Source organism: Brachybacterium atlanticum, from assembly GCF_025669985.1.
In the GTDB taxonomy this organism is placed as follows: domain Bacteria; phylum Actinomycetota; class Actinomycetes; order Actinomycetales; family Dermabacteraceae; genus Brachybacterium; species Brachybacterium conglomeratum.
In genome coordinates this window covers 1-230686 of the sequence record NZ_JAKJJW010000001.1, presented here as the reverse complement: position 1 = coordinate 230686, position 230686 = coordinate 1, and the positions used below count along the sequence as shown (strand labels likewise).

The 230686-nt window shown below is 72.5% G+C and carries 201 protein-coding genes, 2 tRNA genes and 1 pseudogene (1 of these 204 cut by a window edge); 134 read left to right on the top strand and 70 right to left on the bottom strand.

Annotated features, from left to right (window positions below):
- Window positions 1–1003, top strand: partial view of a PepSY-associated TM helix domain-containing protein gene (locus L3K22_RS01025; RefSeq protein WP_053917223.1) — the 3' portion only. 374 nt of this gene lie to the left of the window's left edge; only the last 1003 of its 1377 coding nucleotides appear in the window; its start codon lies beyond the left edge, outside the window; it ends in the stop codon at window positions 1001–1003.
- 224 nt (window positions 1004–1227) lie between these two features.
- On the opposite strand, the pseudogene L3K22_RS01020 reads toward L3K22_RS01025, so the two are convergent.
- Window positions 1228–1425: pseudogene (locus L3K22_RS01020) on the bottom strand (IS3 family transposase); the annotation flags it as partial.
- A 109-nt stretch (window positions 1426–1534) separates the two neighbouring features.
- On the opposite strand from L3K22_RS01020, the gene L3K22_RS01015 reads away from it, so the two are divergent.
- Both L3K22_RS01015 and L3K22_RS01010 read left to right on the top strand, forming a co-directional pair.
- A complete protein-coding gene (locus L3K22_RS01015) occupies window positions 1535–2803 on the top strand; it encodes an IS256 family transposase (protein WP_053917225.1) in 1269 nt (422 codons plus the stop codon).
- 104 nt (window positions 2804–2907) lie between these two features.
- Window positions 2908–3081 carry a hypothetical protein gene (locus L3K22_RS01010; RefSeq protein ID WP_192808033.1) on the top strand — a complete coding sequence of 58 codons (174 nt, stop codon included), beginning with the start codon at window positions 2908–2910 and terminating at the stop codon, window positions 3079–3081.
- A 173-nt stretch (window positions 3082–3254) separates the two neighbouring features.
- Here the strand turns inward: L3K22_RS01010 and qcrB are convergent, their stop codons facing one another.
- The 4 genes from qcrB to ctaE all read right to left on the bottom strand — a co-directional run bounded on the left by qcrB (window position 3255) and on the right by ctaE (window position 7623).
- Window positions 3255–4925, bottom strand: a complete 1671-nt coding sequence (qcrB, locus tag L3K22_RS01005; protein ID WP_010550585.1) for a cytochrome bc1 complex cytochrome b subunit — start codon at window positions 4923–4925, stop codon at window positions 3255–3257.
- A gap of 4 nt (window positions 4926–4929) precedes the next feature.
- Entirely contained in the window at window positions 4930–5991 is a 1062-nt protein-coding gene (gene qcrA / locus L3K22_RS01000) for a cytochrome bc1 complex Rieske iron-sulfur subunit (RefSeq protein WP_010550586.1), read from the bottom strand.
- 8 nt (window positions 5992–5999) lie between these two features.
- On the bottom strand, window positions 6000–6800 hold the full coding sequence (gene qcrC, locus L3K22_RS00995; RefSeq protein ID WP_029360453.1) for a cytochrome bc1 complex diheme cytochrome c subunit: 801 nt from the start codon (window positions 6798–6800) through the stop codon (window positions 6000–6002).
- Window positions 6801–6888: 88 nt separating this feature from the next.
- Window positions 6889–7623: an aa3-type cytochrome oxidase subunit III gene (gene ctaE / locus L3K22_RS00990; RefSeq protein ID WP_100199694.1), complete on the bottom strand. Its 735-nt coding sequence runs from the start codon at window positions 7621–7623 to the stop codon at window positions 6889–6891.
- Between the two features lie 237 nt (window positions 7624–7860).
- Here ctaE and trpD point away from each other — a divergent pair, with 237 nt between their 5' ends.
- Entirely contained in the window at window positions 7861–8943 is a 1083-nt protein-coding gene (trpD, locus tag L3K22_RS00985) for an anthranilate phosphoribosyltransferase (protein ID WP_010550589.1), read from the top strand.
- Window positions 8944–8953: 10 nt separating this feature from the next.
- On the opposite strand, the gene L3K22_RS00980 is transcribed toward trpD, so the two are convergent.
- The 3 genes from L3K22_RS00980 to L3K22_RS00970 all read right to left on the bottom strand — a co-directional run bounded on the left by L3K22_RS00980 (window position 8954) and on the right by L3K22_RS00970 (window position 12940).
- A complete protein-coding gene (locus L3K22_RS00980) occupies window positions 8954–9235 on the bottom strand; it encodes an Lrp/AsnC family transcriptional regulator (RefSeq protein WP_010550590.1) in 282 nt (93 codons plus the stop codon).
- A gap of 50 nt (window positions 9236–9285) precedes the next feature.
- Complete coding sequence (locus tag L3K22_RS00975; protein WP_126988566.1) at window positions 9286–10950, bottom strand: DEDD exonuclease domain-containing protein; 1665 nt, start codon at window positions 10948–10950, stop codon at window positions 9286–9288.
- 181 nt (window positions 10951–11131) lie between these two features.
- Window positions 11132–12940 carry an AMP-dependent synthetase/ligase gene (locus tag L3K22_RS00970; protein ID WP_263309753.1) on the bottom strand — a complete coding sequence of 603 codons (1809 nt, stop codon included), beginning with the start codon at window positions 12938–12940 and terminating at the stop codon, window positions 11132–11134.
- A 168-nt stretch (window positions 12941–13108) separates the two neighbouring features.
- Here L3K22_RS00970 and L3K22_RS00965 point away from each other — a divergent pair, with 168 nt between their 5' ends.
- On the top strand, window positions 13109–14044 hold the full coding sequence (locus L3K22_RS00965) for an ROK family glucokinase (RefSeq protein WP_263309752.1): 936 nt from the start codon (window positions 13109–13111) through the stop codon (window positions 14042–14044).
- 84 nt (window positions 14045–14128) lie between these two features.
- Here L3K22_RS00965 and L3K22_RS00960 read toward each other — a convergent pair whose 3' ends face one another.
- Together L3K22_RS00960 and L3K22_RS00955 are read right to left on the bottom strand one after the other, a co-directional pair.
- Window positions 14129–14650, bottom strand: a complete 522-nt coding sequence (locus L3K22_RS00960; RefSeq protein WP_263309751.1) for a hypothetical protein — start codon at window positions 14648–14650, stop codon at window positions 14129–14131.
- On the bottom strand, window positions 14647–15420 hold the full coding sequence (locus L3K22_RS00955) for an alpha/beta hydrolase (RefSeq protein ID WP_263309750.1): 774 nt from the start codon (window positions 15418–15420) through the stop codon (window positions 14647–14649). The genes L3K22_RS00960 and L3K22_RS00955 overlap by 4 nt, the downstream gene beginning before the upstream one ends.
- A gap of 72 nt (window positions 15421–15492) precedes the next feature.
- Here L3K22_RS00955 and L3K22_RS00950 point away from each other — a divergent pair, with 72 nt between their 5' ends.
- Window positions 15493–16227, top strand: a complete 735-nt coding sequence (locus L3K22_RS00950) for a lysophospholipid acyltransferase family protein (protein ID WP_263309749.1) — start codon at window positions 15493–15495, stop codon at window positions 16225–16227.
- Window positions 16228–16336: 109 nt separating this feature from the next.
- Window positions 16337–17734, top strand: a complete 1398-nt coding sequence (locus L3K22_RS00945; protein ID WP_373317964.1) for a class II 3-deoxy-7-phosphoheptulonate synthase — start codon at window positions 16337–16339, stop codon at window positions 17732–17734.
- 114 nt (window positions 17735–17848) lie between these two features.
- Here the strand turns inward: L3K22_RS00945 and pknB are convergent, their stop codons facing one another.
- Window positions 17849–19903, bottom strand: a complete 2055-nt coding sequence (gene pknB / locus L3K22_RS00940) for a Stk1 family PASTA domain-containing Ser/Thr kinase (RefSeq protein WP_259882834.1) — start codon at window positions 19901–19903, stop codon at window positions 17849–17851.
- Window positions 19904–20019: 116 nt separating this feature from the next.
- On the opposite strand from pknB, the gene L3K22_RS00935 reads away from it, so the two are divergent.
- Window positions 20020–20373 carry an Rv2175c family DNA-binding protein gene (locus L3K22_RS00935; protein ID WP_263309748.1) on the top strand — a complete coding sequence of 118 codons (354 nt, stop codon included), beginning with the start codon at window positions 20020–20022 and terminating at the stop codon, window positions 20371–20373.
- Window positions 20374–20424: 51 nt separating this feature from the next.
- Here the strand turns inward: L3K22_RS00935 and L3K22_RS00930 are convergent, their stop codons facing one another.
- On the bottom strand, window positions 20425–21558 hold the full coding sequence (locus tag L3K22_RS00930) for a polyprenyl synthetase family protein (protein WP_263309747.1): 1134 nt from the start codon (window positions 21556–21558) through the stop codon (window positions 20425–20427).
- 160 nt (window positions 21559–21718) lie between these two features.
- Here L3K22_RS00930 and L3K22_RS00925 point away from each other — a divergent pair, with 160 nt between their 5' ends.
- From L3K22_RS00925 to L3K22_RS00905, 5 genes are all read left to right on the top strand, one after another.
- Complete coding sequence (locus L3K22_RS00925; RefSeq protein ID WP_263309746.1) at window positions 21719–22873, top strand: hypothetical protein; 1155 nt, start codon at window positions 21719–21721, stop codon at window positions 22871–22873.
- Between the two features lie 50 nt (window positions 22874–22923).
- Window positions 22924–24141 carry a homoserine O-acetyltransferase MetX gene (gene metX / locus L3K22_RS00920; protein WP_263309745.1) on the top strand — a complete coding sequence of 406 codons (1218 nt, stop codon included), beginning with the start codon at window positions 22924–22926 and terminating at the stop codon, window positions 24139–24141.
- Window positions 24142–24184: 43 nt separating this feature from the next.
- A complete protein-coding gene (locus L3K22_RS00915) occupies window positions 24185–24583 on the top strand; it encodes a universal stress protein (protein ID WP_259882828.1) in 399 nt (132 codons plus the stop codon).
- Window positions 24584–24773: 190 nt separating this feature from the next.
- Window positions 24774–26165 carry an RNA polymerase sigma factor gene (locus L3K22_RS00910; RefSeq protein ID WP_263309744.1) on the top strand — a complete coding sequence of 464 codons (1392 nt, stop codon included), beginning with the start codon at window positions 24774–24776 and terminating at the stop codon, window positions 26163–26165.
- A gap of 86 nt (window positions 26166–26251) precedes the next feature.
- Window positions 26252–26842, top strand: a complete 591-nt coding sequence (locus L3K22_RS00905) for a GNAT family N-acetyltransferase (RefSeq protein ID WP_263309743.1) — start codon at window positions 26252–26254, stop codon at window positions 26840–26842.
- Window positions 26843–27094: 252 nt separating this feature from the next.
- Here the strand turns inward: L3K22_RS00905 and L3K22_RS00900 are convergent, their stop codons facing one another.
- On the bottom strand, window positions 27095–27313 hold the full coding sequence (locus tag L3K22_RS00900; protein ID WP_010550606.1) for a DUF7455 domain-containing protein: 219 nt from the start codon (window positions 27311–27313) through the stop codon (window positions 27095–27097).
- A gap of 153 nt (window positions 27314–27466) precedes the next feature.
- Between L3K22_RS00900 and L3K22_RS00895 the strand changes: the two genes are divergently transcribed.
- From L3K22_RS00895 to L3K22_RS00885, 3 genes are read left to right on the top strand one after another with little or no spacing between them, the layout of a single operon-like run.
- Window positions 27467–29584, top strand: a complete 2118-nt coding sequence (locus tag L3K22_RS00895) for a DNA gyrase/topoisomerase IV subunit B (RefSeq protein WP_263309742.1) — start codon at window positions 27467–27469, stop codon at window positions 29582–29584.
- Entirely contained in the window at window positions 29581–30366 is a 786-nt protein-coding gene (gene hisF / locus L3K22_RS00890; RefSeq protein ID WP_263309741.1) for an imidazole glycerol phosphate synthase subunit HisF, read from the top strand. Before L3K22_RS00895 ends, hisF begins: the two co-directional genes overlap by 4 nt.
- Window positions 30363–31253, top strand: coding sequence for a metallophosphoesterase (locus tag L3K22_RS00885; RefSeq protein ID WP_263309740.1), 891 nt, complete (start codon window positions 30363–30365; stop codon window positions 31251–31253). The genes hisF and L3K22_RS00885 overlap by 4 nt, the downstream gene beginning before the upstream one ends.
- A 36-nt stretch (window positions 31254–31289) precedes the next feature.
- Here L3K22_RS00885 and L3K22_RS00880 read toward each other — a convergent pair whose 3' ends face one another.
- From L3K22_RS00880 to L3K22_RS00870, 3 genes are read right to left on the bottom strand one after another with little or no spacing between them, the layout of a single operon-like run.
- Window positions 31290–32198 carry a D-hexose-6-phosphate mutarotase gene (locus L3K22_RS00880; RefSeq protein ID WP_263309739.1) on the bottom strand — a complete coding sequence of 303 codons (909 nt, stop codon included), beginning with the start codon at window positions 32196–32198 and terminating at the stop codon, window positions 31290–31292.
- A 20-nt stretch (window positions 32199–32218) separates the two neighbouring features.
- Entirely contained in the window at window positions 32219–33361 is a 1143-nt protein-coding gene (locus tag L3K22_RS00875) for a DUF998 domain-containing protein (protein WP_263309738.1), read from the bottom strand.
- A gap of 4 nt (window positions 33362–33365) precedes the next feature.
- Entirely contained in the window at window positions 33366–35822 is a 2457-nt protein-coding gene (locus L3K22_RS00870) for a DNA gyrase/topoisomerase IV subunit A (protein ID WP_259882923.1), read from the bottom strand.
- Between the two features lie 103 nt (window positions 35823–35925).
- On the opposite strand from L3K22_RS00870, the gene L3K22_RS00865 reads away from it, so the two are divergent.
- The 3 genes from L3K22_RS00865 to L3K22_RS00855 are packed head-to-tail and all read left to right on the top strand — an operon-like array spanning window position 35926 to window position 40446.
- Complete coding sequence (locus L3K22_RS00865) at window positions 35926–38682, top strand: bifunctional acetate--CoA ligase family protein/GNAT family N-acetyltransferase (protein ID WP_259882922.1); 2757 nt, start codon at window positions 35926–35928, stop codon at window positions 38680–38682.
- A 37-nt stretch (window positions 38683–38719) separates the two neighbouring features.
- A complete protein-coding gene (locus L3K22_RS00860; protein WP_259882921.1) occupies window positions 38720–39295 on the top strand; it encodes a DUF5998 family protein in 576 nt (191 codons plus the stop codon).
- Window positions 39296–39312: 17 nt separating this feature from the next.
- Complete coding sequence (locus tag L3K22_RS00855) at window positions 39313–40446, top strand: alkaline phosphatase family protein (protein WP_263309737.1); 1134 nt, start codon at window positions 39313–39315, stop codon at window positions 40444–40446.
- A 60-nt stretch (window positions 40447–40506) separates the two neighbouring features.
- On the opposite strand, the gene sepH is transcribed toward L3K22_RS00855, so the two are convergent.
- Window positions 40507–41844: a septation protein SepH gene (sepH, locus tag L3K22_RS00850; RefSeq protein WP_263309736.1), complete on the bottom strand. Its 1338-nt coding sequence runs from the start codon at window positions 41842–41844 to the stop codon at window positions 40507–40509.
- A 295-nt stretch (window positions 41845–42139) separates the two neighbouring features.
- Between sepH and L3K22_RS00845 the strand changes: the two genes are divergently transcribed.
- Window positions 42140–42442, top strand: a complete 303-nt coding sequence (locus L3K22_RS00845; RefSeq protein WP_263309735.1) for a DUF4193 domain-containing protein — start codon at window positions 42140–42142, stop codon at window positions 42440–42442.
- A 150-nt stretch (window positions 42443–42592) separates the two neighbouring features.
- On the opposite strand, the gene L3K22_RS00840 is transcribed toward L3K22_RS00845, so the two are convergent.
- On the bottom strand, window positions 42593–43141 hold the full coding sequence (locus L3K22_RS00840) for a DUF3093 domain-containing protein (RefSeq protein ID WP_259882732.1): 549 nt from the start codon (window positions 43139–43141) through the stop codon (window positions 42593–42595).
- 74 nt (window positions 43142–43215) lie between these two features.
- On the opposite strand from L3K22_RS00840, the gene dut reads away from it, so the two are divergent.
- From dut to L3K22_RS00810, 6 genes are all read left to right on the top strand, one after another.
- A complete protein-coding gene (gene dut, locus L3K22_RS00835; protein WP_259882733.1) occupies window positions 43216–43695 on the top strand; it encodes a dUTP diphosphatase in 480 nt (159 codons plus the stop codon).
- Window positions 43692–44477 carry a DUF3710 domain-containing protein gene (locus tag L3K22_RS00830; RefSeq protein WP_263309734.1) on the top strand — a complete coding sequence of 262 codons (786 nt, stop codon included), beginning with the start codon at window positions 43692–43694 and terminating at the stop codon, window positions 44475–44477. The genes dut and L3K22_RS00830 overlap by 4 nt, the downstream gene beginning before the upstream one ends.
- Window positions 44474–45295, top strand: coding sequence for a DUF3159 domain-containing protein (locus L3K22_RS00825; RefSeq protein ID WP_263309733.1), 822 nt, complete (start codon window positions 44474–44476; stop codon window positions 45293–45295). Before L3K22_RS00830 ends, L3K22_RS00825 begins: the two co-directional genes overlap by 4 nt.
- A 121-nt stretch (window positions 45296–45416) precedes the next feature.
- Window positions 45417–46739 (top strand): class I SAM-dependent RNA methyltransferase, encoded by a 1323-nt coding sequence (locus L3K22_RS00820; RefSeq protein WP_263309732.1) that lies wholly within the window; start codon window positions 45417–45419, stop codon window positions 46737–46739.
- Between the two features lie 222 nt (window positions 46740–46961).
- Window positions 46962–49760: an aconitate hydratase AcnA gene (gene acnA, locus L3K22_RS00815; RefSeq protein WP_263309731.1), complete on the top strand. Its 2799-nt coding sequence runs from the start codon at window positions 46962–46964 to the stop codon at window positions 49758–49760.
- Window positions 49761–50042: 282 nt separating this feature from the next.
- Complete coding sequence (locus tag L3K22_RS00810; RefSeq protein WP_263309730.1) at window positions 50043–51917, top strand: 1-deoxy-D-xylulose-5-phosphate synthase; 1875 nt, start codon at window positions 50043–50045, stop codon at window positions 51915–51917.
- Between the two features lie 171 nt (window positions 51918–52088).
- On the opposite strand, the gene map is transcribed toward L3K22_RS00810, so the two are convergent.
- The 5 genes from map to L3K22_RS00785 form a co-directional block, all read right to left on the bottom strand.
- Complete coding sequence (map, locus tag L3K22_RS00805) at window positions 52089–52910, bottom strand: type I methionyl aminopeptidase (RefSeq protein WP_259882739.1); 822 nt, start codon at window positions 52908–52910, stop codon at window positions 52089–52091.
- Window positions 52907–53890: a COX15/CtaA family protein gene (locus L3K22_RS00800; protein ID WP_263309729.1), complete on the bottom strand. Its 984-nt coding sequence runs from the start codon at window positions 53888–53890 to the stop codon at window positions 52907–52909. Before L3K22_RS00800 ends, map begins: the two co-directional genes overlap by 4 nt.
- A 157-nt stretch (window positions 53891–54047) precedes the next feature.
- A complete protein-coding gene (locus L3K22_RS00795; protein WP_263309728.1) occupies window positions 54048–54860 on the bottom strand; it encodes an ABC transporter permease in 813 nt (270 codons plus the stop codon).
- Window positions 54857–55780: an ABC transporter ATP-binding protein gene (locus L3K22_RS00790; protein ID WP_263309727.1), complete on the bottom strand. Its 924-nt coding sequence runs from the start codon at window positions 55778–55780 to the stop codon at window positions 54857–54859. Before L3K22_RS00790 ends, L3K22_RS00795 begins: the two co-directional genes overlap by 4 nt.
- A 98-nt stretch (window positions 55781–55878) precedes the next feature.
- Window positions 55879–56958, bottom strand: coding sequence for a glutathione S-transferase family protein (locus L3K22_RS00785; protein WP_263309726.1), 1080 nt, complete (start codon window positions 56956–56958; stop codon window positions 55879–55881).
- Window positions 56959–57232: 274 nt separating this feature from the next.
- Between L3K22_RS00785 and L3K22_RS00780 the strand changes: the two genes are divergently transcribed.
- The 6 genes from L3K22_RS00780 (at window position 57233) to L3K22_RS00755 (ending at window position 62385) form a co-directional block, all read left to right on the top strand.
- The gene (locus L3K22_RS00780; protein ID WP_259882745.1) at window positions 57233–57982 is read left to right on the top strand and encodes a helix-turn-helix transcriptional regulator; all 750 of its coding nucleotides are present in this window, start codon (window positions 57233–57235) and stop codon (window positions 57980–57982) included.
- Complete coding sequence (gene sufB, locus L3K22_RS00775) at window positions 57979–59406, top strand: Fe-S cluster assembly protein SufB (RefSeq protein WP_263309725.1); 1428 nt, start codon at window positions 57979–57981, stop codon at window positions 59404–59406. The genes L3K22_RS00780 and sufB overlap by 4 nt, the downstream gene beginning before the upstream one ends.
- Window positions 59406–60728: a Fe-S cluster assembly protein SufD gene (gene sufD / locus L3K22_RS00770; RefSeq protein WP_263309724.1), complete on the top strand. Its 1323-nt coding sequence runs from the start codon at window positions 59406–59408 to the stop codon at window positions 60726–60728. Before sufB ends, sufD begins: the two co-directional genes overlap by 1 nt.
- The gene (locus tag L3K22_RS00765; protein WP_259882747.1) at window positions 60728–61066 is read left to right on the top strand and encodes a non-heme iron oxygenase ferredoxin subunit; all 339 of its coding nucleotides are present in this window, start codon (window positions 60728–60730) and stop codon (window positions 61064–61066) included. Before sufD ends, L3K22_RS00765 begins: the two co-directional genes overlap by 1 nt.
- Before the next feature lie 74 nt (window positions 61067–61140).
- A complete protein-coding gene (gene sufC / locus L3K22_RS00760; protein ID WP_263309723.1) occupies window positions 61141–61896 on the top strand; it encodes a Fe-S cluster assembly ATPase SufC in 756 nt (251 codons plus the stop codon).
- A 156-nt stretch (window positions 61897–62052) separates the two neighbouring features.
- Window positions 62053–62385: a metal-sulfur cluster assembly factor gene (locus L3K22_RS00755; protein WP_070501884.1), complete on the top strand. Its 333-nt coding sequence runs from the start codon at window positions 62053–62055 to the stop codon at window positions 62383–62385.
- Window positions 62386–62555: 170 nt separating this feature from the next.
- Here L3K22_RS00755 and ald read toward each other — a convergent pair whose 3' ends face one another.
- Window positions 62556–63671 (bottom strand): alanine dehydrogenase, encoded by a 1116-nt coding sequence (ald, locus tag L3K22_RS00750; RefSeq protein WP_263309722.1) that lies wholly within the window; start codon window positions 63669–63671, stop codon window positions 62556–62558.
- 201 nt (window positions 63672–63872) lie between these two features.
- Between ald and abc-f the strand changes: the two genes are divergently transcribed.
- The 32 genes from abc-f to pyk all read left to right on the top strand — a co-directional run bounded on the left by abc-f (window position 63873) and on the right by pyk (window position 100297).
- On the top strand, window positions 63873–65477 hold the full coding sequence (abc-f, locus tag L3K22_RS00745) for a ribosomal protection-like ABC-F family protein (RefSeq protein WP_263309721.1): 1605 nt from the start codon (window positions 63873–63875) through the stop codon (window positions 65475–65477).
- A gap of 235 nt (window positions 65478–65712) precedes the next feature.
- Window positions 65713–67020, top strand: coding sequence for an extracellular solute-binding protein (locus tag L3K22_RS00740; RefSeq protein ID WP_263309720.1), 1308 nt, complete (start codon window positions 65713–65715; stop codon window positions 67018–67020).
- A complete protein-coding gene (locus L3K22_RS00735) occupies window positions 67017–67985 on the top strand; it encodes a carbohydrate ABC transporter permease (protein ID WP_373317961.1) in 969 nt (322 codons plus the stop codon). The genes L3K22_RS00740 and L3K22_RS00735 overlap by 4 nt, the downstream gene beginning before the upstream one ends.
- A gap of 10 nt (window positions 67986–67995) precedes the next feature.
- Window positions 67996–68829, top strand: a complete 834-nt coding sequence (locus L3K22_RS00730) for a carbohydrate ABC transporter permease (RefSeq protein ID WP_062951327.1) — start codon at window positions 67996–67998, stop codon at window positions 68827–68829.
- A gap of 19 nt (window positions 68830–68848) precedes the next feature.
- Complete coding sequence (locus L3K22_RS00725; RefSeq protein WP_263309719.1) at window positions 68849–70096, top strand: ABC transporter ATP-binding protein; 1248 nt, start codon at window positions 68849–68851, stop codon at window positions 70094–70096.
- 102 nt (window positions 70097–70198) lie between these two features.
- A complete protein-coding gene (locus L3K22_RS00720; RefSeq protein ID WP_263309718.1) occupies window positions 70199–70816 on the top strand; it encodes a MarR family transcriptional regulator in 618 nt (205 codons plus the stop codon).
- A 74-nt stretch (window positions 70817–70890) separates the two neighbouring features.
- Entirely contained in the window at window positions 70891–71451 is a 561-nt protein-coding gene (efp, locus tag L3K22_RS00715) for an elongation factor P (RefSeq protein WP_263309717.1), read from the top strand.
- The gene (gene nusB / locus L3K22_RS00710) at window positions 71448–71993 is read left to right on the top strand and encodes a transcription antitermination factor NusB (protein ID WP_259882913.1); all 546 of its coding nucleotides are present in this window, start codon (window positions 71448–71450) and stop codon (window positions 71991–71993) included. Before efp ends, nusB begins: the two co-directional genes overlap by 4 nt.
- Before the next feature lie 182 nt (window positions 71994–72175).
- Window positions 72176–72787: a bifunctional pyr operon transcriptional regulator/uracil phosphoribosyltransferase PyrR gene (gene pyrR / locus L3K22_RS00705; protein WP_263309716.1), complete on the top strand. Its 612-nt coding sequence runs from the start codon at window positions 72176–72178 to the stop codon at window positions 72785–72787.
- Window positions 72784–73746, top strand: coding sequence for an aspartate carbamoyltransferase catalytic subunit (locus L3K22_RS00700; RefSeq protein WP_263309715.1), 963 nt, complete (start codon window positions 72784–72786; stop codon window positions 73744–73746). Before pyrR ends, L3K22_RS00700 begins: the two co-directional genes overlap by 4 nt.
- Window positions 73736–75067, top strand: coding sequence for a dihydroorotase (locus L3K22_RS00695; RefSeq protein WP_263309714.1), 1332 nt, complete (start codon window positions 73736–73738; stop codon window positions 75065–75067). Before L3K22_RS00700 ends, L3K22_RS00695 begins: the two co-directional genes overlap by 11 nt.
- Window positions 75064–75558 (top strand): PH-like domain-containing protein, encoded by a 495-nt coding sequence (locus L3K22_RS00690; RefSeq protein WP_263309713.1) that lies wholly within the window; start codon window positions 75064–75066, stop codon window positions 75556–75558. The genes L3K22_RS00695 and L3K22_RS00690 overlap by 4 nt, the downstream gene beginning before the upstream one ends.
- The gene (carA, locus tag L3K22_RS00685) at window positions 75555–76757 is read left to right on the top strand and encodes a glutamine-hydrolyzing carbamoyl-phosphate synthase small subunit (RefSeq protein WP_263309712.1); all 1203 of its coding nucleotides are present in this window, start codon (window positions 75555–75557) and stop codon (window positions 76755–76757) included. The genes L3K22_RS00690 and carA overlap by 4 nt, the downstream gene beginning before the upstream one ends.
- Complete coding sequence (gene carB / locus L3K22_RS00680) at window positions 76757–80110, top strand: carbamoyl-phosphate synthase large subunit (RefSeq protein WP_263309711.1); 3354 nt, start codon at window positions 76757–76759, stop codon at window positions 80108–80110. Before carA ends, carB begins: the two co-directional genes overlap by 1 nt.
- Window positions 80107–80952 carry an orotidine-5'-phosphate decarboxylase gene (gene pyrF, locus L3K22_RS00675; RefSeq protein WP_263309710.1) on the top strand — a complete coding sequence of 282 codons (846 nt, stop codon included), beginning with the start codon at window positions 80107–80109 and terminating at the stop codon, window positions 80950–80952. The genes carB and pyrF overlap by 4 nt, the downstream gene beginning before the upstream one ends.
- 190 nt (window positions 80953–81142) lie before the next feature.
- On the top strand, window positions 81143–81469 hold the full coding sequence (mihF, locus tag L3K22_RS00670) for an integration host factor, actinobacterial type (RefSeq protein WP_062951048.1): 327 nt from the start codon (window positions 81143–81145) through the stop codon (window positions 81467–81469).
- A complete protein-coding gene (gene gmk / locus L3K22_RS00665) occupies window positions 81466–82068 on the top strand; it encodes a guanylate kinase (protein WP_263309709.1) in 603 nt (200 codons plus the stop codon). Before mihF ends, gmk begins: the two co-directional genes overlap by 4 nt.
- A gap of 83 nt (window positions 82069–82151) precedes the next feature.
- Window positions 82152–82514 (top strand): DNA-directed RNA polymerase subunit omega, encoded by a 363-nt coding sequence (rpoZ, locus tag L3K22_RS00660; RefSeq protein ID WP_184325001.1) that lies wholly within the window; start codon window positions 82152–82154, stop codon window positions 82512–82514.
- Between the two features lie 34 nt (window positions 82515–82548).
- The gene (gene coaBC, locus L3K22_RS00655; protein WP_263309708.1) at window positions 82549–83814 is read left to right on the top strand and encodes a bifunctional phosphopantothenoylcysteine decarboxylase/phosphopantothenate--cysteine ligase CoaBC; all 1266 of its coding nucleotides are present in this window, start codon (window positions 82549–82551) and stop codon (window positions 83812–83814) included.
- 5 nt (window positions 83815–83819) lie between these two features.
- Complete coding sequence (gene metK, locus L3K22_RS00650) at window positions 83820–85028, top strand: methionine adenosyltransferase (RefSeq protein WP_263309707.1); 1209 nt, start codon at window positions 83820–83822, stop codon at window positions 85026–85028.
- Window positions 85025–85441, top strand: coding sequence for a phosphoribosyl-AMP cyclohydrolase (gene hisI, locus L3K22_RS00645; protein ID WP_263309706.1), 417 nt, complete (start codon window positions 85025–85027; stop codon window positions 85439–85441). Before metK ends, hisI begins: the two co-directional genes overlap by 4 nt.
- A complete protein-coding gene (locus L3K22_RS00640) occupies window positions 85438–87018 on the top strand; it encodes an anthranilate synthase component I (RefSeq protein WP_263309705.1) in 1581 nt (526 codons plus the stop codon). Before hisI ends, L3K22_RS00640 begins: the two co-directional genes overlap by 4 nt.
- Window positions 87015–87698: a Trp biosynthesis-associated membrane protein gene (locus tag L3K22_RS00635; RefSeq protein WP_263309704.1), complete on the top strand. Its 684-nt coding sequence runs from the start codon at window positions 87015–87017 to the stop codon at window positions 87696–87698. Before L3K22_RS00640 ends, L3K22_RS00635 begins: the two co-directional genes overlap by 4 nt.
- A gap of 92 nt (window positions 87699–87790) precedes the next feature.
- Complete coding sequence (locus L3K22_RS00630) at window positions 87791–88096, top strand: HGxxPAAW family protein (RefSeq protein WP_263309703.1); 306 nt, start codon at window positions 87791–87793, stop codon at window positions 88094–88096.
- Entirely contained in the window at window positions 88093–88560 is a 468-nt protein-coding gene (locus L3K22_RS00625; protein ID WP_263309702.1) for a DUF2752 domain-containing protein, read from the top strand. The genes L3K22_RS00630 and L3K22_RS00625 overlap by 4 nt, the downstream gene beginning before the upstream one ends.
- Before the next feature lie 62 nt (window positions 88561–88622).
- Entirely contained in the window at window positions 88623–89456 is an 834-nt protein-coding gene (gene trpC, locus L3K22_RS00620; protein ID WP_263309701.1) for an indole-3-glycerol phosphate synthase TrpC, read from the top strand.
- A complete protein-coding gene (gene trpB, locus L3K22_RS00615; RefSeq protein WP_263309700.1) occupies window positions 89453–90778 on the top strand; it encodes a tryptophan synthase subunit beta in 1326 nt (441 codons plus the stop codon). The genes trpC and trpB overlap by 4 nt, the downstream gene beginning before the upstream one ends.
- A complete protein-coding gene (gene trpA, locus L3K22_RS00610; protein WP_263309699.1) occupies window positions 90775–91602 on the top strand; it encodes a tryptophan synthase subunit alpha in 828 nt (275 codons plus the stop codon). Before trpB ends, trpA begins: the two co-directional genes overlap by 4 nt.
- 39 nt (window positions 91603–91641) lie before the next feature.
- Window positions 91642–92571, top strand: coding sequence for a prolipoprotein diacylglyceryl transferase (gene lgt / locus L3K22_RS00605; RefSeq protein WP_263309698.1), 930 nt, complete (start codon window positions 91642–91644; stop codon window positions 92569–92571).
- 111 nt (window positions 92572–92682) lie between these two features.
- Window positions 92683–97263 carry a glutamate synthase large subunit gene (gene gltB / locus L3K22_RS00600; protein WP_263309697.1) on the top strand — a complete coding sequence of 1527 codons (4581 nt, stop codon included), beginning with the start codon at window positions 92683–92685 and terminating at the stop codon, window positions 97261–97263.
- The gene (locus tag L3K22_RS00595; protein WP_263309696.1) at window positions 97256–98734 is read left to right on the top strand and encodes a glutamate synthase subunit beta; all 1479 of its coding nucleotides are present in this window, start codon (window positions 97256–97258) and stop codon (window positions 98732–98734) included. The genes gltB and L3K22_RS00595 overlap by 8 nt, the downstream gene beginning before the upstream one ends.
- A gap of 99 nt (window positions 98735–98833) precedes the next feature.
- Window positions 98834–100297, top strand: coding sequence for a pyruvate kinase (pyk, locus tag L3K22_RS00590; protein WP_263309695.1), 1464 nt, complete (start codon window positions 98834–98836; stop codon window positions 100295–100297).
- Window positions 100298–100399: 102 nt separating this feature from the next.
- Here pyk and L3K22_RS00585 read toward each other — a convergent pair.
- A tRNA-Leu gene (locus L3K22_RS00585) sits at window positions 100400–100482 on the bottom strand.
- Between the two features lie 107 nt (window positions 100483–100589).
- On the opposite strand from L3K22_RS00585, the gene L3K22_RS00580 reads away from it, so the two are divergent.
- The gene (locus L3K22_RS00580) at window positions 100590–101237 is read left to right on the top strand and encodes an ANTAR domain-containing response regulator (protein ID WP_040367239.1); all 648 of its coding nucleotides are present in this window, start codon (window positions 100590–100592) and stop codon (window positions 101235–101237) included.
- Between the two features lie 68 nt (window positions 101238–101305).
- Window positions 101306–102685 carry an ABC transporter substrate-binding protein gene (locus L3K22_RS00575; RefSeq protein WP_263309694.1) on the top strand — a complete coding sequence of 460 codons (1380 nt, stop codon included), beginning with the start codon at window positions 101306–101308 and terminating at the stop codon, window positions 102683–102685.
- A 27-nt stretch (window positions 102686–102712) separates the two neighbouring features.
- On the opposite strand, the gene L3K22_RS00570 is transcribed toward L3K22_RS00575, so the two are convergent.
- Entirely contained in the window at window positions 102713–103207 is a 495-nt protein-coding gene (locus L3K22_RS00570) for a hotdog fold thioesterase (RefSeq protein ID WP_263309693.1), read from the bottom strand.
- 64 nt (window positions 103208–103271) lie between these two features.
- Here L3K22_RS00570 and polA point away from each other — a divergent pair, with 64 nt between their 5' ends.
- The 8 genes from polA to aroD all read left to right on the top strand — a co-directional run bounded on the left by polA (window position 103272) and on the right by aroD (window position 113664).
- Window positions 103272–105983: a DNA polymerase I gene (gene polA, locus L3K22_RS00565; protein WP_263309692.1), complete on the top strand. Its 2712-nt coding sequence runs from the start codon at window positions 103272–103274 to the stop codon at window positions 105981–105983.
- 238 nt (window positions 105984–106221) lie between these two features.
- Window positions 106222–107706 (top strand): 30S ribosomal protein S1, encoded by a 1485-nt coding sequence (gene rpsA / locus L3K22_RS00560; RefSeq protein ID WP_053915848.1) that lies wholly within the window; start codon window positions 106222–106224, stop codon window positions 107704–107706.
- A gap of 114 nt (window positions 107707–107820) precedes the next feature.
- Window positions 107821–108651, top strand: coding sequence for an HAD-IIA family hydrolase (locus L3K22_RS00555; protein ID WP_263309691.1), 831 nt, complete (start codon window positions 107821–107823; stop codon window positions 108649–108651).
- 271 nt (window positions 108652–108922) lie between these two features.
- Window positions 108923–109744, top strand: a complete 822-nt coding sequence (locus L3K22_RS00550; RefSeq protein WP_263309690.1) for a hypothetical protein — start codon at window positions 108923–108925, stop codon at window positions 109742–109744.
- Between the two features lie 119 nt (window positions 109745–109863).
- Window positions 109864–111117, top strand: coding sequence for a chorismate synthase (gene aroC / locus L3K22_RS00545; protein WP_263309763.1), 1254 nt, complete (start codon window positions 109864–109866; stop codon window positions 111115–111117).
- On the top strand, window positions 111114–111656 hold the full coding sequence (locus L3K22_RS00540) for a shikimate kinase (protein ID WP_263309689.1): 543 nt from the start codon (window positions 111114–111116) through the stop codon (window positions 111654–111656). The genes aroC and L3K22_RS00540 overlap by 4 nt, the downstream gene beginning before the upstream one ends.
- Window positions 111653–112735: a 3-dehydroquinate synthase gene (aroB, locus tag L3K22_RS00535; RefSeq protein WP_263309688.1), complete on the top strand. Its 1083-nt coding sequence runs from the start codon at window positions 111653–111655 to the stop codon at window positions 112733–112735. Before L3K22_RS00540 ends, aroB begins: the two co-directional genes overlap by 4 nt.
- Before the next feature lie 35 nt (window positions 112736–112770).
- Complete coding sequence (gene aroD / locus L3K22_RS00530; RefSeq protein ID WP_263309687.1) at window positions 112771–113664, top strand: type I 3-dehydroquinate dehydratase; 894 nt, start codon at window positions 112771–112773, stop codon at window positions 113662–113664.
- Window positions 113665–113743: 79 nt separating this feature from the next.
- Here the strand turns inward: aroD and L3K22_RS00525 are convergent, their stop codons facing one another.
- A complete protein-coding gene (locus L3K22_RS00525; protein ID WP_263309686.1) occupies window positions 113744–114637 on the bottom strand; it encodes a trimeric intracellular cation channel family protein in 894 nt (297 codons plus the stop codon).
- Between the two features lie 74 nt (window positions 114638–114711).
- Between L3K22_RS00525 and coaE the strand changes: the two genes are divergently transcribed.
- From coaE to L3K22_RS00510, 3 genes are all read left to right on the top strand, one after another.
- Window positions 114712–115359 carry a dephospho-CoA kinase gene (gene coaE, locus L3K22_RS00520; RefSeq protein WP_263309685.1) on the top strand — a complete coding sequence of 216 codons (648 nt, stop codon included), beginning with the start codon at window positions 114712–114714 and terminating at the stop codon, window positions 115357–115359.
- A 138-nt stretch (window positions 115360–115497) separates the two neighbouring features.
- Window positions 115498–117600, top strand: a complete 2103-nt coding sequence (uvrB, locus tag L3K22_RS00515) for an excinuclease ABC subunit UvrB (protein WP_263309684.1) — start codon at window positions 115498–115500, stop codon at window positions 117598–117600.
- Window positions 117601–117604: 4 nt separating this feature from the next.
- On the top strand, window positions 117605–118129 hold the full coding sequence (locus L3K22_RS00510; protein WP_263309683.1) for an NUDIX domain-containing protein: 525 nt from the start codon (window positions 117605–117607) through the stop codon (window positions 118127–118129).
- Here L3K22_RS00510 and L3K22_RS00505 read toward each other — a convergent pair.
- Window positions 118071–118553, bottom strand: coding sequence for a pyrimidine dimer DNA glycosylase/endonuclease V (locus tag L3K22_RS00505; protein WP_263309682.1), 483 nt, complete (start codon window positions 118551–118553; stop codon window positions 118071–118073). The two genes, L3K22_RS00510 and L3K22_RS00505, sit on opposite strands and share 59 nt — an antisense overlap.
- Window positions 118554–118707: 154 nt before the next feature.
- Here L3K22_RS00505 and L3K22_RS00500 point away from each other — a divergent pair, with 154 nt between their 5' ends.
- Together L3K22_RS00500 and L3K22_RS00495 are read left to right on the top strand one after the other, a co-directional pair.
- A complete protein-coding gene (locus L3K22_RS00500) occupies window positions 118708–119412 on the top strand; it encodes a hypothetical protein (RefSeq protein WP_263309681.1) in 705 nt (234 codons plus the stop codon).
- 39 nt (window positions 119413–119451) lie between these two features.
- Window positions 119452–119727 carry an AAA family ATPase gene (locus L3K22_RS00495; RefSeq protein WP_263309680.1) on the top strand — a complete coding sequence of 92 codons (276 nt, stop codon included), beginning with the start codon at window positions 119452–119454 and terminating at the stop codon, window positions 119725–119727.
- Between the two features lie 73 nt (window positions 119728–119800).
- Here L3K22_RS00495 and L3K22_RS00490 read toward each other — a convergent pair whose 3' ends face one another.
- Together L3K22_RS00490 and L3K22_RS00485 are read right to left on the bottom strand one after the other, a co-directional pair.
- Window positions 119801–121561 (bottom strand): bifunctional 3'-5' exonuclease/DNA polymerase, encoded by a 1761-nt coding sequence (locus tag L3K22_RS00490; protein WP_263309679.1) that lies wholly within the window; start codon window positions 121559–121561, stop codon window positions 119801–119803.
- Window positions 121558–122235: an MBL fold metallo-hydrolase gene (locus L3K22_RS00485; protein ID WP_263309678.1), complete on the bottom strand. Its 678-nt coding sequence runs from the start codon at window positions 122233–122235 to the stop codon at window positions 121558–121560. The genes L3K22_RS00490 and L3K22_RS00485 overlap by 4 nt, the downstream gene beginning before the upstream one ends.
- Window positions 122236–122307: 72 nt before the next feature.
- On the opposite strand from L3K22_RS00485, the gene uvrA reads away from it, so the two are divergent.
- The 9 genes from uvrA to secG all read left to right on the top strand — a co-directional run bounded on the left by uvrA (window position 122308) and on the right by secG (window position 133746).
- Complete coding sequence (uvrA, locus tag L3K22_RS00480; protein ID WP_263309677.1) at window positions 122308–125175, top strand: excinuclease ABC subunit UvrA; 2868 nt, start codon at window positions 122308–122310, stop codon at window positions 125173–125175.
- Window positions 125176–125187: 12 nt separating this feature from the next.
- Window positions 125188–127116, top strand: coding sequence for an excinuclease ABC subunit UvrC (gene uvrC, locus L3K22_RS00475; RefSeq protein ID WP_263309676.1), 1929 nt, complete (start codon window positions 125188–125190; stop codon window positions 127114–127116).
- A gap of 39 nt (window positions 127117–127155) precedes the next feature.
- Complete coding sequence (rapZ, locus tag L3K22_RS00470; protein WP_053915831.1) at window positions 127156–128052, top strand: RNase adapter RapZ; 897 nt, start codon at window positions 127156–127158, stop codon at window positions 128050–128052.
- The gene (locus tag L3K22_RS00465; protein WP_263309675.1) at window positions 128049–129182 is read left to right on the top strand and encodes a gluconeogenesis factor YvcK family protein; all 1134 of its coding nucleotides are present in this window, start codon (window positions 128049–128051) and stop codon (window positions 129180–129182) included. Before rapZ ends, L3K22_RS00465 begins: the two co-directional genes overlap by 4 nt.
- Window positions 129166–130164, top strand: coding sequence for a DNA-binding protein WhiA (gene whiA / locus L3K22_RS00460; RefSeq protein ID WP_263309674.1), 999 nt, complete (start codon window positions 129166–129168; stop codon window positions 130162–130164). Before L3K22_RS00465 ends, whiA begins: the two co-directional genes overlap by 17 nt.
- Before the next feature lie 112 nt (window positions 130165–130276).
- Window positions 130277–131281: a type I glyceraldehyde-3-phosphate dehydrogenase gene (gap, locus tag L3K22_RS00455; RefSeq protein ID WP_010551492.1), complete on the top strand. Its 1005-nt coding sequence runs from the start codon at window positions 130277–130279 to the stop codon at window positions 131279–131281.
- A gap of 147 nt (window positions 131282–131428) precedes the next feature.
- Window positions 131429–132631 (top strand): phosphoglycerate kinase, encoded by a 1203-nt coding sequence (locus tag L3K22_RS00450; RefSeq protein WP_444542275.1) that lies wholly within the window; start codon window positions 131429–131431, stop codon window positions 132629–132631.
- The gene (tpiA, locus tag L3K22_RS00445; protein WP_263309673.1) at window positions 132628–133401 is read left to right on the top strand and encodes a triose-phosphate isomerase; all 774 of its coding nucleotides are present in this window, start codon (window positions 132628–132630) and stop codon (window positions 133399–133401) included. The genes L3K22_RS00450 and tpiA overlap by 4 nt, the downstream gene beginning before the upstream one ends.
- Before the next feature lie 102 nt (window positions 133402–133503).
- Window positions 133504–133746: a preprotein translocase subunit SecG gene (gene secG / locus L3K22_RS00440; protein WP_029360751.1), complete on the top strand. Its 243-nt coding sequence runs from the start codon at window positions 133504–133506 to the stop codon at window positions 133744–133746.
- A 166-nt stretch (window positions 133747–133912) separates the two neighbouring features.
- On the opposite strand, the gene pgl is transcribed toward secG, so the two are convergent.
- The 4 genes from pgl to tkt form a co-directional block, all read right to left on the bottom strand.
- Window positions 133913–135631: a 6-phosphogluconolactonase gene (gene pgl, locus L3K22_RS00435; RefSeq protein WP_263309672.1), complete on the bottom strand. Its 1719-nt coding sequence runs from the start codon at window positions 135629–135631 to the stop codon at window positions 133913–133915.
- Window positions 135628–137181, bottom strand: a complete 1554-nt coding sequence (zwf, locus tag L3K22_RS00430; protein WP_263309671.1) for a glucose-6-phosphate dehydrogenase — start codon at window positions 137179–137181, stop codon at window positions 135628–135630. The genes pgl and zwf overlap by 4 nt, the downstream gene beginning before the upstream one ends.
- Before the next feature lie 74 nt (window positions 137182–137255).
- The gene (gene tal / locus L3K22_RS00425; RefSeq protein ID WP_263309670.1) at window positions 137256–138368 is read right to left on the bottom strand and encodes a transaldolase; all 1113 of its coding nucleotides are present in this window, start codon (window positions 138366–138368) and stop codon (window positions 137256–137258) included.
- Window positions 138369–138539: 171 nt separating this feature from the next.
- Window positions 138540–140639 carry a transketolase gene (tkt, locus tag L3K22_RS00420; RefSeq protein ID WP_263309669.1) on the bottom strand — a complete coding sequence of 700 codons (2100 nt, stop codon included), beginning with the start codon at window positions 140637–140639 and terminating at the stop codon, window positions 138540–138542.
- 284 nt (window positions 140640–140923) lie between these two features.
- Here tkt and L3K22_RS00415 point away from each other — a divergent pair, with 284 nt between their 5' ends.
- From L3K22_RS00415 to L3K22_RS00330, 17 genes are all read left to right on the top strand, one after another.
- Window positions 140924–141874 carry a heme o synthase gene (locus L3K22_RS00415; RefSeq protein WP_263309668.1) on the top strand — a complete coding sequence of 317 codons (951 nt, stop codon included), beginning with the start codon at window positions 140924–140926 and terminating at the stop codon, window positions 141872–141874.
- Window positions 141875–141878: 4 nt separating this feature from the next.
- Entirely contained in the window at window positions 141879–142880 is a 1002-nt protein-coding gene (locus tag L3K22_RS00410) for a site-specific tyrosine recombinase XerD (RefSeq protein ID WP_263309667.1), read from the top strand.
- A gap of 173 nt (window positions 142881–143053) precedes the next feature.
- The gene (locus L3K22_RS00405; protein WP_263309666.1) at window positions 143054–143926 is read left to right on the top strand and encodes a ParA family protein; all 873 of its coding nucleotides are present in this window, start codon (window positions 143054–143056) and stop codon (window positions 143924–143926) included.
- Window positions 143926–144828 carry a pseudouridine synthase gene (locus L3K22_RS00400; protein ID WP_263309665.1) on the top strand — a complete coding sequence of 301 codons (903 nt, stop codon included), beginning with the start codon at window positions 143926–143928 and terminating at the stop codon, window positions 144826–144828. The genes L3K22_RS00405 and L3K22_RS00400 overlap by 1 nt, the downstream gene beginning before the upstream one ends.
- Complete coding sequence (locus tag L3K22_RS00395) at window positions 144825–145934, top strand: prephenate dehydrogenase (protein ID WP_263309664.1); 1110 nt, start codon at window positions 144825–144827, stop codon at window positions 145932–145934. Before L3K22_RS00400 ends, L3K22_RS00395 begins: the two co-directional genes overlap by 4 nt.
- A gap of 20 nt (window positions 145935–145954) precedes the next feature.
- The gene (der, locus tag L3K22_RS00390) at window positions 145955–148174 is read left to right on the top strand and encodes a bifunctional cytidylate kinase/GTPase Der (RefSeq protein WP_263309663.1); all 2220 of its coding nucleotides are present in this window, start codon (window positions 145955–145957) and stop codon (window positions 148172–148174) included.
- Between the two features lie 144 nt (window positions 148175–148318).
- On the top strand, window positions 148319–149023 hold the full coding sequence (locus tag L3K22_RS16660) for a TM2 domain-containing protein (RefSeq protein ID WP_308445895.1): 705 nt from the start codon (window positions 148319–148321) through the stop codon (window positions 149021–149023).
- 24 nt (window positions 149024–149047) lie between these two features.
- A complete protein-coding gene (locus tag L3K22_RS00375; RefSeq protein ID WP_263309662.1) occupies window positions 149048–149326 on the top strand; it encodes a PLDc N-terminal domain-containing protein in 279 nt (92 codons plus the stop codon).
- A gap of 76 nt (window positions 149327–149402) precedes the next feature.
- Window positions 149403–149879 carry an NUDIX domain-containing protein gene (locus tag L3K22_RS00370; protein WP_263309760.1) on the top strand — a complete coding sequence of 159 codons (477 nt, stop codon included), beginning with the start codon at window positions 149403–149405 and terminating at the stop codon, window positions 149877–149879.
- Window positions 149876–150487 carry a hypothetical protein gene (locus L3K22_RS00365; RefSeq protein ID WP_263309661.1) on the top strand — a complete coding sequence of 204 codons (612 nt, stop codon included), beginning with the start codon at window positions 149876–149878 and terminating at the stop codon, window positions 150485–150487. The genes L3K22_RS00370 and L3K22_RS00365 overlap by 4 nt, the downstream gene beginning before the upstream one ends.
- A gap of 137 nt (window positions 150488–150624) precedes the next feature.
- Entirely contained in the window at window positions 150625–152019 is a 1395-nt protein-coding gene (locus tag L3K22_RS00360) for an extracellular solute-binding protein (protein ID WP_263309660.1), read from the top strand.
- Window positions 152016–152966, top strand: a complete 951-nt coding sequence (locus L3K22_RS00355) for a carbohydrate ABC transporter permease (protein WP_263309659.1) — start codon at window positions 152016–152018, stop codon at window positions 152964–152966. The genes L3K22_RS00360 and L3K22_RS00355 overlap by 4 nt, the downstream gene beginning before the upstream one ends.
- Window positions 152963–153862 carry a carbohydrate ABC transporter permease gene (locus tag L3K22_RS00350; RefSeq protein WP_263309658.1) on the top strand — a complete coding sequence of 300 codons (900 nt, stop codon included), beginning with the start codon at window positions 152963–152965 and terminating at the stop codon, window positions 153860–153862. The genes L3K22_RS00355 and L3K22_RS00350 overlap by 4 nt, the downstream gene beginning before the upstream one ends.
- 106 nt (window positions 153863–153968) lie before the next feature.
- Window positions 153969–154907: an SDR family oxidoreductase gene (locus L3K22_RS00345; RefSeq protein ID WP_263309657.1), complete on the top strand. Its 939-nt coding sequence runs from the start codon at window positions 153969–153971 to the stop codon at window positions 154905–154907.
- Window positions 154908–155044: 137 nt separating this feature from the next.
- Entirely contained in the window at window positions 155045–156304 is a 1260-nt protein-coding gene (locus L3K22_RS00340; RefSeq protein WP_263309656.1) for an aspartate aminotransferase family protein, read from the top strand.
- On the top strand, window positions 156304–157509 hold the full coding sequence (doeA, locus tag L3K22_RS00335; RefSeq protein ID WP_263309655.1) for an ectoine hydrolase: 1206 nt from the start codon (window positions 156304–156306) through the stop codon (window positions 157507–157509). The genes L3K22_RS00340 and doeA overlap by 1 nt, the downstream gene beginning before the upstream one ends.
- A 13-nt stretch (window positions 157510–157522) precedes the next feature.
- Complete coding sequence (locus L3K22_RS00330) at window positions 157523–158929, top strand: NAD-dependent succinate-semialdehyde dehydrogenase (protein ID WP_263309654.1); 1407 nt, start codon at window positions 157523–157525, stop codon at window positions 158927–158929.
- A 115-nt stretch (window positions 158930–159044) separates the two neighbouring features.
- Here the strand turns inward: L3K22_RS00330 and L3K22_RS00325 are convergent, their stop codons facing one another.
- On the bottom strand, window positions 159045–159920 hold the full coding sequence (locus L3K22_RS00325) for a formyltetrahydrofolate deformylase (protein WP_263309653.1): 876 nt from the start codon (window positions 159918–159920) through the stop codon (window positions 159045–159047).
- Between the two features lie 112 nt (window positions 159921–160032).
- Between L3K22_RS00325 and L3K22_RS00320 the strand changes: the two genes are divergently transcribed.
- A complete protein-coding gene (locus tag L3K22_RS00320) occupies window positions 160033–160986 on the top strand; it encodes a DMT family transporter (RefSeq protein WP_263309652.1) in 954 nt (317 codons plus the stop codon).
- Between the two features lie 85 nt (window positions 160987–161071).
- On the opposite strand, the gene L3K22_RS00315 is transcribed toward L3K22_RS00320, so the two are convergent.
- Window positions 161072–161145, bottom strand: a tRNA-Pro gene (locus L3K22_RS00315).
- Between the two features lie 181 nt (window positions 161146–161326).
- Between L3K22_RS00315 and L3K22_RS00310 the strand changes: the two genes are divergently transcribed.
- From L3K22_RS00310 to L3K22_RS00285, 6 genes are all read left to right on the top strand, one after another.
- Complete coding sequence (locus L3K22_RS00310) at window positions 161327–162286, top strand: DUF881 domain-containing protein (protein ID WP_263309651.1); 960 nt, start codon at window positions 161327–161329, stop codon at window positions 162284–162286.
- Window positions 162283–162615, top strand: coding sequence for a small basic family protein (locus L3K22_RS00305; protein WP_010551520.1), 333 nt, complete (start codon window positions 162283–162285; stop codon window positions 162613–162615). Before L3K22_RS00310 ends, L3K22_RS00305 begins: the two co-directional genes overlap by 4 nt.
- On the top strand, window positions 162612–163364 hold the full coding sequence (locus L3K22_RS00300) for a DUF881 domain-containing protein (RefSeq protein WP_263309650.1): 753 nt from the start codon (window positions 162612–162614) through the stop codon (window positions 163362–163364). The genes L3K22_RS00305 and L3K22_RS00300 overlap by 4 nt, the downstream gene beginning before the upstream one ends.
- A gap of 125 nt (window positions 163365–163489) precedes the next feature.
- A complete protein-coding gene (locus L3K22_RS00295; RefSeq protein WP_263309649.1) occupies window positions 163490–163933 on the top strand; it encodes an FHA domain-containing protein in 444 nt (147 codons plus the stop codon).
- Between the two features lie 52 nt (window positions 163934–163985).
- Window positions 163986–164630: a transcriptional regulator FtsR gene (gene ftsR / locus L3K22_RS00290; protein ID WP_263309648.1), complete on the top strand. Its 645-nt coding sequence runs from the start codon at window positions 163986–163988 to the stop codon at window positions 164628–164630.
- Between the two features lie 143 nt (window positions 164631–164773).
- A complete protein-coding gene (locus L3K22_RS00285; protein WP_010551524.1) occupies window positions 164774–165358 on the top strand; it encodes a MerR family transcriptional regulator in 585 nt (194 codons plus the stop codon).
- Window positions 165359–165573: 215 nt separating this feature from the next.
- Here L3K22_RS00285 and L3K22_RS00280 read toward each other — a convergent pair whose 3' ends face one another.
- A complete protein-coding gene (locus L3K22_RS00280; RefSeq protein WP_010551525.1) occupies window positions 165574–166365 on the bottom strand; it encodes a ParA family protein in 792 nt (263 codons plus the stop codon).
- Window positions 166366–166458: 93 nt separating this feature from the next.
- On the opposite strand from L3K22_RS00280, the gene L3K22_RS00275 reads away from it, so the two are divergent.
- Window positions 166459–167478, top strand: coding sequence for a methyltransferase (locus tag L3K22_RS00275; protein WP_263309647.1), 1020 nt, complete (start codon window positions 166459–166461; stop codon window positions 167476–167478).
- A gap of 24 nt (window positions 167479–167502) precedes the next feature.
- On the opposite strand, the gene L3K22_RS00270 is transcribed toward L3K22_RS00275, so the two are convergent.
- The 3 genes from L3K22_RS00270 to L3K22_RS00260 are packed head-to-tail and all read right to left on the bottom strand — an operon-like array spanning window position 167503 to window position 170353.
- Window positions 167503–168165, bottom strand: coding sequence for a TIGR03085 family metal-binding protein (locus L3K22_RS00270; protein ID WP_263309646.1), 663 nt, complete (start codon window positions 168163–168165; stop codon window positions 167503–167505).
- Window positions 168162–169163 carry a sugar phosphate isomerase/epimerase family protein gene (locus L3K22_RS00265; RefSeq protein WP_263309645.1) on the bottom strand — a complete coding sequence of 334 codons (1002 nt, stop codon included), beginning with the start codon at window positions 169161–169163 and terminating at the stop codon, window positions 168162–168164. The genes L3K22_RS00270 and L3K22_RS00265 overlap by 4 nt, the downstream gene beginning before the upstream one ends.
- Before the next feature lie 44 nt (window positions 169164–169207).
- Window positions 169208–170353 (bottom strand): Gfo/Idh/MocA family protein, encoded by a 1146-nt coding sequence (locus L3K22_RS00260; RefSeq protein WP_263309644.1) that lies wholly within the window; start codon window positions 170351–170353, stop codon window positions 169208–169210.
- Between the two features lie 228 nt (window positions 170354–170581).
- Here L3K22_RS00260 and L3K22_RS00255 point away from each other — a divergent pair, with 228 nt between their 5' ends.
- A complete protein-coding gene (locus L3K22_RS00255) occupies window positions 170582–171379 on the top strand; it encodes a transglutaminase-like domain-containing protein (protein ID WP_263309643.1) in 798 nt (265 codons plus the stop codon).
- A gap of 24 nt (window positions 171380–171403) precedes the next feature.
- Here L3K22_RS00255 and L3K22_RS00250 read toward each other — a convergent pair whose 3' ends face one another.
- Both L3K22_RS00250 and L3K22_RS00245 read right to left on the bottom strand, forming a co-directional pair.
- Complete coding sequence (locus tag L3K22_RS00250) at window positions 171404–172456, bottom strand: PAC2 family protein (RefSeq protein ID WP_263309642.1); 1053 nt, start codon at window positions 172454–172456, stop codon at window positions 171404–171406.
- Window positions 172457–172575: 119 nt separating this feature from the next.
- On the bottom strand, window positions 172576–173379 hold the full coding sequence (locus L3K22_RS00245; protein WP_263309641.1) for a TSUP family transporter: 804 nt from the start codon (window positions 173377–173379) through the stop codon (window positions 172576–172578).
- A gap of 54 nt (window positions 173380–173433) precedes the next feature.
- Here L3K22_RS00245 and L3K22_RS00240 point away from each other — a divergent pair, with 54 nt between their 5' ends.
- Window positions 173434–174048, top strand: coding sequence for an HAD family hydrolase (locus tag L3K22_RS00240; RefSeq protein ID WP_263309640.1), 615 nt, complete (start codon window positions 173434–173436; stop codon window positions 174046–174048).
- Between the two features lie 55 nt (window positions 174049–174103).
- Here L3K22_RS00240 and L3K22_RS00235 read toward each other — a convergent pair whose 3' ends face one another.
- Window positions 174104–174565, bottom strand: coding sequence for a hypothetical protein (locus tag L3K22_RS00235; protein ID WP_263309639.1), 462 nt, complete (start codon window positions 174563–174565; stop codon window positions 174104–174106).
- A 97-nt stretch (window positions 174566–174662) separates the two neighbouring features.
- Here L3K22_RS00235 and L3K22_RS00230 point away from each other — a divergent pair, with 97 nt between their 5' ends.
- Window positions 174663–175235 (top strand): maltokinase N-terminal cap-like domain-containing protein, encoded by a 573-nt coding sequence (locus tag L3K22_RS00230; protein WP_263309638.1) that lies wholly within the window; start codon window positions 174663–174665, stop codon window positions 175233–175235.
- 89 nt (window positions 175236–175324) lie between these two features.
- On the opposite strand, the gene L3K22_RS00225 is transcribed toward L3K22_RS00230, so the two are convergent.
- Entirely contained in the window at window positions 175325–176260 is a 936-nt protein-coding gene (locus tag L3K22_RS00225) for a LysR family transcriptional regulator (protein ID WP_263309637.1), read from the bottom strand.
- 106 nt (window positions 176261–176366) lie between these two features.
- Here L3K22_RS00225 and L3K22_RS00220 point away from each other — a divergent pair, with 106 nt between their 5' ends.
- From L3K22_RS00220 to L3K22_RS00210, 3 genes are read left to right on the top strand one after another with little or no spacing between them, the layout of a single operon-like run.
- Entirely contained in the window at window positions 176367–177665 is a 1299-nt protein-coding gene (locus tag L3K22_RS00220) for an aromatic ring-hydroxylating oxygenase subunit alpha (protein ID WP_263309636.1), read from the top strand.
- Window positions 177662–179041, top strand: a complete 1380-nt coding sequence (locus tag L3K22_RS00215; RefSeq protein ID WP_263309635.1) for a flavin reductase family protein — start codon at window positions 177662–177664, stop codon at window positions 179039–179041. The genes L3K22_RS00220 and L3K22_RS00215 overlap by 4 nt, the downstream gene beginning before the upstream one ends.
- Before the next feature lie 21 nt (window positions 179042–179062).
- On the top strand, window positions 179063–181597 hold the full coding sequence (locus L3K22_RS00210) for a GcvT family protein (protein WP_263309634.1): 2535 nt from the start codon (window positions 179063–179065) through the stop codon (window positions 181595–181597).
- A 623-nt stretch (window positions 181598–182220) separates the two neighbouring features.
- On the opposite strand, the gene L3K22_RS00205 is transcribed toward L3K22_RS00210, so the two are convergent.
- From L3K22_RS00205 to L3K22_RS00180, 6 genes are all read right to left on the bottom strand, one after another.
- Window positions 182221–182436 carry a hypothetical protein gene (locus tag L3K22_RS00205; RefSeq protein ID WP_263309633.1) on the bottom strand — a complete coding sequence of 72 codons (216 nt, stop codon included), beginning with the start codon at window positions 182434–182436 and terminating at the stop codon, window positions 182221–182223.
- 196 nt (window positions 182437–182632) lie between these two features.
- Complete coding sequence (locus L3K22_RS00200) at window positions 182633–184060, bottom strand: multidrug effflux MFS transporter (protein ID WP_263309632.1); 1428 nt, start codon at window positions 184058–184060, stop codon at window positions 182633–182635.
- A 77-nt stretch (window positions 184061–184137) separates the two neighbouring features.
- The gene (locus L3K22_RS00195) at window positions 184138–185196 is read right to left on the bottom strand and encodes a CPBP family intramembrane glutamic endopeptidase (RefSeq protein WP_263309631.1); all 1059 of its coding nucleotides are present in this window, start codon (window positions 185194–185196) and stop codon (window positions 184138–184140) included.
- A 217-nt stretch (window positions 185197–185413) separates the two neighbouring features.
- A complete protein-coding gene (locus L3K22_RS00190; protein ID WP_263309630.1) occupies window positions 185414–186184 on the bottom strand; it encodes a queuosine precursor transporter in 771 nt (256 codons plus the stop codon).
- Window positions 186185–186289: 105 nt separating this feature from the next.
- Window positions 186290–187090 carry a GH25 family lysozyme gene (locus L3K22_RS00185; protein WP_263309629.1) on the bottom strand — a complete coding sequence of 267 codons (801 nt, stop codon included), beginning with the start codon at window positions 187088–187090 and terminating at the stop codon, window positions 186290–186292.
- Window positions 187091–187145: 55 nt separating this feature from the next.
- Window positions 187146–187919: a TetR/AcrR family transcriptional regulator gene (locus L3K22_RS00180; protein ID WP_263309628.1), complete on the bottom strand. Its 774-nt coding sequence runs from the start codon at window positions 187917–187919 to the stop codon at window positions 187146–187148.
- A 164-nt stretch (window positions 187920–188083) separates the two neighbouring features.
- Here L3K22_RS00180 and L3K22_RS00175 point away from each other — a divergent pair, with 164 nt between their 5' ends.
- Both L3K22_RS00175 and L3K22_RS00170 read left to right on the top strand, forming a co-directional pair.
- Complete coding sequence (locus L3K22_RS00175; RefSeq protein ID WP_263309627.1) at window positions 188084–190849, top strand: MMPL family transporter; 2766 nt, start codon at window positions 188084–188086, stop codon at window positions 190847–190849.
- Window positions 190846–193632: a YhgE/Pip domain-containing protein gene (locus tag L3K22_RS00170; protein WP_263309626.1), complete on the top strand. Its 2787-nt coding sequence runs from the start codon at window positions 190846–190848 to the stop codon at window positions 193630–193632. The genes L3K22_RS00175 and L3K22_RS00170 overlap by 4 nt, the downstream gene beginning before the upstream one ends.
- 6 nt (window positions 193633–193638) lie before the next feature.
- Here the strand turns inward: L3K22_RS00170 and L3K22_RS00165 are convergent, their stop codons facing one another.
- From L3K22_RS00165 to imuA', 5 genes are all read right to left on the bottom strand, one after another.
- Window positions 193639–197064, bottom strand: a complete 3426-nt coding sequence (locus L3K22_RS00165; protein WP_263309625.1) for an error-prone DNA polymerase — start codon at window positions 197062–197064, stop codon at window positions 193639–193641.
- A 2-nt stretch (window positions 197065–197066) separates the two neighbouring features.
- Window positions 197067–197519, bottom strand: coding sequence for a hypothetical protein (locus L3K22_RS00160; RefSeq protein WP_263309624.1), 453 nt, complete (start codon window positions 197517–197519; stop codon window positions 197067–197069).
- The gene (locus tag L3K22_RS00155) at window positions 197510–198094 is read right to left on the bottom strand and encodes a winged helix-turn-helix domain-containing protein (RefSeq protein ID WP_126985595.1); all 585 of its coding nucleotides are present in this window, start codon (window positions 198092–198094) and stop codon (window positions 197510–197512) included. The genes L3K22_RS00160 and L3K22_RS00155 overlap by 10 nt, the downstream gene beginning before the upstream one ends.
- 160 nt (window positions 198095–198254) lie before the next feature.
- Entirely contained in the window at window positions 198255–200036 is a 1782-nt protein-coding gene (locus tag L3K22_RS00150) for a Y-family DNA polymerase (RefSeq protein WP_263309623.1), read from the bottom strand.
- Entirely contained in the window at window positions 200036–200863 is an 828-nt protein-coding gene (imuA', locus tag L3K22_RS00145; protein WP_263309622.1) for a DnaE2-dependent mutagenesis accessory factor ImuA', read from the bottom strand. Before imuA' ends, L3K22_RS00150 begins: the two co-directional genes overlap by 1 nt.
- Before the next feature lie 454 nt (window positions 200864–201317).
- Between imuA' and L3K22_RS00140 the strand changes: the two genes are divergently transcribed.
- Together L3K22_RS00140 and L3K22_RS00135 are read left to right on the top strand one after the other, a co-directional pair.
- Window positions 201318–202349 carry an NAD(P)-dependent alcohol dehydrogenase gene (locus tag L3K22_RS00140; protein WP_263309621.1) on the top strand — a complete coding sequence of 344 codons (1032 nt, stop codon included), beginning with the start codon at window positions 201318–201320 and terminating at the stop codon, window positions 202347–202349.
- Window positions 202346–202999 (top strand): HAD family hydrolase, encoded by a 654-nt coding sequence (locus L3K22_RS00135; RefSeq protein ID WP_263309620.1) that lies wholly within the window; start codon window positions 202346–202348, stop codon window positions 202997–202999. Before L3K22_RS00140 ends, L3K22_RS00135 begins: the two co-directional genes overlap by 4 nt.
- 334 nt (window positions 203000–203333) lie before the next feature.
- Here the strand turns inward: L3K22_RS00135 and L3K22_RS00130 are convergent, their stop codons facing one another.
- Window positions 203334–203759, bottom strand: a complete 426-nt coding sequence (locus tag L3K22_RS00130) for a hemerythrin domain-containing protein (protein ID WP_263309619.1) — start codon at window positions 203757–203759, stop codon at window positions 203334–203336.
- 171 nt (window positions 203760–203930) lie between these two features.
- On the opposite strand from L3K22_RS00130, the gene L3K22_RS00125 reads away from it, so the two are divergent.
- Window positions 203931–205127 carry an MFS transporter gene (locus L3K22_RS00125; protein WP_263309618.1) on the top strand — a complete coding sequence of 399 codons (1197 nt, stop codon included), beginning with the start codon at window positions 203931–203933 and terminating at the stop codon, window positions 205125–205127.
- A 91-nt stretch (window positions 205128–205218) separates the two neighbouring features.
- Here L3K22_RS00125 and L3K22_RS00120 read toward each other — a convergent pair whose 3' ends face one another.
- The 4 genes from L3K22_RS00120 to L3K22_RS00105 all read right to left on the bottom strand — a co-directional run bounded on the left by L3K22_RS00120 (window position 205219) and on the right by L3K22_RS00105 (window position 209881).
- Window positions 205219–206106: a helix-turn-helix domain-containing protein gene (locus tag L3K22_RS00120; RefSeq protein ID WP_263309617.1), complete on the bottom strand. Its 888-nt coding sequence runs from the start codon at window positions 206104–206106 to the stop codon at window positions 205219–205221.
- A gap of 23 nt (window positions 206107–206129) precedes the next feature.
- Window positions 206130–207032, bottom strand: coding sequence for an aldo/keto reductase (locus tag L3K22_RS00115; protein WP_263309616.1), 903 nt, complete (start codon window positions 207030–207032; stop codon window positions 206130–206132).
- A gap of 14 nt (window positions 207033–207046) precedes the next feature.
- Window positions 207047–208138 carry an IS110 family RNA-guided transposase gene (locus L3K22_RS00110; protein ID WP_263309615.1) on the bottom strand — a complete coding sequence of 364 codons (1092 nt, stop codon included), beginning with the start codon at window positions 208136–208138 and terminating at the stop codon, window positions 207047–207049.
- Window positions 208139–208630: 492 nt separating this feature from the next.
- Window positions 208631–209881 carry an IS256 family transposase gene (locus L3K22_RS00105; protein ID WP_263309614.1) on the bottom strand — a complete coding sequence of 417 codons (1251 nt, stop codon included), beginning with the start codon at window positions 209879–209881 and terminating at the stop codon, window positions 208631–208633.
- Between the two features lie 140 nt (window positions 209882–210021).
- Here L3K22_RS00105 and L3K22_RS00100 point away from each other — a divergent pair, with 140 nt between their 5' ends.
- Window positions 210022–211029: an Abi family protein gene (locus L3K22_RS00100; protein WP_263309613.1), complete on the top strand. Its 1008-nt coding sequence runs from the start codon at window positions 210022–210024 to the stop codon at window positions 211027–211029.
- Window positions 211030–211061: 32 nt separating this feature from the next.
- On the opposite strand, the gene L3K22_RS00095 is transcribed toward L3K22_RS00100, so the two are convergent.
- Both L3K22_RS00095 and L3K22_RS00090 read right to left on the bottom strand, forming a co-directional pair.
- Complete coding sequence (locus tag L3K22_RS00095; protein WP_263309612.1) at window positions 211062–211892, bottom strand: TrmH family RNA methyltransferase; 831 nt, start codon at window positions 211890–211892, stop codon at window positions 211062–211064.
- Between the two features lie 4 nt (window positions 211893–211896).
- Window positions 211897–212691 (bottom strand): ABC transporter ATP-binding protein, encoded by a 795-nt coding sequence (locus tag L3K22_RS00090; protein WP_263309611.1) that lies wholly within the window; start codon window positions 212689–212691, stop codon window positions 211897–211899.
- Window positions 212692–212797: 106 nt separating this feature from the next.
- Here L3K22_RS00090 and L3K22_RS00085 point away from each other — a divergent pair, with 106 nt between their 5' ends.
- Window positions 212798–214339, top strand: coding sequence for an RNB domain-containing ribonuclease (locus tag L3K22_RS00085; protein ID WP_263309610.1), 1542 nt, complete (start codon window positions 212798–212800; stop codon window positions 214337–214339).
- Window positions 214336–215121 (top strand): Rv1486c family protein, encoded by a 786-nt coding sequence (locus tag L3K22_RS00080; protein WP_263309609.1) that lies wholly within the window; start codon window positions 214336–214338, stop codon window positions 215119–215121. Before L3K22_RS00085 ends, L3K22_RS00080 begins: the two co-directional genes overlap by 4 nt.
- 45 nt (window positions 215122–215166) lie before the next feature.
- On the opposite strand, the gene glgA is transcribed toward L3K22_RS00080, so the two are convergent.
- Window positions 215167–216360, bottom strand: a complete 1194-nt coding sequence (gene glgA, locus L3K22_RS00075) for a glycogen synthase (protein ID WP_263309759.1) — start codon at window positions 216358–216360, stop codon at window positions 215167–215169.
- Window positions 216361–216485: 125 nt separating this feature from the next.
- On the opposite strand from glgA, the gene glgC reads away from it, so the two are divergent.
- Both glgC and serB read left to right on the top strand, forming a co-directional pair.
- Entirely contained in the window at window positions 216486–217727 is a 1242-nt protein-coding gene (gene glgC, locus L3K22_RS00070; protein ID WP_263309608.1) for a glucose-1-phosphate adenylyltransferase, read from the top strand.
- 20 nt (window positions 217728–217747) lie between these two features.
- Window positions 217748–218404, top strand: a complete 657-nt coding sequence (serB, locus tag L3K22_RS00065; protein ID WP_263309607.1) for a phosphoserine phosphatase SerB — start codon at window positions 217748–217750, stop codon at window positions 218402–218404.
- A gap of 64 nt (window positions 218405–218468) precedes the next feature.
- Here the strand turns inward: serB and L3K22_RS00060 are convergent, their stop codons facing one another.
- Window positions 218469–218996: a SixA phosphatase family protein gene (locus L3K22_RS00060; RefSeq protein ID WP_263309606.1), complete on the bottom strand. Its 528-nt coding sequence runs from the start codon at window positions 218994–218996 to the stop codon at window positions 218469–218471.
- 45 nt (window positions 218997–219041) lie between these two features.
- Window positions 219042–219767, bottom strand: coding sequence for a beta-ketoacyl-ACP reductase (locus tag L3K22_RS00055; protein ID WP_263309605.1), 726 nt, complete (start codon window positions 219765–219767; stop codon window positions 219042–219044).
- A 167-nt stretch (window positions 219768–219934) separates the two neighbouring features.
- Here L3K22_RS00055 and L3K22_RS00050 point away from each other — a divergent pair, with 167 nt between their 5' ends.
- The 5 genes from L3K22_RS00050 (at window position 219935) to L3K22_RS00030 (ending at window position 224635) form a co-directional block, all read left to right on the top strand.
- A complete protein-coding gene (locus L3K22_RS00050) occupies window positions 219935–221851 on the top strand; it encodes a hypothetical protein (protein WP_263309604.1) in 1917 nt (638 codons plus the stop codon).
- On the top strand, window positions 221848–222378 hold the full coding sequence (locus L3K22_RS00045; RefSeq protein WP_263309603.1) for a hypothetical protein: 531 nt from the start codon (window positions 221848–221850) through the stop codon (window positions 222376–222378). Before L3K22_RS00050 ends, L3K22_RS00045 begins: the two co-directional genes overlap by 4 nt.
- The gene (locus L3K22_RS00040; RefSeq protein ID WP_263309602.1) at window positions 222375–223358 is read left to right on the top strand and encodes an SURF1 family cytochrome oxidase biogenesis protein; all 984 of its coding nucleotides are present in this window, start codon (window positions 222375–222377) and stop codon (window positions 223356–223358) included. Before L3K22_RS00045 ends, L3K22_RS00040 begins: the two co-directional genes overlap by 4 nt.
- Window positions 223330–224142 carry a glycerophosphodiester phosphodiesterase family protein gene (locus tag L3K22_RS00035; protein ID WP_263309601.1) on the top strand — a complete coding sequence of 271 codons (813 nt, stop codon included), beginning with the start codon at window positions 223330–223332 and terminating at the stop codon, window positions 224140–224142. Before L3K22_RS00040 ends, L3K22_RS00035 begins: the two co-directional genes overlap by 29 nt.
- Before the next feature lie 142 nt (window positions 224143–224284).
- A complete protein-coding gene (locus tag L3K22_RS00030; RefSeq protein ID WP_010551569.1) occupies window positions 224285–224635 on the top strand; it encodes an RNA polymerase-binding protein RbpA in 351 nt (116 codons plus the stop codon).
- Window positions 224636–224719: 84 nt separating this feature from the next.
- Here L3K22_RS00030 and L3K22_RS00025 read toward each other — a convergent pair whose 3' ends face one another.
- Genes L3K22_RS00025 through L3K22_RS00005 form a run of 5 tightly spaced genes read right to left on the bottom strand, consistent with a single transcriptional unit; the run spans window position 224720 to window position 230560 of the window.
- Complete coding sequence (locus L3K22_RS00025; RefSeq protein WP_263309600.1) at window positions 224720–225325, bottom strand: FxsA family protein; 606 nt, start codon at window positions 225323–225325, stop codon at window positions 224720–224722.
- 34 nt (window positions 225326–225359) lie between these two features.
- Window positions 225360–226118: a polyprenol monophosphomannose synthase gene (locus L3K22_RS00020; RefSeq protein WP_259880532.1), complete on the bottom strand. Its 759-nt coding sequence runs from the start codon at window positions 226116–226118 to the stop codon at window positions 225360–225362.
- Between the two features lie 55 nt (window positions 226119–226173).
- Window positions 226174–227811, bottom strand: a complete 1638-nt coding sequence (gene lnt / locus L3K22_RS00015; RefSeq protein WP_263309599.1) for an apolipoprotein N-acyltransferase — start codon at window positions 227809–227811, stop codon at window positions 226174–226176.
- A complete protein-coding gene (locus L3K22_RS00010; RefSeq protein WP_263309598.1) occupies window positions 227808–228590 on the bottom strand; it encodes a hypothetical protein in 783 nt (260 codons plus the stop codon). Before L3K22_RS00010 ends, lnt begins: the two co-directional genes overlap by 4 nt.
- 26 nt (window positions 228591–228616) lie before the next feature.
- The gene (locus L3K22_RS00005; RefSeq protein WP_263309597.1) at window positions 228617–230560 is read right to left on the bottom strand and encodes a helicase-related protein; all 1944 of its coding nucleotides are present in this window, start codon (window positions 230558–230560) and stop codon (window positions 228617–228619) included.
- Window positions 230561–230686: the final 126 nt, after the last annotated feature.

The following is a 230686-nucleotide window of genomic DNA, read 5'->3' as shown; positions in this document are numbered from 1 at the left end:
CACCGCGTTCGTCGACCCCTATACCGGGGAGGTGACCGGCGTGCTGAACACCTTCGGGGAGTGGCTGCCGCTGCGGACCTGGTTCGACGATCTCCACCGCAATCTCCACCTCGGGGACGCCGGCCGCTGGTACAGCGAAGTCGCGGCCAGCTGGCTGTGGGTCCTCGCCCTCAGCGGACTCACCCTCTGGGTCACACGTAAAGTCCGCACTCGCTCTGCACGCGCCTACCTCCTGCCCCAGCGTAAGGGACCGCAGCGCCAACGCTCCATAAGCCTCCACGCCACCATCGGCGTCTGGGCCGCTATCGGAACGTTCTTCCTCTCCGCCACCGGACTGACCTGGTCCCAATTCGCGGGCGGCAACGTCAGCGCACTGCGCCAGAGCCTGAGCTGGTCAACGCCCTACCTCTCCTCCGAGGCGGCAACCACCACCCCGATCGCAGAAACCGAAGTGCCTGCCACCGCGCAGAGCGTGCTCGAGGCGGCCCGCCAAGAGGGCCTGACCGACCCGGTAGCGATCACCCCCAGCACCGACGGAGGAGCGTGGCTCGTCTCCCAGGTGCAGCGATCATGGCCCCTGAAGCAGGACTCCATGGCGATCGACCCCACCTCCGAAGCTGTCGTCGGGAGCGTGCGCTTCGCCGACTGGCCCGTTGCCGGGAAGCTCGCCGAAGCTGGGATTTCCTTCCACATGGGCATCCTTTTCGGCTGGCCCAACCAGCTCCTGCTCATCGCCATCGCCGGTGCGGTAATCGCGCTCATCGTGATCGGGTACCGCATGTGGTGGCGACGCCGCCCCAAGCCGCCACGCACAGGCCTCCCTCGCCCTCTCGGTCGTCGCGTCGACACCGCGGCGGCCTACGGCATCCTCATCGCGATCGCTGCGGTCGTCGGCCTCGCCCTCCCCCTCCTCGGAGTCACGCTCCTCGCCTTCATCGCGCTCGACCTCACCCGAAGGATCGTCCCGGGAATGGACAGCGCGAGAAAGAATGAGTCCGCATGAGCTCGCTCCCGGCGCGTTAGGACGTAGTCCGCAAGCCCCATCCGCAGTCTGAGGGGATCTCACAGTGAATCGGCCCAGGTCTGGTGCCGCTGCTGTTTGAGTCCGGAAGGATGGACAGGCACCCGTGGAAGATCGATCCCCAGCTGCGCGCGAGGTGCGTTCGGCTCGTCAGGGAGCACCTCCAGGAGTACCGGGACTGATGCGCGATCAGGTGTCAGCTGGGGTTAGGCCGCCAGTCTGACGGTCGGGTTCATGATGGTCTCGTACTCGATAGGGGTCAATCGGCTGAGGCGGGCCTGTCGGCGACGACGGTGGTAGGTCCGCTCGATCCAGGTGATGATCGCGATCCGCAGTTCCTCTCTGGTCCTCCAGCGCTTTCGATCCAAGACGTTCTTCTGGAGCAGTGCGAAGAAGGATTCCATGGGTGTGTCCCTTAGCGTGGTGGCAATCCCGGGGTGGCGTGGAGCTGCTGGTAGGCGATGAAGGGTCATCGCGGGACCTCCCAAATCGACCAAGAAATAGGGACCCGCGATGACCCACCACCAGTCTGCACTCTCGACCCTCGTCAGTGAACTGCTCCAGGACCCCGACCTCGCTCATGAGGAGCTGTTCCGCCGGCTTCTCCAGGCCGGACTCCAGGACCTCATCGATGCCGAAGCGTCCGTCAAGATCGGTGCGGAGCGTTACGAACGTTCCCCGTCCCGCTCGACCCGTCGCAATGGCACCAGGGCAAAGCGCCTGGCTACCCCGGCGGGAGAGCTGGATCTGGCGATCCCGAAGCTAAGGGCCGGCTCGTTTTATCCCGCGCTGCTGCATCCTCGTCGCCGGGTCGACAAAGCGCTCTGGGCGGTGATCTGCACGGCCTGGATCGACGGCGTCTCCACCAGGAAGGTCGAGGACCTCGTGCGGGCGCTGGGCAACGAGTCCGGGATCAGCAAGTCCCAGGTCTCGAGGATCTGCGGCGAGATCGACGAGGTCGTCGCGGAGTTCCTCCACCGCCGCCTGGACCACACTTGGTTCCCCTACTTGTTCCTGGACGCGACCTATCTCGACATCCGCCAGGGCGGCCGGGTCGTCTCCCAAGCCGTCGTCGTCGCCACGGGCGTGGCCGCGACCGGTCACCGAGAAGTGCTCGGGATGGCGATCGGTGACGCGGAGACCACCGGCTTCTGGACCGAGTTCCTCCGCAGCCTGCGCGAACGCGGGTTGAGGGTCTCCACCCCCGCCGCACCGGAAGGCGTGCTGCTGGTGACCAGTGACGCGCACGCGGGGCTGAAGCATGCGATCAAGGCAGTGCTTCCGGGAGCGTCATGGCAGCGCTGCCGGGTCCACTTCGCACGCAACATCACCCAGGCGCTCGGCTCGGCGCGCTCCAAGCCCGTCAACGCCCTGGTCTCCACGATCTTCGCCCAGACCAGCCCGGAAACGGTCCGCGAGACCTATCAGCAGGTCACGGCCTCGCTCGAGGCCTCCTTCCCGAAGATCGCGGCCATGCTCAAGGACGCCGAGGCAGACCTGACCGCATTCGCGGCGTTCCCCATCGAGCACTGGCGAAAGATCTGGTCGAACAACCCCATCGAGCGGGTGAACAGGGAGATCAAGCGCCGAGCAGACGTCGTCCAGATCTTCCCGAACCGGGACTCTGCGACCAGACTCGTCGGCGCAGTCCTCCAGGACCAGCACGAGGAATGGCAATACGGCGAACGCCGCTACATCAGCGACATCTCCCTACGCCGACTCGCCGACATGCTCACCAACGACACCCCCGAGACCACCAGCCGGCTCCTCATGACCGCCTGACCCAAAAGCCACCACACAACGGGACTTGACCGGGATGAGCGCAGCTAGCGCAGCTCTTCCACAGCGCCGAGGGGGAGGAGCATGCCGTCGCCTGGGCTCGTGACGTGCTCACCAAGGACAGACTGGACGCCGCCCGGAGCCCGTTGCGCTCGCTGCGCGCCCTCCGCCGTGCCGAGCGGCGCCTCGGTCTGATCACCGCCCGCTATCTCGTCGACGCCGTCGCAGGTCGCGGGGAGCGGGGCGATGGGGGAATGCGGCGCAGTCGCCTGATGCACTGACGGTGCACCCACCGCCGACGGGGGCTCGGCAGATTAGGACGGTCCGAGCCCGTGCCCGCCGACGTGCGTACGCGCTCCGCCGAGCGACTCCTCCCGCAGCACACAGGGAAGAGCCCCGAAGATCGATCTTCGGGGCCCTTCTCGCGTACTCCGCTGCGGTGGTCAGTGAACGGTCAGTGCACGACCTTCTCGGCCGGGGTGCGGTAGTCGCCGCCCGTGGCCTCGTCGATGACGTGCTTCTCGTGGCCGGCATGCTCGAGCGCCTCGCGGAGCGACGCCGGGGTGACCGGCTCGATGCGGTCCTTGAAGAAGAAGCTGGTGGCCTTGGCACGCAGGGAGGAGACTCCCTTGCCCGCCTTGAGCGGACGGTAGTCGTCGTGGGCGACGAGCTCCCAGCGCTCGTACTCGTCCAGCGGCTCGTGGATCTCGATCATGTCACCGGAGCCGGTGCGGACGATGCGGGAGGTCTCCCGGCCGTGCAGCACGAGATCGCGCTTCTGACGCTGGATCGAGAGGCACAGGCGCTTCGTGATGTAGAAGGCGAGCACCGGGGCCACGAAGAACGACACACGGAACAGCCAGGTGAGGTCGTTGATCGAGAGCTGCAGGGCGATCGCGATCAGGTCGTTGGTCGCCGCCAGCGCGAGGATCAGGTACGAGACGATCCAGGCGACGCCGATGCCGGTGCGCACCGGCGCGTTGTACGGCTTGTCCGCGAGGTGGTGCTCGCGATCGTCACCGGTGACCCAGGCCTCGATGAAGGGGAACAGGGCGAGGAACGCCAGCATCGCGCCGTAGATCGCCATCGGGATCAGCATGTTCAGCGAGAGGACGTACCCGAAGACCGTGATCTCCCAGCCCGGGATGAGGCGGAGGCCACCGTCGGTCCAGAGCATGTACCAGTCCGGCTGCGAGCCGGCCGAGACGGGGGAGGGGTCGTACGGGCCGTAGACCCACATCGCGTTGATCGACGTGGTCGCCGAGATCAGCGTGATGATGCCGAAGACGAGGAAGAAGAAGCCGCCGGCCTTCGCTCCGAACACCGGCAGGACCGGGTGCCCGACCACGTTGCGGTTCGTGCGGCCCGGGCCCGCGTACTGGGTGTGCTTGTGCACGACCACGAGCACGAGGTGGATCGCGATGAGTCCGAGGATCGCAGCAGGCACGAGCAGGATGTGGATCGTGAACAGGCGCGGGATGATGTCCGTGCCCGGGAACTCGCCGCCGAAGAGCAGCATCGACAGGTAGGTGCCGACGATCGGGATCGCCTTCATCAGCCCATCGGCGATGCGCAGGCCGTTGCCGGAGAGCACGTCGTCCGGGAGCGAGTAGCCGGAGAAGCCGGCCGCCATGCCCAGGATCATCAGCGAGAAGCCGATGAGCCAGTTGAGCTCGCGGGGCTTGCGGAAGGCGCCGGTGAAGAAGACGCGGAACATGTGCACGAAGATCGAGACCATGAACACGAGCGCCGCCCAGTGGTGCATCTGGCGGAACAGCAGTCCGCCCTTCACCTCGAAGGCGATCTCCATCGTCGACTCGAAGGCGCGGGAGACCGTGGCGCCCTGGAGCGCCTCGTACGGGCCGTTGTAGATGACCTCCTCCATGGAGGGGTCGAAGAACATCGTCAGGAAGACGCCGGAGATCAGCAGGATGACGAAGCTGTACAGCGCCATCTCGCCGAACATGAAGGACCAGTGGTCCGGGAAGACCTTGCGCGCGAAGAACTTCACGAAGCCGGCGCCGGAGAGGCGCTGGTCGAGGAAGTCTCCGCCCACCGCGCCGAGCTTGAGCAGGCGGGAGTCGTCGGAAGACTGCTTCCGGGAGCTGGGAGTCGTGGTCGTCATGAGATCACTTGTCCTTGTGGATGTTCCAGAAGCTGGGACCGATCGGCTCGGTGAAGTCACCAGGGGCCACGAGATACCCCTCGGCGTCGACCTCGATCGGCAGCTGCGGCAGCGGACGGTGGGCCGGGCCGAAGATCACCTTGGCGCCGTCGGTGACGTCGAAGGTGGACTGGTGGCACGGGCAGAGCATGTGGTGCGTCTGCTGCTCGAACAGCGCGACCGGGCAGCCGACGTGCGTGCAGATCTTCGAGAACGCGAGCACGCCCTCCACGCCCATCGACATCGACTCGTCGTTCTTCGCGAGCTTGGGGTCGATGCGCACGATCACGGCCGCGGCCTTCGCGCGCTCCTCGAGGTGGTGCGGGGTCTCGTCGGTGAGGCCCTCGGGCATGACGTGGAAGATCGAGTTCATCGCGACGTCGGAGAGCTTGATCGGCGTGCCGTCGTGGTCCCGGGCGAGGCGCTGGCCCGGGTTCTGGCCCCAGAAGGTGTGGTGGAGCTTGTTGCCCGGGAGCGGGCCCAGCGTCGACAGCGGGGCGAGCACGGCGATGGGCAGGGCCGCGAGAGCCGCCACCATCGCGGTGACCATGACGGGACGACGGCCGATGCCGGTCTCCGCCAGACCGCTGGTGATCATCTCGGCAGCGGCCTTGCGCGTCTCGTCGGAGCCGCGGACGTCATGGCGCTCCTCGACCCACTCCTCGTCGGGCATGAGCGTCTTGGCCCAGTGCACCGCTGCGGCGCCGATGAAGAACACCGCGATCGCGAGACCGAGGCCCGTGACGAGGTTGGACCACCACAGCGCGCGGGGAGTGCCCTCCTCCGCGAAGATGTTGGTGTCCAGCGGCGTGACGAGGAAGTACGCCGCGATGAAGATGACCGTCCCGACCACGCTGAGGAGGAACATGAAGGCGACGAGTCGCTCGGCGCGCTTCTCCGCGGGCTTGGAGATGTCGGTCTGACGGGGGGTGTGGGGAGGCAGACCCGGGTTCGGGAACCCGCCGCCCTCCTTGGGGGCGAGGGTGCTGACCCGGGTGGGGGAGCTGCCGTCGGTGTTGGTGTTCATGCTCGCATTCACTTGGCCTTCGCCCCCAGCCACACGGCGGCGCCGAGGAGCAGGGACAGGATGATCGTCCAGGCGTACAGGCCCTCGGTCACGGGGCCGAGGGAGCCCAGGGAGATGCCGCCGGGGGAGCCGGTCTCCTCGAGGGTCTCGAGGTAGGTGATGACGTCCCGCTTGTCCTCGGGCGAGAGGTTGGTCTCGTTGAAGACCGGCATGTTCTGGGGACCGGTGTCCATGGCCTCGTAGACGTGCTTGCCCTCGACGCCCACGACCGGCGGGGCGTACTTGCCTCGGGTCAGCGCACCGCCGGCACCGGCGGCGTTGTGGCACATGGCGCAGTTCATGCGGAAGATCTCGCCGCCGCGCTCGGCGTTGCCCTTGCTGGTGTCCAGCCACTCCTCGTCCGGCACCGACGGGCCGGGGCCGAGCGAGGCCACGTACGCGGCGAGCTGACGGGTCTGCTCCTCGTTCATCTGCTGCGGCTTCTGGCGGGCCTGGGCGCCGGAGGCCTGCATGGGCATGCGGCCCGTGCCGACCTGGAAGTCGACGGCGGCGGCGCCCACGCCGATCAGCGAGGGGCCGAGGGTCTGACCGTCGGGGTCGCTGAGACCCGCGGCATCAAGTCCATGGCAGGTCGCGCAGTTGGCGAGGAAGAGGGCACGACCTTGCTCGACTTCGCTGTCGGTGTAGGCCTCGGCCTGGGCCGCCTGCGGCTGCAGGGCCGCGTACAGCCCGCCGGTCGCGACGAGCGCGAGCAGCAGGATCACGAGTAGCGCCATCGGGTGATGACGACGTGCGGCGAGAGCCTTCACGGTTCGGACCTCGATTCGTGGAGGGGGCGGGCGGGGAGGGACAGGAGTTCGGGGGGGGTGCGTTGGGGCCCGGGGGCCGCTGCGCGGATCAGAAGATCGTCCAGTCGAAGTCGACCGGGACCACGTGGCCGGAGGAGGTGCCGGTCAGGATCGGGTCGAGCATGTACACGACGAAGAAGAGCACGATCCAGACCACGTCGACGAAGTGCCAGTAATAGGAGACGCAGATCGCGGAGATTTGCTCGTGCGCTGTGAACTTCTCCGCGACGTAGGCCCGCATCAGCACCATCAGGAAGGCGATCAGGCCGCCGACGACGTGGATGCCGTGGAAGCCGGTGGCGAGGTAGAAGACCGAGCTGAACGGCGAGGACGACATCGTGACGCCACTGTGGATGAGCTCGGCGTACTCGTAGGCCTGGCCCGAGACGAAGATCGCGCCGAGGATGAAGGTGAGCGTGTACCACTCGATCATCCCCCAGCCGGCGATGTTGAAGATCGAGCCCTCGCGGCGCTTGCGCGGCGAGAAGGACTGCCCCCAGGGGAAGCGGCCCTCGGCGACGAAGACGCCGATCTGGCAGGTGACGGAGCTGAAGACCAGGATCGAGGTGTTCAGCAGCGCGAAGCCATGGGTGAAGTTCGACTGGCCCTCGGCGAAGGTCTCCGGTGCCAACGACCGCAGCGTGAAGTACATCGCGAACAGGCCGCCGAAGAACATGAGCTCGCTGGCGAGCCAGACGAGGGTGCCGATCTGCGTCGGGTTCGGGCGGCCGACCGCTGGGGCGGCAGCGGGGGAGGAGCGCACAGGCAGAGTCGCAGTAGTCACGTCACCATTATGTCGTGTCGTCAGATTCGGTGTGTCGGTTCACGACGACCGAGCACATCGCGGGGCCTGCGCCCCGGGCGGACCGTGCCAGCATAGCCCTCCTGACGGCCTGTCACGAACCAGGACACGCGTCGATACGCCCAGGTGATCGACCATGTGCGTGCGTCGTGACCGTTCCGTGATCCGATCCGTGACCAGGGCGACGGTGCACCCGCTCGCAGGTGCGATGATCGAGGCATGAGCGAGCAGACCCCGACCTGGTCCCGGCTCACCGCGCGCCTGGTGCGCGGCGAGCATCTCGAGCACGCCGAGGCGAGCTGGGCGATGGACGAGATCATGACCGGAGAGGCGGGTCCCGTCCCGCTGGCGGGCTTCCTCGTGGCGCTCCAGGCCAAGGGCGTCAGCAGCACGGAGCTCGAGGCTCTGGCCGATTCGATGGTCGCCCATGCCCGTCCCGTCGCGGTGGAGCGGCATGCGATCGACATCGTCGGCACCGGGGGCGACCTCGCGCAGACTGTGAACATCTCCACGATGGCCTCGGTCGTGATCGCCGCGTCCGGCCGCACCGTCGTCAAGCACGGCAACCGCGCCTCGACCTCGCGCTCGGGCTCGGCCGACGTGCTCGAGGCGCTCGGCGTCCGGCTGGACCTCCCCGTGCCCGAGGTCGAGCGCCTGGTCGGCGAGGTCGGCATGACCTTCCTCTTCGCGCAGGTGTTCCATCCCTCCATGCGCTTCGCCGCCGAGGCGCGCAAGGGCCTGGGCATCCCCACCGTGATGAACATCCTGGGACCGATCACGAACCCCGCGCGGCCGCTCGCGAGCGCCGTCGGGGTCGCCGATCCGGCCATCGCCCCGACCGTCGCCGGCGTGTTCGCCTCGCGCGGCACCAGCGCCCTCGTCTTCCGCGGTCAGGACGGCCTGGACGAGCTCACGGTGAGCGTCTCCTCGGACGTCTGGGAGGTCCGCGGCGGGGAGGTGCGCTCGCACCTGCTGGACCCGACGGCGCTGCTGAGCATCCCCCGCAGCCCCCACGACGCGCTCCGCGGCGGCACGGCCGAGGAGAACGCACAGGTGGCCCGTGACCTCTACGCGGGCGCGAAGGACGGGCGGATGGGCCCGATCCGGGATGCGGTGCTGCTGAACGCCGCGGCGGGCATCCTCGCCCACGACGGCATCGGACAGCCGGCCGCCGACGGCTTCGAGGACCGCTTCCGCGCCGCCCACGCGGAGGCGGTCTCCACGCTCGACAGCGGGGCGCCGGCGACGCTGCTCGCGCGCTGGGCGGCGGCGTCCCAGGAGTCGCTCGCCGCGAACGGCTGAGCGCGCTCCCTCAGCCCTCGAGACCCAGGTCGAAGGCGGCGTCGAGGTCCCGCTTCGAGTAGGTCTTGAAGGCGATGTTGGTGGTGGTGTCCCGGACGCCCTCGACCCGGCTGAGCGAGCCGGCGATCACGCCGGCGAGGTCCTCGTGGTTCCGCACACGGGCCACCGCGATCAGGTCCACGTCGCCCGTGACGGAGTAGACCTGCTCGATCCCGTCGATGTCGACGATCGCCTCGGCGACCTCGGGGATGCGCTGGGGGTCGACGACGATCGAGACGATGGCGGTGATCATGGATTCTCCTTCGACGGGCGCGGGGGCGCCGAGCGGCTTCTCCCGTGAGCCTATTCCCCCGGAGCGGTCGAGGTCATGGCGAAGCGCCGGGAGAGGTGCTCCGCCTCGAAGCGGGCCCGGGCCGGCACCTGCCACGACCCCTCGCACAGCACCGTGCGCACGCCCTCGCCCTCGAGCCACCCCAGCAGGATCTCGGCCTCCTGGTGATACCCCTGGCACAGGGGCGCGGCGAGCTCGGCCTCGCCGGTCCCCGTCATCGCCAGGGAACGCGCGAAGGGCAGGGGGTCCTTCGCCGCCGGCACCAGGGTGGTCCCGGAGAACCGTCCGTAGCGCACGGCCAGCAGCTCCCAGCCGCGTCCGCCGATCACGGCCTCGGTGCTGGGCCGGGCCGCGATGAGCAGCGGCACCTCCGCGAGGGCGCGCAGCCGGGAGGCGCGACGGGCGGCGTCCAGATAGGCGAGAGCTAGTCGGCGCAGCTTCTCCGCCTCCTCGTAGCGTCCCGCGTCGACGTGGGCGCGCAGCCGGGAGGCGGCATGGTCGAGCACCTCGCGCGGGTCGGCGACCATGGCGCGGCGCAGCCGCTCGTGATGCCCGCTCGACGGGGCGGCGCTGCGCGCGGGATCGGCCTCCAGCGCGGCACCGCGCCCCATGACCGCGTCGGTGAGCAGCCCGCGCAGCGGCTGGGCGTCGTGCCGGGAGGCGAGGGGGCCGATGTGCGCCGAGCCGTCGGCCTCCGTACGGGCCAGCCGCGCCCCGCGCAGCCCCTCGCCCGTCGGCCCGAGCCGCAGCCAGTGTGCCGCCTCCGGGCGCAGCCCGCGCCGGTTAGAGGGCGGCTTCTCCTGCGCGATCAGCCGCAGCTCGCGCACGGCGGCCTCGGTGGCGGTGGCGCACTCGATCACGCGCAGCGACTCCGCGCGCGGCAGCATGTCCAGGATCGCGCGGCGCGTCTCGCTCGCGGTGAAGTAGGTGCGCACCCGGGAGCGCAGGTTCCGGGAGGTGCCGACGTACAGCACCGAGCCGTGCGCATCGAGGAACTGGTAGACGCCGGGGACCGAGGGGACGTCGGCCGCGAGGTGCTTCTTGCGCAGCTGCACGGGCTTGGCCCGGCGGTGAGCCGTGCCGAGGTCCTCGAGCGTCGAGGCGCCGGTCGGGCCCAGCCGGGCGATGATCGCGTGGAGCACGTCGACCGTCGCGCGGGCATCCGAGAGGGCACGGTGGTCCGGGGTGACCGCCGCCCCGACATGGGCGGCGAGGGTCGAGAGCTTGTGATCGCGCACCTCGTCGCGGCGGAAGACCGTCCGGGCGAGTGCGAGGGTGTCCAGCACGGTCGGCGCGGGCCACTCCAGCGCGCACTCGGCAGCGCGGGCGCGCAGGAAGCCGATGTCGAAGCGGGCGTTGTGGGCCACCAGCGCGGCCTCGGGCCCGACGAAGTCCAGGAACATCGGCAGCACGGTCCGGATCGAGGGGGCGCCGCGCACGGTCGCATCGGAGATGCCGGTGAGGGAGGCGATGTAGGCCGGGATCGGACGCTCCGGGTCCACGAAGGTGCGGAACTCGCCGAGCACCTCGCCGCCGCGCACCTTCACCGCGCCGATCTCGGTGATCGCGTCCGCGGCGGGATCCGTCCCGGTGGTCTCGAGATCGACCACCACCAGCGTCGCCTCCGCGAGCGGGGTGCCCAGGTCCTCGAAGCTGAGCTGACGGCGTGCGGGCATGGGGGACAGGCTACGACGCGGCCCCGACAGCCGGACGTCGGGAGGCTGCGCGGGCACCGGTCCGCGACGAGCCCGGACGCACGACGGGCCCCGCGATGCGCGACGGGCCCCACGACGCACGACGGGCCCCGGCACCGCCGGGGTGCCGGGGCCCGTCGGCCGTCGGGAGGCGCGCCCGCGCTCAGCCCTGGGGCTTGGGCGCGGAGTAGATCTTCTCGATGATCGGGGCGAGGTCCTTCACGACCACGTTGCGCTTGAGCTTCAGCGAGGGCGTGAGATAGCCGTTCTCCTCGGTGAAGTCGGAGTCGATGACCACGAAGGAGCGGATCGACTCGGCCCGGGAGACCGACTCGTTCGCCCGGTCCACCACCTTCTGCAGCTCGGCGCGGATCTCCGCGTCCTCCGCGGCCTGGGTGAGGCTCATCTCCGGCTTGCCGTTGTTCTTCAGCCAGGTCGGGAGCATCTCGGCGTCCAGCGTGAGGATCGCGGCGACGAAGGGCTTCTGGTCGCCGATCACCACGCACTGGCTGACCAGGGGGTGGGAGCGCAGCTGGTCCTCGAGCTGCGCCGGGGAGACGTTCTTGCCGCCCGCGGTGACGATGACCTCCTTGCGGCGTCCGGTGATCGTGATCGATCCGTCGTCGGCGAGGGAGCCGAGGTCACCGGTGTGGAACCAGCCGTCCTTCAGGGACTCGGCGGTGGCCTCGGGGTTGTTGTGATAGCCCTTGAACACCATCACGCCCTTGACCAGCAGCTCCCCGCTGTCGTCGATCGCGACGGAGGAGCCGGGCAGGGGCGGTCCCACGGTGCCGGGGCGGACGTCCCAGGGCAGGTTCACGCAGATCGGCGCCGTGGTCTCGGTGAGGCCGTAGCCCTCGAGCACGGTCACGCCGATGCCGCGGAAGAAGTGGGACAGCCGCGCGCCCAGCGGGGCGCCGCCGGAGACCGCCCACCTGACCTGACCGCCCATCGCCTCGCGCAGCGTGCCGTAGACGAGACGGTCGAAGAGCTTGTGCTTGAGCGAGAGGGTGAGCGGGACTTTCCCGTCGGCCAGCGCCGTGGAGTAGTCGATCGCGGTCTTCGCGGCGGCGCCGAAGATCCTGCCCTTGCCGCCGGCGATCGCCTTGGCCTCGGCGCCGTTGTAGACCTTCTCGAACACGCGCGGCACGGCGAGCAGGAAGGTGGGCTTGAAGGCGGCGAGGTCGGGCAGGAGGTTCTTGGTGTCCGGGGTGAAGGCCGTGGTGACCGGCCAGGCTGCGGCGAGCACCGTGATCAGACGGGCGAAGACGTGCGCCATGGGGAGGAACATCAGCAGGCGCGAGCCGCTGGGCAGCACCTTCTCGCCCAGCAGCGTCACCGCGCTGCGGGTGGTGTCGACGAAGTTCGCGTGCGTGAGCTCGGCGCCCTTGGGACGGCCGGTCGTGCCGGAGGTGTAGATGATGGTGGCGACGTCGTCGAGACGGCGCGCGGTGCGCCGGGACTCGAGCTCCTCGTCGCTGATCCCTGCGCCGCGCTCCCTGAGGTCCTCGAGGATCCCGTCCTCCAGCACGCCGATGCGCTGCAGAGCCGGCAGCTCGCCGCGCACCGACTCCATGTCCTCCTTGTGGCGCGTGGACTCGACGAGGGCGAACTTCGCCGCGGAGTCCGAGGCGATCCACTGGATCTGGCTCGGGGAGGAGGACTCGTAGATCGGGACGCTGACCCCGCCGGCCCACCAGACGGCCCAGTCCGCCAGCGCCCATTCGTAGCGGGTGCGGGAGAGGATCGCGACGACATCGCCCGGGGCGACCTCGGAGGCGATCAGCCCCTTCGCGACCGCCTTGACGTCCTCGACGAAGTCGGACGTCCGCATCGGACGGTAGCCGCCGCCCTCCTGGGCGAGCTCGAAGATCGGCACGGAGGGATGCGCCCTGAGACGCCCCAGCAGCAGGTCCGTCGCGTTCTCGTCGGGGCTGCTGTGATGCTGGGGCGGCGTGGTGTACTGCTTCATCGAATCTCCTTCGATCCGGCGGGGTGCACATGACCGGCGTACCGGACGACCTGGCCGGAAGCGCTGGTGGGGTCGGGCCGAGTCTACGGCAGTGCGCCACTACGATGAGCGCGACAGCTGCGCGACGACCGGATGCGCGCGGCGCGCAGGCGAACGAGGCAGGGACGGATGCTCTCCATCGGAGTCGACATCGGCGGCACGAAGATCGCGGCAGGGGTCGTGGACGAGGACGGCGAGATCATCGCCGCGACCACGCGCAGCACGCCGGCGACGGACCCGGCGCTGCTCGAGGCCGCGGTCGCCGATGCGGTCGCGGAGCTGCGCGGCGACCACGCCGTCGGCGGGATCGGCGTCGGCGCGGCCGGATTCATCGGCGCGGACCGGCGCACCGTGACCTTCGCCGCGAACCTGGCCTGGCGCGATCACCCCCTCGCCGACGAGCTCGAGCGCCTCACAGGGCTCCCGGTCGTCGTCGAGAACGACGCGAACGCGGCCGGCTGGGCGGAGTTCCGCTTCGGCGCGGCCCGGGAGGCGCGCCACATGCTGATGCTCACCGTCGGCACAGGACTCGGCGGCGCGGCCGTGATGGAGGGCGTCCTGCTGCGCGGCAGTGCGGGCTTCGCCGGCGAGGTCGCCCACATGACCGCGGTGCCCGACGGTCAGTGGTGCGGGTGCGGGCTGCGCGGCTGCCTCGAGCAGTACACGGCCGGCACCGCGCTCGTGCGCGCCGCGAAGCGCCGGGCCGCGAGCGGCGACCCGCTGCTCGGTCCGCTGGTGCAGGCCGCGGGCGGGGACCGGCGTGCGATCGACGGCCCGCTCGTCACGCGACTGGCCCAGCAGGGGGACCCGGGCGCGCGGGAGCTCATCGCCGAGATCGGGACCTGGCTCGGACGCGGCGCGGCGACGATCTCCGCGCTGCTGGACCCCGACGTGATCGTCGTCGGCGGCGGCGTCTCGGCCGCCGGGGACCTGCTGCTGGATCCCGCCCGACAGGCGTACTCCGCGAGCCTCACCGCCCGCGCGCACCGGCCCCTGGCACCCTTCGTGCTCGCCGGCATGGGGAACCGTGCCGGGATCGTCGGCGCCGCGGACCTCGCCCGCTGAGCCGCGCAGGCGGGGAGCGCAGCCGCGCAGGCGGGGAGCGCAGCCGCGCAGGCGGGGAGCGCAGCCGGGCCGGCGGGGGCCGGCTCAGACCTCGGCGCCGTCGTCCCCCTCGTCGCGAGGGCGGCGCGGCAGCCGCAGCAGCAGCGAGACCATCCCGCCGAGCGACGCGGCGCCGCCGGCCCATCCGAGCACGGAGGGCAGCGAGGCCGAGAGCGTCACGGCGAGCAGGAGCACGAAGCCGCCGAGCAGCGCGGTCCACGACCACAGCACCGCCGAGGAGGGCTGGGGGAGGTCCGGGTCCGGCGGGTCGAAGTCGCCGTAGAGCACGTCGTCGTCGTCCAGCTCACGCGGCGGGGCGTCCCGCGGCCCCCTCGCGGGATGCGCCTCCCGGGCACGTCGGCGCGACTCCTGCAGGGCCTCCTCGGTCGACGGCCCGTCCTCGTCCTCCTCGGCGGCGAAGCGGCCGGGGCCGTCCTCGTCCTCCGGCGCGGCCGGCTCGCGCGGCGCCCTGCCGGGGCCGAGCGCGAGCCCCTCGTCGCGCAGCATCCGGGCGAACTCCGCGTCGACGTCACGGGGCTCGGGGGAGCGGCCGTCCTCCCCGCTCATCGGGACCCCTCGGGGACGGGGACATGGGCGTCCAGGAACCGGGCCGAGGTCTCGAACAGCAGCGGGGCGTCGTGGTCGAGCGGCGCCAGGTGGTGGCTCCGGGCGAGCGAGAGCCGTTCGACGGGCCCGCGGACCCGGGCGGCGACGAGGTCGCTGTCGGAGGGCGGGACGGTGTGGTCCACGCGGGAGGTCGCCAGCAGCAGCGGGGCCCGGACGGCGCCGAGACCCTCGCGGGTGCGGCGGAACAGCCGGCGCAGATGGCCGACGGCACGCACCGGTACCCGCTCGTACGCCTCCTCGGAGGCGTCCTCGCGCGCGATGTCCGACCCGATCCCGGGCAGGGTGCGCACCACCGGGGCGATCAGATCGGCCGCGGCCGCGATCCGGGGCAGCGTCATCCCCGGGTTCACCGCGACCACGGCGCAGATCGCCCCGGCGAGCTCCTCGTCCTCGGCGAGGGCGAGGGCGAGGTTCCCGCCCATCGACAGCCCGCCCACCGCGATCGGCCCGAGCTCGCCGGACAGCTCCAGCGCCGCCTCGCGCACGCACCCGTACCAGTCCTGCCAGCTGGTGCGCGCGAGGTCCTGCTCCGTGCGCGCGTGGCCGGGCAGCAGCGGCAGCTCGACCTCCCAGCCGAGCGCGGCGTGGTGCTCCGCCCAGGGACGCATCGACTGCGGCGAGCCGGTGAACCCGTGGCACAGGAGGAGCCCGCCGCGCGGGTTAGAGTGACCCCGCGCGCGCCACGGCCGGGACAGTTCGCTGAACGCCATGGGGACATCGTCGCATCCGCTTCCGTCCGGGGCATCCTCGCCCCGTCCTCGAGCGCCCGCAGGAGGGCCGACGTGCTGTACGAGATCGCCAAGCCCTTCGTCATGGCGGTGGTGAGGGCCGTGTGGGCACCGACGCTCAGCGGCCACGAGAACATCCCCGTGCAGGGACCGGTCATCCTGGCGTCGAACCATCTCACCTACGCCGACACCGTGTTCCTCCCCGGACAGGTGCGGCGCAGCGTGCATTTCCTGGGCAAGTCCGACATCTTCTCCGGCCGCTCGCCGATCGCGCGGCTGGCCGGCGCGGTGATGCGAGGGCTGCACGTGATGCCCGTGGACCGCAGCGGCGGCGGGGCCGCGCGCACGGCGATCCAGGCGGGGCTCGAGGTGCTCTCCCGCGGCGACGTGCTCGGCATCTATCCCGAGGGGACCCGGAGCCCCGACGGCCGGCTGCATCGCGGGAAGACGGGGGTGGCGCGCTTCGCCCTCGCGGCGGAGGCGCCGATCGTGCCGGTCGCGATGATCGGCGCCTTCGAGGCGCAGCGGGGACGGAAGTACTTCCCGCGCCGTCGACCCCGCATACATGTGGAGGTCGGGGCGCCGCTCGATCCCGCGGAAGTTCTCGCCCGCCATCCCGGAGCCGACGAGGCGACACGGCTGCGCGCCGTGACCGACGAGGTCATGGACCGCATCGCCGCGCTCTCCGGGCAGGAGCGGGCCCCGGAGTACGCGAGCGACGTGAAGCGCAGGCTGCGCGCGGAGCAGGCCGCCTCCAACCCCTCCGGCACCCGGCGCCGACGGCGCTGAGCCCCTGACGGACTCCCGCCGGGCCTGCGCCGTGCCCGCGACGGGCCGCGCACTGCCCAGCGACCGGTCCCTTGGCACGCACCCGTGCGGAACTGGCTACCCTGTCGGCGTGACTCCATTCAGCCCCGACGCCCCCGCCCGCGCCCACGACTTCTCGCTGTCCTCGGCCGATGACGGCCTGGCGGCGCTCGGCGCCTGGCGCGAGCTCCCGCGCGTGCAGCAGCCCGTGTGGCCCGACGAGGGGTCCCGCGCCCAGGTCTTCGACGACCTGCGCGCCGCGCCGCCGCTGGTCTTCGCCGGCGAGGTCGACGTGCTGCGCGAGCGCGTCGCCGCCGCGGCCCGCGGCGAGGCCTTCCTGCTCGCCGGGGGCGACTGCGCCGAGACCTTCGCGGACTCCACCGCGGATCGCATCCGCAACAAGATCCGCACCATCCTCCAGATGGCGGCCGTGCTCACCTACGGCGCCTCCGTGCCGGTGGTGAAGATGGGCCGGATGGCCGGACAGTTCGCCAAGCCCCGCTCCGCCGACGAGGAGACCCGTGACGGCGTGACCCTGCCCACCTATCGCGGCGACGCGGTCAACGAGTACGCCTTCACCGAGGAGGCCCGGATCCCGGATCCGCGCCGCCTGTGGAAGACGTACACCACCAGCGCCTCCACACTGAACCTCCTGCGCGCCTTCACGAACGGCGGCTTCGCGGACCTCCGCGAGGTCCACTCCTGGAACCGCGGCTTCACCTCCTCGGGCGTCGGCTACGACCGCTACGAGGAGCTCGCGGGACAGATCGACAGGGCCGTGCGCTTCATGGACGCCATCGGCGCGGACTTCGACGCGCTGAAGGTCGTGGAGTTCTACGCCTCCCACGAGGCGCTGCTGCTGGACTACGAGGAGGCGCTCTCGCGCATCGACTCCCGCACCGGCGAGATCTACGGCTGCTCGGGCCACTTCCTGTGGATCGGCGAGCGCACCCGCCAGCTCGACGGCGCGCACGTGGAGTTCATGTCCCGTCTGCGCAACCCGATCGGTGTGAAGCTCGGCCCCGACGCCTCCCTCGACGACGCGCTGCGCCTGATCGACCGCCTCGACCCCGAGCGCGAGCCGGGCCGTCTCACCTTCATCACCCGCATGGGCGCCGGGAAGATCCGTGACCGACTCCCGGCGCTGGTCGAGGGCGTGCGGGACTCCGGCGCCCAGGTCGCCTGGGTGACGGACCCGATGCACGGCAACACCATCACCTCCTCCAACGGCTACAAGACCCGCCGCTTCGAGGACATCCTCGACGAGGTCGTGGGCTTCTTCGAGGTGCACCAGGAGCTCGGAACCGTCCCGGCGGGCCTGCACATGGAGCTCACCGGCGACGACGTCACCGAGGTCCTGGGCGGCACCGGAGAGATCGACGAGGAGGGCCTCACCCGCCGCTACGAGACCCTCGTGGACCCGCGACTGAACCATCAGCAGTCCCTCGAGCTCGCCTTCCTCGTCGCGGAGATGCTCTCCCGCCGCTGAGCGGTTCCGCACCTCCGGCAGCCCGACGACGACGGCGCCGCCCCGATCGGGGCGGCGCCGTCGTCGTGCGCGGGAGGCGCGAGCGCCGGACCTTCGACGCCCCGGCTCCGGGGCTCAGAAGACCTTGATCGTGATCGTCGAGCCCTTGGCCTGCTGGCTTCCCGCCGCGGCCGTCTGCTCGTAGACCTGGCCGAAGACCGGCTCGCCCTTGTCATGGACGACCTCGACCGTGAACCCGGCCGCCTCGAGGGCGGAGCGGGCCTCGGCCTCGGGCTTCTTGAAGACGTCCGGGACCGTGACCATCTCGGGGCCGAGCGAGGTGACGATGTGGACGGTGTCCCCGCGGTGCAGGGTGCCGGAGGCGGGGGACTGCGAGATCACCGAGCCCTTCGGGACCGACGGGGAGTGCGCCTCCGCGCTCGTGACCCGGAACCCGGCCGCCTCGAGGGTGGAGCGCGCCGAGGCCGCGGGGGCGCCGGTCTGGTCCGGCACGGACAGCGGCTGACGGCCCTGCGAGACGACCACGTGGACCTCGCCGCCCTCGGGAAGCGCCTCGGCGTCGGCCGACTGGGAGATCACCACGCCCTGGGGGACGGTCTCGGAGTACTCCGCCTCGTCCTCGACCAGCTCGAGCCCGAGCGCCTCGACCTGCTCGCGCGCCTCCTCGAGGCCGGTGCCCTCGAGCGCGGGGACGGGGAAGGTCTCCACCCCCTTGGAGACCACGAGGTGGACGTCGCTGCCCTTCTTCAGGGTGGTGCCGGTCGAGGGCTCCGCGGAGATCACGTGCCCGGCCGGGACCGTGTCGTCGAAGCGCTCCTGGGTCCGCACGGTCAGATCGGAGGCGGTCAGCTCCGCCTCCGCGTCCTGCAGCGGGGTGCCGGTCACGAGCGGGACGGTCCGGTCGGCCCCGGGGCCGGTCTCGAGATACCAGTCGGCGCCGGTCCACGCCCCGCCCGCCAGCACGGCCACGAGGCTCAGCGCGGCGAGCGCGGCCATCGGCCGGGAGCGGCGGCGCGCGCCGACGGGCAGGTGCCGTCCGCGCCGGGCGCGGGGAGCGCGCACGACGAGGCTGCGCGTCCTCTCGTCCTCCTCGGCGGCGGCGCCCTCGGGCTCCTCGGCGTCCGTCCCGTCCTCGTCCTCCGCCTCCCGGCCGGGGTCGGCGTCCGGCGCGGTGGTCTCGGCATCGGCGCCGCCGGGCGCGAAGACGCGCGGGCCGCGGGAGATCTCGGCCGCGACCTCGTCCAGCGAGGAGGTGGGGCGGGGGACGTCGCCGGTGTCGCTCGGCTCGATCTCCTCGGGCCGGGCGGCGAGCGCCGACGCGGGCAGCGTGCGGAGGAGCTCCCGGACCGCCTTCAGCAGGTCCGCAGCGGAGGCGGGTCGCTGCTCGACCCCGCGCGCGCAGGCCCAGGTGATCAGGGAGTCCAGAGGGCGGGGGATGCCGGTGACCAGCGTCGAGGGCGCGGGGATGTCCTCATGGACGTGCTGGAAGGCGATGTGCACCGGCTGCTCGCCGCGGAAGGGCTGCCGTCCGGTCAGCATCTCGAACAGGACCACGCCGAGGGAGTAGAGGTCGCTGCGCTCGTCGGCCTCGCCGCGGGTGACCACCTCGGGGCTGATGTAGGCGACGGTGCCGAGCAGGGCGGCGCCGGTGGAGGAGTTGTTCGCGCCGATCGCGCGGGCGAGCCCGAAGTCGGCGACCTTCACTGTGTCCTGCCGGTCCAGCAGGATGTTCTCGGGCTTGATGTCCCGATGGACGATCCCGGCCCCGTGCGCGGCGACCAGCGCCTCCAGCACCTGCGCCGTGATCTCGAGGGACTCGCCGACGGTGAGGCGGCCGCGCTCCACGATCCGGGCGCGCAGCGTCTCGCCCTCGATGAGCTCCATGGCGAGGTAGATGCGGTCCTCGTCCTCGCCCTGGTCGAAGACGCCGACGACGTTGCGGTGGGCGAGACGGGCGGCGGAGCGCGCCTCCCGTCCGAAGCGACGGCGGAAGTCCTCGTCCATCGCGAGGTGGGGATGCATGATCTTCAGGGCCACGACGCGGTCCAGCCGCTGGTCGTGCCCGCGGTGCACGGTCGCCATTCCGCCGCGCGCGATCGGCTCCTCGACCCGGTAGCGGTCGTCGAGGAGCAGGCTGATGCCGGGGGAAGTCGACGTCGCCGAGCTCACGGGTCCGAATCTATGGGGCGAGGGGCCCCGGAACGGGGAACGACACACGCGGCGCGCGGCACAGTGACGAGGTCGACGGGATGCGCGGGCCGCCGGAGCCGTGGCACTCTGGTCCCGTGAACGACCTGGACACCCTCATCACCGAATGGCTCACCCTCCCCGACGTCGCCGAGCATCTCGACGTCGAGGTCTCGCGCGTCCGCCGCCTCATCGAGGAGGGCCAGCTGGTCGCCGTGCGGCGCGGGGATCCCGTGGTGCGCATGGTGCCGGCGATGCTGCTCAAGGACGGCGAGATCACCCCGCACCTGCCCGGCACGATCACCGTGCTGCGCGACGGCGGCTTCGAGGACGCGGAGCTGCTGGCCTGGCTGTTCGAGGGGGACGACTCGCTCCCCGGCCGTCCCATCGACCACCTCCGCCGGGGCCAGCGCGGCGAGGTGCGCCGCCGGGCGCTCGCCCTCGCCCTCTGAGTCGCCGCCTGGCAGGCCGACCGGGATGTCCCGTCCCGGTCGGCGCCGGACTCAGGCCCGCAGCGAGTCGACGTCCGTCGCACGCACTGCGAGGGCCTCGAGCCCGGCGCGGCCCAGCTCTCCCAGCCCCTCGGCGGCCTCCAGGAGCTCCCGGCCCCGGGTGGCGCGAGCGCGCACGTCGGCGGCGACCGAGGCGACGGCCCCCGTCGCGACCATGAGCTCGTGCACGGCGTGGACGGCCGCCTCGTCCGCCTCGGCATCGCCGACCACGCGCGAGAGCAGGCGCTGTCCCTCGGCGCCGGCCGCCGCCTCGGTGCGGGCCAGGAGCACGGTGCGCTTGCCCTCGACGATGTCGCCGCCGATCGGCTTGCCGGTGGCGTCCTGGTCCCCGACCACGCTGAGCAGGTCGTCGCGCAGCTGGAAAGCGGTCCCCACCTCGATCGCCCAGCTGGAGAGCGCCTCGAGCTCCGGATCCTCGGCGCCCATCAGCGCCGCCCCCATCCGCACGGGCCGCAGCACGGTGTACGGCACCGTCTTCCAGCGGATCACCGAGAGTGCGGCCTGCTCCGCATCGGGGGCGGAGGCGAAGCCGCCCGCCTGGTGGAGGATGTCGAGGTGCTGCCCGGACATCACCTCGGTGCGCATGGCCTCGAACTCGGCGCGGGCCGCAGCGACGCGCGCGGCGGGGCCCGGGATCGCCGCCGCGATCTGCTCCGCCCAGGTCAGGGCGAGGTCGCCGAGCACGATCGCGACCGCGACGCCGAACTCCTCGGCGGAACCGGAGAGCCCGGCGGCCTCGTGCGAGCGCTGGGCCCGGACATGCTGCGCCGGGCGTCCCCGCCGCATGGGGGAGTGGTCGATCACGTCGTCGTGGAGCAGCGCCGCCGCCTGCACGAGCTCGATCGCCGCGCCCAGCCTCGCGAGCGCCTCCACCTCCTCGGCCGTCGGCTCCCGGCGGAGCGCCGCGACCCCGCCCCAGAAGCAGAACCGGGGACGGAGCAGCTTCCCGCCCTCGAGGAAGGCCTCGAGGTCGTCCACCAGCGCCGCACTCTCCGTCGAGATCCGCCCCAGCTGAGCCCTGCGCTCGGAGAGCTCGGCGGCCGTGACCTCCTCGATCCGGGCGACGAGCAGCGCGTCGAGATCCGAGAGGCGAGCGGCGGGGGGAGTCGGCGAGGCAGCGGTCATCGAGTGGTCCTTTCGCACGGGTGCCCCTGATCCTCCCATGCACGCCTGGGACCTCCCGCGCGCGCCCGGGCGCGAGGCGACCGTTCCTCCCCACCGGGGCTCCGTCCCCAGGGCGCGCTCCCCCCGCCCGCTCGGCCGCCCGATCGCGCAGGGTCGGGGCATGACGACGCACATCACCCCCGCCGATCCCGGCCGCCACCTCGGCGCGGCCGACGACCCCGCCGAGCTCCTGGCCGAGGCGCGGCTCAGCCTGTACGAGGCCCCCTCGGACTGCCTGCTGCTGTCCGGCACCGCCGCACCGGGCCGCCAGCCCCTGATCACCCGGTCCTCCCTGCACGACCTCCTCGCTCCGTGCGGCGGGGAGAACCTCCGCCGCCACGTCCGCCTCGTCGCCGAGCGGGGAGCGGAGGGGATGCACGCCCTGATCGTGATCGGCGACGGCCGGCAGAGCGTGCTCGAGCCGCTGGTTCGCGAGGTGCTCGCCCGCGCCGGCGGCCTCGTGGCCGCCACCGCCGCCGCGCTCGGCCCGGGCGGGGCGCAGCTGCTCAGCCTCCGCGGCGCCGCCGACGGACGCCGCTGGGAGCTCCGAGCGTCGACGGGCGGGGACGAGGAGCTCCTGGCCGTGCCGGTCGGGCCGCTGCGCGACTTCGCCGCGACGCAGGCCGCGGCCCGCGCGGTCCTGGCCGGGCGAGCCATCCCCCAGGAGGCCCGCCCCGAGCCGCTGCTCGAGGAGATCGGGCGCGCCCTGCACCTGCCGCCCCCGGACCTCGCCTCCGCCGCCGATCCCGGCCTCCTCCTCGCCGAGGCCGGCGCGGCCCTCCGTGCCCTGCGGCGGGGCCGGCCGGGGGCTGTCGGCGCGGAGGGGATGACGAAGTGTGAACACATCGCGCAGCTGCTCGCGGCGCTCGCCGTGGACCGCCTCCACTGGGAGCTCCTCGCCCAGCTGGTCGAGCACGGCGGGGCGCCGCCGATCGCCCGCGAGACCCTCCTCCAGGAGCTCGTCGCCGATCCCACCAGACGCCCTCATCCGGACGTCTGCGCAGGTGGGAGGGTGTACGTGCTGCTCGAGGATATGCGCTGCGTGGCCTCGGCGGCGCTCGATGCCGCAGGGCCCTCCGCGCGCGGCACGGCGCGCCCTGCGTGGCGGGCGCTGACCGCTCTGCTGGTCCTGCTCGCCTGGTGGAACCACCGCTTCGCGACCGCGGGGAGCCTCGTCGACGAGCTCCGGCATCGGGAACCGGACTCCACTCTGGCACCCTTGCTGTCGAGAATGACCGACACCCCCGTCTTCCCCGCCTGGTGGCCCAGCACCTGAAGGGAGGGGGAGCCCGGGAGCACCGCGCCGGGCAGGAAGGAACGCTGCCGATGACCCTCCTCGGAGAGCACCGCGGCCCCGACGCCCCGACCGACCCGCAGGGCGACGGAGGGTCCGCCGCCCTCGCCGCGGCCGAGCACCGCACGGGGACCCCCGCCCTGCTCGGGGCATGGCACCCCGACCGCGGCGCGGGAGACCGACGTTTCACCTCGATCGGTGCGCTGCCGCTCGAGAGCGGCGAGGTGCTCGAGGACGTCACGATGGCCTACGAGACCTGGGGGACCCTCGACCGCGACCGCGGCAACGCCGTCCTCGTCCTCCATGCCCTGACCGGCGACTCCCATGTGCGCGGCGCCGCCGGGCCGTCCCACCCGACGCCCGGCTGGTGGGAGGAGATCGTCGGACCCGGGCGGCCGATCGACACCGACCGGTACTTCGTCATCGCCCCCAACGTGCTCGGCGGCTGCCAGGGCAGCACCGGACCGAGCTCCGCCGCTCCCGACGGACGCCCCTACGGCTCCCGCTTCCCGCAGGTGACGATTCGTGACCAGGTCGCGGCCGAGCACCGCCTCGCCGAGGAGCTGGACCTGCCCCGCTGGGCGCTGGTGATCGGCGGCTCGATGGGCGGCGTGCGGGCGATCGAATGGGGAGTCACCCACCCCGAGCAGGTCGAGCGCCTCGCCGTGATCGCCTCGTCGGCCCGCGCGAGCGCCGACCAGATCGCCTGGAACAGCGCCCAGGTCGCGGCGATCCGGGTCGACCCCGCCTTCCACGGCGGCGACTACTACCACCTCCCGCCGGAGGAGGGCCCCCACGCCGGGCTCGGCATCGCACGCCGCATCGCCCACACCACCTATCGCACCGCCGACGAGCTCGAGGCGCGCTTCGGCAACCGCTCCCAGGGCCCCGAGAACCCGCTCGACGGCAGCGGTCGGCACCAGGTGACCAGCTACCTCGACCATCACGCGGTCAAGCTCTCCCGCCGCTTCGACGCGAACTCCTATGTCACCCTCGCCCAGTCGATGAGCACCCATGACGTGGGCCGCGACCGCGAGGGCACCGGCGCGGCCCTGCGGCGCGTGCGTGCCCGGACCCTGGTCGTCGCGATCGACTCCGACCGCCTCTTCCCGCCGGAGCTCGTGCGCGAGATCGCCGAGCACGTCCCGGACGCCCGGTGGCAGCTGGCGAGCTCGCCGATCGGGCACGACGCCTTCCTGCTGGCCCATCCGGGACTGGAGAAGTGGATCGGCGACCTGCTGGACCACTAAGCTGGCCGTGCCGCAGCACCGCTGCGCAGGGAGGAGACGTTCCGTGACCATCGTCGTGGGGTACGCCCCGTCCACGCAGGGGAGGGCCGCGCTGCGCGCCGGCATCCGCTACGCCGAGCGCACGGGCTCGCCGCTGCTCGTCGCCGCCCATCAGCACGCCGCGCCCGGCAGCGGAGGGGCCGCCGCGACCGAGGAGGAGGTGCGCGCCGAGCTCGAGGAGCAGGGCGCGGACCTCGAGGGCGTCACGATCCGCCGAGGCCCCGACCGCGAGATCGGCGAGTTCCTGCTCGCCACGATCGAGGACGTCCAGGCCGAGCTCGTGGTGATCGGGCTGCGCCGCAAGTCGCCGATCGGCAAGCTGAACCTCGGGGCCTCCGCCCGCAGGGTCGTGCTCGGCGCGCCCTGCCCTGTGCTCACCGTCAAGGACCAGGACCCCGCCTGAGCCGCGGCGGGCGCCGCCCGGGATGCGCCGGCACGAGGCGCCGATCACGTGCCGTGTAGCCGAGGGCCCTGGACCCTGGGGCGGGAATACCTGCCCCTGAAGAGCGTTACACTGATCAGGCTTGACGGCACCGTGCCTTCGTGCGCCCCTTCCGCGGTACAGACCGGGAACGCGACACGCGGCGCACACCGTGAGCCGCGCCGAGAAGACCGATCGCCCGAGTGCGGCGGACCGCCCGCACCGGGCCGCCGCCGGAAGAAGGAACTCTGTGACCTCCTCCAAGACTGCTGAGACCGCCACCGCGGCGAAGAACAGCACCAGCGCCGCGGCCTCGACGACCGACGAGGCCGTCGAGGGCGGTGCCCCCGTGACCGACGAGGGCGGTGCCGCGAAGACCACCACCAAGACGGCCGCGAAGAAGACGGCCGCGAAGAAGACCGCCCCCTCGAGCCGGGGCGCCTCCGCCAAGCGCACCAGCGCCAAGGCCGCCGCGAAGACCCCCGATCAGGCCGAGGCCCCCGAGGTCGAGGACTCCGCCGAGGAGGCCGAGGCGCCCAAGGCCTCTCCCGGCGACCGCAAGGTCGAGGAGTCCGGCGGCTTCGTGTACAACGCCGCCGAGGACGACGCCCCCGCCCAGCAGGTCGTCACCGCCGGCGCGACCGCCGACCCGGTCAAGGACTACCTCAAGCAGATCGGCAAGGTCGCGCTGCTCAACGCCGCCCAGGAGGTCGAGCTCGCCGAGCGCATCGAGGCCGGCCTCTACGCCGAGCAGAAGCTCAAGGGCGACGAGTCCTCTCGCGACAAGAACGGCCGCCTCACCAAGGCAGGCCGCGAGCTGACGATGATCGCGGACGACGGCCGCGCCGCGAAGGACCACCTGCTCGAGGCGAACCTCCGCCTCGTCGTCTCCCTCGCCAAGCGCTACACCGGCCGCGGCATGCTGTTCCTGGACCTCATCCAGGAGGGCAACCTGGGCCTGATCCGCGCGGTCGAGAAGTTCGACTACGCCAAGGGCTACAAGTTCTCCACCTACGCCACCTGGTGGATCCGACAGGCGATCACCCGCGCCATGGCGGACCAGGCTCGCACCATCCGCATCCCGGTGCACATGGTCGAGGTCATCAACAAGCTCGCCCGAGTGCAGCGCCAGATGCTCCAGGACCTGGGCCGCGAGCCCACCCCGGAGGAGCTCGCCAAGGAGCTCGACATGACCCCCGAGAAGGTCGTCGAGGTCCAGAAGTACGGCCGCGAGCCGATCTCCCTGCACACCCCGCTGGGCGAGGACGGCGACAGCGAGTTCGGCGACCTGATCGAGGACTCCGAGGCCGTCGTCCCTGCGGACGCGGTGAGCTTCACCCTCCTGCAGGAGCAGCTCCACTCGGTGCTGGACACCCTCTCCGAGCGCGAGGCCGGCGTGGTCTCCATGCGGTTCGGCCTCGAGGACGGTCAGCCCAAGACGCTCGACGAGATCGGCAAGGTCTACGGCGTCACCCGTGAGCGGATCCGCCAGATCGAGTCCAAGACCATGAGCAAGCTGCGCCACCCCTCGCGCTCCCAGGTGCTGCGCGACTACCTGGACTGATCAGGGCGCACCTCTCATCATCGGGCGGGCCCGGGATCCTTCGTGGATCCCGGGCCCGCCCTCCGTCGGACCACGCAGGAGGAGCCATGTCGCAGCACCGCGGCGCAGCGCCGCACACCGCCGAGCCCGTTCGCGCCGCGCTCGACGACACCGCACCGCTGTCCCTCGAGGTGCACCGCGTCCTGCCCGAGCAGTGGCGTGCGCACCGCGATCTGCGCCTGGACATGCTCGAGGCCGACCCGGACGCCTTCTGGGCCGACCTCGCCGAGGTGCGCTCCCGCACCGAGGAGCAGTGGCGGGAGGAGATCGCCGGGCCCCGGATCCACCTCCAGGCCCGCGCCGACGAGACGGTGCTCGGCGGGATCGCCCTGCTGCCCGAGGGCTACACGCCGGAGCACCCGATCCCCGAGGACCGCTCGCACATCGTCTCGCTCTGGGTGCGGCCGGTCGCACGGGGCCGCGGCATCTCCACGCTGCTCCTGCGCAGCGTCGCGGAGCTCGCGATCTCGATCGGCCGGCCCCAGCTGAGCCTCGACGTCGACGACACCAACACCTCCGCACGGGCCGTCTACGAGCGCCTCGGCTTCCGCGCGACCGGCCAGCGCGAGCCGCGCGAGGGCCGCGACAGCGCCTGGATCGAGTACGTGCTCGGCGCGGAGGAGCTGCTGCGCGGCTGAGGCGCGGCCCCCCGCCGCGGACACGACGAAGGGTGCCCGCCATGATGGCGGGCACCCTTCGTGGAAGCGGGGAGGAGGAGTCGATCAGTCCTGTGTCGTTCAGACTGATCTCCTGCCGCTCGTTCCTCGCAGCACGTCGATCAGTCTCGTACTCGTCCGACTGATCTCCTGCCGCTCGTTCCTCGCAGCACGTCGATCAGTCTCGTGCTCGTCCGACTGATCTCCTGCCGCTCGTTCCTCGCAGCACGTCGATCAGTCCTCGACAGGCTCCGGCTTGAGGTGGAGCCGCTCGGTCTCGTCGATGACCTCGGAGGCGATGCCCTTCAGGGCGTCCTCGTGGGCGCGGGCGTGGTGGGCGCAGAACATGAGCTCGCCGCCCGCCTCGAGCAGCACCTTGACGTACGCCTGGGCGCCGCAGCGGTCGCAGCGGTCGTGGGCAGTGAGCCGGGGGGCTTCAAGAGTGAGGTTCATGAGCTCATTTGTAGCACCGACCCGGACGCCGACGGGAGCGTCCACAGCCCTGGTTCGCCAGGGGCGCAAAGCCCTGTGAGCCGGACCGCGCCGCCGCGCTCCGCGAGCGGCGGCTGCGCTGTTCGCGGCGTCGTTCGTCGTAGGATCCGGAGAGTGTCCACCACCACCGCCGCGAAGAAGTCCGCCTACGACGCCCGCAACCTCCAGGTCCTCGAGGGCCTCGAGGCCGTGCGCAAGCGTCCCGGCATGTACATCGGCTCCACCGACTCCCGGGGCCTCATGCACTGCCTCTGGGAGATCCTCGACAACGCCGTCGACGAGGCGCTCGGCGGATACGGCGAGTCGATCGCAGTGATCCTCCACCCCGACCACTCCGTCGAGGTGCGCGACACCGGCCGCGGCGTCCCGGTGGACGTCGAGCCCCGCACCGGCCTCACCGGCGTCGAGGTCGTCTACACCAAGCTCCACGCGGGCGGGAAGTTCGGCGGCGGCTCCTACGCCGCCTCCGGCGGTCTGCACGGCGTCGGCGCGAGCGTCGTCAACGCGCTCTCGGCCCGCCTCGACGTGGAGGTGGACCGCGGCGGGAAGACCTACGCGATGAGCTTCCAGCGCGGCGTGCCCGGCGTCTTCGCCGACGAGGGCGAGCCCTCGCCGGAGTCCGGGTTCACCCCGGCCGACGGCCCCGGCGAGCTGCGCGTGGTCGGCAAGACCAAGCGCGGCGTGACCGGCACCCGCGTGCGCTACTGGGCAGATCCGCAGATCTTCGTCAAGGGCTCCCACTTCTCCCTGGACGACCTCACCCGCCGCTCCCGGCAGACCGCCTTCCTCGTCCCGGGCCTGCAGCTCTCGGTCACCGACCACCGGCCCGAGGCGAACCCCGATCAGCCCGCCACCCGCACCTTCAAGTACGACGGCGGCATCAGCGAGTTCGTCGAGTACCTCGCCCAGGACCAGAGGATCACCGACGTGATCCGGCTCCAGGGCTCGGGCGACTACACCGAGACGATCCCGGTCCTCGACAAGAACGGGCACATGGTCTCCACCGACGTCGCGCGCACCTGCGAGGTCGACATCGCCCTGCGCTGGGGCTCCGACTTCGACTCGACGCTGCGCTCCTTCGTGAACATCGTGGCGACCCCCAAGGGCGGCACGCACGTCACCGGCTTCGAGCAGGCACTGGTCAAGACGATGCGCAAGCAGGTCGAGAACCAGGCCCGCCGCGTGAAGTTCAACGCGAAGAACGAGAAGATCGAGAAGGACGACACGCTCGCCGGCCTCACCGCCGTGGTGAGCGTCCGGATCGACGAGCCGCAGTTCGAGGGCCAGACGAAGGAGGTCCTCGGCACCCCCGCGATCCGCCAGATCGTCGCGAAGGTCGTCGAGGACCGCCTCACGGACTTCCTCACCTCCACGAAGAAGGGGGAGAAGGAGCAGGCGGCGCTCGTCGTCGACAAGGTCGTCTCCGAGATGCGGGCGCGCATCGCGGCGCGCATGCACAAGGAGGTCTCGCGGCGCAAGAACGCGCTGGAGTCCTCCACGATGCCCACCAAGCTCGCCGACTGCCGCACCCACGACGTCGACCGCTCCGAGCTGTTCATCGTCGAGGGCGACAGCGCGCTCGGCACGGCGAAGAACGCCCGCTCCTCCGAGTTCCAGGCGCTGCTGCCCATCCGCGGCAAGATCCTCAACGTGCAGAAGGCGTCCATCACGGACATGCTCAAGAACGCCGAGTGCGCGAACATCATCCAGGTGATCGGCGCCGGCTCCGGGCGCACCTTCGACCTCGAGGCCGCCCGCTACGGCAAGATCATCATGATGACCGACGCCGACGTGGACGGCGCCCACATCCGCACCCTGCTGCTGACCCTCTTCCACCGCTACATGCGCCCCCTGGTCGAGGCGGGCCGCGTCTACGCGGCCGTGCCGCCCCTGCACCGGGTCGAGATCATCCACGGCGGCTCGAAGAAGAACGAGCTGGTCTACACCTACTCCGAGGCCGAGCTGCACAAGCTGCTGAAGAACCTCGAGCGCCGCGGCAAGAAGTTCAAGGAGCCGATCCAGCGCTACAAGGGCCTGGGCGAGATGGATGCCGATCAGCTCGCGGACACCACCATGGACCCGCGCCACCGCATGCTGCGGCGGGTGCGGATCGAGGACGCCGAGGCCGCCAGCTCGGTCTTCGAGCTGCTGATGGGCTCCGAGGTCGCGCCGCGCAAGCAGTTCATCATCGAGGGAGCCGAAGAGCTCGACCTGGAGAGGATCGACGCATGAGTGTCGCCGTCCGTGTGATCCCGTGCCTGGACGTCGACGCGGGCCGCGTCGTCAAGGGCGTGAACTTCAAGGATCTGCGGGACGCTGGGGACCCGGTCGAGCTCGCGGCGCGCTATGGCGCCGACGGCGCCGACGAGCTCACTTTCCTCGACGTCACCGCCTCCTCCGGCGGCCGGGAGACGATGATCGAGGTCGTGCGCCGCACCGCCGAGCAGGTGTTCATCCCGCTGACCGTCGGGGGCGGGGTGCGCTCCGCCGAGGACGTCGACCAGCTGCTGCGCGCCGGCGCCGACAAGTGCGGAGTGAACACCGCCGCGATCTCCCGTCCAGGCGTGATCTCCGAGATCTCCCGCCGGTTCGGGAACCAGGTGCTGGTCCTCTCGATCGACGCCCGCCGCGTCACCGACGAGACCCCCGAGGGCACCGCCCGCACCGGCTCAGGCATCGAGGTCACCACGCACGGCGGCCGTCGCGGCACCGGCATCGACGCGATCGAATGGATCCGTGAGGTCACCGAGCGCGGCGCGGGGGAGATCCTGCTGAACTCGATGGACGCCGACGGCACCAAGGACGGCTTCGACCTCGAGCTGATCACCCTCGCCCGCGAGGCGACGAGCCTGCCGCTGATCGCCTCCGGCGGCGCCGGACGGCCCGAGCACTTCGCCCCCGCCGTCCACGCCGGGGCGGACGCCGTGCTCGCCGCGAGCGTGTTCCACTTCCAGGAGATGACGATCGGCGCGGCGAAGGACGCGATGGCGGCCGACGGCATCACCGTGCGGTGAGCGCCCCGCTGTCCGTCGCCCCGCGGAGCGCCGGGACCGGCCGCGCCCGAGGTCAGCGCCTGGTCGTCGGCGCGCTCGTCGCGGCGCTCGTGCTGCTGCTCGGTGCCGGCTGGCTGCTCTGGGACAACCGTCGCCTCGTGGTCACCGAGCAGGCGGTCGAGGTCGCCGCGACCCCGGAGGGCGGGCTGCGCATCGCGCACGTCTCCGACCTGCACGCCGCCGACCACGGCGACTTCCAGGACCGGCTCGCCGCCGAGATCGAGCAGCGGGACGTCGATCTCGTCGCGCTCACCGGCGACCTGATCGACATGCGCACCACCGATCTCGGCTCCGTCCTGGACCTCGCCGAGCACCTCAGCGCCGTCGCCCCCACCTTCTTCGTGCTCGGCAACCACGAGGGCGACTCCGCCCTGCGCGAGGAGCTGCTGGCGGGGCTCGAGGACGCCGGGGTGAGGATCCTGCGCGACGAGGTGACGAGCCTCGAGATCCGCGGCACCGAGGTGACGGTCGCGGGGCTCGAGGACCGCCGGGTCGCCGTGGTCGACGGACGTACCCCGGCCCAGCCCGCCGCGGTGCTGGACCGGCTCGCGCTCGAGTCCGCACCGGGCCCGACGGTGCTGCTCGCCCATCGCCCCGAGTTCCTCGCCCAGTACGCCGATCACGGCGCGGACGTCGTCCTCTCGGGGCATGCGCACGGCGGGCAGGTGCGGCTGCCGCTGATCGGGCCGCTCTTCGCCCCGCACCAGGGATGGTTCCCGGCGCTCACCGAGGGCGTGCACCGCCAGGGGGACACCGCCATGGTGATCAGCCGCGGGCTCGGCAACAGCGTCGTCGGCGTGCGGGTGAACAACCCGCGCGAGCTCGTCGTCGTCGATCTCGTGCAGTAGTCCCCGCAGGGCTCCCGACGCGGGGAGGAGCCGTGCTCAGCCCTCGATGCGGTAGGTGACGCCGAGGCGGTGGGAGGCGCCGGGCTCGAGCGCGACGAAGCCGTCCTTGGCGACGGCGGGCTCGAGGCAGACGAAGCGGGGCCAGTCCGCACCGGGGATGTCCGCCATCCCCGTCACCAGGGTGTCCCAGGGGTTCCACACCACGGTGCGGGAGGTGCCGCGCGGGGTGGAGACGAGACGTCGGCCGAGCACCGGGTCCACGACCGTCACCTCGCCGGTCGCCTCGGTGATGCGGTCGGTGGAGGCGGTCAGGCGCAGCGGCTCCTCGGGCAGGACGTCCGCAGCGAGGTCCCGCGTGTTGTCGAGGTAGGCGGCGCCCTCGAGGCCGAGGATCTCGATCTCGCGCACGTCGCCGACGGCGAGATAGGCGTGCAGCGCCGCCTCGAGCTCGACCGGGCGCGAGCCGGCGGTCAGGGTGAGATCCACGTCCAGCTGCGCGCCGAGGCGGAAGACCGCCTCCCCGCGCAGCGCGACCGCGTCCTCGGGGGTGGCGAGGGTGATCTCGACGTCGTCGCCCTCGCGGCGGGCGGAGGCGAGCTCCCAGCGGATGTTCCGCAGCCAGCCGTGCTTGACCGTGCGGGCGAGATCGCGGCCGGGCCCGAACCAGGGGCCGACCAGGGGCACGCCGCCGCGGACGGCGACGCCGGGCCCGAACTCGGAGCTCGGGCTCATCCACAGCAGGTCCTGCGCGCCGGCGGGGACCCAGCTGTTCAGGTGCGCGCCGTCGAGCAGGAGCACGCCGGTCGCTGCGGGGGTGTCGACCAGGACGGCATCGACGCCGTGCGCGGTGCCGAGGGAGACGCCCTCGGGGAGCGGGACGGCGGCGCCGCGGGCGGCGGCGGCCGCGGGGTCCTGGGCGGCGGGGGACCGGGGAACGGTGCTCATGGGCCTATCGTCCCACGCCTTCAGGGGGAGACGCCGGGCTGCTCGTCCTCGGGGCCGGCTGTCACGGCAGGACCCTCCTGCGGGGGACCCGCGGCCGCGGCCCCGGCGCCGTCCTCGGGCAGGCCCTCCGCGGCGGCCGAGACCGTGCGGATGAGCAGCAGCAGCCAGACGAACACGATCACCGCCGCCCCCATCTCGAAGGCCGTGAAGTTCAGGTAGCCCACCCCGGCGTAGAGCACGACCACCATCATCAGCAGGGCGAAGGCGCCGGCGGTGAAGCCGATCAGGGCCCCGGGCAGGCGGCGCAGCAGCACCGGCAGCACCAGCAGCGTCAGCGCGAACACCACCACCAGCGACTGGGCGAGGACGTCGTGCCAGAGCACGCTCACGCTCCGCGAGACCAGCGCGACGAGCGCGACGAGCACGCCGACGAGGGTGAGCATCACCCGCACCGCGGTCACCGCGCGATGGTCCTCGCCCGTGGCGCTGGCCCACCGGTCGAGGTCGTGCGCGATGAACTCCACCACCGTCAGCAGGGCGATGCCCGTCAGCAGCAGGGTGAGGTTGAAGATCATGCTGGAGGCCCCGGTTCCCTCGCCGAGCTCGGAGAAGTAGCGCTCCCACCAGTACGGGTCCGGGGCGCTCAGCGCGCTGGCGAGCACGCCGACGGTGAGGAAGGCGGCCAGCAGCGTCGCGAGCGAGCGTCCGGTCAGCGCCGTCAGCGAGGAGGAGGCGATGTAGGCGGCGCCGCCGCTGGCGGCCGCGACCCAGAAGGTGCCGGCGAAGCGGTCCAGCGCCACGCCCTGGAAGGCCTGCTGGAACACCGCGAACAGCGCCCCGGTGAGGAACAGGCCCAGCAGGCCGTGGATGAGCGAGAGCCCCACCACGTCCAGGGCGCGCCGCCAGAGCGGCCGGGAGCCGAACCAGGGCATCGTGCGCACGCGGTCCGTGACGAGCACCAGCACCGAGGTCGCGGTCCCGCAGCCGGCCACGGAGAGGGCCGCGACCTGGCCGATCGATCCGGTCCCCGACAGCGCGGCGGTGCCCCGCAGCGCGATCAGACCCACCACGAGGCCGACGATTGCGCCGGCGACCCCGATCGTGGCATGCGCGTTCTCGGCGCGGGTCGCCCCGGTCGCCCGGTGCGCGGCGGGGGCCGGCAACGGATCAGCCGACCGCGGCGATCGGCACCGGGACGGGGGTGCCGGAGCCGTCGCGTCGACCGGTGGGCTCGGGAAGGTCGATCGGCTGGCCCGCCTCGGAGGAGGCGCGGGCCGGATGCGGCACCACCCATGCGCCGATGAGGGAGTCCTCGCCGCGCAGGAAGCGATGGCAGCGCATGCCGGCGGTGGAGCGGCCCTTCGCCGGGAACTCCGTCAGCGAGGAGACCTTGAGCGAGCCGGTCTGCAGCAGCGGCAGCGTCGACGAGCTGCCCGCGACGGTGACGACGTCCGCGGGCGCCGTCACGTCGATCACGCCGAAGGACAGCACCTGCGCGTCGCCCGCGAGCTTGATCCCGGCCACGCCGCCCGCGCCGCGGCCCTGGGGGCGCACGCCGGAGGAGGGGAAGTGCAGCAGCTGTGCGTCGGTCGTGACGAAGACGAGGTCGAGGTCCGCGTCGTCCTCGAGGTCCACGACGCCGACGACGGCGTCGCCGTCCTTCAGCGAGATGATCTCGAAGCCGTCGGTGCGGGGGAAGTCGAGCTGGACCCGCTTGACCACGCCCTGGCGGGTGCCCAGCGCGATCGCGCCGCCGCGGGCGATGTCCGCCTCGGCCAGGCGGATCAGCCCCAGCGGGCGCTCGTCCCGCTCGAGCTCCAGCAGGTCGACCAGTCGCGTGCCGCCGGCGAGGGAGGGCGCCGAGGCGGTCGGGGCGAGGTTCGGCAGGTCCACGACGGACAGGCGCTGCACCCGGCCGCGATCGGTCACGACGCCCACCTCGGCGCGGGTGGTGCTGCGCACCGAGGAGACGATCACGTCGTGCGCGCCTCGCGGGCCCTCCCGCAGCAGCGGCCCCTCCCCGGAGACTCGGGCGATCAGCCCCGTGCCGGTCAGGTGCACGCCGCAGGGCTCGTCGGCGACCTCGAGGGAGGCGCCCGCCTTCGGCGCCGGGGCGGAGGCGGACTCGAGCAGCACCGTGCGGCGCGCGTCCCCGTGCTCGGCCGCGACGGCGGCCAGCTCGTCGGAGACCAGGCGGCGCAGGACCTCCTCGGAGCCCAGGATCTCCTCGAGACGCTCGATCTCGGCCCGCAGCTCGTCCCGCTCCGCCTCGAGGTCGATCTGCGAGAACTTCGTCAGGCGGCGCAGGCGCAGCTCGAGGATGTACTCGGCCTGCACCTGGGTGAGGTCGAAGACCTGCATCAGGCGGGTGCGGGCGGTCTCCGCGTCGTCGCTCTGGCGCACGATCTGGATGACCTCGTCGATGTCGAGGATCGCCAGCAGCAGGCCCTCGACCAGGTGCAGGCGCGCCCTGCGCTTGCCGAGGCGGTGCTCGGTGCGACGCCGCACCACGGCCAGGCGGTGGGCGACGAACACCTCCAGTAGCTGCTTGAGGCCCATCGTGCGGGGCTGCCCGTCGACCAGGGCGACGTTGTTGATGCCGAAGGACTCCTCCAGCGGGGTGAAGCGGTAGAGCTGCTCGAGCACCGCCTCGGGCTCGAAGCCGGACTTCACCGTGAGCACGAGCCGCATGCCGTGGTGGCGGTCGGTGAGGTCCTGGTAGTCGGTGATGCCGGTGACCTTCTTGGACTGCACCGCGTCGCGCAGCTTCTCGGCGAGGCGCTCGGGACCGACCTGGTACGGCAGCTCGGTGACGACGATGCCCTTGCGGCGCGAGGTGACGTTCTCGATCCGGGTGGTGGCCCGCATCTTGAAGGAGCCGCGACCGGTGCGGTAGGCGTCCCGGACCCCGTCCAGGCCCACGATCCGACCGCCCGTCGGCAGATCCGGGCCGGGCACGAAGCGCATCAGCTCCTCGAGATCCGCCTCCGGGTTCTCGATGAGATGGCGGGCCGCGGCGATCGTCTCGACCAGGTTGTGCGGCGCCATGTTCGTGGCCATGCCGACCGCGATGCCGGAAGCGCCGTTGACCAGGAGGTTCGGGTACTGCGCGGGGAGCATCTCGGGCTGGGTGAGCTGGTTGTCGTAGTTGGGCACCATGTCCACGACGTCCTCGTCCAGCGAGTCCGTCATGAGCAGCGCGGCCTTCGCCAGGCGCGCCTCGGTGTATCGGGCCGCCGCCGGGCCGTTGTCCAGGGAGCCGAAGTTGCCGTGCCCGTCCACCAGCGGCAGGCGCATGTTGAAGCCCTGCGCCATGCGCACCAGCGCGTCGTAGATCGCGGTGTCGCCATGGGGGTGGAGCTTGCCCATCACCTCGCCGACCACGCGCTGGCTCTTGACGTGGCCCTTCTCGGGCCGCAGACCCATCTCCGCCATCATGTAGAGGATGCGGCGCTGGACGGGCTTGAGGCCGTCGCGGGCATCGGGCAGCGCCCGGGAGTAGATCACGGAGTAGGCGTACTCGAGGAACGAGGACTCCATCTCGCTGGTGACGTCGATGTCGACGATGGTCTCGTCGACGGCGTCGTCCCCAGCGGGCGGTGCGGTGCTGCGTGATCGGGCCATGGAGGACATCATGGCGCATGACCGGCCATGATCCTGGGATCCCGTGCGCCCGACGGGACGTGAATCCCGTCAACACCCGCCGCTGCCGGACTAGGATCGAGCCATGGCGGACAGACGCGACGGCCTGCGGTCCCTGCGACGACGTGCCCGGGGCGGCAGCGGCGCCGGCCCGGCGTATCCCGCGCACTGGGAGGCGGACATCGCCCTGCGCGACGGCTCGGCGGCGCACCTGCGCCCGATCCTGCCCGAGGACGCCGAGGCGCTCCAGGCCTTCCACCAGCGCCAGTCCGAGCACTCGCGGTACCTGCGGTTCTTCGCGCCGATGCCGCGGCTGTCCGAGCGGGACCTGACCCGCTTCACCACCGTGGACCATCGCGACCGGGTCGCGTTCGTCGCGCTCGTGGGGAAGGACATCGTCGCCGTCGGCCGCTACGACCGGACCTCCCCGCGCTCGGCGGAGGTCGCCTTCAACGTCGCCGACTCCCGGCAGGGCTCCGGACTGGGGTCCGTGCTGCTCGAGCACCTCGCGGCCGCCGCGCGGGAGCAGGGCATCGACGTGTTCACCGCCGAGGTGCTCCCGCAGAACACGAAGATGATCAAGGTCTTCACCGAGGCGGGATTCGACGTCGACCGCACCCTCGACGACGGGGTGGTCATGGTGTCCTTCCGGATCGACCCCACCGCCCGGTCCCTCGCGGTGATGGCGGAGCGGGAGCACCGCGCCGAGGCGCGCGCCATGGAGCGGCTGCTCCACCCCGAGTCCGTGCTCCTGGTGGGGGTCTCCTCCCACCGCGATTCGGTCGGCGGCCGCTTCCTCACCGCGCTGGAGGGATCCGGCTACCCGGGAACCGTCCACCTCGTCTCCCGCGAGGCGCTCGAGCTGCGGGGCCGACGCGCCTGGGCGCGGATCTCCGAGGTCCCCGGACCCGTCGACCTCGCCGTGATCGCGCTGCGCCCCGAGGCCTGCCTCGACGCGGTCGAGGAGTGCGCCGAGATCGGGGTGCACAGCGTCGTGATCCCCACCGAGGGATTCGCCGACAGCGAGCACGGCCGGAGCCTCCAGCGCGAGCTGGTGGCGCGGATCCGACGCCACGGCATGCGGCTGCTGGGACCGGGATCCCTCGGCATGCTGCGCACCGGCGACTCGCCGCTCAACCTCTCCCTCGCCCCGCACATGCCGCGCGCGGGGCGGGCCGCGCTCGCCGGGCAGTCCAGTGCGCTCTCCGCGATGCTCCTGGCCGGCACCGATGCCCGCGGGATCGGCCTGCACGAGTTCGTGGGCGTGGGCAACCGCGCCGACGTCTCCCTCAACGACACCCTCCAGCACTGGGAGGACGACGAGGAGGTGGGCGTGATCGGGCTGGCCATGGAGTCGATGGGCAACCCGCGCAAGTTCACCCGGATCGCCCGGCGCCTGACCCGCCGCACCCCGCTGATCGTGCTGCGCCCGCCCGGCAGCGAGTCCCATCTGCCGCCCGGCCATGACGTGCGCCGCTCGACGCTGCCTCGGCGCGCCCTGGACCAGGTGCTCGACTCCGCCGGGGTCGTGCAGACCGGGGGAGTCGACCACCTCCTGGACGTCGTCGACGGCATCGAGCGCCAGGGCCTCCCGCTCGGGCCGCGGGTCGGGATCCTCTCCAACACGGCGGCGCTCGGCGCGTCGCTGCGCGGCGCCGCGGACGGCGCCGGGCTGCGCATCGTTGCCGAGAACCGCTCCGTCCCCCTCTCGCCGGACCCGCGTCAGATCCAGCGCGCCTTCACCACGATGGCGGCGCTGGGCGAGGTGGACCTCGTGATCGCCGGAATGCTCGACGCGCAGGGCGAGGACGCCGAGGAGGTGCTGCGCCAGATGGCGATCGTCGCCCGCCACTCCGAGGTGGTGCTGCTGGTGTGCGTGGTCACCGGCAGCGACCGCTTCGACGCGCTGCGCGGCCGGGTGCGCGTCGACCCGCAGCTCCCGCCGGTGCACGCCACCCCCTTCGCCGTCGTCCGCGCCGCCTCCGGCCTGCTCGAGGCGACGCTGCGGCCCGCGGCCGACGACGAGGAGCCGGCCCGGCGCGAGGACGTGGACCGCGCCGCGGCGCGGGAGATCGCCGAGCGGCTCCTGAGGGACCACCCCGGCGCGGGGAGCCCGTCGGACCCCGGGGACCGCACCGGCGCCGAGGTCGAGATCGAGGTCGGGGGAGAGGACGTCGCCGCGCTGCTGGCCGCCTACGGCATCGAGCTGCTGCAGGGCCGACGCGTCGCCGACGAGGACGAGGCGCTCGCCCGCGCCGCCGAGATCGGATATCCCGTCGCGCTGAAGAGCACCGATCCCGTGCTGCGCCACCGTGCGGACCTCGGCGGGGTGCGCCTGGGGATCCCCGACGCCGTCCAGCTGCGCCATGCGGTGCAGGCCATGCGCAAGGACCTCTCCTACTCCTCCGCGCCGCTCGAGGTGCAGGCGATGGCGCCGGCCGGGGTGCCGATGGTGGTGCGCAGCGTCGAGGACCCCTCCCTGGGGCCGGTGCTCTCCCTGTCCGTGGCGGGGGACGCGACCGACCTCCTGGACGACATCGCCTATGCGATCCCGCCCTTCAGCGAGGCCGGTGCGCACCGGCTCGTCGACGCCCCCGCCAGCGCCGTGAAGCTCCGCGGCGCCCGGGGGCTGCCGCCCGCGGACCGCGACGCGCTCGCCGACCTGGTGGTGCGGGTGGGCCTCCTCGCCGAGGACCTGCCCGAGCTCGCCTTCCTCGAGCTGTACCCGGTGCTGGTCGCCCAGCACGGCCTCACCGTGGTCGGGGCAGGAGCACGGCTCGCCCCCGCGCCGAACCGCACCGACGGGGCGCGTCGCACGCTGTCCGGACCGCCCGGTGCCTGAGGATCGTCCGGCGTCCGCCGCGTGGGAGACTGGGGCCATGACCACCGCCCTGCCCGCCGACCTCCGGAAGGACCTCGAGACCGCCGGGTACTTCCCCCAGGCCGCCTCCCGCAGCATCGCGCGCTCCCTGCGCGGAGCGGCCGTGCTCACGCACCTCGTGCGTGCCGAGACCACCTTCGACGGCCCCGAGGTGCGACGGCACCTCACCGTCGTCGTGCTCACCGCGACGCACCTGCTGATAACCCATCTCGACGACGACCCCGCGGACGCGCTGAACCCCAGCCAGGTCGTCTCGACCACCGAGCGGGTGCGTCTGCGCCGCATCACCTCGACGGGCCTGTCCCAGGTCTTCGACGCCGACGGGCAGCTCGCCACGGGCCGCGAGTCCGAGATCACCCTCGGAGTGACCTGGGACGGCAGCCGTCGCCTCGACCTCGAGCCGGCCGACTGCGGCGACCCCACCTGCCAGGCGGACCACGGCTACACCGGCAGCTCCGCCCCCGCGGACCTCGCGCTGCGGGTCAGCGCGCTGGCCGACGGCGAGGCCGCGGTCGAGGAGGCGCTCGCCTTCCACGACCGCCTCCTCGAGGCGATCGACGACCTCGGGGCCTGAGCCGGAGCATGGCCGAGATGGACGATCCCGCCCTGCCCGACTGGCCCGAGGACCTGCTGGCCCCGCCCTTCGCCGCGGGGGAGCGGCCGGGCCTGCTGGACGTGCTCGCCCCCCTCGCCTCCGCGCTCGAGGAGGGACGGGACCTGGTGGTGCTGCTCGACGGCGTCGGCGCTGACCTGCTGGCCGAGCACCGGGCGCTCACCCCGACGCTGAGGCGGCTCGAGGGCTCCGTGGAGCGGACCCGCACGGTCACCCCGTCGACGACCGCCAGCGCGATGGTCTCCCTGCACACGGGGCTCGCACCGCTCGAGCACGGGGTGCTGGGCTATCTCGGCTTCGACCCCGTGGGCCGCCGGGCCGTCAACCAGCTGACCGGCGCCCCGGGCCTGGACCCCCACGCCTGGATGCCGCTGACGACCCCGGTGGAGGCCGGGACGCGCCGCGCCGTGCAGGTCGCCCCCGCCAAGCACGCCCGCTCCCATCTCAGCGGCGTCGCCTATCGCGGCTGGGAGTTCCTCGCCCAGGGGCGTGGGGACCGCGTCGAGGCGGTGCGCACCGCGCTGCACCGCGGCGGCCCGGATGCGCTGGTGCACCTGCACGTGGACGACGTGGACCATGCGGGCCACGTGCACGGCATCGACTCCGAGCCGTGGCGCACCGCGCTCGCCGAGGTCGACGCGCTGATCGGCACGCTGCTGCGACGCGTCCCCCGTGGGACCCGCGTCCACCTCACCGCCGATCACGGGATGGTCGACACCTCCGCTGCGCACACCGTCGACCTCGCGCAGGAGCCGGCGATCCTGTCCCTGGTCGAGGAGGTGACGGGGGAGGCGAGGGCGCTCGCCCTGCACGCGGTGCCCGGCGACGGCGCCGCCGCGGAGCTCGCCGAGCGGATGCGCGTGCTGATGGGGGAGCGCGCCCTGGTCCTCACCCGGGAGCAGGTGCTCGCCTCGGGGCTGCTCGGCCCTGCCGCCACGGCGATCCCCGAGCACGTCCGGGGACGGATCGCCGACGTGCTCGTCCTCGCCCGCGGACGCTGGGGCGTCGACGACTTCTCACGCCGATCCGAGACGGCCCGGTCGATGATCGGGGTGCACGGATCGCTCACCTCGGCGGAGGCGGTCGTGCCGCTGCTGCGCACGATCACCTGAGCCCTGCCGCGGCGCGATGCCCGGTGGGCAGGCCCGCCCGCGGCGGCCCCGGGAGACGTCTCAGTCGTTCCGGGAGCCGAAGACGATCTCGTCCCAGCTGGGCATCGAGGCGCGCTTGCTCTTCGACCGGGAGGACTTCCGGGCCGGCTTCGCGGGCTCCTCGGACTCGCCGGAGCCCTCTCCCCGCGCGGCGGCGGAGGCGTCGTCGAAGCCGGGCAGCGGCGTGAGGTCCACGGTGTCCTGGTACTGGATCTCCGGCCGCTCGGGCTCGTCGCCCGCCTCGTCGGAGGTCTCCTCGGCCGGGTCGTCGGCGCCGTCCTGCGCGCTCGGGGAGTCCGAGGGGTCCTGGGCGGCGAACTCCTCGTCGGCGCCCTGCCCGTCCTGCTCCTCCGGCGCCGAGGAGTGCTCGCGCAGGGCCTCCGCGTCCGGGTCGTGGTCGGCGGGGGACTCGTCGGCCCCGGCGCCCGATCCGGCCTCCGCCGGGCCGGCGAGCACCGGCGCGACGGGACGCGCGTGATCGGCGTGCGGAGCGGGATCGGCGGCGAGCCCGGAGCCCTGCGCCTCGGTGCTGTCGTCGCCGGGCTCCTCGACGGTCTCGTCGAGCCCCGACCAGACGGTCGCGGAGTCGTCGGGGCGGGGGACGGAGCGCATCCCGCGACGGGCGTTGAGCGCGTCGAGCTCGCTGTCCTCGAGCGCGGAGGGGTGCTCGTCCGCCACGGGACGGCGGTGCGGCCAGGTGCGGGCGCGGGGCGACTCGCCCTCGAGCGAGCCGTCGGCCTCGAGGTCGTACACGGAGGACTTCACGGCCTGGAGCCGGCCGCGGCCGCGGCTCGGCTCGGGCGGGGCGTCCTCGTCGCTGATCCAGCGGGCCTCGTCGTCCAGCGGGGAGACGGAGCGGGTCTCGACATCGGCGGCCCAGTGGGCCTGCCGGGTGCGACCGCCTGCGGAGAAGGTCAGCTCGAGGGTCCAGGTGCCGTCGGGGCGCCGCCAGGCGTCCCAGGCGCTCTCGCCGGTCGCCTCGCGGGCGGCGAGCCGCTCGGCGACGACCTCCTGGAGGGCGGGGCCGCCGCGGCCGACGGGGAAGGTTCGCGCCCGCTGGGCGGTCCACTCGCGCTCGGCGAGCACCGGCCCCTCGTAGCGGCGGACGTGCTCGAGGGGGATCTCGGAGGTCTCCGAGATCTCCTCCGCGCTGCGGCCGGCGCGGAGCATCGCCTGGATCTCCTTGGGGCGCAGCGGGGTCGCGTCGGCCGCCTGGATCATGTTCAGCGCGGGACGGTCCGAGCGCACCGCGGCGCGCAGCGCGCGGTCGATCCGCAGGGTGTACCGATCGCCGTCGGAGTCGACCAGGAGCAGATGCTCCCCGTCGTCGTGGATCCCGTCGAGATCGAGCTCGCGCATCGTCGTCCTCTCCGTCCGAGCCTGGTCTCGGAGCCTGGTCGCTCGCAGGCACAGTCTAGGCCGTGACCCTACAGTGCGACGCCTGGGTGCGCGCCGGACGCGCCCGGGCCGTCGGCACCGGACGCCGACGGGGCGGGGACGTCGTGTTGCCGCTCACGGGTGCCTCTGCAATAATGCCGCCGCATTCAGCGTTGGGACCCCGACCGGTCGGATGCGGTCCCTAGTGGCCGCACCGGCGCGGACATGCCCACACCCAGGTCGTACGACCCCGCAGACAACCAGGAACGGACCGTAGATGGCCACTGATTACGACGCCCCGCGCAAGAACGACGACGAGTCGAACGACGACTCCATCGAGGAGCTGAAGGGCCGACGGAACGAGTCGGCGACCCCCACGGTCGACGAGGACGAGGCCGAGGCGGCCGACTCCTACGAGCTCCCGGGCGCCGACCTCTCCGGCGAGGAGCTCTCCGTGCGCGTGCTGCCCCGCCAGGCGGACGAGTTCACGTGCGCCAGCTGCTTCCTCGTGAAGCACCGCAGCCAGATCGACCACGTCGAGGGCACGCTCATCATCTGCAAGGACTGCGCGGCGGCCTGACGTGCGCGCGAGCGCGGGTCAGCAGAGGGGGAGCACCCCGGCACCAGGAACGGCACCTCCTGAAGGGGAGGTGCCGTTCCTGGTGTCGGGGCCGGACCGGGCGCGAGGCCGACAGGCCACGAGGTCGGAGATGCCCTCGGACCGGAGCGGTCAGGCCGCGCGCCGTGCCTGCTGCTGGGCGGTGCGCAGAGCGAGGGCGAGGTCCTCGGGGCGACGGGTCGAGGCGACCCACGCGGTGGTCGGGTCCTCCGGATCCAGCACCTCGACGCGGATCCCGCTGCGGGTCCAGCCGCGCACCTCGTGGTGGGCCAGCGGCTCGAAGTCCTGGCCGATCGTGAGCGCCCAGTCCTCGCCGCGCAGCACCTGCGGCTCGCCCAGCTCGGTCACGTCGATCCGGGCGCGGCCCAGGCGGAACCGGCCGTCCGAGACCTCCAGCACGGGGGAGTAGGCGATCAGCAGCACGATCGCGATCACGATGGAGACCGCCGACAGCGCGATCGCCGCGCCGAGGTGCAGGGGCACGATGACGAGCCCGAGCGCCGCACCGATCGCGACGCCGATCACCCAGGCGCCGACCCCGGGCAGGAGGTGCTCGCGGTGGAGAGGCGTTCCGGCGCCGCGCCCGGGGGCGGGGGCCGCACCGGCGGCGGACCGCTCGGACGGGGACTCGGCGGCGGGGGGAACGGCGGAGGCGGACATGCCCACCATGGTCTCACGCACTCCCTGGACCCCCGGTGCGCGGAGGACGCCGCCGGAGCGCCTACCCTGGCGTCATGTCTGCCGACCCCGACACCAGCGCGCCGCTGCGGATCCGCCGCACCGGCGCGACCCCGCTCCCGCACCGCGCCCATGCCGACGACGCCGGCCTCGACCTCGCCAGCGCCGAGGAGCTCGTGATCCCCGCGGGCGGCCGCGCCCTGGTCGACACCGGCCTCGCCGTCGCCCTCCCGCCCGGCACCGTGGGACTCGTCTGCCCCCGCTCGGGCCTCGCCGCGAAGCACGGCGTCACGGTCCTCAACGGCCCCGGTATCGTGGACGCCGGCTATCGCGGACCGCTCAAGGTCGCGCTGCACAACACCGATCCGACGAAGGACTTCCCCCTCCGCGTCGGGGACCGGATCGCCCAGCTCGTGGTGGTGCCGTTCCTGGCCCCCGTGCTGCAGGAGGTCGACGACCTCGAGGAGACGGACCGGTCCACCGCCGGGTTCGGCTCCAGCGGCGGCTTCGGCGGCGCACACCACCAGGAGGGATGACCATGGGACTGTTCTCCCGCAGGAAGCGGCAGGAGCCGGAGGAGATCGAGGGGCTGGGCGCCCTGGAGCTCGACTCGCCCGAGCCGGACGACGCCCCGGAGGACGAGGGCGCGGCCGACGACGCCCTCCCCGAGGACGAGTCCGAGACCGAGGAGGAGGCCCCCGCACGCGGGGACCACCTCGAGGACGGGCCCTACGACGAGGCCGACGCGCCCGACGAGGACCGCATCGACCTCGGCGGCCTGCTCGTCCCCGCCATCGACGGCATGGAGCTGCGGATGGAGGTCGACCAGCGCACGAACGCCGTGACCGGCGCGAACCTCGTCATCGAGGGCTCCTCGCTGCAGGTCCAGGCCTTCGCGGCTCCCAAGTCCCGCGGGATCTGGGAGGAGGTGCGGGGCAAGCTCCGCGAGTCCGTGGTCAAGCAGGGCGGCACCGCCGAGACCCGGCCGGGCGCCTTCGGGACCGAGCTGATCGCGCGCATGCCCGTCAAGCGGGCCGACGGCCGCACCGCCTACCGTCCCGCGCGCTTCATCGGCGTCGACGGGCGGCGCTGGCTGCTGCGCGCGGTCCTCTCCGGCAAGGCGCTGGCGGACCCCGAGCAGGCGCGCCGCTTCGAGGCGCTCGTCTCGCGCCTGGTCGTCGTGCGCGGCGCGGAGGCGATGGCGCCGCAGGAGCTCATCCCTCTGCACCTGCCCGGCGAGCGTCCGGGCCTCGACCAGATCCGCTCCGGCCCGCTGGACCCGCTCGCCCGCGGCCCGGAGATCACCGAGATCGGATGAGCACCCACCGCGCCGGCGGCCGGCCCCGACGGGATCGGGCCGCCGCATCCCCCGCCCCCGCGCCTGCCGCCGGGTCCTCGCCGCGCGGCGACTCCGACGCCGCGCCGTCCCCCGGGGCCGACGCGCAGGACGCATCCCCGGCGGGCCAGCAGCCCGCGGTAGAGCCCGCCGGCGGCGAGGGATCGACCCGCAGCGGCCTCGGCGCCGTGCTCCAGGAGGAGGAGTTCTCCGTCGCCGACGCGATCGGCGGGCGCCGCGGGATCGTGGAGTCGGTGCTGCCGACGCTGCTGTTCGTCGTGCTCTTCGTCGCCACGGGCGCCGTGGGCCTCGCCGCGGGCGCCGCGGTCGCGGCCGTCGTGGTGATGCTGGTCGTGCGTCTCGTCCAGCGCCAGAGCCCCTCGACCGTGATCGGCGGGCTGATCGGGGTCGCGCTCGGCGCGGTCCTCGCGGTCCGCTCCGGGGAGGGGTCCGACTTCTACTGGCCGGGCATCGTCACCAACGCCGTCTCGCTGGCCGTGCTCCTGCTCTCCCTCGCCCTGCGGCACCCGCTCGTCGGCGTGGTCGTCGCGCTGCTGGACCCGCGGGTCTCGGACTGGCGCGAGCACGAGGACGGCCGCCGCGTCTACACCCGCGCGACCCTCCTGTTCGCGGGGCTGTACGCGGCCAAGCTCGCCGTGCAGCTTCCGCTGCTGCTGACCGGCCAGGTCGCGGCGCTCGGCGCGGCGAAGATCGCCATGGGCCTGCCGGCTTTCGCGGTGATCGCCTATCTCGTCTGGCTCATGCATCGCGGGCTGCTCGCCCGCCGCGGCCACCGCTGAGCCCCGAGCGGCGCGGTCAGCGCACCGTCCACTGGATGAGATGATGGTGCACGATGTGCACGCCGAGAGTTCTGCCGCCGTCCGAGCCGGGCTCGGACCCGGAGTGGAGGAGAGTGGTCCGATGACCCCCGATGCCGACAGCGCGCCGAGCAGCCCCGCCCCCGGCGGCCGAGTCCTCACGGTCACCGCCGGCCCTCCCGCGGCCGGCGGCACCTTCGTGGCCCGCCACGAGGGCCGGGTCGTCTTCGTGCGCGGCACCGCACCGGGGGAGACCGTCACCGCCCGCCTTCTCGAGGACCCCCAGGCGAAGGCCGATGCCCGCTTCTGGCGCGCCGAGGCGCTCGACGTGCTCGAGGCCGGACCCGACCGCGTCCCCACGGTGTGGGAGGAGGCCGGGGTCGACGGCGTCGGCGGCGCGGAATGGGCGCACATCGCCCTGCCCGCCCAGCGCCGCATCGCGAGCGAGGTCATGCAGGAGCTGCTGCGGCGTGCCGGGGTGACGAGCTTCCCGATCGAGCAGGTGCAGGTCGAGCCCGCCCCGCACGACGCCGACGGGCTCGGCTGGCGCACTCGGGTGCGCTACGCCGTCGGCCCCGACGGGGAGGTCGGGATGCGCGGCTGGCGCTCCCACGAAGTGCGTCCCGTGGGCGAGGATCCCCTGTCGGCCCCCGCGGTGCGCGCGCTGCGCCTGGGGGAGTGGACCGCCCCCGAGGGCACCGAGGCCGTCGACGCCGTGGCCCCCTCGGCCGGTCCGGCCTCGGTGGTGCTGATCGGCCGTGACCTGGATCCCGAGACGACCGAGATCCCGCAGAGCTGGGGCGACGCCGACGTCGCGGTCCGCACCGCCCGCGGTCTCGTCCCGCTGCGCGGCGACGGCACCGTCCACGAGCGCCTGGGCGAGCGGCTGTTCACCGTCAGCGCCACCGGCTTCTGGCAGTCCCACCGCCGGGCCGCGGAGCTGCTCACCGAGATCGTCGACTCCGCCCTGCACGCCCCGCGGGGCGGCAGCGCCTGGGACCTCTACGGCGGCGTCGGCGTCTTCGCCGCGGTCGCCGCGGAGCAGGTGGGCACGGGCGGCTCGGTCGTCTCCGTCGAGGGCAACCGCCGCGCCTCCCAGCTGGCCGCCCAGAACCTCGAGGACCTCCCGCAGGTCTCGACCGCCACGGCCGATGTCACCGACTGGGTGCGCGCACGTCGCGGCGGGGTCGACGCGGTGGTCCTGGATCCGCCGCGCGCCGGCGCGGGCGTCGAGCTGATGGGGCTGCTCGCCGGTGCCGTGCGCCAGCGCATCGTGTACGTCTCCTGCGAGCCCGCCACCCTCGCCCGCGACCTCGCCGCGATCGAGGGCAAGGGTTGGCAGGTCAAGGACCTGCGCGCCTTCGACCTCTTCCCGCACACGCACCACATCGAGTCCGTCGCGGTCCTCGAGCGCGCCGCGGGCTGACCGGGCCGATGCGCGCCCGGCGCAGATGACGCCCTGTCAGGACCATGGGGTACTGCATGGTATGATTTATCTTGACTTCAAGATACTTGCCGGGGAGCCGCCCGGCACCCCCTCCTCGACCCGCGCCCTCCGCGTCGGGCCCCGAGGTGCGCGATCGCCTGCCGCGCGCGGGCGACGCGCCTACGATGGAGGGGCCGAACCTATACCGAAGGAGTGCGTCCGATGAGCACTGTCGACTCATTCGCCGCGAAGCAGAAGCTCGAGGTCGGCGGCACCGACTACGAGATCTATGCGCTCGACGCCGTCGAGGGCGCCGAGAAGCTTCCCTACAGCCTCAAGATCCTGCTCGAGAACCTGCTGCGCACCGAGGACGGGGCGAACATCACCGCCGACCACGTCCGTGCGCTCGCGAGCTGGGACGCGACGGCCGATCCGTCCGTCGAGATCCAGTTCACGCCCGCCCGCGTGATCATGCAGGACTTCACCGGCGTCCCCTGCGTCGTCGATCTCGCCACCATGCGCGAGGCCGTCCAGGACCTCGGCGGGGATCCCGAGCGGATCAACCCGCTCGCCCCCGCGGAGATGGTCATCGACCACTCCGTGATGATCGACGTCGCGGGCCGCCTCGACGCGCTCGAGCAGAACATGGAGCTCGAGTACGAGCGCAACCGCGAGCGCTACCAGTTCCTGCGCTGGGGCCAGACCGCCTTCGACGACTTCAAGGTCGTCCCCCCGGGCACCGGCATCGTCCACCAGGTCAACATCGAGTACCTCGCCCGCACCGTCATGACCCGCGAGGTGTCGGTCGATGGCGCTGCGACAGTGCTCCGTGCGTACCCGGACTCCTGCGTCGGCACGGACTCGCACACCACCATGGTCAACGGCCTGGGCGTGCTCGGCTGGGGCGTCGGCGGCATCGAGGCCGAGGCGGCGATGCTCGGCCAGCCCGTCTCCATGCTCATCCCGCGCGTGGTGGGCTTCAAGCTCACCGGCGAGATCCCGCCGGCCGCCACCGCGACCGACGTCGTGCTCACCATCACCGAGATGCTCCGCCAGCACGGCGCGGTGGGCAAGTTCGTCGAGTTCTACGGCGAGGGCGTCTCGCAGGTCCCGCTCGCGAACCGCGCGACGATCGGCAACATGAGCCCCGAGTTCGGCTCGACCGTCGCGATCTTCCCGGTCGACGAGGTCACCACCGACTACCTGCGCCTGACCGGCCGCACCGAGGAGCAGGTCGCCCTCGTGGAGGCCTACGCCAAGCGCCAGGGCCTGTGGCACGACCCCTCGACGGAGGTCGAGTACTCCGAGTACCTCGAGCTGGATCTCTCCACCGTGGTGCCCTCCATCGCCGGCCCCAAGCGTCCCCAGGACCGCATCGTCCTCACCGAGGCGAAGGAGTCCTTCCGCAAGGTGCTGCCGTCCTACGCGGGCGAGGGCCATCAGGTCGAGGAGGGCGAGGACGCCGGCAGCTTCCCCGCCTCGGACCCGGCCGGACTGGAGTCGGACAACGCTTCCGGCGGCGACGCCCCGGAGCGCCAGAACGTGATCGGCCGCGCCTCGGACCCGGTCCAGGTCAAGGGCAAGGATTTCGAGATCGACCACGGCATCGTCTCGATCGCCTCGATCACCTCCTGCACCAACACCTCGAACCCCTCGGTGATGATGGCCGCCGGCCTGCTCGCCCAGAACGCGGTGGACCGCGGCCTGGTCGCCAAGCCGTGGGTCAAGACCTCCATGGCCCCCGGCTCGCAGGTCGTCACCAACTACTACACCCGGGCGGGCCTCTGGCCGGCGCTCGAGGCACTCGGCTTCCACCTGGTGGGCTACGGCTGCACCACCTGCATCGGCAACTCGGGCCCGCTGGACTCGGAGATCTCCGAGGCCATCGCCGAGAAGGACCTCGCCGTCACCGCGGTGCTCTCGGGCAACCGCAACTTCGAGGGCCGCATCAACCCCGACGTGAAGATGAACTACCTGGCCTCCCCGCCGCTGGTCATCGCCTACGCGCTCGCGGGCACCATGGACTTCGACTTCGAGAACGACCCGCTGGGGCAGGACAAGGACGGCCAGGACGTCTACCTGCGCGACATCTGGCCGAACCCGACCGAGGTCGAGAAGGTCATCGGCGAGTCCATCTCCCAGGAGATGTTCACCGAGGACTACAAGGACGTCTTCACCGGCGACGAGCGCTGGCGGAGCCTGGAGACTCCCGAGGGCGCGACCTTCGAGTGGGACTCCGAGTCCACCTACGTGCGCAAGCCCCCGTACTTCGAGGGCATGGAGGCGCAGCCCGCGCCGGTCGGCGACGTCGAGGGCGCCCGGGTGCTGGTCAAGGTCGGCGACTCGACCACGACCGACCACATCTCGCCCGCCGGCTCGATCAAGCTCGACTCCCCGGCAGGCAAGTACCTGCAGGAGCACGGCGTCGCGCGCAAGGACTTCAACTCCTACGGCTCCCGCCGAGGCAACCACGAGGTCATGATCCGCGGCACCTTCGCGAACATCCGCATCAAGAACCAGCTCCTCGACGGCGTCGAGGGCGGGTACACGAAGAACTTCCTGACCGGCGAGCAGGAGTTCATCTACGACGCCGCCCAGGCCTACGCCGAGCAGGACATCCCGCTCGTGGTCCTGGCCGGCAAGGAGTACGGCACCGGCTCCTCCCGCGACTGGGCCGCCAAGGGCACCAAGCTCCTCGGCGTCCAGGTCGTCATCGCCGAGAGCTTCGAGCGCATCCACCGCTCGAACCTCATCGGCATGGGTGTGCTGCCGCTGCAGTACCCCGCCGGCGAGACCGCCGAGTCCCTCGGGATCGACGGCACCGAGACCTTCTCCTTCACCGGGATCACCGCGCTGAACGAGGGCGCCACCCCCAAGACGGTGAAGGTCGTCGCCGCCAAGCAGGACGGCACCTCCGTGGAATTCGATGCGGTCGTCCGCATCGACACCCCCGGCGAGGCGGAGTACTACCGCAACGGCGGCATCCTGCAGTACGTCCTGCGCTCGCTGGTCGCGGCCTGATCGCAGGCGCCTCCCGCGCCGTCCGGTCCTCGTGACCGGCGCACGCTGCGCCCCGCCCGGCCCCTGCCTGGCGGGGCGCAGTCATGTCCGGGTGCGGGAGGCGCCGCAGGCACCCTCTCGCGCACCCCTGACCGGGCTGTCTGCACCGCGTTGCACACCTCGGCGGGGCCGGGTGAAGCCCCGGTGAAGATGTGCACAGATGTGACCATGTCTCCCGTCTCGGCAGGTCAGAACCACGTACTCTGAACAGGTCCCGACCCCGTCCCCCAGGGAGGACCGTGCGTGTCCACCACTGAGCAGCACGCTGCCGTGCCGACCCGTCGGCGCCCGCGCCCCGCCCCCTCCCGCCCGGCGGCGGACTCCACCGTGCCCCCGCCCGAGGTGCCGATCCCCGCGGACCCCGAGGCGCTGCGCAGCCTGGACGCGGAGCAGCTCCCGGGCCTCGCCCGCACCCTTCGCCGCCGCCTCCTCGAGATCTGCGCCGTCAGCGGAGGCCACCTCGGCCCGAACCTCGGCGTCGTCGAGCTGACCCTCGCCCTGCACCGCGAGTTCCGCTCCCCGGCGGAGCCGATCGTCTTCGACACCGGCCACCAGGCCTACGTCCACAAGATGCTCACCGGCCGCGCCGACCTCGAGGGGCTCCGCCGCGCCGGCGGCACCTCCGGCTATCCCGACCGGGGCGAGTCCGAGCACGACCTGGTCGAGAACTCCCACGCCTCCGGATCGATCGCCTGGGCGCACGGCCTGGACCGCGCCCACCGCCTCGCGGGGGAGCAGGGCGTCTCCGTCGCGGTGATCGGGGACGGCGCGCTCACCGGCGGCGTCGGCCTCGAGGCGCTCAACGAGCTCGCCGCGGACCGCGGCTCCCGCACCGTCGTCGTGCTCAACGACAACACCCGCTCCTACGCGCCCACCGTCGGCGGCCTCGCTCGGCATCTCGCCGCGCTGCGTACGGGCGAGGTGCTGCCCGGACAGGACGTCTTCACCCAGCTGGGTCTGACCTATCTCGGACCCGTCGACGGCCACGATCTCACCGCGCTCGCGGCCGGGACCGCCGCCGCCCGCGAGGCCGCGGAGGACCCTGGCAGCGCCGGCGTGGTCCTGCACGTCCTCACCCGCAAGGGCGCCGGCTTCGCCCTCGCCGAGGCCGACGCGGTGGACCACTGGCACGCCACCGGCCCCTTCTCGCTCGGGGGCGAGGAGGCGACGAAGCCCGCCGCCCGCACCTGGAGCGCCCGCCTGGGCGCCGCCGTGCTCGACGCCGCCCGTGCCGACGTACGGGTGGTCGCGCTCAGCGCCGCGATGATCGACCCCGTCGGGCTCACCCCGATGCAGCAGGAGATGCCCGAGCGCGTCCTCGATGTCGGCATCGCCGAGCAGCTCGCGCTGGACACCGCCGCCGGCCTCTCCGCCGGGGGCCGCCTGCCCCTCGTCGCGCTCTACGCGACGTTCCTCAACCGCGCCCACGACCAGCTGCTGCTGGACCTCGCCCTGCACGGTGAGGACGTCACGATCACGCTGGACCGCGCCGGGATCACCGGGGACGACGGTCCGAGCCACCACGGCATCTGGGACCTCGCCCTCGCCGCGCAGGTGCCCGGACTGAGCCTGTGGGCGCCCCGCGACGGCGCCCGCCTCGACGCGGCGGTCCCCGCGGCGCTCGGCACCCCGGGCCCCTCGATCGTCCGCTTCCCCAAGGGCGCCTGCCCCGAGGAGCTCCCGGCGCTCGCCCAGCTGCCCGCGGGAGACGTCCTGCACGGCGACGCGGAGGCCCCGATCGACGTGCTCCTGGTCTCCGTCGGCGCCCTCGCCGACCGGGCCCTCGCCGCCGCCCGGGAGATCGCGGCGTCCCGTCCCGCGGCGAACGTGGTCGTGCTCGATCCGGTCCGGGCGCTGCCGCTGGGCGAGGAGCTGCTGGACCTGGCCGCCGGCGCCCGCGCGGTGCTCACCCTCGAGGACGGCCTCGCGGAGCGGGGGATCGGTGCCGCGCTCGCACTGCGGCTCGGCCGACGCTCGACCCCGGCGCGGCCCGGCCCTGTCGTGCATTGCCGGGGCGTGGACCTCGAGTTCCTCGCCCACGGCAAGCGCGACGCGATCCTCGCCGACCAGGGCCTGGACTCCTCTGGCATCGCCGAGAGCCTCGCCGCACTGCTCTGAATCGCGCTGCGCTGAGTCAGGATGCTCCGAGACACGATCCCCGGAGTCGCGCTGCTCGGTGACGACCCGCGGGCACCGTCGCTCCGACGGCGGGTGTCGTGGGCCGGAGACGAGGACGCCGTGCCGCCGACGCGGTGAGCACACCGCGGAACGGAGCGGCCGCAGCGGCTCTCAGCCCAGCGAGCTGCGCGGAGCGGGGTCGTCTGCCCGGGCCGTGAGGACGATCGGCGCGCCGTCGGTGACCTGCAGTGTGTGCTCCGCGTGCGCGCCGCGGGAGCCGTCGGCCGCCAGCTGGGTCCAGCCGTCCCGCTCGTCGACGACGAGCTCCGAGGTGGTCGGCACCAGGAACGGCTCGACGGTGATCAGCTGCCCGGCCACGAGCTCGGCGCCGCCGCCGGGGGTGCCGTGGTTGGGGACGAAGGGCGCCTCGTGCATCGTGCGCCCCACGCCGTGGCCGCCGAAGCGGTCGTTGATCGAGTAGCCGAGCGAGGTCGCCTCGTTCATCACCGCGAAGCCGATGTCGCCGACGGTGGCCCCGGCGGTGACCTGGTCGATCCCGGCCCACATCACCTGCTCGGTGTCGCGGATCAGCTGCAGGTCCTCCGCGCGCGGGGTGCCGACGGGGATCGTCAGGCACGAGTCCGCCACCCAGCCCTCCACCGAGACGGCGAAGTCGAGGGAGAGCAGGTCCCCGTCCTCGAGCACCCGGTCGTAGGGGCGGCCGTGGAGCACGCCCTCGTTCAGCGAGGTGCAGATGACGTACCCGAAGGGGGAGGCGCCGAAGACGGGGTGGTAGTCGATGTAGCAGCTGGTCGCCCCCGCCTCGCGGATCAGGCGATGCGCCTCCGCGTCGACGTCCAGCAGGTTCCAGCCCACGTCCACGACCTGCCGCAGGTGCGAGAGCACCGAGGCGACGAACTCGCCGGCCGGACGGGCCTGCGCGGTGGTGGGCAGCTCCTGGGTGGAGCTGCGGCGACGGCGTCCGAGGATCATCGTGCCTCCTGCCAGGTGACCAGCCGGGCCCCGACCCAGGCGATCATCGGTGCGAACACGGCGGCGCCGAGCAGGTGGCCGAAGACGACCAGCTCGGGCAGCCCGGTGAAGTACTGGATGTAGCCGACCGTGCCCTGCGCGAGGGTCGCCGCGAGCAGCCACCAGGCCGCGGTGCGGGCCTCGCGGCGGGCACCCGAGCGGTGGAGGACGACCAGCATCGCGATCAGCAGGGCGAGGAAGAGGTAGACCGCGACGGCGTGGACCCGGGTGATCACGACCGGGGAGAACATCAGTCGGGTGACGTCCCCGGCATCGCCCGAATGCGGGCCGGTGCCGGTGACCAGCGTGCCGAGCACCAGCACCACGAAGCCCACCGCCGCCAGCGGGACGTAGAGCCCCAGCAGTCGTGGCGGGACCGCGAGGCGCACGTGCGAGTCGCCGTCGTAGAGCCGCACCAGCAGCACCGTCGAGAGCGCGCCGAGCACGGGGGAGATGAGGAAGTGGGGGCTGACGATCCCGGGGTGCAGGTCGAACCACACCACGAACGCCCCGATCAGCGCCTGCGCGGCGGTGCCGATCAGCGGCACCCACGCCAGCATCCGGAAGCCGCGTCCCTTGTGGGCGAGCCAGCGGTAGGTCACCAGCAGCACCGCGACCGCGAAGATGCTCAGCACGCCGGTGAGCGTGCGGTTGCCGAACTCGACGAAGGGGTGGATCCCGGCCTCGAGCGTCAGCTCCGGGGTGAAGTTCCCCGGCTCGCAGTGCGGCCAGGAGGAGCAGCCCAGTCCGCTGCCCGTCAGACGCACCGCGCCGCCCGAGAGGATGATGCCCATCTGGCAGATCAGGTTGCCCCAGATCGCGATGGCGGCGAGACGTGCGCGCCGCTGCGGCCCCCAGGAGGTCAGACGACGGTCGGGCAGGGTGGTGATCCGCCCGTGGCGCTCGGGGGAGCGCTCGGCGGAGAGGGCAGGCGAGGACATGCCCAGCAGTCTAGGTTCCGCGGCCGAGGGCCGCCTGGACTCCGGGCGCGGATGCGAGGGATCCCGCATCGTGAGGACTCGGCGGTCGCCCGGGACGGCCGAGCGGCCGGACAGGGGCTCCGGGACCGGGCCCGGCGTCGGGCTCGTGCGAGGGGGCTCAGGCATCCGTCCAGCGGAACCAGCGCACGACGGCCGCGACCCCTGCCGCGGCCCACAGCAGCAGCACCACGGCGGAGCCGGGGGAGAACGGACCGCCCGCGAGGCAGGCCCGCATCAGCTCGCCGAGCGCGCCCGAGGGCAGCAGGTCCGCGAGCCCGCCGAGGATCCGCGGGAACGAGGTGGTGGGGAAGGCGACGCCGCCGACGGCGACGAGCAGCACGAACACGAGGTTCGCCACCGCCAGCACCGCCTCGGTGCGCAGCAGCCCCGCGACCAGCAGACCGAGCGCCCCGAAGGCCACCGTCCCCACCAGCCAGACGGGGACGAGCGCCGCGAGGCCGGCGATCTCCGGCCGCCAGCCCAGGACGAGGCCCAGCACCCCGAGCACGACCACCTGCAGCACGTGGGTGGTGAGGGTGGCGAGGATCTTCCCGGCGAGATAGCCGCTACGCCCCAGCGGCGTCGTCGCGATCCAGCGCAGCACGCCGTTGCGACGGTCGAAGCCGGTCATGATCGCCTGCGAGGTGAAGGAGGTCGAGATCAGCGCGGTCGCGAAGGTCGCGGCGACCGCGGTGTCGATCGCGGGAGCGCCCTCGAGCCGGCCGACGGGCAGCAGCCACAGCCCCACCATCACCATCGCCGGCAGGGCGATCGCGACCATGAGCTGCTCCCCGTTGGAGAGCAGCACGCGGGTCTCGAGCCGGGCGTGGGAGAGGATGCGGCGCGGCGCCGGCGCGGGACGCGGCACGCGCGGCGCGGCGGCGGTGCCGCCGGAACCGGCAGGGGAGGTCGACGGGGCGGCGGCGCTCATCGGGCGGCTCCTGCGCTGGGGGCGTCGTCGTGGCGGGTCGTGCTCCCGGCGTCCTCGGCCCCGGGGGCGTCACGGTCCATCAGGTCCAGCAGCACCGCCTCGAGGTCAGCGGCCGCGGCGCTGGAGACCTCCAGGCGGGCGCCGTGACGGGCGGCGGCCTCGTGCAGGGCCTGCTCGAGGGCGGGCACGGCGTCGGGGGCGACGCCGCTCGCGGTCGCCCGGAGGGTCACGCCGCCGCCCGGCCCGCGATGCTCGCGGACCACCTCCTGCACGCTGCCGGAGGCGAGCACGCGGCCGCGGGAGATCACTCGCACCGCGTCCGCGAGCCCGACCACGTCGTCCATCAGATGGGTGGTGAGCACGACGGAGGTGCCGGTGCGGGCCAGCCCCCGGATCAGCTCCCGCACCCGGCGCCGGATCGAGGGATCCATCCCGGCGGTCGGCTCGTCGAGGAAGACGAGGTCGGGCCGGCCGATGATCGCCAGCGCCAGGGCGAGCCGCTGGCGCTGTCCGCCGGAGAGGCGCCGCACGAGGGTGCGGGCGAACTCGTCGATGCCGAGATGGGCGGCGACCTCGTCGACGTCGAGCGGGGCGGCGTGCAGGCTCGCCCCGTAGCGCAGCAGCTGCATCGCCGTCGCGCCCGAGGCGAGGCCGCCGTCCTGGATCATCACGCCCACCCGAGCGCGGTGCTCGGGGCTCGCTCGCCAGGGGTCGGTGCCGAGCACGCGCACGCTGCCGGCATCGGGGCGCAGCAGACCGGTCGCGCAGGAGACGGCGGTGGTCTTGCCGGCGCCGTTGGGGCCGAGCAGCGCGGTGACCTCGCCGCGCTCCGCGGTCAGGCTCAGGCCGTCGAGGGCGCGCACGGCGCCGTAGGAGTGGGCGAGGTCGGTCGCGACGAGGGCAGGGGAGTGGTCGTCCATGGCCGCCCCATCGTAGGCCGGACGCGACGCCGGGCCGGGGACGGCGCCGCGTCCGGGCCGGGCGAGGTGGGCGATACCTCACCCGGGCCGTGCCGGGCTCAGCGCCCGGTGACGCGCAGCGGCGTGTGCGCCGGGTCGACGACCTCCGCGGCGAGCGGCGCCTCGGGAGCGGTGCCGCCGGGGCCCCAGGTGTCGGTCTCGAAGCGGTCGCGGTCGTGCGCCTCCAGCAGCGGCTCGAGCGCGGGGCCGGCGGGGACGATCTGCGTGGGGTTGATGTCCTCGTGCACGTAGTAGTAGTGCCGCTTGATCTGCGCGAAGTCGACCGTATCGCCGAAGCCCGGGGTCTGGAACAGGTCCTTGGTGTAGTTCCACAGGTTCGGCATCGAGGCGAGGGTCTGCCGGTTGGCCTTGAAGTGGCCGTGGTAGACGGGGTCGAAGCGGATCAGCGTGGGGAACAGGCGCACATCGGCCTCGGTGATCGAGGGGCCCATGAGGTAGCGGCTGCGGCCCAGGCGCTCCTCGAGCTCGTCGAGGGCCTCCCAGAGCAGCGTGTACTCGCGCTCGTAGTCCTCCTGCGAGCCGGCGAAGCCGACCTTGTACACGCCGTTGTTGACCCGGTGGAGCATCCACTTGTTCAGCGCGTCGATCTCCTCGCGCTGAGCCTCGGGGTAGAGGTCCGGGGCGCCGGCGCGGTGGTGCTCGGTCCACTCGGTCGCGAAGTCGAGGGTGATCTGCTGGAAGTCGTTGGTCACGACGGCCCTGGTGGGAATGTCCACGACGGCGGGGACGGTGATGCCGCGCGGGTAGTCGGGGAAGCGCGCGAAGTAGGCCTGCTGCAGGCGCTCGTAGCCGAGCACGGGGTCCACCTCGCCGGGGTCGAGGTCGAAGGTCCAGGAGCGCTTGTCATGGGTGGGGCCGGGCATGCCCACGGAGATCGCGCCCTCCAGGCCCAGCAGACGACGGGAGATCAGGGTGCGGTTGGCCCACGGGCAGGCGCGGGCGGCGATCAGCCGGTAGCGCCCGGCCTCGACGGGCCAGCCGTCGCGGCCGTCGCGGGTGATCCGGTCGTCGATGTAGTTCATGTCGCGGTCGAAGGCCTTGCCGCCGGAGACGTAGGCGCCGCGGGTCGAGTGCTCCTCGGCGGCAGCGTCCGTGGAGGCGGGGGCGGTCTCGTTCATCGTGGGGTCCCTTCGTGTCGGTGGCGTCACCGCCATAATAGTTGAAACCGGTACTAGATGGAAGCCTCTCGGGGGCGATCCTCGGCGCGCCGAGAGGGGCGCCGGGGTGCGCTCCGCGCCCATGTCGTGCACCATGCGTGGGGGCGTGCGATCCGCCTCGCCCTGCCTGACGTCGCAGGTAAGGGCACCCTTCGTGGCCGGGGGCACAGGACTCGGGCAGTATTTGGAAAGAGTCCTGTTGTAAAATCTAGGTGGTCGAGAAGGGAGGTGCAGGATGGCCGAGCAGGATGCGCAGGAGCTCGCGGCGAAGCCCGAGCAGACCACGCGCGATCGCCTCGTCGAGGCGATCTCCACCCACGGACCCATCACCGCCCGGCAGCTCGCCGAGCGCTTCGGCCTCACCAGCGCCGCCGTGCGCCGCCATCTCGCGGCGCTCGAGGCGGAGGGGACCATCGCCGAGCACGAGGTGCCCGTGGCCCATCGCGGCCGCGGACGCCCCAGCAAGACCTTCGTGCTCTCGCCGTCGGCGCATGAGGACTTCGCCGCCGGCTACGACGAGCTGGCCGTGATGGCGGTCGACGAGCTCGCCCGCCGCGGCGGCGAGGAGGCGGTGACCGCCCTCGCGGAGCGGCGGATCTCCGACTGGGAGCAGCGGCTCGCCGAACGGGTCGACCGCCTCGAGGCGGAGACCGGGGAGCCGGTGGGCACCGCCGAGCGGCTCGAGCTGCTCTCGCAGCTGCTCACCGAGCGCGGCTACGCCACCACCGTCCGCCCGCTGCACGTCCCGCTGCCGGCGGCCCGTCGCGAGGGCGGCGCCGGTCCGCGTAGCCTCGTCACCGCGCAGCTCTGCCACGGCCGCTGCCCCGTCCTCGACGTGGCCGCCGACCACCCGGAGCTGTGCGAGGCCGAGTCCCGCGTCATCTCCCGCATCATCGGGGCCCCCGTCCAGCGCCTGGCCACCCTGGCGCAGGGGGCTCACGTCTGCACGACCCACATTCCGCTCACCGAGGGAAGGACACCATGACGAGCGCACCCGAGAAGCTCTCACAGGACGAGATCATCGATTCGATCGGCAACTACGCCTTCGGATGGCACGACGAGGACTCGGCCGGGGCCAGCGCGCGGCGCGGCCTGTCCGAGGACGTCGTGCGCGACATCTCCGCACGCAAGGACGAGCCCGAGTGGATGCTCGAGCGTCGGCTGAAGGCGCTGAAGCTCTTCGAGAAGAAGCCGCTGCCCACCTGGGGCCCGGACCTCTCCGGCATCGCCTTCGACGACATCAAGTACTTCGTCCGCTCCACCGAGAAGCAGGTGGCCGACTGGAACGACCTGCCCGAGGACATCAAGGAGACCTACGACCGCCTCGGCATCCCCGAGGCCGAGAAGCAGCGCCTCGTCGCCGGCGTCGCCGCGCAGTACGAGTCCGAGGTCGTCTACCACCAGATCCGCGAGGACCTGGAGGAGCAGGGCGTCATCTTCCTGGACACCGACACGGCGCTCAAGGAGCACCCGGAGCTCTTCAAGGAGTACTTCGGCACCGTCATCCCCTCGGGCGACAACAAGTTCTCCGCGCTGAACACCGCCGTGTGGTCCGGCGGCTCCTTCGTCTACGTCCCCAAGGGCGTGCACGTCGAGATCCCGCTGCAGGCCTACTTCCGGATCAACACCGAGAACATGGGCCAGTTCGAGCGCACGCTGATCATCGCCGACGAGGGCTCCTACGTGCACTACGTCGAGGGCTGCACCGCGCCGATCTACAAGTCCGACTCGCTGCACAGCGCCGTCGTCGAGATCGTCGTGAAGAAGGACGCCCGCGTCCGCTACACGACCATCCAGAACTGGTCGAACAACGTCTACAACCTGGTCACCAAGCGCACCACGGTCGAGCAGGGCGGCGTCATGGAGTGGGTCGACGGCAACATCGGCTCCAAGGTCACCATGAAGTACCCGGCCGTCTGGCTGATGGGCGAGCACGCCCGCGGCGAGACCCTCTCCGTCGCCTTCGCCGGCGAGGGCCAGAACCAGGACACCGGCTCGAAGATGGTGCACATGGCACCGCACACCTCGAGCTCGATCGTCTCCAAGTCGGTCTCGCGCGGCGGCGGCCGCAGCTCCTACCGCGGCCTGGTCCAGGTCATGCCCGGTGCCGAGCACTCCGCCTCGACCGTGCTGTGCGATGCGCTGCTGGTGGACCAGATCTCGCGCACCGACACCTACCCCTACGTCGACGTGCGCGTCGACGACGTCCAGATGGGCCACGAGGCCACCGTCTCCAAGGTCTCCGAGGAGCAGCTCTTCTACCTGATGAGCCGCGGCATGGAGGAGACCGAGGCGATGGCGATGATCGTGCGCGGCTTCATCGAGCCCATCGCCCGAGAGCTCCCGATGGAGTACGCCCTCGAGCTGAACCGCCTGATCGAGCTGCAGATGGAAGGAGCAGTCGGCTGATGACGACCACTGATGTGAAGGGTGCCGAGAGCGCCGGGGACCCGACCGCGAACGAGGCCGTGGGCCACGCGGCGGGCGCCGCGCCCGTCGCCGCCGGAACCGCCCTGGAGGGCACCGACACGACGGCCGCGCCGGAGCTGGAGGAGGAGAACCTGAGCCTGCCGGGCCAGGACGTCTCCGCCGCCCACGCCGCGCTGAACCGCGGCGCGCGACTGCGCTCCTTCGAGGTCGCCGACCACGCCGTGCCCAAGAGCGACATCGAGGAGTGGCGCTTCACCCCGCTGCGCCGCTTCTCCGCCCTCTTCGAGGACGCCGCCACCGACGACCGCGAGGGCGACCCCGCCGTCGACTACGCCGTGACCGTGCCCGAGGGCGCCCCGGAGCCCTCGACGCTCGCCCCCGGCCAGGCACCCCGCGGCACCGTGCTGGTGCCCGAGGACCTGCCCACGGCGATCGCCTCCGCCCGCACCGAGCAGGCGCTGCACCTGGTCGCCGCCAAGAACGTCGCCTACGAAGCGCCGTTCCGCGTGGACATCACCGGCCGGGGCGCGGACCGCCGCGCCAACGCGCACCTCGTGATCGAGGCGCAGGAGTCCTCCTCCTCGATCGTGGTGCTGAACCACATCGGCTCGGCGCAGTACGCGCAGGACGTGGAGATCCTCGTCGGCGACAACGCGCAGATGACGGTCATCACCGTCCACGACTGGGACGACGACGCGGTGCACATCGCGCAGCACCACGCCCGCGTGGGCCGCGACGCACGTCTGAAGCACGTCGCCGTCACCCTCGGCGGCAGCGCGGTGCGCCTGAACTCGATCGGCGAGTACGCCGCCCCCGGCGGCGAGATCGAGAAGCTGGGCCTCTACTTCTCGGATGAGGGCCAGTTCTTCGAGAACCGCCTGTTCATCGACCACAGCGTCCCGAACTGCACCTCCAACGTCGCCTACAAGGGCGCGCTGCAGGGGAAGGGCGCGCGGTCCGTGTGGGTCGGCGACGTGCTGATCCGCAAGGAGGCCGAGGGCACCAACACCTACGAGCTCAACCGCAACCTGGTGCTCACCGAGGGCGCCCGCGCCGACTCCGTGCCGAACCTGGAGATCGAGACGGGCGAGATCGAGGGCGCCGGCCACGCCGCCGCCACCGGGCGCTTCGACGACGAGCAGCTGTTCTACCTGCGCGCTCGCGGCATTCCGGAGATCGAGGCGCGCCGTCTGGTCGTGCGCGGCTTCTTCGCCGAGATCATCCAGCAGATCGACGTGCCCGAGGTGCGCGAGCGCCTCTCGGCCGCGATCGAGGACGAGCTCGCACGGAGCATGAACTGATGTCGGACGCCTTCGTCCCCGTCGCCGCTCTGGCCGACCTCGCCCCCGGCGAGGCGATCGACGTCGTCGCCGGCGGGATCGAGATCGCCCTGGTGCGCGACGAGGACGGCGGCGTCCACGCCCTCGAGGACCTCTGCTCGCACGACGAGATCGCGCTGAGCGACGGCGATGTCGAGGGATGCACCATCGAGTGCTGGAAGCACGGCAGCCAGTTCGACCTCGTCACCGGTCGTCCTCTGCAGCTCCCGGCGGTCCTGCCCGTGCGGGTGTTCCCCGTGCGCATCGACGAGAGCAGCGGCGAGATCCTCGTGGATCCCTCCGCCGCTCCCGCCACCTGACCTCGCGGGCGCCCGCACCGACGCCCGCCCCAGCCCCACGAATCCACCAGCTTCCTGGTCAAGGAGAACCCCACATGTCGATTCTGGAGATCAAGAACCTCCACGCCACCGTCGAGACCCCTGAGGGCACCAAGGAGATCCTCAAGGGCGTCGACCTCACCATCAAGGGCGGCGAGACCCACGCGATCATGGGCCCCAACGGCTCGGGCAAGTCCACCCTCGCCTACGCGATCGCCGGCCACCCCAAGTACGAGATCACCGGCGGCGAGGTCCTCCTCGACGGCGAGGACGTGCTCGAGATGAGCGTCGACGAGCGCGCCCGCGCCGGCCTCTTCCTCGCCATGCAGTACCCCGTCGAGGTCCCCGGCGTGACCGTCTCGAACTTCCTGCGCACCGCCAAGACCGCGATCGACGGCGAGGCCCCCTCGCTGCGCACCTGGGTCAAGGACGTCAAGGGCGCCATGGACGACCTGAAGATGGACCCCGTCTTCGCCGAGCGCAACGTCAACGAGGGCTTCTCCGGCGGCGAGAAGAAGCGCCACGAGATCCTCCAGATGCAGCTGCTGAAGCCCTCCATCGCCGTCCTCGACGAGACCGACTCCGGCCTCGACGTCGACGCGCTGCGCGTGGTCTCCGAGGGCGTCAACCGCGCCAAGGAGAACACCGAGGTCGGCATCATGCTGATCACCCACTACACCCGCATCCTGCAGTACGTGAAGCCGGACTTCGTCCACGTCTTCGTCAACGGCCGGGTCGCCGAGCAGGGCGGTCCGGAGCTGGCCGAGCGTCTCGAGGCCGAGGGCTACGATCGCTTCCTCGTCGGCGCCTGATGCCGCCGGCCGTCCCGCCCCGCACCCGCGCGGGGCGGGGCGGCCGCACCGCGGGACCCGCCGCGGACCGTCCCGGACAGCACCTCCCGGGACGGCCCGACGAGCCCCGTCCGCACCCCTGCGGGAGCAGTCCCGCACCCCTTCCGGGAGGACACCATGACCGACCAGCAGACCCCGCCCTCGACCGTGAGCGTCGAGGACGTCACCGAGGCGATGAAGGACGTCATCGATCCCGAGCTCGGGATCAACGTCGTCGACCTGGGCCTCGTCTACGGGGTGACCGTCGAGGACGGCAACGCCGTGATCGACATGACCCTGACCTCCGCCGCCTGCCCGCTGACGGACGTGCTCGAGGAGCAGACCTTCGCGGTGCTGGACCCCATCACCGAGACGCACCGCATCAACTGGGTGTGGATGCCGCCGTGGGGCATGGAGAAGATCACCGAGGACGGCCGCGAGCAGCTGCGCGCCATCGGCTTCAACCTCTGATCGTCTGATCGCCCCGGCCGGAACCCGCGCTCCGGCAGCGACTGACGAGTTCTGCACGCCCACGACTCATGTGGCTCCCCGCATGAGTCGTGGGCGTGCATTTCTGCGCGGTGCGCTGCGCCCGGCGCGCGGAGTGAGGGCGCTCGGCACAGGCAGCGCCGACGGGCGGGTCAGCCGATGACGGCGGCGGCGCTCGTGAGCTCCAGGCCGTGCGCCTCGGCGGTGCCGGCGTGGGTGAGGGCGCCCTCGTGGGTGTGCAGGCCCTTCGCGAGCGCCTCGTCGGCCCGCAGCGCGTCCCGCCAGCCCGCGCCGGCGAGCTTCAGCACGTAGGGGAGGGTCGCGTTGTTCAGCGCCGCCGTCGCCGTGACCGGCACGGAGCCGGGCATGTTCGCCACGCAGTAGTAGATCGCGTCGTGCACCCGGAAGGTCGGGTCGTCGTGCGTGGTGGGCCGGGAGTTCTCGAAGCAGCCGCCCTGGTCGATCGCGACGTCGACCAGCACCGAGCCCGGCTTCATCCGGGAGACCATCTCGTCGGTGACGAGCTTCGGGGCGCGCTTGCCGGGGATCAGCACCGAGCCGACGACGACGTCGGCCTGCTCGATCTGCTCGGAGAGGTCGAGGGCGGTCGAGTAGCGGGTGAGGATCCCGCCGTGGTGCATCGTCGCGATCTGGGAGAGCCGGGAGACGTTCACGTCCATCACGGTGACGTTCGCGTGCAGCCCGTGCGCCATCATCGCCGCCTGTTCGCCGACGACGCCGCCGCCGAGGACCAGCACGTTCGCCTCCGAGGTCCCGGGCACCCCGCCCATCAGCACCCCGCCGCCGCCCAGTGGCGCCATCAGGTGGTAGGCGCCGACCTGCGCGGCGAGCCGGCCCGCGATCGCGCTCATCGGCGCGAGCAGCGGCAGGGAGCGGTCGGGGAGCTGGACGGTCTCGTAGGCGATGGCGGTGGTGCCGGAGGCGAGCAGCGCCTCGGTGAGCTCCCGGTCGGCCGCGAGGTGCAGATAGGTGAAGAGGATCTGGCCCTTCCTCAGGCGTCCGTACTCCTCGGGCAGCGGCTCCTTCACCTTCACGATCATCTCGGCCTGCGCCCAGACCTCGTCGGCCGTCGGCAGCAGGGTCGCGCCCGCGGCGGCGTAGTCCTCTTCGCTCACGCGGGAGCCGAGGCCCGCGCCGCTCTCGACGATCACCTCATGGCCGTGCATCACCAGCTCGTGCACGCCGGTGGCGCCCAGGCCCACCCTGTTCTCGTTGTTCTTGACCTCGCGGGGCACCCCGATGCGCATGTATCCAGCCTCTCTGCTGAGCTCCCTGGCCGCGGTCACGGCCACCGCCCCCAGGATGACACCTCGTCGGCCGTGCGGGGGAGCCTGCGGATGTGTCCCCCGGCACCGTCGGCGGGAATCCGGGCGACCGTTCGGCGCCTCGGCCCTAGACTCGATCCGGCCCTCCTCCGGGCCGCCCCCGTCCGAAGAGGAGTCCCACCCGTGATCACCGTGCACGACCTCGCCATCCGCGTCGGCGCCCGGCTGCTCATGAGCGACGTCTCCTTCCAGGTCACCGACGGCGACCGGATCGGCCTGGTCGGTCGCAACGGCGCCGGCAAGACCACGCTGACCAAGGTCCTCTCCGGCACGCTAGACCCCAGCGAGGGCAGCGTCGAGGTGACCGGCGAGCTCGGCTATCTCCCGCAGGACACCCACAGCGGCGAGGACACCGAGCCGGTGCTCGCCCGGATCCTCTCCGCCCGCGGGCTCGACGGGATCCTGAGGAAGCTGCGCCGCGCCGAGGAGGAGATGGGGGACATGTCCCTCACCGAGGCCCGCCGCGAGAAGGCGATGAACCGGTACCCGCGCCTGGAGGCCGAGCTCGACGCCGCCGGCGGGTACGCGGCCGAGGCGGAGGCCAAGCGGATGGCCGCGAACCTCGGCCTGCCCAACCGGCTGCTCGAGCAGGAGCTCGGCACGCTCTCCGGCGGTCAGCGCCGCCGCGTCGAGCTCGCCCGGATCCTGTTCTCGCAGGCCTCCACGATGATCCTCGACGAGCCGACGAACCACCTCGACCACGACTCGATCGTATGGCTGCGCGAGTACCTGATGAGCTACCGCGGCGGGCTGATCGTGATCAGCCACGACGTCGAGCTCGTCGAGCAGGTCGTGAACAAGGTGTTCTACCTCGACGCGAACCGCTCCGCGATCGACATCTACAACATGGGCTGGAAGCAGTACCTGCGCCAGCGCGAGGACGACGAGAAGCGGCGCAGGCGCGAGCGGGCGAACGCCGAGAAGAAGGCCACCCAGCTGACCGCCCAGGCGGAGAAGATGCGGGCGAAGGCCACCAAGGCCGTCGCCGCGCAGAACATGCTGAAGCGCGCCGAGCGCATGCTCGACGGCGTCGAGGGGGAGCGGCAGACCGACCGGGTCGCCTCGCTGCGCTTCCCCAAGCCCGCCCCCTGCGGCAAGACCCCGCTGATGGCCGAAGACCTCTCGAAGTCCTACGGCAGCCTGGAGATCTTCACCGGCGTGGACCTCGCGATCGACCGCGGCTCGCGCGTGGTCATCATCGGCCTGAACGGCGCGGGCAAGACCACCCTGCTGCGGATCCTCGGCGGGGTCGACGCGCCGGACACCGGGCGGATCCTGCCCGGCCATGGTCTGCGCATCGGCTACTACGCCCAGGAGCACGAGACCCTGGACCTGGACCGGACCGTGCTGGAGAACATGATGACGGCCGCCTACGAGCTGCCCGAGGTCGAGGCCCGCAAGATCCTCGGCTCCTTCCTGTTCACGGGCGACGACGTGCACAAGCCCGCCCGGGTGCTCTCCGGCGGGGAGAAGACCCGCCTCGCCCTGGCCGCGCTCGTCGTCTCCAGCGCCAACGTGCTGCTGCTGGACGAGCCGACGAACAACCTCGACCCCGCCAGCCGCGAGGAGATCCTCGGGGCGCTGGCGAACTTCGAGGGCGCCGTCGTTCTGGTCTCCCACGACCCCGGCGCCGTCGCGGCGCTCGACCCCGAGCGGGTGCTGATGATGCCCGACGCCGTCGAGGACCTCTGGAACGCCGAGTACCAGGAGCTCATCGAGCTCGCCTGAGCGGGGGCCGCTCCCCGGCCCTCCCCACGCTCGCCGCCGCGCCGGCCGGTGCTCCCGCCGCCGCGGCGAGGACGGGTCCTGCGACGCAGACCGCGAGAGTACTCCCCTCCGAGTTGCGCTCCTGTGACCTGCGGCATAGTCTCAGCTCGTCGGCACCGTGACGGTGCCCGCCCCGTCGTGGAGGACGGTGCGCGACCGCGCCGTCCGCCTCGACCCGACGAGGAGGAGCGAGACCGTGAGCGAACCCGTCCGCCCGTCCGGTCTGCGCCGGCTGTGCGCCGCCGGGGCCGCGCTCGCCCTGGGGGCGACGCTCGCGGCCTGCGGCTCGGCCGACGCCGGCCCGCCGCAGCTGACCTGGTACATCAATCCCGACAACGGCGGCCAGACCCAGATCGCCCAGCAGTGCAGCGACGAGGCCGACGGGGCGTACACGATCACCACCTCGCTGCTGCCCCGCGATGCGGCCAGCCAGCGCGAGCAGCTCGCCCGCCGCCTCGCCGCGGGGGACAGGTCCCTGGACATCATGAGCCTGGACCCCCCCTACATCCCGGAGCTCGCCGAGCCCGGCTTCCTCGCCCCCGTCCCGGAGGACCTCGTCACCAGCTCCACCCAGGACGTCGTCGACGGCGCCGTGCAGGGCGCGACCTGGAACGACGAGCTGGTCGCCGTGCCCTTCTGGGCCAACACGCAGCTGCTGTGGTATCGCGAGTCCGTCGCCGAGGAGGCGGGGCTGGACATGTCCGAGCCCGTCACCTGGGACCAGCTGATCGAGGCCGCGGAGACCACCGACAGCCACCTCGGCATCCAGGGGATCCGCGCCGAGTCGATGACCGTGTGGGTCAACGCGCTGTACGAGTCGCAGGGCCAGTCGATCATCGAGAACCCCGGCGCCCCCGCCGACGAGACGCAGCTCGCGCTCGACTCCCCGGCCGGGGACGAGGCGTCCCGGATCATCGGCACGATCGGCTCCGAGGGGCTCGCGGGCCCGGGCGCCACCACCCAGGACGAGAACGTCGCCATGGCCCAGTTCCAGGGCGAGCAGGGTTCGTTCATGGTCAACTGGCCCTTCGTCTACACCGCCACGCAGACCTCCGTGGAGCAGGGGAGCGTCGACCAGGAGGTGCTGGACGACATGAAGTGGACCACGTACCCGCAGGTGAGCGAGGACCAGGAGTCAGCGCCGCCGCTGGGCGGGATCAACCTCGGCGTCGGCGCCTCGAGCGAGCACCAGGACCTCGCCTATGAGGCGATCCGCTGCATCGTCTCCCCGGAGAAGCAGGCGCAGTACTTCCTCTCCGACGGCAACCCGCCCGCCTCCACCACCGCCTACGAGGACCCCGAGGTCCAGGACGCCTACCCGATGGCGCCGGAGATCCGCGAGTCCCTCGAGCGTGCCGCGCCCCGCCCGCAGACCCCCTTCTACAACGAGATCTCCCTGGGCATCCAGCAGCACTGGACCCCGATCTCGGAGGTCGGCGAGGCCACCCCCGCGCGGTCCCAGGAGTTCATCCGGTCCGTGCTGCGAGGGGAGGCCCTGCTGTGAGCGAGACAGCCGCCGCGCCGAGGACCGGGACGGACGGCACCTCCGGGCGCCGCCGCGCGACCCGGCAGAAGCCGCCGCTGAGCGACCGGGCACGGGCGGAGCGCCGCCTGGGCATCATGCTCGCCGCCCCCGCCTTCGTCGTGATGCTGGCTGTGACGGTGTACCCGATCCTCCAGGCCTTCTTCGACTCCCTGTTCTCCTACCGCCTGACCGCCCCGGACCAGCGCTCCTTCGTGGGCCTGTCGAACTACGGGGTGCTCTTCACCGATCCCCTGTTCTGGCGGGACCTCGGGGTCACCGTGCTGATCACCGTGGTCACCGTCGCGATCGAGCTGGTGCTCGGCTTCGCCCTGGCCCTGGTGATGCACAACGCCGTCAAGAGCCTGCGCGGCCTGCTGCGCACCGCGATCCTCGTCCCCTACGGCACGATCACCGTCGTCTCCGCCTTCGCCTGGTTCTTCGCCTTCGACATCAACACCGGCTTCGTCAACGCCTGGCTGCCGGTGGTGGAGGACAGCTTCAACTGGTTCGGCTCCGCCGCGCCGGCGCTGACCGTCATCATGCTCAGCGAGATCTGGAAGACGACCCCCTTCATCTCGCTGCTGCTGCTGTCGGGCCTGGCCCAGGTGCCCGGGGAGCTGACGGAGGCCGCCCGCGTGGACGGCGGCACCCGCGCGGAGGTGATGCGCCGCGTGGTGCTGCCGAACATGAAGGCCGCGATCATGGTCGCGGTGCTGTTCCGGGCGCTGGACGCCTTCCGGATCTTCGACAACGTGTTCATCATGACCAACGGCGCCTACGGCACGGAGGTCCTCTCGCTGCTGGCCTATCGCACCTCGATCGGGCGGCTCGAGATCGGCATGGGCTCGGCGATCTCCGTGGTGCTGTTCCTGTGCGTGATCGGCATCGCGATCGGCGCGATCAAGGGCTTCAAGGTCGATCTGGCCTCGGGGGAGGGACGCTGAGATGAAGGGCATGACCACCCGGCAGAAGGTCGGCTGGAGCGTGATCACGATCGTGGTGCTGGTGTACACCCTCGCTCCGCTGGTCTCGATCCTGATGACCTCCTTCAAGGCCTCCGGCGACCTCACCACGGGGCGCTTCCTGCCCACCCGCTTCGTGCTGGACAACTACGAGCAGATCTTCGCCGGCAGCGCCCGCGACCTGTTCCTGCCCGCGCTGCGCAACTCCATCGGCATCACGCTGATCGCGACCGTCGTCGCGGTCGTGCTCGCGACCCTCTGCGCCTACGCGATCGCGCGCCTGGACTTCCCCGGCAAGCGCCTCGTGCTGGTCAGCGCGCTCGGGGTCTCGATGTTCCCGGTGATCTCGATCGTGACGCCGCTGTTCAACCTCTGGCGCACGATCGGGCTGTACGACACCTGGCCGGGCCTGATCATCCCCTATCTCTCTCTGACGCTGCCGATCTCGATCTACACCCTGGCGGCGTACTTCCAGCAGATCCCCTGGGACCTCGAGCGGGCCGCGCAGGTCGACGGCGCCACCAGCTTCGAGGCGTTCCGGAAGGTGATCGTCCCGCTCGCCCTGCCCGGCGTGTTCACCACCGCGATCATCGCGTTCTTCATCGCCTGGAACGACTTCGTCTACGGCATCTCGCTGACGTCCACCTCGGCCGCGCGCCCGGTCCCGGCGGCGCTGGCCTTCTTCACCGGCGCCTCCCAGTTCGAGGAGCCCACGGGTGCGATCTCGGCCGCCGCGATCATCGTCACCATCCCCATCGTCATCATCGTCGTGCTCTTCCAGCGCCAGATCGTCTCCGGTCTGACGCAGGGCGCGGTCAAGGGCTGACCCCAGGAGGCAACCGGCCATGGCCACCATCGAGATCCAGAACCTCGTCAAGCGGTACGACGACGGCTTCCCCGCCGTCAACGACGTGAGCCTCGACATCGCCGACGGCGAGTTCGTGATCCTCGTCGGCCCCTCGGGCTGCGGGAAGTCCACGCTGCTGCGCATGATCGTGGGACTCGAGGACATCACCGAGGGCGAGCTGCGCATCGACGGCAAGCGCGTGAACGAGAGCGCGCCGCGCGACCGCGACCTCGCCATGGTCTTCCAGAACTACGCCCTGTACCCCCACCTGAGCGTGTACGACAACATCGCCTTCCCGATGCGGCTGTCGAAGAACAAGCTCCCCGAGGACGAGATCGACCGCCGGGTGCGCCGCGCCTCGTCGATGCTGGGGCTGGACGAGCACCTCGAGCGCAAGCCCGGCAACCTCTCGGGCGGTCAGCGCCAGCGCGTGGCGATGGGGCGCGCGATCGTCCGCGAGGCCGACGCCTTCCTCTTCGACGAGCCGCTGTCGAACCTCGACGCGAAGCTGCGCGGCCAGATGCGCACCCAGATCGCGCAGCTGCAGCGGCGCCTGGGCATCACGAGCGTCTACGTCACCCACGACCAGACCGAGGCGATGACCCTGGGGGACCGGGTCGCGGTGCTGAAGAAGGGCAGGCTGCAGCAGGTCGCCTCGCCGCGCGAGCTCTACGAGCAGCCCGCGAACCTCTTCGTCGCCGGTTTCATCGGCTCTCCCTCGATGAACTTCCTGCCCGCCCGGGAGGAGGGCGGGCACCTGCGCACGCCGATCGGGGACCTCACGGCACCCGAGCACGTCCTCGAGGCCGCCCGGGGGAGGGACCTGGTGCTGCTGGGGGTGCGCCCCGAGCACTTCGAGGACCTCGAGTTCGTCGACGAGGCGCTGCTGCCGCGCGGCACGGAGCTGGCCGTGACGCCCACCCACACCGAGTGGCTCGGCAACGAGCAGTACGGCTACATCGACTACGAGAAGGACCCCGAGGTGGCCGAGGTCCTCGACGAGCTCGCCCGCGACCTCGACCAGGACGAGATCCCGCCGCAGGTGGTGGTGACCCTCAGCTCCGCGAGCCGGGTCCGCGGCGGCATCGAGTCCCGGATCTGGGTGGACACGCGCAAGGTCCACGTCTTCGACGTCGCCACAGGGGAGAACCTCACCCGCGACGAGGAGAAGGGGGCGGAGCTCACGCGCCGCGCCGCCGAGGACCGCCAGCGCGAGATCGAGACCGCCGCGGCGCTGGGGGACTGAGGCCGATTCCCGCGCCCGTCCCCGTGCGGCGCGCCGCGCCCGAGGACGGCACGGAGAGCGCGTAGTGTGGCGGACATCTGATATCCGCTGTGAAAGGTCTCCGTGTTCGTCCTCTCCCTCACCGGTCGCCCCGGCCACGGCCGCGCCGCCGGCGACCCCGTCCCCGCTCTGCTCGAGGCTCTCGAGGGGCTCGAGCTGCCGCTCGCCCCGGAGCGGACCGCCGGCCCGGACGCGCTCGTGCTCGCCTCCCGAGGGGAGACCGCGCTCGAGGCGATGCTGCGGGCGCTCGAGGTCGGGAGCACGGCCGTCGGCCTCGGGATCGGTGCCGTGCCGGGGCCGCTGCCCGGCTCGGTCCGCGAGCTCTCCGGCCCCGCCGTCGAGGCCGCCCGGAGCGCCGTGGCCGCGGCGTCGACCACCTCGCAGGTCCCGCTCGCCGTCCGCGCCGCCGATCCCCGCCACGCCGACACCGCCGCCGACGTCGAGGCCGTGCTGCGGCTGATCGGCTGGATGATCCGCGCCCGCAGCCGCGGCCAGTGGCAGGCCGTGCACGAGCTGCGTGAGGTTCCCACGGCCACGCAGGCCGTCCTCGCCGAGCGCCTCGGCGTCACCCAGCAGACCGTCTCCCGCGCCGTGAAGACCAGCGGCTGGCGCGAGGAGAGCGCCGCCCATCCGCTCGCCGTGCGACTGCTGAGCATGATCGACCTCACGTCGACCCGCTGAGTCCGCCCCCGCCCCCGAGGGCGGGGGCGCCGCGCGCTATCCTGGGGCCGCCCCGACGACAACCGAGGAGACACATGGCGACGACGAACGACCTCAAGAACGGAATGGTGCTGGTCATCGACCAGCAGCTCTGGAGCGTGGTCGAGTTCCAGCACGTCAAGCCCGGCAAGGGACCCGCCTTCGTGCGCACCAAGCTCAAGAACGTCCTGTCCGGCAAGGGCGTGGACAAGACCTTCAACGCCGGCGTGAAGGTCGAGACGGCCACCGTGGACCGCCGCGACATGCAGTTCTCCTATCTCGACGGCGACATGTACGTCTTCATGGACACCTCGAACTGGGAGCAGACCAGCCTCACCGAGGAGGTCGTGGGCGAGGCCAAGGACTTCATGGTCGAGGGCCAGGACGTCGTCATCGCCTTCCACGAAGGCAACGCGCTCTTCGTCGAGCTGCCCGCCTCCGTGGTGCTCGAGATCGAGTTCACCGAGCCCGGCCTGCAGGGCGACCGCTCCAGCGGCGGCACCAAGCCCGCGCGCCTGACCACCGGCCGCGAGATCCAGGTCCCGCTGTTCCTCAACGAAGGCGACCGTGTCAAGGTCGACACCCGCAGCGGCGACTACCTCGAGCGCGTGAAGTGACCCGAGGCTCGACCCCGCAGGGCGCCGACGACCGGCCCGCCCCGCGCCCCACCGGCCTCCCCCTCCCCACCCGGGAGGGGGCGGAGGTCGAGCTCGAGCGGACCGTCCCGGCCGCCGCGGACCGGCTCCACGGACGCTCCCGCGACCGGATCCGCGCCCTGGACGTGCTCTTCGAGGCCGACGCCAAGCAGGCCGATGTGCTCGACGTGCTTGCCGAGCGGCTCCGTCGCACGGCCGCGCAGACCCCGCTGCCCGAGCGCTCCCGCGCCCTGGTCGAGCTCTACGCCCCGCACGCCGTCGACATCGACGAGGACCTCTCCACGCACTCCCGCGACTGGCCGCTGCACCGCATGCCCGCGGTGGACCGCGCGATCCTGCGCCTCGGCGCCGCCGAGGTGCTGCACGGCGAGGAGCCCGGGGCGCGCGGCGCGATCATCGGCGAGTACACCAAGATCGCCGAGGTCCTCTCGACCGACGACTCCCCGCGCTTCGTCAACGGCCTGCTGCAGCGGCTCGTGGACGTGCGCGGCCTGCTCGGCTGAATCTGCTGACCGGCTGAGCAGGCCCCTCCGCAGTCACCCTCCGCCCCCGCCGGGCGCGTCCCCGTCCGAGGGGCGGGCAGGCGGGGGCGGACCCGCACCTGCCGACTACACTCGGCACAGCTCGCACGAGCACCCGACCCTTTAACGACACGTCCCGTGAGGCGTGGAAGGGAGAACACCGCATGACCAGCACCGACCCTGCCCTGGAGAGGGGAGCCGAGAGCTCCCGCGTCCTCGGGCCGGAGGAGATCCGGCGCGCGCTGACCCGCATCGCCCACGAGATCCTCGAGAGCGACCACGGCGCCGAGGACCTCGTCCTGCTCGGCATCCCGCACCGCGGCGTGCCGCTCGCCCGCCGCCTCGCCGAGCTCATCGCCCGCGCCGAGGGTCGCCCCGACGGCGCCGACCTCGCCGACCTGCACGGCGCGCTCGACATCACCATGTACCGCGACGACCTGCGCAGCAATCCCACCCGCGCGCCGAGCCCCACCCGGATCCCCGCCGCCGGCATCGACGGTCGCACCGTCGTGCTCGTCGACGACGTGCTCTACTCCGGCCGCACCATCCGCGCCGCCCTCGACGCGCTCAGCGCCATCGGCCGACCCGCCGCCGTGCGCCTGGCCGTGCTCGTGGACCGCGGCCATCGCGAGCTGCCGATCCGCGCCGACCACGTCGGCAAGAACCTGCCCACCTCGCGCAGCGAGCGGGTGCACGTCCAGCTCACGGAGACCGACGGCACCGATGCGGTGGACATCGTCCGCCCGGCCCGCTCGACGGGGGAGGGGCGCGCATGAGGCACTTCATCTCGATCGCGGACCTCCGCCGCGAGGAGGCCCTCGAGGTCCTCGCGACCGCCGAGCACATGGCCCAGACCCAGTCCCGCGCGATCCGCAAGCTGCCCACCCTCGTGGGCACCACCGTCGTGAACCTCTTCTTCGAGGACTCCACCCGCACCCGGATCAGCTTCGAGGCCGCGGCCAAGCGCCTCTCGGCCGACGTCATCAACTTCTCCGCCAAGGGCTCGAGCATCTCCAAGGGCGAGTCGCTGAAGGACACCGCGCTCACCCTCCAGGCGATGGGCGCCGACGCGGTCGTGGTGCGCTCGGGCTCCTCCGGCGCGGCGCACCTGCTCGCCCACGCCGGCTGGATCGACCAGCCCATCATCAACGCCGGCGACGGCGCGCACGAGCACCCCACCCAGGCGATGCTCGACGCCTTCACCATGCGCCGCCACCTGCGGCCCGGCGACCCGCACGCGGGCCTCGACGGCCTGCACGTGGTGATCGTCGGGGACGTGCTCCACTCCCGCGTCGCCCGCTCGAACGTGCTGCTGCTGACCCTGCTCGGCGCCCGCGTCACGCTCGTCGCACCGCCCGCGCTGGTGCCCGTCGGCGCCTCCGCCTGGCCGTGCGAGATCTCCTACGACCTCGACCAGGCCCTCGCCGCCGGTCCCGACGCCGTGATGATGCTGCGGGTCCAGCACGAGCGGATGGTCGGCGGCGGCTTCTTCCCGACGGCGGGGGAGTACTCCCGCCGCTACGGGCTCAGCGCCGCCCGCGCCGCCTCCCTGCCCGAGCACACGATCGTCATGCACCCCGGCCCGATGAACCGCGGCTTCGAGATCGCCGGCTCCGTCGCCGACTCGCCGCGCAGCGTCATCGTCGAGCAGGTCGCCTCCGGCGTGTTCGTGCGCATGGCCGTGCTCTACCACCTGCTCGCCACCGACTCCCGGGAGGCCCCCCGTGACCGCTGACACCACCACCGCCGAGACCGGCTCCCCGGCCCCGCTGCTGCTGCGCGGCGGTCGCCCCTACGGCGAGGACGTGCAGGACATCCTGATCCGCGAGGGCCGCATCGCCGCGATCGGCGGCGAGCTCGAGGCGCCGGACGGCGTCGAGGTGATCGACGCCGAGGGCTGCGTGATCCTCCCCGGCCTGGTCGACCTCCACACCCACCTGCGCGAGCCCGGCGGCGAGGAGGCCGAGACCGTCGAGACCGGCACCCGCGCCGCCGCCCGCGGCGGCTTCACCGCCGTGCACGCCATGGCCAACACGACCCCCGTCGCGGACACCGCGGGCGTGGTCGAGCAGGTCGCGATGCGCGGCGAGGCCGCCGGCTGGTGCGCCGTCCGCCCCGTCGGCGCGGTCACCGTGGGCCTCCAGGGCGAGCGCCTCGCCGAGCTCGACGCGATGGCGAACTCCCGCGCCCGCGTCCGCGTGTTCAGCGACGACGGCAAGTGCGTGCACGACCCGGTGCTGATGCGGCGGGCGCTGGAGTACGTGAAGTCCTTCGACGGCGTGATCGCCCAGCACGCCCAGGACCCGCGCCTGACCGAGGGCGCCCAGATGCACGAGGGGCTCGTCTCGGCGGAGCTGGGGCTGACCGGATGGCCGGCCGTGGCCGAGGAGTCGATCATCGCCCGCGACGTGCTGCTGGCCCAACACGTCGGCTCCCGCCTGCACGTCTGCCACCTCTCGACCGCCGGCAGCGTGGACATCGTGCGCTGGGCCAAGCAGCGCGGCATCGCGGTCACCGCCGAGGTCACCCCGCACCACCTGCTGCTGACCGACGAGAACGTGCGCCAGTTCGACGCGGTGTTCAAGGTCAACCCGCCGCTGCGCACCGCCGCGGACGTCGAGGCGGTGCGCGAGGGCCTGGCCGACGGGACCATCGACATCGTCGCGACCGACCACGCCCCCCATCCCGCGGACGCCAAGGACCGCGAGTGGGACCAGGCCGCGATGGGCATGACCGGCCTCGAGACCGCGCTGTCCCTGGTCCAGTCCACGATGGTCGACGAGGGCCGCCTCAGCTGGCGCGACGTCGCCCGGGTGCTCTCCGAGAAGCCCGCCGAGATCGGCCGCGACCAGGACCACGGCCGACCGGTCGCGGTGGGGGAGCCGGCCCACCTCCTCGTCTGGGACCCGCACCCGGTGCGGGTCGCGGACCCCGCCGAGCACGCCTCCCAGGGCCGCAACTCTCCCTTCGCGGGCCTCGAGCTGCCCGGCGCGAACCGGCTCACCCTGCTCGGCGGCCGGCCCACCGTGCGCGACGGCGCGGTGGTGGAGAGGTGAGCGGGCGGATCGTCCCGGTCCTCCTGCTGGCGGTGCTGTTCGCGCTGATGATCGGCGCGATGGTGCTCGGCTGGCGCCGGCGCGGCCGCTCGCAGGCCCATCTGCCGGCCCCGTCGGCACGGACGCTCGAGGAGCTCGGCGAGGCCACCGCCCACGGGCCCGTCGGCGCGGTCTACGTCGACACCGTCCTCGCCGAGCAGCCGCTCGAGCGGGTCGTCGCCCACCGCCTGGGACAGCGCGCCCGCGCCGAGGTCAGCCTCGGCGAGCAGGGCACCTGGCACCTCGAGCGCGAGGGCACCGGGCCGCTCACCATCCCCGCCGCGGCCGTCCGGGAGGTCACCTCCGGGCCCGGCATGGCGGGGAAGTTCATCGGCGGCGACGGCCTGCTGATCATCCGCTGGAGCCTCGGCGACCAGCTCCTGGACACCGGCCTGCGCCTCGACCGGCGCGCCGACCACGACCTCCTGCTCTCCCGGAAGGAGCACTCATGACCGCCCCCGCCCCCGCCACCCCCAGGCCCTCGGGCCGTGCGCGCCGCGAGCGCGCGCTGCTGATCCTCGAGGACGGCACCGTGCTGCGCGGCTCCGCCTACGGCGCCCGCGGCGCCCGCTTCGGCGAGGTCGTCTTCACCACCGGCATGACCGGCTACCAGGAGACCCTCTCGGATCCCTCCTACGCCGGGCAGATCGTCGTGCAGACCGCCCCGCACATCGGCAACACCGGCGCGAACGCCGAGGACATGGAGTCCCGCCGCGTGTGGGTGCGCGGCTACGCCGTGCGCGACGCGAGCCGCATCGCCTCCTCCTTCCGCGCCGAGCAGAGCCTCGACGACCTCCTGATCAGCAGCGACGTGGTCGGCATCAGCGACATCGACACCCGCATGCTCACCCGTCGGCTGCGCGAGGAGGGCTCCGCCCGCGGCGGCATCTTCTCCGGAGAGGCCCTCGAGGCCTCGGAGGAGGAGCTGCTCGCCCAGGTGCGCGAGCAGCCGCAGATGGCCGGCTCGAGCTTCGTCGAGGAGGTCACGATCGCCCAGCCCGTCGTGCTCGAGCCCGAGGGCGAGGCGGTCGCGACCGTCGCCGCCGTGGACCTCGGCATCAAGGGCGCCTCGCCGCGCTCCATGCTCGCCCGCGGCCTGCGCGTGCACCTGCTGCCCGCCACGACCTCCCTCGAGGACCTCCTCGCGATCGGCGCCGATGCCGTCTTCTTCTCCAACGGCCCCGGCGACCCCTCCGCCGCGACCGCCCAGATCGAGCTGCTGCGCGGCGTGCTCGACGCAGGCGTGCCCTTCTTCGGCATCTGCTTCGGCAACCAGCTGCTGGGCCGCGCCCTCGGCTTCGACACCTACAAGCTGAAGTTCGGCCACCGCGGCATCAACCAGCCCGTCCAGGACCGCGAGACCGGCCAGGTCGCGATCACCGCGCACAACCACGGCTTCGCCGTCGACGTGCCGCTCGAGGGCGAGCACACCGCCCCCCACGACGGGGGCCGCTACGGCCGGGTCGTCGTCTCGCACGTGGGCCTGAACGACGACGTGGTCGAGGGGCTGCGCTGCCTCGACCTCCCCGCCTACTCCGTCCAGTACCACCCCGAGGCCGCCGGCGGCCCCCACGACGCCTCGTCCCTCTTCGACCGACTGCTGGAGCTCGCCGTCGCGCACCGCGCCGCCTCCGCCGACAAGGAGTCCTGATGCCCCGCCGTACCGATATCTCCTCCGTCCTCGTCGTCGGCTCCGGCCCGATCGTCATCGGCCAGGCCGCGGAGTTCGACTACTCCGGCACCCAGGCCTGCCGCGTCCTGCGCGAGGAGGGCCTGCGGGTCATCCTGGTCAACTCCAACCCGGCCACGATCATGACCGACCCGGAGATCGCCGACGCCACCTACATCGAGCCGATCGACCCGGACATCATCCGCTCGATCATCGCCGCGGAGCGGCCGGACGCGATCCTGCCGACGCTCGGCGGGCAGACCGCGCTGAACGCCGCGATCGCCCTGGCCGAGAACGGGACCCTCGAGGAGTTCGGCGTCGAGATGATCGGCGCGAACCTCGAGGCGATCAACAAGGCCGAGGACCGCCAGCAGTTCAAGGAGGTCGTCGAGCGGGTCGGCGGCGAGTCCGCCCGCTCGCGGATCTGCCACACCATGGACGAGCTGCTGGAGGCGGCCGACGAGCTCGGCTACCCGATGGTGGTCCGCCCCAGCTTCACCATGGGCGGTCTCGGCTCCGGCATGGCCTACGACGAGGCGGACCTGCGCCGCATCGGCGGCGACGGCCTGCACTACTCGCCGACCTCCGAGGTCCTGCTCGAGGAGTCGATCCTGGGCTGGAAGGAGTTCGAGCTCGAGCTCATGCGCGACAGCGCCGACAACTGCGTCGTGATCTGCTCGATCGAGAACGTCGACCCCGTCGGCGTGCACACCGGCGACTCGGTCACCGTCGCCCCCGCGCTGACCCTCACCGACGTCGAGATGCAGAAGCTGCGCGACCTCGGCATCGCGATCATCCGCGAGGTCGGCGTCGACACCGGCGGCTGCAACGTCCAGTTCGCCACCCACCCCGAGACCGGCCGCATCGTCGTGATCGAGATGAACCCCCGCGTCTCCCGCTCCTCGGCGCTCGCCTCGAAGGCCACCGGCTTCCCGATCGCGAAGATCGCCGCGCGCGTCGCGATCGGCTACACCCTCGACGAGATCCGCAACGACATCACCGGCACCACCCCGGCCAGCTTCGAGCCGGCGCTGGACTACGTCGTGGTCAAGGTGCCCCGCTTCGCCTTCGAGAAGTTCCCCGCCGCGGACCCGACGCTCACCACCACCATGAAGAGCGTCGGCGAGGCGATGGCCCTGGGCCGCAACTTCACCGAGGCCCTCGGCAAGGCGCAGCGCTCCATCGACGCCAAGGGCGCGTCGCTGGACTACACGGGCACGCCGCCGAGCGCCGCCGAGGTCGCCGCGCTCCTGGACGCGGTGCGCACCCCGACCTCGGAGCGCCTGGTCGCCATCGCGCGGATCCTGTGGTCCGCGGCGGAGGGGATCCTCGACCCCGCCGAGACCCTCGACCGCCTCGTGGAGGCGACGGCGATCGACCGCTGGTTCCTCGACCAGATGCTGATCGTCGCCGAGCTGGCGGCGGAGATCCGCGCGAGCGACGTGCTGGACGCGGACCTGCTGGGCCTGGCCAAGCGGCACGGCCTCTCCGACGAGCAGATCGGCGCGCTCACCGGCCGCAGCGGCGACGTCGTCAAGGGCGTGCGCGAGGCGCTGGGGATCAACCCGGTCTACAAGACGGTGGACACCTGCGCCGCGGAGTTCGCCTCCCGCACCCCGTACCACTACTCGACCTACGACCAGGAGACCGAGATCGAGCCCCGCGAGAAGCCCGCGGTGATGATCCTCGGCTCGGGCCCCAACCGCATCGGCCAGGGCATCGAGTTCGACTACTCCTGCGTCCACGCCGCGCTCGCTCTCGGCGATCCGGAGCTGCCCGGCGGCGGCTACGAGACGGTCATGATCAACTGCAACCCCGAGACGGTCTCGACCGACTACGACATCGCCGACCGGCTCTACTTCGAGCCGCTCACCTTCGAGGACGTCGTCGAGGTGTACGAGGCGGAGAAGGCCGCCGGCCCCGTCGCCGGCGTCATCGTCCAGCTCGGCGGCCAGACCCCGCTGTCCCTCGCGCGCCGCCTCGAGGCGGAGGGCCTGCCGATCATCGGCACCAGCCCCGCCGCGATCGACAACGCCGAGGACCGCGGCCACTTCGGCGCCGTCCTGGCCGAGGCCGACCTGCCCGCCCCGCCCTACGGCACCGCCTGGGCGCTGAACGACGCGATCGAGGTCGCCGCGGAGGTCGGCTATCCGGTGCTCGTGCGCCCCAGCTACGTGCTCGGCGGCCGCGGCATGGAGATCGTCTTCGACGAGGCGGGGCTGGTCGACTACGTCGGCCGCAACCTGCCCGACGGGGGCCGCGCCGAGGCGCCGATCCTCATCGACAGCTTCCTGGACACCGCGATCGAGATCGACGTGGACGCCCTCTACGACGGCGAGGAGCTCTACCTCGCCGGCGTCATGGAGCACATCGAGGAAGCCGGCATCCACTCCGGCGACTCCGCCTGCACCCTGCCGCCGGTCACCCTCGGCGATCCGGTGCTCGAGCGGATCCGCGCCTCGACCCTCGCGATCGCCGAGGGCGTGGGCGTGCGCGGCCTGCTCAACGTGCAGTACGCGCTCTCCCACGGCGTGCTCTACGTGCTCGAGGCGAACCCCCGCGCCTCCCGCACCGTGCCCTTCGTCGCGAAGGCCACCGGGGTGCCGCTCGCGCAGGCGGCCGCGCTGCTCATGGCCGGCACCTCCATCGCGGACCTGCGCCGCGGCGGCGTGCTCCCGGCCGCCGGCGACGGCTCGGACCTGCCCGAGGACTCGCCGATCGCGGTGAAGGAGGCGGTGCTGCCGTTCAAGCGCTTCCGCACCCGCGAGGGACGCGCCGTGGACTCGGTGCTCGGCCCGGAGATGCGCTCGACGGGCGAGGTGATGGGCATGGACTCGACCTTCCCGCTCGCCTTCGCGAAGTCGCAGCTGGCGATCTCCGGACAGGGCCTGCCCACCGCGGGCACCGCCTTCGTCTCGGTCTCCGACCGCGACAAGCGCTCCCTCCCGCTGCCGGTGGCGCGCCTGGCCGCGCTCGGCTTCGAGATCCTCACCACCGAGGGCACCGGGCGGGTGCTCGGGCGCTACGGGATCCCCTGCCGCGTGCTGCGCAAGGCCTCGGAGGAGGGCGAGGGCGCGAGCGTCATCGACCTCATCGAGGCGGGCGAGGTGGACCTCGTGCTGAACACCCCCTCGGGCTCCAACGCCCGCGTCGACGGCTACGCCATCCGCGCCGCCGCGACCAGCATGGACGTCCCGATGATCACGACGCTTCAGGAGTTCCAGGCGGCCGTCCAGGCGATCGAGGCGCGCCCCGTGGAGCCCTTCGAGGTCCACAGCATCCAGGCCCACACCGCGCGTCTGCGCGAGGTGCGGACGGCCGGGGCGTCGGCATGAGCACCGCCCCGGCGAGCTTCGGACGGCGGCTGCAGGAGGAGACTGCCGCGCGCGGCCGCCTCGTCGCGGGCATCGACCCGCACGCCGCGCTGCTGGAGTCCTGGGGGCTCCCCGACAGCCCCGCGGGGCTGCGGGAGTTCTCCCGCACGGTGCTCGAGGCCGTCACCGGGCACGTCGCCGCGCTCAAGCCGCAGTCGGCGTTCTTCGAGCGCCACGGCAGCGCCGGCGTCGCGGTGCTCGAGGAGCTGCTGGCCGCGGCCCGCGCGGCGGGGGTGCTGACGATCCTCGACGTCAAGCGGGGCGACATCGGCTCGACGATGGACGCCTATGCCCGGGCGCACCTCCTGCCCGGTGCACCGCTGGAGGCCGACGCGATCACCGTCAGCCCCTATCTGGGCACCGGCTCCCTCGACCCCGCCGGCGAGCTCGCCCTGGCCCACGGCAAGGGGCTGTTCCTCCTCGCCCTGACCTCCAACCCCGACGGACCGCAGGTCCAGCACGCGAGGACCGACCAGGACACGCCGGTCGCGCTGGAGATCGCGCGACACGCCGAGAGGATCGGCGGCGCCGCGCCGGGGGAGTGGTCGAGCATCGGCCTGGTCGTCGGCGCGACCGTCGGCGACGCCTACCGCCGCCTCGGCCTGGACGCCGCCGCACCCTCGGTCCCGCTCCTCGCCCCCGGCGTCGGGGCCCAGGGCGCCGGACCTGCGGAGATTGCCGACGTTTTCGGTGAACGTGCAGGTCAGGCCCTAGTCTCGGTGTCCCGCGGACTGCTCGCGGCAGGGCCGGACCGGGCGGCGCTCGCCCAGCGCGCGGAGGAGCTGGCAACGACCTTCCGCTGAGGCCGAGGGGCGCTCCCGCACGGGGCCCCGACACCGTCGGGGGACGGCGTCGTCGGGCCCCGAAACGCATCGGACCTGGGACTTAGCGTGTCAGAAGTGCCCTCGGCCACGATTATGGGGTTACGCTCTTCCCACACCGGGCTCCTCCCGGACCCGCAGGACAACCGCGACAGAACAAGAGGTAAGAACAGTGGCTCTCCCTCCCCTCACCCCTGAGCAGCGGGCCGAGGCCCTGAAGAAGGCCGCCGAGGCACGCCGCGAGCGCGCGGCCATCAAGGCGCGGCTCAAGGACAGCGCCGGCCACCGCGGCGAGGAGATCAAGAAGGTCCTCGCCGAGGCCGAGTCCAACGAGGTCGTCGGCCGTCTCCGCGTCTCCGCCCTGCTCGAGGCCCTGCCCGGCGTCGGCAAGGTCAAGGCCCAGCAGATCATGGAGGAGATCGGCATCTCGCCCTCCCGCAAGATCCGCGGCCTCGGCTCGCACCAGGCGGAGAAGCTCGTCGCCCACTTCTCCGAGTGAGCCCTGATCTTCCCACCGGGGCCGGCGCCGCGACGGCGCCGGCCCCGGTCACCGTCCTGGCCGGCCCCACCGCGGTGGGCAAGGGGACCGTCTCCGCGGCGATCCGCGCCCGGTATCCCCAGATCTGGCTGTCCGTCTCCGCGACCACCCGCGCGCCCCGCCCCGGCGAGGTCGACGGCGTGCACTACCGCTTCATGGGCGAGGAGGAGTTCTCCCGCCTGATCGAGGACGGCCAGATGCTCGAATGGGCCGTGGTCCACGGCCGCAACAAGTACGGCACCCCGCGCGGCCCCGTCGAGGAGAAGGTCGCCGAGGGCCGCCCCGTGCTGCTCGAGATCGACCTCGCCGGCGCCCGCCAGGTGCGCGAGAGCCTCCCCGAGGCTCGCTTCGTCTTCCTCGCCCCGCCGGACTGGGACACGCTCGTGCAGCGTCTCGTGGGCCGCGGCACGGAGGACGAGGAGGAGCGCGAGCGCCGTCTCGCGACCGCCAGGGTCGAGCTCGCCGCGGAGGACGAGTTCGACGTGACCATCGTCAACGACTCGGTGGACCGCGCCGCCGACGAGCTCGCACGCCTGCTCGGCGTGAACGACCTCACCTGACCCCTCTCGCTCCTGCCCTCGCCGCCGCGCGCGGCGTGGCGTATCCTGGAGCGTCGCACGTCGTCACCCAGGAAGGGACATCCGTGGCCGGAACAGTCGCACAGCCCGAAGGCATCACGAACCCCCCGATCGACCGTCTCCTCGAGACCGTCGACTCGAAGTACGCCCTGGTGCTGTACGCCTCCCAGCGCGCCCGCCAGATCAACGCGTACTACTCGCAGCTCTCCGAGGGTCTGCTCGAGTTCGTCGGCCCGCTGGTCGACGTCGAGAACCAGGAGAAGCCGCTCTCGATCGCGCTGCGCGAGATCGACGAGGGCCTCCTGACCGTCCGCGAGATCGACGAGGAGGAGTACGCCGCGCAGAACGAGCCGGACCCCAACGCCCCGGCCCCGCTGCTGCTCGGCGACGACGCCCCCGAGGTCCCGCCGACCGACTTCACCCTCTGATCGCGGCCCTCGCCGGTCGTCGCACGGAGCAGGCATGAGCAGCCAGCCGCGCACGCTCGCCGGAGCCCGCGTCCTCGTGGGCGTCGGCGGCGGGATCGCCGCCTACAAGACCGCGCACCTGGTGCGCGGTCTTGTCGGTGAAGGGGCCGAGGTGCGGGTGGTCCCCACCCCCGCCTCGCTCGAGTTCGTGGGCGGGGCGACCTGGGAGGCGCTCAGCCACCACCCGGTGCTCACCTCCGTCTTCGAGGACGTCGACGAGGTCGCCCATGTGCGGCACGGCCAGCAGGCCGATCTCACCGTCATCGCCCCCGCCACCGCGGACCTGCTGGCGCGGATGCGGATGGGCCGCGCCGACGACATGCTCACCGCCTCGCTGCTGGTGACCCGCGGGCCCGTGGTGGTCGCCCCCGCCATGCACACCGAGATGTGGGAGCACCCCTCCACCCGCGAGAACGTCGCCGTGCTGCGCGAGCGGGGCGTGACCGTGCTCGAGCCCGCCGTCGGCCGCCTGACCGGCCCCGACTCCGGACCGGGCCGCCTTCCCGAGCCCGAGGCGATCCTCGACGCCGCCCGCGCCGCGATCGCCGCGCCGCGCGACGATCGCGGGGGAGCGCTGCGCGATCTCGTCGGCCGCGAGCTGCTGATCACTGCCGGCGGCACCCGCGAGGAGCTCGACCCCGTCCGCTTCCTCGCCAACCACTCCTCCGGCCGACAGGGCTGGGCGCTCGCCCATGCGGCCCTCGTGCGCGGCGCGCGGGTGCGCCTGGCCGCCGCGAACGTCGCGCTCGAGACCCCGCCCGGCGCGGACCGCCTCGACGTGGTCAGCGCCGCCGAGCTCGCCGAGCTCGTCGCCGCCCGGCTCGGGGAGGTCGACGCGCTCGTCATGGCCGCCGCCGTGGCGGACTTCACCTCCGCGGGCCGCGCGGACCAGAAGATCAAGAAGGACGAGTCCGCCCCGGACTCCGTGCCGACCCTCGCCCTGGCCCGCACCCAGGACATCCTGCGTAAAAGCGTCGTCTCCCGCGGCGGGGCCGCGCGCCCCGCGATCGTGGGCTTCGCCGCCGAGACCGGCGGGGACGGCGCCGCGGCCCTGGACCTCGCCCGGCAGAAGGCGCGCCGCAAGGGCGCCGACCTGCTGGTCTTCAACGACGTCAGCGCCGGGGTGTTCGGCGCCGCGGACAACGAGGTGCGGATCCTGGACCGCGATGGCGAGGAGGTCGCCCGCGCCGCGGGCAGCAAGACCCTCGTCGCCCACGCCGTGCTCGACGAGCTCGTCGGTCGTCTCCCGGAAGTACCCTGATCCCCATGACCACCAGCGAGCTGCGCACCTTCACGTCCGAATCGGTCACCGAGGGGCATCCCGACAAGATCTGCGACCAGATCTCCGACGCGATCCTCGACGACATGCTGAGCCAGGACACCGGCGCCCGCGTCGCCGTGGAGACCATGGTCACCACCGGGCTCGTGCACGTCGCCGGCGAGGTCCGCACGACCGGCTACAGCGACGTCTCCCACATCGTGCGCGACGTGATCCGCGAGATCGGCTACGACTCCTCCGAGAAGGGCTTCGACGCGGACTCCTGCGGCGTCGAGGTCTCGATCGGCGCGCAGTCCCCGGACATCGCCCAGGGGGTGGACACCTCCTTCGAGGCGAGAGGCGACGTCTCGGCCGAGGCCTTCGCGCGTCTCGGCGCCGGCGACCAGGGGCTCATGTTCGGCTACGCCTGCAACGACACCCCCGAGCTGATGCCGCTGCCGATCCACGCCGCGCACCGCCTCACCCAGAACCTCTCCACCGCCCGCCGCGACGGCGTGCTGCCCTACCTCCGCCCCGACGGCAAGACCCAGGTCTCCATCGGCTACGACGAGGACGGCGTGGCCCGCAGCGTCGAGGCCGTCGTCGTCTCCACGCAGCACAGCGAGGAGGTCGACCTCGACGCCCAGCTCGCGCCCGCGATCTCCAGGGTCGTCATCGCCCCGGTCCTCGAGGACCTCGCCGCGCAGGGCCTGGACGTCTCCGAGGTCGTCACCCACATCAACCCCTCCGGCCGCTTCGTGCTCGGCGGGCCCAAGGGCGATGCGGGCCTGACCGGCCGCAAGATCATCGTCGACACCTACGGCGGGATGGCCCGCCACGGCGGCGGCGCCTTCTCCGGCAAGGACCCCAGCAAGGTCGACCGCTCCGGCGCCTACGCCATGCGCTGGGTCGCCAAGAACATCGTCGCCGCCGGCCTCGCCGACCGCTGCGAGGTGCAGGTCGCCTACGCGATCGGCGTCGCCGAGCCGGTGGGCCTGTACGTCGAGACCTTCGGCACCGGGAAGGCGCCCGCGCACCGGATCGCCGCCGCCGTGCGCAAGGTCTTCGACCTCCGCCCCGCCGCGCTGATCGAGGCGCTGGACCTGCTGCGCCCGATCTACTCCCTCACCTCCGTGCACGGCCACTTCGGCCGGGAGCTGCCCGAGTTCACCTGGGAGCGCCGCGACCGCGCCGAGGAGCTGGAGCGCGCCCTGTGACCGCCCCCGACACCTCCGGCGCCCCCGGCGCGGGCCGCACCGCCCCGACGCTGGACCCCGCCCTCACCGCCCGGCTCAAGCACGATGGCGCCGGCCTGCTCACCGCCGTCGTGCAGGACGCGAGCGACCAGCGCGTGCTGATGGTCGGCTGGATGGACGACGAGGCGCTGCGGCGCACGCTCACCACGGGCCGGGCGACCTACTGGTCCCGCTCCCGCGGCGAGTACTGGCGCAAGGGCGACACCTCCGGCCACGTCCAGTTCGTGCGCTCCGTCGCGCTGGACTGCGACGGCGACACCCTGCTGGTGCAGGTCGACCAGGTCGGGGCCGCCTGCCACCGCGGCACCGACACCTGCTTCGACGGCGGTGGCCTGGACGCCGTCGTGCTGACCGAGAAGGAGCGTTCCCTGTGACCGTCGAGGACGCCCGCCCCGAGGCCTATCCCGAGCGCATCGGCGGCCGCGAGGGCATCGCGCTGGGCGAGATCACCCCGGACCGCGAGACCTTCCGCGAGCTCGCCGCACGCCAGCGGGTCGTGCCCGTCTCGGTGCGGCTGCTGGCCGACGAGGACACCCCCGTCTCGCTCTACCGCCGGCTCACCGCCGACGGCGGCACCCGCGGCACCTTCCTGCTGGAATCCGCCGGGGAGGGCGAGGCCTCCCGGTACTCGATCATCGGCACCCGCGCCCGTGCGGTGCTCACCGAGCGGGACGGCGCCGCGCACTGGCGCGGCGACGTCCCCGCCGGGGTGCCCACCTCCGGCAGCCCCGTCGAGGCCCTCGCGGCCGTGACCTCCGCGTTCCGCGCCGCCCGCCAGCAGCATCTGCCGCCCTTCTCCGGCGGGCTCGTCGGCTACGTCGCCTACGACGCGGTGCGCCACTGGGAGAAGCTGCCCGAGGCGCCGCCGGACGAGATCGGTCTGCCGGACCTCTCGATGCTGCTGGCCCAGGACGTCGTCGTCCACGACGCCCACGACTCGACCGTCGTCCTGGTCGCCAACGCCCTGAACCTCAACGCCACCGACGACGGCGTGGACGCCGCCTACGACGACGCCCTCGCCCGCCTCGAGACGCTCCGTCAGCGGCTGCGCACCCCCGCGGTCGGCGGACCGACCGTCTACGACACCGTCAGCGACCTAGAGCCCAAGGCCCGCACCGCCCAGCGCGAGTACGAGGCCGCGGTCCACGAGGCGGTGCGCGACATCGTCGACGGGGAGATCTTCCAGGTCGTCCCCTCGCAGCGCTTCTCCCTGCCGATCGCGGCGGACCCGCTGGACGTCTACCGGGTGCTGCGCCGCATGAACCCCAGCCCCTACATGTACCTGCTGCGCACCGAGGACGCCGACGGCGAGCCGATCGACGTGGTCGGCGCGAGCCCCGAGTCGCTCGTGACCGTCCGCGGCACCACCGCGACGACCCACCCGATCGCCGGCTCCCGCCCCCGCGGCGCGAGCCCCGAGGAGGACGAGCACCTGGCGGCCGAGCTGCTGGCCGACCCGAAGGAGCGCTCCGAGCACCTCATGCTCGTGGACCTCGCCCGCAACGACCTGCAGAAGTTCTGCGCTCCCGGCACCGTGGTGGTGCGGGACTTCATGCACATCGAGCGGTTCAGCCACATCCAGCACATCGTCTCCACCGTCACCGGCACCCTGCGCGAGGACGCCGCGGCCTACGACGCGCTGCGCGCCACCTTCCCGGCCGGCACCCTCTCCGGCGCCCCGAAGCCCTCCGCGATGCGGATCATCGACCGGCTCGAGCCCGTGCGCCGCGGCGTCTACGGCGGGACGGTCGGCTACTTCGACTTCGCCGGCGACATGGACATGGCGATCGCGATCCGCACCGCCGTGATCAAGGACGGCACCGCGCACGTGCAGGCCGGCGGGGGAGTGGTCGCCGACTCCGACGCGACCATGGAGCACCGCGAGACCCAGGCCAAGGCCGCCGCCGCGCTGCGCGCCGCCGCCTCCGCCGACACCCTCCGCCCCGCATGAGCGCCGAGCAGCGACCGCGCCGCACCGGGCCCTCGCGCCGCGCCGCCGTCCTCGGCGGCCTCGTCGCCGCGAGCGCCCTGGCCGGCACCACGCGCGCCACCTGGGTGCAGGCCACCGCCCCCGACCTCGCCGGCACCGCGCAGGACGTCGCGGTGGGCGGCTCGGACGCCGCCCCGGCGGTGCTCGCCCTCGCCCTCGCGGCCCTCGCCGCGGCGCTGGCGACCTCGCTCTCGAGCCGCTGGGTGCGCTTCCTCACGGGGCCGGTCCTGATCGCCGCCGGGCTCGGCGCGGGCCTCGCCTCCTTCACCCCGCTGCGCGACCCCGCTGCGGCCGCCGGCTCCGCCGTCGCCGAGTCCACCGGGGTGGTCGGCGCGGAGGTCGCCGCGGACGCGACCAGCTGGCCGCTGATCGCCCTCGTCCCGGCCCTCGCCGTGATCGCCACCGGCGTGATCGTGCTGATCGCAGGCGGTTCCTGGCCCGTCGGCAGCCGCTACCGCAGCGCCGCCGTCACCACCGCCGCCGACCCCGCCGAGGACCCCGCCGCCGCCTGGGACGCCCTCACCCGCGGCGAGGACCCGAGCCTCGCCGGCCCCGACGAGGACGAGGACGCGCCGCGCGCGGGGACGGACCCCGCCGACGCTCCCGGGACCGACGGCGCCGGGACGCCCCCGCAGCGCTGACCGCCTTGAGCAGCACGCCGCGGACGATGCCGTCGTCCGACGGCATGACGTGGCACAATGGCCCCGACCGGGACCCAGACTGGAGAAGGATCATGTCGAAGACCTACACCGTGCCGCCGCCGCCCCATCACAACGAGGGGAAGACCGTCGCGGCGTGGACGATGAACATGGGCATCGTGATCGGCTCCGTCCCGATCGCCGCGGGCCTCATCCTCCCCGAGATGACGGTGCTGATCTGGGTCGGCGCCGCGATCGTCGTGCTCGCGATCCTGGCCGGCGTCGTGATGTCCAAGGCCGGCCTCGGCCAGCCCAAGAAGTACGGCCACCCGGTCGCCGAGGCCGTCGCCGTCGCCGAGACCCGTCCCGACGAGGCCCCTGCCGAGGCCGGCGCCCGGTGACCCTCGCGGCGCAGGAGCGGGACGAGCAGCTCGGCGCGGGAGGACCCGCGCGCGGTGCGCACCGGCTCCTGCTGCCGCTCGGCATCATGGGCGCCGCACTGGCGCTCGCGGTCGGGGTGCAGCTGATCTTCGACCCGTTCCGCACCCATGTGCCGCTGTGCATCGCCAACCACCTCACGGGCATCGAGTGCCCCGGCTGCGGAGCGCTCCGCGCCGTGCACTCCCTGCTCGCCGGCGACCTGCTGCTGGCCCTGCGCAGCAACCTGCTGATCATCCTCGCGATCCCGCTGACCGCGATCGGCATGGGGGTGTGGACGCTGCGCCGGGCGCGGGGCCTCACCACCGAGCTCACGCCCTCCAGCACGACGGTGCTCGTGCTCACCGGCGTCGTGCTGGTCTTCACGGTGCTGCGGAACCTCCCCGCCTTCTGGTTCCTGACACCGATCTCGTACGTCGGCGGCTGAGCCCCGCCCCGCGGACCGCAGCCTCGTGCGCGGCGCCGCCCCACCCGCTTCAGGAGGATCGAGTGACCACCACCGGAACCGTTCTCGACGACATCATCGTCGGCGTCCGCGAGGATCTCGCCCCCCGGCGTCGCGCCGTGCCGGACGCCCAGATCGAGGCGCGCGCTCAGGCCGCCGCCCCCGCCCTCGACGCCCGCGCCCGACTGGCCGGCGACGGCACCACCATGGGCCTGATCGCCGAGGTCAAGCGCGCCAGCCCCTCCAAGGGCGCCCTGGCGGAGATCCCCGAGCCGGCCGAGCTCGCCGGCACCTACGCGGACTCCGGAGCCTCCGCGATCAGCGTCCTCACCGAGCAGCGCCGGTTCCGCGGCTCCCTCGCCGACCTCGACGCCGTCCGCGAGCGGGTCGACGTGCCGGTGCTGCGCAAGGACTTCGTCGTCGAGCCGTACCAGGTGCACGAGGCCCGCGCCCACGGGGCGGACATCGTGCTGCTGATCGTCGCCGCGCTCGAGGACGGTCCGCTGCAGGAGCTGTACGCGCTCACCGGCGAGCTGGGCATGCAGGCGCTGGTCGAGACCCATACGGAGGAGGAGCTCGAGCGGGCCCTCGCCCTGGACCCGCAGCTCCTCGGCGTCAACGCCCGCAACCTCAAGGACCTCACCGTCGACCTGGACCGTGCCGCGGCCCTGCTGCGCCGCATCCCCGCCGGCCCCCTCGCCATCGGCGAGTCCGCGGTCGCCGCCCGCGCCGACGTCGAGGCCTACGCCGCCGCCGGTGCGGACGCCGTCCTGGTCGGCGAGGCCCTGGTGACCTCCGGGGACCCCGCCGGCGCCGTCTCCTCGTTCCGCAGCGTCGCCCGCCGCGGCCGCCCCCTCCCGGAAGGAGCCCAGGCATGAGCACCCCCGACCCCGTGCTGCCCGACCTCACCCGACCCTCGACGGCGCTGCGCTCCGAGGCCGGGCCCTACTTCGGCGACTTCGGCGGGCGCTTCCTGCCCGAGGCGCTCGTGCCCGCCCTCGACGAGCTCACCGAGACCTACGAGAAGGCGATCGTCGACCCGGAGTTCACCGAGGAGCTGCGGCGTCTGGCCGCCGAGTACACCGGGCGTCCCTCGCTGCTGTCCGAGGCGCCGCGCTTCTCGGCCCTCGCAGGCGGCGCGCGGATCCTCCTCAAGCGCGAGGACCTCAACCACACCGGCTCGCACAAGATCAACAACGTGCTCGGCCAGGCGCTGCTGACCCGACGCATGGGCAAGACCCGCGTGATCGCCGAGACCGGCGCGGGCCAGCACGGCGTCGCCACCGCGACCGCCGCGGCCCTGTTCGGGCTCGACTGCACGATCTACATGGGCGCCGAGGACACCGAGCGCCAGGCCCTCAACGTCGCCCGCATGCGCCTGCTCGGCGCCGAGGTGGTCGCCGTCGAGCAGGGCTCCCGCACCCTCAAGGACGCGATCAACGAGGCCTTCCGCGACTGGGTCGCGAACGTGGAGACCACCCACTACCTGCTGGGCACCGTCGCGGGACCCCACCCGTTCCCCGCCATGGTGCGCGACTTCCACCGCATCATCGGCGAGGAGGCCCGCGCCCAGACCCTCGAGCGCGTGGGCCGACTGCCCGACGCGGTCGTCGCCTGCGTCGGCGGCGGCTCCAACGCGATGGGCATCTTCCACGCCTTCCTCGACGACACCGATCCGCTCGTGCGCCTCGTCGGCTGCGAGGCCGGCGGCGACGGCGTCGCGTCCGGCCGCCACTCGGCGACCATCACCGGCGGCTCCGCCGGTGTGCTCCACGGCGCGCGCAGCTTCGTCATGCAGGACGAGGACGGCCAGACCATCCCCTCGCACTCCGTCTCCGCCGGACTGGACTACCCCAGCGTCGGCCCCGAGCACGCCTGGCTCGCCGACATCGGCCGCGCCGAGTACCGCGCGATCGACGACGGCCCCGCCATGGAGGCCTTCGCGCTGCTGTCCATGACCGAGGGCATCATGCCCGCGATCGAGTCCGCCCACGCCCTCGCCGGCGCGCTCGAGCTGGGACGCGAGCTCGGGGAGGACGCCGTGATCCTGGTGAGCCTCTCCGGACGCGGGGACAAGGACGTGGACACCGCCTCGCGCTGGTTCGGGCTGGTGGGCGACGATCCCGCGCGCGCCGACCTCGCCGTCCTGCGCGATCTCGCCCGCACCGCAGCACCCGCCGCCCAGGAGGAGGCCCGATGACCGCCGCCGACACCCGCCGCCTGCGCGCCGGCGACGTCCTGGACCGCGCCCGCGCCGAGGACCGCGCCGCGCTCATCGGCTACCTGCCCGTCGGATATCCCGACCTCGAGGGCTCGATCGAGGCCGCGAAGGTGCTCATCGACCACGGCGCGGACATGATCGAGCTGGGCCTGCCCTACTCCGACCCCGTCATGGACGGGGCCGTGATCCAGCAGGCCGCCTCCGCCGCGCTCGAGCGCGGCACCCGCACTCGGCAGGTCCTGGAGGCCGTCGAGCAGCTCTCCGGCCGCGGCGCCGCGATCCTGGTGATGAGCTACTGGAACCCGGTGCTCGCCTACGGGCCCGACGCCTTCGCCCGCGACCTCGCCGCCGCCGGCGGCGCCGGGCTGATCACCCCCGACCTCATTCCCGACGAGGGCGCCGACTGGATCGCCGCCTCCGAGCAGCACGGCGTGGACCGTGTGTTCCTCGTCGCACCGAGCTCCCCGCGGGACCGGCTCGAGCATGTGGTCTCGCACACGCGCGGATTCGTGTACGCGGCGAGCACCATGGGCGTCACCGGCACCCGGGCCAGCGTCTCCACCGCCACGGAGGGCCTCGTCGAGCGCACCCGGGCGGCCGGGGCGAGGAACGTCTGCGTGGGTCTGGGCGTCTCGAACGGTGAGCAGGCCGCGCAGGTCGGCGCGTACGCTGATGGAGTGATCGTCGGCTCCGCCTTCGTGCGCGCCCTGATCGAGCACGAGGGCGACGACGCGGCGGCCCGCACGGCCCTCGCGGCCGTCGCGGCGGATCTCCGCGGCGGCGTCGAGCGCGCCCGCACCTGACCAGCCCCGCAGGACCGACAGCCGAGAGGAGTGCACGCGATGATCCCCAGCCCGAGCATCTCCGCCCTCTCCCTCGGCCCCCTCACGATCCACTTCTACGCCCTGTGCATCCTCGCCGGCATCGGCGTGGCGCTGTGGTGGGCGACGAAGCGGTGGGAGGCCCGCGGCGGCGACGGCGACACCCTCTTCGACATCGTCTTCGTCGCGGTGATCGCCGGGATCATCGGCTCTCGCGTCTGGCACGTTCTGACCTCCCCGGCGCCCTTCTTCGGGCCAGGGGGCGACCCGCTCTCGGTGCTCTACATCTGGCAGGGCGGGCTCGCGATCTACGGCGGCGTCGCCGGCGGTGCCCTCGCGGTGTGGATCATGGCCCGGCTCAAGGGCGTCTCCTTCACCGCGCTGGCCGACACGATCGCCCCCACCATCATGCTCGCCCAGGTGCTGGGCCGCTTCGGCAACTGGTTCAACCAGGAGCTCTACGGCCCGCCGCTGGACGCCTGGTGGGCATGGGACGTGACCTGCGAGACGAACGGGACCACGATCGCCGGCTGCGTGCCGGGCACCTACCACCCCACCTTCCTGTACGAGCAGCTGTGGAATCTCGCCGGCCTCGCCGTGCTCCTGCTGCTCAGCCGCCGCTTCCAGTGGGCGGGCGGCCGCGTGTTCTGGGCCTATGTCGCGATCTACTCCACCGGCCGCGCCTGGATCGACGCGATCCGCTCCGAGCCCGTGCTGATGGTCGGCCCGCTGCGCATCCACACCCTCGTCGCCCTGCTCATGGTGCTCGTGGGGGTGGGGATGTTCGTGTTGCTCACCCTGCGCAAGCAGAAGCGCGGGGGAGAGGTCGTCGCCGCCGACGGCTCCTTCAGCCTGCCCGCCCAGACCGAGGGCAACGGCCCCGACGAGGACGAGGTCGAGAAGTCGGGCACGCCTCCCTCTCCCGGCCCCGCTCCCTCACCCGGCCCCTAGGGCCCCTCCTCCAGCGGCGCGAAGCGCGCGGAGGGCGGCCCGGGGCCCGGGCGCTCGTCGGATCCTCGACGAGCTCGTCACCGGCCGCCGCTCCAGAAGGGCTCCCGCGTCATGCTCCCCCTCACCTCCCGCTTCTCGTCCCTCCCCGCCGCCCAGGGCCTCTACCGGCCGGACAGCGAGGTCGACTCCTGCGGCGTCGCGATGATCGCGACGCTCCGCGGCACCCCCCAGCACCGCATCGTCCAGCACGCCCTCGAGGCACTGCGGAACCTCGATCACCGCGGCGCGGTCGGCGCCGAGGAGAACACCGGTGACGGCACCGGGATCATGGTCCAGCTGCCCGACGCCTTCCTCCGTGAGGTCAGCGGTCTGGATCTGCCGCCGCTGGGGCAGTACGCCGCCGGCATCGCCTTCGTGCCCCGCGAGGCCGACGGCCGCGCCGCCGTGCTCGAGACCCTCGAGCGCGTCGCCGCCGAGGAGGGCCTGCGACTGCTCGGCACCCGCGAGGTACCCGTGACCGACGGGCTCGTCGGCCCCTCGGCCGAGAAGGTCCGCCCCGACTTCGTGCAGGTCTTCCTCGCCGACGCCCGCGCCGAGCGCACCGGCCTCGAGCTCGAACGGGCCGTCTTCGCCACCCGCCGCCGCGTCGAGCACGCCACCGGGGGCTACTTCCCCTCCCTCTCGACCCGCGTGATGGTGTACAAGGGGATGCTCACCCCCGTCCAGCTCGACGAGTTCTACCCCGATCTGCGCGACCCCCGCTTCGCCTCCGCCCTCGCGATCGTCCACTCGCGCTTCTCGACCAATACCTTCCCGGCCTGGGCACTCGCCCACCCCTTCCGCACCCTCGCCCACAACGGCGAGATCAACACGGTGATCGGCAACCGCAACCGGGTCCAGGCGGCCGAGGGATCGATGGCCACCGACGCCTTCGGCGAGGACTTCTCCCGCCTGCTGCCGATCACCACACCCGGCGGCTCGGACTCCGCGGGCCTCGACGAGGTCGCCGAGCTGCTGCACCTCTCCGGCCGCTCCCTGCCCCACGCGCTGATGATGCTGGTGCCCGAGCCGTGGGAGAACGACGAGTCGATGGACCCGGACCTGCGGGCCTTCTACGAGTTCCACGCCGCGCTCCAGGAGCCCTGGGACGGGCCCGCGGCCGTCGTCTTCTCCGACGGCACGCAGGTCGGCGCGCGCCTGGACCGCAACGGCCTGCGTCCGCTGCGCTACTGGGTGATGGAGGACGACCTGGTGATCCTCGGTTCCGAGACGGGCGTCGTGGACGTCCCCCGCTCCGAGGTGGTGCGCACCGGCCGCATCGCCCCCGGCGAGATCTTCCTGCTCGACCTCGAGGCGGGCGAGATCGTGCCCAGCGACGAGCTCAAGCACGAGATCGCCACCGCCCGCCCCTACGCCACCTGGGTGAAGGAGCAGAAGGTCGCGCTCGGTGACCTGCCCCGGCGCGAGCACATCACCCACTCCCGCTCCTCCGTGCTGCGCCGCCAGCAGACCTTCGGGTACACGGAGGAGGAGCTGCGGGTGCTGCTCGCCCCGATGGCCGCCAAGGGCGCCGAGCCGCTCGGCGCCATGGGCACCGACACCCCCATCGCGGTGCTCTCGGACCGACCCCGGCTGCTGTTCGACTACTTCACGCAGATGTTCGCGCAGGTCACCAACCCGCCGCTGGACTCGCTGCGCGAGGAGATCGTCACCTCGCTCGGGGTGAGCATCGGCCGGTCCCGGAACCTCCTGGACGCGACCCCGCAGCATGCCCGGCAGCTGTCGCTGGACGCTCCGGTGCTGGACAGCGACCAGCTCGCGCAGCTGCTCGCGGTCGACGCCCACCCCGCCACGGCCGACTTCCACACCGTGCGGCTGCGCGGCCTCTACCCGGTCGCCGGCGGCACCGCCGCGCTGCGCGCACGGCTCGAGGAGATCTGCGAGGAGGCCGTCGCCGCGATCGATGACGGCGCGACCTTCCTGGTCCTCTCCGACCGCGACACCAACCAGGTCCTCGCCCCGATCCCCTCGCTGCTGATGACCAGCGCCGTCCAGCACCACCTGGTGCGCACAGGCCGACGCACCTCCGCCGCGCTCGTGGTCGAGGCCGGGGACGTGCGCGAGGTGCACCACGCGGCGCTCCTCATCGGCTACGGCGCCAGCGCGGTCAACCCCTATCTCGCGATGGAGAGCGTCGAGGAGCTCGTCGAGCGCGGGGTGGTCAGCGACCTCAGCCCCGAGCAGGCCGTCGCGAACCTCGCCAAGTCGCTGTCCAAGGGTGTCCTGAAGATCATGTCCAAGATGGGCATCTCCACCGTCGCCTCCTACCGCGGCGCCCAGATCTTCGAGGCCGTGGGCCTCAGCCAGGAGCTGGTGGACACCTGGTTCCCCGGCACCATCAGCCGCATCGGCGGCATCGACCTCGAGGTCATCGCCGAGGAGATCGCCGCCCGCCACGCCCTGGCCCATCCGGTCGACGGCGTGCACCCGCCCCACCGCGGCCTGCCCGTCGGCGGCGAGTACCAGTGGCGCCGCGAGGGCGAGCCGCACCTGTTCACCCCCGAGTCGGTGTTCCGCCTGCAGCACTCCACCCGCGCGAGGAAGTACGACGAGTTCCGCGCCTACACCGACGCGGTCGACGAGCAGCACGAGCGGCTGCTGACGATCCGCGGGCTGCTGCGCCTGCGCACCGACGACTCGCCCGCGATCCCGCTGGAGGAGGTCGAGCCGGTCGAGTCGATCACGCGACGCTTCATGACCGGTGCGATGAGCTACGGCTCCATCTCCCAGGAGGCCCACGAGACCCTCGCGATCGCCATGAACCGCCTCGGCGGCATGTCCAACAGCGGCGAGGGCGGCGAGGACCCCGAGCGCCTGCACGACCCCGAGCGGCGCAGCGCCATCAAGCAGATCGCCTCCGGCCGCTTCGGCGTGACCAGCGAGTACCTGACCTTCGCACGCGACATCCAGATCAAGATGGCGCAGGGCGCGAAGCCCGGCGAGGGCGGACAGCTCCCGCCCGAGAAGGTCTACCCCTGGATCGCCCGGACCCGCCACTCGACCCCCGGCATCGGACTGATCTCCCCGCCCCCGCACCACGACATCTACTCGATCGAGGACCTCGCCCAGCTGATCCACGACGCGAAGAGCGCGAACCCGGCCGCGCGCGTGCACGTCAAGCTCGTCTCCCGCTTCGGGGTCGGCACGGTCGCCACCGGCGTGTCGAAGGCCCATGCGGACGTCGTGCTCATCTCCGGGCACGACGGCGGCACCGGCGCGAGCCCGCTGAACTCCCTCAAGCACGCCGGCACCCCCTGGGAGCTCGGCCTCGCCGAGACCCAGCAGACCCTGCTGCTGAACGGGCTGCGCGACCGCATCACCGTCCAGGTCGACGGGCAGATGAAGACGGGCCGCGACGTGGTGATCGCGGCGCTGCTCGGGGCCGAGGAGTACGGCTTCGCCTCCGCGCCGCTGGTCGTCACCGGCTGCGTCATGATGCGCGTCTGCCACCTGGACACCTGCCCCGTCGGCGTCGCCACCCAGAACCCGGAGCTGCGCGCCCGCTACGCGGGCCGGGCCGAGCATGTGGTGACCTTCTTCCAGTTCGTCGCCGAGCAGGTGCGCGAGCACCTCGCCGCGCTCGGGCTGCGCTCCCTGGACGAGGCGATCGGACGCACCGACCTCCTCGCCCTGCGCGAGGACCAGCGGGCGCTCACCGCGCTCGGCGAGGCGAAGCGCGAGGGCCTCGACCTCGCCGCCGTGCTCGCCGCGCCCGAGATCCACCCCGGCGACTTCCCGCGCCGCCGCCGCGGCCAGGACCACGGCCTGGAGAAGGCCCCGGACCATCCCTGGATCGCTGCGGCCGAGGAGGTGATCGATGCCCGCGCGGGCACGGTCCGGATCCCCGGGCAGGTGCGGAACATCGACCGCAGCGCGGGCACCCTGCTCGGCCACGAGGTCACCCGCCGCACCGACGGCGCGGGCCTTCCCGACGACGCGATCGTGCTCGAGCTGACCGGCACCGGCGGACAGTCCTTCGGGGCGTTCCTCCCGCGCGGCGTGAGCATGCACCTCACCGGCGATGCGAACGACTACGTCGGCAAGGGGCTCTCGGGCGGCGTGATCGCCGTCGGCCACGGCGCCGGCACCGGGCCCTCGCTGACCTCCGCCCCGATCGCGGGCAACACCTGCGCCTACGGCGCCACCAGCGGCCGCCTGCTGCTGGCGGGCGCGGCGGGGGAGCGGTTCGGGGTGCGCAACTCCGGCGCGACCCTGGTGGTCGAGGGGATCGGCGACCACGGCGCCGAGTACATGACCGGAGGCGCCGTGATCGTGCTCGGCCCGACCGGCCGCAACCTCGGCGCCGGCATGAGCGGCGGCACCCTGTTCGTCCTGGACCTGGACCCCTCCTGCCTGAACCCGGCCGATGCCCGGGGCTTCTCCGTCGCCCCTGTGCGCGAGGAGCACCGCGGCTTCGTCCTCGAGGCGCTGCGCGACCACCTGGCCCGCACCGGCTCCGACCGGGCGGCCGCGCTGCTGGCCGACGAGGAGGAGCTGATGGGGCGCCTCACGGAGATCGCGCCCCGCGCCTTCCTCACCATCACCGCGATCCGGGACGACGCGGTGGCCCAGGGGCTCGACCCCGATGCGAACGATGTCTGGAACGAGATCATGGAGGCCACCCATGGCTGATCCCCGAGGATTCCTGCGCACCCGCGACCGCGAGCTGCCCGCCCGCCGCCCGGTCCCGGTGCGCCTGATGGACTGGCGCGAGGTCTACGAGGCCCGCGAGAAGGGCACCCTCTCGGTGGTCTCCCGCCAGGCCGGGCGCTGCATGAACTGCGGCATCCCCTTCTGCCACCAGGGCTGCCCGCTGGGCAACCTGATCCCGGAGTGGAACGACCTGGTCTACCGCGACGACTGGGAGGAGGCCGCCGAGCGCCTCCACGCGACCAACAACTTCCCCGAGTTCACCGGCCGCGCCTGCCCCGCCCCCTGCGAGTCCAGCTGCGTGCTGGGCATCAACCAGCCGCCGGTGACGATCAAGAACGTCGAGGTCTCGATCATCGACCGCGCCTTCGAGGAGGGCTGGGTGCGCCCGGTCCCCGCGACCCGGCACACCGGCCGCTCCGTCGCGGTCGTCGGCTCCGGGCCGGCGGGCCTCGCCGCCGCCCAGCAGCTCACCCGCGCCGGCCACGCCGTGGTCGTGCTCGAGAAGGACGACCGCCTCGGCGGTCTGCTGCGCTACGGCATCCCCGAGTTCAAGCTCGAGAAGCGACACGTCGACCGTCGCCTCGCCCAGATGCGTGAGGAGGGCACCCGCTTCCGCACCGGCGTCGACGTCGGCGGGACCGGCGAGGGTGCGCTGTCCGTCGAGGAGCTGCGCACCCGCTTCGACGCGGTCGTGCTCGCGACCGGCGCGAGCGTCCCGCGCGAGCTGGCCGTCCCCGGCCGGGAGGCCGCCGGGATCCACCCCGCCATGGACTACCTCACCCAGGCGAACCGCCTCGTCGAGGGCGACTGGCTGGGGGAGCGGATCTCCGCCGAGGGCAAGGACGTGGTGATCATCGGCGGCGGCGACACCGGGGCCGACTGCCTCGGCACCGCGCTGCGCCAGGGCGCCCGCTCGGTGACGACTCTCGCCATCGGCACCCAGCCGCCCAGCGAGCGGGACGAGTCCCAGCCCTGGCCCACCCACCCGGTGCTCTTCGAGGTCTCCACCGCCCACGAGGAGGGCGGCGCACGCTCCTATCTCGCCTCCACCACCGGCTTCGAGGTCGACGCGGACGGCGCCGTGACGGGCCTGAGCGTGGCCCGGACGCAGTTCGTCGACGGTCGCCGCACCCCCACCCCCGGCACCGAGACCGTGCTGCCCGCCACCCTGGTCCTGATCGCGATGGGCTTCACCGGCGCGAAGGAGCAGGGGCTGATCGAGCAGCTCGGTGTGGAGATGACCTCACGCGGCACCGTCGTGCACGACGGCTCCTGGGCCACCTCGGCGCCCGGCGTCTTCACCGCGGGCGACTGCGCCCGAGGCCAGAGCCTCATCGTGTGGGCGATCGCGGAGGGCCGCTCCTGCGCGGCGGCGGTCGACGAGCACCTGATGGGCACCAGTTCCCTCCCGCGCCCCGTGCGCCCCGGCGAGAAGCCTGTCACAGTGTGAAAGACTAGGCGGAGTACACGCGACGCCGCGGCCCTGTCACGGCGCTCGCGCGCTGTCCTGCGGGCCGCGGCCCTTCACTCGAACTACAGATGGGTTGACATGCGCAAAGCGAAGATCGTCTGCACCCTTGGTCCCGCGACCAACACCTACGAGCAGATCCGGACGCTGATCGAAGCCGGGATGAACGTGGCGCGGATGAATCTCAGCCACGGCACTCACGAGGACCACGAGCAGGTCTACGCCAACATCCGCAAGGCCTCCGACGACCTCGGCAAGAACGTCGCCGTGCTCGTCGACCTGCAGGGCCCGAAGATCCGCCTGGGCAACTTCGCGGACGGTCGCCACATCCTCGAGGTCGGCGACACCTTCACGATCACCACCGACGACATCGTCGGCACGAAGGAGCGCGTCTCCACGACGTTCAAGGGCCTGCCGGGCGACTGCCGCCCCGGCGACGTGCTCCTCATCGACGACGGCAAGGTCTCCGTGCGCGTCACCGACGTCACCGAGACCGACGTGACCACCGTCGTGGAGGTCCCCGGGCCCGTCTCCAACCACAAGGGCATCAACCTGCCCGGCGTGGCCGTCTCCGTCCCCGCCATGAGCGAGAAGGACATCGCGGACCTCCGCTGGGGCCTCGCCCTCGGCGCGGACCTGATCGCCCTGTCCTTCGTGCGCGACGCCCACGACATGGACGACGTGCTCCGCATCATGCAGGAGGAGGGGCGCCGCGTCCCGGTCATCGCGAAGATCGAGAAGCCGCAGGCCGTGCGCGCGCTGCGCTCGATCGTCGGCGCCTTCGACGGCATCATGGTCGCCCGCGGCGACCTCGGCGTGGAGCTCCCGCTCGAGCAGGTCCCGCTCGTGCAGAAGCGCGCGATCGAGCTGGCCCGCCGCAACGCGAAGCCCGTGATCGTGGCCACCCAGGTGCTCGAGTCGATGATCGAGAACCCGCGCCCCACCCGCGCCGAGGCCTCCGACTGCGCCAACGCCATCCTCGACGGCGCCGACGCGGTCATGCTCTCGGGCGAGACCAGTGTGGGAAAGTACCCCTTCGAGACCGTGCGCACCATGGCGCGCATCGTCACGAACACCGAGGAGAACGGCGCCGACCGCATCCTGCCGCTGGGCACCATCCCGCACACCCGCGGCGGTGCGATCACCCGCGCGGCCTCGGAGATCGGCGACCAGCTCTCGGCGCAGTACCTGGTGACCTTCACCGAGTCCGGCGACACCGCGCGCCGCCTCTCGCGGCTGCGCCCCACCATCCCGCTCCTGGCGATGACCCCGTACCCCGAGGTCGCTCGCCAGCTGTCCCTCACCTGGGGCGTCGAGGCGCATCTGGTGCCCATGCAGAAGGACACCGACGAGATGGTCACCGTCGTCGACGAGCTCCTGCGCGAGCAGAAGGGGCTGCAGAAGAACGACCTGGTCATCATCGCGGCCGGTTCGCCCCCCGGCGTCCACGGCTCGACCAACACCCTGCGCGTGCACCGCATCGGCGACCTCGACGGCACCGAGTCGGCCCGCATCGAGGCCGACCGCATCGCCACCGGCCAGTGAACGCCGAGCAGTGACCTGCGGGCGAAGGCCCGTCCGGCCCGGGGGAGACCCCGGACCGGCGACGGCGCCCGCGGCCGATGGCCGCGGGCGCCGTCCCGTGCGTGCCGGGTGCGGGACTCGAACCCGCACGCCCTTGCGGACAGCGCATTTTGAGTGCGCCGCGTCTACCGTTCCGCCAACCCGGCCTGCCCTCGGGTGCCGAGGGCTGGACTAGGATACCGCTGATGACCACCGGCCACCGCCGACGGGTGCAGAGCACCCGGGCGCCGGCCCCGACCAGACACAGGGCGACATGACTGACGACTTCACCGAACTTCCCGACGACGCCCAGGACACCGCCGCCGCGGGTGATGCACCGCGCCGCACCGCGGTCGTCGCCGAGGACGAGAGCCTCATCCGCATGGACATCGTCGAGACGCTCACCGAGGCGGGCTTCGACGTGATCGCCGCCGTCGGCGACGGCGAGAGCGCCATCGAGAAGACCCGGGAGCTGCGCCCCGACGTCGTGATCCTCGACGTGAAGATGCCCCAGACCGACGGCGTCACCGCCGCCGAGAAGATCGGCGAGGAGAACCTCGCCCCCGTCGTGATGCTCACCGCCTTCTCGCAGTCAGAGCTGGTCGAGCGGGCGCGCGACGCCGGCGCGATGGCCTACGTCGTCAAGCCCTTCACCCCGGCGGACCTCCTGCCGGCCGTGGAGATCGCGATCTCCCGCCACCAGCAGATCGTGCAGCTCGAGTCCGAGATCGCGGACCTGGGCGAGCGCTTCGAGACCCGCAAGCGCGTGGACCGCGCCAAGGGCCTGCTGCAGACCAACATGGGCCTGTCCGAGCCGGAGGCCTTCCGCTGGATCCAGAAGACCTCCATGGACCGTCGACTGACCATGCGCGAGGTCGCCGAGGCGGTCGTCGACCAGCTCGGCGGCCAGGGCAAGGACTGAGGGCCGGCAGGCACCATCGACCGGCGCGCGGGGGGCGCGCCGGTCCTGTGGAGGGGGACACCGAGCACATGAGCATCACGCGACGCACGCTCGTGCGCGGGCTCGGGGCCGGTGTGCTCGGGGCCGGGGCGCTGAGCGGCTGCAGCCAGGGCGGCGGGATCGGCCGCGGGAGGCGCCGTCGCCCCACCACCACCGAGCCCACCGCGGGTGACCTCGAGGAGCCAGACCAGCCGCTCGTGATCGGGCAGATCGGCGCCTCCTACGGCCGGATGGCGAGGTTCGAGGAGGCGATCGCGGTCTCGATCGACGAGGCGAGGATCGACGTCAACGCCCGCTGGGAGGGCCTGTTCGGCCAGGAGGTCGTGCTCCTGGAGCGCCACGTCATGGAGGCGCCCGGCGAGGACCTCGCCCCGGTCATCGCCGAGATGGCCGATGCCGGCGCCACCTGCGTGATCACCTCGATCGACGAGGAGACCCTGATCGCGGCGATGCCCGCGCTGGTCGAGGCGCAGCTGGCGATCCTCGACGTGCTCACCTCCGGGATGGGCGTCCGCGCGGCCGAGGTGAAGACCTCGAACCTGCTGATCCGCCTCGCCCCCAACGACCGCGTGATGGCGGCCCGCTACGCCGAGGAGGCCCTCGGCGGCGGGGGAGGGGAGAAGTCCGGGCCCGCCGGCACCGTCGCCTATCTCTCCGAGGACACGCTCCAGGGACGCAGCCTCCTGAACGAGATGACGCAGGTGCTGAACCCCTCGAGCGGCCGTGTCGTCAGCCAGCAGTTCTACGAGGTCGGGAAGATCGGTGACATCGGCGCCCGGGTGAAGGCGGTCCTCGAGTCCCCGCCCGCGCTGCTGGTCGCCAACGGCGGGGCGGAGCTCGCCCCGTTCCTCTCCGCCCTGCACACCGCGACCCTGGACGAGGGCAAGCGGCCCAGGATCGAGTTCCCGCGGCGGATCTCGCCGGCGGCGACGATCGACTACTCGCAGGAGCCGGTCGCGAAGGATCTCGCCCCCGAGTCGCTGACCGCCGTGACCGGCTACGAGCCGGGCGGCGAGATCACCGTCGGCCACGAGAACATGATGCTCAACCGCAATCCCGAGTTCCTGCGGCGCGGCTACGCCTACTCGCAGCACGGCTACGACGCGGTGGTGATGCTGTGCCTCGCGGCGCAGCACGCCCTCTCGGTCGAGGGCACCGCCCTCGCCGCGGCCCTGAACGCCGTCCTCACCGGCAGCGAGGAGTGCACCGACTTCGAGGAGTGCCGCCGGGTGATGACCACGGCGCTGGAGGCGGGGGAGAAGGCCACCGTCGCCTACGTCGGCCGGATGGGGAAGGTCGAGCTCGGCGGGCAGTCGGACGCCCGCGTCGGCCAGCTGCGGGAGTACACCTGGAACGAGGCGAACGTGATGCAGCCCGGCACCGCGGGAGGCTTCGAGGCGCCCGAGTGAGGCGCGCCCGGGCGGCGACGGCGCCGCTCAGCGCGGAGGCAGCAGCTGCGTCGCGACCGTGATCGTGCTCAGCAGGGTCCCGGCCTCGTCGTGGACGTCCACCAGGTAGCTCGCGACCTGACGACCGAGATGGCGCGGGGTGCACGTCGCGGTGACCCAGCCCTCGCGCGCCGAGCGATGGTGCAGGGCGGAGACAGAGGTGCCCACCGCTTGGGCCCCCTCGCCGTGCACCTCGCGGGCGCGCAGCAGCGCCGCGACCGAGGCGATCGACTCGGCCAGCGCGATCGTCGCCCCGCCGTGCAGCAGCCCGGCCGGCTGGGTGCTGCCCGCGACCGGCATCCGCATCGTGCCGCCGCTCGGGGAGAGGGTCAGCACCTCCATGCCCAGCCGCTCCACGAGCGTCTGGGCGAAGGACGCCTCGAGCTGGGCGGCGAGCCGCGCGTCCAGCGGCGCCGGCGCCCCCTCGGTCGCGCCGACGGGGGCGGTGGCGGGGTCTGCGGGGCGGATGCGCTGATCGGACATGCCCCGAGACTGCCACAGCCCCCCGGGTGCGCGGAGGTGATCGCGACATGGGAGACTGCTCCTCATGAGTGCGAGCGACACCGATGACCAGCGCCTCCTTCTGATCGACGGCCACGCGATGGCGTTCCGGGCCTTCTTCGCCCTGCCTGCGGACGGCTTCAGCGATGGCCGCGGCCAGGCCACCAACGCCGTCTACGGCTTCACCCGCATGATCATCAACGTCGTCGCCTCCGAGCGGCCCACCCATCTCGCGGTGGCCTTCGACCTGCCCGGCGGGACCTTCCGCGACCGCATCTACGACCAGTACAAGGGCGGCCGCGACGAGACCCCGCAGGCCTTCCACGGCCAGATCGGCCTGATCCAGCAGGTGCTGGACGCGCTCGGCGTGCGCTGGCTGACCTACGAGGACTACGAGGCCGACGACATCATCGCCACCCTCGCCACGCGCGCGCAGGAGCAGGGCCACGAGGCGCTGATCGTCTCGAGCGACCGCGACGCCATCCAGCTGGTGGGGGAGAAGGTCACCCTGCTCCAGCCCGTCAAGGGCGTCACCGAGATGCGCCGGATGACCCCCGCCGCCGTCGAGGAGAAGTACGGGATCCCGCCGGAGCGCTATCCGGACCTCGCCGCGCTCGTCGGCGAGGCGGCGGACAACCTCCCCGGCGTCCCCGGCGTCGGCCCGAAGACCGCCGCGAAGTGGATCGTGCAGTACGACGGGCTCGACGGCGTGCTCGCGCACGCCGAGGAGATCAAGGGCAAGGCCGGCCAGTCCCTGCGCGACCACATGGAGGACGTCAGGCGCAACCGGCTGATGAACGCCGCCTTCACCACCCTCGAGCTGCCCGAGGACCCCGGGCACTACGCCCTCGGCGGCGGGGACCGCGCCCGCGTGCTCGAGGTGTTCGATGACCTCGCCTTCGGCGACACGATCCGCCGCGACCTCCCCGCCGCGCTGCTGGGCGAGGACGTGGCCGAGGAGGCGGCCCCCGAGCCCGAGGCCGACGTGCTGCGCCTGCGCGATGCCGCCTCCCTCGCCTCCCTGCTCGGCGAGGAGGACGCCCCGCTCTCCCTCGACCTCGTCGAGGACGTGCGCGGCGGGGCGCTGCTGGGCCTGGCGACCCCGGAGCAGGCCGGCGCCGCCGCGCTCGGCGCCCTGGACTCCGAGGCCTCCGAGCTGCTCGGCGCGGCCCTCGAGGGCTCCCGGGAGCTGCGGATCGCGGACGTCCCCGCCCTGCGCGATCGCCTGGCGGAGAACGGCTACCGCCTCGGGGACGGCGTGCGCGACCTGGCGCTGGAGTCCTTCGTGCTGCGCCCCGGCGCCCGCAGCTACGACACCGAGGCCCTCGCCGCGGATCTCGCGGGCGCGAGCTTCGAGCCGAAGCCGCGCAAGCCCGCCGAGTCGACCCTGAAGAAGGAGAGCGCGGAGACCCGCGCCGAGCACATCGCCCGGGCTGAGGACCGCCTCGCGAGCGCCGTCTCCGCCCTGCACCCCGCCGCCGCGGAGCTCGCGGACCGGATCGAGGCCGCCCCCTGGGCGGGGAGCATCCTCGACGACCTCGAGCGCCCCCTCCAGCGGGTGCTCGAGACGATGCACTCCCGCGGCATCGCGATCGACCACGCCGCGCTGCAGTCCCTGCGCGAGGAGTTCGAGGGCTTCGTCGCCCAGGCCAGGCGCGAGGCCGGCGAGATCGTGGGGGAGGAGGTCAACCTCGCCTCCCCGAAGCAGCTGCAGGTGGTGCTCTTCGAGACCCTCGCCCTGCCCACCACGCGCAAGATCTCCTCCGGCCACTCCACCGACGCCGAGTCCCTCACCGATCTGAGGGAGTCGCTCGACCCGGATTCCGCCGGCCACCGTTTCCTCTCCTGGCTGCTGCGCTTCCGCGAGATGAGCAAGCTGACCGGCTATCTCGTGGGCCTGGACAAGGAGATGGACACCGGCTCCCGCGTCCACACCACCTTCCAGCAGACCGCCGCGGCGACGGGTCGGCTCGCCTCGACCGAGCCGAACCTGCAGAACATCCCCGTGCGCACCTCCGAGGGGCAGCGGATCCGCGACGTCTTCGTCGCGGGCGAAGGCTTCGAGTCGCTGATGACCGCGGACTACTCGCAGATCGAGATGCGCATCATGGCCCACCTCTCCGAGGACGAGGGGCTGATCGCGGCCTTCCGCTCCGGGGAGGACCTCCACAACTTCGTCGCCTCGCGCGTGTTCGGAGTGAGCCCCGACGCGGTCGATCCGGCCATGCGCTCCAAGACCAAGGCGGTCAGCTACGGCCTCGCCTACGGGCTCTCCGCCTTCGGCCTCTCCCGCCAGCTGCGGATCTCCCGCGCGGAAGCGACCGCGCTGCGCGACGGCTACTTCGAGCGCTTCGGCGGGGTGCGCGACTACCTCCACCGCAGCGTCGAGAAGGCCAGGGAGACCGGCTACACCGAGACGATCCTCGGCCGGCGCCGCTATCTCCCGGACCTCACCAGCGACAACCGGCAGCGTCGCGAGAACGCCGAGCGGGTCGCGCTGAACTCCCCGATCCAGGGCAGCGCCGCGGACCTCATCAAGCTCGCGATGCTCGCCGTCGAGGAGCGGATGCGCGAGGCGGGGCTGCGCTCGCGCATGCTGCTCCAGGTCCATGACGAGCTCGTGCTCGAGGTCGCCCCCGGCGAGGTCGAGCAGGTGCGGGAGATCGTCGAGGACGGCATGGACTCGGCCTACGAGCTCTCGGTCCCGCTCGAGGTCGGCATCGGGGTGGGACGCACCTGGCGCGAGGCGGCCCACTGAGGACTGGTGCCTCCGTCGCCGCCCCGTCGCCGGACGGGGCGGACATCACACCGGCGCGCCGCGGACCGCTCGCCGGAACCCTCGCGCGCCGGGGTGGATCGCTGGTAGGCTGTCTGAGGCTTGTGCGCCCCGGTGCACGAGCGAACCGTCCTCCCGGCCCGGACCCCTGGTCCCGCCGACGGGCGGAGCACGTCCCCCGACCCTACTCATTTCCTGTCCCGACGGAGTCCATACCTACATGACCGACACCACGACCCCCCAGATCGCCATCAACGACATCGGTGACGCCGACGAGCTCATGGCCGCCATCGATGCCACCATCAAGTACTTCAACGACGGCGACATCGTCGAAGGCACCGTGGTGAAGGTCGATCACGACGAGGTCCTCCTGGACATCGGCTACAAGACCGAGGGCGTCATCCCCTCGCGCGAGCTGTCCATCAAGCACGACGTCGACCCGGCCGACGAGGTCGAGGTCGGCGACGAGATCGAGGCCCTCGTCCTCCAGAAGGAGGACAAGGAGGGTCGCCTGATCCTGTCCAAGAAGCGCGCCCAGTACGAGCGCGCCTGGGGCTCGATCGAGCAGATCAAGGAGGACGAGGGCGTCGTCACCGGTCGCGTCATCGAGGTCGTCAAGGGCGGCCTCATCGTCGACATCGGCCTGCGCGGCTTCCTCCCGGCCTCCCTCGTGGAGATGCGCCGCGTCCGCGATCTGCAGCCCTACGTCGGCCAGGAGATCGAGGCGAAGATCATCGAGCTGGACAAGAACCGCAACAACGTGGTCCTGTCCCGCCGCGCCTACCTGGAGGAGACCCAGTCCGCGGTCCGCTCCGACTTCCTGCAGACCCTCCAGAAGGGCCAGGTCCGCGAGGGCGCCGTGTCCTCGATCGTCAACTTCGGCGCCTTCGTCGACCTCGGCGGCGTCGACGGCCTGGTGCACGTCTCCGAGCTTTCCTGGAAGCACATCGACCACCCCTCCGAGGTCGTCGAGGTGGGCCAGAAGGTCAAGGTCGAGGTCCTCGACGTCGACATGGACCGCGAGCGCGTCTCCCTGTCGCTGAAGGCGACCCAGGAGGACCCCTGGCAGCTCTTCGCCCGCACCCACGCCATCGGCGAGGTCGTGCCCGGCAAGGTCACCAAGCTCGTCCCCTTCGGCGCCTTCGTCCGCGTCGAGGACGGCATCGAGGGCCTCGTGCACATCTCCGAGCTGGCCCAGCGCCACGTGGATCTGCCCGAGCAGGTCGTCACCGTCGACCAGGACGTCTTCGTCAAGGTCATCGACATCGACCTCGAGCGTCGCCGCATCTCCCTCTCCCTCAAGCAGGCGAACGAGGGCGTGGACCCCGAGGGCGACGACACCACCTTCGATCCCGCGCTCTACGGCATGGCCGCGGAGTACGACGCCAACGGCGAGTACAAGTACCCCGAGGGCTTCGACCCGGAGACCAACGAGTGGCTCGAGGGCTACGACGCCCAGCGCGAGGAGTGGGAGGCCCAGTACGCGGCCGCGTACGAGCGCTGGACCGCCCACAAGGCCCAGGTCGCCGAGGCGATCCGCGCCGACGAGGAGTCCGCGAACGCTCCGGCCGCCGCCTCGACCTCCTCCTCGTCCGAGTCCGCGCCCGCCGCGCAGTCCTCCTACCAGTCGAGCTCCTCGGACGAGGGCACCCTCGCCTCCGACGAGGCCCTGGCCGCCCTGCGCGCCAAGCTCACCGGCAACTGATCCTCGGATCACCCGACGGCCCGGTCCTCGCGACTCGCGGGGGCCGGGCCGTCCCCGTTCCCGGCGTTCGGGCGGCGCCGATCCGGGAGAATCGCGGCAGGGCACACTAGGGTCATGACCACTTCTCTCGAGTCCCACCCGATCCACACCTGGCTCACGGACATGGACGGCGTGCTCGTCCACGAGCAGTCCGCTCTGCCCGGCGCCCCCGAGTTCATCGCCGCGCTGCAGCAGTACGGGCGGCCCTTCCTGGTGCTGACCAACAACTCGATCTTCACCCCGCGCGATCTCCGGGCGCGCCTTGCCCGCAGCGGCATCGACCTCCCCGAGGAGTCGATCTGGACCAGCGCCCTGGCCACCGCCCGCTTCCTCGCCGAGCAGCAGCCCGGCGCCTCCGCCTACGTGATCGGCGAGGCCGGGCTCACCACCGCCATCCACGACGAGGGCTTCATCCTCGCCGACAGCGACGTCGAGTTCGTGGTGCTGGGGGAGACGCGCACCTACTCCTTCGAGTCCATCACCCGGGCCATCCGGCTGATCAAGGGCGGGGCGAAGTTCATCGCCACGAACCCCGACGTCACCGGGCCCAGCGCCGAGGGTCCGCTGCCGGCGACCGGCTCCGTCGCCGCGATGATCACGGCCGCGACCGGGATCCATCCGTACTACGTCGGCAAGCCGAACCCGCTCATGATGCGCACCGCCCTGAACCGCATCGGAGGCCACTCGGAGACCTCGGTGATGATCGGTGACCGGATGGATACGGACGTGAAGTCGGGGCTCGAGGCGGGCATGCGCTCGATCCTCGTCCTCACCGGCTCCACCGACGTCGACGAGATCGCGCAGTTCCCCTTCCGGCCCACCGCGGTGCTGGACGGCATCGCGGACGTGGTCCCCTTCGTCGAGCGGCTGACCCCGCACGAGGCCGTCGAGCTCGACGAGGACTGACATCACGGGGCCGGCATCGGTGCCCGGACCGGACCGACAGCCGCTCTCCGACCTGTCCGGCCCGCTCTGTGAAGATCCGGTGATGCCGGCGTGCGGGGTCGGCGAGTCCGCCTTGACCCCGGGCGTCCGAGCTGGAAAGGTCACGAGCAGCTCGCCGGAAGGTCAAGGAACGGTAAACGCCCAGGGGCGGTGGAGGAGTCCACGTCCCGACCGTCCGGAGGAGCCCGCGGGGGACAGATGCTCCCCCCGACGCACTCGGAAGGAGACGACGATGACTCGTCGGCACCAGGTCAGGACCCTCGCCGCGCTCGGCCTCGGCGCCCCGCTGCTCGTGGGGCTCGGCATCGGAGGATTCTCGCAGGCGGTCGCGACGACCGCCGCGCCGCCCGCCCAGGACGTGCCCGCCGCGGTCGCCGCGCCCGCCGAGCGGACGAGCTCGCAGGAGGACACCGCGGAGGAGGACGGCGCCGCCGGGGAGGCGAACGCCGCCCCGAGCGACGTCTTCACCACGGGCTCCCAGGAGTTCGCCCGCGCCGACCGGAGCACGATCACGGCGGAGGACGTCGCCTCGCAGCTGTACGGCTACGCCGCGGACACGAGCCTGAGTGACGAGGCCACGTGCACCGACGGCCTCGCCCTGGACCAGCCCGGCGCGGTCACCCGCTGCACCGTGATCGGCTGGAGCGGCGAGCAGGAGACCTACTACGGCTACATGGCGCCGGCCGGCGTCGCCGAGGCCGACTACTGGCTCTACTTCAGCAAGGACGCCCCGCTGCCCGAGGAGGCCGCCGCGACGCTCAACGACGGGCTGAACGGCACCGGCGCCTACCCCGTCTGGGGAGAGGAGCAGGAGCAGCCCACCACGCTGACGGAGGACGTCGCCGTGGAGCGCGCGAACTTCGTGCTCGACGGCTTCGGCCGTGAGGACCTCACGGTCACCTCCGTCGAGGGGGAGGTGGATCTCACCTCGACCACCCCGGTGCGAGGCACCGCCGTGGAGGACGGCTCCGGCCGCACCGTCGGGGTGACGCTGCTGCCGATCCCCACCGACGGCGAGGCCCCCGCGATGATGATCAGCATCGACGGCCCCTGATCCCCGTTCCGCTCCCCGCCGGTCAGCCGCCCGCGGGGGACAGCTGAGCCCCCGGGCGGGCGTCCGCACGGCGCGGACGCCCGCCCGGACGTCGTCCCGCTCATGAGATGATCGACGACATGCTGCGCTGGCTCACGGCCGGGGAATCCCACGGCCCCTCCCTCCTCTCCCTGCTCGACGGCGTCCCCGCCGGGATCGAGCTGACCAGTGACGATCTGAAGGATGCGCTCGCGCGCCGCCGCCTCGGCCACGGCCGCGGCAGCCGCCAGAAGTTCGAGCAGGACGTGCTGACGATCCACGGCGGGCTCCGCCACGGCCTCACCCTCGGCTCCCCGCTCGCGATCGAGATCGCGAACTCCGAATGGCCGAAGTGGGAGAAGGTCATGAGCGCGGACCCCGTCCCGCGCGAGGACCTGCTGATCGACGCCGGCACCGGCGACGAGCGCGAGATCGCGCGCAACCGCCCTCTCTCGCGCCCCCGCCCCGGCCACGCCGACCTCTCCGGGATGCTGAAGTACGGCTTCGACGAGGCCCGCCCCGTCCTGGAGCGCGCCAGCGCCCGCGAGACCGCGGCCCGGGTCGTCGCCGGCCGCGTCGCCGCGGCCCTGCTCGAGCAGGCCGCCGGCATCCGGCTGGTCTCCCACACCCTCTCCGTCGGCTCCGTGTCCGTGCCCGAGGACGCGCCGCTGCCCACCCCCGACCACCTGGAGCAGCTCGACGCCGATCCGCTGCGCTGCTTCCACGACGACACCTCCGCGGCGATGGTCGACGAGGTCGACGCCGCGAAATCCGACGGCGACACCCTCGGCGGCGTCGTCGAGGTCCTCGCCTACGGCCTTCCCGTCGGCCTCGGCTCCCACACCCAGTGGGACCGCAAGCTCGACGCGCGCCTCGCCCAGGCCGTCATGTCGATCCAGGCCATGAAGGGCGTCGAGATCGGCGACGGCTTCGCCACCGCCGCCCGCCGCGGCTCCGTCGCCCACGACGAGATCCTCGTCGCGCCCTCCCCGCGCGGCGAGCGCTCCGCCTTCCCGCGCGCCACCAACCGCGCCGGCGGCCTCGAGGGCGGGATGACCAACGGCGAGGTGCTGCGCGTGCGCGGGGCGCTCAAGCCGATCTCCACCGTCCCGCGCGCGCTGCGCACGGTCGACGTCTCCACCGGCGAGCAGACCACCGCCAACCATCAGCGCTCCGACACCTGCGCGGTCGCGCCGGCCGCGGTGATCGCCGAGGCGGTGGTCGCCCTGACCCTGGCCGATGCGCTGCTGGAGAAGACCGGCGGGGACAGCATCGACGAGATCCGCGCCCACCTCGAGGGCACGCTCGACCTCCAGGCCGGGCTCGTCCGCCGTGGGGAGGGCTCCACCTCGTGACCGGTCCCGTGGTCGTCCTGATCGGTCCGATGGCCGCCGGGAAGACCAGCGTGGGACGCGCCCTGGCCGCGCGCCTCGGCGTCCCCTTCGCCGACCTCGACGCGCTGATCGTCCAGGAGGCCGGACGCACGATCCCGGACATCTTCGCGGACGAGGGGGAGCCCGCCTTCCGCGAACGGGAGGCCCGCTCGCTCGTCCGCGCTGTCGCGCACCAGCGGGGCGTGCTCTCCCTCGGAGGCGGCGCCCCGATGCACGCCGGCGCCGCCTCGACCCTGCGCGACCTGCCCGTGGTGCTGCTCGAGATCGACGAGGAGACGGTCTCGCGCCGGCTCGCCCACGGCGTCGGCCGCCCGATGCTGTCCGGCGAGGATCCCATGGCCCGCTGGCGCGAGCTCGCCGCCGCCCGGGCGGACACCTATCGTGGACTGGCGACCCACCGCATCGACGCCGCCCTCGGCAGCCCGGACCGGGTGGCCCTCGCCATCATCGACGCCCTGCAGCTTCAGAGGCCCGCGCGCCCCCAGGAGGAGACCGAATGAGCACCACCGTCATCCCCGTCACCACGCCCACCGGCGGCTACGACGTGCACGTGGGACGGGGCCTGCTCGAGCAGATCCCGGCCCTGGTGCCCGAGCGCGCCCGGCGCGTGGTGATCGTGCACCAGCCGAGCCTGCGCGACGTCGCCGAGCAGGTCCGCGCCGGGATCGAGGAGACGGGGCGGCAGTCCTTCGCCGCCGAGGTCCCCGACGGCGAGGAGGCCAAGACCGCGCAGGTCGCCGGGTTCCTGTGGGGCGTGTGCGGCCAGGCCGAGATCGGCCGCCAGGACCTCGTGATCGGGCTCGGCGGCGGCGCGGCGACGGACCTCGCCGGCTTCGTCGCGGCCTCCTGGCTGCGCGGCGTCGACGTGCTCCAGGTCCCCACCACCGTCGCCGCGATGGTCGATGCGGCCGTGGGCGGCAAGACCGGCATCAACACGTCCGAGGGGAAGAACCTCGTCGGCGCCTTCCACCCGCCGATCGCCGTGGTCGCCGACCTCGACGTGCTCGGAGGGCTCGGTCGCAACGACGTCGCCGCCGGACTCGCCGAGGCGGTCAAGGCCGGCTTCATCGAGGACACCGCGATCCTCGACATCGTCGAGCAGGACCCCGCCGCGGTGCTCGATGTCTCCACCGACGCCTTCCGCGAGGTGATCGAGCGGGCGATCCGGGTCAAGGCCCGCGTGGTCTCCGCGGACCTGCGCGAGAGCGGAGAGCGGGAGATTCTCAACTACGGCCATACCCTCGCCCACGCGATCGAGCGCAACGAGCGCTACCAGTGGCGCCACGGCGCTGCCGTGAGCATCGGGATGATGTTCGTCGCCGAGCTCTCCCACCTCTCCGGCAAGCTCTCCGAGGCCGAGGTGGACCGCCACCGCAGCATCCTCACCTCGCTCGGCCTGCCCGTCACCTACCGCGACCGTCAGTGGCCCAAGCTCGAGGACGCGATGAAGCGGGACAAGAAGACCCGCGCCGGCCTGCTGCGCTTCGTGGTCCTGGACCGGATCGGCTCGGTCTCCCGGATCGAGGGGCCCGATCCCGCGCTCCTGCTGAGCGCCTACGCCGCGATCACCGACGACTGAGCACACCCGGGCCCGCCCGAGCAAGGAGGAGCACCATGACCGAGCGTCCCGGGACCGCCGCGCAGGACGACCCCCTGGACCAGCCCGGCACCGCGGACCAACCCGGCCCCGCCGTGCAGGAGGGGATGGTCGATGTGCGCCGCCGCACCGCGACCGTGCGCGGCGTCGAGTTCGGCCGCGGGCGCCCCGAGATCATCGTGCCGCTGGTGGGCGACGACCTCGACGCCCTGCTCGCCCAGGCCGAGGCGGCGAGCGCGACCCCGGCCCGCGTGGTCGAGTGGCGCCTGGACCGCTTCCGCCCCGACCTCGAGGACGCCGAGCACCACCGCGAGGCGGTCCTCGCCGCGCTCGGCCCGCTGCGCGCCGCCCTCGGCGCCGACCGCGCCCTGCTGGTCACCTTCCGCACCACCGCCGAGGGCGGACAGAGGCCCTACGGCCCCCGCGCGCTCGTCTCGTTGCTTCAGGCGCTGATCACCGGTCGCCGGGCGGGCACGCAGTCCGCCGTCGACCTCGTCGACATCGAGACCTCCCTCGATCCCGCAGTGGTCGCCTCGGTCATCGACTCCGCCCGTCGTCACGGCATCGCCGTGGTCGGCTCCTACCACGACATGGAGGGCACCCCCGACGAGGAGACGATCGCGGGGATCCTGCGCGAGCAGCGGCGTCTCGGCGCGGATATCCCGAAGGTCGCCGTCACCCCGCGCACCTCCCGCGACGTGCTCACCCTGCTCTCGGCGAGTCTTGCCGTCGCCGAGGAGCAGACAGGCCCGCACATCGCGATCTCCATGGGCACCCTCGGGGCGAGCAGCCGCGTGGCCGCCGAAGCGTTCGGCAGCTGTGCGACCTTCGCGACCGCAGGGGAGGGGTCCGCGCCCGGCCAGCTCGGCGCGGACGACGTCGCCCGGATGATCGAGCTCCTGCGGCCCTGACCCGGCCCGGGCCAGCGCCTCGGCGCTCCGACCGGACCGCGGAGCGGCCGGCGCGCCGACCCCCGGCAGCACAGCCGCCTCAGCGCGGCGAAGCGGTCCCGGAGTCCTGCTCCTCGCGCCTCTCGTTCTCGGCGGTGCCGGGCAGCTCCGCCGGATCCGGGAAGATCCGGTCCTCGTAGTCGCTCGCGTCGAGGTCCTCGGCCGCGGCGTCCTCGGCGAGGTCGTCGTGGTCGACGTCGACGACGGGGATCGCCCCCGTCTCCTGCGCGACCCGCTCCCGCTCGTCCCTACGGGTGCGGCGCACCAGCTGCTTCAGCTGGGTCGCGGACATCGTCACCTGCCACTCCTGATGGGCCGGCAGCGACCAGCGGCGCCACGCCGCGACGCCGGCGAGCAGCGCGCCGACGGCGACCGCGACCAGCACCGTCGGGGAGGGCAGGCCGAGGGCCAGCACCAGCCAGGTCAGCACCGCGGTGACCAGCGCGCCGGTCGCGTACAGCGGGCCGCCCCCGAAGACCTGGGGGATCCTTCCCACCAGCACGTCGCGGATCACGCCGCCGCCCACCGCGCTGGTGACCCCGAGCAGGATCGCCGGCAGCGTGTCCAGGCCGTAGCCCAGGGACTTCGCGGTGCCGGTCGCAGCCCACAGCCCCATCGCCGCGATGTCCAGCGCCGTCACCAGGCGGCGCCACCAGGGGCCGTCCGCATGGATGACGAAGGTGAACATGGCTCCGCCGAGGGCGCAGGTGAGATACCAGGGCCCGTCGAAGGCCGCCGGGGTGCCGTAGTCGAGGATCAGATCGCGCACCAGACCGCCGCCGAGCCCGGCGACGATGCCGATCACCGCGAAGCCGACCGCGTCGAAGTTCAGCCGGGAGGCGATCGCACCGGCCGCCACGCCCATCACGAACACGCCCACGAGGTCCAGCACGCGGAGGAAGTCGTTCGTCACGAGCAGCTCAAGAGGATCCACCCCAGCACCGTAGTCCGTGCAGGCAGGGGCGTGAACGCCACCGTGACCCGGCCGACCCGCCCTACCATCGGACCATGCCCGGCAGCATTCCTCCCCCTCGTCCTGACCGCCCCCTGCGGATCGGCCTCACCGGCGGCATCGGCGCGGGCAAGTCGACCGTCGCCGCACTCTGGCGTGAACGCGGCCTGCGCGTGATCGATCTGGACGCCCACTCCCGGGCCGTCCTGGACATCCCCGGCGACGGGGTCGAGGAGGCGATCGCCCGCTTCGGCGAGGACGTGCGGAACCCGGCCGGCACGATCGACCGCGCCGCCATGGCCCGGATCGTCTTCGCCGATGCCGCGGCCCGCGCCGACCTCGAGCGGATCGTGCTCTCCCGCGTGGACCGCGCGGTCGCGGAGGAGGAGGCCGAGGCGGCCGCGTCGGGGGAGCGGGTCATCGTCCACGACAGCCCGCTGCTGCTGGAGAAGCACAGCGAGCCCGACTACGACGCGGTCGTCGCGGTGCTCGCCCGGCGAGAGGACCGCATCGAGCGGGTGGTCCGGGACCGGGGCAGGGACCGCGGCTATGTCGAGTCGGTCATGGCGGCGCAGGTCACCGATCTCGAACGGATCCGCCGTGCGGACCGCCTGGTGCTGAACACGGCCGATCGACCCGCTCTCCTCGCGCGCTCCGGGCGTGCCCTCGACGCGGTCCTCGAGGAGCACGACCTCCGCACCTGATCGCGTCGGACCCCGGCCGAACCGGTCCCGGGCGCTGCCTGTGCGCTGCCCCACCCGGAACTGCGGGGCCCTCGGCCCTGAGCGGACAGAGGCCCCGCACCGTGTCCTCCGACGGCCCCGGGTCGTAGGCTCGTCCTCATGCGTCCCGTCACCGATCTCGTCCGCGCCGAGCACCCCTTCGAGGTCGTCTCCGAGTACTCGCCCTCGGGCGATCAGCCGCAGGCGATCAAGGAGCTCACCAAGAGGATCAACGACGGCGAGCAGGACGTGGTCCTGCTCGGCGCGACCGGCACCGGCAAGTCCGCGACGACGGCCTGGCTGATCGAGCAGGTGCAGCGTCCCACCCTGGTCATGGCGCACAACAAGACCCTCGCCGCGCAGCTCGCCAGCGAGTTCCGGGAGCTGCTTCCGCACAACGCGGTGGAGTACTTCGTCTCCTACTACGACTACTACCAGCCCGAGGCGTACGTCCCGCAGTCGGACACCTACATCGAGAAGGACTCCTCGATCAACGCCGAGGTGGAGCGGCTGCGGCACAGTGCCACCAACTCGCTGCTGACCCGCCGGGACGTCGTCGTGGTCTCCTCCGTCTCCTGCATCTACGGCCTGGGCACCCCGCAGGAGTACGTGGACCGGATGGTGCAACTGAGCGTCGGCGACCAGCTGGACCGCGACGAGCTGCTGACCCGCTTCGTGGACATGCAGTACGACCGCAACGACATCGCCTTCGAGCGCGGCACCTTCCGGGTGCGCGGGGACACGGTCGAGATCATCCCGATGTACGAGGAGCTCGCGATCCGCATCGAGTTCTTCGGCGACGAGATCGATGCGCTCTACACCCTCCATCCTATTACCGGCGAGGTCATCCGGCAGGAGGACCACATCCACATCTTCCCCGCCTCCCACTACGTCGCCGGTCCCGAGCGTCTCTCCCGCGCGATCGGCACGATCGAGGAGGAGCTCGCCGAGCGGCTCGAGGAGCTCGAGGGGCAGAACAAGCTGCTCGAGGCGCAGCGCCTGCGCATGCGCACCACCCACGACCTCGAGATGCTGCGGCAGATGGGCTCGACCAACGGTGTGGAGAACTACTCCCGCCATCTCGACGGCCGCGCGCCGGGCACCGCCCCGAACACCCTCATGGACTACTTCCCCGAGGACTTCCTGCTGGTCATCGACGAGTCCCATGTGACCGTCCCGCAGATCGGCGCGATGTACGAAGGGGACCGCTCCCGCAAGCGCACCCTGGTGGACTTCGGCTTCCGCCTGCCCTCGGCGCTCGACAACCGCCCGCTGACCTTCTCGGAGTTCACCGAGCGCACCGGTCAGACCGTCTACCTCTCCGCGACCCCCGCCGAGTACGAGCTGAACCGCGCCCACGGCGTGGTCGAGCAGATCATCCGGCCGACGGGACTGGTGGACCCCGAGGTGATCGTCAAGCCCGTCAAGGGCCAGATCGACGACCTGCGCGAGGAGATCGAGAAGCGGGTGCAGCGCGACGAGCGGGTGCTCGTGACCACGCTGACCAAGCGCATGGCCGAGGACCTCACCGACTTCCTGCTCGAGAACGGGGTGCGGGTCCAGTACCTCCACTCCGACGTGGACACCCTGCGCCGCATCGAGCTGCTGCGCTCCCTCCGCCAGGGCGAGTACGACGTGCTGGTCGGCATCAACCTGCTGCGCGAGGGCCTGGACCTGCCCGAGGTGTCCCTGGTCGCGATCCTGGACGCGGACAAGGAGGGCTTCCTCCGCTCCCGCACCTCGCTGATCCAGACGATCGGCCGTGCGGCCCGCAACGTCTCCGGCCAGGTGCACATGTACGCGGACACGATCACCGACTCGATGCAGGACGCGATCGACGAGACCAACCGTCGCCGCGAGAAGCAGATCGCGTACAACACCGAGCACGGCATCGACCCGACCCCGCTGCGCAAGCGGATCGCGGACGTCACGGACATGCTGGCCCGCGAGGACATCGACACCGACACCCTCCTGGCCACCGACTACCGCTCCGGGAAGGAGAAGGTGGCCCAGGACCGGGCGCGCGCGAACGCCGTCGACTCGATCCAGGGTCGCCAGATCGACCTCGGCGACGATCCCGTCGGCGCGCTGACCGGCATGATCGACGAGATGACCGCGCAGATGCACCAGGCCGCGGAATCCCTGAACTTCGAGGTCGCGGCGCGGCTGCGCGACGAGGTGCAGGAGCTGAAGAAGGAGCTGCGCGCGGTGCAGCGCTCCTGAGCCGATGGCGACGAGGCACGGGCGCGCGCTGGGCGCCGCGCTGACCGCCGGGCACCGGCTGCGGCGGCTCTGGTGGCGGGTGCGCAGGCCGCGCACCTTCGGAGTGAAGGTGCTGCTGCATCCTCCGGAGGACCCTTCGCGGTTCCTCGCCGTGCGGCACTCCTACGTCGACCGGGACCGTTGGGCACTGCCGGGAGGCCGCTATCGTCCTCGCCGCGAGAGCCCTGCCGAGGCCGGACGTCGCGAGGTCGCCGAGGAGCTCGCCCTCGCGATCACGGGAGACCTCCAGGAGGTGACGGCTCTCGAGACGGTCACCGAGGGCAAGCGCGACCGGCTCACGATCCTCGTCGGCACCGCCGCCTCGAGGGAGGTCAGCACCTCGCTCGAGCTGAGCGAGGCCCGGTGGCTGCGCACCGATCTCGCGGACGTCCCTGATGGGGCGCCCCTCTCGCGCTGGCTGCGAATCGCGCTCAGCCCTCCGGATCCGTCGCCCGCTCCCAGCTCTCGACCGGACCCGGCACCACGGTGAACAGCGGATGCACCGTCGGCGCGGAATGCGCTGCGGTGAGCGCCTCGCTCCCGGGACTGCGCTGCGCGAGCTTGGCGAGCAGATGGCGCCATTCCAGGTCGACCTGCCCCCGGGTCACGGGGATACGTGGCACGCCGGCCGCGGCATCCGTCGGTGCGTGGCCGGTGAGCTCCTCGGGGCGGCGGTCGATCCGCGAGAGGTCGAAGCGGTAGCCGCGAGCGGTCGCCTCCCGGGCGAGCACCTCGAGGTAGGTGCCCACGGCATCGAGCGGGGCGGGCTGGGCCCGGAACCGTTCGAGCTGCGGGTGGGAGCGGTACCCGCGAGTGCGCCCGGCGAGCACGGCCTGCGCCAGCAGCGATTCCCGCCAGCAGCCCGTGAGGCCCTGGCGGTCGAGTTGGCGGGGGTGCAGTGACCAGAGGCGCATCGGCCCATCCTCCCTCATCCGCCGAGGCGCGGTCGAAGGTCACCCCGGGCACCGACGATCGTCGTCCGTCACGGTCGGGATCGCCCGATAGCGTCGAGGGCACGACACGCCCCGTGGCGCGCGGCGGGCCCCGCCGCGAGAGAAGGAGGACCCCGTGACACAGTCCCAGCGCACCCGCATCGTGTCCCTGGCCGTCGGCACGGCTGCCGCGTCCGGCCTCGGGATGATCCCTGTGCACCGTCTCCCGCGCCCGGTGCGCGTCGGATACGTCGCGCTCCCCGCGGTGCTGACCACCGGTGTCAGCCTCCTCGCCGCGCAGGGCCGGCCGGGAGCGCCGGACGACGGCGACGCGTCGCGCCTCCGCGGTCTCCGGACGCCGACCCTCCCCGAGGCGGCCCTCTCGCTCGGCCTCGGTGGTCTGATGGCCGGAGCCGGGGTGGCAGGCCTCCGGCTGGATGGCGCGGTCGAGGGCTTCCTGCGTCGACGAGGCGTGAAAGCCCCGCGCGTCTGGATCGGGCTCGCCACCGGTGCGGTGACCCTGGCATCGGTGCTGCTCGACGACCAGAACCCAGAGCTCGAGGGCACCTCGACGCAGGAGCAGGTGCTCGCCCTCCTGACACGGGAGGACCCGGCGGGCCTCGCCCCGGGCACGGACGGCATGCCCGAGGACGAGTACGAGCCGGAGGCGCAGGCGATCGCGGAGCTGCTGGACACCGGTGTCGCGCCCACGGCGGCGCAGCTCGACGAGCTCTGGGAGCACTGGTTCTCCGAGCCGCTCAGCCCGCTGCTGGGCGCTCGACGCATGGACTCCCTGCTCGAGGAGCTCGCCGCGCTGGTCCCTGGGCACCCCGGCGTGTAGCACCCGCGCCGGAGCTCGGGGGTCTGCCAGGATCGAGCGATGGGGACCCTTCGATGCGCGCCGCCGTTCGTCGTCCTGCGCGGGAACTCCGCCTCCGGGAAGTCGACGGTGGCACGACGCGTCCAGCGTGCCCTGCCGCGCGGCGAGGTCGCCGTGATCGGGCAGGACCATGTGCGGCGCGAGCTGCTGTGGGAGCACGACAGCGGGCAGGGGGACACCGTCGGCCTGCTCGAGACGATGGTCCGGCACTGCCTCGGGGTCGGGCGGATCACGCTCCTCGAGGGCATCTACGCGGACCTCGCACGGCACGGGTGACGGTGGTCCTCCGCTGCACGCCGCGCCGGCCACTTCCGCACTGAGGCAGCGGTCGCTGGGAGGCCCGCGGCGCTCACTTCTCCGCCGAGCGCTCCGTGATCGCGAGGTCCAGCGGGAAGTCGATCGGGCTGCCGGGGAAGAGCAGCCGTCCGGCCGCGTCGGCGCTCTCGCGGATCGCGGCGGCCGCGGCCTCCGCCTGATCGGCCGGGGCGTGCACGATCACCTCGTCGTGGAGGAAGAACGCCAGGTGCGCGCGGCGGGAGAACACCGGTCCCGAGGCGTCGGCCCGCTCGTCGGCGGCGACCTCAGGGAGCTGCGCGAGCCGCAGCCGCAGCGCCGCCATCCAGGACAGCGCCCATTCCGCCGCGGTGCCCTGCACCATGAAGTTGCGGGTGAACCGGCCGCGGTCGCGGGCCGAGCGACGGGCCCGCTCCTGCTCGCCGGCGGCCGCATCGGGCCCGTTCGCGGAGCGCTGCGCCTGCACCCAGCCGGGCTCGGGGGCGGGGGAGGAGCGGCCGAGCCAGGTCGTGACCGTCCCGCCGCGCTCCCCCGTCGCGGCGGCACCGTCCACGAGAGCCATCGCCTCGGGGAAGGTGCGGCGGAGCCGGGGCACGACGCGACCGCTGTCCCCGGTGGTCCCGCCGTACAGGGCGCCGAGCACCCCGATCTTCGCCTCCTGCCGGCTCGCGACCACGCCCGCCTCGACGATGCCCGAGTAGAGGTCCTTCCCGGCCGCCGCCTCGATCATCGCCGCGTCGCGGGACATGGCGGCGAGCACCCGCGGCTCGAGCTGGGAGACATCGGCGCTGACCAGCAGCCAGCCGGCATCGGCACGGAGCGCGGGCCGCAGCCGGCGCGGGATCTGCAGCGCCCCGCCGCCGCTGGAGGCCCAGCGCCCGGTGACCACGCCGCCCGGCACGTAGACGGGCCGGTAGCGGCCCTCCCGCACCCATTCGTCCAGCCACGTCCAGCCGTTGGCGGTCAGCAGGCGGGACATCTTCTTGTACCGCAGCAGCGGCTCGATCGCCGGATGCTCGTGCTCCTGCAGCTCCCACTGGGAGGTGGAGGAGACGTCGATGCCAGCGCGGTGCAGGGCGCGCAGCAGCTTCGGCGGCGAGTCCAGCGACACGGTCGGGTCTCCGAGAGCGGTGCGCACCTCGGCGGCGACCTGCACCATCTGCGCGGGGAGCGTCCCGGGGGAGGGGCGCGGCCCCAGGGCCTCGGTGAGGATCCGGTCGTGCTCGGCCACGTCCCAGGGGATCCCCGCCGCCTGCAGCTCGGCCGCGATCAGCGCCCCGGCGGACTCCGCCGCCAGCAGCAGCCGCAGCCGCGCCGGGTCCCCGGCGCCCGCGATCGCCGAGAGCTGCCGCTCGAGCTCCGCACCGGTCTCCTCGATCCCGTCGGGCACGCCGTGGGCGGCCGACGGCTGGGCCTCGAGGTCGAAGAGGGTCGCGCCGAGATCGCGCCGCGGCTCCTCCGGCTCGAGCGGGGTGTCCCACTCGGTGCGCTCCCGCAGAGGACCGGGCTCCGTCACCAGCTCGGAATGGCGCAGGATCCGGTGCACCAGGCGCAGGTCGTGGCAGCGCTCGAGCGTCACCCCGGCCGCGAGCAGGCGCGGGTACCAGGCCGCGGCGTCGCTCCAGACCCAGCGCGGCCGGTGCACGGCCTCGAGCTCGGCGACGAGGGCGGGGAGCTCGTCGAGGGTGGAGGTCCGCTCGTCGAGGACCGAGCCGTCGGACGCGACCTCGCGCAGCACGACCGCTCCGCCCGCCCCGCGACCGAGCACGCACCGCGCCGGGCCGGGCGCGGCGGTGCCGGGCGGGGGAGAGGTCACCAGCCCCGCTCGCGCCAGACCGGGAGGGAGGCCCGCTCGGCCCCGAGCGTGGTGTCGTCGCCGTGGCCCGGGTACACCCAGGTCGCATCGTCCAGCCGGTCGAAGATCCGCTGCTCGACGTCGTCGATCAGCTGCGCGAAGCGCTGCGGGTCCCGGTCGGTGTTGCCCACCCCGCCGGGGAAGAGGGAGTCGCCGGTGAAGAGGTGGTCGCCCTCCTCGCCGCCGCGCCACAGCACCGCGACCGAGCCGGGGGTGTGGCCGCGCAGGTGGATGATCTCCACCCGCTGCTCGCCGAACTCGATCACGTCGCCGTGGGCGAGGGGCAGGTCGATCTTCTCTGCGATCTCCTTCGCGTCCTCCGCACCGGCGGCGGTGCGGGCGCCGGTCGCCGAGACCATCTCCGCCAGAGCGCCCACGTGGTCGTGGTGGGAGTGAGTGGTGAGGATGACGTCCAGCCAGTTGTGCTCGGCGCCCGCCGCGATCATCCGGCGCAGGGCGTCGGGGTCCGCGGCCGCATCGATCAGCAGCTGGGCTCCGTTCGACCGACAGGTCAGCAGGTAGGCGTTGTTGTCCATCGGCCCGACGGACAGCTTGCGGATCTGCAGGTGCTCGAAGTCTCGCACGGCGGGCTCGCCGCCCGGCTCGACATGTCCGGTGTACTCATGATCGTTCATGGGGACAGTATGTCGCCCTTGTCTCCCCCGAACAACTGTTCGATGGTCGGTCTGCGCCCCTAGAATGCCGGGGTGACTGATTCCCTGGTCGTCCGTGGTGCGCGCGAGCACAACCTCAAGAACATCGACATCGACATCCCCCGCGACAAGCTGGTGGTGTTCTCCGGCCTGTCCGGCTCCGGCAAGAGCTCCCTGGCCTTCGACACCATCTTCGCCGAGGGGCAGCGACGCTACGTCGAGTCGCTCTCCAGCTATGCGAGGCAGTTCCTCGGGCAGATGGACAAGCCCAGCGTCGACCTGATCGAGGGGCTCTCCCCGGCGGTCTCGATCGACCAGAAGTCCACCAACCGCAACCCGCGCTCCACCGTCGGCACGATCACCGAGATCTACGACTACCTGCGCCTGCTGTTCTCCCGCACCGGCGAGCAGCACTGCCCCGTCTGCGGCGAGCTGGTCACCTCCTCCTCGGCCGAGCAGATCGTGGACACCCTCCTCGAGGAGGAGCCCGGCACCCGCTTCCAGCTGCTGGCGCCCGTCGTCCAGGGCCGCAAGGGCGAGCACCAGGACCTGCTCAGCTCCCTGCGCTCCCAGGGCTACGCCCGCGCCCGCATCGACGGGGACAACCGCCGCCTGGACGAGGAGATCAGCCTCGACAAGCGCTACAAGCACACCATCGAGGTGGTCGTCGACCGGCTCGCGGCGAAGCCCGACGCGCGCCGTCGCCTCACCGACTCGGTCGAGACCGCGCTGCGGCTGGCGGAGGGCATCCTGCTGGTCGACTACGTCGACCGCGACGACGAGGACCCGCAGCGCACCCGCCGCTTCTCCGAGAAGCGCGCCTGCCCCAACGACCACCCCCTCGCGATCGACGACATCGAGCCGCGCACCTTCTCCTTCAACGCCCCCTACGGCGCCTGCCCCGAGTGCACGGGCCTGGGCCAGCGGCTCGAGGTCGATCCCGAGCTCGTGATCCCCGACGAGGACCTCTCCCTCTCAGACGGCGCGATCGCCCCGTGGACCATGGGGCACGCCGACCGCCACCAGGAGGTCATGTCCGGCCTCGCCGAGGAGCTCGCCTTCTCGATGGACACCCCCTGGCGCGCGCTGCCCGAACGCGCGAAGGAGGCGCTGCTGCACGGCAAGGACTTCAAGGTCCACGTGAAGTACCGCAACCGCTTCGGCCGCGAGCGCACCTACTCCACGGGCTTCGAGGGCGTCATGCACTTCCTCGAGCGGCGTCACGGCGACACCGAGTCCGACTGGGCCAAGGAGCGCTACGAGCAGTTCATGCGCGAGGTGCCCTGCCCCGCCTGCCAGGGCGCGCGTCTGCGCCCCGAGGTGCTCGCCGTGACCGTCGGCGGGAAGTCCATCGCCGAGGTCTGCGAGATGTCGATCGGTGACGCGCTCGCCTTCCACCAGGGCCTCGAGCTCGGGGTGCGGGAGGCCGCGATCGCCGACGAGGTGCTGCGGGAGATCCGCTCCCGCCTCGGCTTCCTGCTCGACGTGGGCCTGGACTACCTCTCCCTGGCCCGCGCGGCCGGCACCCTCTCCGGCGGCGAGGCGCAGCGCATCCGCCTCGCCACCCAGATCGGCTCGGGCCTGGTGGGCGTGCTCTACGTCCTCGACGAGCCCTCCATCGGCCTGCACCAGCGCGACAACGAGCGCCTCATCGCCACCCTCGAGCGCCTGCGCGACCTCGGCAACACCCTGATCGTCGTCGAGCACGACGAGGACACGCTCAACTCGGCCGACTGGGTCGTGGACATCGGCCCGCTCGCCGGCGAGCACGGCGGGAAGGTGGTCCACTCCGGCCCCGTCGAGGGCCTGAAGCAGAACCCCGACTCCCTCACCGGCCGCTACCTCTCCGGCGAGCTGGAGATCCCCGTGCCCGCGGTGCGCCGCCCCGTGGACAAGGAGCGGATGCTGAAGGTCGTCGCGCCGCGCGCGAACAACCTCACCGGGCAGGACGTCTCCTTCCCGCTCGGCGTGCTCACCGCCGTCACCGGCGTCTCCGGCTCGGGCAAGTCCTCCCTGGTCAACGACATCCTGTACTCGGTCCTGGCCAAGGAGCTCAACCGCTCCCGCGTCGTGCCCGGGCGGCACAAGCGCGTCACCGGCCTCGAGCACCTCGACAAGGTCGTGCACGTGGACCAGTCGCCGATCGGCCGCACCCCGCGCTCGAACCCCGCCACCTACACCGGCGTGTGGGACCGGGTGCGCACCCTCTTCGCCCAGACCAACGAGGCGAAGATCCGCGGGTACACCGCCGGGCGCTTCTCCTTCAACGTCAAGGGCGGTCGCTGCGAGGCCTGCTCCGGCGACGGCACCCTGAAGATCGAGATGAACTTCCTGCCCGACGTGTACGTGCAGTGCGAGGTCTGCAAGGGCCAGCGCTACAACCGCGAGACGCTCGAGGTGAAGTTCAAGGACAAGAACGTCGCCGAGGTGCTGGCCATGTCCATCGCGGAGGCGCTCGAGTTCTTCGACGCCGTCCCCGCGATCCGCCGCCAGATGCAGACCCTGGTCGACGTGGGCCTCGGCTACGTGAAGCTCGGCCAGTCCGCGACCACCCTCTCGGGCGGTGAGGCGCAGCGTGTGAAGCTCTCCTCCGAGCTGCACAAGCGCTCCAACGGCCGCACCATCTACGTGCTCGACGAGCCGACGACGGGCCTCCACTTCGAGGACGTGCGCAAGCTGCTCGAAGTGCTCGAGGGGCTCGTGGACAAGGGCAACTCCGTGATCGTCATCGAGCACAACCTCGACGTCATCAAGACCGCCGACCACGTCATCGACCTCGGCCCCGAGGGCGGCGCCGGCGGCGGGAGGATCGTCGCCACCGGCACCCCGGAGAAGGTGGCGAAGGTCGAGGGCTCCTACACCGGTCGCTTCCTCGCCCCGATGCTCGAGGGCGGACGAGCGGGCGCGGCCGCGGCCCGCTGAGCAGGCGGAGCGATGGCTGATCCAGCGACCTACCGCCCCGCGACCGGCACGATCCCCACGAGGCCGGGGGTCTACCGGTTCCGGGACGAGCACGGCCGCGTCATCTACGTCGGCAAGGCGAAGAACCTCCGCCAGCGCCTGGTGAACTACTTCCAGGACCTCTCCGTCCTGCACGAGCGCACCCGGCGCATGGTCACTACCGCCACGAGCGTCGAGTGGACCGTGGTGGGCACCGAGGTCGAGGCGCTCACCCTCGAGTACACGTGGATCAAGGAGTTCGATCCGCGGTTCAACGTCAAGTTCCGCGACGACAAGTCCTATCCCTATCTCGCGATCACGATGGGGGAGAAGGTGCCGCGGGTGCACATCACCCGTCGGCCGCGCGCCAAGGGCGACCGCACCTTCGGGCCCTACCCGCAGGTCGGCGCGATCCGCGAGACGCTCGACCTGATGCTTCGGGTGTTCCCGATCCGCTCCTGCACCGCGGGGGTGTACCGGCGGGCCGAGCGGTCGGGCAGGCCCTGCCTGCTCGGCTTCATCGGGAAGTGCGCGGCGCCCTGCGTCGGCGACATCTCCGAGGACGAGCACCGCCGACTCGCCGAGCAGTTCGCGGACTTCATGGCCGGGAACACCTCGAAGTACACCCGCCGCATCGAGCAGCGGATGAGGGCCGCGGCCGCGGCGATGGACTACGAGACCGCCGCAAGCCTCCGCGACGACCTCCAGGCGCTCGAGAAGGTGATGGAGAAGAACTCCGTGGTCCTCTCCGACGCGACCGACGCCGACCTGATCGGCCTCGCCCAGGACGAGCTCGAAGCCTCCGTGCAGGTCTTCCACGTGCGCGGCGGACGGATCCGCGGCCAGCGCGGCTGGACCGCGGAGATCCTCGACGAGTCGACCGCGCCGGACCTCGTCGAGCGCGCCCTGACCACCCTGTACACCGAGGGGAGCGCCCCGAAGGAGGTGCTCGTCCCGATCCTGCCCACCAACCTCGACCAGGTGCGCGAGCTGGTGGGCCGCACCGTCGACCTGCGCGTCCCGCAGCGTGGCGAGAAGAAGGACCTGCTGATCACCGTCGGCGAGAACGCGACCGAGGCGCTGCGCCTGCACCGCCTCAAGCGCACCGGCGACCTCACCGCCCGCACCAAGGCGCTCGAGGACCTGGGCGAGGCGCTCGACCTCGCGGAGCCGCCGCTGCGGATCGAGTGCTTCGACATCTCCCACTCCCAGGGCACCAACGTCGTCGGCTCCCAGGTGGTGTTCGAGGACGGGCTGCCCAAGAAGAGCGAGTACCGCCGCTACTCGGTCACCGGCGCGGCCGCCCGCGACGACACCGCCTCCATGTACGACGTGATCACGCGCCGGCTGAAGCACCACCTCGACCCGCCGGAGAAGACCGAGGAGGAGTCGCGACGCTTCGCGTACCCGCCCTCGCTGATCCTCGTCGACGGCGGCCCGCCGCAGGTGGCCGCCGCGCAGCGCGCCTTCGACGAGCTCGGCATCACCGACATCGCCCTGGCCGGGATCGCCAAGCGGCTCGAGGAGATCTGGCTGCCGGGGGAGGAGTACCCCGTCATCCTTCCCCGCACCTCCGAGGCGCTCTTCCTCGTCCAGCGCCTGCGCGACGAGGCGCACCGCTTCGCCATCACCTACCACCGCTCCAAGCGCGGACGGGCCATGCAGGCCAGCGCCCTGGACGGCATCCCGGGCCTCGGCCCGGCCCGGCGCCGCGCGCTGCTGGACCGCTTCGTCACCGTCTCCGCGATCCGCGAGGCGAGCGAGGAACAGCTCACGGAGGTCGACGGGATCGGGCCCGCGTTGGCCGCGCAGATCACCGCCGCGCTAACATCCGAGCAGGGGACCGCCTCGGACGCCGAGACCGCGGACGACGCACTCGGCGTCACCGTGGACATGGCGACCGGCGAGATCCTCGAGGGCTGAGAGCGAGGCCCGTCCACCCCCGATCCGGAAGGAGCACCCGTGACCGAGGAGTCCATCCCGAGCCCGACCACGGACACCCGAGGCGACGTGGTCATCATCACCGGGCTCGCCGGGGCCGGACGGGAGACCGCCGCGCACGCCCTGGAGGACATGGGCTGGTACGTGGTCTACAACATCGCCCCGCAGCTGATCGGCACGCTCTACGAGCTGCAGGCCTCCGCCGTCGGCCGCGAGAACCGGTTCGCGGTCGTGGTCGACCCGCGCTCCGGCCCGTTCTTCACGGAGCTCGGCGAGGTCGTCGACGAGCTGCGCAAGGCCGATCTGCGCCTGCGCCTGCTCTTCCTCACGGCCGACGAGTCCACCCTCGTGCGACGCTTCGACTCGGTGCGCCGCCCCCACCCGCTGCAGGGCGAGGAAGGCGTGCTCGAGGGCATCCGCCGCGAGCGCGAGATGCTCGCCCGCTACCGGCGCACCGCCGACCTCGTCATCGACACCTCGCCGCTGAACGTTCACGAGCTGACGATGAAGATGCGCTCGCTGTTCGGCACCGGCGAGGAGCAGCGACTGACCGTGACGATGCTGTCCTTCGGCTTCAAGTACGGGATCCCGCTGGAGGCCGACCACGTCAGCGACGTGCGCTTCATCCCCAACCCGTACTGGGTGCCGGAACTGCGTCCCAAGCGGGGCACCGACGCCGACGTCGCCGAGTTCGTGCTCGGCGACGCGAACGCCGCCGAGTTCGTCGAGCGGTACATCGAGATGATCACCCCGGTGCTGCGCGGCTACAGCACTGAGAACAAGCACTTCACCACCCTCGCGATCGGCTGCACGGGCGGCAAGCACCGCTCCGTCGCGGTCTCGGAGCGGATCGGCGACGAGCTGCGCACCGCCGGGCACGCGGTGCGGATCCGTCACCGGGATCTGGGGCGGGAATGAGCATCGCCTCCCGCAGCCGACGTCTCCGGCTCCGCGGCGCCGACCGTTCGGCGAGCGCCCAGCGGGGCGGCCGCGGCGCCCCGCAGCGGCCCGTGCGCGTGGTCGCCCTCGGCGGCGGCCACGGCCTCGCCGCGAACCTCCGCGCCCTGCGCCTGCTCACCGACGACATCACCGCCGTGGTCACCGTCGCCGACAACGGCGGCTCCTCGGGCCGGCTCCGCACCGAGATGCCCGTACTGCCCCCGGGAGACCTGCGGATGGCGCTCGCGGCACTGTGCGAGGACTCCGAATGGGGGTCCATCTGGGGCGACGTGATCCAGCACCGCTTCGCCACCGACGGCGAGCTCGACGGGCACGCGCTCGGCAACCTGATGATCGTCGCGCTGTGGCAGATCCTCGAGGACCCCATCGAGGGCCTCGACCAGATGGCCGAGCTGCTCGGCGCGCGAGGGCGCGTGCTGCCGATGGCGCTGGATCCGCTGGACATCGAGGCGCGCGTGGTCGGCGCCGACGGCAGCGCCCGCACCGTCTCGGGCCAGTACCAGGTCGCGACCGCGGAGGGCCGCGTCGAGGACGTGCGCCTGATCCCGCCGCGCCCCCGCGTCCCCGCCGATGTGCTCGAGGCGATCGGGCGTGCGGACTGGATCATCCTCGGCCCCGGCTCCTGGTACACCTCCGTGCTGCCGCATCTGATGATCCCTGAGATCGCCGAGGCGATCGCGGCGAGCCCGGCGCGGAAGGGGATCATCACGAACCTCTCCGTCGGCGCGCAGGAGGCCGAGGGGATGACGAGCCTCGACATGCTGGACGTGCTGCTCGACCACGCGGGGGACTGCCTCTTCGACGCCCTCGTCGCCGATCCGACCACCCTCGAGGACGTCCTCGACCTCGCCGAGGCGGCGCAGGAGCGGGGGCTGCGCACCCTGCTGCGCCAGGTCAGCGTCGGCGACGGGACGCCGCGGCACGACCCGGTGCGCCTGGCCGCGGCGTACCGTGATCTGTTCGACGACGCCTACGGGGACGTGGAGCGCGGCGACGACCGCTCCGCGTCGCGCCGGAAGCGACCACACCGCACCACCAGGGGTATGGACATCCGCACCGAGGAGGACACGCATGGCGCTGACGGGTGACGCGAAGGAGGAGCTCAGCCACCTCGAGGTGACCCGGCCCTCCGCCCGCAAGGCCGAGGCGGCCGCGATGCTGCGCTTCGCCGGGGGCCTGCACCTGGTCGCGGGACGGGTCGTGGTCGAGGCGGAGCTGGACTCGGCGGCGGTCGCGCGGCGGCTGCACGGCATCATCGCCGACATGTACGGCCACCGCGCCGAGCTCGCGGTGCTGGCCCCCTCCGGGATCCGCCGCACCACCCGCTACCTGGTGCGGGTGGAGCGCGAGGGCGGGATGCTGGCCCGCCAGGCCGGACTCCTGGACGCGCGGGGCCGCCCCGTGCGCGGGATGCCGCCCTTCGTCGTCGGCGGGGCGCTGGTGGACGCGGAGGCCGCGTGGCGCGGGGCGTTCCTCGCCCGCGGCACCCTCACCGAGCCGGGCCGCTCCTCGGCCCTGGAGCTGTCCTGCCCCGGCCCCGAGGTGGCTCTGGCGATGGTCGGCGCGGCCCGGCGGCTCGGCGTCGCCTCGAAGGCCCGCGAGGCGCGGGGCGCGGACCGGGTGGTGCTGCGCGACGGCGACGCGATCTCCGCACTGCTGTCCCGGATGGGCGCCCACGAGACCGTGCGCACCTGGGAGCAGCGCCGCACCACCCGCGAGGTGAAGGCGACCGCGCACCGGCTCGCGAACTTCGACGACGCGAACCTGCGCCGTTCCGCGCGGGCCGCGGTCGCCGCGGGCCAGCGTGTCCAGCGCGCGCTGGAGATCCTCGGCGACGACACGCCCGAGCACCTGCAGGCCGCCGGTCGCCTCCGTCTGGAGCATCGACAGGCGAGCCTCGAGGAGCTCGGCCGACTCGCCGATCCGCCGCTCACGAAGGACGCCGTGGCCGGTAGGATCCGACGCCTTCTCGCCACCGCGGACAAGCGCGCGGAGGAGCTCGGCATCCCCGGGACCGACCACGGAGTGGACGAGGACCATCTTCCTTCGTCCCCTGGTGCCGGTCGTTGATAAGATCGTCACGGTCGTCGGTCACACGCCGGCGTCGCCCGGGCGTACGAGGGCGTGCGCGCCATGTCAGTACTCGAACGTCGCGAACTCACCGCGACACTAGGAGGAACCCTTGACCGTCAAGGTTGGTATCAACGGATTCGGCCGCATCGGCCGCAACTTCCTGCGCGCCGCTCTCGAGCAGCAGGCGGACATCCAGATCGTCGGTGTGAACGACCTCACCGACAACGCCACGCTCGCGAACCTCATCAAGTACGACTCGATCGGCGGGGTGCTTCCCTACGACGTCTCGCACGACGAGGACTCGATCACCGTCGGCGACAACACCTTCAAGGCATACGCCGAGCGCGATCCGAAGAACATCCCGTGGGGCGAGATCGGCGCGGACGTCGTCATCGAGTCCACCGGCATCTTCACCGACGCCGAGAAGGCCAAGGCCCACATCGAGGCGGGCGCCAAGAAGGTCATCATCTCCGCTCCGGCGAAGAACGAGGACGCGACCTTCGTCATCGGTGTGAACGAGGGTGACTACGACCCCGCGAAGCACGACATCATCTCCAACGCCTCCTGCACCACCAACAGCCTCGCGCCGGTGGCGAAGGTGCTGAACGACGAGTTCGGCATCGTCAAGGGCCTGATGACCACGATCCACGCCTACACCTCGGACCAGGTGCTGCAGGACGGCCCGCACAAGGACCCGCGCCGTGCACGCGCCGCCGCCCTGAACATCGTCCCGACCACCACCGGTGCGGCCAAGGCCGTGGCGCTGGTGCTCCCCGAGCTCAAGGGCAAGCTCGACGGCTACTCGCTGCGCGTGCCGGTCCCCACCGGCTCGATCACCGACCTCACCTTCGAGGCCTCCCGCGAGGTCACGATCGAGGAGATCAACGCCGCGATCAAGAAGGCCGCCGAGGGCCCGCTCAAGGGCGTCCTGCGCTACACCGAGGACCCGATCGTCTCCAAGGACATCGAGGGCGACCCGCACTCCTCGATCTTCGACGCGCAGCTCACCAAGGTGAACGGCAACCAGGTCAAGATCTTCTCCTGGTACGACAACGAGTGGGGCTTCTCCAACCGCCTCGTCGAGCTCTCGCAGCTGGTCGGCAAGTCCCTCTGATCCTCACGTCGTCCCGCTGACGACCAGGACAGCCCCGGAGCCCGCCGGTCGCCACCCCGAGGGGTCGGCGTCCGACGGGCTCCGCTCGTCCCCGTCCCGACGGGCCGCTCCGGCGTCCCGCGGTCGAACACCTGAAGGAGCACCACAGTGCTGAAGACCATCGATTCGCTCGGAGAGCTGCGCGGCAGGCGCGTGCTCGTCCGCGCCGATCTCAACGTGCCGCTGGACGGCACCACGATCACCGACGACGGCCGCATCCGCGCCGCGCTGCCCACCCTCACCCGCCTCGTCGAGGCCGGTGCCCGGGTCGCGGTGATCTCCCACCTCGGCCGCCCCAAGGGCGAGCCCGAGGAGAAGTACTCCCTCCGCCCGGTCGTGGGCCGCCTCGGCGAGCTGCTCGGCCAGGAGGTCGCCTTCGCGACCGACACCGTCGGCTCCTCCGCGCAGGAGACCGTCGCCGCGCTCGGCGACGGCCAGGTCGCCGTGCTCGAGAACCTGCGCTTCAACGCGGGCGAGACCGCGAAGACCGACGAGGAGCGGCTCGCCTTCGCCCGCGAGCTCGCCGCCCTCGGCGACGCCTTCGTCTCCGACGGCTTCGGCGTCGTCCACCGCAAGCAGGCCTCCGTGTACGAGCTCGCCTCCCTGCTCCCCGCCGCCGCGGGCGAGCTGGTGCTGCGCGAGGTCGACTCGCTGCGCAAGGTGACCGACGAGCCCGAGCGCCCCTTCGTGGTCGTCCTCGGCGGCGCGAAGATCGCCGACAAGCTCGGCGTGATCGACGCGCTGCTGCGTAGGGCCGACCGCATCCTCATCGGCGGCGGCATGGCCTACACCTTCCAGAAGGCGCTCGGCCACGAGGTCGGCCTGTCGCTGCTGGACGAGTCGAAGATCGACGTGGTGCGCGAATACATGGAGCGCGCGAAGGCGAACGGCGTCGAGCTCGTGCTCCCCGTCGACACCGTCGTGGCGCCGGAGTTCTCCGCCGACGCGCCCGCCACCGTCGTGGCCGTCGACGGGATCCCCGCGGACCAGGAGGGCATGGACATCGGCCCCGAGACCGCGAAGCTCTTCGGCGAGAAGATCGCCGATGCGGCGACCGTGTTCTGGAACGGCCCGATGGGCGTGTTCGAGTTCCCCGCCTTCGCCGAGGGCACGAAGGCCGTCGCCGAGAAGCTCGGCGCGGCCTCCGGCTACACCGTGGTCGGCGGCGGCGACTCCGCCGCGGCGGTGCGCATCCTGGGCTTCGACGAGACGCTCTTCTCCCACATCTCCACCGGCGGCGGTGCCAGCCTCGAGCTCATCGAGGGCAAGGAACTGCCCGGAATCTCCATCCTCGAGGAGGACCAGAAGTGACCACCCGCACCCCGCTCATGGCGGGCAACTGGAAGATGAACCTCGACTGGAAGCAGGCCCTCGCCCTGGTCGAGGAGCTCGGCGAGCAGCTCAAGGAGGTCGACACCACCAAGGTCGAGACCGTCGTGCTGCCCCCGTTCGTGGACCTGCGCACCGTGCAGGTCGCGGTCGACGCCGGCAAGCTCCCGATCGCCTACGGCTCCCAGGACATCTCCGCGCACGAGTCCGGCGCGTACACCGGCGAGGTCTCCGGCGCGATGCTCTCCGCGCTGGGCTGCACCTACGCCGCGGTCGGCCACTCCGAACGCCGCCAGTACCACGGGGAGACCGAGGAGGTCACCAACGCGAAGGTGAAGGCTGCCTTCGCCGCGGGCCTCGTGCCGATCCTCTGCGTCGGCGAGCCGCTCGAGGAGCGCAAGGCCGGCAAGCACGTCGAGTACACCCTCGCGCAGCTCGAGGGCGGCATGGAGGGCATCACCGCCGAGCAGGCCGCGAAGATCGTCATCGCCTATGAGCCCGTGTGGGCGATCGGCACCGGCGAGGTCGCGACCCCGGACGACGCGCAGGAGGTGTGCTCCGCGATCCGCGAGGCGCTGCGCGCGATGCACGGCGACACGGTCGCCGACGCGGTCCGCGTCCTCTACGGCGGCAGCGTGAAGTCCTCGAACGTGGGCGAGCTCATGCAGCGCGCCGACGTCGACGGCGCCCTCGTCGGCGGCGCCTCGCTGAAGGCCGAGGAATTCGCCAAGATCGCCGGCTTCCAGGGCTGAAGGTAAGCCTCCCCACGCGGGCCGGGTCCTCGACGGACCCGGCCCGTGCCGTATGCTGGATCGGTCCGTCCGTCTCCGTGGAAGGGTGACCCCCTCGTGGACCTGTCCCTGCTGAAGCTCGTCCTCCAGATCCTCCTGGCGGTGTTCGGGCTGCTGACGATCCTGCTGGTGCTCCTGCACAAGGGGCGCGGCGGCGGCCTGTCGGACATGTTCGGCGGCGGCGTCTCCTCCTCCGCGAGCGCCTCGGGCGTCGCCGAGCGGAACCTGAACCGCCTCACCGTGACCGTCGCCGTCCTCTGGGGCGCGAGCGCCGTCGGCCTCGGCATCATCGAGACGATGCTCTGACACCCTCGTGCGGCGACCGCCGCACCTCTGCTCTGCGAACGGGCCGTCCCCTCGGGGACGGCCCGTCCTGCATCCCCGGATCTCTGGGCCCGTACAGGCCGAAGGGCCGGCCACCTCGCGGTGACCGGCCCTTCGGGCGTTCTGCGTGCTCCCGGGGGAGCCGGGGTCAGCGGGCGCTGCGCTCGGCGGCCGCCTCGTCGAGCACCCAGGTGGTGGAGTCGAGGCCGCGCACCGCCGAGGCGGGCACCTCCCACGGGTCCACGCCGTCGTGCGCGGCGCGCACCGCCTCGGCCTTCTCCGCGCCGGCCACGAGCAGCGCCACGTGGCGGGCCGAGTTCAGCACCGGCCAGGTCAGCGAGATCCGCTGCGAGGGCGGCTTCGGAGAGCCGGTCACCGCGACGGCGCTGCCGAGCACCTTCTCCTGGGCGGGGTGCTGCGGGAACAGCGAGGCGATGTGACCGTCGGGGCCGACCCCGAGCAGCAGCACGTCGAAGAACGCCTGCCCGCGGGTGCGGAACGGCTCGTCGCCGCCCGTCTGGTCCAGCTGCTGCCCGTACCAGGCGGCGGCGTCCTCGAGGGACATGCCGTCGGCGGGGGAGGGCATGACGTGGACATTGCGGGCCGGGAGGTCGTGCTCCTCGCGCAGCACGTCCAGCAGCGAGGCGCGCACGCCCACCTCGTTGCGCTCCTCGGAGTCCGGCTCGACGAAGCGCTCGTCGCCCCACCACAGGTGCAGGCGGGCGACGTCCACGCCGGCGTCCACCAGCGCGGGGGGCAGGGCCGCGGCGGTGAGCGTGCCGACGGTGCCGCCGGTGAGCACCAGGTGCGCGACGGGGCGCTTCTCGAGCGCGGCGGCGAGCTGCTCCGCGGTGGCTGTGGCGGCGGTCTGGGCGACCGCCTCCGCATCGGCGACCACGACGTCCTGCGGGGCGGGCTTGCCGCTGGCGAAGGTCGCCGTGTCGGAGATGTCGGAGAAGGCGGCGCCGAGCACCTCGCCGTAGACCTCGTCGGGGTCCAGGCGGCGCAGCTCCTCGGTGACGAGCTCCGCGAGGGTGCGGCGGGGCATCGTCACGTGCTGGCCGGAGTCGTCGCCCGGCAGCTTCATGACGATCGAGTCGTCGCTGACGCGGGTGAGCTCGATCGTGCCGTCCTCGCGCACCAGGCGCACGCCGTGCACCCCGGCGAAGTCGGGATCGTCGGTGGGCGGCGGGAGGATCGACGCCTCGACGCCGAGGGTGTGCTGCAGCCAGCTCGCCATCAGCAGCACCGAGGGGTTGCCCTCGGTGCCGAGGACCTCGACGGAGCTGGGGACGGAGACCGGCGGCACCTCGTAGGCGCTCGCGACCAGGCCGCGCCAGCGGGTCAGCCGCGCCCAGGCGAAGTCCGAGTCGCCGCTGGCGTAGCCGCGGCGCAGACGCTTCAGCGTCCCCAGCGGGTCCGCGCAGGCGGCGGAGTCGGTGATGCGGCGCTGCGACATGGAGCCGAGCACGTCGTGGACGGGGGAGGACGGAGCGTTCTCCGGCCACCAGGTCACGATCGGCGCATCCGGCAGCAGCAGCGCCATCACCAGCGTGTCCAGCGACCACAGCACGTCGCCGCGGGCGTGGAGGATCACGATCTCGCCGGCGCCGGCGTCACGGCCCACGCGGATCTCGGCGTCGAGCCCGGAGGTCTCCGCCTCGGGATCAGCGTCGACCACGAGCACCCGGGCGGGGTGCTCGTGGCTCGCGGCGATCGCCGCCTCGAGCGGCTCCTCGATGTCGCCGGTGGCGATGATGATGAGCGTGAGGACCCGGCCGATGGTGTTCTCGCCGAAGGTCTCCCGCATCTCGGTCATGGTCTTGTCGACCGCCGACGCGGTGGTGTCGGTCAGGGTGGTGATCACGGTCGCCTCCAGGTGCGCCCGTCACGGGCGAGCATGTCGTGTGCGGTGTCGGGGCCCCAGGAGCCCGGCCGGTACGGCGCGGGGTCGAGGTTCTCGGCCCAGAACTCTGTGATGGGGTCGAGGATCTTCCAGGAGAGCTCGACCTCCTTCTGCCGCGGGAACAGCGGCGGGTCGCCGAGCAGCATGTCCAGGATCAGCCGCTCGTAAGCCTCCGGGGACTCCTCGGTGAAGTTCATGCCATAGGCGAAGTCCATCGTCACGTCCCGCACCTCCATCTGGGTGCCGGGGACCTTCGAGCCGAAGCGCATGGTCACGCCCTCGTCCGGCTGGACGCGGATCACGATCGCGTTCTGGCCCAGGTCCGCGGTGTCCGTGGAGTGGAAGGGCAGGAAGGGCGCACGCTTGAAAACGACCGCGATCTCGGTGACGCGACGTCCCAGGCGCTTGCCGGCGCGCAGGTAGAAGGGCACCCCGGCCCAGCGGCGGGTCGCGATGTCGAGGCGCATCGCCGCGAAGGTCTCGGTGGTGGAGTCGGCGGGGATGCCGTCCTCCTCGAGATAGGGGCGCACCTCCTCGCCGCCCTGCCAGCCGCCGACGTACTGGCCGCGCGCGGTGTGCGCGGCGAGGTCCTCCGGCAGCTCGACGGCGGCGAGGACCTTCTCCTTCTCCGCGCGCAGGTCGCCGGCGCGGAAGGTGACCGGCTCCTCCATCGCGGTGAGCGCGAGGAGCTGCAGGAGGTGGTTCTGGATGACGTCGCGGGCGGTGCCGATGCCGTCGTAGTAGCCGGCGCGCGAGCCGATGCCTATGTCCTCGGCCATCGTGATCTGCACGTGGTCGACGTAGGCGGAGTTCCAGATCGGCTCGAACATCTGGTTCGCGAAGCGCAGCGCGAGGATGTTCTGGACCGTCTCCTTGCCCAGGTAGTGGTCGATGCGGAAGACGTCCTCGGGACGGAACGCCTTCTCCACCACGTCGTTGAGCTCGCGAGCGGAGGCGAGGTCGTGGCCGAAGGGCTTCTCGATCACGACGCGGCGCCAGGAGCCGTCCTGCGGGGTGTTCAGGCCCGACTCGGCCAGCTGCCCGCACACCTGCGGGAAGGCGTCCGGCGGGATCGAGAGGTAGAAGGCGTGGTTGCCGCCGGTGCCGCGCGTGCGGTCCAGCTCCCCGACGACCTCGGTGAGGCGCTCGAAGGCGGCCCTGTCGTCGAAGGTGCCGGTGACGAAGCGGAGGCCGCCGCGCAGCTGCTCGAAGACGCTCTCGTCGAAGCCGGTGCGGGAGTGCTCGGAGACGGACTTCTTCACGTATTCGGCGAAGTCGTCGTCGGACCACTCGCGGCGGCCGTAGCCGACCAGGCCGAAGCTCGGCGGGAGGAGACCGCGGTGGGTGAGGTCGTAGATCGCCGGCAGCAGCTTCTTGCGGGCGAGGTCGCCGGTGACGCCGAACATCACCATGGAGCTGGGCCCGGCGATCAGCGGCAGCCGTCGGTCACGGGGATCGCGCAGCGGGTTCGGCGCACCGGCTGCTGCGGAGGGAGCGGGGGAGTCGGTCACGATGGTCCTTTCTCGGACACGGACGGGGTGAGCACGTGCCCGCACCGCGGCGGACCCGTGCTCACCGGGAGGGATCAGGCGCGCGCGGCCTCGACGGACGCCGAGACGGTCTCGAGCAGCTCGTTCCAGGCCTTCTCGAACTTCTCCACGCCCTCGCGCTCGAGCACCGCGAACACGTCGGCGAGGTCGACCCCGGCCTCGCCCACGCGCTCCAGCGCGGCCTCGCCGGCGGCGGCGGTCTCGGCGGACAGCGCGGCCTTGGGCTCGGAGTGGTCGGCGACGGCCTCGAGGGTCTTCTCCGGCATCGTGTTCACGGTCGGGTCGGCGACCAGGTTGTCCACGTAGAGGGTGTCGGAGTACTCGGGGTTCTTCACGCCGGTCGACGCCCACAGGGCGCGCTGCACGTTCGCGCCCTTGTCGGCGAGGGTCGTGAAGCGCTCGGAGCCGAAGGCGGTGAGGTACACGCCGAAGGCCGCCTGGGCGTTGGCGACGCCGGCCTGGCCCTTGAGGGAGATGGCGTCGCCGCCGAGGGCGTCCAGGCGTGCGTCGATCTCGGTGTCCACGCGGGAGACGAAGAAGGAGGCGACCGAGTGGATCTTCGAGAGGTCCCTGCCGGCCTCCGCGGCCTTCTCCAGGCCCGCGAGGTAGGCGTCGATGACGGCCTCGTAGCGCTCGACGGAGAAGATCAGGGTGACGTTGACGCTGATGCCGGCGGCGATCACGGCGGTGATCGCGGGCAGGCCCGCCTCGGTCGCGGGGATCTTGATCATCACGTTCTCGCGGCCGACGACCTCGAAGAGGCGCTCGGCCTGCGCGATGGTCTTCTCGGTCTCGTGCGCGAGACGGGGATCGACCTCGATGCTGACGCGGCCGTCGAAGCCCTTGGAGGAGGCGTAGGTGTCGGCGAGCAGGTCCGCGGCGTTCCGGACGTCGTCGGTGGTGAGCACCTCGATGACCTGGTCGACGTCCTTGCCCTCGCCGGCGAGGCGGGCGATGTCGGCGTCGTACTCGTCGGAGCCGGAGATCGCGGCCTGGAAGATCGAGGGGTTCGTGGTCACGCCCACGACGTTGCGGGTGGCGAGCAGCTCTGCGAGGTTGCCCGTCTGCAGGCGCTTGCGCGAGAGGTCGTCGAGCCAGATGGAGACTCCGGCATCGGAGAGGGCCTGGGTGGAGGGGTTCTGGGTCATGACGTTCCTTCCGGGCGCGGCGCGCCCTGGGTCGACGCTGGTGTCATCGGGGGCAACGGGGACCGGCGGGCGCGGATACCAGGAGGTGTCCGACGGAACATCGCAGGTCCCCGGGGTGGCAGGGGAGAGAGACGCGGGGACGGGACCCTGGGGTCCCGCCCCCGCGGCGGATCAGGCGCCGGCGGCGGCCAGGGACTCCCGGGCGGCCTCGACGACCGCCTCGGGAGTGAAGCCGTACTCGCGGAACAGCGTCTTCGCATCAGCGGAGGCACCGTAGTGCTCGAGCGACACGGCCCGGCCGTGCGCGCCGAGGAAGCGGTACCAGGGCATGGCGATGCCGGCCTCGACCGTGACGCGAGCGGTCACGGAGGAGGGGAGCACCGACTCCTTGTACTCGTCGTCCTGCTCGTCGAACCACTCGACGGACGGCATGGAGACCAGGCGGGTGGGGGTGCCCTCGGCCTCGAGGCGCTTCTGCGCCTCGGCCGCGTACTGCACCTCGGAGCCGGTCGCGATGAGGATCACCTTCGGCTCGCCGGTGGAGGCGTCCTTCATCACGTACCCGCCCTTGGCGACGTTCTCCGCGCCGGCGTACTCGCTGCGGTCGAAGGTGGGCAGCGCCTGACGGGACAGGAGCAGGCCGACGGGGCCGTTGTCCCGCTCCAGCAGCACCTTCCACGCCTGCGCGGTCTCGTTCGCGTCCGCCGGGCGGACGATCGAGAGGTTCGGGATCGCGCGGTAGGCGGCGAAGTGCTCGACCGGCTGGTGGGTCGGGCCGTCCTCGCCCAGGCCGATGGAGTCGTGGGTCCACACGTAGGTGACCGGGGTCTTCATCAGCGAGGCGAGGCGCACGGAGCCGCGCATGTAGTCCGCGAACTGGAAGAAGGTGCCGCCGTAGGGGCGGGTCAGTCCATGCAGGGAGATCCCGGAGAGGATCGCGCCCATGCCGTGCTCGCGGATGCCGAAGTGGAGCGTGCGGCCGTACTGGTCGCCCGCGAACTCGGAGGAGCTGAGCTCGGCGGGGAGGAAGGACGGCTCGCCCTTCATGGTGGTGTTGTTCGAGCCGGCGAGGTCGGCGGAGCCGCCCCACAGCTCGGGCATGACCGCGGCGAGCTCGCCGAGGACCTTGCCGGAGGCGGCGCGGGTGGCGACGCCCTTCTCGTCGGCCTCGAAGGTCGGGAACGCGTCGGCGAAGCCGCCCGGCAGCTCGCGCGCGACGAGGCGGTCCAGCAGCGCGGCCTTCTCCGAGTTCGCTGAGCGCCATGCCTGGTAGCCCTTGTCCCACTCGGCCTTCTTCTCCGCGGCACGGTCCGCGAGGGCGCGGGTGTGGGACAGCACATCCTCGTCGACCTGGAAGGTCTGCTCGGGGTCGAAGCCGACGGCCTCCTTGAGGCCCTTGACGCCCTCGGCACCGAGCTTCGCGCCGTGCACGGAGTGCGAGCCGGCCAGCTCCGGGATCGGCCAGCCGATGATGGTGCGCAGGCGGATGAAGGTGGGCTTGTCGGTGACCTTCTGGCCCTCGAGGATCGCGTCCTTGAGCGCGGCGACGTCCTCGCCGTACTCCGTCCCCCCGTGGGTCCAGTCCACGGTGCGCACGTCCCAGCCATAGGCCTCGTAGCGCGCGGCGGTGTCCTCGGTGAAGGCGATGGAGGTGTCGCCCTCGATGGAGATCTCGTTGTCGTCCCAGAGCACGATCAGATTGCCGAGCTGCTGGGTGCCCGCGAGGGAGCTGGCCTCGGAGGAGACGCCCTCCTGCAGGTCTCCGTCGGAGACGATGACGTAGGTGAAGTGGTCGAAGGGGCTGGTGCCGGGCGCCGCCTCGGGATCCAGCAGGCCGCGCTCGCGGCGCTGGGCCATGGCCATGCCGACGGCCGAGGAGATGCCCTGGCCCAGGGGGCCGGTGGTGATCTCCACGCCCTCGGTGTGGAAGTTCTCGGGGTGGCCGGGGGTCTTCGAGCCCCAGGTCCGCAGCTCCTCGAGGTCCTTCTTCTCGAGGCCGAAGCCGCCGAGGAAGAGCTGGATGTACTGGGTCAGGCTCGAGTGGCCGGCCGAGAGCACGAAGCGGTCGCGGCCGAGCCACGCGTGGTCGGTCGGATCGTGACGCATCACGTCCTGGTAGAGCAGGTACGCGGCCGGGGCGAGGCTGACGGCGGTGCCGGGATGGCCGTTGCCGACCTTCTCGACCGCGTCGGCGGCCAGCACGCGGACGGTGTCGACCGCCCGCTTGTCGAGCTCGGTCCAGCCCTCGGGGGCCGTGAAGTTCTCCGTCATGTCGTGGACATCCTTTCGCCGGGATGCGGCCTGGACGGCCGCTCGGAAAGACGGGCCTCTCCGCACGGCGCCGGATGACCGGCTGCGACGTGCGCGTTCCGCACGGGAGGCAACGGGGACCACCTTAGTCCTGGCGGTGCGCCGAGGTCATGCGCGTCCAGGCTGTTGCCGTGGCGGACGGTGCCCACTCTCACCCCGCGCCTCGCCCCGCCGTCGCGGGCGAGCACCTAGACTGGCGTGGTTCGTCGGCCGCGTGCCGTGACCAGGAGGAAGGACGGTGGGCGGTGACCGCCACCCAGGGAGCTCAGCTGCGGGGCGCAGGCCAGGACGGCGGGAGCGGTCCGCGGACCGTCGGCTCCACCCTCCGCGCCTACGTCGCGCTGACCAAGCCGCGGATCATCGAGCTGCTGCTCATCACGACGATCCCCACGATGTTTCTCGCCGCCGGCGGTTTCCCCTCGCTGTGGCTGATCATCGCCACCATGGTCGGCGGCTATCTCGCCGCGGGCGGCGCGAACGCGCTGAACATGTACCTCGAGCGCGACATCGACGCGAAGATGAAGCGGACCCGGAAGCGTCCGATCCCCTCCGGCGCCGTCACCCCGCGCGCCGCGCTGATCTTCGGCCTGACCATCTCCGCGGTCTCCGCGCTGTGGCTGGGCCTGCTGGTGAACTGGGTCTCCGCCGCGCTCGCGGTCGGCGCGATCCTGCTGTACGTCGTCTTCTACACGATGATCCTCAAGCGCCGCACCAGCCAGAACATCGTCTGGGGCGGCATCGCCGGCTGCATGCCGGTGCTGATCGGCTGGTCGGCGGTCACCGGCACCGTCTCCTGGACCGCGGTGCTGCTGTTCCTGGTGATCTTCTTCTGGACGCCGCCGCACTACTGGCCGCTGGCCGAGAAGTTCCAGGACGACTACGCCAGGGCGGGCGTGCCGATGCTGCCGGTGGTGTCCTCTCGCTCGAACGTCGCGCGCCAGATGCTGCTGCACACCGCGCTGATGATCGCCTCGAGCCTCGCGATCATCCCGCTGGGCGAGACCGGCTGGGTGTACGGCGTCGCCGCCGTCGCCTCCGGCGCCTGGTTCGGCTTCCTCGTGGTGCGCTACGCGCTGCGGGTCCGCCAGGGGCTCTCCGGCAGGGCGCTCGCCCCGATGACGGTCTTCCACGGCTCGATCACCTACCTCACGGTGCTCTTCGTCGCCCTCGCGATCGATCCCTTCGTCACCCTCTGACCGCATGAGCTCCGGGGAGGCCCCGCGCCCGACGGGCGAGGAGGACCCCCTGCGCCCGGGTGACCGGCGGATCCTCGAGCAGTACCTCGGCCATCTGCGCATCGAGCGGGGCCTGTCCGAGAACACCCTGGCGGCCTACCGGCGTGATCTGCGCCGCTATCTCGCCGACCTCGCGCGCCGCGAGGTCGACCCCGCCGCGGTGGACCCCGCGCAGCTGGGGGAGTGGCTGCAGTCCCTGCGCACCGGGGCCGACGGGGGGACCCGCCTCTCCGCCGCCTCCGCCGCCCGCTCCCTCGCCGCGGTGCGCGGTCTGCACTCCTTCCTCGACGCCGAGCGGGTCTCCACCACCGGGGACCCCTCCCGCCTGGTCCCGACCCCGACCCTGCCGCGACGCCTCCCGCACCCGCTGACCCTCGACCAGGTCGAGGCGCTGCTCGAGGCCGCCGGACGCCCCGGCACCGGGCGTGACGCGACCGAGCGCGCCCTGCGCGACCGAGCCCTGCTCGAGCTGCTCTACGGCATCGGCGCACGGATCTCCGAGGTCACCGGCCTGGACCTCGACGACGTGGACCTGCCGGGGCGCTCCGCCGTGCTGCGCGGCAAGGGGGACAAGCACCGGGTGGTGCCCGTCGGCCGCTTCGCCGCCGAGGCGCTCGGGGCATATCTCACGCGGGGCCGCCCGGCCCTCGCCGCGCGCGGCCGGGGCACCCCGGCGATCTTCATCGGCGCCCGCGGCACCCGCCTGACACGCCAGGCCGCCTGGCAGGTCGTGCAGCGCTGCGCCCGCGACGCCGAGCTGGAGGGCCTCCCCGAGCCGATCAGCCCGCACACACTGCGCCACTCCTATGCCACCCACCTGCTGCACGGCGGGGCCGACGTGCGCTCCGTGCAGGAGCTGCTGGGCCACGCCTCGGTCACCACGACCCAGCTCTACACGCAGGTGACGGTCGACTCCCTCCGCGAGACGCACGCCGGCGCCCACCCCCGCGCCCGGCGGGGGGCTTAGACTTGGGCGGCACGACGCCCCCGACCGGCCCCGGCCGCCGGGGGCTCGCCGCGGATGGCGCGGGGACCGACGCGCAGCCGTCCCTCCCCGGGCTGGGACCGGAGCACCTCCGGAGCCCGCTCGCCCCGCGGCGTGCACGCACCAGACCACGACGCCGACGACAGGACAACGACGTGAGCCCGACCTCCCCCCAGCAGCTGGACATCGATCTCGGCCCGACCGGCCGGCCGATGCCGGAGCTCCCGGAGCCGGCCGCGCTCGACTCCCACGGGCCGGCCCGGATCATCTCGATGGTCAACCAGAAGGGCGGGGTCGGGAAGACCACGAGCGTCATCAACCTCGGCGCGGCCCTCGCGGAGCTCGGCCGCAAGGTGCTGCTGGTGGACCTCGACCCCCAGGGCGCGCTCAGCGCCGGCCTGGGCGTGAACCCCTACGACCTCGACGTGACCGTCTACAACCTGCTCATGGAGCGGGGCCACGACGTGCGCACCGTCATCCAGGAGACCGAGACCGAGGATCTCGACGTGCTCCCGGCGAACATCGACCTCTCCGCCGCCGAGGTCACCCTCGTCAACGAGGTCGCCCGCGAGATGGCGCTGGCCCGCGTGCTGCGCCCCGTGGCCGACGACTACGACGTGATCATCATCGACTGCCAGCCCTCGCTGGGCCTGCTCACCGTCAACGCCCTCGCCGCGAGCCACGGCGTGATCATCCCGCTGGAGGCCGAGTACTTCGCGCTGCGCGGCGTGGCGCTGCTGGTGGAGACGATCGAGAAGGTGCAGGACCGCATCAACCCCCGCCTCGAGCTCGACGGCATCCTGATCACGATGTTCGACCCGCGCACGCTGCACGCCCGCGAGGTGTGCCAGCGTGTGGTCGAGGCGTTCCCCGACAAGGTCTTCCACACCACCATCAACCGCACCGTGAAGTTCCCCGACGCCTCCGTCGCCGCGGAGCCGATCATCTCCTTCGCCACCTCGAACAAGGGCGCCGCCGCCTACCGGCAGCTCGCACGCGAGCTGATCTCGCGCGGCGCCGCGGCCTGATGGCCGGGCAGCGGCCGCGCCGCGGCAGCAGCGGGGGAGCGGGGCGCGGGGGCGCGGGGAAGCCGGCCCGCCGGCGCAGCGCCTTCACCCCGCCCCGGCAGGTCCGGCTGCGCGACGACGAGGGCACGCGCCTGCCCGCGGCGGACGGCGAGGAGGCCGAGGTCCACCGCGAGGACGGCGAGCGGCTGCAGAAGGTCCTCGCCCGCGCCGGCTTCGGCTCCCGCCGCGCCTGCGAGGCGCTGATCTCCTCCGGACGGGTCCGCGTGGACGGCGCCGTCGTCCACGAGCAGGGCGTGCGCATCGACCCCGCGGCCCAGGTGGTCCACGTCGACGGGCGCCGGCTCCAGCTCGACGACGCGAAGCTCACCGTCGTGCTGAACAAGCCCCGCCGCGTCGTCTCCGCGATGAGCGACCCCGAGGGCCGCCGCGACCTCACCGAGTTCACCGCCGCCTACTCCCAGCGTCTCTACCACGTGGGCCGTCTGGACTACGAGACCGAGGGGCTGCTGCTGCTGACCAACGACGGCGAGCTCGCCCACCGCCTGACCCACCCCAGCTTCGAGGTCGACAAGACCTACGTGTGCCGCTTCGACGCGCCCGGCGGCCCGCCGCGCGGGCTCGTGAAGGCGCTGCGGGAGGGCGTCGAGCTCGAGGACGGCCCGGCCCGCGCCGACCGCGCCCGGGTCCTCGCCCAGGACGGCCGCGAGGCCGTGGTCGAGGTGACACTGCACGAGGGGCGCAACCGGATCGTGCGCCGCATGTTCGCCTCGCAGGGCTTCGAGCTCACCGCGCTGGTCCGCACCCGGATCGGTCCCGTGCTGCTCGGCGAGCTCGCCCCGGGGGAGACCCGCGAGCTCACCGATCGCGAGCTCGGCACCCTGATGGCGGAGGTCGGGCTGTGAGGACCCTCGTCCCCTCGCCCGTGCGGATCATCGGCACCGGGCTGATCGGCGGCTCCCTCGGCATGGCGCTGCGCCGCGCCGGGGTGCAGGTCCAGGTCGAGGACGTCTCCCCGGGCACCGCCGCCCTCGCGGTCGAGCTCGGCGTGGGGGAGCTGCCCGTCGCCGGGGACCGCCACCCGGAGCTCGTGCTCGTCGCCGCACCGCCCGACGTCGCCGCGTCCCTGGTCGACGGGGCGCTGCGCCGCTGGCCGGACGCGCTGGTCGCCGATGTCGCGAGCGTGAAGACCACCGTCCTCGAGGGCCTGCGCCGCCTCGCCCGGCCCGAGGACCTGCCGCGCTACGTCGGCGCCCACCCCATGGCGGGCCGCGAGGTCTCCGGCGTGATCGCCGCCCGCGCCGACCTCTTCCAGGGCCGGCCCTTCGTCGTCGTCCCGCACGAGGAGACGCTCCCCGACGCGGTCAGCGTGCTGAAGGGCCTGGCGACGGAGATCGGCTCCGTGCCGATCGTGCTGGACGCCGCGGCGCACGACACCGCCGTCGCGCACGTCTCCCATGTGCCGCAGGTGATCTCGAGCCTGCTGGCCACGACCCTGCTGGAGCCCTCCGAGCAGGCGCTGGGCCTGGCCGGGCAGGGGCTGCGGGACACGACCCGGATCGCGGACTCCGATCCGCGGCTCTGGGTCGAGATCCTCGGCGCGAACGCCGGCGCCGTCGGCGAGGTGCTCGCCTCCGTCGCCGACCGCCTGGAGGCGGTGCGCGGGGCGCTCGCGACCCTCGAGGGGGACCCCGACCCCGGCACCGGGTCCCGACGCGCCCTGGCCGACCTGATCGCCGAGGGCAATCGCGGCGTGCGCCGCATCCCCGGCAAGCACGGCGGGGCGACCGACGCCTTCACGACCCTCGTGGTGCTGGTGCCGGACAGGCCCGGCGAGCTCGCGCGCCTGCTCACCGAGATCGGGCAGATCGGCGTGAACCTCGAGGACCTCCGCCTCGAGCACGAGCTGGGACGCGAGGTCGGCCTCGCCCACGTCGCGATCGACGCCGCCCGTGAGGACCTGCTCACGCGGGAGCTCGCGGTGCGCGGCTGGAGGGTCGCAGGGGCCTGAGCGCCCCGTATCCTTCTGGAATGCACACCAGCGCGCCGCACGACCCCGCCGAGGGCATCACCATCGCGATCGACGGCCCGGCCGGCTCCGGGAAGTCGACCGTCTCCCGCCTCGTCGCCGAGGCGCTGGACGGAGGCTTCCTCGACACCGGCGCGATGTACCGGGCGATCGCCTGGGCCTGCCTCGAGGACGGCGTCGACCTCGCCGACCGCGAGGCCGTCGCGCGCGTCGCCGAGCAGATCGACCTCGACCTCGGCACCGACCCGACCGGGGCCACCGTGGTCGTCGCCGGCACCGACATCACCGCCGCGATCCGCGAGCAGCGCATCTCCCAGCAGGTCTCGGCCGTCGCGACCAACACCCTGGTGCGCCCGATCCTCCAGCGCCGCCAGCGCGAGGTGCTCTTCTCCACCGCCGCCGAGCGCGGCTTCTGCGTCGCCGAGGGCCGTGACACCACCACCGTCGTCGCCCCCGACGCCCGGGTGCGGGTGCTGCTGACCGCCTCGGACGAGGAGCGGATGCGCCGCCGCGCCGCGGAGCTCGGCCTCGAGGACACCGAGGAGACGCGCGAGCGCATGGCCGACCAGGTGCTGCGCCGCGACCGCGACGACTCCTCCGTCTCCGAGTTCCTCACCGCCGCCGAGGGCGTCGAGCAGATCGACACCACCGGCCTCGACATCGAGGACGTCGTCGAGAAGGTGCTGATGCTGGTCGCGGCCGCCGAGGCCGCCGACGAGACCGCCGAGCACGGCCCGGCCGAGCCCGCCCCCGCCGCGCCCGTCGTGGTCGAGGCAGGGGCCGACGGCCCGAGCGACGAGGACATCGAGGCGGCGCTGCGCGCGGGCCTGTCCGACTACGAGCTCGACGACGAGGACCTCGCCCTGCTCGGCGGCGGCGAGGAGGCGCAGCTGCAGCCCGAGGCGCAGCGGAACCTGCCCGTCGTCGCCGTGGTCGGCCGCCCCAACGTCGGCAAGTCCACGCTGGTCAACCGCATCCTCGGCCGCCGCGAGGCCGTCGTCGAGGACCGTCCCGGCGTGACCCGCGACCGCGTCTTCTACGAGGCGGAGTGGTCCGGCAAGGACTTCTGGCTGGTGGACACCGGCGGCTGGGAGGACAGGGTCCAGGGCATCGCCTATCGCGTCGCGGAGCAGGCCGAGGTCGCCGTCTCCCTCGCGGACGTGGTCATGTTCGTCGTCGATGCGAACGTCGGCATCACCACCACCGACGAGCAGCTGCTGAAGGTGCTGCGCAAGGCGCGGGTGCCGCTGGTGCTGGTCGCCAACAAGGTCGACGACCAGCGCGGCGAGCTCGAGGCCGCGGCGCTGTGGAACCTCGGCCTCGGCGAGCCGTACCCGGTCTCCGCCCTGCACGGCCGCGGCTCCGGCGACCTGCTGGACGCGGTGGTCGCCGCCATGCCGGAGGAGGGCCGGGGCTCGCCGGTCGACCACGGCCCGCGGCGCGTGGCCCTCGTCGGCCGCCCCAACGTCGGGAAGTCCTCGCTGCTGAACCGGCTCGCGAAGGAGCAGCGCGTCGTCGTCGACGACCTCGCCGGCACCACCCGCGACCCCGTGGACGAGAAGATCGTCCTCGGCGGCAAGGAGTGGACCTTCGTGGACACCGCGGGGATCCGTCGCCGCATCGCGCAGTCCCAGGGCGCGGACTACTACGCCTCGCTGCGCACGCACGCGGCGCTGGACCGCGCCGAGGTCGCCGTCGTGCTGCTGGAGGCCAATGAGCCGATCTCCACCCAGGACCTCAAGATCATCGACATGGTCCTGGAGTCCGGGCGCGCCCTCGTGCTCGCCTTCAACAAGTGGGACCTGCTGGACGAGGAGCGGCACAAGGCGCTGGAGCGGGAGATCGAACGGGACCTCGGCCATGTCGCCTGGGCACCTCGCGTGAACATCTCGGCCGCCACCGGGCGCCACTCCGAGAAGCTCGTGCCGGCGCTCGAGAAGGCGCTCGAGTCCTGGGACCGTCGTATCCCGACGGGCCGGCTCAACGCCTTCCTGGGCCAGCTCGTCGCCGCGCACCCCCATCCGCTGCGCGGAGGGAAGCAGTCCCGGATCCTCTTCGCGACGCAGGCCCGCACCCGTCCGCCGCGGTTCGTGGTCTTCGCCAGCGGCTTCCTCGAGCACGGCTACCGCCGCTTCATCGAGCGACGGCTGCGGGAGGACTTCGAGTTCACCGGCTCCCCGATCGTCATCGGCGTGCGGATCCGCGAGAAGCGCCGCCGCTGAGCGGCCCCGTCGAACGGCGCCGTCGACGCCCCGTTCCCGCTGCGGCGGGGACGGGGTGCTGTCGTCGGGGGCCCGAGCCGGGGACCCCGGGGGCCCAGCGCGCCGAGATGCCGGGCACCACCGGCGGCACGTATCGTGGCGCCCATGAGCAACACCGGTGACGACGGCTCCTGGACCCCGCAGCACGACCCCTTCGCCCCCCAGGACACCTCAGCGCAGCAGGCGCCCGGCGCAGGCCAGGACCCCTACGCCGCGCCGAGCGGCGGCCAGGACCCGTGGGCGCAGCCCCCAGCGGAGCAGCCCGCGCCGGGACAGGGCGCGCAGGACCCCTTCGCCGCCCCCGCGGGGCAGGACCCGTTCGGACAGGCCGCCGCGCCCGCCGGCCAGGAGGCCTACGGCCAGCAGGATCCGGAAGGTCAGAAGGGCGGCTCCGGCGACGCCTCGCCCTACGGCCAGGCCTCGCCCTACGGCCAGGCCTCGCCCTACGGCCAGGCCTCCCCGTACGGCCCGGGCACTCCCTACGGCGCCCCCGCGGGCGCCCAGGGCTTCCCGCCGGACGGCGCGCAGGGCGCCGCCCACGCCGCCCAGCCGGGTGCGGCGCCCGTGCAGGGCGAGGCGCAGAGCCGCGTGCTCGTCGGGGTCCTGGGGATCTTCTTCGGCGCCTTCGGCGTGCACCGCTTCCTCATGGGGTACACCGCCATCGGCCTGGTGCAGGTCCTGGTCACCGTGCTCAGCTGCTTCACGCTGTCCCCGATCACGACCATCTGGGGTCTCGTCGAGGGCATCATGGTCCTCGCCAAGTCCCCATCCTTCGAGCGCGACGCCCATGGCCGCCCGCTGAGGGACTGACCCACCCGTCCCGGAAGGACGCCCATGACGCTCCCGCCCGCTCCCGATCGCGGCTCGATCCAGACCAGCGCGATCCTGCTGATCGTGCTCGGCTTCCTGTGCGGAGGGTGGATTCCCACGATCTTCGGGATCATCGCCCTGGTGCAGATGGAGTCCGACCCCCGCTCCGCGCGCACCATGAACAAGGTGGGCTGGATCGTCTTCTGCGTGATCGTCGGGCTCGTGATCCTCGGGATCCTCGCCTACTTCGTGTTCGGCATCGCGATCCTCGGGATCTTCGGGATCGCCGCGAGCACCGCCTGACCCCGGGAACCGTCCCCGCCGCCGTCGTCCGCCGCGCCGCGGCCGCACCCCGCCGACCCCTTCCAGGAGGAGCATCATCGCCACCCCGGACTTCGTCCTCTCGCTGCGCGAGAGGATCGGCAACGAGCTGCTGTGGATACCGGGCGTCACGGCCGTCGTCCTGAACCCCGCACGCACGCACCTGCTCGTGGTGCGCCGCGCCGACGACGGCCGCTGGACCCCGGTCACCGGGATCGTCGACCCGGGGGAGGAGCCCGCCCGCGCCGCCGAGCGCGAGGTCGCCGAGGAGGCGGGCATCGCGTGCACCGCCCTGCGCCTGCTGGACATGCGCGCCCTGCCCGAGATCACCTACCCCAACGGGGACCGCGCCCAGTACCTCGACATCTGCTTCCTGTGCGAGGCCGACGACTCCCAGCGGCCCTTCCCGGCCGACGGGGAGAACACCGAGGCGCTCTGGTGCCCCGTCGAGGACCTGCCGCCGATGAACGACCGCTTCCGCGAGCAGCTCGCCCTCGCCCTCGAGGACCGGGCCGAGGCGAGGTTCCGCCGATGAGCACGGGCAACCCCCTCCCCGGCACGCGGGTGCGTATCCCGCTGACCGACCGGCCGGGAGACCACGCCGTGGTGCGGGTGATCGCCGCACCGCGCCGGGACCTCGCCCGCGCGGGACGGCTCAGCGAGGCGCTGCGCCCCTTCGCCGAGGCGCTGCTGGTCGACGTCCACGTGGGCGAGAAGCTCCTGCTGCCCGGCGCCTGGGTGCAGCACGAGGTGCTGCGGCGGGGCGAGCCCCTTGCGCCCGTCCCGGTCGCCGCCGCGGACCTGCGCCCGCCGGCCGTCATCGCCGGCACCCCCGAGCGGGCGGAGCTGCACTGGGGCGAGACCGTGTGGCCGCTCGACCTCGGCGGAGCGGTCGCGATCCCCGAGGCGGCCCGCGCCGACCCCCATCCGCTCTCCCGCCTGCGACGGCTGCTGCTGGTCGCCGCCGGACGCCGCGCGGAGATCGCGCTGACCCTCTGGCAGGCGCCCGAGTTCGAGATCCCCTGGCAGGACGTGCGCCTCCTCCCGCGCGCCGCGTCCTGGTTCGAGCTCGCGCAGGTGCCGACCGGCATGCGCTACGCCGACGCGGAGCGCGCCCAGGGCGTCGGCCGCGCCCGCGGCTGAGGGCACCGCCGGGGAGGACGGGACAGGGGGAGGGGACGACGCAGGACGTGCGACGCGCCGGGGCGCACCGACTTCCCGGTGTGACGGGTCTCACCCGCTACGCTCAGGGCCTGAGAGACGTCGACGAGGAGGTCTTCGTGGCCCCAACCCCTTCCCCACGGACAGGCACCGATCGCCGGTCCTTCCTGCGCTTCACCGCGGGTGCCGCCGCCCTGCTGCCGCTGGGTGCGCTGGCCGGCTGCTCCGGAGGAGGGCGTGACGCGGGCACCCTGCGCATCGCCTTCCAGCAGTTCGGCTCCAACACCATCAAGCAGGAGTGGATCGAGCGCGCCGCGGAGACGTTCTCCGCGCAGAACCCGGAGCTGGTGATCGACCTGGTGCCGATCGTCGCCTCGGAGAACGACTACTTCACCAAGAACGAGCTGCTGATGAGCTCCCCGAGGACCAGCCCGGACCTCGTCTACGAGGACTCCTTCATCCTCCTGTCCGACGTCGGGGCCGGATACCTCCAGCCCATGACCGACCTGGTCGAGGGCTGGGACCACTGGGACGACATCGCCGAGGCGTCCAAGCTCGCCGTGACCGGCGAGGACGGGGAGGTCTACGGGGTGCCGATCACCACCGACACCCGTGCGATCTGGTTCCACCGCGAGGTGTTCGAGCAGGCGGGCCTGCCCGCCGACTGGCAGCCCACCTCCTGGGAGGACATCCTCGAGGCGGCCCGCGCGATCAAGGACTCCGGCTCCGAGGCGATCCCGTTCTTCATGTTCGCCGGCACCCCGCAGGGCGAGAAGGCCTCGATGCAGGGCTTCGAGATGCTGCTGTACGGCACGGGCGACGGCACCGGTCTGTACGACGAGGACACGAAGAAGTGGGTGCTGGGCTCGCAGGGGTTCATCGACTCCCTCGCCTTCCTCAAGACCGTCGTGGACGAGGAGCTGACCGCCTCCCTCGGCCAGCTGCTGGATCCCAACATCTCCGAGCAGATCTACACCGCGCTGCTCCCCGACGCGAAGCTCGGCATTCTGATCGACGGCTCCTGGATCTCGCAGAACTGGACCGAGACCGCCGGCCGGCCCTGGCCCGAATGGCCCGAGGTGGTGGGGCTCGCGGACATGCCCACCCAGGACGGCGGCGGCACCGGCACCGTCACCCTCGCCGGCGGCTGGGGCCTGTCCATCCCGCAGCACGTCACCGACCGCGAGACGGCCTTCCGCTTCCTCGAGACGCTGGTCTCCACCGAGACCCTCGTGGACTACGCGATCGCGGACAACCACATCACCGTCCGCAACGACGTCGCCGAGGTCGAGGAGTACCTCAGCTACTCCCCGGCGGTCGAGTACTTCACGAACCTGCTGGACACCGCTTACTACCGGCCAGCGCTGCCCGCGTATCCGGAGGTCTCCTCCGCGCTCCAGGAGGCGATGGAGGCCGTGCTCACGGGCTCCGCCCCCGAGGCGGCGGCCGCCGCCTACGACGCGACGGTGCGGGACATCGTCGGCTCGGAGAACGTGCAGGAGGCCCAGGGATGACCGCGACCGACACCACCACCCGCCCCGCCGCAGGGGCCGGCGCCCCGCGCCGCGGGGACCGACGCACCCGGCTCGGGGACGGGCTCTCGCCGATGCGCGCCGTGCCGATGCTGCCGGCCGCGCTGCTGCTGCTCGGCTTCATGCTCGGCCCGATCCTGTACTCGCTCTACCTCGCCTTCACCGACTCCGCGATCCGCGGCGACGGCGCCTCCGACACCAGCTTCGTCGGCGTCCAGAACTTCACCGACGCCTTCGCCGACGGCGACTTCTGGAACTCGGTCATCCTCACCCTGGTGTTCACGCTGATCTCCGCGGTGCTCGGCCAGAACCTGCTCGGCATGGGCCTCGCCCTGCTGATGGAGCGCTCGCACCGGCTGGTCACCTTCGCAGTCACCTCGATCGTGATCGCCGCGTGGATCCTGCCCGAGGTGGTTGCCGGCTACCTGCTCTACACCTTCTTCGCCGACGCCGGCAGCCTCAACGCCATGCTCACCGCGATCGGGCTGCCCGGGCAGGACCTGCTGTTCAGCGCCCCGATCATCGCGGTCTCCTTCGCGAACATCTGGCGCGGCGCGGCGTTCTCGATGCTGGTCTACTCCGCCGCGCTGAGCTCCGTGCCCGGGGACGTGTACGAGTCCGCGGCGCTGGACGGCGCCGGGCCCGTGCGCCGCTTCGTCTCGGTGACCGTGCCGCTGCTGCGGCCCGCGATCGCGACGAACCTGATGCTGACCACCCTGCAGACCCTGTCGGTCTTCGGGCTGATCTTCATCATGACCGGCGGCGGCCCCGCCCGGCAGAGCCAGACCCTGCCGCTGTACATGTACGAGCAGGCGTTCTCCTACGGACAGCTCGGCTACGGCACCGCCGTCGCCCTGCTGCTCCTGCTGATCGGGGCGCTGGCCTCGATCGCCTACCTGCGCCTGCTGCCCGAGGAGGACAAGCGATGACCGCCGCTCCCACGACCACGACCGCCCCCGCGGGCGGTGCGTCGGCCGCTCGTCCCGCACCCCGGAAGCGACGCTCCCGCGCCGCTGGCACGAAGCTCGCCAGCAACCTCGTCATGGCCGCGATCGGCATCGCGTTCCTGGTGCCGCTGCTGTGGGTGGTGCTGGCCTCCTTCGACACCGAGGCCTCGCTGTCGGTGGCCTGGCCGCAGCGCTGGAGCCTGGACAACTACGCGGCGATCTGGAACGAGGAGACGACCTTCCGGCCGCTGGGGAACTCGCTGATCCTGTGCGGCGGCGCGACGATCCTCACCATGGTCTCCGCGGTGCTGTGCGCCTACCCGCTCTCCCGCTACCGCTTCCGCGCCAAGCGCCCCCTGCTGCTGACGATCATCTTCTCGACCGGCCTGCCGATCACCGCGATCATGATCCCGGTGTACTCGATGTTCGTGCAGGTCAACCTCATCGACTCGATGGGCGGCGCGATCCTGTTCCTCGGGGCGAGCTCGCTGCCCTACGCCATCTTCCTCACCAAGGGGTTCATGGACGGGGTGCCGCTGGAGATCGAGGAGTCCGCGTGGACCGAGGGAGCGGGAGTGCTGCGCACCCTGTGGTCGGTGGTGCTGCCGCTGATGCGCTCGGGCCTGTCGGTGGCGACGATCTTCACCTTCGTCTCCATGTGGGGGAACTTCTTCGTCCCCTTCATGCTGCTGCTGAGCCCGGACAAGCTGCCCGCCGCGGTGACGCTGTACACGTTCTCCTCCCAGTACGGGCAGGTCGCGTACGGACAGCTCGCCGCGTTCTCGATCTTCTACTCGCTGCCGGTGGTGGTGCTGTACCTGTTCCTGGGCCGCAACCTCGGACAGGGCTTCGCCGCCGCGGGCGGTGTGAAGGGCTGAGCCGGCCCGGTCCGGGACCGACCGGGCGTTCGGTCCTCGGCGGCCCGGGCCGGTGGTCGGTAGCGTGGGCATTCCCGCATCCGTCCCACCGACCCAGGAGGCTCCCGTGACCGATCAGGACCCGCGCCAGGACCGCGTGCACTCCCGAGTGGCTGAGCGCGCCGAGCAGCTCTCGACCTCCGGCGGCGAGCCGGCCTTCTCCCCGCAGGACCAGGAGCCGCCCGGACTGACGGGACCGATGAGCCCCGTGCCTGATCACGGCGAGCGCAGCTACGTCGGACACGCACGACTCGAGGGGATGGCCGCCCTGATCACCGGGGGCGATTCGGGCATCGGCCGGGCCGTCGCGATCGCCTATGCCCGCGAGGGCGCCGACGTGGCGATCTCCTACCTCCCCGAGGAGCAGGAGGACGCGGAGGAGACCCGGCGGTGGATCGAGGACGCCGGACGCTGTGCCCTGCTGCTGCCCGGCGATCTCCGCGACGAAGAGCATGCGCGCTCCATCGTTCGTCGAACCGTCGAGGAGCTCGGCCGTCTCGACGTGCTCGTGAACAACGCGGCCTTCCAGTGGGGCCGGGCCGAGCCGAAGGGCCTGGAGGGGATTGCCTCCGAACGGCTGCACCGCACCCTCACCACGAACCTCGAGGTGCTGTTCTGGCTCACCCAGGAGGCGGCCCCGCATCTCCGACCCGGAGCGAGCGTCATCAACTCCTCCTCGATCCAGAGCTACGACCCCTCCGTGCCGCTCATGGACTACGCCGCGACCAAGGCCGCGATCAACAACCTGACCGTCAACCTCGCTGCGGATCTCGGCCCCCGCGGCATCCGCGTCAACGCCGTGGCACCGGGCCCGATCTGGACCCCGCTGAACGTCGCGACGCGCGTGTCGGACGACTACGTCGCCTTCGGGGCGAACACGCCCCTGGGCCGTGCAGGGCAGCCCGCCGAGTGCGCAGGCGCCTACGTGTTCCTGGCCAGCCCCGAGGAGGCGAGCTACGTCTCCGGCACCGTGCTCGGGGTCACCGGAGGCCGACCCGTGTTCTGAGCGGCGAGCCGCGCTTGACGGGGAGCCTGTCCGCCTGTGAGGGTCATCACACCGGGCCGCACAGGACATGAGAGGCGATCTCAGCTCTCGCCCGGGCACGGAGATCGGATCGCCTCCTGGGCAGGAAGAGGTCTCCCATGGACACCGCCATCTTCGAGAACCACGAATCCGAGATCCGCGGCTACTGTCGCAACTACCCGACGGTCTTCGCCTCCGCCTCCGGCGCGCGCCAGGTCGACGAGGAGGGCCGCAGCTACATCGACTTCTTCGCCGGGGCCGGGGTGCTGAACTTCGGCCACAACCATCCCGCGATGAAGAAGGCGCTGATCGAGTTCCTCGAGGCCGACGGGGTCGCGCACTCGCTCGACACCTACACCACCACCAAGCGCGACTTCGTCGAGCGCTTCCACGAGGTGGTCCTCGCGCCCCGCGGCATGGACCACCGCCTGCAGTTCATGGGGCCGACGGGCTCGAACGCCGTGGAGGCCGCGATGAAGCTCGCCCGCGCCGCCACAGGCCGGCGCGAGATCGTCGCCTTCAGCCACGGCTTCCACGGCATGACCCTGGGCTCCCTCGCCGCGACAGCGAACGACGCCTTCCGCCGCTGGGCCGGGGTGCCGCTGGAGAACATCCAGCGCCTGCCCTTCGAGACCGCGCCCGGCGGGGACACGGCGCTGGCCGAGTACGCCGCGGCGCTGAAGGACCACTCGAGCGGACTGCTGCCCCCGGCCGCCTTCCTCGTCGAGGTCCTGCAGGCCGAGGGCGGGGTCAACGTCGCGAGCCCCGACTGGCTCCACCAGGTCCAGGATCTCGCCCGCGAGCACGGGGCGCTCTTCATCATCGACGACATCCAGGCGGGGATCGGCCGCACCGGCAGCTACTTCTCCTTCGACGGGATGGGGCTGGACCCCGACATCATCACCCTGGCCAAGGGCCTCGGCGGATTCGGCACCCCGATCGCGATGAACCTCAACAAGCCCGAGGTGGACCAGCACTGGAGCCCCGGCGCCCACACCGGCACCTTCCGCGGCCAGGGCCTCTCCTTCGTCGCCGGGAAGGTGGCGCTGGACTTCTTCACCGACGACGCCTTCCTCGAAGGGGTCCTCGAGAAGGGCGAGCAGATGCGCAACCGGCTCCAGGCGATCGCCGACGCCCACCCGGACCGCGGCTGGGAGGTGCGCGGACGAGGCATGATGCAGGCCCTGGACACCGGCGACGGGGCGCTGAACGCGCGCCTGCAGCGGGAGTGCTTCGACCGCGGCCTGCTGTTCGGCCCCTGCGGCAGCGGCGGACGGGTGATCAAGCTGATCCCGCCGCTGATCATCGAGCCGGACGACCTCGCCGAGGGCCTGGACATCCTCGAGGCGGCGATCGACGCCGCGCTGGAGGAGGCGTGATGCGCCGCCGCGAGGACATGACCTTCGCCCCGGAGGAGTACGAGCGGAGGGTCGGGGAGCTGCGGGAGCGGATGGCGGCCCGGGAGCTGGACGCGGTGATCATCAGCGACCCCGAGAACCTGATGTACCTCACCGACCACCAGACCACCGGGTACTCCTTCTTCCAGGCCCTGATCGTGCCGCTGGAGGCGGAGCCGGTGATGATCACCCGCGCGCTCGAGGAGTCCAACGTCGTCTCCCGCACCTGGCTCGAGCACTCCCGCGCCTATCCCGACTCGGGCGACGCGATCCTCGAGCTGGTCTCCACCCTGCGGGACCTGCGCCTGGCGGACTCCCGGGTGGGCTACGAGCGCAACAGCTACTACTTCCCCGCCCACCAGCAGGACCGGTTCCACGACGCCTTCGGCGAGGGCCTCGTGGACTGCTTCGGGATCGTCGAGGAGGGGCGGATCCGCAAGTCCCGGGCGGAGATCGAGGTGATGCAGCTGGCCGCCTACGCGGGGGAGGCCGGCATGGCCGCCGGTCTGCACACCGCCATGTCCGGTGCCACCGAGAACGAGGTCGCCGCCGCGATCGCCTCGGCGATGTTCCGCGCGGGCGGGGAGTTCCCGGCGGTGATGCCCTATGTCGCCTCCGGCCCTCGCTCGATGATCGGCCACTCCACCTGGGAGGGGCGCATGATCCGCCCCGGGGAGCATGTCTTCCTCGAGGTGGGCGGCTGCTACCGCCGCTATCACGCCGCGATGATGCGCACCGTCGTCAACGGCGCGCTCTCGGACTCGATGCGCTCCGCGCAGGACCTCATGAAGCACACCCTGGCGGAGCTGCGCTCGCTGATGAGGCCGGGGGTGACGGTCTCCGAGGTGGACCGGCTGACCCGACGGATGATCGAGAGCAACGACGTCGGCGCGAGCCTCGCCACCCGCGCCGGCTACTCGATCGGCATCGCCTTCCCGCCCTCCTGGGACGAGGGGTACATCCTCTCCCTCCTCGAGGGCGACGAGCGGCCCCTCGAGGAGGGGATGACCTTCCACCTCATCCCCTGGATGTGGGGCGTCGACGGGGACAAGACCGTCGGGATCTCCGACACCGTCCGGATCACCGCCGACGGCTGCGCCTCCTTCCTCACGCTCCCGGAGGACTTCACCGTCCACGAGAGCTCCGCCCGATCCTTCCCGGCCGCGGCCGGCACGCCCCGCCCCTGAGAGGAGCAGCACCGTGACCACGCAGAGCACACAGGCCTCGCCCCGGACGACGCTCACCGCCGTCGACCCCTCGACCGGCGCCGTCGTCCGCGAGGTGCCCGCCGCATCGCCCGACCAGATCGACGCCGTCCTCGACCGCGCCCGCAGCGCTTTCCTCGCCTGGCGCGAGACCTCCTTCGAGGAGCGGGCCGCGCTGCTGGAGGCCGTCGCCGCCCACCTGCGCGAGCACGTCGAGGAGCTCGCGCCGCTGATGACCGAGGAGATGGGCAAGCCGATCGGCGAGGCCCGCGGCGAGGTGGCCAAGGCGGCATGGGCGGCCGAGCACTACGCCGCCCACGGCGCCGACTATCTCGCCGACCAGCACATCGCCTCCGATGCGAGCTCCTCCTACGTCCAGCACCTGCCGCTGGGGACCGTGCTGGGGGTGCTGCCGTGGAACGCCCCGTTCTGGCTCGCCTTCCGCTTCGCCGCCCCCGCGCTCATGGCCGGGAACACGGCGGTGATGAAGCACGATCCCCACGTCCCCGGCTGCGCCGCCGCGATCGAGGAGGCGTTCCGCGCCGTCGGCGCCCCGGAGGGAGTGTTCCAGACGCTCCACGCCGCGACCGCCGACGTCGAGCAGGTGATCCGCGACCCGCGCATCCAGGCGGTGTCCTTCACCGGCTCGGACCGGGCCGGCGCCGTCGTCGCCTCGATCGCGGCGAGCGAGATCAAGCCCGCCGTGCTCGAGCTCGGCGGCTCGGATCCCTGCCTCGTCCTGGCCGACGCCGACCTCGAGGAGGCAGCGCGGGTCGCCGCGCTCTCCCGCATCATCAACGCAGGCCAGTCCTGCATCGCCGCGAAGCGGGTCATCGTCGAGCGGCCGGTCCACGACCGCTTCGTCGAGCTGCTCGCCGCGCAGCTCGCGGCGCTCGTCGTCGGCGACCCGCGCGAGGAGACCACGCAGGTGGGCCCGATCGCCCGCGCCGAGCTGCGGGAGAAGCTCCACCGCCAGGTCACCACCTCCGTCGAGGCGGGGGCGGAGCTCGTCCTGGGCGGCGAGATGCCGACGGGGGAGGGCTACTTCTATCCCGTCACGCTGCTGACCGGGGTCGAGGCCGGGATGAGCGCCTGCACCGAGGAGACCTTCGGCCCGGTCGCCTCCGTGATGGTGGGCGAGGACGCCGAGCACGCCCTCTTCCTCGCCAACGACACCCCGTACGGGCTCGGTGCGAGCATCTGGACCGAGACCTCCCGCGGCGAGACGATGGCGCGCCGGATCGAGGCCGGGCAGGTGAGCGTCAACGGGATCGTCAAGACCGATCCGCGCCTGCCCTCCGGCGGCATCAAGCGCTCCGGGTACGGGCGGGAGCTCGGCCCCCACGGGATCCGGGAGTTCGTCAACGCCCAGCAGGTCTGGGTGGGGCCGGCCCGGAGCTGAGGAACCGGGACGACGACGGGGCCGCACCGCTCGCGCGGTGCGGCCCCGTCGGGCTGTCACGTGCGGCGGATCCCGTCGTGCTCTGCGGCGCGGCGGGGGATCCGTGCCGAGCCGCTCAGCGGAAGACGATGGTGCGCGAGCCGTCCAGCAGGACCCGGCGCTGCGCGAACAGCCCCACGGCCTCGCGCAGGGTGCGCACCTCGGTGTCCTGACCGATCGCCATGAGCTCCTGCGGGGAGCGGGTGTGGTCCACGCGGATGACCTCCTGCTCGATGATCGGGCCCTCGTCGAGGTCGTCGGTGACGAAGTGGGCGGTCGCCCCGATCTGCTTCACGCCGCGGGCGTAGGCCTGGCGGTACGGGTTCGCGCCCTTGAACCCGGGCAGGAACGAGTGGTGGATGTTGATGCAGCGTCCGGAGAGCTCGGCGCTCAGCTCGGGGGAGAGGATCTGCATGTAGCGGGCCAGGACCACGAGCTCGATGTCGTGCTCGACGACCGCCTCGCGCACCCGGTCCTCGAAGGCCGCCTTCTCCTCGGCGGAGGTCACGGGACGGTGTTCGAAGGGGACGCCGTGGAACTCGGCGTACCGGGCCGGGGTGTCGTGGTTCGCGATCACGAGCGGCACCTCGATCGGGAGGTTCCCGATCGAGGTCTGGAACAGCAGGTCGTTCAGGCAGTGGGTCGATTTCGACGTGAGCACGAGGGTGCGCACCGGGCGGCCCACCTCGTCGATCTCCGCCTCGATCCCGAAGCTCTCGATCGGTGCGGCGAGCGCGGCGCGCACCTCGTCCGGCGACGCGGAAGTCAGGACCTCGACGCGCATGTAGAAGCGATGGGAGTCGCCGCTCTCGAACTGGCGGCTCTCGACGATGTTGCCGCGGGCCTCGACGATCGCTCCGGTGATCGCGTGCACGATGCCGGGGCGGTCCTCGCACGCGAAGGTCATCACGTAGCGGCGGGCAGGGGAGGGGGAGGGATGCGCTGAGGTCATGGCCCGAGTGTAGGAGAGCGCTGCGGGGGAGTGCGGCGCACGGGTCCGCCACGGCGAGCGGCACCGGCTGGATAGGCTGGTCAGCGCACCGACGAGGAGGGGACGGGCGAGCATGGCACCAGCAGACGGGCGGCTGGATCGAGGTTCCCTGGTCGGGGTCCTCGCCGTCCTGGTCACCGCCGTGCTGTGGGGCACCACCGGCACCGCGGCCACCTTCGCCCCGGAGGTCGGACCGCTCGCGATCGGCGCCGCGGCGCTCGGCTTCGGCGGGATCCTGCAGGCGCTGATCGCCCTTCCCTCGCTGCGCCGCGAGCGCGCCGCCCTGGCCGCCCACCGGGGCACTGTGGTCGCCGGAGTGCTGGGCGTGCTGATCTATCCGCTGGCGTTCTACAGCTCGATGCACCTGGCCGGCGTCGCCGTCGGCACGGTCGTCTCCCTCGGGTCGGCGCCGCTCGCCTCGGGCCTCCTGGAGCGGATCCTCGAGGGACGCCGGCTCGGCGCCTGGTGGATGATGGCGGCGGCCCTGGGCATCGCGGGCAGCGTAGTGCTGTGCGCCGCGACGATGCACGACGCCGCCGCCGACACGGCCGGCACGACGGCGGGCGTGGGACTCGGCCTGGTCGCCGGAGTGACCTACGCGCTCTACTCCTGGAGCGCGCACCGCCTGATGGGCCGAGGTGTCGGTCGCGCCGCGGCGATGGGCTCCGTGTTCGGGCTCGGCGGACTGGCGCTCCTGCCCGTGCTCGCGCTCACCGGCGCCCCGCTGCTCGCCTCCCCGCAGGCCTTCGCCGTCGGCGCCTACATGGCGCTCGTGCCGATGTTCCTCGGCTACGTGCTGTTCGGACTCGGCCTGACCCGGATCTCCGCGAGCACCGCGACGACCCTCACCCTCGCCGAGCCGGCGGTCGCGGCCGTGCTGGCCGTGCTCGTCGTCGGGGAGAGGCTGCCGCTGCTCGGCTGGCTCGGGATCGCCGGGATCGGCCTCTCGCTGCTGATCCTCGCCCTCGCGCCCTCGGGACGGGAGGTCGAACCGCTGGCGGTGCCCGATGTCGCGGCGGCCCCGTGACCCCCGGCGCCGCGGGGCCGGGCGAGGGCCGGGCATGACGAAGGCCGCCGACCGGTGTCCCCACTGGTCGGCGGCCTTCTCTCGGTCGGGCTGACAGGATTTGAACCTGCGACCCCTTGACCCCCAGTCAAGTGCGCTACCAAGCTGCGCCACAGCCCGAGACCCTCCGTCACCGGAGGACCGAGGAATACAGTACCCCGCTCCGGGCGCTGGAGCGAATCGAGAGGGGCGTGACCTGCGGCACCCGTGGCGAAGCGCGGATCCGCTGCGCCCATGGGATAGACGCGCCGGGCGGTGGTCGTCGGGCGCGCCGGCCTCGCCCAGCTCCTACACTCCAGGCATGGCTGAGCGACGGATGCGACGGGGGGAGGAGCGCGCGACTCCCCACGGAGAGACCCCGTACTCGCCGACCTCCCTCCTGCGCGCCCTCACCGCGGACCCCTACTCGGTCGACCCGCTGCGGGAGGACGAGCACCCGCTGGAGTCGGCCACGCCGCCCGACAACCGTCGGATGCGCGCCGTCACCCTGCTGCTGGCCGTGCTGCTCGGCTTCGCGGTCGCCGTCTCCGTGGTCGACCTGCGGCAGGAGGCCGCCGGTGCCGACAGCCCTCGCGCGCTGCTCGAGGAGGAGGTGCGCGAGGTGCGCGCCGAGACCGACCTGCTCGAGGATCGTCGCACGCTCCTCGAGCAGGAGATCCTCGAGGCGCAGGAGGAGGTCCTCGACACCGCCGACGGCAGCTCCGCGGAGCGGATCGGCGAGTACGAGCGCGCGGGCTACGGCGTGTCGCTGACCGGCCCGGGCGTGCAGCTGACCCTCGACGACTCCGCCCCGCTGCCCTCCCGCCCCGGCGCGGGTCCGGGCACCGTGAACCGGGTGACCGACGGCGACCTGCAGATCGCCGTGAACGGCCTCTGGGCCGCCGGTGCCGAGGCGATCTCCGTCAACGGCCAGCGCGTCACCGAGACCACCGCGATCCGCACCGCCGGCTCCGCGGTGCTCGTCGACTTCCGCCCGCTCTCCCCGCCCTACGAGATCACCGCGCTCGGCGATCCCGAGCAGCTGCGCGCCGGGGTCGAGGAGGCGGAGGCGGGCGAGTACCTCTCGGAGATCTCGACCCGCTACGGCATCGGCCTGACCTGGACGGCGGGGGAGGAGCTCTCCACGCCCGCCCGCGCCCAGGGCACCCTGCGCGAGGCGTCCCTGCTCGAGGACCCCGCCGGGTCCGCGCCCGCGGACGTCCGCGACCCGACCCCCGACAGCGCCGCCGAGGGCGGCGCGGACCAGGAGGACACCCCGTGATCGCCATCCTCGGCCTGGTGGTGGGCATCGTGCTGGGCGTCGTCGTCCAGCCCGACGTCCCCGCCGGCCTGCAGCCCTATCTCCCGATCGCCGTGGTGGCGGCGCTGGACACCCTCGCGGGTGGTCTGCGTGCGAGCCTCGACGGCGCCTTCGACGCCCACGTGTTCATCACCTCGTTCCTGTTCAACGTGCTGATCGCCGCGTTCCTGGTGTTCCTCGGGGACCAGCTCGGGGTCGGCTCCCAGCTCTCCACCGCCGTGATCGTCGTGCTCGGCATCCGGATCTTCTCCAACGCGGCCGCGATCCGGCGGCTCCTGTTCCGGTCATGAGCGACGGCACCCGCACCCCGACCAGCCGCGACCAGCAGCGGATCGTCTGGCAACGGCTGAAGGACACCCTCCGGCCGCAGGCGACCGTCGCCCAGGTGATCGTGGGACTGCTGTGCCTTTTGCTCGGCGTGTCGATCGCCGCGCAGATGGGCCGCAACGACGAGTCCCTCGAGGGGGCCACTCAGCAGGAGCTGGTGCGCCTGCTGGACGAGTCCGGGCGCCACGCCTCGGACCTCGAGCTCGAGAATGCCGAGCTCGAGCGCACCCTGGAGACGCTCCGCTCGGGACGCGAGGGCGACGTCGCCGCGCAGGACGCGGCCGAGCAGCGGCTCGCCGACCTCGAGATCCTGGCCGGCACCGCCCCCGCCCAGGGGCGCGGGATCGTCGTCTCGATCGCGGATCCGGAGCAGGGCGTGCGCGCCTCGACCCTGCTGGGCGTGCTGCAGGAGCTGCGCAACGCCGGCGCCGAGGTGGTGCAGATCGGCGACGTGCGCGTGGTCGCCTCGACCTCGATCACCACCGCGCCCGACGGAGGGCTGCTCGTGGACGGCCTGCCGATCCGCGCGCCCTACACGCTGAAGGCGATCGGCGATCCCGCCGTGATGGAGCCCGCGCTGCGGATTCCCGGCGGTGCGGCCGACTCGGTCTCGGGCGACGGCGGGACGCTCTCCGCGGCCGCCGAGGACGAGGTCCGGGTCGAGGCGACCGTGGACCTCAGCGCTCCCGAGCACTCCCGGGTGGTCAAGTGATCGTCAAATCCTGACGTGCTGGAGGGAAGGAACCCCCGGTGGGCGCCATGGACGTGCGAGAATGGATGAGCGGCGGCCTGCACCTCCACGACGCAGGGTCGCAGCAGGCCAGGAAGGGGTGTGAGGTGTCAGGGAACACCGAGTGGAACGACGGCAATCTCGACCACACGTCGAAGCTGAGCGCGATCTCACCCAGCGACCCCCTCGAGGACGCCGGGCCCGGCCTGTCCTCGCAGGATCGTCGGGCGATCGAGAACCTGCCCCCGCGCAGTGCGCTGCTGATCGTGCGGAGGGGCCCGAACCTCGGCGCCCGCTTCCTGCTGGACTCGGAGACCACGGTCGCGGGGCGCCACCCCAAGAGCGAGATCTTCCTCGACGACGTCACGGTCTCCCGCAAGCATGCTGCCTTCGTGCGTGACGGCGACGGCTTCCTGGTGCGCGACCTCGGCTCGCTCAACGGCACCTACGTGGGCAAGGATCGCGTCGACGAGGCGCGCCTGCACGCCGGCCAGGACGTGCAGATCGGCAAGTACCGACTGACCTACCACCCGTTCCCCGGGACGGTCTGACCAGATGCCGGCCGCCGCCTCGCGCAGGCCGGGCGCCACCGCCGCCGCACGCATGAGCATCGGCCAGGTGCTCGAGATGCTGCGGGACGAGTTCCCCGACCTCGCCCACTCCAAGCTCCACTACCTGGAGTCCGAGGGCCTCATCGCGCCCGCACGCACTCCTGCCGGCTATCGCAAGTACAGCCGCGAGGACGTGGACCGACTGCGCTTCGTGCTGCGCGCGCAGCGGGACCGGTTCTGGCCGCTGAAGGTCATCAAGGAGCATCTGCTCGAGCACGGCGTCGACTCCGAGGTCACCTCGATCGCCTCCCGGCCCGGCCCCAGCTCCACCCTCCAGCCGGTGCGGCTGGACCGGCGCGGCCTCGTCCGTGAGGCGGGGGTGGAGGAGGACTTCCTCGCCGAGCTGGAGCAGTACGGCTTCCTGACGGACGATGTGCTCTTCTACGGCACCGCCGAGCTCGAGATCGTCGCCGCCGCCCGCGACCTCGCCGACGAGGGCCTGCACCCGCGCCACCTGGTGATGCTGCGCACCGCCGCCGAGCGGGAGGCGCACATGATCCGCTCCGTGGCCCGGCCCCGCTCCCGGGCGGGGGACGCCGCGGCGCGCGGCGAGGCGGAGGACTTCGCCCGCGACCTCGGCGAGTCGATGATCACCCTCCACGGCGCGATGCTGCGCACCAAGCTGCGGGAGGTCTGAGCGCACCGGGCTCCTGGCACCTCACTCGTCACCTCTCCGTGACCTTCGCGCGGCGCGTTGGTACCGGAGAGGGAGCACTTCGCGCTACTCTGGGCGGGCGCTCTCATACTTCCCCCTCTGAGAGCCGGAACCCGGAGGTAGACGTGAACGCCACCCGAGGCGATGATCGCACTGAGCAGTCCACCGTCCCCGCAGAGCCCGCCCAGGGCGTGCTCTTCGACGACGTGGTGGACACCCCCGGCGAGCTCGGCTATCGCGGCCCCGCCGCGTGCAAGGCCGCCGGCATCACCTATCGCCAGCTGGACTACTGGGCCCGCACCGGCCTGGTCGAGCCCGGCGTGCGCGCGGCCCACGGCTCCGGCAGCCAGCGCCTCTACGGCTTCCGCGACATCCTCGTGCTCAAGGTGGTCAAGCGCCTGCTCGACACGGGCGTGTCCCTCCAGCAGATCCGCATCGCGGTTGCGGCTCTTCGTGAGCGCGGCATCGACGATCTCGCCGGCATCACCCTGATGAGCGACGGCGCCTCCGTCTACGAGTGCACCTCCGCCGAGGACGTCTTCGACCTGGTCCAGGGCGGCCAGGGCGTGTTCGGCATCGCCGTCGGCCGTGTGTGGCGCGAGGTCGAGAACGACCTCGCCGTGCTGCCCGGCGTCGACCCGGCCGACGACGCGGCGCTCGCCCTCCAGGACGAGCTCGCGGCGCGTCGCCGCTCCCGCCAGGCCGGCTGAGCGCCGCCCGCACCACCACCGGCGAGAACGGCGGGACCCTCGGGGAAGGGGTCCCGCCGTTCTCTCGTGCGGTGATCGTGTCCCTCGCGCGGTGATCGTGCTGGTGCTGCGCGGCGCCGAGGTCACGGGCAGGCCCGAGGAGCCCGGCGAGGGCGACGAGCTCCGCAGCCGACTGGTCCGGCGCAGACCCCGGGGACCGCGCGGGGGAGGAGCGCTCAGGAGTTCTGGCGCGAGTCCATCACGGTGCGCAGCAGCGCGTCGAAGTCCTCGGTGAGGCGCGCGCCGGAGGCGCCCTCGTAGCGGTGCAGCGGGACCGCGCCTCCCTGCGCCTGCTGCAGGCCCACACGCTCCTCGATGACCGGGTCCAGGACCGAGTCGCCGAAGAGGTCGCGCAGCTCGGCCAGGCGGTACTGGTGCTCGACCGAGCGCGGACGGTAGCGGTTCACGACGAGGCCCAGGGGCTGCAGCCGCGGGGCGATGCCCTCCTCGTGCATCTCGGCGGCGAGCTTGAGCGCGCGGTCCGCGGCGGTGACCGCGAAAAAGCCCGGCTCGGCCACCACGAGCGAGCGGTCCGAGGCGGCCAGCGCCATCTGCGTGAGTCCGTTGAGGGAGGGCGGGCAGTCGATGATGACCAGGTCGTACTGGTGCGTGCGCTTGTCCAGCGCCTGGTGCAGCCGACCCACGTCCTTCTGGTTCAGCGCGGGGGAGTCCATCACCGCGGAGCGGCTGGTGCCCGGGATGATGTCGAGATGGGAGGCGGCGTCCTTCGACCACGGCGTGGGGATGATCGCACGATCGATCGTCTCCGTGCGCGGGGAGGAGAGCACCTCGGCGATGTCGAGCGTGGAGGCCGGCTCCCCGAGCAGGCCCAGCGTCGAGTCGCCCTGGGGGTCGAGATCGATGACGAGCGCGTTCACCCCCTGGTGCAGGGCGGCAGAGGCCAGGCCCAGGGTCACGGACGTCTTGCCGACGCCGCCCTTCAGGGAACACACACTCACGATGAACACCCCCGCAGTCTACCGACCCGGGTGGGCTCCTCGGTGCCGCGACGAGCGGTAACCTGCCGTGGCCACCCGCACCCCGCCCCCGGAGGGACCCCGATGACGCAGCTGACCCACGACCTCGTGCTCGAGGTGCTCGAGGGATGCGCCGCCAGCGCCCTCGCCGAGGCCCGCGAGCTCGGTGCCGTGCGCACCGTGTCCGCGACAGAGCTGACGCTGCGCACCGACGATCTCGATGCCGTCCGCTCCCTGCGCCGCGTCGTGGCCGCCTCGACCTCGCTCACAGTCCCCGCGCGCCGCCCCCGGGAGCTGCTGGAGACCTCCGTGCAGCAGCGGCTCGCCGAGCTTCTCGAGGACCTGCGCCGGCAGCGGCCCCGCCAGGTGTTCCACGGGCTGCGCCTGGAGGCGGCGGGTGCCGGGACGCCGGAGATGCGACGTCTGGCCGCCGCCCTCGCCGAGCTCGCCGACCTCCCGCTCGACGACGCCGACGGGGACCTCGTCGCCCGGGTGCGCCGCGGCGCCTCTCCCGGGACCTGGCAGGTGCTGCTGCGCACCACGCCGCGCCCTCTGGCGACCCGGGCATGGCGCGAGGTCGACTACCCCGGCGCGGTCAACGCCACCATCGCCGCGACCGTGCTCGACCTCCTGGACGTCGGCGCCGTGGACTCGCTGCTGGACATGACCTGCGGCTCGGGCACCTTCCTCGTCGAGCAGCTGCACCGGGCGGCCCCGGCCCGCGCCATGGGCGTGGACCTCGATCCGGCGGCGCTGGACGCGGCACGCCGGCACCAGCGCGCGGCCCGGCGCAGAGGCCGCATCGACTGGGTCCAGGGCGATGTGCTGACCGCGGAGCTCGAGGGAGGCTTCACGCGTCTGGTCACCAACCCGCCCTGGGGCACCCTCCACGGCGAGCACGAGAGCAACGAGGACCTCCTCGCGGCGCTGCTCGAGCGCGCCGCGGAGCTCGCCGCGCCCAGCGCCCGGCTCGGGGTGCTGACCCACGAGATCACCCGCATGCAGCGCGTCCTCGAGCAGCGCGCCGCGGGCTGGCGGCGCGTCGGCGAGCACCGCTTCTTCCAGAAGGGCCACCACCCGCGGCTGTTCCTGCTCGAGCGCTGAGCAGGCCGACGGCGCCGGGAGCGCTCAGAGCCCGCGGCGCCCCGCGGCGAGCGCCCGCCTGCCGCCGAAGTCCCCGTGGATCCGCACTCGCGCGACCTCGTCGCGGCCCGTCACCCACAGCAGCAGCTCGAGCGGCTCGCCGTGCACGCGCAGGCTCCCCTCGGCGCCGCGGGAGCGCAGCCGCCGCCCGCCCAGCGGGGAGACGAGCGTGACCTCGGCCGGGATCCGCATCGCCAGCGGCGCCATCAGGCCCACGGCCCGCCACGCCGCCCGGTCCCGCTCCGCGTCCGGTCGGCGCGGTTCCCAGCCGGGCCGGCCCCGGCGCAGGTCCTCGTGGTGGATGAGCAGCTCGGCCTGGCCGCTCAGCCGGTCCATCCGTCCGGCGAAGGAGAGCGGGCCGGGGCCGCTCCGGAAGTCCTCGACCCGTTCCGTCCACGGGCGATCGCGCCGGCTCTCCCGCGCCTGGCGGGCTCGTCGGCCGAGCGGCCCGGGCAGGCGCGGCCCGACGATCAGGTGCGGGGCGGACTCCCGCAGCACGAGGTGCTCCAGGAGGTCCTCCGCGTCCCAGCCGGGCAGGATCGTCGGCGCCGCGGGGCCGAGCGCGGCGAAGCTCGCCGCGAGGGCCTCGCGCTCATCGCTCTCGCGGTCTTCGCCGGCGCGTTCCCCGGCTCTGCGCACGCGGCTCATGCCTGGTTGCTGAAGGCCGCGTCGAAGGACTGCTCCGAGACCGGGTAGTCCAGGCTGCGCAGCATCTCGAGCGCCTCCTTCGCACCGTGCAGGCGGTCCATCCCGGCGTCCTCCCACTCGATGGAGATCGGGCCCTGGTAGCCGATCGAGCGCAGCGCCCGGAACGCCGCGTCCCACGGCACGTCCCCGCGGCCGAAGGAGACGAAGTCCCAGCCGCGCCGCGGATCGCCCCACGGCAGGTGCGAGCCGAGGCGGGTGTTGCGCCCGGTGGTGCGCACCCGGATGTCCTTGCAGTCCACGTGGTAGATCCGGTCGGCGAAGTCGGTGAGGAAGGAGACCGGGTCGATCTCCTGCCACATGAAGTGGGAGGGGTCCCAGTTCAGGCCGAAGGACTCTCGGTGCCCGATCGCCTCGAGGGTGCGCTTCGTGGTCCAGTAGTCGTAGGCGATCTCGGAGGGGTGGACCTCGTGCGCGAAGCGGACCCCGCACTCCTCGAAGACGTCGAGGATCGGGTTCCAGCGGTCGGCGAAGTCATGGTAGCCCTCGTCGATGACGTCCTGGCCGACGGGCGGGAACATCGCCACGTACTTCCAGATCTTCGAGCCGGTGAAGCCGACGACCGTGTCCACGCCGAGCTTCTGCGCGAGGCGGGCGGTGTTCCTCATGTCCTCGGCGGCGCGCTGCCGCACGCCCTCCGGATCGCCGTCGCCCCATACGGTGGGGCCGACGATCGCCTGGTGGCGGAAGTCGATCGGGTCGTCGCAGATCGCCTGGCCCTTGAGGTGGTTGGAGATCGTCCAGACCTTCAGCCCGTGCTTCTCCAGGATCCCGAGCCGCTCGGCGATGTAGGCCTCGTCGTCCCAGCGGCTCGCGTCGAGGTGCTCGCCGGAGACGGCGATCTCGAGTCCGTCATAGCCCCAGCCGGCCGCGAGCTCCGCGACCTCCTCGAGGGTGAGATCGGCCCACTGGCCGGTGAACAGTGTGTGGGGGTGCGCCATGGCGGCGTGGCTCCTTCTCGTCGGTGAGGGTGGCGTGCGTGGGGTCAGAGGCGGACGGTCGCGCCGTCGGCCCGGTGGGAGGCGATGACGGCCTCGAGGATCCGCTGGAGGGCGAGCCCGTCCTCGAAGTCGGGGGAGTAGGCGGCGGGGTCGCGGTCCCGGACGGCCAGCAGCAGGTCGCGGGCCTGGTTCGTGAAGGCGTTCTCCCAGCCCAGGATGTGGCCCTGCGGCCACCAGCCCTCGAGATAGGGGTGCTCGGGCTCGGTGACGAGCACCCGGGCGAAGCCCTGCTCGGCGACCGGTGCGGTGGCGTCGAGGAACCACAGCTCGTCCAGGCGCTCGAGGTCGAAGCGCAGGGCGCCCTTCGTGCCGTACACCTCCAGGGCGAGCTCGTTCTTCGCACCGGTGGCCATGCGGCTGGCCTCGACGGACGCGATCGCGCCGCCGTCGAGCTCGAGGGTGGCCCAGGCGGCGTCGTCGACCGTGACGGGTTCGGGGCCGTCGGGGCCCGGACGTTCGGGGACCATCGTCGCGAGCCGGCCGCGCACCGCGGTGACCTGCTGCCCGGTGACGTACTGGATCTGGTCGATCGCATGGGAGCCGATGTCGCCGAGCGCGCCGGAGCCCGCAGTCTCCTTCCGCAGCCGCCAGGTCATCCCGGCCTCGGCGTCCACGAGCCAGTCCTGCAGGTAGGAGGCGCGGATCTGGCGGATCTCGCCGAGCCGGCCGGCGGCGACGAGATCACGGGCGTGGGCGAGGGCGGGCACGCGCCGGTAGGTGTGGCCGAGGGCGGCGACCTGGCCGCGCTCGCGCGCGGCGCGGGCGGCCTCGACCATGCGCTCCGCCTCGGCCGGGTCGTTCGCGAGCGGCTTCTCGCACAGCACGTGCTTGCCGGCCTCGAGCGCTGTGATCGCGATCTCGGCGTGGAGGAAGCCGGGGGTGCAGATGTCGACGATGTCGACGTCGTCCCTCGTGATCGCCTCGCGCCAGTCGGTGGCGTGCTCCTCCCAGTCCAACCGGCGCGCCGCCTCCGCGACGGCCTGCTCGTCCCGTCCCACGATCACGCGCCGCGCGATCGGCGGCACGTCGAAGGCGGCGCCGACGGTGCGCCAGGCCTGGGAGTGGGCGCGGCCCATGAAGGCGTAGCCGATCAGGGCGACGCCGAGCGGACGGCGGGGGGTCTGGGGCACGGGGGCTCCTTCTTCGGGACGACGGGTCGTGGCCGGTCAGGCGGATGCCCGCGAGAGCGGGGCGAGCTCGGGGCCCCGCGGAGAACGGGAGCGGCCGGGGCCGCGTCGGCGCGAACGCCGGCGCTCCGGCGCCGATGACGCCTGGGTCATCACCCTATGTCGCCGATCACGTCCCGGCAAAGGAGCCGACCGTCCGCCGGACGCCCCCGCATGCCGGAGACTGGGGGCATGGAACGACACGTGCGCGCATGGATGAGGGCCGAGGTCCAGGAGGGGACCGACGTGGCGCTGCTGGTCGCGGTCTCCGACGCCCCGGTGGCGGAGGAGATGCTGAGCGTGCGGGCCGGCGGGGCCGAGCATCCGGTGACGGAGACCCGGGACCGCTTCGGCAGCCGGCTCCACCTCCTGCACGGCCTGCCGGGCGGGGAGGTGGAGATCGTCTACGACGCGCGCGGCATCGGCGAGGCGCCGGTGCCGCGGGTGCTCGAGGCGGACTCCGTGCTGCACCTGCGCCCCTCCCGCTACTGCGAGGTCGACGAGTTCACCCGCAGCGCCCAGGAGATCGTGGGGGAGCGCGAGGGGATCGAGGCCCTCGACGCGGTGGTGGACTGGGTGCACGGCCAGCTGGACTACGTGCCCGGGTCGAGCACGATCACCGACTCGGCCCGCAGCACCTTCGTGGCCCGGCGCGGGGTGTGCCGGGACTTCGCCCATCTCACCGCGACGCTGCTGCGCGCGGCGGGCATCCCGGCGCGCTGCGCCTCGGTGTACGCGCCGGGGCTGAGCCCGATGGACTTCCACCTCGTGGTCGAGGCGCTGGTCGAGGGGGAGTGGCTGGTGGTCGACGCGACGCATCTCGCGCCGCGTGCCTCCATGGTGCGCATCGCCACGGGTCAGGACGCCGCGGACACGGCCTTCATGACCACCCTCGCCGGCGACGTCGCGCTCACCGGCATCCAGGTCACCGCGGTGGTCGACCCGGAGCTGCCGCGGGAGCGGCCGGGGGAGCGGCGAGCGCTGCGCTGAGCACAGGGCCTGCCGCTGCGCCGCTCAGGCCTGCGGCGTCTCCGGCCCGGAGGGTTCCTCGGGATCCGTCGATCCGTCGATCCCCGTCTGCCCCTCGGAACCCGCGCTCCCCTCGGAGCCGGTCGAGCCCTCGCCGTCCGTCGGCCCGACCGTGTCCTGCGTCGACTGCCCGTCGGAGTCCTCGGGCGCCTGCCCGTCCTCGGCCTCGAAGCTCGCCAGGTACTCCTCGACCTCGGCGGCGATGTCCTCGGCGCTGGGCACGACGGAGCCTGCCCCGGAGGTGATCATCCTGTCGTAGCGCTGCTCGAACCCGTCGACCATCTCCTGCAGCGCCGGCTGAGCCTCGATCTGCGCGGCGATCGCCTCCCGCACGGGGAGCGCCTGCGCCTCGAGCGCCGCCGCACCGATCAGGGGGCCCCTCTCCTCGCCGACCGCGGTCAGCAGCGCGATCGCGGCATCGGGGAAGGACATCTCGTGGAGGTACTGGGGCACATGCACGGTCAGGCCCACCACGTCGTGCCCGCCCTCGGCCAGCCGCATCGTCAGCAGCGCCGTGAACGGGGCGCGGAGGCGGAAGGTGCCGGGCATGGTGCGGCGCACCGCGATCGACTCCGGGTCGCCGGCGAAGCGGGTCACCGGCAGCTCGCGGGTGTGGGGGACCGGGGCGGGGAAGCCCTGCAGCAGCAGGGTCCGCTCGATGCCGAGCTGCTCGACCACGATCCGCAGCGCGCTCGCGACGCGCTCCCACTGGAAGGACGGCTCCGGCCCGGTGAGCAGGAAGAAGGTCTGCCCCTCCTCGTCGGTCACCTCGTGCAGCAGGATCTCGGGCTTCTCGTAGTCGTCGAAGTGGTCCAGCTGCAGCGTGACCTCGGGGCGCCGCCCGGCGTAGTCGTGGACCTGGTCCATGTCCAGCCGTCCCACGACACGGCTGGAGAGCGTGTTGAGCAGGTGGTCGTCCAGGAGCCGCTGCGCATCGCCCGCATCGGTGAAGGCGCCGAGGGTGACCAGCAGCGTGCTGCCGTGGAGGGCACGCGAGTCGACATGGCGCTCGTAGCTGAACAGGGTCGTCGGATCCATCATGACCTCCAGGGCGACAGGACGGCCTCGGCGGGCCGCGGGTGGGTGACCTCTTGGTCAACGGCCCCTCCGTCAGAACTATTCCGCCCTCGGCGCAGGCGGGCCGGAGTTGGCGCACCTCATAGCAGCATCAGGGCCGTGTCCACGGCGAGCCGCGCCGCGAGCGCCCCGGTCACCACCAGGAACACGATCCGCACGAAGCGCGATCCCAGGCGCAGCGCGAGCCGCGCGCCGAGGAAGCCGCCGCTGAGGTTCGCCAGCGCCAGCACGCCGCCCAGCAGCCACCACACCTGGCCCTGCAGCCCGAAGACCAGCAGCGCCCCGACATTGGTGGTGAGGTTCGCGAGCTTCGCGTGGACGCTCGCCTCGAGGAAGCCGTAGCCCAGCAGGGAGACCATCAGGATGATGAAGAAGCTGCCGGTGCCGGGGCCGAGGATCCCGTCGTACACGCCGACGCCCGCCCCGATCCCGCCCGCGCGCAGCAGATGGGAGCGGCCCTGGTGGCGCGGGGCGTGCTCGAGACCCATCGACGGCTTCAGCAGGGTGTACGCGCCGACGGCGAGCAGGGCGACCAGCACGATCGGGGTCAGCCACGGCTTGGGGATCAGGCTCGCCAGCGCCGCCCCGGCCGCGCTCCCGCCCAGCGCGCACACCACCAGCGGCCCCGCGGTCGCGGCGACCGGGGTGATCCGTCGGACGTAGGTCCAGGAGGACACCGCCGTCCCCGCCGCGGAGGCGATCTTGTTCGTGCCGAGCACGGCGCCGCTGGAGGCGTCGGACGGCATGGCGGTCAGCAGCGCGGGCAGCTGGATCAGCCCGCCGCCGCCGACGACCGCATCCACCCAGCCGGCCACGAAGGCGGCCCCGATGAGCAGGACGAGGGTCAGGGCGGAGAGCTGGGTGAGCTCGGCGAGCAGAGGCACCGCACCAGTGAACCACCGCCCCGGCCCGGCCTGCCGGGCTGACACACTGGGGCCATGCGCGCGCTCATCTGGGACCTCGGCGGCACGCTCGTGGACACCTATCCGGACGTCGATCGGGCGCTCGCCGGGGCGCTGCGCGCGGATCCGGACCGGGAGCTGCTGCGCGAGGTCGCGGTGCTGACCCGGCGCTCCAGCTCCGAGGCGATCACCGAGCTCGCCGCCCGCCATGGGGTGCCCGGGGCGCGCTTGCGCGCCGCCTACGAGGCGACGAAGGAGCAGTGGGCGCGCAGGCCGCCGACGCTGAAGGGCGGCGCCCGGGAGGTGCTGGCGGCCGTGCGCGAGCGGGGCGGGCTGAACCTCGTGGCCACTCATCGCGATCGCGAGAGCGCCGCCGCCCTGCTCGCCGCGCACGGCCTCGAGGTCGACGACATGGTGTGCGCACCCGACGGCCACCCCCGCAAGCCCGCCCCCGACATGGTGCTCGACCTGCTGGCCCGGCACGGGCTGACGGCGGGGGAGTGCGTCGCGGTGGGGGACCGGCCGGCCGACGTCGAGGCCGCGCGGGCCGCCGGGGTCGAGGGCGTGCTGCTGGAGACCCCCGGGATCCCGCTCGAGGCGCCGGGGGCGCGCCGCATCCACTCGCTGCGCGACCTGATTCCGCTTCTCTGACCGCCGGCGACCCGGACGGCCCACGTGGTGCTGCCCGCCTGCATCGGCGCGGCACTCATGGCGCGCCTGGCCGGCGCGGAGCCCTCCGCTGCACCGCCGGATCCAGCCGGTGTTGACCGCTGGCCGCATCGTGCTGGAAGAGCTTGATCAGCGCCCGGCGGGGGAGCGGGAGCACCAGGTGCAGCACGAGCAGCCCGATGACCAGCGCGATCGGCCCGCCGACGAGGACTCGGGTGAACCCGACGTCCAAGGGCAGCAGCGCGGCGAGTCGGTCGCCCGGCACGTCGAAGCGCTCGTGGATCTCGAGGTGCTCGTCGACCGAGGCGAGCAGCGCCACCACCGTCAGCAGCCACCAGGAGCGGCGGAAGGCCGGCCCGGCCAGCGCGATCAGACGGGCGGCGATGCGGGGGAGCGAGAGCGGGCGGAAGTCGGCCTCGTCGGGAGTGTCGGCCTCGCCGGCAGTGACTGCGTCGGTGGCGCGTGCGTCTGCGGTGCGCTCGGCGGCGGGGTCGGTCATATCGGACACCCCGTGAATTCCCGATGAGATCTCGGTGAAGCCCGGATGTGGACGCTCTCATGCGTGTCGCGGCATGTCGGGGGACTACGTTGGGGACATGGCGATCATCTACCAGGCAGAGCTCAGCCCGACGAAGCCCGAGGTGCTGCGAGAGCTGCTCACCTCCCGCCCCTGGGGCGAGGACGGGGAGCTCGAGCTGCTCGGCGCGTACCGCTTCGACGACCCGACCGGCGAGGTGGGCGTGGAGTGCCATCTCGTGCGTGTGGGGGAGAGCGTCTACCACCTGCCGCTGAGCTACCGCGGCGCTCCGCTCGAGGACCCCGCGGCGCAGCTCGTCACCACGATGGAGCACTCCGTGCTGGGCACCCGCTATGTCTACGACGGCCTCGAGGACGAGCTGGCGATCGAGTGTTTCGCCCGGGCGCTCGCCGGCGTCCAGCAGCAGGCGGAGCTCCAGATCTTCGCACCCGACGGCACCCCCGAGGGGACCCGTCCGCAGGCGGTGGAGCTGACGCTCGAGGTCGATGAGGGCGAGACGGCGCCCACCCTCGAGGAGCTGCTCGACGGGGACGAGACGTTCACCGTCGCTCGCACGGTCGACGGGCTCGACGGCGCGGTGCGGCTCGTCGCCGCCTGGGACGGCGGACGCGGGGTCGTCGCGGCCTGCTGAGGGCATGAGGCGATCGCTTCCGGCCCACGGAGCGGGGGAGCAGTGCTCCGGGCTCCCCGTGACCCCGCCGCACGGCAGCGCCCGCCGCTCTAGTCGCCCTCCCCGGCGAGGTGGGTGTCGAGGACGTCCTGGGCGATCTCGCGCAGCAGCCGGATCGAGTCGTGGGGGAGCTGGGCCTCAGCGCTGCCGGCACGCATCGCCGCGATGATGCGCCGGCTCAGACGGCCCGGGCCCGCCAGGCGCACACGACGGACGTCGGGGGAGTCCGAGAGGCTCACCAGGCGGGGGAGCAGGCCGACTCCCGCTCCGGCGCCGACGAGGGCGATGGCCGTCCCCCACTCCGTGGCCTCGTGGGCGATCCGCGGCGTGAGACCTGCCGCCGTGAAAGCGGTCGTGAACAGCGCGCGATAGGCGGAGCCGGGCTGGTCGGTCACCCACGGATCGGCGACGAGCTGTTCCAGCGACACGCGCTCCTGCGCCCCGAGCGGGTGGTCCGCCGGCACCATGACGTCCAGCGGGTCATCGAGCAGGGTGATCTTCTCGAACCGGGGATCGGCCTCGAGCAGCACCTCGCCCTGCATCGAGACGACCACCGCCACGTCGATGCGCTCGGCCACCAGCAGGTCGAAGCAGCGTGCCGGGCTCGCCTCCATCACCTGGACCTCGACGGAGGGGTGCAGGTCGCGCAGGCGGGGCAGGAGAGGGGCGATGAGGTGCGAGGCGGCGGTGGAGAAGCCGCCGATGCCGAACTGCCCCGGGACCTGACCGTCCGCGCTCGCGCTCGCGGCTCGGATCTGCTCCCACTGCGCGAACAGTGCGTCGCTGCGGCGCACCAACTCCTTCCCCGCGGCGGTCAGGCGCAGCCCTCGGCCGTCGCGCGTGAGCAGCGTCAGGCCCAGGGACTGCTGCAGCTCTCTCAGCTGGGCCGACACCGCCGAGGGGGAGTAGCCCATCAGGTTCGCGGTGGCCGCGACGGTCCCGCAGCGGGCGAAGGTGCGCAGGGTGACGAGGCGAGGATCGATCATGCGGAGATTCTGCACTGCACTCGTCGATGATTCGCGCTTATCGTGCATGATTCGCGGCGCTAGCCTTCTGCGTATCCGCTGTCATCCTCCGGCGATGAGGGAGACCATGTCCACGATCGACGCACGACGCGCAGCACCCTTCGCGACGGCCGCCATCGCGCCCGAGAAGCTCTCCGAGCTCCAGGCGCTCGTCGACTCCCGTCGGCCCGGCTTCTCGCTGACGGCCCCGTTCTACACCGACAGGCAGCTGTTCGACCTCGACATGCGCGCCGTCTTCGGACGGCACTGGCTGTTCGCGGGGAGCATCGCCGAGCTGCCCGAGCCCGGCGACTACATCACCGTCGACTTCGGCCCCTATGCGCTCATCCTGCTGCACCACGACGACGGCTCCGTCAGGGCTCTGCACAACGTGTGCCGCCACCGCGGCGCCCGAATCCTCACCGAGGACTCCGGGACGACGGGGAACCTCGTGTGCGGGTACCACTCGTGGACGTACGCCCCGGACGGAGCGCTGATCCACGCCTCTGCACCGGGCGAGATCGACTTCGACGCCGGCTGCTTCGCGCTCAAGCGCGCGCACTGCAGGGTGGTGGGCGGCCTGATCTTCGTGTGCATCGCGGCGGAGCCGCCGGAGGACTTCGACGAGGTCGCCGAGATCTTCCGTCCGTACATCGAGCCGCACGAGCTCGGCGCGACGAAGGTCGCGTACCAGCAGGACATCGTGGAGCAGGGCAACTGGAAGCTCGTGATGGAGAACAACCGCGAGTGCTACCACTGCGACGGCCACCCCGAGCTGGCGTGCTCGCTGTTCCCCACCTGGGGCCTCACCGACGAGACCGTGCCGTCCCACCTCGCCGACGTGTGGAACCGCAACCTCTCGGCGAGCGCCGCCCTCGAGCAGCGATGCCGTCGATACGGCCTGCCGTTCGAGGTGGTCGAGGAGCTCGACACCCGCGTTGCCGGCATCCGCATCTCGCGAGAGCCGCTCGACGGCGAGGGGGAGTCGTTCTCGACCGACGGCCGGCGGCTGTCGAAGAAGCTGCTGGGGGACCTGCCCGACTTCCGGCTGGGCCGCTGCTCCATGCACCTGCAGCCCAACAGCTGGTTCCACCTCCTCGGCGATCACGTCATCACCTTCGCGGCGTTCCCCCTCGACGAGGGGCGCACGCTGGTGCGCACCACCTGGCTGGTCGCCGACGACGCCGTCGAGGGCGACGACTACGACCTCGAGACCCTGACCCACACGTGGAAGCAGACCAACCTGCAGGACAAGGCGTTCGTCGAGCTGTGCCAGCGCGGCGCCGCCAGCCCTGCCTACGAGCCCGGCCCGTACATGAAGAGCGAGTACCAGGTCGAAGCGTTCGTGAGCTGGTACATCACCCGCCTGCGGGAGGCGCTGCAGTGAGCTTCGACGTCGAGGTGGACAGGGGAGCGGTCTCGCTCGCCCTGCGCACCCGCGGCCTCGAGATGCCGTGGAACCGTGTGCTCGCGGCGGTGGCGGGGCCGGCGCGCGCCGCGACGGCGCTCGGCCCCTGGTACCCGGAGGAGTTCCAGGCCGAGTGCGTCGAGACCATCCCCGAGTCCCAGGACTGCACGACCTTCGTGTTCCGACGGATCGACGGAGCGCCGCTCGCGTTCCGTGCGGGCCAGTACCTCAACATCGACTTCCCCGTGGACGGGGAGGAGGCCGAGCCGGTCAGCCGCAGCTATTCGCTCTCCAGCGCCCCGACCTCGCCGTGGACCTTCGCCGTGACGGTGCGCCGCGACCCGGCGGGCCTGGTCTCGTCCTGGGCTCATGCCAACGTGCGTCCGGGCATGATCCTCGACATGCTGGGCCCGGTCGGCGCGTTCCACCTGCCCGACTACGACCGCCGGGCGCGCTACCTGTTCCTCGCCGCCGGATCGGGCATCACCCCGATCATGTCGATGATCCGCACGATCCACTCCCTGCCGGGACAGGCCGACGTCTGCCTGCTGTACCACGGCTCGTCCCCGGATCGCTTCGCCTTCGTCGACGAGCTCGACTTCCTCGAGAAGGCCGACTTCCGCATCCGGGTGGCCTACTCGCTCGGCGATCGCGAACGGCCCGAGGGGTGGGGCGCCCGCGTGGGACGCATCTCGGCGGAGATGATCGACGCCGTCGCACCCGACGCCAACGGTCGCCAGGTGTACGCCTGCGGCCCGCAGGGATACCTCGAGCAGGTCCTCGTCTGCTTGCCCGCCGTCGGCGTGGACGACACCTCGGTGTTCGTCGAGAGCTTCACCGGCGATTCCGCCACACGGCGCGAGTACGCGGCCGAGCTCGCGGCCGCCACGGAGATCGCCGAGGACCTGCAGGTCGCCGCCGAGGAGAGCACGGAGCACCAGAGCGCGGTCCTGGACGTCTACGACCTGACGGCGGCAGACCTCCCTGCGCTGGCGCACGTGGAGCCCGCCGTGGCGGTCGACGCCGAGGCGAGCGCGCCCGTTCCCCGCACCCCGGACGCACAGGAGGGGGAACGGCGGGTGGTCGGTGCCGGCGCGCTCACCATGTCCTTCGTCCGCAGCGGGCTCGACGTGCGCATCGACCCGGAGCAGAACATCCTGCAGGCGGCACGGGCCTCCGGCGTGCGCATCGGCGCCAACTGCCAGGAGGGCATGTGCGGCTCCTGCAAGATCGTGAAGCTGGAGGGCGACGTCGACATGCACCACCAGGGCGGCATCCGCGCACGCGAGATCGCCGCCGGGAAGTTCCTGCCCTGCTGCTCCACCGCCGTGACCGACCTCGTCATCGACGCCTGACCCCCTCGAGAGAGAGCCTCCATGAGCACCGCACCCCGCATCGTCATCATCGGCGCCGGCATCGTCGGCGCGAACCTCGCCGACGAGCTCGCCCAGCGCGGCGCCACGAACACGCTCGTGCTCGAGCAGGGTCCGCTCGAGACGCCGGGCGGGTCCACCTCCCATGCTCCCGGCCTCGTCTTCTCGACGAACCCCTCGAAGTCGATGACCGCGTTCGCGCAGCAGACCATCGAGAAGTACACGAACCTGAGGGGACCGGACGGCTCCGGATCGTTCCTGGCCGTCGGCGGGCTCGAGCTCGCGACCACCCCCGAGCGGCTGCAGGATCTGCATCGTCGTGCCGGCTGGAACAGGTCCTGGGGAGTCGAGGCGCAGGTGGTCGACACCGACGAGTGCCGTCGGCTCTTCCCGATGGTCGATCCCGAGCCCGTCCTCGGCGGTCTCTGGACACCCGGGGACGGCCTCGCGCTCGCGCTGAAGGGAACGCGGCTCGTGATCGAGCGCGCGAGAAGGGCCGGGGTCGAGTTCCGCGACCGCACCGCGGTGACGGGCATCGACACCTCGGGCGGCCGCGTGCGCGCCGTGCTCGTGGGGGAGGAGCGCATCCCGGCCGACGTCGTCGTCTCCTGCGCCGGGTTCTGGGGCCCGCGGATCGGCGAGATGGCCGGGGTCGACGTGCCGCTGCTGCCGCTCGACCACCAGTTCGCGATCACCTCGCCCGTACCGAGCCTCAGGGGGAAGAACGAGTTGCCCAAGGGAGCTTCCGCCCCGATCCTGCGCCATCAGGACCGCGACCTCTACTACCGCGAGTGGGGCGACCGGATCGGGATCGGCTCGTACGCGCACCGCCCCATGGCCGTCGCCCTCGACGACCTGCCGCAGTACCGCGCCGAGGACATCACCGACGAGGCGATGCCCTCGAGCCTCCCCTTCACGCCGGAGGACTTCGAGGCCGAGTGGGAGGAGTCGCAGAGGCTGCTGCCCGAGCTGCGGCAGACCTCGGTCGATCGTGCCTTCAACGGCGTCTTCTCCTTCACGCCGGACGGCGGATCGCTGGTGGGGGAGTCCGCCGGGGTCGAAGGGTTCTTCATGGCCGAGGCAGTGTGGGTGACTCACTCGGTCGGCATCTCGCGCGCCCTCGCCGAGGTGATCACGACGGGATCCTCGGAGACCGACCTGTCGGGTCTCGACGTCAACCGGTTCGAGAAGATCGAGACCACCCGCGCCTACGTGGCCGAGACGAGCCAGCAGAACTTCGTCGAGATCTACGACGTCCTCCATCCCCGCCAGCCGCGGGTCTCGCCGCGCGACCTCCGGCTCAGCCCGTTCCACCGACGCCAGGTCGAACTGGGAGCCTTCTTCCTCGAAGCGCACTCCTGGGAGCGGCCGCACTGGTACGAGGCCAACACGCACCTGCTCGAGGAGATGCCCGCCGAGTGGGCGGCCCCGCCGCGCGACGCCTGGTCAGCCCAGTTCCATTCGCCGATCGCTGCGTGCGAGGCCTGGAAGACGCGCACCGCCGTCGCGATGTACGACATGACGGCGCTGACGCGCTTCTCGGTGACGGGCCCCGGTGCCGCCGACCTGCTCGACCGTCTGACCACGTCGTCGATGCGGCGCAGGCCCGGCGCGGTCAGCTACACGCTCCTGCTCGACCGGGCGGGCGGCATCACGAGCGACATCACCGTCGCGATCCTCGGAGAGAACGACTACCAGGTGGGCGCCAACGGCGGCATCGATCTCGCATACCTCACCCGCGAGGCCAGGCACCAGTCGCAGGAGGATCCCGCGAAGTGGGTCGAGGTGCGCGACATCACGCCCGGGACGTGCTGCATCGGGCTGTGGGGGCCGCTCGCCGGCGAGGTGGCGGCGCGGCTCACGGACGAGGACCTCGGCGCCGAGGCGCTCGGCTACTTCCGCACCCGGAGCGTCACGCTCGCGGGGATCCCGGTGACGGCCATGCGGCTGTCGTACGTCGGCGAGTTCGGCTGGGAGCTGTACACCACGGCGGACCTGGGGGAGCGGCTCTGGGACGCGATCTTCGCGGCGGGGCAGGAGTACGGCATCGTCGCGGCGGGGCGCGAGGCGTTCGAGTCGCTGCGCCTGGAGAAGGGCTTCCGCTCCTTCGGGACGGACATGACCAGCGAGCACGAGCCCGTGCAGGCGGGCATCGGCTTCGCGGTGAAGGCCTCGAAGACGGCGGATTTCGTGGGCAAGGAGGCGCTGGCCGCGCGTGCGGCCGCTGCGACGACGCGCCTGACCTGCCTGACCTTCGACGAGCCGACGTCGATCGCGCTCGGCCTCGAGCCGGTGTTCCTGCCCGGGTCCCAGACCGCCGCCGGATACGTCACCAGCGCCGCCTACGGCTACACGCTCGGTCGCGGCATCGCGTACGCCTGGCTGCCTGACCACCTGGAGGTCGGCGACGGCGTTGAGGTCGAGTACCTCGGCACGCGCTTCGCGGCGACCGTGGCGGAGGAGCCGCTCTACGATCCCGCGATGGACAGGATCCGTCCCGAGAAGGCGGCGCAGGTGCTCGAGGGCCGGTCGGTGTGAGCGCACCGGACCGGCCGTCGTCGACGCGCGGGGACGACGGTGGCCGTCTGCGCGCGCGGCCGTCCGCGTGAGCGCTCGCTGGACCGTGGTCGGCGACGCCCGGGGAGGTTCACGTGATCGCGGTGACCGGCCGCCGGCGGGAGGGGGCCTGTGCGCGGTCGTCGTCCGATGCACAGCCGGGCGGGGAGGCTCGCACCGGCACAGCCCGTCGGCACCCCTGTCGCACTTTACATAACGTGCATTATCGGCTCACTGTAACAAGGGCGGTCCGGGAGGCGGTGAGCCTCCATGGCGCCCGCCGCCTGCCCATCGTCACGGCGACGACCTCACACCGCCGTCGCGACTTCCGCACGCGATCCTCGACGCGCTCGTGCACGAGATCGAGTGGCGCATTTCAGTCGGTATATCTGCTCAGTCGGTATCTCTGCCGTGAAGCGGCGGTCGAGATCTGCCACTCGATCGCGACTGCGAGCGTCGCGTCGCACCGGCGTGGTGTCGTGCAGTCGCACCCCGACAGCTCGGCACCCTGCTGCACCGCGGGAAGGCCGAGTGCTGCATCTGGACGGCCACCGGGCGTTGTTGACGATCCGCATACAGCACTCGGTGGGTCAAGATCGCCGACCTCAGCGGTCACCCTCGACATCGTCCGATGCTGCAAGGACTATCCGACCGCTGTCCAGGAACTCATCCTTCGGGCCGGGGACGTCGAGGCCGGCGGAGTCTGCGTCATGCGCGATCTCGACGGAGTCGACTCCTTTCTCACCCGGGTACAGCTCGGGCAGAGACGGCGTTCCGCCCGGGCTGAGCCGTCGCCGGATCCGCTGCCACGTCTCGTTCATGCTCACTCCGTCCGAAGCTCCGTCAGCACGACTGGTACGTCAGTTGGTACGTCAGTTGGTACGTCAGTGCGGGTCAGAGGCCCTGGAGTGCCTGCGTTCAAGCCCTGGGACCGCTCCCCTGCATTCTCGCTGTGATGTGCGCCATGCGCAAAGGGGTGAAGCCGGGAGCATGCGCGGGATCAGCGGCGGGCAGAGCTCAGGCCTCGCCGGGCATCCTTCCGGTGTCGGCGCCGCTCCCCCGTCCCGCCAAGATGAAGAAGGCACCGGAGATCATCACGCCGCACACCATCGCGATCGCCATCGGCAGCGACGAGTGCGTGCCGGCCACGCCCACCAGCGGCGCCGCGATCGACGCCGCGAAGGAGAAGCCGAGCCCCAGCATCGCCGAGCCCGTCCCGGCGAACTCCCTCGCCTGGTCCGAGGCGAGCGCGCCGCCGTTGCCGAAGATCAGACCCTGCGGCGCCACGGTGAAGAAGAACGCCGGCAGCACGATCCACGCCGGGGTGTCCAGGAACAGGCTCCCGATCAGCAGCGAGAAGCTCGCCAGCGACACCACGATCAGGCCGACGCGGATCAGCCTGCGCGGATGGATGGTGCGGGTCAGCCGCGCCGAGAGCAGCGACATCGCCATCATGCCCATCGAGTTGATCGCGAAGCTCACCGAGTACTCGCTCGAGGAGAAGCCCAGCATCTCCTGCGCCACGAAGGACGAGGCGGAGACGTACGCCATCAGCGCGAAGGCCGAGAACGCGTTGACCAGCATGTACGCGACGAAGATCCGTCGGCCCAGCAGGGTGCGGCAGTTGCGCAGGAAGGTGCGGAAGCCGCCCGAGTGGCGCCGGGAGACCGGCAGCGACTCCGGGATCAGGAAGAGCACGCCGATCAGCGAGATCAGCGACATCACCGCGATGACCACGAAGATCTCGCGCCACTGCCCGAACACCAGGATGATCCCGCCCAGCAGCGGGGCGACGATCGGGGCGACGCCGCCCACGCCCTGCATGATGTTCATGATCCGGAACAGCTCGGGGCCGTCGGTCATGTCGATCAGCACCGCGCGGCCCAGCACCATCCCGAAGCCGCCGCCGATCCCCTGCAGCACGCGAAGTACCAGCAGCGCCTCGACCGAGGGCGCCATCGCGCAGCCGATCGAGGCGAGCAGGCACAGGATGATGCCGATCAGCAGCGGGCCGCGCCGCCCCATGCGGTCCGAGAGCGGACCGGCGACGATCTGGCCGCTCGCGGTGCCGAGGAAGAACGCGGTGATCGTCAGCTGCATCCGCGAGGCGGTGGTGCCCAGCTCCCCCGCGACCTCCGGGAAGGCGGGGATGTACATGTCGGTCGCGAGCGGACCGATCGCGCTCAGCGTGGTCAGCACGACGATCACCATCACGGTGACCTTGGCGCGGGTGCGGCTCAGCTGCTCCTCGTCGGGCAGGTGCGCGAGCTCGTGATCGGCCGGGTCCTCGAGGACGGGGATCGCGCCGGTGATGGTGGGGATCGATCCGGTGACCGTGGGGAGGGAACCGGTGGAGGTGGGAACCGGGCCGGTGGAGGTGGTCGGCTCGGGGCGAGGGTCCTGGGCGGGATCCTCGCGGGGGACGTCGTCGGCGGCGGGGGCCACGGTGCTCCTTCAGGGGACGGGCAGACGACGAGCCGGGAGGAGATCACAGGGATCCCGCCCGGCTCGACCGCACCATCCTAGGGACGCTGTGACCGCTCGTACAGCCACACCAGGCCGACGGCCACGAGGTCCACCACGATGAACACGAGCATGAACGGCCCGCCCATCCCCACGCTGCGGTCGATGACGATGCCGCCGCCCCCGGCGAAGAGCGCACCGACGACCATCATGATCAGGTTGTTCATCACGTGGAAGGCGATCGGCGCCTCGAGGCCGCGGCTGATCACGGCCATCGCCGCCATGCACAGCCCGAAGACCGCGTAGTAGCTCAGCAGCCACGGATCCACCGACATGTGCACGAGGCCGAAGACGATGCTCGAGGCGATCATGCCGAGGACGAGCGCGGGCCTGACCGCTCGGACCCAGGAGGCGAAAAGCGGCATCATCGCCCCGCGGAACAGGAGCTCCTCCCCTGCCGCCTGCAGCGGGGTGGTCAGCAGTGCGACCAGGACCAGCCCGATCGTGGTCGAGGTGATGGCGAACTGCCCGATCCCCGCGGCCGACGGGTCGATCAGGGCGGTGAGCGCGAGCGCCGCGCCGACGAGCGCCGAGAACGCTCCGGCGTACACCAGGCCGCGACGCAGGCTCGCCCGCCGTGGCGAGGCGATCAGCCAGCGCCAGGGCACGCGCGCCACCAGCGCGGTGACCAGGATCGCCAGCGGTCCCATGGCGGCGAGGCTGAGGTTCATCATGGCCATCATCAGCGGGCTGATGGTCGCGTCCATCGGGTCGCGCCCGAAGGCCGCCATCTCCACGAGGACGACGATCAGCGTCAGCACGGTCTGGAGCACGATCATCGCCACGAGCAGGCCGGGGATGATCAGCAGCGGCTTCCACCACGCCAGGCGCAGGTGCGCGCCGAAGGGACGCTCCGGATCGAGGCCCGAGCGGGGTGCGCTGGCGGAACCGGGTGCAGCGGCGGGACGGGGTGCGGCATCAGCGGCGACGGGAGCGCCCGACGGCGCGGCGCCCGACGGCTCGGCGGCCGGCGGGCCGGCGGTCGACGGGGCCGCGGCGGACGGGACCCGGCCGACGGGATCGCGGGGCGGGGGCGAGGAGGTGTTCGTCGTGGTCATGGGACCACCCTCCACGCCTCCGCGCCGCCGAGGAAGTGCCGCTTTGTCGGCGCCGCGGCCGACCATCGTCGAGCTGTCGGGCACCGCCCGCGACCTTCGTCGGGCGGGACGAGGGCCCCAGGTCGGCCGGACGATGCGCCTCTCGGCGAGGACCCGCGAGTTCGGGCCTCCGGGGCCGACGATCGCCGCGGTCCACCGTGCGGCCCGGGACGGTCGTTCAGGACGTGCCCGTCCCCTGCTCCGCCAGTCGGCGCTGATAGGTGGGGTCCGTGCGCTTCAGCCAGCGGATCACCGCGGAGGTCACCGGGATCATCGCGTACTGGACGAGCACCTTGTAGAGCACGCCGAGCACGGTGTACTCCACGTACTGCTCGAAGGTGGTGATGCCGATCGCGACCGAGGCGATGGCGCAGAAGATGATGGTGTCCACGAGCTCGCCCAGGCCGCTCGAGGTGAACAGGCGCGCGATCAGGCCCCGCTCCCCCATCCGGCGCTTCATGCGGGAGACGACCAGGGAGTTCAGGCTCTGTCCGGCGAGGAATCCGGCGAGCCCGGCGAGCACGACGATCCAGACCGGCCCGAGCGCGAGCTCGAGGGCCTCCTGCTTGGCGAGGCCGTACTCATCGGGGAAGGGCGGCAGCGCGATGATCACCTGGTAGCTGAGCGAGGCGAGGATGCTCACGGCGAAGGACGTGAGGATGGCGCGGCGGGCGCTGCGGGGGCCGTACAGCTCGGTGATGATGTCGCCGAGCACGTAGGCGAGGGGGAAGAGGAAGAAGCCGCCGTCGGTGATGATCTCGAATCCGGTGCCGGGCACGTCGCCGAAGCTGACCCCCTTGGCGGCTCCGATGCCGGAGAGGATCACGACCGTGACCATGGCGGCCAGGAGGATGTCGAAGTGGGAGGAGCCCCGGTCGGCGTAGACGGCGCCGGCCGGGCGTCCAGACGGCGGGGCGGTGGGGGCGGTGCGGTTCTGTTCAGCAGTCACCGGGGAAGGGTACACAGCACGGCGCCGCCCCGGCCGGTCATGGGACCGGCCGGAGCGGCGGCGGGGCCGACGGGGACTCGCCGGGAGGCGAGGACGTCGGCCTCGTCAGATGCCGGCGGCGTCGTAGTCCGCGTCGGTCACGAAGCTCTCGAACTGGCTCTCGCTGCCGTACCAGAGGTTGGAGTCGCCGGCGAAGGGGCCGGAGTCCGAGTACTGCCACAGCTCCCAGCCCCACCAGCGGCCCGGCAGGGTGCTGGGGCGGGAGGAGCTGTAGGAGGCGAGGAAGAGCGGCGAGTTCGTCGGGGTCCAGTCCCCGACCACGTCGTTCCACCAGTGCAGGTTGGTGTAGATCACCGGGCGGCGCCCGGCCTGGTCGCGGTAGCGGATCGAGAAGGCGGAGATCCAGTCCCGCATCTCCTGCTGGCCGAGCCCGTAATCCCGCGGGAGCCCGGAGTAGGCCTCGAAGTCGACCATGCCCGGCAGCGTGATCCCGTCGCCGGTCCAGCCGCCGCCGTTGTTCAGGAAGAAGTCCACCTGCTCCTCGGGGCCGCCGGAGTCGGGGCGGGCGAAGTGGTAGCCGCCGCGCACGAGCCCTGCGCCGCCGGCGCCGGTGTACTGGTGGGAGAACGCGGGGCTGCGGTAGGAGCGGCCCTCGGTGGCCTTGACGTAGGCGAAGCGGGAGCCGGCCGCGGCCTGGGCGGCCCAGTCGACCTTCCCCTGCCAGCCGGAGACGTCCTGGCCGTGGATGCCGGCGGCCTGAGCGGCGGGTGCGGCGAGAGCGGCGGTGCCGGTGCCGAGCGCCATGGCGCCGAGGGCTCCGCCGCGCAGCAGGCTGCGGCGCGACGCTCTCGAGGCGGGGGCGGTCGGGACCGGAGGGGCGAGATGGCGAGGACGGTAGGGCGACATGGGGAAGCTCCTGGGGAAGGGGACAGCTGCACTGCGAGGAAGAGTGCGACGGGGATCACACCGCAGTCACCGTAGAGGGGTTCCCCGAGGGTGCGCCACCGCCCACTCCTGTTCCGGCGTGTCGCGGCGAAACGGGCGGAAGGTGCGCAGTGCTGCGAAGCGGTCTGTCCGACTTCGGGGCGATGAAGGCCCGCAGGGTGCCCAGGATCGTGGTCGCCGCGAGCTGGGTGACGTCCCGTCCTTCCAGCTGCTCGCGCACGAGCAGGTCGATGAAGATGCCCATCAGCAGCTGGGCGAGGTCCTCGACGGGCAGCAGTGCCCGCTCCGCCGAGGCCGCCAGGCGTGTGGCCAGGAGCGCCCCGATCTGGTTCCGCATCCGCTCCCGCTGCCCGGCGAGCTCCGCGCGAAGGGTCTCGTCGCGCAGGGAGCGGGCGATCGCGTCGGAGTACAGCAGGTACCACTGGCGGCCGAATGGGCGGATCCCCTCGAACACCGCGAGCATCACCTGCGCGTCGTCGGCCTCGAGGATGGAGCAGCTCTCGTCCGCCTCGACGTCCGCGACCGCGCTCTCCACGGAGCTGTTCGCGATCGCCATGAGCTCGGCGGTCACCTCGTCGAACAGGGCGATGAACACCTCCTCCTTGCTGGAGAAGTTCGAATAGAAGGCCCCGCGCGTGAAGCCGGCCGCCTTCACCAGGTCGTCGACGGTCACGCCGTCGATGCCCTTCTCGACGAAGACGTCCAGCGAGGCGCGCACGAGCTTGGCGCGGGTGTTCTCCTTGCGTCGCGTGCCCGCCGACTCGGGCAGCGGCTCGAACAGATCGGTCATGGCTCCTCGGATGCGCGACTGGCGGACGTCTCGCGCGGTGACGTCCGTTGAAGGGGTGCGGCGAGCCCGATACTATCCCATCGATACATCTTCGTATCGAATTCGCGGACGTCTCGGGCAGGGGTCCGTCGTCGCCCTCGTGCCGAACTCGTCCTGGAGGCCGCGTGTCCTCGTCCCTGTACCGTCTGGGCCTCCTGATGGCCTCCCTGCGCTGGAAGATCGTCGGCGCCTGGGTCGCCCTGCTGGTGATCGTCGGCGGCCTCGCCGTCGGCCTCGGCGGCACCTTCACCGCCGACATCGAGATTCCCGGCACCGAGGGGCAGCGCGGCATCGACACCCTCGCCAACCGCTTCCCCGAGATGGGCGGCACCGCCGGGCAGGTCGTGCTGGTGACCGAGGACGGCTCGAGCGTTGATGAGCACCAGGACGAGATCGACGCGCTCATGGAGGACATCGCCGAGGTCGAGGGCGTCGCGGCCGCCCCCTCCCCCTTCGACGACCTCTCCCCCGGCACGCGCACCGACGACGACACCGCGATCATCGCCCAGTTCCAGATGGAGGGGCAGACCGGCGCCTTCCCGGAGAGCTCCGTCGAGGAGATCCGCTCGCTCGTGGAGGAGGCCGGCACGCCGAGCCTGGAGACGCACCTCGGCGGGCAGGTGCTGCAGAGCGCGGAGGTCCCCTTCGGCGCCGGCGAGGTCTTCGGCATCATCGCCGCCCTGATCATCCTCGCGGTCGTCTTCCGCTCGCTGATCCCCGCCTTCATCCCGATCGTCACCGCGATCGTCGGCGTGGGCGTGTCGATGCTGGCGCTGGTCGCGCTGTCCGCCGGGGTGGACATCCCCTCGGTCACCACCGCGCTGGGCGCCATGCTCGGCCTCGCCGTCGGCATCGACTACGCCCTGTTCATCCTCTCCCGCCACCGCGACCAGCTCGCCCAGGGCGACGACGTGCACGAGTCGATCGGCAAGTCCCTGGCCACCTCCGGCAGCGCCGTCATCTTCGCCGGCCTCACCGTGATCATCGCGCTGGTGGGCCTGTTCATCACCGGCATCCCCTTCCTCACCGTGATGGGCGTCGCCGCGGCCGCGACCGTGGCGCTGTCCGTCGTGGTGGCGCTGACCATGCTGCCGGCGCTGATGGGCATCCTCGGCGAGCGGCTGCGGCCCCGCAGGATCCGGCGGCTGATGGCCGAGAACGACGGCGCCCTGCCCGAGCCGGACCCCGCGCAGCGCCCCCGCCGCTCCTTCGGCCGCACCTGGGTGCGCCTGGTGACCAAGGTGCCCGCGCTGACGATCCTGGCGGTCGTGATCGGTGTCGGCGCGCTCGCGATCCCGATCAAGGACCTCGAGCTGGCCCTGCCGGACCTGGGCACCGAGCCGGTCGGCACTGATGCGCGCGACACCTACGACCTCGTCTCCGAGGAGTTCGGCCCCGGCTACAACGGCCCGCTGCTGGTCACCGCCGACATCATCAACACCACCGATCCGCTCGGCGTCGTCGAGGAGCTCGAGAGCGACATCTCCGAGCTCGACCACGTCAAGGAGATCCAGCTGGCGACCCCCAATCAGGGCGCCGACATGGCCGTGGTGGTCGTGATCCCCGAGGGCGGTCCCACCGAGCAGTCCACCAAGGACCTCGTCGCCGATCTGCGCGACAGCGCCGAGGGCTGGGAGGAGGACCTCTCGATCTCCGACGTCACCGTCACCGGCGCGACCGCGATCGGGATCGACGTCACCGACAAGCTCTCCGCCGCGCTGCTGCCCTTCGCGCTGTTCGTCGTCGGCCTGTCCCTGATCCTGCTGACGCTCGTCTTCCGCTCCCTGTGGGTGCCGCTGAAGGCGTCGGTCGGCTATCTCTTCTCGGTCGCCGCGGCCTTCGGCGTCACCTCGATGGTGTTCGAGTACGGCTGGTTCAACGAGCCGCTGTTCGTGGACGTCAACGGGCCGGTGGTCTCCTTCATGCCGATCATGGTGATGGGCGTGCTCTTCGGGCTCGCGATGGACTACGAGGTCTTCCTCGTCTCCCGCATGCGCGAGGAGTTCGTGCACACCGGTGACGCGAAGCACTCGATCGAGCGCGGCTTCACCGCCAACGCCCCCGTCGTCACCGCCGCCGCGCTGATCATGGTCTCCGTGTTCGCGGGCTTCGTGACCTCGGGCTGGTTCATGCTGCAGCCGATCGCGGTGGCGCTCGCCGTGGGCGTGCTGGTGGACGCCTTCGTGGTGCGGATGACCTTCGTACCCGCCGTGCTCGCGCTGCTGGGCCGGCACGCCTGGTGGCTGCCGCGCTGGCTCGACCGCCTCCTTCCCACCGTCGACGTCGAGGGCGAGGGCCTGGCCGGGGTGCTCGAGCACCGTCGCTGGACCGAGGAGCACGGCGTGCACTCACTGCGCCTCGAGGAGACCGTCGCCCCGCTGCTCGGCGAGAAGGGGACGCTCGGCCCGCTCACCGGCGCGGTCACCCCCGGCACGCTGCTGGTCGTCCGCGCCCCGGACGACGCCGCCCGCGCGACCTTCCTCGGCCTCGTCGCGGGGCGGGTCTCCCCCACGTCCGGCATCCTCGCCGTCCACGACCGCCTCTCCCCCGACGACCTGGGAGCCGTGCAGGCCCGCGCGCACTGGATCCCGGCCGACGCCCCCGTCGCGCGCCGCCTCGGCGAGATCGACGGCCGCAGCGCCGACCGCGCGGTGATCGTCATCGAGGAGCTCGAGGACCTCGTCCACGCCGCCGCCGCGATCGACGACACCCTCGTCGAGCGCCTCGACGCGCTCCTCGCCCGCGGCGCCACCGTCGTCGTCGGCTCCCGCTCCGCCGGGTTGACCACCGCCGAACGGCGACTCCACGCCACCCTGCGCGACCCGCGCCGCCTGCTCGCCCTCGCCGTCCAGCGCTCCACCGCCCAGACCCCCGAAGGAGCCCTCGCATGAAGCGCCTCGCCCACCCCCGCACGCTGATCGTCGTCCTGGTGCTGCCCCTGCTCGTGGCGGCGCTGGGCATGTGGGCGCTCAGCGGCCGCGTGGACCGGCTCGACGCCGTGCCCGCCGCCGTGGTCAACCTCGACGAGGGCGCGGAAGTGACCGACGAGAACGGCGAGACGCAGACGGTGCCCTTCGGCCGCCTGCTCGCCGGCTCCCTCACCCAGCCCGGCACCGTCGAAGGGCAGGACGCCCCGGAGACCACCGGCTTCGACTGGCAGCTGACCAGCCCGGAGGACGCCGAGGAGGGGCTGAAGGACGGCAGCTACTCCGCCGTCGTCGTCATCCCGAAGGACTTCTCGAAGCACCTCGCCACCCTCGGCACGCCCGAGGCGTCCCAGGCGATCCTCGAGGTCACCACCAACGACGCGAGCGGCCAGATCAACGCCCTGGTGGGCACCGCCGTCGCCGAGGCCTCGGCGAACACCATGGGCGGACAGATGGCGCAGCAGTACCTCGACCAGCTCTACGTGGGCTTCAACGACCTCGGCGACGGCTTCTCCGACGCGGCCGACGGCGCCGAGGAGCTCGCCGGCGGCACCTCCGACCTGGCCGAGGGCACGGACGAGCTCGCGGGCGGCACGCGCGATCTGGCCGACGGCACCACGCAGGCCGCCGAGGGGGCGCGCGAGTTCTCCGGCGGCGTGTGGACCTTCGCCGACGGCACCTGGCAGGCCGCCGACGGCACCCGCACCCTTGCCGACGGGCTCGACGACCTCGCCACCGGGACCGAGGAGCTCGCCGGCGGCATCGGGGAGCTGCAGACCGGGATGCGCGGCACCGAGGGGCAGCCGGGCCTGCTCACCGGCGTCGAGCAGCTCGCCGCCGGGGTCGAGGGCGACGGCACCGCCGAGAATCCCGGCCTCGAGGCTGGGGCCGACCAGCTCGCCACCGGCCTCGAGCAGTTCGCCGGCGGCATCTCCCAGACGGGCACCGCGGTCACCGGCGACGGCACCGAGGAGAACCCCGGACTCGCCCCCACGGCGCGCCAGGTGGACGAGGGCATGACCGAGCTCGGCCAGGGCGCCCAGCAGGCGGCCGACGGGCTGCGCGGCACCGAGGACCAGCCCGGCCTCGCCCAGGGCGCCGAGGGCGTGGTCGCCTATGCCGACGGCGTCGGCGAGGCCGCGACCGGCCTCGACGCGATCGTGGACGGCGACGAGAACGGTCCGGGCATGACGAGCCTGGTCGAGGGCGACGGCACCGCGGAGAACCCGGGGATGACGGGGCTGTCGAGCTCGATGGAGGAGAACGCCTGTGCGCTCGCAGCGACCGACCTCGGCGACGAGCAGTTGAACGAGCAGGTCAAGGCCCTCTGCGCCCAGGCGCAGGGAATGTCCCAGTCAGTCGACGGCATGTCCGGCTACGTCGACGGCGTCGATCAGGCCCGCGACGGCCTGCACACCGTCGTCGACGGCGACGGCACCGCCCAGAACCCCGGCCTCGCCGCCACCGCCCAGGGCGTCGGCGAGGGCGCGACCGCCGCCGCCGACGGCGTGCAGCAGATCGCGGACGGCATCAACGGCACCGATCAGCAGCCCGGCCTCGTCCAGGGCACCGGGGGCATGGTCACCTACGCCGAGTGGATCGAGACGGCCTTCGCCGGGGACGGCACCGCCCAGAACCCGGGCCTCACCGAGTCCGCGAACCAGCTCGCCACCGGTGCCCGCGCCAGCGCCGACGGCGCCGGCGAGCTCGTCACCGGCGTGACCGGTCTGCGCGACGGGCTCACCGAGTACGCGACCGGCGTCGACCAGCTCGCCGAGGGTGCCGACCAGCTCGCCGAGGGCACTCGCGGCGCCGCCGACGGCGCCTCCGAGCTCGCCGACGGGAACGAGGAGCTCGCGCTCGGTGCGGGTCAGCTCGCCGACGGTGCGGACCAGCTCGCCGACGGCAGCGAGCAGCTCGCCGACGGTGCGGGCGAGCTCGCCGACGGCACCGACGAGCTCGCCGAGGGCTCGGGCCAGCTCGCCGAGGGCTCCGACGAGCTGGCGGGCGGTCTGCGCGAGGGCGCCGACGGCGTGCCCTCCTACAGCGAGTCCGAGCGGCAGCGGATGAGCGAGATGGCCGCCGCCCCCGTCGGCACCGAGGCGGAGCGTCAGAACGAGGCGAACGGCGCGGACACCGCGACCTTCCCCTTCGTCACCGCGCTCGCGCTGTGGCTGGGCGCCTTCGGCACCTTCCTGCTGCTGCCGGGCTTGTCCCGCCGTCTGCTGGACCGGGCGCTGCCGATGTGGAAGGTGGTGCTGCGCTCCCTCGCCCCGGCGCTGCTGATCGCGGTGGTGCAGACCGTCGCGGTGCTCGCCGTGCTCACCGCGATCGGGATCTCCCCGGTCTCGCCGCTGTCGGTGGGGCTGGTGGCCTTCGCCGGGGCCGTCATGTTCGCGGCCCTGCACCAGGCGCTGCTGACGGCGCTCGGCGACCGGATCGGCCGGATCGCCTCGATCCTGCTGATGGTGCTGCAGGTGGTGACCCTGGTGGGGATCGTGCCGATGGAGACCGCGCCCGAGCTGCTGCAGTCGGTCGGCTCGCTGATGCCGCTGTCGATCGTCACCCAGGGCCTGGTCCACTCCGCGCTCGGCGGCACCCTGGTCAGCACCACCGGGACCCTGCTGGCGATCCTCGCCTGGGCGGCGGTCTCGCTCGTGGTGACCTTCGCGGCCTCGCGCGGGGCGCGGCTCGCCCGACGCTCCTCGCACGTGAGCATCGTCGGCGCGGCGCCCGCCGCGGCCTGATCCGGGCTACTGGAAGTCCCTGGACCGACCCGCCGCGGCCAGGTCCAGGGGCTCCACCGCGTCGGCGACGAGGTTCACCGCCCCGGTGCGGTTCTCGACGATGCCGCGCAGCACGATCGCGCGCGCGGTGCGCAGCAGCGCCCGGTGCCGCACCCAGAACCCCTGCGAGCAGACGACGTTGAGGATCCCGGTCTCGTCCTCGAGGCTGAGGAAGGTGATGTTCCCGGCGGTCGCGGGGCGCTGACGGTGCGTGATCACCCCGGCGACCCGGATCCGGCTGGAGTCCTCCGCCTCCCGGGTACCGGCGATCGAGAGCACCCCGTCGGCCGTCATCCGCTCCCGCACCAGCGCCATCGGATGGTCCGCGAGGGTGATCCCGGTGGCCCAGGCGTCGGCGGTGGCGAGCTCCGCATCGCTCATCCCCGGCAGCATCGGCGCCTCCGCGCCGACGGCGAGGTGCGGGAGCGTGTCCGGGGACTCCTGCGCGGCGGCGCCCGCCGCCCACAGCGCCTGCCGGCGCGAGCTCGCCAGAGCGTCCAGCGCCCCGGCGGTGGCGAGCGCCTCGAGCTGGCGGGCGGTGAGGCGCACCCGCCGCGCGAGATCCGGGACGGAGGCGAAGGGGCCGCCGCGGTCCCGCTCGGCGACGATCTGCTCGGCGGTCTCGGTGGAGATGCCGCGCACCTGGTCCAGGCCCAGCCGGATCGCGGGCCCGGCTGCGGCCCGCTCCCCCTGCACCTGCTCCCCCGGGGTCTCGAGCCGGTACCCGACGTGCTCCTCGTCGGTCTCGAGGTCGGTGCGGGCGCGGGAGGCGAGCACGTCCGGGCCGTGGGTGAGCACGCCGTGGCGCCTCGCGTCGGCGACCAGGGACTGCGGGGAGTAGAAGCCCATCGGCTGGGAGCGCAGCAGCGCGGCGGTGAACGCGGCCGGGTAGTGGCACTTGAGATAGGAGCTCGCGTAGACGAGATACGCGAAGGAGTAGGCGTGCGACTCGGGGAAGCCGTAGTTGGCGAAGGCGAGGAGCTTGCGGTGGATCGCCTCGGCGTCCTCCCCGGTGATGCCGTGGCGGGCCATCCCCGTGAACAGCGCATCGGACAGCTCGAGCATCTTCTGGGTGGAGCGCTTGGAGCCCATGGCGCGGCGCAGCTGGTCGGCCTGGGCGGGGGTGAAGTCGGCGACGTCGACCACCATCTGCATCAGCTGCTCCTGGAACAGCGGGATCCCGAGCGTGCGGCCCAGGGACTTCTTCAGCTTCGGATGCAGGTAGGTGACCTCCTCCTCGCCGGCGCGGCGGCGGATGTAGGGGTGGACGGACCCGCCCTGGATGGGGCCGGGCCGGATCAGCGCCACCTCGACCACCAGGTCGTAGAACACCCGCGGCTTCAGCCGGGGCAGGGTGGAGATCTGGGCGCGGGACTCGACCTGGAAGACGCCCACGCTGTCCCCGGCGCAGAGCATGTCGTAGACGGCCGGGTCCTCCTGCGGCAGGGTGCGCAGCTCGAAGTGCTGACCGTGGTGCTCGGCGACGATCTTCAGCGCATGGTCGAGCGCCGTGAGCATCCCCAGGCCCAGCAGGTCGAACTTCACCAGGCCCGCGTCGGCGCAGTCGTCCTTGTCCCACTGCAGCACGGAGCGGTCCGCCATGGCCGCCCACTGCACCGGGCACACCTCGATCACGGGCCGGTCGGCGAGGACCATCCCGCCGGAGTGGATGCCGAGGTGGCGCGGTGCGTCCCGCAGCTGCTGGGCGAGGGCGACCACGTCGTCCGGCACGTCGGCGTCCTTCAGCGAGGAGAAGGAGCGCTCGATCCGCTTGGCGAAGGCGTCCTGCGCGCCGGGGTCGTAGCCGAGCGCCCTCGCCGCGTCGCGCACCGCGAGCTTCGCCCGGTAGGTGATGACGTTGGCGACCTGCGCGGCGTTCTCCCTCCCGTAGCGCTCGTAGACGTGCTGGATCACCTCCTCCCGGCGGTCCGAGGCGATGTCGATGTCGATGTCCGGCGGGCCGTCCCGTTCCGGGGCGAGGAACCGCTCGAACAGCAGCTCGTGGCCGACGGGTTCGACCGCCGTGATCCCCAGCGCGTAGCAGACCGCGCTGTTGGCGGCGGAGCCGCGGCCCTGGGCGAGGATCCCCTCCCCTGCGCAGAAGTCGACGAGCTCGTGGACGATCAGGAAGTAGCCGGGGAAGTGCAGGTCGGTGATGACCTTCAGCTCGTGGTCGATCTGCGCCCACGCCCCGGGGATCTTCTCGGGACGGCCCGGTGCGGGCCGCGGCCCGTAGCGCTCGCGCCCCTCGATCTCCACCAGCTCCACCAGCCAGCTCGCCTCGTCGTGCCCGGCGGGGACGGGGAAGGGAGGCAGGTCGGGGGCGAGCAGGCGCAGGTCCAGGGCGCAGTCGCGGCCGAGCTGCGCCGCCTGCGTGATCGCGGCGGGATAGCGGGGCAGCAGCTGCGCCATCTCCTCCCCGCTGTGCAGGTGCGCGGGGCGGGAGGCGAGATGGGGGTCGGCGCTCTCCAGCGACCCTCCGGCGCGCAGGGCGGCGTGGGTGTCGGCCAGGCGCTTGTCCGAGGGGCGGGCGTAGTGCGCGTTCGTGCTCGCCACCAGCGGCAGCGAGACCGCGTCCAGCCCGTGCGACTCGCGCACCAGGCGGGCGCCCTGGGCGAGCGCGTCGTGGAGCTCGTCGGCCTCTCCCCCGCCGCCGACGATCAGCTCGACGGCGACGTTCCCGAGACCGAACAGCTCCACCAGACGCGCGATCTGCTCCGCGGCGGCATGCGCGGCGCCTTCGAGGTCGCCCTCGGCCAGGCGCGCGCTCGCGGCCCGGGTCACGGCGCCCTTGCGGCAGCCGGTGAGGATCAGCCAGTGCCCCTCCCGGGCGATCCGCGACAGCTCGGCGAGGCGGTAGCGGGGTGCGGCCTTCTGCCCGCTGCCCAAGTGGGCGCGGGCGATCGCGGCGGAGAGGCGGCGGTACCCGGTCTCGTCCCGCACCAGCACCAGCAGGTGCTCCCCCTCGGGGTCGGGCGTTCCGGTGCGGGGTGCGGAGGTCACGGGGGTGCTGCTCGCGGTCTCGGCCCCGGGCTCGAGGCCGATGGTCAGCTCGGCGCCGAACACGGTCGCGATCCCCGCCTCGGCCGCGGCCTTCGCCGCCTGCACCACCCCGGGCAGCCCGTCGTGGTCCACCAGCGCGATCGCGCCGAGCCCGAGCCGGGCCGCCTGGATGGCCATGTCCTCGGGGCTCGAGGCGCCGTCGAGGAAGCTGAAGTGGGAGTGGGCGTGCAGCTCCGCGTACTCGACGTGACGGGCAGGGCGGTACGGATCCTCCGCCTGCTTCCCGGTGTGCTCGACGACGATCGGCGGGGAGACCAGCTCGGCGGGACGGTCCGAGAGGACCGCCTCGAGGTCCTTCCACGCGGGCGGGCCCAGGAACCAGCGGGCCATGGTCAGATGCCCCGCGCTGCCGCGCCGTCGTGCAGCGCCCGAGCCGCCCTGCTCGCCACGTCGGCATCCGCGTCCCCGACGCTGGAGGCCTCGTAGCGCAGCTGGTTGCGTGCACGGCGCATCTGATCGAATCGTCGTGCCCCTGACTGCCCTGGGGGCGTGGTCAGCACTGCCCTCAGGAAGCGTCCCAGCGCCTCGTGCTGTCCCGGTCCGTTGGTCGTCCGGTACCCGTAGGCGGCCAGCAGCGCTTCTCCGACGTCATGTGCGGCGTCGTAGGCGAGGTTGTATCGACTCTCCGCCCAGGTGAGGTTGTCGAGGTCCGCGAGACGACGACGAGCCTTCTCCAGGAACAGCTCTGCACGCCGCAGGTCGGCGGGCACCTGTTCCAGTCGGCGCGCGGCGACGAGAGCGCGCACTGACTGCTCCTGGTTCGGGTCGAGCGGGGTCATGGCCATGGCAGCTCTCCGAGGACGGGGACGGTAGGACTGTTCCGCACCCGGGTATGGAATCCCGAGTCGCGATCGAACTCGCTGCGGGTGGTGATGGTGGGATTGACCGGGCGGTGCACGATCTCCTCGACCCGTCCGCAGGCGTCGTACACCGCATCGGGGTCCGGGGTCCCGATGATCATGAGATCGATGTCGTTCGGAGCAGGACCGTCCACCCGTCGCATCCGTGCGGCGAAGGAGCCGTGGAGGAATGCGCTCTCGATCCCGTGGATCCGGGAGAGCTCGTCCTTCAGCAGCGGAACGGGCCCGGTGGTGATGAGGAGGATCTCCCGCAGGGGGGCGACGAGGGGGCTGTCCGGGTCGGCGCGGAGCAGACGTGTGCGTCCTGCCTGGCGCTCGGTCAGGATCCCCGCCTGGAGAAGTCGGGTGGCTTCCCGATGGACGGAGGGGTACGCCAGTCCGGTCTGCTCGGCGAGCTGGGTGAGACTCCGCTCCTCGTCCTCGAGCATGAGAGCGGACAGCAGACGAGCCTGGCCGTCCGAGCGGAAGATAGGAGCGAGCAGCGGCGCTTCAGTTCTCATATAACGGAGGATATCCTCCATTATTTTGACACTCAAGAGGTCCCGGACTTCAGGCCCGGCCCCCTCTGCCCGCGTTTCTGCCGCTCGTCCCTCGCAGCACGTCGCCTCAGCGGTGCTTTCCGACTGCGCTCCTGCCGCTCGTCCCTCGCAGCACGTCGCCTCAGTCATAGAGCCCCTCCAGCGTCCACTCCCCCGCCCGGGACAGGGCGAGCACGGCGACCTCCTCGGCGCTCGCTCCGCGCACCACGAGCTGCAGGCGCGCGGCGCGCCTGCCGTCCCGCGCCCACCAGCGCTCGTCGAGCACGACGGGAGCGGCATGGGCGAGCACCTGGCAGCCCGAGCCGGCGCGCAGCCCGGCCCGCTGCAGCGCCGGCGCGCCCGGGGCGAGGACGAGCAGGCGGGCCGGCGCGCCGCTCAGCAGACCACGGGCGGTGACCACGACGGGACGGCCCGCGACGTCCTCGAGCCGCACCGCGGGCGGGTCACGGAACACGGTCGCGGGCACCGGGCGGGGCAGGGCGCCGGGCCAGGGACCCTCGCGCCGTGCGGGCTTCTCGCTGCGCCAGGGCACCAGGGCGACCTCCTCGGCCAGCAGCCTTCCACCGACGAGGGCCGGGACCTGCACCGCCTCCTCCCCCGCCAGGCCCTGCGCGCGGGCGAGCGCACGGGAAGCCCGCTGCGCCGCCTCCCCGGCGCTGCCCCACAGCGCGGGCGCGTTCTCCCCCGCCGGGGCCAGCTGCAGAGGATGCAGCCCGATCCGGGTGATCGCCCCGGTCGCAGGACCGCCGAGCCGCGCCCGGGTGATCCATCCGTCGCACTGCCAGCGGATGCGGTCCACGACGTCGGCGACGGTCAGCGCCCCGTCGTGACGCCAGGTGCGCTCCATCTCCTCGCCGCCCTCGGTGCGGGCCACGATCCGCAGCCTGGTGCACACCAGCCCTCGTTCGACCAGCATCGCGTGCAGCTGCTCGGCCAGCGGACGCGCGATGAAGGCTGCCTGGTCGGTGCGCACCAGCGGGGTCTCCAGCGTCGTCTCGGCCAGCAGCGGCTGGGTGGGATGGTGCGCGGCGGGCGGAGCGGGCTCCTGCCCGCGCGCGAGCAGGTGCAGCGTCGCGACGTCCGGGCCGAAGCGGTCGGCGACCGCGGCCGAGGGCAGGGCGGCGAGATCGCCGAGGGTCGTGATCCCGAGTCGCTGCAGCAGATCGACCGTCTCGGCGAGGTCGAGGCGTCGTTCGGGGCGGGCGGCCGAGGGCTGGCCGCGATGGCCCCAGCCGGGGCCGACGGGGGCGCTGCGCAGGGCCTGGATCGGGTGCGGGGCGAGGTAGTCGGCGCTGCGGCCCTCGTGCACGATCCGGCCCGGCCCGGAGGCGAGCAGTGCGGCGAAGGGGCCGTCGGCGATCCCGACGGCGCAGTCCCAGCCGGTGAGGTCGGCGACCGCGTCCAGGATCCGCTCGGCGAGGCGCCCCTCCCCGCCCTGGTGGCGGGCCGGCCCTCGGGCGGACATCAGCAGCACCCCGGGGCGCAGCACGTCCACCCCGGCCGCGATCGTGTCCACCGCGGCGGCGACCAGCTCGAACAGCGCGGTCTCCTGCTCGCGGTCGGCCTCCAGCACGAGCGCCTCGGGACAGGCGGCCCGGGCGGCGCGGCGCGTCATCCCCGGGCGCACCCCGGCCTCGAGGGCGGCGGCGCCGGCATGGGTGACGCGGTGCTGGTCGAGCAGGATCACCGGGACGGCGGCGAGATCGAGCGGGGCCGGCGCGGGGGCGTCCTCCTCCCCTGCGGCGGCCTCGAGGCGTCGCTGGTGGCGGTCCAGCGCGGCCAGCAGCGGCCAGTCCGGGACGGTCACGGCGACGGTGCGGGTCGCCCGGGCGGTGGCGGCGTCGACAGCAGCGGGGCCGGCCGCGGCGGGGGCGTGGAGGTCGGCGGGGGCGTGCACGCTCATCACCCGGCCCTCCGCACGCTCGGCAGGAGCTGCATCGCCGGACGCCGCTCCGAGACCGCCGCCGGACGGGCCGCAGCCCCCGCCGGCGCACCGGCGGGAATCGCTGCGAGCATTCCGTCCACCTGCGGCAGCAGCACCTCGGCCGACCGGTGGCCGGCGATGCCGCGGCCCTCGGCGGTGATCTCGAGACGGCGCCGACGCAGTCGTCCCGAGCCCTGGCCGAGGCCGGACCATCCCCGAGCGGTGGAGCGCAGCGTGAGGTCGGCGCGGCCGGGCGGGGCGGCGGCGAGGACGAGGGTGTCGGCGGTGCGGGCCCGGCCCAGCAGGCTGCGCCAGAGCGCCGGGGCGAGGTCCAGGTCGGGGCCGAGCACGAGCACGCCCACCCCGTCGGCGAGGGCGGAGAGCACCTGGGGACGCTGCTCGCCGTCCGCCGGAGCGAGGGCGAGGCGGCAGGGATCCAGGCCCGCGTCCATCGCGGAGCGCAGCCCCAGATCGGGCATCCCGGCGATCGCGCACCAGGAGTCCTCCCCCGCCGCGGCGACCGCGAGGGACAGCAGCAGCGAGGTGCTCGCGGCGCCCTCGAGCGCCACGGAGCTGCCGGCGCGCAGACTCCCGCGCGGGAACAGCGTCCGGAGCGGCCCCGGGACCGGCAGACGGGTGCCGAGCCCGTCGTCCGCGGACTCGGAGACGGGGCGCGCCGAGGGCTGCAGGGCGGTGCGGTCGATCCGTCCGCCCCAGCGGGCGGCGGAGCGCTCGGCCGCCCCGAGCGCGGCCCGGGCCCGGGACAGCCGCTCCTCACGGTCCTCGATCTGCAGGGCGGTGCCCATCGCGCTCCTCCTTCCGGCCCTCGCCGTTCCTCCGCACGTGTTCGAACAGGAGTTCGAACTGTACGCCCCGGCGGGGTGGCGCTCAAGGCGCCCAGGTCGTGACATCGAACGTGCATACGAAGCCTCGGGGAGGGGTGTGACAGACGAGGGCGGGCGGGGCGGGTGGGGGTGCCCGGCAAGAAAAGCGCGTACGTGATGTACGTGATGTACGTCGAAAAACGAACACATGCACCTGTCCCTTGGGGTGGCGGGGAGCCGCGGGGCAGGGCGAGCGCGAAGCCGCGGGGCAGAACGGGCGGACTGAGCGCTCCGACGAGCGGATCGTCCACGCGGGGGTGGCGAGGCGCAGGCGGGGCGGGGCGGGAGGCGCTCCGTGCGTCGTCGGACCTCCCCTCCTCCCCCGCCGCTCCTCTGCGATCATGAGACGGACCGCACATCGAAGGAGAGGACTGGGATGCGAGCGCTGGTGCTGCACGAGAAGAACCGGATGTCGATCGAGGAGGTCGAGGCGCCGGGTGCTCCCGGCCCAGGCCAGGTGAGGATCGCGATGCACACCGTCGGCATCTGCGCCTCGGACGTGCACTACTGGACCGACGGGAAGATCGGCCCGTTCGTCGTCGAGGCGCCGATGATTCTCGGCCACGAGGGCGCCGGCACCGTCCTCGAGGTCGGCGAGGGCGTCACGGATCTCGCCGTCGGCGACCGCGTGGTCATGGAGCCGGGCGTCCCGGACCCCACCTCCCGCGCAGTCAAGGAGGGCAACTACAACGTCGACCCCGGCGTCGAGTTCTGGGCGACCCCTCCCATCCACGGCTGTCTCGCCGACGAGGTGCTCCACCCCGCCGCCTACACGTACAGGCTCCCGAAGTCGATGAGCTTCGCCGAGGGCGCGCTGATCGAGCCCTTCGCGGTCGGCATGTTCGCCGCGACCAAGGCGGAGATCTCCCCCGGAGACGTCGCCGCCGTGGTCGGCGCCGGCACGATCGGGATCATGACCGCGCTCGCCGCGCTCGCCGGCGGTGCCAGCACCGTCTTCATCTCCGACGTCCTGCCGGAGAAGCTCGCGCTGCTCGACGGGATCGACGGCATCGTCACGGTCGACGCCACCCAGCAGGACCTCGGCGAGACGGTGCGCGACGCGACCGGCGGCTGGGGCCCGCAGGTCGTCTTCGAGGCCACCGGCGCCGCTCCCGCGTACAAAGCCCTGTGGGCACTGCCCGCACCGGGCGGCCGCATCGTCCTTGTAGGCATGCCGGTGGATCCGGTGCCCTTCGACATCGCCACCGCCCAGAGCCGCGGCGTCTCGCTCGAGACGGTGTTCCGCTACGCGAACGTGCACCAGAAGGCGATCGACCTCGCTGCGAGCGAGGCCGTGGACCTCTCCCCCTTCGTCTCGGAGACCTTCGCCTTCGACGACTCGGTCCAGGCGTTCGAGCGCTTCCTCGAGGGCCGACCGACGGACGTGAAGATCCAGATCGCGCTGTGAGGAGACCGCCGCTGGTCCTCCTGGACCTGGACGGCACCCTGGTGGACCGGCGGCGGGCCTTCGAGGACTGGGCGTGCTCGTTCATCGAAGGGATCGGTGCCGATCCCGACGACCTCGACTGGCTCGGGGAGGCCGACCGGGGCGGCTACCGGCCGCGTGCCGAGCTCGCGGCGCAGATCGTCCGGCGGCTGCGACCGGGCGCGTCGGCCGAGGAGATCCAGGAGCACCTGCAGCTCGGTGTCGTGGAGGGCATCGCCTGCTATCCGGGGATCCCGGAGGCGCTTCAGGAGCTGCGCGGGATCGGCGCGGAGCTGGTGCTGGTGACGAACGGCACGGTCGTGCAGCAGACGGCGAAGCTCGAGCGCACGGGTCTCGGTCCCCTGCTGGACCGGGTGGTGATCTCGGAGGCGGCCGGTGTGAAGAAGCCGGATCCGGAGATCTTCGCGCTCGCCGTCGACGGGATGGAGCGGAGCGCAGAGACCTGGATGATCGGCGATCATGCGACGCCGGACATCGAGGGAGGCCGGGCTGCGGGATTCTCTACCGGCTGGGTCTCCCACGGGAGGTCGTGGGCCCATCCGTGGGAGCCGACGCTGACCGCGCCGACCACCGCGGAGCTGCTGGGCATCCTCCTCGCGAGGCACCGGTGAGCGTTCATCGGCGGCGACCGGACGGGAGCCGCTGATCGACCCTCGCTTCGGCGAGGTGGAGAGACCCGGAAGCCCTTCGACGACAAGGCCCGGGAGCGGCGCGGAGCGTGGATCCGCGGCGAGCCGGACGCCCGGCACGTGAGCTGGGAGAGCATGGCCGAGGCCGCCCGGCGGTTCGCAGCGGGAGTCGCCGACCAGGAGCCCGAGGACGACCTGCTCATCGCCACCCACGGCATGGTGATGGTCGCGTGGCTCGTGAGCATCGGGCAGGTCGATGCCGGGCCCACGGCCGAGGAGTACTGGGCCTCCCCCGCCTTCCCGGACCTCATCACCGTCACAGCGTCCCCAGCGCCTCCCCCGGGTCCGCGTCGAGGGCGAGGCCCTCGAGCACGGTGAGCAGCTGCCGCTCCTCGTAGCAGAAGTGGCTCTCCATGATCGCGGCGATGCCCTCGAGGTGTCTCGCGAGCACCTCCGGGGAGGAGCGTGAACTCACCGCCGCCTCGAGACCCCCGAGCAGGTGGCCGATCATGGAATGGTCCTGCTGGAGGGCGCGCAGCACGGGCGCGAGGTCGCGGCGGGCGGCCTCGATCGCCGGGAACAGGGTGCGGCCATCCCCCGTGTGGTGCGCGTCCAGCGCGCTGCAGAACCCGTGGCAGAACAGCAGCAGCTCCCGGGCGGGGTCCTCGGCGCTCCCGCCGCGGTCCGCGGACTCGCGGGTGACCCTTAGTGCCTCACGCAGGCGCACATGCACGCGCCTCATCTCTGGCGACCCGACGGGGAGGAGCCGGCCGCCGCCTGGGACGGGCGGCTGCCGAACACGATCAGTCTGCTCGCGCGTCGCAGCTGAGGGGTGCCCCGGCAGTTCCTCCCGGCGAGGACGGCGGCGGCATAGCGTGCCGGGAGCTCGACCTCCGAACGATGAAGGATCTCCATGCCCTCCGATGCCCCGCGGCGCCCCCTCGCCCCCCGCCTGCTCGTGCCGTCGGCGGCGCTGCTGTGGGGACTGCACTCCTCGCTGCTGAGCCCCGCGCTCGCCCTGATCCTCGCCACGCTCTACGACGCTTCCACCGCGGACATCGGCTGGTCGCTGGCGATCTACAACGCCGGCGGCTTCATCGCCTCGATCGTGCTGCCCGCCTGGACGGACCGGCGCCGCACCTACCTGCCGATGCTGATGGCCGCCGCGGTGCTGACGATCGCGCTGGCCGCAGCGCTCGCCGCGGTGAGCACGCTGCCGCTCGCGACGGTGGCGCTGGTGGTCCTCGGCGGCCCGGCGGGGCTCGGCACCACGATGCTGTTCGCCCATCTGCGGGACGTCGGCGCGGCCACCTCCACGATCGTCGACACCCGCGCGATCATCTCCGCGGCCTGGATAGGCGGGCCGCCGCTCGCGACCGCGATCATCGGCTGGGCAGGGGCACGCGGGATCCTGCTGGCACTGGTGGTGATCGCGGTGGTGAACATCGTGATGACCGCAGTGATGATGCGGCACCACCGCTCCGCGGCCGCGGAGGCGCCGGAACCGACCCGCTCCCCGCACGCGCTGCCGCCCGGCAGCCGGACGGCGACCGTCGTGATCATCGGTGCGTTCGTGCTGTTCCAGGCCACGAATGCGACGGCGATGACGTTCATGGCGCTGTACGTCACCGAGACGGTGGGCCTCGGCGTCATGTGGGCGGGGATCGTGCTCGGCGTCGCCGCCGCGCTCGAGGTGCCGGCGCTGATGATCATCGGCCGCCTCGGCGACCGCATCTCGCACCTCACCCTGGTCGCGGTCGGCGCCGTGCTCTCGGCCGTCTACTACACCGGGCTGATGCTGGTCACCGAGCCGGTGCTGCTGCTCGTGCTGCAGATCCCGAACGCGCTCGGCTTCGCCGCGATCTCCGGGATCGGGCTGACCCTCTTCCAGGACCTGATACCGGGGGCGGGGATGTCCACGGGGCTGTTCATGAACGCGAGGCGCGTCGGCGCGATCCTGTCCGGGCCGATCATCGCCGCCGGGGCGCTGCCGCAGCTGGGACAGCGCGGCATCTTCGCGATCTGCGCGGTGCTGACCGTGATCGGGCTCGTCATGATCCCGCTGGCGAAGCGACTCGCAGCGCCGCCCGCGGAAGCCGCGCGAGACTGAGCGACGTGAGCCGGGACAGCTGATCCAGGAGCACGATCGCCACGCGTCCGGTCGCTGTTCGGCGGGCCGTGGTCGGTCCTCGGCACTGCCGTCAGCCGGCTGCGGTGGCGCGCCCGTCGACGGCCGTGCGGGCCCCGTCGGCCGACTGCTGCGCGAGGCTGCCCAGCAGCCGCAGCCGCTCCTCGCTCGGCGAGCCGGGCGCGGCGGTGTACCCGAACATCAACCAGTCGGGATGGGCGGGGAAGTCCATGGCCTCGTAGCCGAGCTCGAGGTCCCCCACCTCGGGGTGGCGGATGCGCTTGAGGCCGGTGCGGTGATGGCGCACGTCGTGCGCGGCCCAGCGCACCCGGAAGTCGTCGCTGCGGGTGGCGAGCTCGCCGATGAGGTCGCTGAGCCGCTTGTCGCGCGGGGACTGGCCCGCATACGTGCGCAGCGTCGCTACGATGCCGGTGGCGTTGTCCTCCCAGTCGGGGAAGAAGGTGCGCGAGGCGGGGCTGAAGAAGACGAACCTCGCGGTGTTCCCGCGCGCGGCGGGGTCCTCGAGCACCGGCGCGTACAGCGCACGGCCGACGGGATTCGTCGCCACCACGTCCATGCGACGGTCCCGCACCCACACCGGCACGGAGACCGCGTCGACGAAGCGCTGCAGCGAGTCGGGGAAGGGCTGCTCGGTCGGACGTGGGCGCCGACGGGCCGGCGGCCCCGCGGCTTCGGCGAGGTCGTGGAGATGGTCGGTCTCCGCCTCGTCCAGCAGCAGCGTGCGGGCGAGCGCGTCCAGCACCTCCGTGGAGACGCCGCGCAGGTCCCCGCGCTCGATCCGGGCGTAGTACTCGACGCTGATCCCCGTGGCCGCGGCGACCTCCTCGCGGCGCAGCCCGGGCACGCGTCGACGCGTGCCGCCGAGGATCCCCGCCTGGGAGGGCGTGATCCGGTCCCGGCGCGTGCGCAGGAAGTCGCTCACCTCTGCTCGATGGTCCATGGTCACACCGTATTCCTCCCCGTTCACGCCTCCGGGATCTCGCCGCCGAAGGTCTCCAGCGTGATCGCGTCGGGGTCGGGGCCGCCGCGCTCCCCGGTCTCCAGCGCGTCGATCCGGGCGAGCTCCTCGTCGGAGAGCGCGACGCGGAACACGTCGAGGTTCTCTGCGATCCGCTCGGGGCGCACGGACTTCGGGATCACGGAGCGGCCCTGCTGGAGGCCCCAGCGCAGCATGACCTGCGCCGGCGTGAGGCCGTGCGCGGCGGCGATCTCGCCGATCACCGGGTCGGTCAGGGTGGAGCGCTCCACGTCGCCGCGGTAGTGGGTGATCCCGCCGATCGGAGACCATGCCTGGGTCAGGATGCCGTGGCGGGCGTTCGCCTCCTGGACGTCGCGCTGCGCGAAGTAGGGGTGGGACTCGACCTGGTTCACGGCGGGGACCACGTCGGTCGCCTCGAGCAGGCGCTCGAGCACGTCCGGCATGACGTTGCTGATGCCGATGGCGCGCACGCGCCCGTCGGCCAGCAGCGTCTCCAGCGCCTTGTAGGTGCCGATCGTCCTCTCGAAGTCGCTGCTCAGCGGCTGATGCAGCAGGAGCAGGTCGATCTGGTCGACACCGAGCTTCGCGGCGCACTTCTCGAAGCCGTGCAGCGCCTGGTCGTAGCCGTAGTCGGTGATCCACAGCTTCGTCTCGAGGAACACCTCGGAGCGGTCCACCCCCGAGGCGCGCAGCCCCTCCCCCACCTCCCGCTCGTTGCCGTAGGCCGCGGCGGTGTCGATGTGGCGGTAGCCGATGCGCAGTGCCTCGGCGACTGCGGCGGAGGTCTCCTCCGGCGGGGTCTGGAAGACGCCGAGGCCGAGGGCCGGCATCGTCACGCCGTTGTTCAGGGTGAAGGAGGGATTCGGTGCGGTGAGGTCGATCGTCATGCGTATCTCCTATGTCAAGCGGCGTGCGGGAGGCACGTCGTTGGGGTGGGGTTCAGGGGGATGGGGGTGGTGGTGAGGGCTTCGGCGTGGGCTCGGGTGAGGGTGCGCCATATGCGTCGGGCGATCTGGTTCTTCATGCAGCGCAGGGCTTCCATCACTGTCTTCCCATCAGCTCGGAGCCGTTCGTAGTACTCCTTGCCCGGCCCCTCGAGGCGTGTCTGGGTGATCGCGATGCGGTGGATCGCGCAGTTCAGTTGGCGGTTCCCGCCCCTGTTCAGCCGGACTCGGCCTTCGGTCTTGCCTGACCAGACCGGGATCGGTGCGCAGCCGGCGAACATTGCGAACTTCGACTCCGTGGCGAACCGTTCGATCCCGGCGGTCTCGGCGATGATCTTCGCGGCAGACAGCTCCGCGCAGCCCGGGATCTCCAGCAGCTCCGGCTCCAGATCCCGGACCATGCCCCGCAGCCGTGCATCGAGCTCGCTGATCGAGGAGCAAAGTCGTTCAAGGTCGGCCAGGACCATGCCCGCGATCTCGGCGACGATCCCCTCGCTCGCCTCGATCAGCTCCCGCACCCGTTCCTGGGCGGGCCGATGGGTCAGCGCACGCGGTGCCGGGTCGAGCTCGGGGTCGAGCTCGTGCAAGTGCCAGCGCAGGCGATTGATCACCCGTGTCCGCTCCGCGACCAGGTCCTCACGACGAGCCAGGACCAGCTTGACCTCCCTGGCCCGCTCATCGGTGAACGCGGCCGGCAGATCGTCTTCCCTCGCCAACGCCCGCGCGACAGCCAGAGCATCGATCGGATCGGACTTCCCACGAGTGCGCGCGGCGGCGCGCTGGCGGGCCATCAGCTTCGCCGGCACCCGGACCACCGGCTCGCCATGAGCGAGGAGGTCGCGTTCCAGGAGGCCCGTGAGGTGGCGGCAGTCCTCCAGTCCCCACCTGCGGTCCTGCTCGATGAAGGACTTGCGGGCCCAGCGATAGGCCTTCTCGTGACCGGCATGGGTCGCACGGACAGTGATCTGCCCGATCTGCTTGCCCGCCGCGTCGACCGCAACGAAGGTGTGTGAGTTCTTGTGGACGTCAGCGCCGATCAGGACCACCATGGTCACTGCCTCCCTTGAATCCGAGTGGGGGACGAACGGTCGGGCCGGTCGGCGGACATACCTCAGTGGGGCAGCTGCACGCTCCTATCAAGTCACGCCGGCCGGTCCTTCCACCCGGCGACGGCAATACGCATGCAGGCCAGCTCAAAGACGAGCGGCAGCCACGCTAAGAGCCAGTCACCGAGTGGAAGGGATCCAACCACCGCGCCATCCGCGGCACCAGCAAGCCTCACACTGACGTCCACGCTAGGAGCAGGGGCGACGGGACGGGAGGAACTGGCAGTTCCCCCCTTCGGAGATCGTGCTGCTCTCAGTGACTCGGGGTGGAGGTCACGACACGTCGGCACTGCGGGGATCCGGATCGGCCGAGGGATGGAGTGCTACGCTGGGTTCACTACATCCCCCACGCCTCTCGACGATGCGCACTTGGGGGATTTTCTTTGCCAGCAGGTCAAGTCCCTGGAAGTGGTGTAGCGATCCTTCGCTGAGGGGTCAGGCGGTCAGGGTGGGCAGGGAGCTTGTGGTGACCTCCTCGGTGCTGGTGTCGGGGACGAGGCTGAGGCGGCAGCGGGCCAGGACGTCCAGTCCGAGGTAGCGGCGTCCTTCGGCCCACTCGTCGGTCTGCTCGGCCAGGACCGCGCCGACGAGGCGGACGATCGCCTCGCGGGTGGGGAAGATGCCGACGGAATCGGTGCGGCGACGGATCTCCTTGTTCAGCCGTTCGGTGGGATTGTTCGACCAGATCTGCACCCACACATCCTTCGGGAACGCCGTGAACGCGAGAAGGTCTGCGCGGGCGGCATCGAGGTGCTCGGCCACGGCCGGGAGCTTCTCGCTCACGTAGTCCAGGAGCCGGTCGAACTGGGCGTTGACCGCTGCTGCGTCGGGCTGGTCATAGACGCTGTGCAGCATCGCCTTCACCGCCGGCCACATGCTCTTCGGCGTCACGGCCATGAGGTTCGCCGCGTAGTGGGTGCGGCACCGCTGCCAGGCCGCCCCGGGAAGATGCGCGGCGATCGCCTCCACCAGTCCCGCATGCGCATCGGAGGTCACCAGGCGCACCCCGGCGAGGCCGCGGGCGACGAGGTCCGCGAAGAAGCCGTTCCACGCAGCTCCGGTCTCGCTGGTCGCGACCCGCATGCCGAGCACTTCGCGGTGCCCGTCGCCGTTGACGCCGGTCGCGAGCAGGACGACGGCGTTGATCACGCGCCCACCCTCACGGACCTTCATCGTCAGCGCATCGGCGGAGACGAACGTGAACGGCCCGGCCTCGTCCAGGGGACGGTGGCGGAACTGCTCGACGTGCTCGTCCAACGACTCCGCCATCCTGCTGACCTGCGACTTCGAAAGGCTGTTGATGCCCAGGGTCTTCACGAGCTTGTCCATGCGACGCGTGGAGACACCGGCGAGATAGCAGTCCGCGACGACCGTGATCAGAGCTGACTCGGCGCGCTTGCGCCGCTCGAGCAGCCACTCGGGGAAGTAGGTGCCAGTGCGGAGCTTGGGAACCGCGACGTCGATCGTGCCGACGCGGGTGTCGAGGTCGCGATGGCGGTAGCCGTTGCGCTGCGCAGAACGACCAGCGCTGGGCCGGCCGTACTCCGCGCCGGCAACAGCGTCCGCGTCCGCGGAGAGCAGGGTGTTGATCACGTCCTGAAGCAGGCTGCGCATCAGATCCGGGGACGCTTCGGCCAGGGCTTCACCGAGCAGGCCGGAAGGGTCGACAATGTGAGGAGCGGTCATCGTGATGACTCCGTTCGAGAGTGCTGTGAGAGGTTCACTCGAAGGATCACACGGTGGCCGCGTCCTTGTCCGGGACGATCACAGGGCCACCGCGCTACACCACTATCGGGGACTTAACTTGCCAGCAGCAAGGACTCGACATGGATCGCTACGCCCCGAATCGTCATTCGCCGCGTTCACGGGGCGCGCTCGTCTACGACAAGCCGCCACTCACCCTCGACGAGCTCATCGAACGGCTGTCCGAACGTGGACTGGTCATCCCTGAACCGGAGCGGACGGCACGGTATCTGCGGCACATCGGGTACTACCGCTTTTCGCCGTACAACATTCCGTTCCAGCACGGCCATTCCGACCATCTGTTCCGCGGGGGAACCGAGTTCGACGATGTGCTGGATCTTTATGTCTTCGATCGTGCACTGCGGCTCCTGGTCCTCGATGCGCTAGAGCGGGTCGAGGTAGCCGTCCGGGCTGCGCTCACCGATCACATGGCGACCTCGAGTGAGAACTCCCATTGGTATATGGACGCTTCTCATTTCCGCGATCAACGCAGGCACGACAGGCTCCTCAGAATCGTCAAGGACAGCTGCGACGAGCGGCTTCGGGGGACGCCCGACGCCGGTGAGGATTCTCTGGTGCACCGGTCGGCTCTCGAGCATTACCTCACGATGTACAGCGCTCCCGAGTTGCCTCCGTCCTGGCTTATGGTCGAGACCCTCAGCATCGGACAGCTTGCGAGCGCGTACCGCAATCTGAAGCGTCGTGCTGATCGGACTGCGATCGCCAAGAGCATCGGACTCACCGCCCCGGTCCTGGAGTCATGGCTCCAGACCTACGTCCGGGTCAGGAACATCTGCGCGCATCACGGACGGTTGTGGAACGTCGGGCTCGGCGTCTATCCCGCTATTCCCACCTCGCCGTCGATCCCGTGGTTGACAGGAGCGAATGCTCTCCCCGAGCGTTCGAGAAAGCGCCTCTACCCCGTTCTCGTGTCGCTCCAAGCAGTGCTCGAGACCGTCTCTCCCCGTAGCAGCTGGGCGCGCCGCCTGCACGAGCTGATCAGCGCTCGGCCGCGGATGAACCTCATTGGAATGGGGATCCCCGAAGACTGGGCGGACGACGGATTCTGGGCCAAGCATCTGGCCCCGTGAGCACTCTCAGGGTGCCCGGGAACTGACGAGTCTCACCCCTGCGCGAGCATCGCCCGTCGCTGCCAGAACACGACGGCGCTGGCCGCGGCGACGTTGAGGGAGTCCACTCCCCCGGCCATCGGGATCACCACGTGCTCGTCGACCGCGCGGAGCGTCGCGGGCTTCAGGCCGTGGCCCTCGGCGCCGAGGACGAGGGCGACCTTCCGCTTCGGTCCGAGGTCCACCTCGTCCAGCGGCGCCGCCCAGTCGGTGAGCGCCAGGGCGAGCACGTCGAAGCTGGCCTCGTGCAGTCCCTCGATGCCCGCGGCGGGCCAGGCGCTCAGCCGGGTCCAGGGCACCTGGAAGACGGTGCCCATGGAGACGCGGATCGAGCGGCGGTACAGCGGGTCCGCGCACTGCGGGGTCACGAGCACCGCATCCACGCCGAGCGCCGCCGCGGAGCGGAACATCGCCCCGACGTTGGTGTGGTCGACGATGTCCTCGAGCACGGCGACGGTCCGCGCCCCCTCCAGCAGCTCGGCCACGCCGGGCAGCTCGGGGCGCTGCATGGCCGCGAGCGCGCCGCGGTGCAGATGGAAGCCGGTGAGCCGCTCGAGCAGCGCCTCCTCCCCCACGAACACGGGCACCTCGGGGAAGCGCTCGTACAGCGGCGCGAACTTCGAAAGCCACTTCTCGCTCATCAGGAAGGACCGCGGGGCCATGCCCGCGTCCATCGCCCGGGAGATGACCTCGAAGCTCTCGGCCATGAACAGGCCCCGCTCCACCTCGACGCGGGAGCGGAGCTTCACGTCCGTCATGCGCAGGTAGTCGTCGAGCGCCGGGTCCCCGAGCTCGGTGATCCGGCGCAGCTGCGCCTCGCTCATGCGCTCAGTCCAGGGAGAGGGAGCGGGCGGTGAAGCGCTCGCCGCGCTGCTCCACCACGAGCGGCAGCCCGAACGTCCTCGTCAGGTTCTGGGAGGTGAGGGTCTCGGCGATGGGGCCGGCGGCGACCAGGCCGCCGTCGCGCAGCAGCGCGACATGGGTGTAGCCCGGCGGGATCTCCTCGACGTGGTGGGTGACCAGCAGCGTCACCGGGGTCGCGGGGTCCTTCGCGAGCCGTCCCAGGGTGCGCACGAGCGCCTCGCGGCCGCCGAGGTCCAGGCCCGCCGCGGGCTCGTCCAGCAGCAGCAGCTCCGGGTCGGTCATCAGGGCGCGGGCGGCGAGCACGCGCTTGCGCTCGCCGGTGGAGAGGGTGCCGAAGTGACGGCCTGCGAGGTTGCCGACGCCGAAGGCGGCCAGCAGGGTGCGGGCGCGCTCGAGGTCGACCTCGTCGTAGCTCTCCCGCCACCGGCCCACGACGCCGTACCCGGCGGTGACCACGACGTTCTCGGCGGTCTCGTCGGCCGGGATCGTGTCGGCGAGCTCCTGGCTCGCCAGGCCCAGCAGGGGGCGCAGCTCGAAGATGTCCACGCGCCCCAGCTGCTCGCCGAGGATCTCGACGGTGCCGGAGGTGGGGTGCAGCCGTGCCGAGAGCAGGCGCACCAGGGTGGACTTCCCGGCGCCGTTGGGGCCGAGCACCGCCCACCGCTCCCCCTCCCCGATCCGGAGGGACACCTCGTCGAGGATGGTCTTCCCGCTGCGGGTGACGGTGACATCGGTCAGGGAGGCTGCTGCGACGGACATGGCCCCGAGCCTATCGGCTGGGCGCCCTGGTCCGTGGTCGGCCCACCGGGCGCGTCGGCCCCTGCCTAGACTGGCCCGGTCCGACCCCGACCTGCTGGAGGTCCCTGTGGCGCACCGTCCCGTCTCCCTGCTCGCACCGCGCGGCTCGGTCGCCGCCGACGACCTCCGCGAGGGCATCGACGCGCTCCTGGCGGACCACAACGGCGACGTGCCGCTCGAGTTCCCCGCCGACGTGCTCGCCGCCGCCGAGGAGGCCGCGGGGCGCGACGCCGCGGCAGGCGGTGCGGACCGACGCGATCTCACGGACGTGCCCTTCGTGACCCTGGATCCGGCAAGCTCCACGGACCTCGACCAGGCGATGCATCTGGAGCGCACCGCGGAGGGGTACCGGGTGCTGTACGCGATCGCGGACGTGCCCTTCTTCGTCGACCTCCACGGCGTGATCGACCACGAGGCCCGGCGGCGCGGGGAGACCCTCTACCTCCCGGACCGTCGCATCCCCCTGCATCCCGCGGTGCTCTCCGAGGGCGTCGCCTCCCTGCTGCCGGAGCAGACCGCGCCCGCCTTCGTGTGGGAGCTGACTCTCGACGAGCGCGGCGAGGTCATCGGGATCGGGCTCGAGCGGGCGCTGGTCCGCTCGGTCGCGAAGCTCGCCTACGACCGGGTGCAGCAGGAGCTCGACGCCGGGCGGGGCCATCCGATGATGGTGCTGCTGCAGGAGATCGGCGACCTCCGCACCGCGCTCGAGGCCGAGCGCGGCGGGGCGAGCCTGAACGTGCCCGAGCAGGAGGTGGTGGCCGAGGAGGACCACGTGCGCCTGACCTGGCGGAGCATGAACCCGATCGAGGACGCGAACGCGCAGCTCTCGCTGATGACCGGCATGGCCGCGGCGAGCCTGATGCTCGAGCACGGCGCGGGCATCCTGCGCACCATGCCGCCCGCGGAGCAGCGCGCCGTGGACCGGTTCCGCCGCCAGAGCGAGGTACTCGGCGTGCCCTGGCGCGAGGGCGTGGAGTACGGGGAGTTCCTGCGCTCCCTGGACTGGCGCGAGCCGACCCATCTCGCGCTGCTGAACCTCGCCACCTCCCTGTTCCGGGGCGCCTCCTATGCGGCGTTCACCCGGCCCGAGGAGGTGCCCGAGGACCCGGTGCAGGCCGCGATCGCCGCGCCCTACGCCCACACCACCGCGCCGCTGCGCCGCCTGGTGGACCGCTTCGTGCTGCTGGTCTGCCTGGACCATGCACAGGGCCGCAGCCCCTCGCAGGAGCTGCTCGCCGCCCTCGGCGAGATCCCCGAGGCGATGCAGTCCACCGGCGCGCGGGCCGGGAACCTCGAGCGGGCCGCCCGCGAGCTGGTGGAGACCGCCGCCCTCGTCGCCTGGCAGGGCGAGACCTTCGACGCGACGGTGATCGAGCGGCGCGAGGCGAGCGAGGGCAACGGCTCCGGCGCTCCGCTGCGCGTCGAGGTGCAGCTGACCGATCCGCCGGTGACCGCCTGGGTGCCGATGGACGCGGAGGTCGGGACCGTGGTGCGGGTGCGGCTGGAGACGGTGGACGTCCCCGCGCGGCGGGCGGTCTTCGTCGCGGCCGAGGGGTCGAGCGCGGCCGACGACGGGGCGCCCGGCGGCGCGGACGGAGCCGGCTCATGAGCGAGGCGGCTGCCGGGCGTGATCTCGTCGCCCTCCCCCGGGCGGCGGTGCTGATGCTGTGGACCGCCGCCTACTTGCGCGGCGACCTCGGCCCCGACGACGCCGCCCGGATGACCCACGGCGTGGGCCGCTCCGGACCCTCCGGCGAGGGCACGGACCTGTTCGAGTGGATGACGGCGCTGCGCCGCCTGCCGCTCGCCCAGCTGCGTCTGGTGCTGCCCGCCCCCGGCCGGCTCGCGGGACTCGTCGGCCCGCCTCCGGTGGTGCCGCTCGCCCTCGAGGCGGAGCAGGCGATCATCGTCACCGGCGCCGGGATCGCCGATCACACCCTCGTCCCGGTGCTGACCCCGGTCGAGGTCGAGGGACGCGAGGTCACGGCGGTGACCTGGGTGAAGGTCGAGGCGCCGCTCGGCGCGCAGGTGCCGCCCGCGGCGACCTCGGGCAGCGCCCGCGAGGAGCTGCTGCGCGCGCTGCGCCGCACGGCCGAGGGGAGCGTCGACCTGGACCTGGTGCCCGAGGAGCCGGTCGAGGCCGCCCGCATCCCGGCCACCTGGATCTCCACCGCCCTGCCGCGCCACGTCGACGGGGCGGCCGCGCACCTGCTGGTCCTGGCCTCCCGCACCCTGCTGCTGACCCGCTCCGAGATCGAGGAGGGGCACGGCCACACGATCGACCTCTCGGAGGCGCTCGCACGGCGGGGCCTGCTCGACGAGCTGCACGAGGCGGCGCGCGCGGCGCTGGTCGAGGCGATCGAGCGGATCGTGCTGGACGAGCTGGGCTGAGCTCGCCCGTCCCGGCGCGTGCCGGGACGGCCGACGGTCAGTCGGTCAGCGCGACTGCTCGATGACCGTGCGGTAGACCTCCAGGGTGCGCTCCGCGATCGAGGTCCAGGAGAAGTGCTCGGCGGCGCGACGGCGCGAGGCCTCGCCCATCTCCTTCGCACGTGCCGGGTCCGAGACCATCCGCACCAGTGCGTCGCGGGTGTCGGCGATGAACTGCTCCGGGTCCACGGGGGTGCCGGTGCCGTCGGTGAGCTGCTCGAGCTGGACCAGGTAGCCGGTCTCCTCCTCGGCGACGACCTCGGGGATGCCGCCGGTCGCGGAGGCGACCACGGGGGTGCCGCAGGCCATGGCCTCGAGGTTCACGATGCCGAGCGGCTCGTAGATGCTCGGGCACGCGAAGGTGGTCGCGTGGGTGAGGATCTGGGTCAGCTCGTGGCGCGGCAGCATCTCGGTGATCAGGTGCACGTTGCCGCGGGTGGTGGACAGCTCCCTGACGAGCCCGTCGACCTCCTGGGCGATCTCCGGGGTGTCCGGGGCGCCGGCGCACAGCACCACCTGGTAGTCCTCGGGCAGCTCGCGCACCGCCCGCAGGAAGTAGGGCAGGCCCTTCTGGCGGGTGATCCGGCCGACGAACACGATCGTCGGCGCCTCGGGGTCGATGCCGCGGGTGGTCAGCGCCGAGGTGTCCTGGTTCGGGGCCCAGGAGTCGATGTCGATGCCGTTGTGGACCACGTGCACCTTGGCCGGGTCGACCGAGGGGTAGGCGCGCAGGATGTCCTCCCGCATCCCGGCGGAGACCGCGATGACCCCGGCGGCGCCCTCGTAGGCGGTGCGCTCGGCGAAGGAGGAGACGCGATAGCCGCCGCCGAGCTGCTCGGCCTTCCACGGGCGCAGCGGCTCGAGGGAGTGGGCCGAGAGCACGTGCGGGATCCCGTGCAGCAGCGAGGCGACGTGCCCGGCGAAGTTCGCGTACCAGGTGTGGGAATGGACCAGGTCCGCGCCGCCGCAGTCCGCGGCGATCAGCAGGTTGGTGCCGAGGGTGGACAGGGCGGCGTTGGCCCCCTCGAGCTCCGCGGGGGTGCTGTAGGAGCTGGTGCCCTCCTCCTCGCGCTCGGCGCCGAAGGCCCGCACCCGCACGTCGATGTGCGGGCGCAGCACCTTGGTGAGCTCGGCGACGTGCACCCCGGCGCCGCCGTAGACCTCCGGGGGGTACTCCTTGGTGAGCAGGTCGACGCGCATGGGCTCCTTCTCCTTCGTGCCTCGGCGGGGGCGCACGGCGCGGACCGGTTTGCCCGATCCGTCCGGTGCGTCCACGCTCTCGGGGATGTGCGTGACGAGTGCCACGATTGGACTATCCTCGCACCATGTCGTCCCAGAAGGTCCTCGCCATCGTCCTCGCCGGCGGCGAGGGGAAGCGGCTGATGCCGCTGACCCTCGATCGGGCAAAGCCCGCGGTGCCGTTCGGCGGCATCTACCGCCTCATCGACTTCGCCCTGTCGAACATCGTCAACTCCGGCTATCTCAAGATCGTCGTGCTCACCCAGTACAAGTCGCACTCGCTGGACAAGCACGTCGCCCAGACGTGGCGGATGAGCTCGTTGCTGGGCAACTACGTCGCGCCGGTCCCCGCGCAGCAGCGGACGGGCAAGCACTGGTTCCGCGGCAGCGCCGACGCGATCGCCCAGTCGCTGAACCTGATCCACGACGAGAAGCCGGAGTACGTGGTCGTCGTCGGCGCCGACAACATCTACCGCATGGACTTCTCGCAGATGCTGGATGCGCACATCGAGTCCGGCCGCTCCTGCACGGTCGCCGCGATCCGCCAGCCGATCGAGCTGTCGGACCAGTTCGGCGTCATCGAGACCGATCCGTCGGACCCCACCGCCATCACGGCCTTCGTCGAGAAGCCGAAGGAGACCGAGGGCCTGGCCGACGACCCCTCCTCGGTCCTCGCCTCGATGGGCAACTACATCTTCACCGCCGACGCGCTGGTCGAGGCCGTCACCCGCGACGCCGAGGACGACTCCTCCAAGCACGACATGGGCGGCGACATCGTCCCCTCGTTCGTGGAGAACGGCGACGCGACGGTCTACGACTTCATCCACAACGACGTGCCGGGCTCCACCGATCGCGACCGCGACTACTGGCGCGACGTCGGCACCCTGGACGCCTTCTACGACGCGCACATGGATCTGATCTCGATCCACCCCGTGTTCAACCTCTACAACGACGAGTGGCCCACCTTCACCGGGCACCGCAACGCGCCGCCGGCGAAGTTCGTCCACGCCGGCCCCGGCCGCGTCGGCTCCGCAGTGGACTCCGTCATCTCGCCCGGTGTGGTCGTCTCCGGCGCCTCGGTCTCCAGCTCCGTGCTCTCCCCCGGGGTGCGCGTGAACTCCTGGTCGACGGTCTCGGACTCCGTGCTGATGGATGGCGTCACGGTGGGGCGGCACTGCCAGATCCACCGCGCGATCATCGACAAGGACGTGATCGTCCCCCCGCGCACCCAGATCGGCCTGGACGCCGAGAAGGACCGGGCCCGCGGCTGGGTCGTCACCGAGTCCGGCATCACCGTGATCGGCAAGGGCACGGTCATCGAGCCGTGAGCGCCGCAGTTCCCGGGACCATGACGACCTCCCTCGCGACGGGGCTGCTCGTCTCCGACGTCGACTCGACCTTCCTCACGCAGGAGGTGATCGAGCTCGTCGCCGATCACGCCGGCGTGCGGGCCGAGGTCGAGGAGATCACCACCGCGGCGATGCGCGGCGAGCTCGACTTCGCCGCGTCGCTGCGGGCGCGGGTGGCGCTGCTGGAGGGGCTCGACGAAGCGGTTCTCGCCCAAGTGCGCTCCTCGCTGGTGCCGACGCCCGGCGCGCTCGATCTGGTGCGCCGCGCGAAGGCGGCCGGCTGGGCGACCGCGCTGGTCTCCGGCGGGTTCCACGAGGTGATCGATTCCCTCGCCGCCGAGGCGGGCATCGACCACGTGCGGGCGAACCGCTTCGAGATCGCGGAGGGCCGCCTCACCGGGAAGGTCTCCGGCCCGATCATCGACGGCGCCGCGAAGCGCGCGACCCTCGAGGAGCTTGCCGAGCGGCACGGCGTGCCGGTCGCGCGGATCGTGGCGATGGGCGACGGGGCGAACGACCGCGAGATGCTCGCCGCCGCCGGCACCGGCATCGCCTTCCGGGCGAAGCCCGCGCTGCGGGAGGTCGCCGACGTGGTGCTGGACGGGGCATCGCTGCTGGACGCCTGGCCGCACCTGGAGGCCGCGGCCTCCCGCTGAGCGGCTCCGCACAGCACAGCGCCCGCCCCACCGTCACGGTGGGGCGGGCGCTGTCGCGTCGGCCTCAGGGGCGGACGATGGTGTGCAGGGTGAGCGCGTCCTCGCCGAGGGCCTCCCAGTTCTCCAGGGAGCCGGAGAGCACCGACATGGAACCGGTCGGCATGCCGATGCGGGCCTGCGCGGTCGCCCCGGCGTCGGAGTCCTCGTCCGCCAGCAGCGCGCTGAGCGAGGAGATGGTCGGCTCGTGCCCGATCACCAGCACCACCGCGTGCTCCGGGGCGACGCCCCGGACCAGCGAGAGCAGCTCCGAGGGGCCGCCGGAGTAGATCTCCTCGTGCGAGGTGACCTCGCCGTCGAAGTCCGGCATCTGCGAGCGGACGCCCTCCCAGGTCTGCGCGGTGCGGGTCGAGTCCGAGACGAGCACCCGGGAGACCTGCACGTTCTGCGCGGCGAGGTACTCCCCCACCAGTCGGGCCTGGGACTGTCCGCGCTCGGCCAGCGCACGCTCGTGGTCGGGCTGGCCGGAGCTGTTCTCCGCCTTGCCGTGGCGCATCAGGAGCAGCAGACGACTGGCGGGGTCGGAGGAGGACATCGGGGTGGATTCACACCTTCAGGGTCGGTCGGTTCGGGACGGGGATCAGTGTCCCATGCCCAGGCCGCCGTCGACGGGGATGACGGCGCCGGAGATGTACGCCGCATCGTCGCTCGCGACGAACGCCACGACGCGGGCCACCTCCTCCGGGTCCGCGAAGCGCCCGGTGGGGATCGCCTTGCGGTAGCTGTCCTGGAGATCCTCGGAGAGCTGCTGGGTCATCTCGGTGTCGATGTAGCCGGGCGCGACCACGTTCGCGGTGATGCCGCGGGAGCCGAGCTCGCGGGTGAGCGCGCGGGCGATGCCGACGAGACCGGACTTCGAGGCTGCGTAGTTGACCTGCCCGGGCGAGCCGTACAGGCCCACCACGGAGCTGATCAGCACGATGCGGCCCTTCTTCTTGCGCACCATCGACTTGATCACGCGCTGCACCGTGCGGAAGGCGCCGGTGAGGTTGGTGTCGAGCACCGTCTCGAAGGACTCGTCGCTCATCCGCAGCAGGAGCTGGTCGTCGGTGATGCCGGCGTTCGCGACCAGCACCTCGATCGGTCCGTTCTCGGCCTCGACGGCCTTGATCGCGGCGGTGAGGCTGTCGCCGTCGGTGACGTCGGCGGCGACGGTGAGTGCGCCCTCGGGGCCGCCGGTGCCGGAGCGGCTGGTGACCGCGACCTTGTCGCCGCGGCGGAGGAACTCCTGCGCGATCGACCGGCCGATGCCCCGGTTGCCTCCCGTGACCAGGACGCTGCGGGGTTCGGGGGTGCTGTCGGTCATGCGGACTCCTTCGTGTCAGGGGCGGCGGGAGCGGCGTGGAACCGGTGTGTCGGCACGCGGCGGGGACGCCGCCCGGTAGGGGTGTGTGCTCTACGATACGGGGCGAGAGAGCGTCGGGACCCGAGGGGGGACCCGGCCCCGCCCACAGCTCCGGAAGGTGCCCCACGATGGCCTATCGCTTCAATCCTCCGCCGAACTGGCCGATCGACGATCCGCAGTGGAGCCCGCCTCCCGGCTGGCAGCCGGATCCGTCGTGGGGCCCCGCGCCCGAGGGCTGGAACTTCTGGGTCAGCGCCGAGGACGCCCCGGCGGCCCCGCCGGCCGCGCCGGAGCAGGCTTCGGCCGAGCAGCCCGTTCCTGCGCAGGAGCCCGCGCCGGTCGAGGACGACGCGACGCGGCTGAGCGCGGGCGATGATGCGCGGACGCACGTGGCACAGCAGCCCGAGCAGCCCGTGACCACCGCGTCCGAGCCCGCGGCGGACGTCCAGGATCCCTCCGCTGGTCGGGATGTTCCCGCAGGCCAGGATGCCCCTGCCGCGCAGGGCTCCCCCGGCCAGTACGGCGCGATCAACCCCTACGGCGCCGCTCCCAGCGGTGCCGACGCCGCGCAGGGCACGCCGTCCGGCGAGCACGCCGACGACACCCGCGGGCGGCATGCGGCCGAGCCCGTCGACCAGGGGGTGCCCGCACCGGCGCCTGCTGGGGCCGATGCACCGCAGCAGTCCGCTTCCTCCGACGGCGTGGACGCGACGCACGTCGCGGGCGCCGACCCCCGCACCGCCGGGACCGACTCCGAGGCCGGCGGCGTCGCCTCCGGGACTTCCGGAGCCTCGGAGACCGCCGAATACGCGGGTCCCGATCTCGAGGCGGGCCTCGCCCAGCAGGCCCCGTACGAGACCGCGGAGCCGGCACCGGGCACGGGCCAGGACGCCTCCGCCCAGGGCACGGACCACAGCGGTGCGGGCTGGGGTGCGGCAGCCGCAGGCGGTGCCGCAGGCGGTGCCGCCGTCGGCGGTGCGGCGGCCGGCGGCGCGTACGCCGCCCAGGGTTCCTCCGACGCCTCCCAGGGCTCCGCCGACGGCGGGGCGCCCTCCGCGCCCGACTACGGCCAGACCCACGGCCAGGGCGATGTCGCGTCCGGCTTCGGCCAGGGACAGGGCTACGGCCAGGCCTCTGCAGACCAGGGCTACGGGCAGGCGCAGGCCGGCTACGGCCAGGCCTCCCCTGCCCAGGGCTACGGCCAGGCCTCGGCCGACCAGGGCTATGGCCAGGCCTCGCCCGCCGAGTACGGCGCCCAGGGCTACGGGCAGGGCTCGCCTGCCCAGGGCTACGGCCCCGGCTCCCCCGCCCAGGGCTACGAACAGGGCTCGCCCTCGACCGACTCCGGGGCCGCGTGGACCGCCTCGACCGGCGCCGAGCCGCCGAAGAAGGGCTTCCTCCGGCGCTTCTGGTGGATCGGCTGCATCCTCCTGATCGTCATCGCGCTGGCCCTCGCGATCATCGGCGGAGTGTTCCTGCTGAACCGCGGGGGCGACGAGCCGACCGGGGGCGGAGACCCCACCACCTCCCAGGAGGAGACCACCGACGGCGGCGAGGAGACGACGCCCGAGGAGACCACCGACGACGAGGCGGAGGAGCCCGAGCCGACCCCGACCGACCTCGCCACCATCGACCCCTCCGCGAAGCCGGTCCAGATCGTGGGCACCGACGGCACCGGGACCATGGCCGTGCACATGGAGTACAAGCCTGCCGATCAGCTCGAGAGCGAGTACGGCGGCACCGTCGAGCCCGGCGAGCAGGGCGACTACCTCGTGGTCACCGCGAAGCTCACCGTCACCGAGGGCACGTTCGACGGGCTGAACCCCCACCAGTTCACCGTGATGACCCCCTACGGCGGCGGCGTCTCGCCGGCGACCCCGACCTTCGGGCTCAAGGGCTCCGGGGCGAGCTGGACGCCGGAGGAGGGCTTCAAGGCCGGTGACGAATACACGATGACGATTCTGTTCGACGTCAAGCGCGCCGGCGGCAACAAGCTGGACTTCGACAGCTACTCGGACAACTACTCCTGGGACGTCCCTGCGTGACCTCCGCACAGCGCTTCAACCCGCCGCCGAACTGGCCCGAACCCCCGCATGACGAGTGGGTCCCGCCGGCGGACTTCCGGCCCGGCCCCTCCTGGGGGCCGGTGCCGGCCGGGTGGAGGCTCTGGACGGACGACCGATCCGCCCCGCAGGCCGGGGCGCCGCTGCAGGACTCCGAGGATGTCCCCGCCAGCGGCGCCCGCCCCCGGGCGCGGGTCGAGCAGTACCCGGTCTCCGTCCTCAACCCCGGGATGTGGACCGAGAACCACCTCCAGGACGAGGACTACGGCTTCCCGCCGGCACAGCCCCGCAGGGACCGGCCGCGGCTGCGCCTGGGGATGACCATCACGGTCACAGCCCTCGGCCTGCTGCTCACCGCCGCGACGGTGATCCTCTTCGTGCAGCTGGTGCAGTTCGGGATCGAGGACCTCACCGGCGTGCTCGGCGAGCAGGCGAGCCATCTGCACGGGGCCGGGCACGCGATGCCCGGTGATCACGGGACGGGCGCCGTGGCACCTGATCGCGGATGACCGACCGCTCCGCCCGTCGCCGCATCCTGCTCTCCCGCGACACCCTCCTCGGCCTCGTGGTAGTGCTGCTGCTCGCCGCCGTCTGCGTGTCCCTCGGGCTGTGGCAGTACGGCCGCTTCGAGGACAAGCGCGACCGCGCCGCGGTCATCGAGGAGAACTACGACGCCTCTGCCGTTCCCCTCGCCGAGGCGATGCCCGATCCTGCTGCTCCGCTCCCGGACGCGCAGGTGTGGACGCCGGTCGAGATGCAGGGCAGCTACTGCACCGATCCCGGCTGCGTGCTCTACGTCCGCAACCGCCAGCTCGGCGGCGAGGTCGGCTTCTGGCAGCTGGTCCCCTTCCGCGGCGAGGACGGCACCACGCTGATGATCGTGCGCGGCTGGGTGCCCGAGGACGCCGACGCCAGCTCCCCCGCCGATCCGGCGCCCGTCCCGGAGGGCACCCTCACGGTGACCGCCCGTCTGCGGACGGCGGAGCCGGTGCTGGACCGGGTCCCGCCGGAGGGCCAGGCCCACTCCGTCAACCCCACCCAGATCGCCTCCCAGCTCGGCCTGGACACGGAGGCCGTGGTGATCGGCGCCTTCGGCGAGCTCGCGCAGGAGGAGCCGGCCGCGGACCGGCCGCAGCCGCTCCCGGCACCTGAGACGGGCCTCGGACCGCATCTGTCCTACGCCTTCCAGTGGTGGATCTTCGCGCTGTTCTTCCCCGGCGCCCTGATCTTCCGCCTGCGCCGCCAGTTCCAGGACATCGCTGCGGAGGAGGCCGAGGCCACCGCGGGGGCATCGCCGGGCAAGGGCGACGACGACGCTGCGGTCGCCATCGCCCCGGCGGACCCGCACGCCGCCCCGTCGCCCCGGACCGCCACGCGGACCGGCGCACGGGACACCGCAGACCATCGCCCCCGACGCGCCGTCCGCGCGCGTCGACGGGGCCAGGACGAGGAGGAAGAGGATGCCCTCATCGACCAGCAGCAGCCCTGAGCGGCCCGGAGCGCCCGCCTCGCGCTTCCTGCCCGGCCCGCGGCCGCGCCGCATCGCCCACCGGGGGCTCGCGCTCGAGGCGCCGGAGAACACCCTCGAGGCGTTCCGCGCCGCCCTCGACGCCGGCGCGGACATGCTCGAGACCGACACCCGCGCGACCCGGGACGGACTGGCCCTCGCCGTGCACGACGAGGACCTCGCCCGCATCGCCGGCGACCCCCGCCGCATCGACGAGCTCTCGGCGTCGGACGCCGGCGCCGTGCGGCTGCCCGGCGACCGGCCGCTCGCGATGCTCGAGGACGTGCTGGACGCCTTCCCGGACGTGCCGCTGAACATCGACGTGAAGAGCCCCTCCGCGATCGGTCCCGCCGTCGCCGCGATCGCCCGGACCCGCAGCGCCGACCGGGTGTGCCTGGCGGGCTTCGACGGCGCCGTGGTGCGCCGTGCGGTCGCCACGCTCCGCGCCGCGACCGGGGTCACGGCCGTGCGCAGCGCCTCCCGGGGCGTGATCGGCCGCTTCCTCGCCGCCCGTGCGCTCGAGGCCCCGCTCGCCGTCACCGACCGGCTGCTCGCCCCCTACGGTGCGCTGCAGGTGCCGGAGACGTTCAAGGGGATCCCGGTGGTGACCCGGGACACCGTCGCCGCCGCGCACCATGCCGGCTGCGAGGTGCACGTCTGGACCGTGGACGATCCTGTGACCATGCAGGATCTGCTGGTCAAGGGCGTGGATGGTATCATCAGCAATCGCGTCGACCTGCTCTCCGAGCTCCTCGACGACGCCTGACCCGCGAGGGCCGTGCAGCTCCCGGGAAGAGATCCGGCCCCGCAGGCGTTGACACCTGCGGGTGTCGCCGCGCACGACACCCCACAGACCTCCCGGACGGCACACCGTCCGGCCCCGTACCCCGGCAGGAAGCGAGAACCGCATGAACAGCCGCAGCCTGCGAGGCACCCGACTGGGCTCCCTCTCCATGGAGACCGACGAGGGCGTCCTCGCCGCACCGCGCCAGGAGGCAATCTACGACTGCCCCAACGGCCACCACATCGTCCTCCCCTTCTCGGTCGAGGCCGACGTCCCGGCCGTGTGGGAGTGCCGCTGCGGCCAGACCGCGGTGCTGCGCGACCACGAGAAGCCCGAGGAGAAGCCGGGCAAGCCCGTGCGCACCCACTGGGACATGCTGCTCGAGCGCCGCAGCGAGGAGGACCTCCAGGTCCTGCTCGACCAGCGCCTCGAGCTGCTGCGCGCCGGCAAGCTCCACCAGCGCCGCAACCTCTGAGCCCCCCAGCCCACGGGAAGAGCCCCCGCCCCGCCGATCACGGCGGGGCGGGGGCTCTTCCCGTGGGCGGTCTCGCAGCTCGGGTCACTCCGGGGAGGGCGGGTCCTGCATGATCATCGGCGGGACGGCGCCATCCCCCCGCCGTCCATCGGCCCCGCCGGAGGCACCGCCGGTGCGACGGTTCTCGACGATGATCTCGCCGTCGATCACGCCGCTGCCGGAGCGGCGGTAGAGCACGGTACGAGCCTGCTCCGAACCGCTGCCCAGCCCCATCGCGGAGACGGCGCGCTTCTGCACCGGGGTGAGCAGCAGCACGAGCGCGGCGAGGTCGGTGAGCAGTCCGGGGAAGAAGAACAGCAGCGCCGAGAGCATCGTGAAGGCGGGACGCGAGAGGTGGTCCTGCACGTCGCCGCTGCCGCGCACTGCACGGAACAGGGAGCGCACGCGCACGAAGGACTGCTGTCCGGCGGCGACCAGCAGCGCCACGCCGACGAGCCAGCCCACCACGACGATCAGCACGGACCACCACAGGCTCGTGTTCACGCCGATCAGCACCAGGATCGCGAGCTCGAGGAGGCCCACGACGACGATCGCGAGCGGGATCGCGCTCGCGCGGCGCGAGCGGCGGCGGTCGGCGGGGTCGGTCGGGCGCCCGGAGGCCCCCGGGGTGCTGTGGGGCGAGCTCGTCACGGCGGTTCCCTTCCTGTGCGAGGAGACGGCCAGGTTAGCGCAGGGCCTTGCGAAGGCCCTGGGCGCGACGTGCGAGTCCCCAGAGGGTCACCTTCACGAGCGCCTCGCGCACGATGTCGGAGGACATCTTGCTGGCCCCCTCGGTGCGCTCGTCGAAGTCGATCGGCACCTCGGCGATCACAGCGCCGAGGTCCCGTGCACGGCGGGTCATGTCGACCTGGAAGCAGTAGCCCTGGGAGGCGATGTCCTTCACCATCAGGCGAGAGAGCAGCCCGGCGCGGAAGACGCGGAACCCCGCGGTGGCGTCGGCGACCCCCAGACCCATCAGCACCGTCACGTACACGTTCGCGCCGCGGGAGAGGAGCCGCCGACGGGCGGGCCAGTCGTGGACGGCGCCGCCGGGCACCCAGCGGGACCCGATCGCGAGGTCGGCGCCGCGCCGCACGGCCTCCAGCAGGCCCGGCAGCTGCTCGGGCCGGTGCGAGGCGTCGGCGTCCATCTCCACGAGCTGCTCGTAGCCGTGCTCGAGACCCCAGGCGAAGCCCGCGAGATACGCCGGGCCGAGGCCCTGCTTCCCCGCCCGGTGCAGCACGTGCACGGCCGCATCGCGTCGGGAGACCTCCTCGGCCCACTCCCCCGTGCCGTCCGGGGAGGAGTCGTCCACCACGAGCACGTGCGCCTCCGGCACCGCGCGGCGCAGCCGCTCGAGGGTGCCGGGCAGCGCCTCCCGCTCGTCATAGGTGGGGATAACCACGAGGGTCGGCGGCAGCGGGGCGGTGGACGGGCGGGTCATCGGTCTCCTCGGAGGATCGGACGGCGCGGGCGGGACGGCGGGGAGGCCCGGAGGATCAGCGACGGGCCGCAGGCCGGGCCAGGGCGCGACGACCGGGGGTCAGCGCCACGAGCAGCCCGGCGACGCCGAGGGCGGAGATCCCGATCGCGATCCACGGCCCGGCCGCCACAGCCGGGGTGGTCCCGGTGCGCAGCGGCACGTCGGCGACCATCGTGCCCTGCTCCCAGTGGTCCACGAAATCGATCTGGCGACCCTCGGGGCTGTAGATCGCGGAATGGCCGACGGTCGAGACGTGCACGACGCTGCGCCCGGAGAGCACCGCCATCACCCGGGCCTGCGCGAGCTGCTGGATCGCCTCGTCCGAGTCGCCGAACAGCGCATTGTTCGACTGCACGACGATCACCTCGGCGCCGTCGTCGACCACGTCCTGCACGAGGCCCTCGTAGGCGATCTCGAAGCAGATCAGCAGCCCGGCGGTGCCCTCGCCCTGGCCGAGCTCGGCGAGGTCCATGGTGCCGATCTCCTCGCCGGCGATCATGTCCCGGGAGACGAGGTCGACCTTGTCGGTGAGCCGGCTGAACACGTCGCGCATCGGGATGTACTCGCCGAAGGGGACGGGGTGGCGCTTGGAGTAGGCGTAGGGGGTCTCGCCCTCCGGGGTGATCAGCACGGACTGGTTCAGCCGCTCCGACTCCCCCACGGGCACCTGTGTGCCGACCAGGACGGGGGCGTCCGCGTCCCGGGCAAGGGAGGTCAGCAGGGAGGAGAGATAGGGGTCCTCGCGCGGGTCGTAGCCGGTGGAGTCCTCGGGCCAGACGACCAGGTCGAGGTCGGTGCCGTCGGCAGTGGCCTGGTCGACCGCGGTGCGGGAGGCGGTGAGGTGGTTGTCGAAGACGTCGTCCGGCATGGTGTAGCTGCCGGGGTCGATCTCCCCCATCGAGCCCTGCACGGCGGCGACCGTCATGGAGGGCCGATCCGCCGGGGCGCGGTTGAGGGGATGGGGCACGACGACGGTGGCGAGCACGGCGGCGACGGCGATCGCGAAGGGCCACACGCCGGAGAAGCCGGTCAGCCCGCGGTGGCGGCGCCCCAGGAGGGCGAGAGCGCCGAGCAGCAGCAGCTGGGCCAGCAGGGCGACCACGAGGGCGAGCCCGGCCATCCCAATCCACGGCGCGAGATGCACCAGCGGCGAGTCGGACAGCGCGAAGCCGCTCGCGCCCCACGTCAGCCCGCCCCACGGAGCGCTGCCCCGCAGCGTCTCGACGCCCACCCAGAGCGCGGAGACCACCAGCGCGGAGGAGACGCAGAGGCCGTGGCGCACCATCACCGCACGGGCGGCGAGGCCGAACAGCACGATGTACAGCGCCTCGAAGACGCCCAGCGCCAGCCAGGGCGCGCTGCCGGCATAGGTGCTGGCCCACTCGGTCAGCGGGATGAAGAAGGCGAGCCCCCACAGCAGGGAGACGAGGCCGGCGAGCCAGGCCGATCGCACCAGCAGCCCGCCGCACAGCAGCGCGATCCCCACCGGCAGCAGCATCCACAGGTCGTAGGGCGGGAAGGCGAGCAGCGCGCAGATCCCGCCGAGGATCCCGCAGCCGATCGCGACCGCCCAGGGCGTTGCCTCGTACTCCTCGCGCGGACGGCGGCCCCGCGGGCGCGCGCGCGAGGCGGCGGTCCGTGCGGCGGTGCTCACTCGCCGTCCCCGCCGAGCTCGTCGTGGACGACGCGGCCGTCGACGACGGTGCGCAGGGCGCGCGGGCTGCCCTGGTCCAGGTCGGGCAGCAGCGGGGTGCGGGAGCGGGGGTCGGTGGACCAGGTGTCGACCCGCTCGGCGAGGGAGCGGACGGTGAGGTCCCACGGCTCCCACAGGACGAACGTGGCGGGCAGTCCGGTGCGCAGGGTGCCGGGATGGCGCCTCCCGGCGACCCGCTGGCCGCCGCGGCTCGCGGCGAGGAAGGCGGCGCGGTCGCTGAGGCGCTGCGCGGCGGTGGCGGTGCGGGCGGCGGCGCGGACCCAGGTCCACGGATCGGCGGCCTCGTCCCGGCCCGCGGAGCCGAAGGCGAGCGGGGTGCCGTCGCTGACGAGGTCGAGGAAGGCGGCGTCCTCGGTGACGGGGGCGATCACCTGCACGCCCTCGCGCGTGCCCGTCGGCCCGGGCAGGCGCAGCACGATCCCGTGCGCGGCCGCGGCGGCGTCGCCGGCCGGGTCGGGGTCGGTGCCGTCCATGGTCGCGGCGGCGTCGACGAAGCCGGGGGTGACCAGGCAGCCGGTCGCATCCACGCGCTCGGCCTCCGGGTGGAGCACGAGGGCGCTGTCCTCCGGGCCGGTCCAGGCGATCAGCCCGTCGGCCACCAGCATCGCGGAGGCCTCCGGGTCGTCCGCGCTGTACAGGACGATGCCGGTGTAGAGGACGGCCGCCGTGGGCTGCGCGAGGGGCCGTGCGGGCTGGTTCTGGGCACTCACACGCCCCATCCTCCCCGCTCCCCCTGGGAGAACGCTCATCGACCGATCTCCTGGGCGACAAGGCCGCGGCGCACGCCGTCGATCGCGGCGCGCGCGGTCCTGCCCAGGCGCTCGTCGGCGGTGAGCTGGTCGAGCAGGTCGATCACCTGGCGGCAGTGGCGCACGAAATCGCCCGGCGGGAGGTCGTTGCTCTCGAGCGCGGCGGCCAGGTGCGCGCCGCGCGCCCAGCGGTGCACGATCGCCGCGATCGCGGGATCCGGCGGGAGGGTGGGGTCGATGCCGTGCCGCGCCTCGGCGGACTGCAGCTCGGCGGCGATCCTGCTCGAGGCCTCGAGCGCCGCGCCGACGGCGGGATCGGGGATCAGCTCCGGCGCACGGTCGTCGCGGCGGGTCTCGTGGACGGCGGCGGAGACCACGGCGGCGAGCCCCGCCGCGTCCAGACCGTCCCAGGCACCGTGCTCGAGGCATTCGGCGATCAGCAGGTCCCGGTCGCTGAACAGGCGTCGCAGCCGCATCCCGCTCGCCGTGGGGACGAGCTCCTCCCCGTCCTCGCCCGCGTGCTCGAGATACCCGAGCTCGAGCAGCAGGTCGGTGAGCCGGTCGAAGCGGCGGGCCAGCGAGCTGGTGCGTCCGCTGATGCGGCGCTGGACGCCCTCGAGCTCGCCGCGGGACTTCCGCCACCGGCCCACCCAGCGCAGATGCGACTCGAGCTCGGGGCAGGCCGCGCAGGGGTGCTCGGCCAGCTGTGCACGCAGCTCCTGCAGGCGGGGGTCCTGGGCGGCGGTGGAGGGGGTACGTCCGGCCCGCCGGCGCACCTCGCGGCGGGCGTCGTCGTCCTGGCCCGCCAGGCGCTGTCGGAGCGCGGAGGCGGTGTCCTTGCGCACCTTGCCGCTGCCGAGCGCCTCCGGGCGCGGCAGGCGCAGGGTGTCGATGACCGCGGGTGGGGAGGGCACGTCACCGGGGCGGAGGCTGCGGCGGCGTCCCTCGGTGTCCAGCAGGTCCACCTGGGGACCGCCGAGGACGTGGCGGTCCACGTCGAGCACGACGGCGTAGCCGCGGCGCTTCCCGCCGGGCAGTGCGATGATCTCGCCGCGGCGCAGGTCGCCGAGGACGCTGCGGGTGCGGTCGCGGTCCGCGGCGGCCCGGGCCTGGGAGAGCTCCTTCTCCCGCGCGCTGATCGCCTCCTGGATCCCGGCGTACTCGAGCAGGTCGCCGCGCTCGCAGGTCACCGCCGCACGGTAGTCCGCGACGGTGTCCTCGAGCTCGCGGGCGCGCCGGGCGAGGCCCACCACGGAGCGGTCCGCCTGGAACTGGGCGAAGCTGGTCTCGAGGGTCTCGCGGGCGCGGGAGAGGTCGAAGCGGTCCAGCAGGTTCACCGCCATGTTCGGGGTGGGGCGGAAGGCGGAGCGCAGCGGATAGGTCCGGCGCGAGGCGAGGGAGGCGGCGGCCGCGGCGTCGAAGCGCGGCCCGCCGACGATCACGGCATGCCCCTCGGTGTCGATGCCGCGCCGTCCCGCACGACCGGTGAGCTGGGTGTACTCCCCCGGTGTGAGGTCGGCGTGCTCGACGCCGTTGAACTTCACGAGCTTCTCGAGCACCACGGAGCGGGCCGGCATGTTGATGCCGAGAGCGAGGGTCTCGGTGGCGAAGACGACCTTGAGCAGCCCGCGGGCGAAGAGCTCCTCGACGACGGTCTTCAGCAGCGGCAGCATCCCGGCGTGGTGGGCGGCGTAGCCGTCCAGGACGGCGCGGCGGAAGGCGTGCAGGCCCAGCACCTCCTCGTCCTCGACGCCGATCTCGGCCAGGCGCTCGTCGAGGACGGCGCGGATCTCGCCGCGCTCGTGGTCGTCGGTCAGGCGCAGGCGGGCCCGGGCGCACTGCTGGACGGCGCCCTCGCAGCCGGCGCGGGAGAAGATGAACATGATCGCGGGCAGCAGCGCGGCATCATCGAGCACCTCGACCACCTCGGGGCGGCGCATCGGACGGCCACCGGCCGCGCCGCGAGAGCCGCCGTGCCGACCGCCCCCGTGCCGCGAGTCGTCATGGCCCGAGCCCGGACCGTGGCGCCGCGGGCCCTCGTGCTCGCCGCGAGGGTCCCCGCCCCG

Coding starts and splice junctions, on each gene's coding strand:
- L3K22_RS01015 (WP_053917225.1), top strand. CDS start 1,535: ATGACCCACCACCAGTCTGCACTCTCGACCCTCGTCAGTGAACTGCTC.
- qcrB (WP_010550585.1), bottom strand. CDS start 4,925: ATGACGACCACGACTCCCAGCTCCCGGAAGCAGTCTTCCGACGACTCC.
- qcrA (WP_010550586.1), bottom strand. CDS start 5,991: ATGAACACCAACACCGACGGCAGCTCCCCCACCCGGGTCAGCACCCTC.
- trpD (WP_010550589.1), top strand. CDS start 7,861: ATGAGCGAGCAGACCCCGACCTGGTCCCGGCTCACCGCGCGCCTGGTG.
- L3K22_RS00980 (WP_010550590.1), bottom strand. CDS start 9,235: ATGATCACCGCCATCGTCTCGATCGTCGTCGACCCCCAGCGCATCCCC.
- L3K22_RS00975 (WP_126988566.1), bottom strand. CDS start 10,950: ATGCCCGCACGCCGTCAGCTCAGCTTCGAGGACCTGGGCACCCCGCTC.
- L3K22_RS00970 (WP_263309753.1), bottom strand. CDS start 12,940: ATGAAGCAGTACACCACGCCGCCCCAGCATCACAGCAGCCCCGACGAG.
- L3K22_RS00965 (WP_263309752.1), top strand. CDS start 13,109: ATGCTCTCCATCGGAGTCGACATCGGCGGCACGAAGATCGCGGCAGGG.
- L3K22_RS00960 (WP_263309751.1), bottom strand. CDS start 14,650: ATGAGCGGGGAGGACGGCCGCTCCCCCGAGCCCCGTGACGTCGACGCG.
- L3K22_RS00955 (WP_263309750.1), bottom strand. CDS start 15,420: ATGGCGTTCAGCGAACTGTCCCGGCCGTGGCGCGCGCGGGGTCACTCT.
- L3K22_RS00930 (WP_263309747.1), bottom strand. CDS start 21,558: ATGACCGCTGCCTCGCCGACTCCCCCCGCCGCTCGCCTCTCGGATCTC.
- L3K22_RS00925 (WP_263309746.1), top strand. CDS start 21,719: ATGACGACGCACATCACCCCCGCCGATCCCGGCCGCCACCTCGGCGCG.
- metX (WP_263309745.1), top strand. CDS start 22,924: ATGACCCTCCTCGGAGAGCACCGCGGCCCCGACGCCCCGACCGACCCG.
- L3K22_RS00905 (WP_263309743.1), top strand. CDS start 26,252: ATGTCGCAGCACCGCGGCGCAGCGCCGCACACCGCCGAGCCCGTTCGC.
- L3K22_RS00900 (WP_010550606.1), bottom strand. CDS start 27,313: ATGAACCTCACTCTTGAAGCCCCCCGGCTCACTGCCCACGACCGCTGC.
- hisF (WP_263309741.1), top strand. CDS start 29,581: ATGAGTGTCGCCGTCCGTGTGATCCCGTGCCTGGACGTCGACGCGGGC.
- L3K22_RS00880 (WP_263309739.1), bottom strand. CDS start 32,198: ATGAGCACCGTTCCCCGGTCCCCCGCCGCCCAGGACCCCGCGGCCGCC.
- L3K22_RS00870 (WP_259882923.1), bottom strand. CDS start 35,822: ATGGCCCGATCACGCAGCACCGCACCGCCCGCTGGGGACGACGCCGTC.
- L3K22_RS00865 (WP_259882922.1), top strand. CDS start 35,926: ATGGCGGACAGACGCGACGGCCTGCGGTCCCTGCGACGACGTGCCCGG.
- L3K22_RS00860 (WP_259882921.1), top strand. CDS start 38,720: ATGACCACCGCCCTGCCCGCCGACCTCCGGAAGGACCTCGAGACCGCC.
- L3K22_RS00855 (WP_263309737.1), top strand. CDS start 39,313: ATGGACGATCCCGCCCTGCCCGACTGGCCCGAGGACCTGCTGGCCCCG.
- sepH (WP_263309736.1), bottom strand. CDS start 41,844: ATGCGCGAGCTCGATCTCGACGGGATCCACGACGACGGGGAGCATCTG.
- L3K22_RS00845 (WP_263309735.1), top strand. CDS start 42,140: ATGGCCACTGATTACGACGCCCCGCGCAAGAACGACGACGAGTCGAAC.
- L3K22_RS00840 (WP_259882732.1), bottom strand. CDS start 43,141: ATGTCCGCCTCCGCCGTTCCCCCCGCCGCCGAGTCCCCGTCCGAGCGG.
- dut (WP_259882733.1), top strand. CDS start 43,216: ATGTCTGCCGACCCCGACACCAGCGCGCCGCTGCGGATCCGCCGCACC.
- L3K22_RS00830 (WP_263309734.1), top strand. CDS start 43,692: ATGACCATGGGACTGTTCTCCCGCAGGAAGCGGCAGGAGCCGGAGGAG.
- L3K22_RS00825 (WP_263309733.1), top strand. CDS start 44,474: ATGAGCACCCACCGCGCCGGCGGCCGGCCCCGACGGGATCGGGCCGCC.
- L3K22_RS00820 (WP_263309732.1), top strand. CDS start 45,417: ATGACCCCCGATGCCGACAGCGCGCCGAGCAGCCCCGCCCCCGGCGGC.
- acnA (WP_263309731.1), top strand. CDS start 46,962: ATGAGCACTGTCGACTCATTCGCCGCGAAGCAGAAGCTCGAGGTCGGC.
- map (WP_259882739.1), bottom strand. CDS start 52,910: ATGATCCTCGGACGCCGTCGCCGCAGCTCCACCCAGGAGCTGCCCACC.
- L3K22_RS00800 (WP_263309729.1), bottom strand. CDS start 53,890: ATGTCCTCGCCTGCCCTCTCCGCCGAGCGCTCCCCCGAGCGCCACGGG.
- L3K22_RS00795 (WP_263309728.1), bottom strand. CDS start 54,860: ATGAGCGCCGCCGCCCCGTCGACCTCCCCTGCCGGTTCCGGCGGCACC.
- L3K22_RS00790 (WP_263309727.1), bottom strand. CDS start 55,780: ATGGACGACCACTCCCCTGCCCTCGTCGCGACCGACCTCGCCCACTCC.
- L3K22_RS00785 (WP_263309726.1), bottom strand. CDS start 56,958: ATGAACGAGACCGCCCCCGCCTCCACGGACGCTGCCGCCGAGGAGCAC.
- L3K22_RS00780 (WP_259882745.1), top strand. CDS start 57,233: ATGGCCGAGCAGGATGCGCAGGAGCTCGCGGCGAAGCCCGAGCAGACC.
- sufB (WP_263309725.1), top strand. CDS start 57,979: ATGACGAGCGCACCCGAGAAGCTCTCACAGGACGAGATCATCGATTCG.
- sufD (WP_263309724.1), top strand. CDS start 59,406: ATGACGACCACTGATGTGAAGGGTGCCGAGAGCGCCGGGGACCCGACC.
- L3K22_RS00765 (WP_259882747.1), top strand. CDS start 60,728: ATGTCGGACGCCTTCGTCCCCGTCGCCGCTCTGGCCGACCTCGCCCCC.
- sufC (WP_263309723.1), top strand. CDS start 61,141: ATGTCGATTCTGGAGATCAAGAACCTCCACGCCACCGTCGAGACCCCT.
- L3K22_RS00755 (WP_070501884.1), top strand. CDS start 62,053: ATGACCGACCAGCAGACCCCGCCCTCGACCGTGAGCGTCGAGGACGTC.
- ald (WP_263309722.1), bottom strand. CDS start 63,671: ATGCGCATCGGGGTGCCCCGCGAGGTCAAGAACAACGAGAACAGGGTG.
- L3K22_RS00730 (WP_062951327.1), top strand. CDS start 67,996: ATGACCACCCGGCAGAAGGTCGGCTGGAGCGTGATCACGATCGTGGTG.
- L3K22_RS00725 (WP_263309719.1), top strand. CDS start 68,849: ATGGCCACCATCGAGATCCAGAACCTCGTCAAGCGGTACGACGACGGC.
- efp (WP_263309717.1), top strand. CDS start 70,891: ATGGCGACGACGAACGACCTCAAGAACGGAATGGTGCTGGTCATCGAC.
- pyrR (WP_263309716.1), top strand. CDS start 72,176: ATGACCAGCACCGACCCTGCCCTGGAGAGGGGAGCCGAGAGCTCCCGC.
- L3K22_RS00700 (WP_263309715.1), top strand. CDS start 72,784: ATGAGGCACTTCATCTCGATCGCGGACCTCCGCCGCGAGGAGGCCCTC.
- carA (WP_263309712.1), top strand. CDS start 75,555: ATGACCGCCCCCGCCCCCGCCACCCCCAGGCCCTCGGGCCGTGCGCGC.
- carB (WP_263309711.1), top strand. CDS start 76,757: ATGCCCCGCCGTACCGATATCTCCTCCGTCCTCGTCGTCGGCTCCGGC.
- pyrF (WP_263309710.1), top strand. CDS start 80,107: ATGAGCACCGCCCCGGCGAGCTTCGGACGGCGGCTGCAGGAGGAGACT.
- coaBC (WP_263309708.1), top strand. CDS start 82,549: ATGAGCAGCCAGCCGCGCACGCTCGCCGGAGCCCGCGTCCTCGTGGGC.
- metK (WP_263309707.1), top strand. CDS start 83,820: ATGACCACCAGCGAGCTGCGCACCTTCACGTCCGAATCGGTCACCGAG.
- L3K22_RS00635 (WP_263309704.1), top strand. CDS start 87,015: ATGAGCGCCGAGCAGCGACCGCGCCGCACCGGGCCCTCGCGCCGCGCC.
- L3K22_RS00630 (WP_263309703.1), top strand. CDS start 87,791: ATGTCGAAGACCTACACCGTGCCGCCGCCGCCCCATCACAACGAGGGG.
- trpB (WP_263309700.1), top strand. CDS start 89,453: ATGAGCACCCCCGACCCCGTGCTGCCCGACCTCACCCGACCCTCGACG.
- trpA (WP_263309699.1), top strand. CDS start 90,775: ATGACCGCCGCCGACACCCGCCGCCTGCGCGCCGGCGACGTCCTGGAC.
- lgt (WP_263309698.1), top strand. CDS start 91,642: ATGATCCCCAGCCCGAGCATCTCCGCCCTCTCCCTCGGCCCCCTCACG.
- gltB (WP_263309697.1), top strand. CDS start 92,683: ATGCTCCCCCTCACCTCCCGCTTCTCGTCCCTCCCCGCCGCCCAGGGC.
- L3K22_RS00595 (WP_263309696.1), top strand. CDS start 97,256: ATGGCTGATCCCCGAGGATTCCTGCGCACCCGCGACCGCGAGCTGCCC.
- pyk (WP_263309695.1), top strand. CDS start 98,834: ATGCGCAAAGCGAAGATCGTCTGCACCCTTGGTCCCGCGACCAACACC.
- L3K22_RS00580 (WP_040367239.1), top strand. CDS start 100,590: ATGACTGACGACTTCACCGAACTTCCCGACGACGCCCAGGACACCGCC.
- L3K22_RS00575 (WP_263309694.1), top strand. CDS start 101,306: ATGAGCATCACGCGACGCACGCTCGTGCGCGGGCTCGGGGCCGGTGTG.
- L3K22_RS00570 (WP_263309693.1), bottom strand. CDS start 103,207: ATGTCCGATCAGCGCATCCGCCCCGCAGACCCCGCCACCGCCCCCGTC.
- polA (WP_263309692.1), top strand. CDS start 103,272: ATGAGTGCGAGCGACACCGATGACCAGCGCCTCCTTCTGATCGACGGC.
- rpsA (WP_053915848.1), top strand. CDS start 106,222: ATGACCGACACCACGACCCCCCAGATCGCCATCAACGACATCGGTGAC.
- L3K22_RS00555 (WP_263309691.1), top strand. CDS start 107,821: ATGACCACTTCTCTCGAGTCCCACCCGATCCACACCTGGCTCACGGAC.
- L3K22_RS00550 (WP_263309690.1), top strand. CDS start 108,923: ATGACTCGTCGGCACCAGGTCAGGACCCTCGCCGCGCTCGGCCTCGGC.
- aroC (WP_263309763.1), top strand. CDS start 109,864: ATGCTGCGCTGGCTCACGGCCGGGGAATCCCACGGCCCCTCCCTCCTC.
- aroB (WP_263309688.1), top strand. CDS start 111,653: ATGAGCACCACCGTCATCCCCGTCACCACGCCCACCGGCGGCTACGAC.
- aroD (WP_263309687.1), top strand. CDS start 112,771: ATGACCGAGCGTCCCGGGACCGCCGCGCAGGACGACCCCCTGGACCAG.
- coaE (WP_263309685.1), top strand. CDS start 114,712: ATGCCCGGCAGCATTCCTCCCCCTCGTCCTGACCGCCCCCTGCGGATC.
- uvrB (WP_263309684.1), top strand. CDS start 115,498: ATGCGTCCCGTCACCGATCTCGTCCGCGCCGAGCACCCCTTCGAGGTC.
- L3K22_RS00510 (WP_263309683.1), top strand. CDS start 117,605: ATGGCGACGAGGCACGGGCGCGCGCTGGGCGCCGCGCTGACCGCCGGG.
- L3K22_RS00505 (WP_263309682.1), bottom strand. CDS start 118,553: ATGCGCCTCTGGTCACTGCACCCCCGCCAACTCGACCGCCAGGGCCTC.
- L3K22_RS00495 (WP_263309680.1), top strand. CDS start 119,452: ATGGGGACCCTTCGATGCGCGCCGCCGTTCGTCGTCCTGCGCGGGAAC.
- L3K22_RS00485 (WP_263309678.1), bottom strand. CDS start 122,235: ATGAACGATCATGAGTACACCGGACATGTCGAGCCGGGCGGCGAGCCC.
- uvrC (WP_263309676.1), top strand. CDS start 125,188: ATGGCTGATCCAGCGACCTACCGCCCCGCGACCGGCACGATCCCCACG.
- L3K22_RS00465 (WP_263309675.1), top strand. CDS start 128,049: ATGAGCATCGCCTCCCGCAGCCGACGTCTCCGGCTCCGCGGCGCCGAC.
- whiA (WP_263309674.1), top strand. CDS start 129,166: ATGGCGCTGACGGGTGACGCGAAGGAGGAGCTCAGCCACCTCGAGGTG.
- tal (WP_263309670.1), bottom strand. CDS start 138,368: ATGACCCAGAACCCCTCCACCCAGGCCCTCTCCGATGCCGGAGTCTCC.
- tkt (WP_263309669.1), bottom strand. CDS start 140,639: ATGACGGAGAACTTCACGGCCCCCGAGGGCTGGACCGAGCTCGACAAG.
- L3K22_RS00410 (WP_263309667.1), top strand. CDS start 141,879: ATGAGCTCCGGGGAGGCCCCGCGCCCGACGGGCGAGGAGGACCCCCTG.
- L3K22_RS00400 (WP_263309665.1), top strand. CDS start 143,926: ATGGCCGGGCAGCGGCCGCGCCGCGGCAGCAGCGGGGGAGCGGGGCGC.
- der (WP_263309663.1), top strand. CDS start 145,955: ATGCACACCAGCGCGCCGCACGACCCCGCCGAGGGCATCACCATCGCG.
- L3K22_RS16660 (WP_308445895.1), top strand. CDS start 148,319: ATGAGCAACACCGGTGACGACGGCTCCTGGACCCCGCAGCACGACCCC.
- L3K22_RS00375 (WP_263309662.1), top strand. CDS start 149,048: ATGACGCTCCCGCCCGCTCCCGATCGCGGCTCGATCCAGACCAGCGCG.
- L3K22_RS00365 (WP_263309661.1), top strand. CDS start 149,876: ATGAGCACGGGCAACCCCCTCCCCGGCACGCGGGTGCGTATCCCGCTG.
- L3K22_RS00355 (WP_263309659.1), top strand. CDS start 152,016: ATGACCGCGACCGACACCACCACCCGCCCCGCCGCAGGGGCCGGCGCC.
- L3K22_RS00350 (WP_263309658.1), top strand. CDS start 152,963: ATGACCGCCGCTCCCACGACCACGACCGCCCCCGCGGGCGGTGCGTCG.
- L3K22_RS00340 (WP_263309656.1), top strand. CDS start 155,045: ATGGACACCGCCATCTTCGAGAACCACGAATCCGAGATCCGCGGCTAC.
- doeA (WP_263309655.1), top strand. CDS start 156,304: ATGCGCCGCCGCGAGGACATGACCTTCGCCCCGGAGGAGTACGAGCGG.
- L3K22_RS00325 (WP_263309653.1), bottom strand. CDS start 159,920: ATGACCTCAGCGCATCCCTCCCCCTCCCCTGCCCGCCGCTACGTGATG.
- L3K22_RS00320 (WP_263309652.1), top strand. CDS start 160,033: ATGGCACCAGCAGACGGGCGGCTGGATCGAGGTTCCCTGGTCGGGGTC.
- L3K22_RS00310 (WP_263309651.1), top strand. CDS start 161,327: ATGGCTGAGCGACGGATGCGACGGGGGGAGGAGCGCGCGACTCCCCAC.
- L3K22_RS00300 (WP_263309650.1), top strand. CDS start 162,612: ATGAGCGACGGCACCCGCACCCCGACCAGCCGCGACCAGCAGCGGATC.
- ftsR (WP_263309648.1), top strand. CDS start 163,986: ATGAGCATCGGCCAGGTGCTCGAGATGCTGCGGGACGAGTTCCCCGAC.
- L3K22_RS00275 (WP_263309647.1), top strand. CDS start 166,459: ATGACGCAGCTGACCCACGACCTCGTGCTCGAGGTGCTCGAGGGATGC.
- L3K22_RS00270 (WP_263309646.1), bottom strand. CDS start 168,165: ATGAGCCGCGTGCGCAGAGCCGGGGAACGCGCCGGCGAAGACCGCGAG.
- L3K22_RS00265 (WP_263309645.1), bottom strand. CDS start 169,163: ATGGCGCACCCCCACACACTGTTCACCGGCCAGTGGGCCGATCTCACC.
- L3K22_RS00255 (WP_263309643.1), top strand. CDS start 170,582: ATGGAACGACACGTGCGCGCATGGATGAGGGCCGAGGTCCAGGAGGGG.
- L3K22_RS00250 (WP_263309642.1), bottom strand. CDS start 172,456: ATGGATCCGACGACCCTGTTCAGCTACGAGCGCCATGTCGACTCGCGT.
- L3K22_RS00240 (WP_263309640.1), top strand. CDS start 173,434: ATGCGCGCGCTCATCTGGGACCTCGGCGGCACGCTCGTGGACACCTAT.
- L3K22_RS00235 (WP_263309639.1), bottom strand. CDS start 174,565: ATGACCGACCCCGCCGCCGAGCGCACCGCAGACGCACGCGCCACCGAC.
- L3K22_RS00230 (WP_263309638.1), top strand. CDS start 174,663: ATGGCGATCATCTACCAGGCAGAGCTCAGCCCGACGAAGCCCGAGGTG.
- L3K22_RS00225 (WP_263309637.1), bottom strand. CDS start 176,260: ATGATCGATCCTCGCCTCGTCACCCTGCGCACCTTCGCCCGCTGCGGG.
- L3K22_RS00220 (WP_263309636.1), top strand. CDS start 176,367: ATGTCCACGATCGACGCACGACGCGCAGCACCCTTCGCGACGGCCGCC.
- L3K22_RS00210 (WP_263309634.1), top strand. CDS start 179,063: ATGAGCACCGCACCCCGCATCGTCATCATCGGCGCCGGCATCGTCGGC.
- L3K22_RS00205 (WP_263309633.1), bottom strand. CDS start 182,436: ATGAACGAGACGTGGCAGCGGATCCGGCGACGGCTCAGCCCGGGCGGA.
- L3K22_RS00195 (WP_263309631.1), bottom strand. CDS start 185,196: ATGACCACGACGAACACCTCCTCGCCCCCGCCCCGCGATCCCGTCGGC.
- L3K22_RS00185 (WP_263309629.1), bottom strand. CDS start 187,090: ATGTCGCCCTACCGTCCTCGCCATCTCGCCCCTCCGGTCCCGACCGCC.
- L3K22_RS00180 (WP_263309628.1), bottom strand. CDS start 187,919: ATGACCGATCTGTTCGAGCCGCTGCCCGAGTCGGCGGGCACGCGACGC.
- L3K22_RS00170 (WP_263309626.1), top strand. CDS start 190,846: ATGAAGCGCCTCGCCCACCCCCGCACGCTGATCGTCGTCCTGGTGCTG.
- L3K22_RS00165 (WP_263309625.1), bottom strand. CDS start 197,064: ATGGCCCGCTGGTTCCTGGGCCCGCCCGCGTGGAAGGACCTCGAGGCG.
- L3K22_RS00160 (WP_263309624.1), bottom strand. CDS start 197,519: ATGGCCATGACCCCGCTCGACCCGAACCAGGAGCAGTCAGTGCGCGCT.
- L3K22_RS00155 (WP_126985595.1), bottom strand. CDS start 198,094: ATGAGAACTGAAGCGCCGCTGCTCGCTCCTATCTTCCGCTCGGACGGC.
- L3K22_RS00150 (WP_263309623.1), bottom strand. CDS start 200,036: ATGAGCGTGCACGCCCCCGCCGACCTCCACGCCCCCGCCGCGGCCGGC.
- imuA' (WP_263309622.1), bottom strand. CDS start 200,863: ATGGGCACCGCCCTGCAGATCGAGGACCGTGAGGAGCGGCTGTCCCGG.
- L3K22_RS00140 (WP_263309621.1), top strand. CDS start 201,318: ATGCGAGCGCTGGTGCTGCACGAGAAGAACCGGATGTCGATCGAGGAG.
- L3K22_RS00130 (WP_263309619.1), bottom strand. CDS start 203,759: ATGAGGCGCGTGCATGTGCGCCTGCGTGAGGCACTAAGGGTCACCCGC.
- L3K22_RS00125 (WP_263309618.1), top strand. CDS start 203,931: ATGCCCTCCGATGCCCCGCGGCGCCCCCTCGCCCCCCGCCTGCTCGTG.
- L3K22_RS00120 (WP_263309617.1), bottom strand. CDS start 206,106: ATGGACCATCGAGCAGAGGTGAGCGACTTCCTGCGCACGCGCCGGGAC.
- L3K22_RS00115 (WP_263309616.1), bottom strand. CDS start 207,032: ATGACGATCGACCTCACCGCACCGAATCCCTCCTTCACCCTGAACAAC.
- L3K22_RS00110 (WP_263309615.1), bottom strand. CDS start 208,138: ATGGTGGTCCTGATCGGCGCTGACGTCCACAAGAACTCACACACCTTC.
- L3K22_RS00105 (WP_263309614.1), bottom strand. CDS start 209,881: ATGACCGCTCCTCACATTGTCGACCCTTCCGGCCTGCTCGGTGAAGCC.
- L3K22_RS00100 (WP_263309613.1), top strand. CDS start 210,022: ATGGATCGCTACGCCCCGAATCGTCATTCGCCGCGTTCACGGGGCGCG.
- L3K22_RS00095 (WP_263309612.1), bottom strand. CDS start 211,892: ATGAGCGAGGCGCAGCTGCGCCGGATCACCGAGCTCGGGGACCCGGCG.
- L3K22_RS00090 (WP_263309611.1), bottom strand. CDS start 212,691: ATGTCCGTCGCAGCAGCCTCCCTGACCGATGTCACCGTCACCCGCAGC.
- L3K22_RS00080 (WP_263309609.1), top strand. CDS start 214,336: ATGAGCGAGGCGGCTGCCGGGCGTGATCTCGTCGCCCTCCCCCGGGCG.
- glgA (WP_263309759.1), bottom strand. CDS start 216,360: ATGCGCGTCGACCTGCTCACCAAGGAGTACCCCCCGGAGGTCTACGGC.
- glgC (WP_263309608.1), top strand. CDS start 216,486: ATGTCGTCCCAGAAGGTCCTCGCCATCGTCCTCGCCGGCGGCGAGGGG.
- serB (WP_263309607.1), top strand. CDS start 217,748: ATGACGACCTCCCTCGCGACGGGGCTGCTCGTCTCCGACGTCGACTCG.
- L3K22_RS00060 (WP_263309606.1), bottom strand. CDS start 218,996: ATGTCCTCCTCCGACCCCGCCAGTCGTCTGCTGCTCCTGATGCGCCAC.
- L3K22_RS00055 (WP_263309605.1), bottom strand. CDS start 219,767: ATGACCGACAGCACCCCCGAACCCCGCAGCGTCCTGGTCACGGGAGGC.
- L3K22_RS00050 (WP_263309604.1), top strand. CDS start 219,935: ATGGCCTATCGCTTCAATCCTCCGCCGAACTGGCCGATCGACGATCCG.
- L3K22_RS00040 (WP_263309602.1), top strand. CDS start 222,375: ATGACCGACCGCTCCGCCCGTCGCCGCATCCTGCTCTCCCGCGACACC.
- L3K22_RS00035 (WP_263309601.1), top strand. CDS start 223,330: ATGCCCTCATCGACCAGCAGCAGCCCTGAGCGGCCCGGAGCGCCCGCC.
- L3K22_RS00030 (WP_010551569.1), top strand. CDS start 224,285: ATGAACAGCCGCAGCCTGCGAGGCACCCGACTGGGCTCCCTCTCCATG.
- L3K22_RS00020 (WP_259880532.1), bottom strand. CDS start 226,118: ATGACCCGCCCGTCCACCGCCCCGCTGCCGCCGACCCTCGTGGTTATC.
- L3K22_RS00010 (WP_263309598.1), bottom strand. CDS start 228,590: ATGGGGCGTGTGAGTGCCCAGAACCAGCCCGCACGGCCCCTCGCGCAG.
- L3K22_RS00005 (WP_263309597.1), bottom strand. CDS start 230,560: ATGCGCCGCCCCGAGGTGGTCGAGGTGCTCGATGATGCCGCGCTGCTG.